215 protein-coding genes and 4 pseudogenes (2 of these 219 running past the window's edge) are annotated in these 230686 nt (G+C 62.9%); 113 read left to right on the top strand and 106 right to left on the bottom strand.

What is annotated here, in order from left to right:
- The 3 genes in view from U741_RS0104110 to U741_RS0104100 are tightly spaced (each overlapping or abutting the next) and all read right to left on the bottom strand, a layout consistent with a single transcriptional unit that may run on beyond the window.
- On the bottom strand, window positions 1-164 hold the 5' end (the start) of the coding sequence (locus U741_RS0104110) for an SDR family NAD(P)-dependent oxidoreductase (RefSeq protein ID WP_029889225.1). The gene continues 616 nt to the left of window position 1, outside the view; 164 of the gene's 780 nt are visible here — the first part of the coding sequence; the start codon lies at window positions 162-164; its stop codon lies off the left edge, out of view.
- A complete protein-coding gene (locus U741_RS0104105) occupies window positions 161-511 on the bottom strand; it encodes a hypothetical protein (RefSeq protein WP_029889224.1) in 351 nt (116 codons plus the stop codon). Before U741_RS0104105 ends, U741_RS0104110 begins: the two co-directional genes overlap by 4 nt.
- Window positions 508-1758, bottom strand: coding sequence for an aromatic ring-hydroxylating oxygenase subunit alpha (locus U741_RS0104100; protein WP_052378477.1), 1251 nt, complete (start codon window positions 1756-1758; stop codon window positions 508-510). The genes U741_RS0104105 and U741_RS0104100 overlap by 4 nt, the downstream gene beginning before the upstream one ends.
- A gap of 513 nt (window positions 1759-2271) precedes the next feature.
- Here U741_RS0104100 and U741_RS0104095 point away from each other — a divergent pair.
- Complete coding sequence (locus U741_RS0104095) at window positions 2272-3021, top strand: SDR family NAD(P)-dependent oxidoreductase (RefSeq protein ID WP_029889222.1); 750 nt, start codon at window positions 2272-2274, stop codon at window positions 3019-3021.
- Window positions 3022-3034: 13 nt separating this feature from the next.
- Here the strand turns inward: U741_RS0104095 and U741_RS0104090 are convergent, their stop codons facing one another.
- From U741_RS0104090 to U741_RS0104050, 9 genes are read right to left on the bottom strand one after another with little or no spacing between them, the layout of a single operon-like run.
- Window positions 3035-4261, bottom strand: coding sequence for an MFS transporter (locus tag U741_RS0104090; protein ID WP_052378476.1), 1227 nt, complete (start codon window positions 4259-4261; stop codon window positions 3035-3037).
- Window positions 4262-4281: 20 nt separating this feature from the next.
- Window positions 4282-4917, bottom strand: a complete 636-nt coding sequence (locus U741_RS0104085) for a UbiX family flavin prenyltransferase (protein ID WP_052378475.1) — start codon at window positions 4915-4917, stop codon at window positions 4282-4284.
- Complete coding sequence (locus U741_RS18205; protein ID WP_052378474.1) at window positions 4914-6284, bottom strand: FAD-binding oxidoreductase; 1371 nt, start codon at window positions 6282-6284, stop codon at window positions 4914-4916. Before U741_RS18205 ends, U741_RS0104085 begins: the two co-directional genes overlap by 4 nt.
- Window positions 6281-6523: a non-oxidative hydroxyarylic acid decarboxylases subunit D gene (locus tag U741_RS19480; protein WP_043110185.1), complete on the bottom strand. Its 243-nt coding sequence runs from the start codon at window positions 6521-6523 to the stop codon at window positions 6281-6283. Before U741_RS19480 ends, U741_RS18205 begins: the two co-directional genes overlap by 4 nt.
- Window positions 6516-8006 (bottom strand): non-oxidative hydroxyarylic acid decarboxylases subunit C, encoded by a 1491-nt coding sequence (locus tag U741_RS0104070; RefSeq protein WP_052378472.1) that lies wholly within the window; start codon window positions 8004-8006, stop codon window positions 6516-6518. The genes U741_RS19480 and U741_RS0104070 overlap by 8 nt, the downstream gene beginning before the upstream one ends.
- Window positions 7996-9441 carry an aldehyde dehydrogenase family protein gene (locus tag U741_RS0104065; protein WP_029889217.1) on the bottom strand — a complete coding sequence of 482 codons (1446 nt, stop codon included), beginning with the start codon at window positions 9439-9441 and terminating at the stop codon, window positions 7996-7998. Before U741_RS0104065 ends, U741_RS0104070 begins: the two co-directional genes overlap by 11 nt.
- On the bottom strand, window positions 9438-9785 hold the full coding sequence (locus U741_RS0104060) for a c-type cytochrome (RefSeq protein WP_152551486.1): 348 nt from the start codon (window positions 9783-9785) through the stop codon (window positions 9438-9440). The genes U741_RS0104065 and U741_RS0104060 overlap by 4 nt, the downstream gene beginning before the upstream one ends.
- Window positions 9782-11356, bottom strand: a complete 1575-nt coding sequence (locus tag U741_RS0104055) for an FAD-binding oxidoreductase (protein WP_029889215.1) — start codon at window positions 11354-11356, stop codon at window positions 9782-9784. The genes U741_RS0104060 and U741_RS0104055 overlap by 4 nt, the downstream gene beginning before the upstream one ends.
- The gene (locus U741_RS0104050; RefSeq protein ID WP_029889214.1) at window positions 11356-11937 is read right to left on the bottom strand and encodes a hypothetical protein; all 582 of its coding nucleotides are present in this window, start codon (window positions 11935-11937) and stop codon (window positions 11356-11358) included. The genes U741_RS0104055 and U741_RS0104050 overlap by 1 nt, the downstream gene beginning before the upstream one ends.
- A 251-nt stretch (window positions 11938-12188) precedes the next feature.
- On the opposite strand from U741_RS0104050, the gene U741_RS0104045 reads away from it, so the two are divergent.
- From U741_RS0104045 to U741_RS0103960, 17 genes are all read left to right on the top strand, one after another.
- Window positions 12189-13184: a dihydrodipicolinate synthase family protein gene (locus U741_RS0104045; RefSeq protein WP_029889213.1), complete on the top strand. Its 996-nt coding sequence runs from the start codon at window positions 12189-12191 to the stop codon at window positions 13182-13184.
- A 44-nt stretch (window positions 13185-13228) separates the two neighbouring features.
- Entirely contained in the window at window positions 13229-14044 is an 816-nt protein-coding gene (gene hcaB / locus U741_RS0104040; RefSeq protein WP_029889212.1) for a 3-(cis-5,6-dihydroxycyclohexa-1,3-dien-1-yl)propanoate dehydrogenase, read from the top strand.
- A 48-nt stretch (window positions 14045-14092) separates the two neighbouring features.
- On the top strand, window positions 14093-14695 hold the full coding sequence (gene gstA / locus U741_RS0104035; RefSeq protein ID WP_029889211.1) for a glutathione transferase GstA: 603 nt from the start codon (window positions 14093-14095) through the stop codon (window positions 14693-14695).
- Between the two features lie 19 nt (window positions 14696-14714).
- Window positions 14715-16436: a sigma 54-interacting transcriptional regulator gene (locus U741_RS0104030; protein ID WP_052378470.1), complete on the top strand. Its 1722-nt coding sequence runs from the start codon at window positions 14715-14717 to the stop codon at window positions 16434-16436.
- A 502-nt stretch (window positions 16437-16938) separates the two neighbouring features.
- Window positions 16939-17622 (top strand): ferritin family protein, encoded by a 684-nt coding sequence (locus U741_RS19175; protein WP_268844383.1) that lies wholly within the window; start codon window positions 16939-16941, stop codon window positions 17620-17622.
- Window positions 17619-18503 carry a hypothetical protein gene (locus U741_RS19170; RefSeq protein ID WP_152551484.1) on the top strand — a complete coding sequence of 295 codons (885 nt, stop codon included), beginning with the start codon at window positions 17619-17621 and terminating at the stop codon, window positions 18501-18503. Before U741_RS19175 ends, U741_RS19170 begins: the two co-directional genes overlap by 4 nt.
- 31 nt (window positions 18504-18534) lie before the next feature.
- Window positions 18535-19995, top strand: a complete 1461-nt coding sequence (locus U741_RS0104010) for a 2-hydroxymuconic semialdehyde dehydrogenase (protein WP_029889207.1) — start codon at window positions 18535-18537, stop codon at window positions 19993-19995.
- A gap of 12 nt (window positions 19996-20007) precedes the next feature.
- Window positions 20008-20802, top strand: a complete 795-nt coding sequence (dmpE, locus tag U741_RS0104005) for a 2-oxopent-4-enoate hydratase (protein ID WP_029889206.1) — start codon at window positions 20008-20010, stop codon at window positions 20800-20802.
- A complete protein-coding gene (gene dmpH, locus U741_RS0104000; protein WP_029889205.1) occupies window positions 20802-21587 on the top strand; it encodes a 2-oxo-3-hexenedioate decarboxylase in 786 nt (261 codons plus the stop codon). The genes dmpE and dmpH overlap by 1 nt, the downstream gene beginning before the upstream one ends.
- 16 nt (window positions 21588-21603) lie before the next feature.
- Window positions 21604-21807, top strand: a complete 204-nt coding sequence (gene thmT / locus U741_RS0103995; protein ID WP_029889204.1) for a 2-hydroxymuconate tautomerase — start codon at window positions 21604-21606, stop codon at window positions 21805-21807.
- 45 nt (window positions 21808-21852) lie between these two features.
- Window positions 21853-22701, top strand: a complete 849-nt coding sequence (locus U741_RS0103990) for an alpha/beta fold hydrolase (RefSeq protein ID WP_029889203.1) — start codon at window positions 21853-21855, stop codon at window positions 22699-22701.
- Between the two features lie 10 nt (window positions 22702-22711).
- Window positions 22712-23515, top strand: coding sequence for a 2-oxo-hept-4-ene-1,7-dioate hydratase (gene hpaH / locus U741_RS0103985; RefSeq protein WP_029889202.1), 804 nt, complete (start codon window positions 22712-22714; stop codon window positions 23513-23515).
- Window positions 23516-23522: 7 nt separating this feature from the next.
- On the top strand, window positions 23523-24293 hold the full coding sequence (locus U741_RS0103980; RefSeq protein ID WP_029889201.1) for an aldolase/citrate lyase family protein: 771 nt from the start codon (window positions 23523-23525) through the stop codon (window positions 24291-24293).
- Window positions 24294-24345: 52 nt separating this feature from the next.
- Window positions 24346-25719 (top strand): aromatic ring-hydroxylating dioxygenase subunit alpha, encoded by a 1374-nt coding sequence (locus tag U741_RS0103975; protein ID WP_029889200.1) that lies wholly within the window; start codon window positions 24346-24348, stop codon window positions 25717-25719.
- Window positions 25720-25747: 28 nt separating this feature from the next.
- Window positions 25748-26293: a 3-phenylpropionate/cinnamic acid dioxygenase subunit beta gene (locus tag U741_RS0103970; protein ID WP_029889199.1), complete on the top strand. Its 546-nt coding sequence runs from the start codon at window positions 25748-25750 to the stop codon at window positions 26291-26293.
- A gap of 13 nt (window positions 26294-26306) precedes the next feature.
- The gene (locus tag U741_RS0103965) at window positions 26307-26708 is read left to right on the top strand and encodes a limonene-1,2-epoxide hydrolase family protein (RefSeq protein ID WP_052378469.1); all 402 of its coding nucleotides are present in this window, start codon (window positions 26307-26309) and stop codon (window positions 26706-26708) included.
- A gap of 35 nt (window positions 26709-26743) precedes the next feature.
- A complete protein-coding gene (locus U741_RS0103960; RefSeq protein ID WP_029889197.1) occupies window positions 26744-27664 on the top strand; it encodes an AEC family transporter in 921 nt (306 codons plus the stop codon).
- On the opposite strand, the gene U741_RS0103955 is transcribed toward U741_RS0103960, so the two are convergent.
- Window positions 27619-28572, bottom strand: coding sequence for a DMT family transporter (locus tag U741_RS0103955; RefSeq protein WP_029889196.1), 954 nt, complete (start codon window positions 28570-28572; stop codon window positions 27619-27621). The two genes, U741_RS0103960 and U741_RS0103955, sit on opposite strands and share 46 nt — an antisense overlap.
- Before the next feature lie 44 nt (window positions 28573-28616).
- On the opposite strand from U741_RS0103955, the gene U741_RS0103950 reads away from it, so the two are divergent.
- Window positions 28617-29576 (top strand): AEC family transporter, encoded by a 960-nt coding sequence (locus tag U741_RS0103950; protein WP_029889195.1) that lies wholly within the window; start codon window positions 28617-28619, stop codon window positions 29574-29576.
- Between the two features lie 121 nt (window positions 29577-29697).
- On the opposite strand, the gene U741_RS0103940 is transcribed toward U741_RS0103950, so the two are convergent.
- The 7 genes from U741_RS0103940 to U741_RS0103910 form a co-directional block, all read right to left on the bottom strand.
- Window positions 29698-29988 (bottom strand): DUF1330 domain-containing protein, encoded by a 291-nt coding sequence (locus U741_RS0103940; RefSeq protein WP_029889194.1) that lies wholly within the window; start codon window positions 29986-29988, stop codon window positions 29698-29700.
- The gene (locus U741_RS0103935) at window positions 29985-30308 is read right to left on the bottom strand and encodes a DUF4936 family protein (protein ID WP_029889193.1); all 324 of its coding nucleotides are present in this window, start codon (window positions 30306-30308) and stop codon (window positions 29985-29987) included. The genes U741_RS0103940 and U741_RS0103935 overlap by 4 nt, the downstream gene beginning before the upstream one ends.
- The gene (locus U741_RS0103930) at window positions 30305-31738 is read right to left on the bottom strand and encodes an MFS transporter (RefSeq protein WP_084154641.1); all 1434 of its coding nucleotides are present in this window, start codon (window positions 31736-31738) and stop codon (window positions 30305-30307) included. Before U741_RS0103930 ends, U741_RS0103935 begins: the two co-directional genes overlap by 4 nt.
- 713 nt (window positions 31739-32451) lie before the next feature.
- Complete coding sequence (locus tag U741_RS0103925) at window positions 32452-34605, bottom strand: DUF1302 family protein (RefSeq protein WP_152551483.1); 2154 nt, start codon at window positions 34603-34605, stop codon at window positions 32452-32454.
- Between the two features lie 24 nt (window positions 34606-34629).
- Entirely contained in the window at window positions 34630-36033 is a 1404-nt protein-coding gene (locus tag U741_RS0103920) for a DUF1329 domain-containing protein (RefSeq protein WP_029889190.1), read from the bottom strand.
- Window positions 36034-36138: 105 nt separating this feature from the next.
- Complete coding sequence (locus tag U741_RS0103915; protein ID WP_029889189.1) at window positions 36139-37158, bottom strand: FAD-binding oxidoreductase; 1020 nt, start codon at window positions 37156-37158, stop codon at window positions 36139-36141.
- Window positions 37159-37169: 11 nt separating this feature from the next.
- Complete coding sequence (locus U741_RS0103910; protein ID WP_029889188.1) at window positions 37170-37481, bottom strand: non-heme iron oxygenase ferredoxin subunit; 312 nt, start codon at window positions 37479-37481, stop codon at window positions 37170-37172.
- Between the two features lie 130 nt (window positions 37482-37611).
- Between U741_RS0103910 and U741_RS0103905 the strand changes: the two genes are divergently transcribed.
- From U741_RS0103905 to U741_RS0103900, 4 genes and pseudogenes are all read left to right on the top strand, one after another.
- Window positions 37612-38517, top strand: coding sequence for a LysR family transcriptional regulator (locus tag U741_RS0103905; RefSeq protein WP_029889187.1), 906 nt, complete (start codon window positions 37612-37614; stop codon window positions 38515-38517).
- Between the two features lie 11 nt (window positions 38518-38528).
- Window positions 38529-39083 (top strand): annotated as a pseudogene (locus U741_RS19935) (2Fe-2S iron-sulfur cluster-binding protein); the annotation flags it as partial.
- Window positions 39084-39158: 75 nt separating this feature from the next.
- Window positions 39159-39515 (top strand): ferredoxin reductase domain-containing protein, encoded by a 357-nt coding sequence (locus U741_RS19625; RefSeq protein WP_235200043.1) that lies wholly within the window; start codon window positions 39159-39161, stop codon window positions 39513-39515.
- A gap of 72 nt (window positions 39516-39587) precedes the next feature.
- Window positions 39588-39851: pseudogene (locus tag U741_RS0103900) on the top strand (transposase); the annotation flags it as partial.
- Between the two features lie 202 nt (window positions 39852-40053).
- Here the strand turns inward: U741_RS0103900 and U741_RS0103895 are convergent.
- The 22 genes and pseudogenes from U741_RS0103895 to U741_RS19615 form a co-directional block, all read right to left on the bottom strand.
- Window positions 40054-40638, bottom strand: a complete 585-nt coding sequence (locus tag U741_RS0103895) for a 3-phenylpropionate/cinnamic acid dioxygenase subunit beta (RefSeq protein WP_200872667.1) — start codon at window positions 40636-40638, stop codon at window positions 40054-40056.
- Complete coding sequence (locus U741_RS0103890; RefSeq protein WP_029889184.1) at window positions 40587-41924, bottom strand: aromatic ring-hydroxylating oxygenase subunit alpha; 1338 nt, start codon at window positions 41922-41924, stop codon at window positions 40587-40589. The genes U741_RS0103895 and U741_RS0103890 overlap by 52 nt, the downstream gene beginning before the upstream one ends.
- A 66-nt stretch (window positions 41925-41990) precedes the next feature.
- Window positions 41991-42157, bottom strand: a pseudogene (locus tag U741_RS19930) (aldehyde dehydrogenase family protein); the annotation flags it as partial.
- 127 nt (window positions 42158-42284) lie between these two features.
- Window positions 42285-42785 (bottom strand): aromatic-ring-hydroxylating dioxygenase subunit beta, encoded by a 501-nt coding sequence (locus U741_RS0103885; RefSeq protein ID WP_043110183.1) that lies wholly within the window; start codon window positions 42783-42785, stop codon window positions 42285-42287.
- Window positions 42782-44047: an aromatic ring-hydroxylating dioxygenase subunit alpha gene (locus U741_RS0103880; RefSeq protein ID WP_029889182.1), complete on the bottom strand. Its 1266-nt coding sequence runs from the start codon at window positions 44045-44047 to the stop codon at window positions 42782-42784. The genes U741_RS0103885 and U741_RS0103880 overlap by 4 nt, the downstream gene beginning before the upstream one ends.
- An 18-nt stretch (window positions 44048-44065) precedes the next feature.
- A complete protein-coding gene (locus U741_RS0103875) occupies window positions 44066-45055 on the bottom strand; it encodes a PdxA family dehydrogenase (RefSeq protein WP_029889181.1) in 990 nt (329 codons plus the stop codon).
- A gap of 18 nt (window positions 45056-45073) precedes the next feature.
- Window positions 45074-45565, bottom strand: coding sequence for an aromatic-ring-hydroxylating dioxygenase subunit beta (locus U741_RS0103870; RefSeq protein ID WP_029889180.1), 492 nt, complete (start codon window positions 45563-45565; stop codon window positions 45074-45076).
- Between the two features lies 1 nt (window position 45566).
- Window positions 45567-46739, bottom strand: a complete 1173-nt coding sequence (locus U741_RS0103865) for an aromatic ring-hydroxylating oxygenase subunit alpha (protein WP_029889179.1) — start codon at window positions 46737-46739, stop codon at window positions 45567-45569.
- The gene (locus U741_RS0103860; protein WP_029889178.1) at window positions 46736-47551 is read right to left on the bottom strand and encodes an SDR family NAD(P)-dependent oxidoreductase; all 816 of its coding nucleotides are present in this window, start codon (window positions 47549-47551) and stop codon (window positions 46736-46738) included. The genes U741_RS0103865 and U741_RS0103860 overlap by 4 nt, the downstream gene beginning before the upstream one ends.
- Complete coding sequence (locus tag U741_RS0103855; RefSeq protein WP_052378467.1) at window positions 47548-49182, bottom strand: GMC family oxidoreductase; 1635 nt, start codon at window positions 49180-49182, stop codon at window positions 47548-47550. The genes U741_RS0103860 and U741_RS0103855 overlap by 4 nt, the downstream gene beginning before the upstream one ends.
- Window positions 49183-49192: 10 nt before the next feature.
- Window positions 49193-49738 (bottom strand): aromatic-ring-hydroxylating dioxygenase subunit beta, encoded by a 546-nt coding sequence (locus U741_RS0103850; protein WP_052378466.1) that lies wholly within the window; start codon window positions 49736-49738, stop codon window positions 49193-49195.
- A 28-nt stretch (window positions 49739-49766) separates the two neighbouring features.
- Window positions 49767-51128 carry an aromatic ring-hydroxylating oxygenase subunit alpha gene (locus U741_RS0103845; RefSeq protein WP_029889175.1) on the bottom strand — a complete coding sequence of 454 codons (1362 nt, stop codon included), beginning with the start codon at window positions 51126-51128 and terminating at the stop codon, window positions 49767-49769.
- Between the two features lie 26 nt (window positions 51129-51154).
- Window positions 51155-51844, bottom strand: coding sequence for a 2-hydroxychromene-2-carboxylate isomerase (locus U741_RS0103840; protein WP_235200040.1), 690 nt, complete (start codon window positions 51842-51844; stop codon window positions 51155-51157).
- A gap of 19 nt (window positions 51845-51863) precedes the next feature.
- Window positions 51864-52778 (bottom strand): biphenyl-2,3-diol 1,2-dioxygenase, encoded by a 915-nt coding sequence (gene bphC, locus U741_RS0103835; protein ID WP_029889173.1) that lies wholly within the window; start codon window positions 52776-52778, stop codon window positions 51864-51866.
- Between the two features lie 44 nt (window positions 52779-52822).
- On the bottom strand, window positions 52823-54325 hold the full coding sequence (locus U741_RS0103830; RefSeq protein WP_029889172.1) for an aldehyde dehydrogenase family protein: 1503 nt from the start codon (window positions 54323-54325) through the stop codon (window positions 52823-52825).
- 42 nt (window positions 54326-54367) lie between these two features.
- Window positions 54368-55636 carry an aromatic ring-hydroxylating dioxygenase subunit alpha gene (locus U741_RS0103825; RefSeq protein ID WP_029889171.1) on the bottom strand — a complete coding sequence of 423 codons (1269 nt, stop codon included), beginning with the start codon at window positions 55634-55636 and terminating at the stop codon, window positions 54368-54370.
- Window positions 55633-56142, bottom strand: coding sequence for an aromatic-ring-hydroxylating dioxygenase subunit beta (locus U741_RS0103820; protein WP_052378465.1), 510 nt, complete (start codon window positions 56140-56142; stop codon window positions 55633-55635). The genes U741_RS0103825 and U741_RS0103820 overlap by 4 nt, the downstream gene beginning before the upstream one ends.
- Window positions 56143-56177: 35 nt before the next feature.
- Complete coding sequence (gene dmpG / locus U741_RS0103815) at window positions 56178-57218, bottom strand: 4-hydroxy-2-oxovalerate aldolase (RefSeq protein WP_029889169.1); 1041 nt, start codon at window positions 57216-57218, stop codon at window positions 56178-56180.
- Between the two features lie 15 nt (window positions 57219-57233).
- A complete protein-coding gene (locus U741_RS0103810; RefSeq protein WP_029889168.1) occupies window positions 57234-58151 on the bottom strand; it encodes an acetaldehyde dehydrogenase (acetylating) in 918 nt (305 codons plus the stop codon).
- 70 nt (window positions 58152-58221) lie between these two features.
- A complete protein-coding gene (locus tag U741_RS0103805; RefSeq protein WP_029889167.1) occupies window positions 58222-58656 on the bottom strand; it encodes a GlcG/HbpS family heme-binding protein in 435 nt (144 codons plus the stop codon).
- 129 nt (window positions 58657-58785) lie between these two features.
- The gene (locus U741_RS0103800) at window positions 58786-58971 is read right to left on the bottom strand and encodes a hypothetical protein (RefSeq protein WP_029889166.1); all 186 of its coding nucleotides are present in this window, start codon (window positions 58969-58971) and stop codon (window positions 58786-58788) included.
- A 201-nt stretch (window positions 58972-59172) separates the two neighbouring features.
- A pseudogene (locus U741_RS19615) lies at window positions 59173-60389 on the bottom strand (OmpP1/FadL family transporter).
- A gap of 170 nt (window positions 60390-60559) precedes the next feature.
- Here U741_RS19615 and U741_RS0103785 point away from each other — a divergent pair.
- On the top strand, window positions 60560-61243 hold the full coding sequence (locus U741_RS0103785) for a class II aldolase/adducin family protein (protein WP_029889163.1): 684 nt from the start codon (window positions 60560-60562) through the stop codon (window positions 61241-61243).
- A gap of 36 nt (window positions 61244-61279) precedes the next feature.
- On the opposite strand, the gene U741_RS0103780 is transcribed toward U741_RS0103785, so the two are convergent.
- Window positions 61280-61966 carry a MerR family transcriptional regulator gene (locus U741_RS0103780; RefSeq protein ID WP_029889162.1) on the bottom strand — a complete coding sequence of 229 codons (687 nt, stop codon included), beginning with the start codon at window positions 61964-61966 and terminating at the stop codon, window positions 61280-61282.
- Window positions 61967-62180: 214 nt separating this feature from the next.
- On the opposite strand from U741_RS0103780, the gene U741_RS19160 reads away from it, so the two are divergent.
- Both U741_RS19160 and U741_RS0103775 read left to right on the top strand, forming a co-directional pair.
- Window positions 62181-62402, top strand: coding sequence for a hypothetical protein (locus U741_RS19160; RefSeq protein WP_152551482.1), 222 nt, complete (start codon window positions 62181-62183; stop codon window positions 62400-62402).
- 14 nt (window positions 62403-62416) lie between these two features.
- Window positions 62417-63535, top strand: a complete 1119-nt coding sequence (locus U741_RS0103775; protein ID WP_029889161.1) for an alkane 1-monooxygenase — start codon at window positions 62417-62419, stop codon at window positions 63533-63535.
- A gap of 62 nt (window positions 63536-63597) precedes the next feature.
- Here the strand turns inward: U741_RS0103775 and U741_RS0103770 are convergent, their stop codons facing one another.
- Both U741_RS0103770 and U741_RS0103765 read right to left on the bottom strand, forming a co-directional pair.
- The gene (locus U741_RS0103770; RefSeq protein WP_029889160.1) at window positions 63598-64311 is read right to left on the bottom strand and encodes a hypothetical protein; all 714 of its coding nucleotides are present in this window, start codon (window positions 64309-64311) and stop codon (window positions 63598-63600) included.
- A gap of 33 nt (window positions 64312-64344) precedes the next feature.
- Window positions 64345-65463 (bottom strand): NAD(P)-dependent alcohol dehydrogenase, encoded by a 1119-nt coding sequence (locus U741_RS0103765; RefSeq protein WP_029889159.1) that lies wholly within the window; start codon window positions 65461-65463, stop codon window positions 64345-64347.
- A 267-nt stretch (window positions 65464-65730) separates the two neighbouring features.
- On the opposite strand from U741_RS0103765, the gene U741_RS0103760 reads away from it, so the two are divergent.
- The 5 genes from U741_RS0103760 to U741_RS0103735 all read left to right on the top strand — a co-directional run bounded on the left by U741_RS0103760 (window position 65731) and on the right by U741_RS0103735 (window position 71190).
- Window positions 65731-66801, top strand: a complete 1071-nt coding sequence (locus U741_RS0103760; protein ID WP_029889158.1) for a 2Fe-2S iron-sulfur cluster-binding protein — start codon at window positions 65731-65733, stop codon at window positions 66799-66801.
- Between the two features lie 445 nt (window positions 66802-67246).
- Window positions 67247-68278: a hypothetical protein gene (locus U741_RS0103750; RefSeq protein ID WP_029889157.1), complete on the top strand. Its 1032-nt coding sequence runs from the start codon at window positions 67247-67249 to the stop codon at window positions 68276-68278.
- A gap of 12 nt (window positions 68279-68290) precedes the next feature.
- Entirely contained in the window at window positions 68291-69835 is a 1545-nt protein-coding gene (locus U741_RS0103745) for a hypothetical protein (protein WP_029889156.1), read from the top strand.
- Window positions 69816-70385, top strand: a complete 570-nt coding sequence (locus U741_RS0103740; RefSeq protein ID WP_029889155.1) for a sigma-70 family RNA polymerase sigma factor — start codon at window positions 69816-69818, stop codon at window positions 70383-70385. Before U741_RS0103745 ends, U741_RS0103740 begins: the two co-directional genes overlap by 20 nt.
- Window position 70386: 1 nt before the next feature.
- Window positions 70387-71190 carry an anti-sigma factor gene (locus U741_RS0103735; protein ID WP_029889154.1) on the top strand — a complete coding sequence of 268 codons (804 nt, stop codon included), beginning with the start codon at window positions 70387-70389 and terminating at the stop codon, window positions 71188-71190.
- Between the two features lie 106 nt (window positions 71191-71296).
- On the opposite strand, the gene U741_RS0103730 is transcribed toward U741_RS0103735, so the two are convergent.
- From U741_RS0103730 to U741_RS0103690, 9 genes are all read right to left on the bottom strand, one after another.
- Entirely contained in the window at window positions 71297-73759 is a 2463-nt protein-coding gene (locus U741_RS0103730; protein ID WP_043110182.1) for an efflux RND transporter permease subunit, read from the bottom strand.
- A 60-nt stretch (window positions 73760-73819) separates the two neighbouring features.
- On the bottom strand, window positions 73820-75196 hold the full coding sequence (locus U741_RS0103725; protein WP_029889152.1) for a DUF1329 domain-containing protein: 1377 nt from the start codon (window positions 75194-75196) through the stop codon (window positions 73820-73822).
- Between the two features lie 76 nt (window positions 75197-75272).
- The gene (locus tag U741_RS0103720) at window positions 75273-77384 is read right to left on the bottom strand and encodes a DUF1302 family protein (protein ID WP_152551481.1); all 2112 of its coding nucleotides are present in this window, start codon (window positions 77382-77384) and stop codon (window positions 75273-75275) included.
- A gap of 90 nt (window positions 77385-77474) precedes the next feature.
- Complete coding sequence (locus U741_RS0103715) at window positions 77475-78491, bottom strand: WD40/YVTN/BNR-like repeat-containing protein (protein WP_152551480.1); 1017 nt, start codon at window positions 78489-78491, stop codon at window positions 77475-77477.
- Window positions 78492-78561: 70 nt separating this feature from the next.
- Window positions 78562-79956, bottom strand: coding sequence for a DUF1329 domain-containing protein (locus U741_RS0103710; protein WP_029889149.1), 1395 nt, complete (start codon window positions 79954-79956; stop codon window positions 78562-78564).
- Between the two features lie 562 nt (window positions 79957-80518).
- The gene (locus tag U741_RS0103705; RefSeq protein ID WP_161776110.1) at window positions 80519-82075 is read right to left on the bottom strand and encodes a long-chain-fatty-acid--CoA ligase; all 1557 of its coding nucleotides are present in this window, start codon (window positions 82073-82075) and stop codon (window positions 80519-80521) included.
- Window positions 82076-82151: 76 nt separating this feature from the next.
- Window positions 82152-82940 carry an enoyl-CoA hydratase/isomerase family protein gene (locus U741_RS0103700; protein WP_029889147.1) on the bottom strand — a complete coding sequence of 263 codons (789 nt, stop codon included), beginning with the start codon at window positions 82938-82940 and terminating at the stop codon, window positions 82152-82154.
- 93 nt (window positions 82941-83033) lie between these two features.
- Window positions 83034-84152: an alkane 1-monooxygenase gene (locus tag U741_RS0103695; RefSeq protein ID WP_029889146.1), complete on the bottom strand. Its 1119-nt coding sequence runs from the start codon at window positions 84150-84152 to the stop codon at window positions 83034-83036.
- A 252-nt stretch (window positions 84153-84404) separates the two neighbouring features.
- Window positions 84405-85550 (bottom strand): acyl-CoA dehydrogenase family protein, encoded by a 1146-nt coding sequence (locus tag U741_RS0103690; RefSeq protein WP_029889145.1) that lies wholly within the window; start codon window positions 85548-85550, stop codon window positions 84405-84407.
- 188 nt (window positions 85551-85738) lie between these two features.
- Between U741_RS0103690 and U741_RS0103685 the strand changes: the two genes are divergently transcribed.
- The 5 genes from U741_RS0103685 (at window position 85739) to U741_RS0103665 (ending at window position 92086) form a co-directional block, all read left to right on the top strand.
- Window positions 85739-86632, top strand: a complete 894-nt coding sequence (locus tag U741_RS0103685; RefSeq protein WP_029889144.1) for an SDR family oxidoreductase — start codon at window positions 85739-85741, stop codon at window positions 86630-86632.
- Between the two features lie 277 nt (window positions 86633-86909).
- Complete coding sequence (locus tag U741_RS0103680) at window positions 86910-88358, top strand: aldehyde dehydrogenase (protein ID WP_235200037.1); 1449 nt, start codon at window positions 86910-86912, stop codon at window positions 88356-88358.
- Window positions 88359-88677: 319 nt separating this feature from the next.
- Complete coding sequence (locus U741_RS0103675; protein WP_029889142.1) at window positions 88678-90099, top strand: phytoene desaturase family protein; 1422 nt, start codon at window positions 88678-88680, stop codon at window positions 90097-90099.
- Between the two features lie 6 nt (window positions 90100-90105).
- A complete protein-coding gene (locus tag U741_RS18200; protein ID WP_052378463.1) occupies window positions 90106-90834 on the top strand; it encodes a GntR family transcriptional regulator in 729 nt (242 codons plus the stop codon).
- Between the two features lie 289 nt (window positions 90835-91123).
- Entirely contained in the window at window positions 91124-92086 is a 963-nt protein-coding gene (locus U741_RS0103665; protein WP_029889140.1) for an IS110 family RNA-guided transposase, read from the top strand.
- A gap of 13 nt (window positions 92087-92099) precedes the next feature.
- Here the strand turns inward: U741_RS0103665 and U741_RS0103660 are convergent, their stop codons facing one another.
- Window positions 92100-93014, bottom strand: coding sequence for an SDR family oxidoreductase (locus tag U741_RS0103660; protein ID WP_043110181.1), 915 nt, complete (start codon window positions 93012-93014; stop codon window positions 92100-92102).
- Window positions 93015-93112: 98 nt separating this feature from the next.
- On the opposite strand from U741_RS0103660, the gene U741_RS0103655 reads away from it, so the two are divergent.
- Complete coding sequence (locus tag U741_RS0103655) at window positions 93113-94042, top strand: DUF7064 domain-containing protein (RefSeq protein ID WP_029889138.1); 930 nt, start codon at window positions 93113-93115, stop codon at window positions 94040-94042.
- 61 nt (window positions 94043-94103) lie between these two features.
- Here the strand turns inward: U741_RS0103655 and U741_RS0103650 are convergent, their stop codons facing one another.
- The 6 genes from U741_RS0103650 to U741_RS0103625 are packed head-to-tail and all read right to left on the bottom strand — an operon-like array spanning window position 94104 to window position 101582.
- Window positions 94104-94949, bottom strand: a complete 846-nt coding sequence (locus tag U741_RS0103650) for an alpha/beta hydrolase (RefSeq protein WP_029889137.1) — start codon at window positions 94947-94949, stop codon at window positions 94104-94106.
- 1 nt (window position 94950) lies between these two features.
- The gene (locus tag U741_RS0103645) at window positions 94951-96420 is read right to left on the bottom strand and encodes a wax ester/triacylglycerol synthase domain-containing protein (protein ID WP_029889136.1); all 1470 of its coding nucleotides are present in this window, start codon (window positions 96418-96420) and stop codon (window positions 94951-94953) included.
- Between the two features lie 50 nt (window positions 96421-96470).
- The gene (locus U741_RS0103640) at window positions 96471-97478 is read right to left on the bottom strand and encodes an NAD(P)H-dependent glycerol-3-phosphate dehydrogenase (RefSeq protein ID WP_029889135.1); all 1008 of its coding nucleotides are present in this window, start codon (window positions 97476-97478) and stop codon (window positions 96471-96473) included.
- Entirely contained in the window at window positions 97478-98920 is a 1443-nt protein-coding gene (locus tag U741_RS0103635; RefSeq protein WP_029889134.1) for an HAD-IB family hydrolase, read from the bottom strand. The genes U741_RS0103640 and U741_RS0103635 overlap by 1 nt, the downstream gene beginning before the upstream one ends.
- A complete protein-coding gene (locus tag U741_RS0103630) occupies window positions 98917-100755 on the bottom strand; it encodes a 1-acyl-sn-glycerol-3-phosphate acyltransferase (RefSeq protein WP_052378462.1) in 1839 nt (612 codons plus the stop codon). Before U741_RS0103630 ends, U741_RS0103635 begins: the two co-directional genes overlap by 4 nt.
- Complete coding sequence (locus U741_RS0103625; RefSeq protein WP_029889132.1) at window positions 100752-101582, bottom strand: alpha/beta fold hydrolase; 831 nt, start codon at window positions 101580-101582, stop codon at window positions 100752-100754. The genes U741_RS0103630 and U741_RS0103625 overlap by 4 nt, the downstream gene beginning before the upstream one ends.
- A gap of 372 nt (window positions 101583-101954) precedes the next feature.
- On the opposite strand from U741_RS0103625, the gene U741_RS0103620 reads away from it, so the two are divergent.
- The 23 genes from U741_RS0103620 (at window position 101955) to U741_RS0103510 (ending at window position 125431) form a co-directional block, all read left to right on the top strand.
- A complete protein-coding gene (locus tag U741_RS0103620; protein ID WP_152551479.1) occupies window positions 101955-102272 on the top strand; it encodes a hypothetical protein in 318 nt (105 codons plus the stop codon).
- A 281-nt stretch (window positions 102273-102553) separates the two neighbouring features.
- Window positions 102554-102880, top strand: coding sequence for a hypothetical protein (locus U741_RS0103615; RefSeq protein WP_152551478.1), 327 nt, complete (start codon window positions 102554-102556; stop codon window positions 102878-102880).
- An 88-nt stretch (window positions 102881-102968) separates the two neighbouring features.
- Complete coding sequence (locus U741_RS0103610; protein WP_029889129.1) at window positions 102969-104555, top strand: AMP-binding protein; 1587 nt, start codon at window positions 102969-102971, stop codon at window positions 104553-104555.
- A gap of 22 nt (window positions 104556-104577) precedes the next feature.
- A complete protein-coding gene (locus tag U741_RS0103605; protein WP_029889128.1) occupies window positions 104578-105576 on the top strand; it encodes an NADP-dependent oxidoreductase in 999 nt (332 codons plus the stop codon).
- The gene (locus tag U741_RS0103600) at window positions 105576-105950 is read left to right on the top strand and encodes an AbrB/MazE/SpoVT family DNA-binding domain-containing protein (RefSeq protein ID WP_029889127.1); all 375 of its coding nucleotides are present in this window, start codon (window positions 105576-105578) and stop codon (window positions 105948-105950) included. The genes U741_RS0103605 and U741_RS0103600 overlap by 1 nt, the downstream gene beginning before the upstream one ends.
- Before the next feature lie 70 nt (window positions 105951-106020).
- The gene (locus U741_RS18195; RefSeq protein ID WP_052378461.1) at window positions 106021-106548 is read left to right on the top strand and encodes a MarR family winged helix-turn-helix transcriptional regulator; all 528 of its coding nucleotides are present in this window, start codon (window positions 106021-106023) and stop codon (window positions 106546-106548) included.
- Window positions 106545-107705: an acyl-CoA dehydrogenase family protein gene (locus U741_RS0103590; RefSeq protein ID WP_029889125.1), complete on the top strand. Its 1161-nt coding sequence runs from the start codon at window positions 106545-106547 to the stop codon at window positions 107703-107705. The genes U741_RS18195 and U741_RS0103590 overlap by 4 nt, the downstream gene beginning before the upstream one ends.
- A complete protein-coding gene (locus U741_RS0103585) occupies window positions 107702-108577 on the top strand; it encodes an SDR family oxidoreductase (protein WP_029889124.1) in 876 nt (291 codons plus the stop codon). The genes U741_RS0103590 and U741_RS0103585 overlap by 4 nt, the downstream gene beginning before the upstream one ends.
- Window positions 108578-108612: 35 nt before the next feature.
- On the top strand, window positions 108613-109320 hold the full coding sequence (locus U741_RS0103580; protein ID WP_029889123.1) for an enoyl-CoA hydratase/isomerase family protein: 708 nt from the start codon (window positions 108613-108615) through the stop codon (window positions 109318-109320).
- 393 nt (window positions 109321-109713) lie between these two features.
- Complete coding sequence (locus U741_RS18190; protein WP_029889122.1) at window positions 109714-110880, top strand: phosphotransferase family protein; 1167 nt, start codon at window positions 109714-109716, stop codon at window positions 110878-110880.
- Window positions 110877-111356, top strand: a complete 480-nt coding sequence (locus tag U741_RS0103570) for a hypothetical protein (RefSeq protein WP_152551477.1) — start codon at window positions 110877-110879, stop codon at window positions 111354-111356. Before U741_RS18190 ends, U741_RS0103570 begins: the two co-directional genes overlap by 4 nt.
- A 140-nt stretch (window positions 111357-111496) precedes the next feature.
- Complete coding sequence (locus tag U741_RS18185; protein WP_052378460.1) at window positions 111497-112609, top strand: Rv3169 family protein; 1113 nt, start codon at window positions 111497-111499, stop codon at window positions 112607-112609.
- A 2-nt stretch (window positions 112610-112611) separates the two neighbouring features.
- Window positions 112612-113388, top strand: a complete 777-nt coding sequence (locus U741_RS0103560; RefSeq protein ID WP_029889119.1) for an SDR family NAD(P)-dependent oxidoreductase — start codon at window positions 112612-112614, stop codon at window positions 113386-113388.
- A 38-nt stretch (window positions 113389-113426) separates the two neighbouring features.
- Window positions 113427-114557: an alkane 1-monooxygenase gene (locus U741_RS0103555; protein WP_043110180.1), complete on the top strand. Its 1131-nt coding sequence runs from the start codon at window positions 113427-113429 to the stop codon at window positions 114555-114557.
- Between the two features lie 69 nt (window positions 114558-114626).
- Window positions 114627-116171 carry a class I adenylate-forming enzyme family protein gene (locus U741_RS0103550; protein WP_029889117.1) on the top strand — a complete coding sequence of 515 codons (1545 nt, stop codon included), beginning with the start codon at window positions 114627-114629 and terminating at the stop codon, window positions 116169-116171.
- A 36-nt stretch (window positions 116172-116207) separates the two neighbouring features.
- Window positions 116208-118406 carry a molybdopterin-containing oxidoreductase family protein gene (locus U741_RS0103545; protein WP_052378459.1) on the top strand — a complete coding sequence of 733 codons (2199 nt, stop codon included), beginning with the start codon at window positions 116208-116210 and terminating at the stop codon, window positions 118404-118406.
- Window positions 118403-118681, top strand: coding sequence for a 4Fe-4S dicluster domain-containing protein (locus U741_RS0103540; RefSeq protein WP_029889115.1), 279 nt, complete (start codon window positions 118403-118405; stop codon window positions 118679-118681). Before U741_RS0103545 ends, U741_RS0103540 begins: the two co-directional genes overlap by 4 nt.
- Window positions 118674-120065, top strand: coding sequence for an FAD-dependent oxidoreductase (locus tag U741_RS0103535; RefSeq protein ID WP_052378458.1), 1392 nt, complete (start codon window positions 118674-118676; stop codon window positions 120063-120065). Before U741_RS0103540 ends, U741_RS0103535 begins: the two co-directional genes overlap by 8 nt.
- A gap of 183 nt (window positions 120066-120248) precedes the next feature.
- Window positions 120249-121040, top strand: coding sequence for an enoyl-CoA hydratase-related protein (locus U741_RS0103530; RefSeq protein WP_029889113.1), 792 nt, complete (start codon window positions 120249-120251; stop codon window positions 121038-121040).
- A 58-nt stretch (window positions 121041-121098) separates the two neighbouring features.
- Entirely contained in the window at window positions 121099-121884 is a 786-nt protein-coding gene (locus U741_RS0103525) for an enoyl-CoA hydratase/isomerase family protein (protein ID WP_029889112.1), read from the top strand.
- Window positions 121885-121897: 13 nt separating this feature from the next.
- On the top strand, window positions 121898-123187 hold the full coding sequence (locus tag U741_RS17610; protein WP_052378457.1) for an enoyl-CoA hydratase-related protein: 1290 nt from the start codon (window positions 121898-121900) through the stop codon (window positions 123185-123187).
- Between the two features lie 8 nt (window positions 123188-123195).
- Entirely contained in the window at window positions 123196-124458 is a 1263-nt protein-coding gene (locus tag U741_RS0103515) for an acetyl-CoA hydrolase/transferase family protein (protein WP_029889110.1), read from the top strand.
- 43 nt (window positions 124459-124501) lie between these two features.
- Window positions 124502-125431: an SDR family NAD(P)-dependent oxidoreductase gene (locus U741_RS0103510; protein WP_029889109.1), complete on the top strand. Its 930-nt coding sequence runs from the start codon at window positions 124502-124504 to the stop codon at window positions 125429-125431.
- 83 nt (window positions 125432-125514) lie between these two features.
- Here U741_RS0103510 and U741_RS0103505 read toward each other — a convergent pair whose 3' ends face one another.
- Window positions 125515-125769, bottom strand: coding sequence for a hypothetical protein (locus tag U741_RS0103505; RefSeq protein WP_029889108.1), 255 nt, complete (start codon window positions 125767-125769; stop codon window positions 125515-125517).
- 194 nt (window positions 125770-125963) lie between these two features.
- Here U741_RS0103505 and yjjJ point away from each other — a divergent pair, with 194 nt between their 5' ends.
- From yjjJ to U741_RS0103490, 3 genes are all read left to right on the top strand, one after another.
- The gene (gene yjjJ / locus U741_RS0103500) at window positions 125964-127265 is read left to right on the top strand and encodes a type II toxin-antitoxin system HipA family toxin YjjJ (RefSeq protein WP_029889107.1); all 1302 of its coding nucleotides are present in this window, start codon (window positions 125964-125966) and stop codon (window positions 127263-127265) included.
- An 82-nt stretch (window positions 127266-127347) separates the two neighbouring features.
- Window positions 127348-127713: an antitoxin Xre/MbcA/ParS toxin-binding domain-containing protein gene (locus U741_RS0103495; RefSeq protein WP_029889106.1), complete on the top strand. Its 366-nt coding sequence runs from the start codon at window positions 127348-127350 to the stop codon at window positions 127711-127713.
- The gene (locus U741_RS0103490; protein ID WP_052378455.1) at window positions 127713-128426 is read left to right on the top strand and encodes an RES family NAD+ phosphorylase; all 714 of its coding nucleotides are present in this window, start codon (window positions 127713-127715) and stop codon (window positions 128424-128426) included. The genes U741_RS0103495 and U741_RS0103490 overlap by 1 nt, the downstream gene beginning before the upstream one ends.
- A 157-nt stretch (window positions 128427-128583) precedes the next feature.
- Here the strand turns inward: U741_RS0103490 and U741_RS0103485 are convergent, their stop codons facing one another.
- The 5 genes from U741_RS0103485 to U741_RS0103465 all read right to left on the bottom strand — a co-directional run bounded on the left by U741_RS0103485 (window position 128584) and on the right by U741_RS0103465 (window position 135105).
- The gene (locus tag U741_RS0103485) at window positions 128584-128952 is read right to left on the bottom strand and encodes a hypothetical protein (RefSeq protein WP_052378454.1); all 369 of its coding nucleotides are present in this window, start codon (window positions 128950-128952) and stop codon (window positions 128584-128586) included.
- Window positions 128953-128992: 40 nt separating this feature from the next.
- On the bottom strand, window positions 128993-129670 hold the full coding sequence (locus U741_RS0103480; RefSeq protein ID WP_366504025.1) for an HNH endonuclease: 678 nt from the start codon (window positions 129668-129670) through the stop codon (window positions 128993-128995).
- A 222-nt stretch (window positions 129671-129892) separates the two neighbouring features.
- Window positions 129893-130795, bottom strand: coding sequence for an ImmA/IrrE family metallo-endopeptidase (locus U741_RS18825; RefSeq protein WP_084154633.1), 903 nt, complete (start codon window positions 130793-130795; stop codon window positions 129893-129895).
- Between the two features lie 39 nt (window positions 130796-130834).
- Window positions 130835-131977 (bottom strand): ribonucleotide-diphosphate reductase subunit beta, encoded by a 1143-nt coding sequence (locus U741_RS0103470; RefSeq protein WP_029889101.1) that lies wholly within the window; start codon window positions 131975-131977, stop codon window positions 130835-130837.
- Window positions 131978-132159: 182 nt separating this feature from the next.
- A complete protein-coding gene (locus U741_RS0103465; protein ID WP_052378452.1) occupies window positions 132160-135105 on the bottom strand; it encodes a ribonucleoside-diphosphate reductase subunit alpha in 2946 nt (981 codons plus the stop codon).
- Window positions 135106-135403: 298 nt separating this feature from the next.
- Between U741_RS0103465 and U741_RS0103460 the strand changes: the two genes are divergently transcribed.
- From U741_RS0103460 to U741_RS18175, 3 genes are all read left to right on the top strand, one after another.
- Window positions 135404-137509, top strand: a complete 2106-nt coding sequence (locus U741_RS0103460; RefSeq protein ID WP_052378451.1) for a site-specific recombinase — start codon at window positions 135404-135406, stop codon at window positions 137507-137509.
- Between the two features lie 101 nt (window positions 137510-137610).
- On the top strand, window positions 137611-139569 hold the full coding sequence (locus U741_RS18180) for a bifunctional serine/threonine-protein kinase/formylglycine-generating enzyme family protein (RefSeq protein ID WP_052378450.1): 1959 nt from the start codon (window positions 137611-137613) through the stop codon (window positions 139567-139569).
- 103 nt (window positions 139570-139672) lie between these two features.
- Window positions 139673-141004 carry a serine/threonine protein kinase gene (locus U741_RS18175; protein WP_052378449.1) on the top strand — a complete coding sequence of 444 codons (1332 nt, stop codon included), beginning with the start codon at window positions 139673-139675 and terminating at the stop codon, window positions 141002-141004.
- On the opposite strand, the gene U741_RS0103440 is transcribed toward U741_RS18175, so the two are convergent.
- The 3 genes from U741_RS0103440 to U741_RS0103430 are packed head-to-tail and all read right to left on the bottom strand — an operon-like array spanning window position 140990 to window position 144064.
- A complete protein-coding gene (locus U741_RS0103440) occupies window positions 140990-141871 on the bottom strand; it encodes an alpha/beta fold hydrolase (protein ID WP_052378448.1) in 882 nt (293 codons plus the stop codon). The genes U741_RS18175 and U741_RS0103440 overlap by 15 nt on opposite strands.
- 8 nt (window positions 141872-141879) lie before the next feature.
- On the bottom strand, window positions 141880-143127 hold the full coding sequence (locus tag U741_RS0103435; RefSeq protein ID WP_029889095.1) for a serine hydrolase domain-containing protein: 1248 nt from the start codon (window positions 143125-143127) through the stop codon (window positions 141880-141882).
- A gap of 31 nt (window positions 143128-143158) precedes the next feature.
- Window positions 143159-144064: an alpha/beta fold hydrolase gene (locus U741_RS0103430; protein WP_029889094.1), complete on the bottom strand. Its 906-nt coding sequence runs from the start codon at window positions 144062-144064 to the stop codon at window positions 143159-143161.
- 112 nt (window positions 144065-144176) lie between these two features.
- On the opposite strand from U741_RS0103430, the gene U741_RS0103425 reads away from it, so the two are divergent.
- Window positions 144177-145058 (top strand): crotonase/enoyl-CoA hydratase family protein, encoded by an 882-nt coding sequence (locus U741_RS0103425; protein WP_029889093.1) that lies wholly within the window; start codon window positions 144177-144179, stop codon window positions 145056-145058.
- A 7-nt stretch (window positions 145059-145065) separates the two neighbouring features.
- On the opposite strand, the gene apaG is transcribed toward U741_RS0103425, so the two are convergent.
- A complete protein-coding gene (gene apaG, locus U741_RS0103420) occupies window positions 145066-145428 on the bottom strand; it encodes a Co2+/Mg2+ efflux facilitator ApaG/CorD (protein ID WP_029889092.1) in 363 nt (120 codons plus the stop codon).
- Window positions 145429-145501: 73 nt separating this feature from the next.
- Window positions 145502-146050 (bottom strand): putative Fe-S cluster assembly protein SufT, encoded by a 549-nt coding sequence (sufT, locus tag U741_RS0103415; RefSeq protein ID WP_029889091.1) that lies wholly within the window; start codon window positions 146048-146050, stop codon window positions 145502-145504.
- 58 nt (window positions 146051-146108) lie between these two features.
- On the opposite strand from sufT, the gene U741_RS0103410 reads away from it, so the two are divergent.
- The 3 genes from U741_RS0103410 to U741_RS0103400 all read left to right on the top strand — a co-directional run bounded on the left by U741_RS0103410 (window position 146109) and on the right by U741_RS0103400 (window position 148523).
- Window positions 146109-146828: an SIMPL domain-containing protein gene (locus U741_RS0103410; RefSeq protein ID WP_084154632.1), complete on the top strand. Its 720-nt coding sequence runs from the start codon at window positions 146109-146111 to the stop codon at window positions 146826-146828.
- Between the two features lie 94 nt (window positions 146829-146922).
- Window positions 146923-147426 (top strand): 5-(carboxyamino)imidazole ribonucleotide mutase, encoded by a 504-nt coding sequence (gene purE, locus U741_RS0103405; protein WP_029889089.1) that lies wholly within the window; start codon window positions 146923-146925, stop codon window positions 147424-147426.
- Window positions 147423-148523 (top strand): 5-(carboxyamino)imidazole ribonucleotide synthase, encoded by a 1101-nt coding sequence (locus U741_RS0103400; protein WP_029889088.1) that lies wholly within the window; start codon window positions 147423-147425, stop codon window positions 148521-148523. The genes purE and U741_RS0103400 overlap by 4 nt, the downstream gene beginning before the upstream one ends.
- Here U741_RS0103400 and U741_RS0103395 read toward each other — a convergent pair.
- The 5 genes from U741_RS0103395 to dnaA all read right to left on the bottom strand — a co-directional run bounded on the left by U741_RS0103395 (window position 148501) and on the right by dnaA (window position 155536).
- Window positions 148501-149265, bottom strand: coding sequence for a ParA family protein (locus tag U741_RS0103395; protein ID WP_052378446.1), 765 nt, complete (start codon window positions 149263-149265; stop codon window positions 148501-148503). The two genes, U741_RS0103400 and U741_RS0103395, sit on opposite strands and share 23 nt — an antisense overlap.
- Before the next feature lie 27 nt (window positions 149266-149292).
- Entirely contained in the window at window positions 149293-151698 is a 2406-nt protein-coding gene (gene gyrB, locus U741_RS0103390) for a DNA topoisomerase (ATP-hydrolyzing) subunit B (protein ID WP_029889086.1), read from the bottom strand.
- A gap of 29 nt (window positions 151699-151727) precedes the next feature.
- A complete protein-coding gene (gene recF, locus U741_RS0103385) occupies window positions 151728-152792 on the bottom strand; it encodes a DNA replication/repair protein RecF (protein WP_029889085.1) in 1065 nt (354 codons plus the stop codon).
- A 4-nt stretch (window positions 152793-152796) separates the two neighbouring features.
- A complete protein-coding gene (dnaN, locus tag U741_RS0103380; protein WP_029889084.1) occupies window positions 152797-153903 on the bottom strand; it encodes a DNA polymerase III subunit beta in 1107 nt (368 codons plus the stop codon).
- 268 nt (window positions 153904-154171) lie between these two features.
- A complete protein-coding gene (dnaA, locus tag U741_RS0103375; RefSeq protein ID WP_029889083.1) occupies window positions 154172-155536 on the bottom strand; it encodes a chromosomal replication initiator protein DnaA in 1365 nt (454 codons plus the stop codon).
- A 141-nt stretch (window positions 155537-155677) separates the two neighbouring features.
- On the opposite strand from dnaA, the gene U741_RS0103370 reads away from it, so the two are divergent.
- Window positions 155678-155917 (top strand): type B 50S ribosomal protein L31, encoded by a 240-nt coding sequence (locus tag U741_RS0103370; protein ID WP_029889082.1) that lies wholly within the window; start codon window positions 155678-155680, stop codon window positions 155915-155917.
- Window positions 155918-156197: 280 nt separating this feature from the next.
- Window positions 156198-157490, top strand: a complete 1293-nt coding sequence (locus U741_RS0103365; protein ID WP_029889081.1) for a citrate synthase — start codon at window positions 156198-156200, stop codon at window positions 157488-157490.
- A 57-nt stretch (window positions 157491-157547) separates the two neighbouring features.
- On the opposite strand, the gene U741_RS0103360 is transcribed toward U741_RS0103365, so the two are convergent.
- Window positions 157548-158144 carry a hypothetical protein gene (locus tag U741_RS0103360; RefSeq protein WP_029889080.1) on the bottom strand — a complete coding sequence of 199 codons (597 nt, stop codon included), beginning with the start codon at window positions 158142-158144 and terminating at the stop codon, window positions 157548-157550.
- A 34-nt stretch (window positions 158145-158178) separates the two neighbouring features.
- Window positions 158179-160557, bottom strand: a complete 2379-nt coding sequence (locus U741_RS0103355; RefSeq protein WP_161776108.1) for a penicillin-binding protein 1A — start codon at window positions 160555-160557, stop codon at window positions 158179-158181.
- A 208-nt stretch (window positions 160558-160765) separates the two neighbouring features.
- Between U741_RS0103355 and U741_RS0103350 the strand changes: the two genes are divergently transcribed.
- The 16 genes from U741_RS0103350 to U741_RS0103275 all read left to right on the top strand — a co-directional run bounded on the left by U741_RS0103350 (window position 160766) and on the right by U741_RS0103275 (window position 179576).
- Window positions 160766-161848 (top strand): pilus assembly protein PilM, encoded by a 1083-nt coding sequence (locus tag U741_RS0103350; RefSeq protein ID WP_043110395.1) that lies wholly within the window; start codon window positions 160766-160768, stop codon window positions 161846-161848.
- Window positions 161849-161850: 2 nt separating this feature from the next.
- On the top strand, window positions 161851-162432 hold the full coding sequence (locus U741_RS0103345; protein WP_029889077.1) for a PilN domain-containing protein: 582 nt from the start codon (window positions 161851-161853) through the stop codon (window positions 162430-162432).
- A complete protein-coding gene (locus tag U741_RS0103340) occupies window positions 162429-163112 on the top strand; it encodes a type IV pilus inner membrane component PilO (protein ID WP_029889076.1) in 684 nt (227 codons plus the stop codon). Before U741_RS0103345 ends, U741_RS0103340 begins: the two co-directional genes overlap by 4 nt.
- Window positions 163109-163627, top strand: a complete 519-nt coding sequence (locus U741_RS0103335) for a pilus assembly protein PilP (protein ID WP_029889075.1) — start codon at window positions 163109-163111, stop codon at window positions 163625-163627. Before U741_RS0103340 ends, U741_RS0103335 begins: the two co-directional genes overlap by 4 nt.
- Window positions 163628-163667: 40 nt before the next feature.
- Complete coding sequence (locus U741_RS0103330; protein ID WP_029889074.1) at window positions 163668-165839, top strand: type IV pilus secretin PilQ; 2172 nt, start codon at window positions 163668-163670, stop codon at window positions 165837-165839.
- A gap of 120 nt (window positions 165840-165959) precedes the next feature.
- Complete coding sequence (locus tag U741_RS0103325) at window positions 165960-167258, top strand: hypothetical protein (RefSeq protein ID WP_152551475.1); 1299 nt, start codon at window positions 165960-165962, stop codon at window positions 167256-167258.
- 14 nt (window positions 167259-167272) lie between these two features.
- Complete coding sequence (locus tag U741_RS0103320) at window positions 167273-167809, top strand: shikimate kinase (protein ID WP_029889072.1); 537 nt, start codon at window positions 167273-167275, stop codon at window positions 167807-167809.
- Window positions 167809-168894: a 3-dehydroquinate synthase gene (gene aroB / locus U741_RS0103315; protein WP_029889071.1), complete on the top strand. Its 1086-nt coding sequence runs from the start codon at window positions 167809-167811 to the stop codon at window positions 168892-168894. Before U741_RS0103320 ends, aroB begins: the two co-directional genes overlap by 1 nt.
- Complete coding sequence (locus tag U741_RS0103310) at window positions 168891-170042, top strand: deoxyguanosinetriphosphate triphosphohydrolase (RefSeq protein ID WP_029889070.1); 1152 nt, start codon at window positions 168891-168893, stop codon at window positions 170040-170042. Before aroB ends, U741_RS0103310 begins: the two co-directional genes overlap by 4 nt.
- A 196-nt stretch (window positions 170043-170238) precedes the next feature.
- Window positions 170239-174699 (top strand): glutamate synthase large subunit, encoded by a 4461-nt coding sequence (gene gltB, locus U741_RS0103305; protein ID WP_029889069.1) that lies wholly within the window; start codon window positions 170239-170241, stop codon window positions 174697-174699.
- 10 nt (window positions 174700-174709) lie between these two features.
- Window positions 174710-176125, top strand: a complete 1416-nt coding sequence (locus tag U741_RS0103300) for an FAD-dependent oxidoreductase (RefSeq protein ID WP_029889068.1) — start codon at window positions 174710-174712, stop codon at window positions 176123-176125.
- A gap of 209 nt (window positions 176126-176334) precedes the next feature.
- On the top strand, window positions 176335-177423 hold the full coding sequence (tal, locus tag U741_RS0103295; protein WP_029889067.1) for a transaldolase: 1089 nt from the start codon (window positions 176335-176337) through the stop codon (window positions 177421-177423).
- Window positions 177420-178046 carry a DUF480 domain-containing protein gene (locus U741_RS0103290; RefSeq protein WP_029889066.1) on the top strand — a complete coding sequence of 209 codons (627 nt, stop codon included), beginning with the start codon at window positions 177420-177422 and terminating at the stop codon, window positions 178044-178046. Before tal ends, U741_RS0103290 begins: the two co-directional genes overlap by 4 nt.
- A 79-nt stretch (window positions 178047-178125) precedes the next feature.
- On the top strand, window positions 178126-178899 hold the full coding sequence (locus tag U741_RS19155; protein ID WP_152551474.1) for a hypothetical protein: 774 nt from the start codon (window positions 178126-178128) through the stop codon (window positions 178897-178899).
- A gap of 123 nt (window positions 178900-179022) precedes the next feature.
- Window positions 179023-179280 (top strand): type II toxin-antitoxin system Phd/YefM family antitoxin, encoded by a 258-nt coding sequence (locus U741_RS0103280; RefSeq protein ID WP_029889064.1) that lies wholly within the window; start codon window positions 179023-179025, stop codon window positions 179278-179280.
- Window positions 179268-179576, top strand: a complete 309-nt coding sequence (locus U741_RS0103275; RefSeq protein ID WP_029889063.1) for a type II toxin-antitoxin system RelE/ParE family toxin — start codon at window positions 179268-179270, stop codon at window positions 179574-179576. The genes U741_RS0103280 and U741_RS0103275 overlap by 13 nt, the downstream gene beginning before the upstream one ends.
- 48 nt (window positions 179577-179624) lie before the next feature.
- Here the strand turns inward: U741_RS0103275 and vapC are convergent, their stop codons facing one another.
- The 4 genes from vapC to prpR form a co-directional block, all read right to left on the bottom strand.
- Complete coding sequence (vapC, locus tag U741_RS0103270; protein WP_029889062.1) at window positions 179625-180026, bottom strand: type II toxin-antitoxin system VapC family toxin; 402 nt, start codon at window positions 180024-180026, stop codon at window positions 179625-179627.
- Window positions 180023-180217 (bottom strand): type II toxin-antitoxin system VapB family antitoxin, encoded by a 195-nt coding sequence (locus U741_RS0103265; protein ID WP_029889061.1) that lies wholly within the window; start codon window positions 180215-180217, stop codon window positions 180023-180025. Before U741_RS0103265 ends, vapC begins: the two co-directional genes overlap by 4 nt.
- Before the next feature lie 102 nt (window positions 180218-180319).
- Window positions 180320-181435 (bottom strand): YncE family protein, encoded by a 1116-nt coding sequence (locus tag U741_RS0103260; RefSeq protein WP_029889060.1) that lies wholly within the window; start codon window positions 181433-181435, stop codon window positions 180320-180322.
- A gap of 37 nt (window positions 181436-181472) precedes the next feature.
- The gene (gene prpR / locus U741_RS0103255; RefSeq protein WP_029889059.1) at window positions 181473-183032 is read right to left on the bottom strand and encodes a propionate catabolism operon regulatory protein PrpR; all 1560 of its coding nucleotides are present in this window, start codon (window positions 183030-183032) and stop codon (window positions 181473-181475) included.
- A 151-nt stretch (window positions 183033-183183) separates the two neighbouring features.
- Here prpR and prpB point away from each other — a divergent pair, with 151 nt between their 5' ends.
- The 15 genes from prpB (at window position 183184) to prpF (ending at window position 199844) form a co-directional block, all read left to right on the top strand.
- Complete coding sequence (gene prpB / locus U741_RS0103250; protein ID WP_029889058.1) at window positions 183184-184068, top strand: methylisocitrate lyase; 885 nt, start codon at window positions 183184-183186, stop codon at window positions 184066-184068.
- Window positions 184069-184162: 94 nt separating this feature from the next.
- Window positions 184163-185389, top strand: a complete 1227-nt coding sequence (gene prpC, locus U741_RS0103245) for a bifunctional 2-methylcitrate synthase/citrate synthase (RefSeq protein WP_084155017.1) — start codon at window positions 184163-184165, stop codon at window positions 185387-185389.
- A gap of 44 nt (window positions 185390-185433) precedes the next feature.
- Complete coding sequence (locus U741_RS0103240; RefSeq protein ID WP_043110179.1) at window positions 185434-185721, top strand: GIY-YIG nuclease family protein; 288 nt, start codon at window positions 185434-185436, stop codon at window positions 185719-185721.
- Between the two features lie 46 nt (window positions 185722-185767).
- On the top strand, window positions 185768-188365 hold the full coding sequence (gene acnD, locus U741_RS0103235) for a Fe/S-dependent 2-methylisocitrate dehydratase AcnD (protein WP_029889055.1): 2598 nt from the start codon (window positions 185768-185770) through the stop codon (window positions 188363-188365).
- A 37-nt stretch (window positions 188366-188402) separates the two neighbouring features.
- Window positions 188403-189269: a DUF1295 domain-containing protein gene (locus tag U741_RS0103230; RefSeq protein WP_029889054.1), complete on the top strand. Its 867-nt coding sequence runs from the start codon at window positions 188403-188405 to the stop codon at window positions 189267-189269.
- A 4-nt stretch (window positions 189270-189273) separates the two neighbouring features.
- Window positions 189274-189780, top strand: coding sequence for a DedA family protein (locus tag U741_RS0103225; protein WP_052378443.1), 507 nt, complete (start codon window positions 189274-189276; stop codon window positions 189778-189780).
- A gap of 87 nt (window positions 189781-189867) precedes the next feature.
- Window positions 189868-191019, top strand: a complete 1152-nt coding sequence (locus U741_RS0103220) for an NADH:flavin oxidoreductase/NADH oxidase (protein ID WP_029889052.1) — start codon at window positions 189868-189870, stop codon at window positions 191017-191019.
- Window positions 191020-191160: 141 nt separating this feature from the next.
- A complete protein-coding gene (locus U741_RS19400; protein ID WP_161776106.1) occupies window positions 191161-191316 on the top strand; it encodes a hypothetical protein in 156 nt (51 codons plus the stop codon).
- Window positions 191316-191588, top strand: a complete 273-nt coding sequence (locus U741_RS17605) for a PIN domain-containing protein (protein WP_052378442.1) — start codon at window positions 191316-191318, stop codon at window positions 191586-191588. The genes U741_RS19400 and U741_RS17605 overlap by 1 nt, the downstream gene beginning before the upstream one ends.
- A gap of 9 nt (window positions 191589-191597) precedes the next feature.
- Window positions 191598-191726: a hypothetical protein gene (locus U741_RS19840; RefSeq protein ID WP_268844375.1), complete on the top strand. Its 129-nt coding sequence runs from the start codon at window positions 191598-191600 to the stop codon at window positions 191724-191726.
- A gap of 120 nt (window positions 191727-191846) precedes the next feature.
- Entirely contained in the window at window positions 191847-194939 is a 3093-nt protein-coding gene (locus U741_RS0103200) for a type I restriction endonuclease subunit R (protein ID WP_029889051.1), read from the top strand.
- 11 nt (window positions 194940-194950) lie between these two features.
- The gene (locus tag U741_RS0103195) at window positions 194951-196597 is read left to right on the top strand and encodes an HsdM family class I SAM-dependent methyltransferase (RefSeq protein WP_029889050.1); all 1647 of its coding nucleotides are present in this window, start codon (window positions 194951-194953) and stop codon (window positions 196595-196597) included.
- Complete coding sequence (locus tag U741_RS0103190) at window positions 196590-197753, top strand: restriction endonuclease subunit S (protein ID WP_200872663.1); 1164 nt, start codon at window positions 196590-196592, stop codon at window positions 197751-197753. The genes U741_RS0103195 and U741_RS0103190 overlap by 8 nt, the downstream gene beginning before the upstream one ends.
- 4 nt (window positions 197754-197757) lie before the next feature.
- Window positions 197758-198516, top strand: a complete 759-nt coding sequence (locus U741_RS0103185) for a DUF3800 domain-containing protein (protein ID WP_029889048.1) — start codon at window positions 197758-197760, stop codon at window positions 198514-198516.
- A 140-nt stretch (window positions 198517-198656) separates the two neighbouring features.
- Window positions 198657-199844 carry a 2-methylaconitate cis-trans isomerase PrpF gene (gene prpF / locus U741_RS0103180; protein WP_029889047.1) on the top strand — a complete coding sequence of 396 codons (1188 nt, stop codon included), beginning with the start codon at window positions 198657-198659 and terminating at the stop codon, window positions 199842-199844.
- Between the two features lie 135 nt (window positions 199845-199979).
- Here prpF and U741_RS0103175 read toward each other — a convergent pair whose 3' ends face one another.
- The gene (locus tag U741_RS0103175; protein WP_152551473.1) at window positions 199980-200315 is read right to left on the bottom strand and encodes a c-type cytochrome; all 336 of its coding nucleotides are present in this window, start codon (window positions 200313-200315) and stop codon (window positions 199980-199982) included.
- Window positions 200312-201202, bottom strand: a complete 891-nt coding sequence (gene yghU / locus U741_RS0103170) for a glutathione-dependent disulfide-bond oxidoreductase (protein WP_029889045.1) — start codon at window positions 201200-201202, stop codon at window positions 200312-200314. The genes U741_RS0103175 and yghU overlap by 4 nt, the downstream gene beginning before the upstream one ends.
- A gap of 89 nt (window positions 201203-201291) precedes the next feature.
- Between yghU and U741_RS0103165 the strand changes: the two genes are divergently transcribed.
- The 4 genes from U741_RS0103165 (at window position 201292) to U741_RS0103150 (ending at window position 204128) form a co-directional block, all read left to right on the top strand.
- Entirely contained in the window at window positions 201292-202146 is an 855-nt protein-coding gene (locus U741_RS0103165) for an SDR family oxidoreductase (protein ID WP_029889044.1), read from the top strand.
- 32 nt (window positions 202147-202178) lie between these two features.
- Window positions 202179-202583 carry a large-conductance mechanosensitive channel protein MscL gene (gene mscL, locus U741_RS0103160; RefSeq protein ID WP_029889043.1) on the top strand — a complete coding sequence of 135 codons (405 nt, stop codon included), beginning with the start codon at window positions 202179-202181 and terminating at the stop codon, window positions 202581-202583.
- A 1-nt stretch (window position 202584) separates the two neighbouring features.
- On the top strand, window positions 202585-203598 hold the full coding sequence (locus tag U741_RS0103155) for a class 1 fructose-bisphosphatase (RefSeq protein ID WP_029889042.1): 1014 nt from the start codon (window positions 202585-202587) through the stop codon (window positions 203596-203598).
- A gap of 149 nt (window positions 203599-203747) precedes the next feature.
- Complete coding sequence (locus U741_RS0103150; protein WP_029889041.1) at window positions 203748-204128, top strand: hypothetical protein; 381 nt, start codon at window positions 203748-203750, stop codon at window positions 204126-204128.
- 28 nt (window positions 204129-204156) lie between these two features.
- On the opposite strand, the gene U741_RS0103145 is transcribed toward U741_RS0103150, so the two are convergent.
- The 8 genes from U741_RS0103145 to radC form a co-directional block, all read right to left on the bottom strand.
- A complete protein-coding gene (locus U741_RS0103145) occupies window positions 204157-206262 on the bottom strand; it encodes a TonB-dependent receptor (RefSeq protein ID WP_052378440.1) in 2106 nt (701 codons plus the stop codon).
- Between the two features lie 88 nt (window positions 206263-206350).
- Window positions 206351-207397: a cytochrome d ubiquinol oxidase subunit II gene (locus U741_RS0103140; RefSeq protein WP_029889039.1), complete on the bottom strand. Its 1047-nt coding sequence runs from the start codon at window positions 207395-207397 to the stop codon at window positions 206351-206353.
- Window positions 207394-208743: a cytochrome ubiquinol oxidase subunit I gene (locus U741_RS0103135; protein WP_084155015.1), complete on the bottom strand. Its 1350-nt coding sequence runs from the start codon at window positions 208741-208743 to the stop codon at window positions 207394-207396. Before U741_RS0103135 ends, U741_RS0103140 begins: the two co-directional genes overlap by 4 nt.
- Entirely contained in the window at window positions 208739-209338 is a 600-nt protein-coding gene (locus U741_RS0103130) for a GbsR/MarR family transcriptional regulator (protein ID WP_052378439.1), read from the bottom strand. Before U741_RS0103130 ends, U741_RS0103135 begins: the two co-directional genes overlap by 5 nt.
- A gap of 677 nt (window positions 209339-210015) precedes the next feature.
- Entirely contained in the window at window positions 210016-211494 is a 1479-nt protein-coding gene (gene mgtE / locus U741_RS0103125; RefSeq protein WP_029889036.1) for a magnesium transporter, read from the bottom strand.
- A gap of 114 nt (window positions 211495-211608) precedes the next feature.
- Window positions 211609-211782 (bottom strand): 50S ribosomal protein L33, encoded by a 174-nt coding sequence (gene rpmG / locus U741_RS0103120; protein ID WP_029889035.1) that lies wholly within the window; start codon window positions 211780-211782, stop codon window positions 211609-211611.
- A 3-nt stretch (window positions 211783-211785) separates the two neighbouring features.
- Entirely contained in the window at window positions 211786-212019 is a 234-nt protein-coding gene (gene rpmB, locus U741_RS0103115; protein ID WP_029889034.1) for a 50S ribosomal protein L28, read from the bottom strand.
- A 135-nt stretch (window positions 212020-212154) separates the two neighbouring features.
- Complete coding sequence (radC, locus tag U741_RS0103110) at window positions 212155-212829, bottom strand: RadC family protein (protein ID WP_029889033.1); 675 nt, start codon at window positions 212827-212829, stop codon at window positions 212155-212157.
- A 40-nt stretch (window positions 212830-212869) separates the two neighbouring features.
- Between radC and coaBC the strand changes: the two genes are divergently transcribed.
- Genes coaBC through argB form a run of 3 tightly spaced genes read left to right on the top strand, consistent with a single transcriptional unit; the run spans window position 212870 to window position 215423 of the window.
- Window positions 212870-214105 carry a bifunctional phosphopantothenoylcysteine decarboxylase/phosphopantothenate--cysteine ligase CoaBC gene (gene coaBC, locus U741_RS0103105; protein ID WP_043110178.1) on the top strand — a complete coding sequence of 412 codons (1236 nt, stop codon included), beginning with the start codon at window positions 212870-212872 and terminating at the stop codon, window positions 214103-214105.
- Window positions 214102-214548, top strand: a complete 447-nt coding sequence (dut, locus tag U741_RS0103100) for a dUTP diphosphatase (RefSeq protein WP_029889031.1) — start codon at window positions 214102-214104, stop codon at window positions 214546-214548. The genes coaBC and dut overlap by 4 nt, the downstream gene beginning before the upstream one ends.
- An 8-nt stretch (window positions 214549-214556) precedes the next feature.
- The gene (gene argB / locus U741_RS0103095; RefSeq protein WP_029889030.1) at window positions 214557-215423 is read left to right on the top strand and encodes an acetylglutamate kinase; all 867 of its coding nucleotides are present in this window, start codon (window positions 214557-214559) and stop codon (window positions 215421-215423) included.
- Window positions 215424-216020: 597 nt separating this feature from the next.
- Here argB and U741_RS0103090 read toward each other — a convergent pair.
- The 6 genes from U741_RS0103090 to pyrE all read right to left on the bottom strand — a co-directional run bounded on the left by U741_RS0103090 (window position 216021) and on the right by pyrE (window position 221908).
- The gene (locus tag U741_RS0103090) at window positions 216021-216770 is read right to left on the bottom strand and encodes an SDR family oxidoreductase (RefSeq protein ID WP_029889029.1); all 750 of its coding nucleotides are present in this window, start codon (window positions 216768-216770) and stop codon (window positions 216021-216023) included.
- A gap of 6 nt (window positions 216771-216776) precedes the next feature.
- Window positions 216777-217472, bottom strand: coding sequence for a histidine phosphatase family protein (locus tag U741_RS0103085; protein ID WP_029889028.1), 696 nt, complete (start codon window positions 217470-217472; stop codon window positions 216777-216779).
- Window positions 217473-218069: 597 nt separating this feature from the next.
- Window positions 218070-219137, bottom strand: a complete 1068-nt coding sequence (locus U741_RS0103080; RefSeq protein ID WP_029889027.1) for a phosphotransferase family protein — start codon at window positions 219135-219137, stop codon at window positions 218070-218072.
- Window positions 219134-220363, bottom strand: coding sequence for an acyl-CoA dehydrogenase family protein (locus tag U741_RS0103075; RefSeq protein WP_029889026.1), 1230 nt, complete (start codon window positions 220361-220363; stop codon window positions 219134-219136). The genes U741_RS0103080 and U741_RS0103075 overlap by 4 nt, the downstream gene beginning before the upstream one ends.
- 251 nt (window positions 220364-220614) lie before the next feature.
- The gene (locus U741_RS0103070; RefSeq protein WP_029889025.1) at window positions 220615-221241 is read right to left on the bottom strand and encodes a hypothetical protein; all 627 of its coding nucleotides are present in this window, start codon (window positions 221239-221241) and stop codon (window positions 220615-220617) included.
- Window positions 221242-221260: 19 nt separating this feature from the next.
- Entirely contained in the window at window positions 221261-221908 is a 648-nt protein-coding gene (pyrE, locus tag U741_RS0103065; protein WP_029889024.1) for an orotate phosphoribosyltransferase, read from the bottom strand.
- Between the two features lie 50 nt (window positions 221909-221958).
- Between pyrE and U741_RS0103060 the strand changes: the two genes are divergently transcribed.
- The 3 genes from U741_RS0103060 (at window position 221959) to U741_RS18820 (ending at window position 225032) form a co-directional block, all read left to right on the top strand.
- The gene (locus U741_RS0103060; RefSeq protein ID WP_029889023.1) at window positions 221959-222729 is read left to right on the top strand and encodes an exodeoxyribonuclease III; all 771 of its coding nucleotides are present in this window, start codon (window positions 221959-221961) and stop codon (window positions 222727-222729) included.
- A gap of 39 nt (window positions 222730-222768) precedes the next feature.
- Window positions 222769-224133: an AmpG family muropeptide MFS transporter gene (locus U741_RS0103055; protein WP_029889022.1), complete on the top strand. Its 1365-nt coding sequence runs from the start codon at window positions 222769-222771 to the stop codon at window positions 224131-224133.
- Between the two features lie 135 nt (window positions 224134-224268).
- A protein-coding gene (locus U741_RS18820) for an IS5 family transposase (RefSeq protein ID WP_152551462.1) occupies window positions 224269-225032 on the top strand; the annotation gives its coding sequence in 2 pieces (ribosomal slippage) (window positions 224269-224641 and window positions 224641-225032; 765 coding nt in all).
- A 9-nt stretch (window positions 225033-225041) separates the two neighbouring features.
- On the opposite strand, the gene U741_RS0103045 is transcribed toward U741_RS18820, so the two are convergent.
- From U741_RS0103045 to U741_RS0103015, 7 genes are all read right to left on the bottom strand, one after another.
- On the bottom strand, window positions 225042-225341 hold the full coding sequence (locus tag U741_RS0103045; protein ID WP_029889021.1) for a DUF6763 family protein: 300 nt from the start codon (window positions 225339-225341) through the stop codon (window positions 225042-225044).
- A 77-nt stretch (window positions 225342-225418) separates the two neighbouring features.
- A complete protein-coding gene (locus tag U741_RS0103040) occupies window positions 225419-226450 on the bottom strand; it encodes an NADP(H)-dependent aldo-keto reductase (protein ID WP_029889020.1) in 1032 nt (343 codons plus the stop codon).
- Window positions 226447-227337, bottom strand: coding sequence for a phosphoribulokinase (locus tag U741_RS0103035; RefSeq protein WP_029889019.1), 891 nt, complete (start codon window positions 227335-227337; stop codon window positions 226447-226449). Before U741_RS0103035 ends, U741_RS0103040 begins: the two co-directional genes overlap by 4 nt.
- Before the next feature lie 38 nt (window positions 227338-227375).
- Window positions 227376-228101 carry a tRNA (guanosine(46)-N7)-methyltransferase TrmB gene (trmB, locus tag U741_RS0103030; protein WP_029889018.1) on the bottom strand — a complete coding sequence of 242 codons (726 nt, stop codon included), beginning with the start codon at window positions 228099-228101 and terminating at the stop codon, window positions 227376-227378.
- Entirely contained in the window at window positions 228098-228883 is a 786-nt protein-coding gene (locus tag U741_RS0103025) for a thiazole synthase (protein WP_029889017.1), read from the bottom strand. Before U741_RS0103025 ends, trmB begins: the two co-directional genes overlap by 4 nt.
- A 58-nt stretch (window positions 228884-228941) precedes the next feature.
- Complete coding sequence (locus tag U741_RS0103020) at window positions 228942-229667, bottom strand: SanA/YdcF family protein (protein ID WP_052378438.1); 726 nt, start codon at window positions 229665-229667, stop codon at window positions 228942-228944.
- 53 nt (window positions 229668-229720) lie between these two features.
- Window positions 229721-230686, bottom strand: the 3' portion of a protein-coding gene (locus tag U741_RS0103015; protein WP_029889015.1) for a vWA domain-containing protein. The gene runs 213 nt beyond the window's last position; only the last 966 of its 1179 coding nucleotides appear in the window; its start codon lies beyond the right edge, outside the window; its stop codon occupies window positions 229721-229723.

Here is a 230686-nt window from a genome sequence, read left to right as displayed (position 1 = left end):
CCTGCGGCCGTGACCATCTTTACCGTCTCTTCGCTATCCGCAACTTTCAGATCGCAGCCGACAACGCAGGCGCCTTCGGCAGCGAACAGCTCGGCAGCTGCGCGACCCTGACCGCCACCCGTCCCTGTGATCAGCGCAATCTTTCCCGCCAGGCGACCGCTCATAGCGCGCTCCGGTCGGCGAAGCGTGTTTTCGGAATGAATTTTCGCACGTCGATCCCGGTGTCGACGACGGCGACGCCCCACTTGTTGACCGCGTTGTCGATTTCGCACATGGCCAACGCAGCGAACGCCATCGGCTTGTCCTGTTCGTGGATACTTGCGAGTGGAAACTGGTTGAGGTATTCGATGACTTCCGGCAGGCGCGGTAGCATGGCGTCGTAGAAGCGGCGGATCTCGTCCATCGAGCTCTTGAGCCGCTTTTCGAGGCGGTCTTCTGTGGTCGGTAGTCCCCAGGCGGCAATATCAGCTTCCATGCCGATGAATTCCGGACGTACAAGTGGCGCGCTCATTTTTCGCCCTTTGCAGCAGCGGCCTTCTGACCGTTTTCGATTATTTCCATCAAGCGGTTGTAGAACGCGCGAATCGGAACTTCCTGCATGTTCGCGTGGACCTTGTCGATCGACCCACCACGGAAGTTGGCGTGTATCCCCTCTGCGGTGTAAAGGTCTTCCGACAATACATCACGAATCTGGATGCGACCCTGCTCGAAGTTGAACAGGTGGCCAAAGTTAGTGGCGCCCTCAGTGTGAAAGAAATCCACCTCCCACAGGCACTCGTGTTCATTGATCGGCGTCGTACGCTGCAAAAGAATCTGACCTTTCTGCACGAACATCACGATGTTCGGAAACACCAGGAAGTTGTCGAAGATCCACAGTGGATGAGAATCCTTGAGCACGCCCTCGCCGCCCTCGGAAACGAATTCCTTTTCCGACTTAGTGTAGATCGACGTCGCGCCATATTTGGCGGAGAGCAACGTGACTTCGGTCTGCTTACCGGCGTTTTCTTCCGCTGGACGATAGGCCGCAACCCCGCAGGGGACGCCGACGCTGCCCGGGAAAATGTAAGCCGGCGCGCTGGCGCTTGGAATCGCACCCGCGATGGTCTTCCGGTGCGTCATGTCGACGTGATAACCCTCGATCTGCGCATCGACGAGCAGCTTCCAGTTGGCGTTGAATCGCGCCTTCCAACCAAAGGTCCAATTCCAGGCCGGGTTGCCAAGATAGAGATCAAAGGCCTCACCCAGCGGTGCGAGATATTCGCGCAGCGTCCACGGCGGTTTCGGGTCCAGATTGATGAAGACGAATCCGCCCCAGACGTCGACCGAGACCGGACGCAGGTTGGCCTGGCTGCGGTCCAGATCGCGAAACAGGTGCTCGTCGGGCACGTTCGTCAGGGATCCTTCGAAATCGAAAGCCCAGCCGTGAAACCCGCAGACCAGCGCGCGAGCTTTGCCGCAGGGTGGCGCAAGCAGGCGAGCGCCACGATGCGTACAGGCGTTGTAGAAGGCGCGAATTTTCTGGTCCTTGCCGCGCACCACAATCACCGAAACGCTGAGCGCGTCGATGGTGTAGGTCAAGTAATCGCCGGCGGCTTTCATGTCGGTATCGCGGCCGACGAGCAACCAGCTCTTGCGGAAGACGTGTTCCTTCTCGAGCTCCAGAAATTCGGGAGAGACGTAATGCGCGACTGGCAGGGTCCCGGTGCCTAATGCATGGGTTCCAAGCTCCGGCAACGCGAAGTGGTCGTTATTTCCCATCGGTCCTCCAGCTTTTTCGCTATCTCGAAGCGGATAGCATTTTGCAGTAACACGCAGGTTCCATGCCAGGATAAAGGATGCGATGCAATTCAGCGGTTACTCGTGCCATGGCCTTCTAAACTCAACAACGCGCCCAGACAATTCGGAATTCGATGTACGGATTCGTCATCAAAGCGTCCCGATAGACGAAAACGTATGCATGCGCCCCTTAGGTGGATGCAGCGCGATCCCGTCGGAGGAAGGGCGGGCTATTGCCGGGCGTTAAACGCCCAGGCCCAGGCTTGGGCGGCAAAGCCCATGCGCATCGAGGTCTTCTCCTGTACCTTGATTATGGCTCGTGACACTCATCGCGACACTTATGTTCGTGTCAACGGTATTGGGGAATGCGCTCGACAACGTGATAATCGCTATTGGCGCGAGCGCACGCACGGCCTGCTTTCGGTGGTTCAAAATGTCTTACCACGGATGTTGCCGACAGACGTGGACAACTAATGCGAGCCTTGAGGAAGGAATATGAGCGAAACCGCCGTGGTGGTCGGCGCCAGCGGCGCGATGGGACAGGTCATCGCGCACAAGCTGGCGACGAGAGGACTCAAGGTGGTGGCGGTGGCGCGAACCGAAGCAGCACTGAAATCGCTCGCCGAAACATCCCACCAGAACATCATTCCCTGCGTTTGCGACGTCGGCAGCGACGATGCTATCGAGCACATCCGCCAAAAACTCGACGGCCCTGTGCGCATGATTGTTCACGGGCCCGGAGTGGCGACCGCGGGCGGCGTCAGTGTGGTGCCGACCTCGTCGATCGTCGATTCGGTGAATATCAAAGTCGGTGGCCTGCTGCGTGTGGTTCGCGCGGCCGACTCGCGTCTGGTCGAAGGTGCCAGGATTGTCGCGATCGGCGGGCTCTACGGTTTCGAACCCGACGCCCATGCCGCGACGGCGGGTGTGTGCAACGCCGCGCTCGCGAATACAGTGCGCCAACTGTCCCTGGCCTACGGAGCTCGCCGGATCACGGCTCACCTGCTATCTCCGGGTCCGGTGGATACCGAGCGTCTGCGCCGCATCGCCACTGCCATTGCCACTCGCGAGAACCTCGCGGTGGAGCGCGTGCTCGATGACATGCGCGGCCAGTCCCCAATCGGGGCCTTCACCACGGTGGGACAAGTCGCTTGGGCCGTGGCGCTGTTGCTCGATCCAGAGGCCGATGCCCTTGCGGGCAGCACGCTGTTCCTCGACGCGGGTCGTCGTCGCTCGATTCCCTGACTCCGCGTCCGGACTACGGCACCGACTGCGTAACAGCGCTGCCGTGTCGCAGGTTCAGGTGGTAGCCGAGCCACAAACCGATCGGCAGAAGCATGAACGCGCCAAACAGCAGCACTGATCGGGTACCAAAATGGTCGGCAACGATGCCGAGCGCGGCGACGCCCGCAGACTGTCCGAGAAAGAAGCAGGTCGCAAACAGTGCGACGGCCGCACCGCGCCGCGCGGGCATCATCTGCGTTGCATTCGTCTGAAGGGTGTTGTGCAACATGTAGAAACCGACGCCCGAAATGAAATTCGCAGGTGCCGCCATCGACAACCTAGGGTCCAGTGCGACCACCGCCATCGCAGCCGATGCGAGCAAGGTGCCGCAGACTGCGAGACGGGACTCACCCAGGCGCATCAGCCAGCCGCGCGCGAGAAATGCAAAGGCCACGCCGCCCAGCGAGAACGCCGTCATGGTCAAGCCGGCCGCTGCCAGGCTCGCGCCGCCCTCGCGGTGCAGATGCGTCACGAGGTAGGTGAAAGCACCGAGATAGCACAGCGCTTCGGCGAACGCCGTAAACAGGATCACCCGCGCCCAGGGCAGGCGCAGCACCTCGACCAGGGCCTGTCCGGGATGGCCGGGCAGCGCTACCGCTCGATGACTCGCGGGTTCACGCTGCTTCGCAAGCAGCGCGGCGACCAGCACAAATACTGCGGCATAGAACAGGAATGGCCAGGCCCAGAACGCCTGCTCCGCGGCGAGCCCCCCGAGCATTTGGCCCGAGGCCATACCGACCATCTGGCCGATCATGAAACGCGCGAGCACCGGTTGGCGCCGTTCGTAGGGAATGGCGTCTCCGATCCAGGCCATGGCCAGCGGAATCGAAGCCGCGCAGAACGCACCGGCGGCAACGCGCGCGACGACGAACGCCACCAGCGAGCCCTTGGCCAGCACGCAGGCCAGCGCTGCGGCGGCGGCGAGTGCTGCGGCCACGCTCATCACGCGCAGCTTGCCGCGCTGGTCGGCCAGCGGCCCATAAAACAGTTGCATCAGGCCGTACGCGGTCGCGAATGCCGTGACGCTCCAGGCTGCCTGGCCCAGGGACACGCCGAAGTCCTGCTGCAGGCGCGGCAGCATGGGATCGAGCACGCGAGTCATGCCGCTGGACGCGAAGGCGCCCAGCGAGAGCAGCGAAACGGTGCGCCAGGGAATCGCGTCGGCGTCGGCAGCAGGCACCGGATCGGCCGCCAGCGCCACCCCATCGAGGGGGCGGCCACTCATCGCTGTGGCGTCGTCGGATCGGCGGGCGCTCGTGTCCCGTTCCAGCGCTTGACCACCGGCAGATGCACGCCGAACTGGTCGAGAATGCGGCCTACCATCTGTGTCGCGACCTCCTCCAGGCTCTGCAAGCCAAGGTAGAACGCAGGCACCGGCGGGAAGACCACGCCCCCGGCCTCGGTCACGGCGACCATGTTGCGCAACTGGATCAGGTTGAGCGGCGCCTCGCGTGGCACCAGCACCAGCCGTCGCCGCTCCTTGAGCGCGACGTCCGCGGCACGCGTGATGAGGTTATCGCTGCTGCCGTGCGCGATCGCCGACAAGGTGTTCATCGAACAGGGCACCACCACCATGCCCTCGGTGCGAAACGACCCGCTGGCGATGGATGAGCCGATATCCTTGTGCGGGTACACGCGGGTCGCCAGTTGCTGGAAAGCCTCGCGCCCCGCGCCCAGTTCCTGCTGCGCCGTGAGCAGAGCCGCTGGCGAGAGCACCACGTGTGTCTCCCACCCCGGCACGCCGTGCATGAGCTGAAGCAGGCGCAGCCCGAGCAGCGCGCCGGAGGCGCCGGTCACCGCGACCACCAGCCGTTTCGGTGCCTCGGTTTCGCCCTCTGCGCTCGAGCTTCGGTTCATGCGAGCGCGGTGGCGAGATGCGAGCGCAGCTTCACGAAGCCCGGGTTGCTGTAGCGATCGATTGCCGCGGGTTGCAGGGCCGGACTGGCCCGCACCACGCCGATGCCCTGCTTGGCCCAGTCGTCGATGAGTCGATGGCCCAGACGCATGGCCGCTTCGACACCACCTTCGTCGAACCCGATGAAGACTTCCGCCAGCAGCGAGCGCCAGGCCGTGCCCTGTTCGATCACGATCCTGCAGCCGCTGCCCTCAGCCGCCTTGTGCGTGCGCCGCACGAACGCGAGCGCGATGTCGCCCTCGATCGGCAGCGCAAAACTCAGGCGCAGCATCCGGTCCTTCGCGGTGTCGAGAAACGACTTGTATACCTTCGAGGGACGACCGGACATCAGCGCCGCGCGTTCTGCCCCGGAGCCCTTGGCATCGGCTCCATCGAGCGCCTGTACCGTCACGCCGCCAAGCTGCGATGCGAGACCGCCGATCATCTTCCACACGGTATCGACGTTCTTCGGCAAACCATAAAGCGCGCCGTAGATGTTCCAGGCGCTTGCTTCACTGCCGCCGGTGAGTGCCCGCTCGCTCTCGCCGTCGACGGCGACGAGCGTATTGGGGACGACCATGTTGATGCGCAGCGAGCGCACCGCCTCCATCGCCTTGACGAACACCTCGTCGCTGTCGATCCGCCACGCGAACGGTCGGTAGACCGGCGGTTCGGGCGAGATCCAGAAACCGACCTTGGTCATCACGGTATGCGCGGTCTGGGTGAAGCTGCCATCGGCGTAAGGCCCAAAACCGTATTTGAACAACTGCCAGCTATTTTCACCGGGCAGCGCGCCCATGCCCGTGCGCAGGAGCGAGCCGTCGGCGTGCATCACCTCCATCCCGCACTGCATCATCAGACGGTCGCCGTACGCGGTGTAGCCGTAACTGCGCTCCCAGATTCCCCCGGCGATGGAGGCGTCGGCGTCGGCGCCGGCGTCGAGCCAGAACTTCAGCCCCTTCTCGGCCAGATGTGCCGCAAGCTGCGCGTGGCTGACGCCAGGTTCCACCAGCGCGAAACCCGAGGGCGCGTCCACCGCCAGGATGCGGTTCATGCGCGACAGCTCCAGCAGCACGGGAACCCCCTTTGCTGCAGGCACGACGAGCGCGTGGCCCGACGCGTTCCAGGCGGTCCATAGCGTTACCCCCGCAGCCTTAGCCGCCGGCAGGATCACCGCGAGTTCTTCGACGCTCGCCGGCCGCACCACCTGATCGGGACGCGGGCCCGGCAGGCCGACCGCCTGATGCAGGATGCTCTTGTCGCTGATCGCCTCCAGTGCGAGCTTCGCTGCACCGAGTCTCTGCGCTAAATTCTCGATAGCCTTGCTCACGGTGCCCCACCTCGGCGTTGCGGTTCGAACAACTGGCGCAGTCGATCCAGATCGACGCCCTTCAATTGCGACCAAGCGGGACGCTTGCGCGGGTCGATGGTGGAGGCAGGCTCGCTATCGCGCCAAGTGAAGGCGCAGTGACCACAGTGCCACACGCCCCAGACCCGCTTGCCCTGCTCGTGGCCCTCATGCACCTGAGTGATGCGCCGCTCTTCACATCGGGGACAGATGTCAGTCACGTTGGCCTCCCTGGTCCTGCATGGTACGCAGACGCCGCATCATCTCTTCGATCTCCGGACCGCCCGGGCGGGTCACGAGGTGCGGATCGGCGCCGAGGTTGTCGGGCGCCATGAAGCTGGTCGCGTCGATGATCAGCCGATGTCCCTTGCCCGGCACTTCCGCCGCCGGATCGATCGGCACCATCGGCATGTTGGGCAGCACGATGATGTCGTTGGCGCGCGTGCGGGTGGACAGCGCCCACATCACCTCGTTGAGATCGAAGGGGTCGACGAAGTCGTCCACCAGAATGATGTTCTTCAGATACATCACGCCGTGAGGCGTGCCCAGCGCACGCATCGCCACGGACTTGGCGAAACCGGACATGCGATTGCGCACGGAGATGATGGCGGTCAGCCCATGCTGGTACATCGCGTTGACGGCCTGCACTTCCGGAAAATCCTTCTTCAGCGCGGCGTAGATCGGCAGCGAGGTAGGCAGGCCGATCAGGGTGTCGTGCTCGGTCCAGCCCCGCCCGATGTAGATGTTCTCGAAGATCGGATTGTGGCGGTGGCTCACCGACGTGACCTTGAACAAGGGGACCTTGCGCACGCCGCTGTAGCTGCCGGGAAACTCGCCGAAGGGTCCCTCGGTCTCGCGCCCGTTGAGCACCATGTCGGCCTCGATCACCATCTCGCTGTCGGCGAGGATGTCAGCGCCGTTGTGAGCATGGGTCAGACGCAGGCGCGAGCCGAGGATCTGCGAGGCGTAGGCGAATTCGGATTCGTCGTAACCCACCGGCGTACCACCGAACAAGGTCATCGCCGGGTGATTGCCGATCATGATCGCGGCGCGCAGCGGCTTGTCGTGCGCTTCCGCCGCCATCATCTGGCGACCACCATCGTGCGCGGGTATCGACAGGATGGTGACGGTGTCCGGCCCCATGACCTGGATGCGGTAGATACCGACGTTCTGTTTGCCGAAATTTTCCGGCTCCAGCGGATCGCGCGTCACGATGCAGGCCTTGGCGATGTAGAAGCCGCCGTCGAATTCGTTGATGCGGTGCAGCGGCAGCAGCTTGTACAGGTTGATGTCGCGATCGACGTGGTTCTCGAACACCGGCGCCTGCTCGCGCGGCACGCGGTCAAGCAGGGGCTTGTCCGAGCCCCAGCGATGTACCATCTCGAAAAACATCTCGCGCACGGTGGCCGTCTTGGGGAACCCGAGCAACACCGCGAGATTCGCAAAGCTGCCGAGCACGTTGGTCGCGACACGATGACCCGGATAGCCATGCACCTTGTCGAATAGCACGGCGGGTCCGCCCGCGACATCGTTGCCAGCCGCAACGGACACGTTGCGGATGTCGGATTCGGGCAGCACCGGGTCGGTCCAGTGCACCATCTGGCCATGCTCGGCGAGCAGGTCGAGAAAATCGCGGAGATTGCCGAGACGGGCTGCGATCACCTTTGCCGCATCGGAGAGTTGGACGACGTTTTCAGTGGGCATGCGCGGCTCCGGGCATCTGGATGGTGACCCACTTCCACTCGGTGCAGTGATCGATATCCGTCACCGCGCCCTCGCGGCCCATGCCGGAATCGCCGACCCCGCCGAACGGTACGTGCGGTTCGTCGTAGAGCGTGGGCGCGTTGACGTGGACCATGCCGGCATGCAGCTGTTGCGAAGCTTTCAGCGCCGATTCGAGGCTGCGCGTGTACACCGCCGCCGAAAGGCCGTAAGCGCTGTCGTTGGCCAGTGCCAGCGCATGATCGAGGTCATCCACCGGATAGACCGCCGTCACCGGGCCGAAGGTCTCCTCGCGATAGCAGGTCATGCCCTCGCGCACGCCGGTGAGGATGGTAGGCCGGCAGCGATTGCCGACCCACTCACCTCCGGTGAGCAGGCGCGCGCCCTTGGCCTGTGCGTCGGCGATGTGATCGCGTATGCGCTGGCGCTGACGCTCGGAGATGATCGGACCGATAACCGTGGATGGTTCGCGCAGCGAGCCCAGGCTTAGAGAGTTTGCGGCAGCGGCAAAACGTTCGAGAAAAGTTTCGTACAGGGGACGCGCGACGAGGATGCGGCTGGCCGCCATGCAGGCCTGTCCCTGGTACAAGAACATACCCATGACCGCACCCGGCACCGCAACATCCAGATCGGCGTCCTCTAGGATCAGCATCGGGTTCTTGCCGCCCAGTTCCAGCAGCGCACGCTTCAGATGCCGGCCACAGAGCTCGGACAGGTGTCTGCCGACGCGGGTGGAGCCGGTGAAGTTGAGCGCCCGCACCTGCGGTGCTTCCACCAGACGATCGCCGATCTCGTGACCGATGCCGGTCAGCAGGTTGAAGGTGCCCGGCGGAAAGCCCGCATCGTGGAACAGCTCGGCGACCTTCGCACCCAGCACCGGCGCTTCCTCGGAGGCCAGCATGACCACCGTGTTACCCGTGGCCAGCGGCCCGGTGCACTGCTTCATCGCCTTGATCAACGGCACGTTGAACGGCGTGATGCAGGCGAACACGCCGAGCGGCTCGCGCACGCTCATGCCGAACCGGCCTGGCGAGTCGGACGGCAAGGTCTGGCCGCAGGCACGCCGCGGCAGGCCAGCCGCGGTGCGCAGGTGACCGATGGCGTACTGGATCTCGAAACGCGCTTTCATCACCGGCGAGCCGATCTCGTCGATCAGCACCTCGGCGAATGCATCCGCCCGCTCCTCCAGCAATTGTGCGGCACGCAGCATCCAGGCTTCGCGCTCACGGGCCAGGGTGTAGCGATAGCCCTGGTACGCGGCGTGGGCTGCGGCCACGGCCGCATCGACATCGGCATCACCCGCCCGCGCGGCGACGGCATATTCCCCGTCGTCCTCCGGACGGCGGTCGACGAAGGTCCGCGCATCCGCAGCGTCTCGCCATTGCCCGCCGATCCACAACTGGGTTCGGATGGTCACTTCGTTTCTCCTGTCTGCGGATGAGGACCGGCGTCCAGATATTCACCCAGTGCCTGCAACTCCGCGTCGCTGAGTTCACCCGGTCGGAACGGCGGCATCATGTTGAGTCCATGCCGGACAATTACGCGCACGAAAGGCACCGGCAGCGCCTCGCGATCCAGCAACGACGCCTGCTGCGGCCAGCGGTCGGCGAGCCGCGCGGTCCCCGGATGCTCCGGGCCACGGTCATGGCAGGCGCTACAGTGCTGGACGTACAAGGCACCACCATCTGGCGCGGCGATCAGGGTCATCGGCGAGGCGCCCAGCGTGCACGCCGCCACCGCTGCCAGCATCGCGCGGGTCAAGACACGGCCCCTGGATGGTGACCCTGGGGCCAGATGCCCATTTTTCCGGGCGACAAAATACCGGCCGGGTCCAGCCGGTCCTTCAGCTTTTGATGGAGCTTCTGCTGCGCGCCGCCATTCCAGTTATAGGTGCCGGCAATCCGGTCCATGAAATCTAGATGCGTGCGGTACTCGCCATAACCCGCGGCGGCGGCGGCGGCAATCAATTCCTCGAACAGCGCATGCGCGCGGCGCTTCTGGTCCTCGTCGCCAAGGTCGTACAGCAGGCAGAAGATGTGGTGCATGTCGCGCCAACCCACCAGCATCTCGCCGATGTAATCGAATCCCGCCTTGTTGCAGCGGTCGCGGATCAGATGGTACTGGCGCATGGCGTCTTCGCCGGTCACCGGCGAGATCGGCGAGAAATCCATGTGCCCGCCGTTGGGAATCCAGTTCATCAGGTTGTATTCGGTCATGTTGGGAACCCCGCGCATGAGCTGCTTGCGGTACTCCCAGGCAATGTCACCGACACGATCCTCATCGAAGTAGATCTTCGCACCGGGGATTGAGACCAGCGCATCGCGGATGACCTCGAGATTGGTCTCCATGATCGGTGGCGGACCGTAGGCCGCGCCGTAGAAGTTCCACACACCGATGCGCAGATCTTCGCGGATCTTTTTGCGGGCCGAGTCCGGCAGAGGCCCTTTGCCGGTGTAGTAGTCTCTTTTCTGCTTCTGAACCGCGGTCTCCCACAGCATCTCCACCGTGGTGGCCGCATTGGGGATGACCATGTTGAGCTTCAACGGTCGCACGCGCTCGGTGATCTCGTGCAGATCATCTTCGCGCTCGTAGGTGATCATGTAGGGCTTGTAGCCCGGTGGTTCAGGCATCAACCAGATGCCGATGCGCGTCACCACGCCAAAATTGGACTGCGTGAACAGGCCGTCGGCCCAGGGCCCCATTCCGTATTTGTACAAGTGCGTGGTGCGGCTACCGGGCAGCGCACCCATCGCGGTCTGGGTCACCGTGCCGTCAGCGAGGACGACTTCCATGCCGCATTGCATGAGCAGGTGATCGCCGTAAGGTGTGTAGCCGGCGCCGTGATCCACGAGGTTTCCGAGCACCCCGCCCCACCCCGGCGCCGCCGGATCGATCCACAGCTTGGAACCGATCTTCTGCAGGTGTCGATACAGATCGAAGTAGCTGACCCCAGGCTCCACCACGGCGTACGCGTGCTTCTCGTTAACCTCGATGATGCGGTTCATGCGCTTTAGATCCAGCACCACAGTGCCGGCAACGCGCGGCGCGGGCCCGCCGTACGCGAAATTCTTGCCGGTGGAGATCGTCCACACGGGCACGCCATGCTGTCTCGCCGCGCGCAACACGGCCTGCACCTGTTCAACGTTGGCCGGCGCCACGGCCGCCGAGGCCTGATGCGCCGCCTTGGGCGTGGTCGCATACTGGTCATGGTATGCGCTCAGGTCCCATTTGGGATCGAGGAACACATAATCGTTGCCGACGACATTCTGGGCGGCAGCCACAAATCCGCGGAACGTTTTCTCGCTGACCCCTGGGGGCAGAATTCCAGCCATCACGCACCCCTCATCGGCCAAGCGAGCAACGAGGCTCGCGCCAATCCGTCCCAGGGCTGCGAACGCAGCCGCAGAGTGCTCCGCTCTGCCAGCGACACGCCCCTCCCCTTGCCCGCCAGACTCATCAGGACCGTGGCGAATTCGTCCTCGGAGCGAGCCTGTGCGAGCACGCCCGACAGCGCAGACGCCAGGACAGCCGGCGCCTCAAGACGATGCACCCCCTGTCCATCCGCGCCATGCAGTCCCTGCACGATCACGCGCCAATGGCTGCCAAGCTGGGTACGCAGCGCAAACACCACCGCGGGTGTGCCGAGCGCCACCAGCGCGGAATGGCCGGCGGCCTGCAATGCGGCACCCTCTACGTGCGCGCTGTCGGCCGCCATGTCCAGGCTCAACGAACGCCGCTCGACCATCGTCTCGGCATCCAGACCGTGTAAGAACATGTCGGCGCGATCAGCGAATAACAGCATCGAGCGCGCACCGCCGCACGACGGTTCCAGCAATCCGGCCCAAGACGGCAGGGCGGCGGCGGCGCACACACCGGCACCACCCATCAGGAAACTGCGACGCGTCGTCATCATTCCTCCATCGCGTGTTAAACCCTAAAGCTCTAGAAGCCTGTCGATCTCGCCGGGCGATCAAACTCACTCGGGAACCAATTATTTTGGAATCCGAGCGTATCCAAGGACTCCATTCATTGTCGTGATAGCCGCTATTCGTGGGCCCGAGTTCACGTACGCTTCCAGGTGAACGAACATATCTTTTTTACAAAAACGTCAATTCAGGGGACGCCGCGTTCGATGACGTCCCCATCGTGACCTGGAGAATAAAGATGGCAAAACGCTTGATGACCGTGGACGAGGTAAAGGGCGCGTGGGCGATCATGCCGACGCCGGCCAAGGCGGATGCGTCGAGTTGGCGCTCCGAAAATACGGTCGATCTGGACGAGACCGCTCGCGTCGTCGAGCAGCTCATCGCCTCCGGCGTCAACGCGATTCTCTCGCTGGGCACCCTAGGCGAGTGTTCGACCCTGAGCTGGGATGAAAAGGCCGCCTTCATGCGCACGATCGTGGAGACGGCGCGTGGACGCATCCCGGTCTTCGGCGGCACTAGTTCTCTGTCCACGCGCGAGACCGTGCGCCAGACGCGCGAGGCACGCAGCATCGGCGTGGACGGCGTCATGGTCGGACCGCCGATGTGGTGTGCGCCGGACGTGCCGACCGCCGTGCAGTTCTTCCGCGACCTCGCCGAGGCCTGCCCGGATACGGCGATCTGCGTGTACGCGAACACCGAGGCCTTCCGCTTCGAGTTTCCGCGTCCGTTCTGGGCGCAGGTGTCCGAATTGCCCCAGGTCATCACCGCGAAGTACATCGGCATTGGCACCTTGCTTCCCGACATCAATGTCAGCCGCAAGCGCATCCGCTTCCTGCCGCTCGATCTCGATTACTACGGCGCGGCACGACTCGATCCCGAATTTTGCACCGCGTTCTGGACCAGCGGCGCGGTGTGCGGACCCAACCCGGTCATGCTTCTGCGCGACGCTGTGGACAAGGCGCGCGGCACCGGCGCAGCGAGCGACTGGGCAGAGGCCCACAAGATCACCGGCATGATCGCGCAGACCTACCAGACTCTGTTCCCGAACGGCTCATTCAAGGAGTTCTCGATGTATAACATCGGCATCGAGAAGGCGCGCATGGATGCCGCCGGCTGGATCAAGGCGGGTCCCTGCCGCCCGCCTTACCACCTGGTTCCTGCGCCCTACCTGGAAGGCGCGCGCGAATCGGGTCGGCGCTGGAAGGTCTTGCATGAGCAGCTCGGCGCCCGCTGAGCGCACCCTGAGATTCGAAAAAAATACAGCGAGGAGAAACGACGATGGGATGGCTCGACAATTCAGTTGCCTTGATTACCGGCGGCGGCTCCGGGCTCGGTCGTGCGCTGGTGGAACGCTTCATCAAGGAGGGCGCGAATGTGGGCGTGCTGGAATCCAACGCGCAGCGCGCCGAGGAGCTGGCCGCCGCGTTCGGCAAGCGCGTGACCGTCACGGTAGGTGACGTGACGCGATACGCCGACAACGTCGGGGCGGTGGAGCAGACCATCGCCAAGTTCGGCCGTCTCGACACCTTCGTCGCCAACGCCGGCATCTTCGACTTCTTCCAGGCGCTCGCGCAGTACGAGGGCGACGCGCTCGCGGCCGCGTTCGACGAGTTGATGGCGGTCAATGTGAAGGGCGGCCTGCTGGGCGCGCGCGCCGCGCTGCCGGAGCTGGTCAAGACCGGCGGCAACATCATCTTCACCATCTCGAACGCCGGCTTCTATCCGGGTGGCGGCGGCCCCGTCTATACCGCGTCCAAGCATGCCATGGTGGGGCTGGTACGCCAGCTCGCGCACGAGCTGGCACCCAAGGTACGCGTGAATGGCGTCGCTCCCGGCGGCATGAAAACCGGGCTCAGCGGCCTGAACGCGACCGGCACCGCCGGACAGAACCTGAGCCAGATCGAAACGCTGGACGACATGCTCATCGGCATCACCCCTCTACGCATGTCCCCGAAACCCGAACAGTACTGTGCGCCTTACGTGCTGCTCGCCTCGAAGGAGAATTCCGCGCCTACCACCGGCACCATCATCAACACCGACGGCGGTCTGGGTGCGCGCGGTATCGTCAACGTCTGCGGCGGCGAGAGTCTCTGAGCACCAGAACTCCCGTAGCCACTTCAACGCTTCAATAAGGAGAAAGCGATGAAACTGTTTTATTTCCCGGGAGCCTGCTCGCTGTCGCCGCATATCGTGCTGCGCGAGGTTGGCGCCAAGTTCGACCTGGTCAAGGTGGACCTTGCCGCAAAGAAGACCGACACGGGCGACGACTTCCTGCGCATCAACCCGCGCGGCTATGTGCCGGCGCTGCAGCTCGACGACGGCTCGGTCATCGTCGAGGGCCCGGCCATCGTGCAATACCTCGCGGATCAGAATCCCTCCGCAGGCCTGGCACCGGCGGCCACCGACCGCAAACGCTATGACCTGCAGAGCTGGCTGACCTTCATCGGCACCGAAGTGCACAAGCAGTTCTCGCCGCTGTTCAACCCGAACTCGGCCGACGCGACGAAAGCGGCGAGCGTGCAGGCGCTCAAGGGACGCTTCGCCTACCTTGAAAATGAGCTGGGCGCGCGCCCGTACCTGATGGGCGACAAATACACCGTCGCCGACGCCTACCTGTTCGTGGTGCTGAGTTGGGCCGGCTACGTGAAGCTGGAATTGAGCACCAACCTTCAGGCCTACCAGGGCCGTATCGCCACGCGCCCGGCCGTGCAGGCCGCACTGAAAGCGGAAGGCCTGGCAGGATAAGTGTTGGGTGAGCGACTCGATGGTGTCTGATAAAATCAAATCCCTGCCCATCAAGGCAACGGCGGACGCGGGCACCATCGAGAAATTCAATCTGCGTGCGCGCCTGCGTTTCGACCTCGACGCTGGCAGCATCTGGCTGGACGAGCAGCGCATGCTGCTGATGCACGCCAAGGCCTTTGGCGCACTGCGCAAGGAGCTGTACTCCACGCTCGGCGCGCAGCGCGCACAGGGCGTGCTATTACGCATGGGATACGTTTCCGGTCTGCATCACGCGCGTGTGGCGCAGGCGCTCTCGTCCGAAGGTGAAGCGTTCGATGTCTACCGTATCGGTCCGACCCTGCACGAGTTCGAAGGACTTGTGAAAGTCCAGATTCAAGAATATCGCGCCGACCCGGGCGGTGAGTTCTTCTGCAACGCCACGCTCACCAACTCCTGGGAAGCCGAATCGCACCTGGAGCATTTCGGCCACGGAGAAGACTGCGCCTGCTGGAGTCTGGTGGGCTATGCGTCCGGGTTCACGACGCACCTGCTTGGCCGCGAGGTGGTTTTTCGCGAAACTGAGTGCGTCGCCCAAGGCCATGACCGCTGCACGCTGGTCGGCCGCGCCGCCGAGGCCTGGGACGAAGATCCTTACCTTGCCCATTTTCGCGCGCAGAACATTGAGCATGAGTTCCGTCAGATGGAGCACGAGCTTGAACAGCTTCGATACGAACTGGGCCGGCGCTGCGATCCTCAGGCCAGTATTGTCGGCAGTGCCCCTTTGTTTCGCGCAGCGCTGCGCCTGCTCGAACAAGCGGCCAACAGCGCGATCAATGTGCTGCTTCTCGGCGAGACCGGTGTCGGTAAAGAGTTGTTCGCACGATGGCTGCACGACAACGGCCCGCGGGCATCGAAGCCTTTCGTGGCGGTGAACTGCTCAGCCATCCCACAGGAGCTGATCGAGTCTGAATTGTTCGGTGTGCGCAAGGGTGCGTTCACTGGCGCCACCGAATCGCGTCCGGGTCGATTCGAACGCGCCGACGGCGGTACGCTATTCCTCGACGAGGTGGGCGATCTCTCTGCGTCGGCACAGGCGAAGCTGCTGCGTGTGCTGCAGACCGGAGAGGTCGAGCGAGTTGGAGACGATCACGTGCGCAAGACGGATGTGCGCCTCGTATCGGCCACCAATGTGGACCTGCAGCACGCCATCGCGGAGGGTCACTTCCGTGCGGACCTCTACTATCGGCTCGCGACGTATCCCATCGCCATCCCGCCGCTGCGCCAACGCCGCGGTGACCTCGCGTCACTGGCCAAAGTGCTAATTGCGAAGTACGAGCCGGTCTACAACAAGAAGACTTTGGGCCTCAGTACCGGCGCACTTCAGGCGCTCATGGCCCACTCTTGGCCAGGTAACGTACGCGAGCTGGAGAACATGATCGAGCGCGGCCTGCTGCTGGCACCAAATGGCGGCGAAATCGAAGTCGGGCATCTGTTCACCGATGTGCCTCCTCAGCCCAGCACTCACATCGGCGTAGACAACGACGGTGCCCTACAGGCCAGCGAAGCACAAGGGCGTCAGCAGTTGATCTGCGAAGGCTTTGATCTGTACGCGCACGAGGCGGCCCTCCTTCAGATTGCGGTAGAGCGTGCCGACGGCAATCTGGCTCGGGCCGCGAGGCTGCTGGGGATCACGCGGCGACAGCTTGCTTATCGCCTTGAGCGCAAGCGCCACAAGGGAGCGGTGTCGGCGCCCAATTCGTAAGCGTGGTTGAAACGGCTGACGAAATCGGCACCCACTGCGATTATCTCGCGCACGGTTTCTACCGAAGCCCTCTGTTTGCATTGACATTCTTCAGCTGGCACGCCCCCTGCATGGCAAGCAGTGCATCACGGCCCTGAATCCGGGGTCAAACATAAAATTAGCGCTAACGGAGACATGAGATGAACCCTCGAACAACTGAATGGTTCTCCCGCATACTGGTCGCTCTGAACCGTCCAACCGATGCAGTAGCGGCAGTGCAGGATCATCTACCCCAAACCTTGAGATCGGGCTCCTGCGCTGACGTCCAGGAACCGCAACGTGCCAAGCGCAAACCCGTGGATCCTGCGCGACATATCATGTGGCCCATTTAAGATCGACTCGCTTACAGCCTTGGTCAGTGGACGCATTCCCACAAACGAGCACGTCGGCGGTTAGCCCTCGGCGATTCGGCAGACGAACACGGTTGGACTTGCCGCTTTTGGCAACCTCTCTTTTGGTCGAGATGCTTGCACCGAGCCCCACAACGGACTGGCACAGGATTGTATTAGGCTGCGCCACCCTTTCACCATCAACGAGGACGTCAATCGCCGCCGTGTGGGTGCCGCTGCGCCACGTCGGTTGGGCTGCCAGCCTGAGTGCGACAGGCCTGACACTGTCCGAATCGATTCGCCACCCATTAACCCGAAGCATCGAGGTCGGCATCTTGCATTTGCATCGAGCACGGTTCATTTCAGCGGTGGGCTGGGCGCTGGGTGGCGCTGAAGCGTTGCGCTCTGCACAGGGCGCCTGGCTAGATCATCCAGCTTGGCAGGGCCTGCGTCGATATACAGAGGACGCCTTGGCGCTGAGCGATCCGAGTGAGCGTGCGTTTGCATTGAGCGTAATGCTCGATGGACTCCTGTGGCCGCAGCTCGGCGGCGACGCGCTGCGTCGTTTTGGCGGAGACGAGGCCGTCATGCTGGCTGAGTATTTGGATGCACTCATCGAGCCCAGCACGACGGACCATCCGATTCGCGTGAACACCGCCACCCTTGCAGAATGGGCTACAAGGGCCGCCAGCGCGTCGCTACCGGTGATCGAGCAGGTCTGGGGCCGTGAGACCGACCAGAGGCTGGGCGCGGCGATGGAAAAGCTCGCGGTCTGGGTGCTGCCCGACGGGGAAGCACTCGCCATGAGGCACGCATGAACCTCGAACGCGAAACGCTGGCTGACCGACCCGCACCGGACTTTTCCGACTTGATGCGCAATCTGGCTTGGGCGCCGGGCTATCACGATGCCGACGCATGGTTTGCTCCTGCATCTGCAGCCGAGGAGGGCATCGTGATTCACGAGACCTACGGGTGGCCGACCACCCTCGCCGGAGTCGGATTCGGAGCAGCGACGTCACCGGCTTCCGGTCACACTGCGTCCGCAAATGCCACTGCCGAACTGAAGCCCCCGGTTGCACGAGGGGTTTTGCGCGACCTGCTGGACGCGAAGGCCGGCCGCCTCGTACGCGGCTATCTGGCCGTCGGCCGCACCCTACCTAACGCGCACGTACTGTGCTGCGCTCTCGCTGCCGACTCAAACCGGCTAATCGGGCATTACGCCTCCGCCACCGACTCAACGTCCACGAGGAAAGCGACGGACTTGCGCGCTCCGGCCCGACGCTTCTGGCGCCGAGCCATGGCCTGTGGGCCGTTCGAATTCCTGGTCGTGATCGGCTTTCTCTTTGAAACCTTGCTGGCGGAGCGGTTCGAACACTGGCAGATGCATTCTCTCGCAGCCTGGACCAGTCACCGTGCAACGCTTGGGCGGGACGTGCTGCACTTCATCCCCGCGCAGGATCCGTCGAACCGTGTGGCCGTTCAGTCCTGGCTGAATCGGGGGGCCGCGCGCTGTGGGGATCTGTTCGATTGCGCCGATGAGTTTTTTTTTGCAGCCCGCCCCGACGCGGTCGGCACCCAGAGTGCGCGTCGTCGGAGCCCATTGTCCGCCCTGAACGCCTCGCTTGCTGACCTCGAGCCCCATGGGATCAACCTGCCCGCAAGCACTGCGACGCGATCGCGCTTGCGCGCGCGCGCCTGAGTCAAGTCTCCCACTCATTTCCTCGAAATCTATGGAACCCAAACAGTTCAGGCATTTCGTCAACGGCGAATTCGTCGGTAGCACGAAGACCTTCGAGAAGCGTCGGCCGACCGACAATGCGCTGATCGGCCACGTCCACGAGGGCGGCCAGGCCGAGGTCGATGCGGCGGTCGCCGCCGGCAAGGCGGCGATGAAAGGTCCGTGGAGCACGATGAGCGTCGAGCAGCGGGTAGATCTGCTCCACAAGGTTGCGGACGAGATCACGCGCCGCTTTGAGGATTTCGTTATTGCCGAGCGCGACGACATCGGTCAGCCTCGCTCGATGCTCGAGCACGTCGCGATTCCGCGTGGCGCGGCGAACTTCAAGACCTTTGCCGACATGGTGAAGAACGTGCCGACCGAGTCCTTCCTGACGCCGACGCCGGACGGCGCGGGAGCATTGAACTACGCGATCCGCGTGCCAAAAGGCGTGATCGGTGTGGTCTGCCCCTGGAACATGCCGCTGCTGCTGATGACCTGGAAAGTCGGGCCGGCGTTGGCCTGCGGCAACACGGTCGTCGTGAAGCCGTCGGAGGAAACGCCGGGCACAGCGACCTTGCTCGGCGAGGTCATGAACGCGGTCGGCGTGCCCAAGGGCGTCTACAACGTGGTGCACGGCTTCGGCCCGAATAGCGCGGGCGAGTTCCTGACCAAGCACAAGAACGTCGCCGCGATCACCTTCACCGGCGAGACCCGCACGGGCGCGGCAATCATGCGTGCGGCGTCCGACGGCATCCGCGACGTGAGCTTCGAGCTGGGCGGCAAGAACGCCGGCATCGTGTTCGCCGATTGTGATTTCGACAAGGCCGTCGAGGGTATCGCTCGCGCGGCCTTCCTGAACTGCGGGCAGGTCTGTCTCGGCACCGAGCGCGTGTATGTCGAGCGGCCGATCTTCGACAAGTTCGTCGCCGCGCTGAAAGTGAAAGCCGAGTCGATCAAGCCCGGCGCGCCGGACGAAAAGAGCACCGGCCTCGGCCCGCTGATTTCCGCCGAGCATCAGCGCAAGGTGCTCTCGTACTACGAAAAGGCGAAGGCCGAAGGCGCGAACATCGTCACCGGCGGCTCTGTGCCGCAGATGCCCGGCGAGCTGGCGAACGGGCACTGGGTGCAGCCGACGATCTGGACCGGCCTGCCGGAAACCGCGAGCGTGATCCGCGAAGAAATCTTCGGGCCCTGCTGCCACATCGCGCCCTTCGATTCCGAGGACGAGGTCATCGCCAAGGCCAACGACACCGATTACGGTCTCTCAACCACGATCTGGACGACGAATCTTTCGCGCGCGCATCGCGTCGCCGCGCAGATCGAGGTCGGCATTACCTGGATCAATAGCTGGTTCCTGCGCGACCTGCGCACGCCCTTCGGCGGCAGCAAGCAATCCGGCATCGGCCGCGAGGGCGGCGTGCATTCGCTGGAGTTCTACACCGAGCAGCGCAACATCTGCGTAAAGCTCTAAACACGACCCACCATGAAAACAGAAGACATCCAGAAATACGGTGATGAGCTGTACAACGCGCTCATCACGCGCACCCCGGTGCCGCCGCTGCTCGGCCGCGCTTCAGGCATTACCATCGAGGACGCCTACCGCATCCAGCAGGTGATGGTGAATCAACGGCTCAAGGCGGGCGAGAAGATCGTCGGCAAGAAGATCGGCGCGACCAGCAAGCCAGTGCAGGACATGCTGGGTGTCTACCAGCCCGACTTCGGACAGCTCACCTCCGGCATGGTCTACGAGGAGGGCGCGGACCTGCCGCTAGGCGGGCTGATCCAGCCCAAGGCCGAGGCCGAGGTCGCGTTCGTATTGAAGCGCGACCTGAAAGGACCGGGCATCACGGCAACCGACGTGATCCGCGCGACCGACTACGTCGTGCCCTGTTTCGAGATCGTCGATTCCCGCATCACCGACTGGAAGATCAAGATCCAGGACACGGTGGCGGACAACGCGTCCTGCGGCGTGTACATGCTCGGCAAGGACCGGAAGAAACTCACCGATCTCGATCTGACACTCGCCGGCATGGTGCTTGAGATCAACGGCGAGCTGTTCAGCACCGCGGCCGGAGCAGCAGTACAGGGCGGGCCGGTGAACTCGGTGGTGTGGCTGGCCAACACGCTCGGCGCGCTCGGCATTCCTTTCCTCGCCGGCGAGACCATTCTCTCCGGTTCGCAGTCGATGCTGATTCCGGTGAAGCCGGGAGACCGGTTCAAATGCACGGTCGGTGGCCTCGGCTCCTGCGAAGTCCGTTTCAGTGGGGAGATGAAGTGATGCTAGACGTCAGGACCATCGCTGCGATCACGGATCGCATCCAGCACGCGCAGGACCATGTCCACACCCTCACCAAGGTCACCGACGAACATCCTTCGATGTCCATCGAGGACGCTTACGCCGTGCAGGACGAGCTGCGCCGTCGCTGGATCGCGCGCGGCGATCGCGTCACCGGGCTCAAGGCGGGCCTGACCTCCAAGGCCAAGATGATCCAGATGGGCGTGAACGTGCCCAGCTTCGGCATCCAGATGGCCTCGATGTCGCGGCCGGAGAACAGCGCCATCGAGATGGACGGACTGATCCATCCGCGCGTGGAGGCCGAGATTGCCTTCGTGCTCAAGGACGAGTTGCAGGGCAAGGGCTTGAGTATCGAGCAGGTGATGGCCGCGACGGACTATGTCGTCCCTGCAGTGGAAGTCATCGATTCGCGCTACGAGAAGTTCAAGTTCGATCTGGTCAGCGTGATTGCCGACAACAGCAGCAGCGCACGCTACGTCACCGGCGGTCGTCCGCGCGATCCGCGCGAACTGGATCTGCGCACGATCGGTGTCGTGATCGAGAAGAACGGCGAAATCCAGGCGCTCGGCGCCAGCGCGGCAGTCCTCAACCACCCGGCCAACGCCATCATCATGCTGGTCGAGCATCTGGCCGCGCGCGGCGAATCGCTGCCTGCCGGCAGCTTCGTGATGACCGGCGGGATTACGGAAGCCATCCCGGTCGCGCGCGGCGACAACATCACGGCGCGCTTCCAGGACATGGGCAGCGTGTCCTTCCGCTTCGCCTGATCTGAGGATTGCAAACATGCCCGTGATCCAGGTGAACCTCATGCAGGGCCGCACCAACGAGCAGAAGAAGTTGCTCGCCCAGCGCATTACCCAAAGCGTCGTCGAGGTGCTCGGCGCGAAGCCCGAATCCGTTCGCGTGCTGATACACGAGATGGGGCCTTACGACTTTGCGGTCGGGGGCGTGCCAATGGCGGAACGCAAGCCCGCGCCCACAGCCTGATTCCATCACCCATACAAAAGCTTTTATCCCAAGAGGAGTATCCACATGAGCTTCAAGATCATCGAAGACCGCTTTCCTTCCGGCCGCCTCGCCAGCCACGCCATGGTGGCGGGTGACCCGAAGAATCCTGCCCTTATCCTGCTGCACGGTGCCGGCCCCGGCGCGCATGCCGCGTCCAACTGGCGGCACTGTTTCGCGGATCTTGCAGAACATTTCTATGTCGTGGCGCCCGACATGATTGGCTTCGGCAAGAGCGAAATACCCGACCCGCTGCCGCCGCACAGCATGACCTGGATGGGCATGCGCGTGGAGCAGACGCTGGGCCTGATGGATCACCTCGGCATCGAGAAGGCGAACATCGTCGGCAACTCGATGGGCGGTGCGGTAACCCTTCACTTGCTGATCGAAGCTCCGGAGCGGTTCGACAAGGTGATGACGATGGGTCCGGCCGGTGCTCCGATGACGAAAACGCCGGAGCTGGCGCGACTCATGTCGTTCTATGCTGATCCGCGCCTGGGCCGCTACCGCGAGCTGATCCAGAGCTTCGTCTACGACCCGGCGGTGGTACCCAACCTCGAGCAGATCATCGAGGAGCGCTTCCGCGTGGCCACCGATCCGGAAGTACGGCGCGTGCAGGAAGTGATGTTCGAGTCCATGAAGGTCGGGATGGACGCCCTCATCGTGCCGCCGTCCGCTCTGGCTCGCATGCCGCACGAAGTGGCGCTGGTGCACGGTCGTCAGGACCGCGTGGTGCCCCTGGAAACCAGCCTGTACCTCTTGCAGCATCTCAAGCGCGCCGAGCTGTTCGTGCTCGACCGTTGCGGCCACTGGGCTCAGTTGCAGCGCTGGGACGCGATGCTGCCGCTGATCCGCAAGCACTTCGGCGTGAGCTGAGGCATCGACCGTGCTCGACGAAGCGACTATCCGCCAGCTCGCTGCCGAATTGCACCAGGCGGAACGCACGCGCGTGCAGGTGCGACAGTTCTCGCAGCGATTTCCCGACATCGAGTTCCAGGACAGCTACCGCATCCAGCGCGAGTGGATGCGGCTCAAGCTGGCGGAAGGACGCCGGGCGGTCGGCCGCAAGATCGGTCTGACCTCGCGCGCGATGCAGCAGGTCGCGAACATGACCGAGCCGGACTACGGGGTGCTGTTCGACGACATGGTGATCGCCGACGGCAGCACCATCGCGCCCGGCCGCTACATACAGCCTTGGGTGGAGGTCGAGCTGGCCTTCATCCTCAAGCGCGAGCTGCGCGGGCCGGATCTGACGATCTTCCAGGTGCTGGAAGCGACGGACTGGGTGGTGCCGGCACTGGAGATCATCGATGCGCGCATCCAGCGTATCGATCCGGACACCAAGGCGCAGCGCCGCATCGTCGACACGATTGCCGACAATGCGGCCAACGCCGGCATCGTCATGGGTGCACGGCCGATGAGGCCCGAATCCCTCGACCTGCGCTGGATCGGTGCGCTGCTGTACAAGAACGGCCAGATTGAGGAAACCGGGCTGGCGGCGGGTGTGCTGAATCACCCGGCCAACGGTATCGTCTGGCTGGCGCGCAAGCTCAGCGCCTGGGATGAGCATCTGGCGGCCGGCGATATCGTGCTCGCCGGTTCGTTCACGCGCATCGTAACGGCCAGCAGCGGCGATCAGTTCTGCGCCGACTATGGTCCGCTGGGCTCGCTCAATGTCCGCTTCGGTTGATCGATCAATGCGCACACCTGTCAATCAATTGAAGAAGGCCTTGTGCGAGAAGCGGAAGCAGATCGGGCTGTGGCTCTCGCTCGGCGACCCCACCAGCGCCGAGATCTGCGCCGGCGCGGGTTTCGACTGGCTGCTGATCGACGGCGAGCACGTCCCGCACGATGCGCACAGCGTGCTTGCGCAACTGCGCGCCATCGCCGCGTATCCGCAGACGCAGGCAGTGGCTCGCGTGCCCTCGTCGGATCCCTTGCTGATCAAGCAATACCTGGATCTGGGCGTGCAGACCCTGCTGGTGCCGATGGTCGAGAGTGCCGCGCAAGCCGCCAGTGTGGTGCGCGCCTGCCGCTATCCGCCGTCGGGCACACGCGGAGTCGGCGGTGCGCGCGCGGCGCGCTGGGGACGCTTCCCAAACTACCTGCATGAGGCCAACGAACAGATCGCCGTCATCGTGCAGGTGGAGAACAGCGAGGGACTGGCCGAGCTCGATGCAATTGCCGGCACCGAAGGTGTTGACGGGGTGTTCATCGGGCCCGCAGACCTCGCAGCATCGCTCGGGCATCTGGGACAGCCGGGGCACGCGGAGGTCCAAGCCAAAACCCTGGACGCATTCGACCGCATCCGCGCCGCCGGCAAGGCACCGGGAATTCTCAGCCGCGATGAAAACCTCATCCGGCAGTATCTGAAGCGCGGTGCGTTGCTGGTCGCCGTCGGTCTCGATGCCCACCTGCTCGCTGCACACACACACGCACTCGCAAAAACTTTTGTTGCCGACCCGTGAGTGTCGGGTCATTCCACCCAAAACCGGACGTGAACCGGAGGAGATAGAAAGCATGAAACTGGAACAGCTCAACCCGCGGCGCGATTACAGCGGCTTCATGGACCTCGATGAAGGCTGGGTGTCGAGACGCATCTTCCATGACCAAGACATCTATGAGGCCGAGATGCGCAACATCTTCGCGCGCTGCTGGGTGTTCGTCGCGCACGAAAGCCAACTGCCCAACCCAGGTGATTTTCAGACGACGTATATCGGCGAGGACCCCGTCATCGTCTGCCGTCAGAAGGACCAGTCCATCAAGGTCTTCATCAACTCCTGCCCGCACCGCGGCAACAAAGTCTGCTACGCCGACGCCGGAAACGCGCGTCGCTTCGTCTGCAACTACCACGGCTGGGGCTTCGACACGGCCGGCAAGCTCCAGGGCATGCACGAGGAGTATTGCTACGACCCCGGCGACATCGACAAGAGCAAGTGGGGCCTCAAGCAAGTCGCCAAGGTCGGTAGTTACAAGGGTCTGGTGTTTGCCACCTTCGACCGCAATGCACCCAGTCTCGAGGACTATCTCGGCGACTATCGCTGGTACCTCGACTGCATCCTCGACAACGACGAGGGCGGCACCGAGCTGATCGGCGGCTGCATCAAGTCCATCATCCCGGCCAACTGGAAATTCGGCGTCGAGAATTTCGTTGGCGATGCTTATCACGCTGGCTGGACGCACGATTCCGGTACGCGTGCAATGAACGACGGCAACGCCTTTCCGCCGATCGACATGATGAATTCCTTCCATGCAAGCGCGAACGGCCATGGGCACGAATTTGGTATGGAAGGGGTCGGCGACATCTTTCTGCTGGGCCGGCCCAAGGTGATGGACTACTACTGCTCGGTGCTGCGCCCGCGCATGGCCAAGCGCCTCGGCGAAAAGCGCTCGATGATCTTCGGCTCGGTGGCCTCGGCCTCGATCTTCCCCAACGTGTCCTACCTGCCAGGTATTTCCACGTTCCGGACCTGGCTGCCCAAGGGGCCGATGCAACTCGAACCGCGCACCTGGGTGATTGTCAATCGCAACATGCCCGACGAGATCAAGGAGGAGATCACCACCGGCGTGATGCAGACCTTCGGCCCGGGCGGCGCCTTCGAGATGGACGATGGCGAAAACTGGGAGAACTGCACCACCACCAACCGCGGCGTGGTCACCCGCGAGGAGAAGCTGCACTATCGCTGCGGCATCGGGCGCAAGCTCGATCATCCGGAGTTCCCTGGCATCATCTACCGAGGCCAGTACAACGACGCGAATCAGCGCCATTTCTACCGCCGCTGGCTGGACCTGATGAACACCAACGGCAGCTGGCCGGAGGTTCCGGATCGCAACGGCAACCGCCTCAGAGGCCGCGACACGCGCGATCTTCATCTGGGCCTGCAAAGCCTCTGATGCGCGCCAACTCCGGAGGAACCGAAAGATGAATGCTGTTACGCAAGAATCTATGAGCCGCGCCGTGCCCTCGCCCGAATTGATGTGCGAGATCCAGCAGGTGCTGTACCGGGAAGCCCGCCTGCTCGACGCCGAGCGCTACGACGAATGGGTGACGATGCTGACCGAGGACCTGCACTACCACATGCCGGGTATCGAGACGCGCTACCGGCGCGACAAGACCGACCAGGTGGGCGATCTCAAGCGCATGGCCTACTACAACGACAGCCTGGAGGATTTGAACAGGCGCCTGCGCCGGCTCAAGACCGGCACCGCCTGGTCGGAAGATCCCGCGACCCGCTATGTCCACCTGATCGGCAACATCGAGGTGGAATACACCACCAATCCGCAGGAATACAAGGTGTACTCCACTTTTCTGGCCTACCGCTGCCGCAACGAGCGCGACCAGGACACGCTGTATGGCAACCGCGAAGACATCTGGCGGCGCACGTCGCAAGGCCTGCAACTCGCGCGCCGCCTGATCGTGCTCAAGCAGAACGTGCTGCTGAGCAAGAACCTCAACATCTATCTGTGAAAGGAGAAGACCGGTGACCGATACCGACATCGAGCAACGCAACGCCAGAACCACGCGCGAGTTCCTCGCCGCCTGGAGCAAGCTGTCCACGGCAGCCTTGCTGCCCTACTTCACGCCGGGTGCGGTCTACCAGAACATGCCCTGGCCGGCGCTGGAGGGCACGGCCGCGATAGGTGGTTTCTTGAACGCCTTCTTCCCGATCACCGACAAGGCCCAGTTTGACACGAGCCTTCTGACGACCAAGGGAAGCCTGGTCTACACCGAACGCGTCGACCAGTTCTGGCTCAAAAGCGGGCCGCACATCAGCCTCGCAATTCTCGGCGTGTTCGAGTTCGACAGCGCCGGAAAGATCAAGGCCTGGCGCGACTACTTCGACCTGAAATCCTGGCTGGATCAGGGCGGCCCCGCGCTCTAGTTCATCGCCGACGCCGATCACGCAAGCCAGCACGGATGGGAGAACTGGTCCCGCTGCTGGCAGTGATCGGCGCCGGTGTCGCCTGGCAGAAGTTGTCGCCCGGTGGCGTGGATGCGGCGAGCCTGCGGCGCCACCTCAACGTCTTGATGGTGTACCTGTTGGTGCCGGCGCTGGTGTTCCGCGTCATGGTGCGGGCACCGCTAGACCATCATCTGCTGTCGGTGGTGATCGGCGGATGGATCACGATCGCCTTCAGTGGGCTACTGGCCTGGGGCCTGCACGTCCTACTGGCGCGTTACTCGAATCTGTCGCGCGCCACGCGCGGCGCCCTCGTGCTAGCTGCGATTTTCGGCAACGGGCTGGGTGCCGCTCTGCCCCTGCTGCATCGACTCTATGGCGGCCGGCAGGACGACGTCGCACTCGGCTTCGATCTGCTGGCGACAATCCCGGTGTCGTGGACGCTCGGGGTCTATGTCGCGCTGCGCTTCGGTAGCGGCGGCGCTTCGATAAACCCCGCTCGCCAGATCCTGAGCCTGCCGCCGGTCTGGGCCGTGGCCTTCGCGCTGATGCTCAACGCGCTGCACCTGCCGCCCCCGCCGCTGGCGTTGGAAGCCATCGATGCACTCGCGCAGGCCGCGCTCGCGCTGATGCTGTTCTCGCTCGGCCTCGCGCTCGACTTCCGGCCTCATCCCGGCTGGCGCTGGATCGCGCTGCCGATCGCCATACGACTCGGCGGCGGGCTGCTGGTGGGTCTGCTGTTCGGCGTAATCGCCGGCCTGCCGGCCGAAGACCATCGCGCGTTGATCTGGGTGTGCGCTGCACCGCCCTTCATGATGGGCGTGCTGTTCTGCGACCGCTTCGGGCTAGACACTGCGGCTTTTGCGCTCACGATGAGCGTAGGCGTGATCGTCTACCTGGTCGTGCTGCCATCTTTGATCGCGACGCTCTCGCTTTGATCCGCTGCTCCACGGGTGGGCGCGAGCGTCGCCCACAGGCAACCGGCGATGACCATCATGCCGCCGATACCCTGATAAAGGTGAAAGGGCTCGTGCAGCAGGAACACCGACGAGGCGAGCGCGTACAGCGGCATCATGTTCATTGCCGCCGCCGCGTGCGCCGGACCGGCGAGATTCACCGCACGGTTCCAGGCCAGCATCGCCACGACCGAGGCGAATACCGCGACGTAGATCAGTCCACCCCACAAGCCCGCGGTCCACTCAACGCTCGCCCAGGAATGTTCGATCAGCGCCCAGGGCAGCGACAGCGGCAGGGCGAGGCCGGTGGCGAGCGCGGTCGTGCCGATCACCGAGCGCTGCTGCATCACCCTGCGACCCGCGAGCGAGTAGACCGCCCACAGCAGCACGGCGATGAGAATCAGCAGATCGCCCCTGCCGAAACGCAGCTCGAGCAGGCGCTCGCGATCGCCGCCCGAGAGAATCACCACCACGCCGATGATCGACAGCAGGATGCCGGCATAGGCCGCAGCCGACAGGCGCGTACCGTGAACGGCCCAGGCGAGCAGCGCGGTCACCAGCGGAGCGAGCGCGTTGATCAGCGCCGCGTTGAATGCGCCGGTGGTGTGCAGCGCCTGGTACAGCAGTCCCTGATACCCAATGATGCCGGTCGCCGCCATGAGCAGCAACAGACCCCAGGGTCGCGGCGAGACAGGAGTCGCGACTTCAGCCTTGCGCATGAAGATGCGCGCGATGGCTCCGAGCAGAATCACCGCGAGCAAGGTGCGCAGGCAGACCAGCAGGCCAGGACCGATGACATCGCGCAGAAGACGACCGGCCGCGAGGTTGCCTGCCCAGCACAGGCAGGACAGATTCACCCACAGAAACGCACGCAACTGTGGCGCGTGCATCAGCTCCGAACTCCTGTCACGTTTCCGATTCCCATCATCCTCAAATGTCCGAACACCTGTTGCTGACCCTGGGCGAAGGCCTTGCGCCTGTCGCCCTCCTGATCGCGCTGGGTTACGTCTGGCGGCTCACCGCGCCCGGTGGCCTCGATGCGCTCAGCGCGCGCCGCGCGATCAACATGCTCGTGATGTATGCGTTCTATCCGGGCCTCGCCTATCACGTGGTCAGTCATGCCCGCTTCGGTGCGGATTTCTGGTGGGTACCGCTGTACACCTGGATCGGCCTGCTCATGGCAGCGGGTATCGCGTGGCTGGTATTCGCACGCAGCGGGCTGTTTCCGGGTCTGGGACGGCGACAACTCGGCGCGCTGATCCTGGCCTGTTCTTTCGGCAACATCCTCTCCATCGGCCTGTCGGTGCTCCAGCCGCTGTACGGTAGCGGTGCGGCGCGCTTCGCGATCTATGCCGACATCCTCGGCATTGGGATCCTGTTCTGGAGCCTGGGTGCGGGGCTCGCAAGCGCCTGGGGCTGCAACGGCGATGGAACATTCCGACTGTCGCTTTTTGTTCGCACATTCGTGCGCCTGCCACCGGTCTGGGCTTTCGCGGCCGGCTTCACCGTGAACCTCCTCGGACTGCCCAACCCGGCCCCCATAGCCCGCACCGCCGAGTTGCTCGGACAAGCGGTTGTTCCCGCGATGCTGCTGACCATCGGCATGTCGCTGTCTCCCGCCGCGCTGCGCCAGCGTCCCGGCCTGCTCGCGATGGCCGGCCTGCTCAAACTGGTGGTGATGCCGGCAATCGTTGCTGCGCTGTGTCTGCCTTTTCTCGGTCGCAACGAGATGACGGTGTCCATCGTGCTGCTCGCCGGCATGCCGACGATGATGGCGACCATCATGCTGTCCGAGCGCTTCGGGCTCGACACCGAACTGCTCGCCTCGGTGATGGTGGCCACCACCCTGCTCTACTTCATAGTGCTGCCGCTGTGGCTGTGGGTGCTGCTGTAAGGATCTCCGCACCTTCAGAACGCCGGCACGCCGATTAAGCGCTCGTGAAGTTCCAGAAGCAGCGCGATGGCGGCGATCAGCGAACTCATCTCCGGCCTACCGAACCCGCAGCGGGTGTCCATCAGAGGCCTTCGATGAAGACGAAATTGGTGCGCGATACCGCCTGACGCTGCACAATCAAGGGGCGGTACTCGGGCGAGCCGTACCAGGCATGCGCTCGCTCCAGGCTCGGGAACTCGATGATCACCAGGGGCGCCGGCCGCCAGTCGCCCTCCATCACCTCCATCTTTCCACGCAGCGTCCGATAACGTCCGCCGTACTGCTCGATGGTCGGGCGTGCCGCCTCCGCATACTGCTTCATGCCGGCGGGATCGCTCACTTCCAGAATCTCTGCCATCACGAATGCACTCATGTCGCGTCTCCTTGTTCAGATGACGGTAGATCAAGGAACAATTCAAGGTGCCGCGACCCCTCGATCAGCGCGCCCAGACCGGAGTCGGTGACGGCGCGGTCCAGTGTCGTCAGCCAGCTGGGGTCCCAGCGCTCGTAGACCTCCATCCAGGTTTGCTGCCCTTGGGCATTGGCCTCCGGGCGACGCATCAGTCGCGGCCGCTCGATGCGCTGTGCGGCGAGGAGATCCGCCAGGCGTGCCGCAGCCCCGCGCGCCGTTTCGGCCTTGGCCTCGGAAATCCGGTAATAGACGTACAGGCTCGGACTGGCAATGACCTTCATGGAGGGTGCCTGCCGCCGGAGGTGTGAACTGGATGGTCTGGGCAGGGGGAATCCGCGCCTCCTGCGGCGGGCGTCGCGATCTTGGGCTCGCGACGCATGCACAGGACGGCGACAGCGCCCAGCAACAGCAGGGCGCCGAAGAAACCGAAGTAGACCGGAATGCCCAGCCCGATCAGGATCAGCGCTCCGCCCACGAGCGGGCCCAGCACCGAGCCGATGCGTCCGATGCCCACCGCCCAACCCAGGCCCGTGGTGCGCACTTCGGTGGGGTAAAGGCTGCTGCCCAGGTTAAATAACTGGCCCTGGGTTCCCATGACGAAGGCACCAGCCACGAACACGGCCGACAACATCAGCGTCAGGTTTGTGGCGAGCACACCCACCAGGGTGACATGAACGGAGCCGATTAGCAGTGCGGCTGCGATCACGTATCGAACCGGGACACCGAAGCGGTTGACGATCCAGCCCAGTCCCACCAGGCCGAACACGCCACCGAAATTCAAGGCAACAGAAGCGCTGGTCGCCTTTGCGATGGAGTAGCCGGCGTCAACCAGCAAAGTGGGAATCCACGATATCAGGAAATAGATGCCCATGAGATTGGTGAAGAACGCCGCCCACAACAGCACCGTGTCACGCGCCATGCCGTCGCTAAAAAGTTTCCTGATCGGTACGCCCCGGGGTACGTCTTCTGCAGGCGCTTGCGCCTCGGCAAACACCGCACTGGCTCCGTAATCGCCTTGAGGATCGATTCGGCGCATGACCTCGCGTACCCGCGCCGAGCCGGATGCCCCGCGACTGACCATGAATCGAATCGACTCCGGCAACTTCAGCCACAGCAGGGGCAGCATTAGCACCGGCAGGCCCCCTCCGATCAGAAAAATCGACGGCCAACCGAAACGTGGGATGGCCCAGGTAGCGAGCAGGCCACCCAGCAGTCCACCGACCGGCACTCCCGCCAGCACCACCCCGGCACAGATCGCGCGGATGCGCTTTGGCGAGTATTCGCCAACGAGCACCACCAGGCTGGGCAGCGCACCGCCCAGACCGAGACCGGTCAGGAAGCGAAACACCAGCAGTTCAGTGGAGCTGCTGGCAAAGGCCGTGAGGAAGGTAAAGCTGCCGAACAGCGCCACGCTCAAGAGCACGCTGAACCGGCGGCCGTAGCGATCTGCCACCGGCCCCATGAGCATCGAGCCCAGGGCCATGCCGAGCAGACCTGCCGAAAATATCGGCCCCAGGCTGGCCCTTTCAAGGCCTAGGTCAGCCGCGATAGCAGGGGCCGCGAAAGCGACGGCCTGGATGTCCAGCCCATCGAGCACAATGGTCAGGCCAGCCAGGAACAGTACTAGGATCTGCAAGGAACTCAGCGGACGCTGATCAATGACCTGGGCGACATCGATCGTGGCCATGTCTTGACTGGGTTTCATCGTCATGGCAGGTATCTCAGCGGGACTCTGCGTCGCGCACGGACAATTTTAATTTACGAAGCGACCATCCGAAACTCAATACTCTTCACTCACACGGATCACTTTAGTTCTTTGAAGCATCTTCGGACCGCCACTGACCAATGTACGCACCGTTCAATTCTCCACCGCTCTCCACAACGAGCAGTGCGGTGTTAATGACAACTGCGAAACAGTGAGTTGAGTAACGGGTGTCGTACCATTCCAACGGCTCTCAGCTTCCACTTCCGTAATATCTGTATGGGTGGGCGCTCCCTCCGTTCCGGTGCCGCCAGTTCTGCAAAGCAACTCAGAAGTTCACAACATCAAAACCCCTGTCGGCCCTGTCCGCGCATAAGCATCCAGCACTGAACAATAAAATTCGCCTAAGGAGCCTCTGCAAAACTACTGCGCTCGTCATTTCGCATTCCGGCTGCGCTCGAAATACTCATGTACTTCAGTACATTCCGTTTACTGCCCTCAGGCGGAACGCGAACTGAATTTCGCTCGCTACGTTTTTCAGAGGCTCCCTAAAGCTGAATTCCTGCCTACGTTGACATGTCTGAATAAAAGAATAACCTTACGAAAAACCACACTATGGGCCCGAAGGCTGCCTGCTGTAACTTTTAAGCCCCGCGGCAGAAAGGGCTCAGTCTTCTTAGACATGTTCAATAAGTTTCCCCTACGCAAACCCGTCTCAACGCTCAGAACTGATAACCGAAACGCACGGTAACTTCGTTAGCTTGATCGAACAAACTCAAGGTGTTGCGATTGGCGTTGTTGCCCCAGGCCGTGTCGTTAACGTAGTTGTAGAACAGATTCACGGTGATGTTGCCCTTGGGTTTCCATTGCACGCCAGGTTGAATCAAAATGCCACCTTGTAGATCAATTAACATTGCACCGCTATATTCCCAGATGTAGGCGTCCAGTGGCTGCAGGAACGCAAATACCATGTAGTTTGCGTTATTCACGCCACCACCGCCATTACGGAACGAGCGTGGGTTGTCACTCAGTGGCACATCCCTGTCCAGTTGGATGCCTTGGTTCTGCGTGCTGAACTGCTCGCCGCCATAACCGTCTACCCTCAAGCCGGCAAGGTCAGTCTCCTTGGACCACAAATATTGAAATACAAGGTAGGTCGCAGGAAAACTTGTAGAAAATCTTTGATATTTTTCCACAACCACTCCAACCTGCAGGTCGTCGACTTCCGGGGGATCGATGCGCACATCAGGCGACGTCAATAATCGGCCCGGCGTGTACGCTGCCTCCACATTAATTATCATCTGATCAAAAATGGAACCTGGTTCTGCATCCATGACATAACCTGCGCCCAGGCCAAATACGTGTTGACGGAAATATTCCCGCTCGATGTGCCCTCGCAGACCGTCGCTGGCCATGAACAGCAAATTAAGCTGGTTGGCAATCTGGTTCACATCTCCGTCTCGGGTCAAAAGCAGAGACGTAGTCAATGGCGCGAAGTCGTCGACGATTCCGTTAAATATACCAACGGCATCAAGCTTTTGGTTATTGGCGCCCCAGAACCATTCTTCGGCACTGCTAAGACCAACAGGCGTCACCTCAAAAGGCAATTGAGCCAATTGCGGTCCGCAGCCCTGACCAAGTGAAGAACCCAGAGCCGCTTCACAGTAACGGTTTAACACCAATCCCAGTGCGTTGTTTTCGGGCAGCTTTTTGTTCACGTTTGAAGGCGTGAAGCGGATGCGACCGAGCTGGTCCCGTTTGTTGGTGTACATCGCCTGCCAGTTCCAATGGCCGTATTCACCTCTGAAACGCACACCGAAGTTGACGGTTTCGTCGAATCCTCCTTCGGTATAACGATCATGCAACGTGAAATTGCTGTCAATCACGCTGTAAGGCGTGTTGGCGTTGGGGACAATGGTTGGGATGAATTGTTGAGCGAAAAAATCAGCTGTTATTTCGTTCGTTGCCTGTACGGTCACACGCAGACCTGGGGCAGCCATTCGTTCGTCTGCGTATTCTTCAAGTACGCGATCCAAAAACAAATGCCGCCGTAGGTCCAAGCCGTTAGCTTGATCCATGATGCGAAAAAACAGCAACTGGCCCCACGCGATACTTTGATTGCCTACACGAGTTGTAACAGTACCGTTGGTCCATTGCAGAAAGAAGCTCGGCAGATCAATCATGTAATTTTTGCCGGAACGCTCGAATAACAGCGGATTTCGCTTGTCATCGGTTTGATAACCCAAGAAGCTGGGGCTCCCGCGGGTAATGTTTCGCGTACCGCCTTCTATTCCGCCAAAATCATTGAACGAAAACTCGTCAAACCCCAAGCCTGATTGGTAGACCGCGCGGAGTCGTGCCCGGAACGACCATCCATTACCCCAGTCGAGAGTTGGGCTCAGTTCAATCCGCGCTTCGTGGTGATTGATGTCAGGCACCTTGTCCTGAACGGGTTTGGTGAATGTATCCGCAACGATTGACGAGTTGCTCACCCCAGGGGCGGGCTCACCCGTTACGATGGGCGTGAAGTTTCCCAGCAGATCGGTCAGAGGGTTCAACCCCGTTGGCACTAGGGTCGTCTGGTAGTTCGTTAACGGATTGCCGGCGGCTCGCCGTATCGCAACGCCGTTGGCCGGATTTCCAAATTGATTGAATCGATTCGCCTGGTTTGAAGTGTTGACGGAGAGATCCATCCTGAACAAACCATTGTAAGACAGGTTTCCACCAAGAAAACTGAAATTACCCGCACTCTGTGCAAATGCGCTTGAACTCAAGATGCATCCGATCAGTCCCACAGCACAAATCTTGTTTATGTATTTCATTACCGATTCTCCCTGCAGCATGGCCGTCACATGGGTGCGGCGGCCATGCAGCATTTTTTAGTTTTCGATAAGACGGCTTCAGGCTGTACCAAGACGGGCAAGCGCGTTCTGGGTCAGGAACTTGTTATAAACCTCAACCTCTTCGGCCTCGTCTTTGACCTCATAGCGCGACTGGTAACCGCCCCTCACTTCCTTGGCGAACTGAAGCATGCTCATTCGCCCAGATTGAATGTCGCCGATATGCACCTGTGCCACAGACCAGTGGGGGTATCCGAACTTGTCCTTGTTGACGACGTCCCCCTGAATCTGCTGGCCAAACGCCGCGTCAACCTGCTTCCATACCTCACCGCGCCGATCATAGGTGACGTACCCGGCCAACATGCCGTTGCGGGCATCAATCCACATTCTTTTCTTGCCGACGGGCGCGCGCGGGTACCCTGTCGGGCTGGAGTCGACCACGAGAACTTCGGGAACCAGCTCCATCACGGTATCCATGAAGCTAAGGCCTTTTGGGCCTCCGTGGAAATGTGTGTTTTCCCAGTTAGGGTGTTCCCCTCCCCGCCAATTGCCCTTGACGGACGCCAAATGTGGCTTGCGTTCCACTAGCGTGGTATCCCCCCAGGTGAGCATCGGGTCGCCGGCACCCCAAGCATCTGAGAGGAACAAGGTGATACCCGGCACCAGTGGCTCAAACCGCTGGTTAGCAGGAAACTGCCTGACACGACGGAACTGTGGCAGATAACCATAGAGTTCCGGCAGCCTGCGCTGATCATAGTGCCAAGGGCTGAGAAATGAAGCGCCGGCTTGCTCCTGGGGAGCCGTGAAAAACACCGACTGATAACGAAGCATATCCTTCTTGTCTTGGAAGTATCTCGATCCTTCGGTGCGAGCCGTAGTATTGAGTTCAGTCCAGACTAAATCATACTGATAGGCGCGACTTCCATCGGGGTTGATGTCGAAATCGCGAATGGCGTATTGAGACAAATCATGTCGCCCCCAACTCAGCGTAATATTGGCGACCGCTTCCATTGCGTTCTTCATGTCTGGAAACGGGGTGCCCCCAATCCAAGGCTCACCGGTTGCCGCTTCAACCACGTTTCCAGTGTCGTCCCACCCAGCCTTCCCTGCGTTTTTTAATGTCGCCTGGAAAAAAGTGTAGGGATACATCGTGGACACGTCTGTTGTGGGTGCCGCGATGGTGATTTTGCGGCCATGCTGGGCGATCTGGGTGAACGTGATCTCATCCAGCAAATGCTTGACGTGTTCGACATTCTTGGAGTCGACGGTGTCTCCAACCTTGATCTTGCCCTTGGTGTTGGCCTCTATGCTAATCGCCTCATCGGGATAAGCCTTTGAGATGTCTTCGGCCGAGCTGACGATAGTCGGCCACAGAGGTGCCAGAACGCCGCCTCCCACGCCCTTGGCGACCTTCTCCAAGAACACACGACGGGTGTAGTCGTAATCGTATTTGCGAATTCTCATGTAATCCTCCTTGTGCACTACTTAAACCTTAGCTCGACTCATGCCGCAATCGGCAAGAGCCGTCTTAGGCCGGGTTGATCCGTCGTTCTATATTAAACGATCTCGTCATAAAAACCTGTCGAAATGCAACTGTGTCGCTGGCACTCGTCGTTCCAGCATCAGCAGCCTTTGCACCGCGTCCGTCATGGGCGGTGGACCGCAGAAGTAATACTCATATTCTCGCGCATCACGGGCCGCGCCCAGCCAACGCTGCAGCACTTCGTGGATGAACCCCCGCTCGCCGGCCCAAGGCGCGTTGCTGGGGAGACCGTCGGAAATGGCTGGCACCACCTCGACCCGCTCGCGCAGAGCTACGTCTTCATCCAGGATTTGGTCGGTGCAAATATCTGCTGGCGTGCGCCCCCCGTAGAACAAATGGATTCGCCGAGTGGCGAGCGCTGGGTGACGCACGGCAGCGGTGATAATTGACTTCAAAGGCGACAGCCCGGACCCGCCCCCGATGCAGATAAGATCGCGCGGCGCCTCAGGCCGCAGATATGCCAGCCCGTAAGGGCCATCCAACCCGACTTGATCGCCTTCTCGCAACCCTTCGGCCAGCACGGCCGAGCCGTGGCCGTTGGGCGTGCGCTTGACGATGAAGCTCCAACGCCCTTCAGGGTTTGGAAGATTGGACATCGAATAGGCGCGATCACCGGTCACGCCGGGCAGGCGCAGCATCGCGTACTGACCCGGCAGAAAATCTGCTGCGCCTTCTCGCATGAAGCTGTACTCGGCCATGTCATGCGTGAGCGCCTTGCGCTCAATCAGACGTGCGGTCCGCAATGCTGCTGCCTTTACCGCAACGAACTCGGGCTTGAGACGCACCCTGATACGGCAGTCACCAACCACCTGAGTTTGGCACCCAAGGCGCCGCCCCGCGGCTCGCGCACGGGGGGGCAAGCCGGGCGCAGCCTCCCACAGGTCCGTCATTTCACCTTCGAGTAATTCGAACTGGCAATTGCCGCAACCACCCGAATTGCATTCATAGGGAAAGCCCAGACCCTCGCACAACGCAGCTCGCAACAAGTTACTGCCCGACTCGCAGCGTAACGTTGGCCCGCCCTCGATATGGATCTGTGCAATCATCGAGCCTTCCATCAAACTTCCGCGTACAGCTCGTCGCCTTCGACGACGACCGGGTAAGTCTGCAGTGGCTTCTCGCAGGGAAATGCGGTGGCTTCACCGGACTTGACATTGAAACAACCACCGTGTAATGGACACTCCACGATGTCCCCCTCGAAGTAACCATCAGTCAACATCGCAATGTTGTGCGTGCACACATTGCTGGTCACGAAGAATGCGCCAGCCACATTAAAAACAGCCAAGGGCGGCGCTCCGGGAGCGTCCACCCGTAGCATCTGCCCCGGCGCGACGTCCGCTTCGTTACACAGCTTTACCTTAGTGACCATCAACAATCCTCATCTTGCCTTCAACCTTGTTTGGTGCCTATAGATCTAGACTCTGGATGGTCACGCCCCATAGTTCAAACATAGACAATAATTGTTACTATCACTGAGGGAAATATTACGAGTAGATACGTTGGACGTCTCAAAATTTGATCTCAATCTGTTGCGCATCTTTCATCGCATGATGATGGATCGGAAGGTGTCGGCCGCTGCAGAGGCGCTAGGTGTGACGCAGCCTGCGGTGAGCAATGCACTTAAACGCATGCGGGACCTCACCGGCGACGAGCTCTTCTCCCGTTCCTCGCAAGGGATGCAACCCACCTTTTTTGCCAACCAGATCGCAGAGCCGATCGGCTACGCTCTGTCGACGATCGAAGGTGCTCTAAATCGACCGTCCTACTTTGATCCAGCGACTGCCCAGCACACGTTTCACCTCGGCCTAACCGACCTTGGGGAAGTGTATTTGTTACCCCGGATCCTGGCAGAGACCGCCAAGTCAGCTCCTCTGCTGCGCTTCACCACCGTCCGTGGCACCGCAGACAGCCTGCGCGAAGAGATGGAAAACGGGTGTGTCGACCTTGCGGTGGGCCTGCTTCCACAGCTTCAAGGCAACTTCTTCCATCGTCGATTGTTGAAACAAAACTACGTGCTTTGCCTAAGAAAAGGACACCCGCTTGCCCACAAGGCGCGATGGACGCTCAAGGACTATGTGGCGCAGGAGCACGTTGTAGTGGTCTCGAGTGGTACCGGTCACGGAAATATCGACATCGTGATGGCGCGCAAAGGCATCGTGCGCAATGTGCGACTTATCGTGCCGCACTTCATGGCCGTCGGCCACGTGCTGCAGGCCACTGACATGGTAGCCACAGTGCCCGAAGGGTTTTCGCGCCTGATCGAGCAGCCCTTCGACCTGCTGAGCCTGACACATCCCGCCGGGCTTCCGACGGTGAATATTGATGCGTACTGGCACAGACGTCAGCACCGAGATCCTGCCAACATGTGGCTACGCAACCTCTTGGTCGAACTGTTCGGCGTCTGAGGATAAGCCCGATGCGAATGACCCTAGTACCAGACAGTCGCGTGCTGGACCTCGAACCTGGGGAGACCCTGCTCCTAGCACTGCTCCGTCAAGACGTGCCCATTTCTTACAGTTGTCAGGATGGCCGCTGTGGACTGTGCCGATGTCGGCTAACGTTTGCAGATCGGATTTCGTCAGAGAACTCTTTGTGCTACGAGTCGGCGGAACAATCTGACGTTCTCGCTTGCCAGACCGTGCCGAGCTCCGATTGCCTGGTCGAACTCCCAAACCGCAGCGAAGTCTTGGTAGTGCCTTCTCAAGTTACAGGCGCCCGAGTCATCGGCATCGAGGGGCTAGCCGACCACGTGCAGCGGCTTCGGCTTCGCCCCTTTAAACCGCTTCACTTCGTGCCTGGGCAACACTTCGAGGTGCGATTTTCATCGCACCTATCACGCATGTATTCTGCTGCGACTTTTCCTACAGATCCGGAGCTGGTGTTCCACATTCAGACCCACCATGGGGGCCGCGCCTCAAAGCATCTCATTAACGTCCTGAAGACAGGCGATACAGTTCACCTCCGAGGTCCATACGGCAATGCTTATCTCCGGCAAGATCATTCTGCACCTACGTTGTTTGTCTCCAGCGGTACAGGCCTAGGTGCAATGTCAGCGCAACTGCGCTCGCTCGCCAGCTCAGGAGCCCCCCATTCAGTGCATGTCTATGCTGGCTTCACCTTGGCAGAAGATGCTTATGGCGAGGAGGAGCTAAAACGGGCAACAGGGAAAATCAAGACACTGCGGCGATGCGAGCGCCTCATCTGTAGCGGAGCCCTACAGCGTGGGCACCGGCGTGGCCTACTGACCGACGCAATCGCCACCGATCTGAACGACCTGCAAAGCTGGCGGGCCTACGTGTTCGGATCGCCGCACGCAGTCAACGCAACGACCCGCCTCCTAAAACATAAGGGCATTATGCCAAACAGGATTCACGCGGAGCCTTTTCATTATTCTTTGATCTAAGGTACCTCCACGAAACCCCGCCCCATGGGATAACTCACGTCTCGCCGATGACCTGTTGAGAGCCTGAACCTGATGCAGCAGATGAGCCTTGCGTCTGGGTTTGAAGTGTCCTCCAGGCGCACGCGCAAGCGGGTGTTTCTGGAGGAGATGGATCGGGTGGTGCCCTGGCAAGAGCTGGTGGCGCTGATCGAGATCGAACCGCGCTACTGGGGCAAGGCGTCTACGGGCCGTCCGCCGTTTGCCTGCGAGCTGATGCTGCGAATTCACTTTCTTCAGCAGTGGTTCGGCCACTCAGATCCGGCGATGGAAGGGTCCCTGCACGATGTGACCCTGTATGGGGGTAGAACCCGGCTTGTGCATCGACATCGCTCATGCGGCATGCGCCCCCCCTTGAAGGACTCAATCACGCCGCGCATCACATCCCTGGCTCGGAATAATGCCCAGCTTCGACGGGAGATATGATCGCACGAGACCTCATACTTAGATGCCGCATCAGTAAGTGATTTGAAGGCAGCTCGAGAGAGAACTTTCAGGTGGGTCAGAAAAATACGTTCAGATTGGTGTCCGGCACCGTGTTGTGATCAAGCCTGATCTCGCGCTTGGCCAGGAACCACTGGCCCTCGCCTTTTCTCCAACAATCTTCGCGGCCGGCAACCAGGAGCCGGGTCTGGCTGTCGATGCGGTTGCGATGAATCATGATCACCGAGTGCACGGTCATCTCCGCAGGCACCGACGTCGGCGAGATTTCGACGTTGCTCACTACGCGACGCACGAAATTCGGCGGATCCTCGGCCCAAACATACCCGGATTGCAGGCGCTTGATGCGCAATGCCAGCCGATCACGGGTGTCGTTGAAGGAATAACCGCTGCCGAGGGTCAGCGGCGCGGCGCGGTCCTTGCGGAATCGGCGGCTCGTCAGCGCCATGCGATAGACGACGTCCTCGGTGGTCTGTTCGAGCCAGTCCGTAAATCGTTCCTCGTCGAGTAGCCGGGCTTCGCGGTACAGAGCGTCTTCGAGCGCCCGCACATCGAGCAGCCGTTGCAGTTCGTGGTTTTCTTGCATGCCCATGTTCAGCCCTCCGATGCCAGACGATTGAGGTTGTAGCTGGGCACGTCCTTCCAAGACGCGGCACCGGTAAGCTCCTGCCAGCGACGATAGAAGTAGCGCTGATTGTGCTCACTGACCAAGCCGGTGGCAATGTCGCCCGGGAAACCTTCGCGCCGCGCCGAGTGACCCACGGCCATGTGGGTGTACAGATCCATCTGCGCCGTGCGCCAGCCACGCGATTGCTCTGTGCAGGCTGCGAGATTGTCGCCATCATCATTGTCGAACAAGCCGGCGGGGCCGAAGGTCAGGCACTGGTTGTCCAGGATCATGCTCTTAATGTCATCGGGCATGTCGTTTTCAATCATCGCCCAGGTCCATTGCTCGACCTTGCCGGGGCCCTTGGGATGATAGACCCGAAACCAGTTCAAACCCGGCAGCAATTGCAGGTTGGGAAAGATTGTGATGTTGAGCTGAGAGCCCCAGAGCTTCTGCGCGCGAACGGCGCCCAACCGTTCCACCACCTTCGCGCGGTTCGCTTCGAGGTACTTGGTCAAGGGCTTCGGGTTCGGATAGAACGCATAACCCGACTGCCCGTCGAGCGCGGCCAGCACCATGTGTCCGTTGAGACCGGCGACCGACATGCCCATATCCAGCCCGCTGGCCTCCGAGTTTCCCGCGCGCAGGCCCGCCAGATCCATTGTCTGCACGGCCTGCATCGCCGCGTGGTGCGCCCAGCCAAGGTGATAGCCGTCACCACAGACATTCTCCACCGGAAATTTCCAGTTGGTGGGGAAGTCAATCTTCTGCGTCTCGCCGACCAGCGAGGTGCCTCCAGGCATGGCATCCAGCCAGACGTCCAGGTACCACTTCACATCACCCAAGTAGTCGTCGAGGGACGGCGCGCCGGGGTCGAAATTGCCGAAGATCAGGCCCTTGTAACTCTGCACCTGTGCTATCGGCACCAGGCCGTGCTTCGAGCGGTCAATCTCGCCCAGGTACGCCTCTTTTTCCAGCGGGACCGCCGCGAGCGCGCCGTCAGCGGTGAACGACCAGCCATGATAGTTGCAGGTAAACGCGCGCGCGTTGCCGCGATCCGCTCGGCAAAGCCGATTGCCACGGTGCGTGCAGGTGTTGAGAAACGCGCGCACCGACCGGTCCTTCTGCCGCACCACCAGCACCTCGTCCTCGCCCATGAAGGTGCGAACGTAGTCACCCGGATTGGCGATCTGCGAATCGTGGGCGAGAAACAGCCAGCAACGACCGAAGACGCGCTCCAGTTCGAGCTGATAGATCTGCTCTGCGGAATAGATGCGGCGGCTCTGACGGCCGGTTCTGAAATCGAACAGTGTTGTGGTTTCCATTCTGTAGCTCCTTTAAGACGCTTTATATTTGGTCCGGCACGGAAAACACTCCGAGCCGCGCCATGCTCATCTACCCGCCTCGGGCAGTAAGCCGCCCAGGCAGACGTACTTGACTTCCACGTACTCCTCGATTCCGTGGCGCGAACCCTCGCGGCCGATGCCGGGGACTGCTTGATGCCACCGAGGGGCGCCTGCTCGGCTGAAATGATTCCGATGTTGACGCCCTCCCGGCCTCGTCGAATTGACCGTCGGCGGTGGTGGGCGTCAGCGGGCACATGTAGAAATCGCGCCCATTGGCAAGCGGGCCCACTGCTTTGTTTCCTTCTTGCTGAACTTCATGACGATCTCCTAAGTTGCGAATCAGATGGGCGTCACGAGCAAGCTGTCGATGCGATGCGTATCGAACACGACCGTGCGGCGGTGCACTCTCAGCAGCCCATCGACGCGCACCATCACGTCCACATATTTTCCGGCGCTGAACACCCTGGTTTGGCCATCCATGCGCGTCTGCAACAGAACGTAACTGGTCTGTGAACGAACGCCGTCGGCGTCGGTCTCGAGCAACACCGGCGCGCCGAGCACGTGGCGGCTGTAATGCGCTGCATAGATGTTGGCCTTGCGCAGCGCCACGATGCGATCAATGAGCATGCCGCGGTTGTCGCAGAACATGATCGCGGCAGGCAGACCCAGATCGACGTTCTCGCGCGGGATGATCTGGTACTCGCAGTCCTCGGTGAAGAACTCCGGCCACTGCTCAAGCTGGTCGTCGTCGATGCAATGCGCGTACGCAGCGTTGAACTCCGCGATCTCGCTCAGCAGCAGATGGCGCTCCACCTTCATGGCGGCTGCGGGAGGACTCATGGCAGCACCTCGGCCGCGCCCTTCATCAGCGAGAGGTAACCTTTCCAGAAGCCGCGCACCGCGTTCTCGTCCAGGCCGATCGGTTCGACTCGGGGCACCAATCCGTCTCCACCCATCTCGACGAAGGACTTCCAGCCCTCGGTCCCCGCTGTGCCCTGCTGGCAAAGTTCCACCGCCTCGCCGTCTTCCATCGAAATGTAACCGGCGGGACCGACGAGATTGATGTTGCGGATGCGGTGCCGGGTCATGGCCTCGTCATCGTCGGCATAGCCGAAGTAGGTCCACACGAGCTCGGTCTCGTCGACCCCTCGCGTCACGATCTGGCGCGTGGCCAGCGTGTTCTGGATCTGCTGCAAGACCACCGACGGAAACAAGGACTGGATCAGCAGCGCGATGTTGTCGTCGAACTCGGGACGGAACGCGAGCACGCTGGGATCATGCAGCATCTCGGCCCCCGCCGTGGCGCCCGACATCTCGCGATTGGCTTCGCGCTGATAACTTTCATAGCCATCCTGCTGGCTCGGCTTGGACACCGTGAATGCGTTGTGAAAGCCAACCTCGTCCACCTCACCCGCGCTCTCTTGGCTAGGCCGGTAGATGCCGAAGGTCGGATAGAACAGGTGCAGCAGGCCGCCGTGATAACCGTCTCGACTGTTCTCGGAATACAGCTTCCAGTTGCCGCGCATGTTCTGCCGCGCATAACCGAGCACGCGAACGGGGCGATTGAAGACGCGGCGGATGTAGTGGCACATCGCCTCGCCGAGAAACTGTTCCAGCGGCGGCGCCTTCTCGTCAAAGCTCAGGAACACCATGCCGCAGAGAGTGGCCACTCTCAACTTCTGCAAACCGTGCTGAGTGAGGTCGAATTCCTGGGCCATGCCACCGATGCCCTTTAGTCCGCGCCTGAACGGAACGCCGCGCAGATTGCCCTGCGCGTCATAGGCCCACTGGTGGTACACGCAGACGAAGCTGCCGTCGGTGGCGCGACCGCGCGGTGTACGGCAGACCAGCGCGCCCTTGTGCGCGCAACGATTGACCCAGGCGTGGAGCGCACCATCGCCGTCGCGCGTCACCACCACCGGCGTGTCGCCGACAAACGTAGACTTGAACGCACCTGGCCCATCCAGCTCAGCCTCCAGCGCCACGTACACCCAGACCGGTCCGCGAAAGATTCGGAGCTGCTCTTCAGCGAATATCTCAAGGTCATGGTAGACCCGGGCATCCACAGCCTGCGGAGCAGATGCCGCGAGCGCATCTTTCATTCGCATGGTCATTCCGCCTCAGAGTTCCTTCGGAAAACCGGTTCCGGCCGCAAGACTGCCGGCGGTACGCATCGCACTGAGCATCATGCGGTGGTCGGCGATGCCCTTGCCGACGATGTCATAGGCAGTCCCATGCGCCACAGACAGGTGCACATAGGGCGGGCCGATGATCACCGCGGAATTGCCAGAGAAGCCCCAGGTCTTGATCGCGATATGGCCTTGGTCGTGGTACATCGCGAGGATCGCGTCATAGCGACCGTCGATGCACTGACGAAAGATCGCATCGGGACTGACCGGCCCCTCCGCGTTCACGCCCAAGTCAAGCGCGCGGCGCACGCCGGGCGCAATGGCGCGCTCTTCCTCCTCGCCCATCGCGTGCGGGTTCAACCCGGCCACGCCGATCCGCGGCGCCTTGATGCCCCAGGCACGCAGCCGTTCGTCGAGCGTGACCAGGGACTGGGCCACCAGCTTCTCGCTTAGCAGCTCGCACACCTGCCGAAGCGACATGTGGTCGGTGACATGCGACACGCGCAAGGGGCCGCTGACCAGAAACAGATAGCTTTCGCCGGGCGTGACCTTGACCACCCTGTCTAGAACGCCGGCCATCTTCATCGCGACCGTACTGATCGGCCCCATCACCGTGGCGGCAAGCACTCCCTCGCGCGCTAGACGGTCGGCTTCATCCAGCCACACACCGCTGGCACGTCCGCAGGATGGGTTGTCACGTCCGGCGGTGATGTCGTTCGCATCGAGGGCACCCGAATCCAGGATGTCGATCACATTGGCGGAGTCGCTCAGCTCTGCGACTGAACCGATCACCCGCACCTCGGCAGAAAGTCCTGCGATGCGAACCGCCTGTTCCATCGCGATGCGGCTGCCGATGAGCACGGGGCGCGAATATTCGTGCACGTGGCCACTGCACCAGGCCTTGGCCACGACCTCAGGGCCGATCCCGCAAGGATCGCCGATGACAGTCCCAACCAGCGGTCGGTGCGTGGATGCGCTCATTTGGATTCAGGCCTGATGTCAGAATGGGTAGACGATGTACCGTGGCAGCACCGTGGTGTCGTAAACGGCGCGCTTGCGCAGGAACCGTGGCTCGCCGCGGTCGAGCACCACGGTGTCCTCGTATTGCCCCACCGCCAAGAGGTTGGAACTACCGCCTTCGGGTGTGATCGCGATATGGAAGTTGGAGACCACGCACAGCTTTCCGTGATCAAGGGTCGGGATGCCGATCCTCTGGACGAAATGCCGCATGCGATACGGCTGGAAGGTTCCGGTCCAAACCTTGGTAATGAACGTCACCCGGTCGGTCAGGCGCGCGCGGCAATCGTCGTACATCAACGCGATCTCCTGGCCACCTTCCACGTTTTCGGCCGCGATGCAAAAGTACGAGGCGTCCGCGTCCTGCGAAAAGCAGTCCAGCCAGGCCTCCATGGCGCGCCGATCCAGAGCCTCGATATAACGGCGCTGCAGGTCGTCGACCAGCGCCAGTGATGCTTCGTCGATTCCGAGCATGTCAGGCCACCTCGCTGCGCTGAAAGCCCATCAGCTCACAGTAGTAATTCCACTTCGGCAGGTTGCCGGACTCGTCGTTCTGCTTAACATCGAACCCGACCTCGTCGAAACGTTTTACGCCTTTCTGGAACGCTGCGTTGCCCGGCGTGAAGCTGCCGATATGAATACGGTTGAAAATTGATGCGTCCTCCATGCTGATCATGCCGCAGGGACCAAGAAGGTTGGAGGACTGCCGTATACGATGGCGCACAAGTTCCTCACTGTCGTCGGCATGCGCGAAATAAGCGTAGTGGACCTCGGTGCAATCCACGCTGATCGGCGTCGCGAAGCGCACGTTGATCACGTCCATATGCTTGGTAATGACGGTGTGCGGAAACAGTTGCGCGATGCGCGAGCCGCTCTCCGGATCCGTGGCCTTGAGATCGATCAGGCTCGGATCCTTGAGGAACTCGCGATTGACGATGGGCTTGAGTTGCGACTCGAACGCCAGGTGTCCATTGGGCGTTGGGGTCTGGGAGCCCTGCCCGCCCTGCCAGCCGAGCAGACGAAAGCCCACATGCAGCAGCGGCGCGTGATAGCCATCGTTGTCGGAATACGCTTTCCAGTTGGAGGCGTAGCGAACCTTCTGGTAGCCCAGCAGCTTGAGTCGGCCGTCGCCGCCGAGCGCGCCGGCCAGCGTACCCGCCACCTGGCCCAGCCAAGTCTCGAGGGGCGGGGTGTCGGCGCTCGCCGTGGCAAAAATCAGCCCGCAGAATTCGGCCGTGCGGAGCTCGCGCAGGCCGTAGGCCTTCTTGTCGAAGCCCGGCGAAAACTCTTCGCTGCCCGGGCAGACCGCCAATTCGCCATTGGTACGGAACATCCAGCGGTGATACGGACATTCGAACGCCTTGCGGTTGCCGCAGCTCGCCGTTTCCACCTGGTTGCCGCGATGCGTGCAACTGTTGAAGAAGACGCGAATCTTGCCGTCCTCGCCGTTGGCGACGATCACGGGCATGCGGCCCAGCAGCATGGTCTTGAAATCGCCAGGCTTCGAAATTTCCGCCCGATGCGCCAGCGAGTGCCATTGCGCGCCGTGGAAGATGGTTTCGATCTCGCGCTCATACAGCTCGGCATCGGTGAAGATGGCTTTGGGTATTTCGTTGACCGCCTTGGGCCATTGGATCGGTGCATTCACGGCAGTACCTCCAGAAAGTCTGACAGTCGCCGGCCACGACGGCCGGTATTGATGATCTCGCCGGTGACATGCGAGGCGTCGTCCGAGGCGAGGAAGGCCACGACGGCCGCCTGCTCCTCGGCACTCGAAAATCCGCCCATCAGATCCTCACCCTCGATGAGCTTCAAAAATTGCCGCTCCCACTCCACTTCCTGTGGCGTGAGCGCGCGAGCCAGTCGTGGCGTCTTGCGTTCCGGCGCCGTGGTGCCGCCGAGCGCCACGCAGTTCACGCGGATGCGCAGGTCCACGGCTTCCGCCGCGAGCGCCGTGGTCAATGCCGCGACCGCGCCCTTGCAAGCCGAATACGGCACGCGGTAGACGCCATCCACGGCATTGGAGCCGATGTTGACGATCGCTCCGCCGCTTTGGCGCAGCGCGCGAACCGCGGCGTGCGCGGTCCACAGCATCGGCCAGAACGAGCGCTCCACTTCCTGGCGGATTTCATCCGGCTGGTAGTGCCAGAACGGCTTCTTCCAGATCGTGCCGCCGACGTTGTTGACGACGACATCCAGACGCCCGAATGCGCGCTTCGCGAGTGCCATCACCTCATCCGCAGCCTCAGGCCGCGACAGATCCACGCAAACTACGCGAGCGTCGATTCCCTTGAGCCGCAGCGCTTCGACCGCTTCGTGCGCGGGCCCTTCCGCGGAATCGGCCACCACAATGCGCCCGCCTTCTGTCCCGATGCGCTCGGCGCAGGCGTAGCCGACGCCCTGCGCGGCACCGGTGATCACCGCCACGCGGTCTGCAAAGCGTGCGAGGGCAGCACTCATCGGATGTCCTCGCGAATCAGGTCGCAGGCACGCCAGGCCACCGCAAGCGTCGCCGCGTGGGTGTGGGCAGAAACCTGGGTCGGAAACACCGACGCGTCGATCACGCGCAAACCCTCGATCCCGTGCACCCGCAGTCGCTCGTCCACCGCGCCCACGCCTTCGGGGCCGATGCGGCAGGTCCCTACAGGATGCATCACCGGCCCACCGAAGCACCGATGGAAATCCAGCGCCTCCGAGTCAGTTGCCACTGCGAGCCCCGGTGCCGTTTCCTCGGGGGCGTATCCGGCAAGAGGCTGCTGCGCAACCAGGCTGCGGATGTAACGCAGGATGCGCGCACTCGTTGCCCGGTCCACGGCGGAGGACAAGAAATTGGGCCGAATGCGCGGCGACGCGCTCGGGTCCGGAGAACGGATCTCGATGCTGCCCAGACTTTCGGGGCGCAGCTGATAGCCGAAGATCTGGAAGCCGTGTCCATCCTCGAACGCCATGCTCAACTTGCCGGGCTTGACCAGGAAGGGCGCCATCACCAGCTCCGCATCGGGGCGGTCAAGCGATGGGTCGGTTCGGACAAAGGCAACCGCATCGTGCGAGCCGGTCGCCATCAGACCACGCTTCTGGATCAGGTACCGGGCCATGTTCCGGATCAGGCGAAGGCCCTTGAATTCCGGATTGAGGCTGATCGGCTGATGGATGCGGTACTGCACGACCATCATGCGGTGCTCGCGCAGGTGCCTGCCCACTGCCGGCGCGTCGACCAGCAACGGCACGCCGCTGGCTTGAAGCACCTCGCCCGGACCGACGCCCGAAACCTGCAATAGCTGCGGAGACTGGATCGCACCGCCCGCGACGAGCACTTCGGTGCGCGCACGCACCGCCTGCTTCACGCCCCTGCGCGTGCAGGACACTCCGACTGCCCGCCGCCCCTCGAACAGGATCCGCTCGACGAACGTATCGGCCCAGATTTCCAGATTCGGTCGCGCACGCACGGTAGGCGACAGGAACGACACCGAGGCGTCGGCACGCTCGCCGTTCTTGATGTTGAGCGTGACGTAGCCGATGCCCTCCTGCTCGGGACGGTTGATGTCCTGACGCTTGGGCAGACCCAGGGCAGCACCGGCATCGATGAAGGCATCGACCAGCGGATGCGGGTTCGGGTGCAAGCCGACGTGCAGGGGACCGCCGGCGCCACGCACCTCGTCGGCACCCAACTCATGGTCCTCGAAGGCCTTGAAGCAGGGCGCCATATTCTTCCAGCTCCAGCCGCTGGCGCCGCAGGCTTCCCAGTCGTCAAAGTCCTGCGGCTGACCGCGCGTGTAGAACTGGCCGTTGACGGCACTGGATCCACCGACCATACAGCCGCGTGGCCAGGACTCGGCCTCCCCGCCCGTGCCCTCCTCAGGCTCGGTTTCGAAGCGGCGTACGCGCTTGGTATCGAACATCAGCTTGCCGAAGCCCTTGGGCATGCGCACGATGAAATCGCGCCGGTCCGGGCCCGATTCAATCAGCAGCACGCGAAGCTTCGGATCCTCGCTCAGACGATGCGCGAGCACGCAGCCTGCGGATCCGGCTCCGACGATGACGAAATCGAACGCGGGTGCATCGGCGGGCCAAGCGATGCCAGTGGTCGCCATTGCATTCGCCCTAGAAGAAGAACAGAAGGTTCTTGCCCCGGACGAACCTTTGCCCGTAGACCACGCTGCGCGATAGCAGTCGCAGTGCGCCATCCTCGCTGCGGCGCAGGACATCGTCGCGCCGGTAGTGGAACTGGTCCGACTCGTAAACGCGCCGGTCGCGGATCATCAGGACATTGGAATACACCCGCAGATCGCCGGGGCGCTCGTCCTCAAACACTTCGACGTTGGAGACGATGTAGAGCAGGGTCTCCGGCGGATCCGAGCGCCATTGCAGACCGGATTCGGTCTGCGCCACTCGCTTGTCCAAGGAACCGTAATCGTCGTCGAAATGGAAGACCTCATCCGGCTGCGTATAGCGCTTGTCCTTGGACGAGCGGAGCTGTCGGCTCGATACCTTAAAAGTCACCTCGGGATGCACCATCTCGTTGAGCCATGCGCGCTGCTGACCGGTGCCGAGAAGGCGCGCTTCCAGAAACAGGAAAGCTTCACCCTCTGTGCGCACCGCCTCACTGACCTTGGCCGTAACCGTCGCGGCTGTCGTAACGTTCGACATACTGTCTCCTCTCCTGTGGTCGTGCGGATCAGGCCGCAGCCGCCTTGCCGGCATCGGACGATGCGTCGCCGATCAACGGCTCGAACCAGCGCGCGTTGTTGGCATGCACGTCCGCCCAGGTCTTGGCGTTGAGGATTTCCTGGTAGAAGCGATAGAAGCCGCGATAGCTGGTTTCACCGATCGCGGAATCTCCGACCACACCCGGCAGATCCGGATCGATGCGGTCTCCACCCAGGCCCATCTGGCTGTTGAGCGTGCCCTTGCGCGTGACGAAGCCGCGATTCAGATGCGTCATCGTCTCCATGTTGTCGCTGTCGTCGGCCTCGAACATGCCCGCCGTACCAAAGGTGCGATGCATGGTGCGGGCGATGCCCTCCTTGAGGTGCGCCGGCATGTCCTTTTCCACGATGGCCCAGGTAAAGGCCTCGATCTGGCCTGGCCCGCGCGGCGCCCACATCTTGAAGGTGTTGGTCCCCCACAGATACGAGTTGTTGGGGAAAATCGAAGAGTTGAAATGCGAGCCGTAGAAGCGTGCACGGGCGGCACCGAGCTTCTTTTCGATCAGCGGCTTCTTTCGCGCATGCCAGGCGAACATCTCCTGGATCACGTCGGAAAGCAGGGCCGGACCGGCATCGAACAGGACGCCGACACCATGACCATGGCGCGTCGCGACCTGAATACCGGCACCCTGCGGTGGCAGTGCTGCGTTGCCAGCAAGCATGCTCAAAGGCCCTGGCAGCACCTTCAACCCCGCCGCGTGCGTCCAGCCGACGTGGTAGGCATCGCCAGCGAAGTTTTCGGTCGGCGTCTTCCAGTTGCAGTCAAGCACCGAGCGGCTGGGGGGGCCCAGCAGTTCGACACCACCGGTGGCGTCCATCCAGACGTCGAGATACCACTTCATTTCGCCCAGATAATCAGACAGCGAGGGCGCGTCCTTGTCGAAACAGCCGTATACGAATCCGCAATAGCTCTCCACCCGCGCCTCGACCAGACCATTGACGGATTTGTCGAGCTTGCATTTGTACAGCTCCTTCTCGAACGGAACGTTCTCGAGCTTTCCATCTACGCCGTACGACCAGCCGTGGTAGCTGCAGACGAAGCTGCGTGCATTGCCCGCCTCGGACGGGCAGACCTGCGCGCCGCGGTGACGGCAGGAATTGATGAAGGCCTTGATGCTGCCGTCCTTCTGCCGTGCCACAATCACATCATCCTCACCCATCTTGGTGGTGATGAAGTCGCCGTGATTGGGGATCGCGCTGTCGTGCGTCAGGAACAGCCAGCAGCGCGCGAAGATGCGCTCCAGTTCCAGCTCGTATATGTCGCGGTCGAAGAACACGCGCTTGCTCTGGGTGCCGTGGCGGACATCCACCAGGTTGTCGAATCTGCTCATCTCTATGCTCCGTAGTGATGCTGCTATCAGGCCGCTTTGAGGGAATGCTGCTGAAGGAATTCTTCGAAAAACTGGAGTCGGTCGTTGCCCCACCACATCTCCTCGCCAATCAGCATGGTCGGCACGCCGAAGACACCGCGGGCATGCGCCTCCAGATTGAGCGCTTCATAACGTTCGGCCGCCTGGCTTGAATCGAGGAATGCCAGGAACTCCGCCTCCGGCCATCCCAATTCGCGGGAGAGTTTCGCCAGCAGCGCCGGGTCGTCCAGGTCTTCGCCGCCGCGCGCCCAGGCGCTCGAAAAGGCGGCCGTGACATAGTCCTGCGCACGGCCACGGTCCTGAGCGAACAAGGTGCCCTTGTTCATGCGTTCGGAAGCGAAGGTTTTCGGAAACCTCAGCGGCACGCCGTAACGCTGCGCCCAGCGGTTCATGTCGGCGGTGAGATAGCGCAGTTTGGCGGGAACCTGACGGTTCGACGGACCCGTGTTGCCCGCCGCGAGTTTGGCCCGCGGCAGATCGATGGGCACGAAGCGCAGTGCATAGCCATAGCGCTGTGCCATCGCCGGCAGCTTCTGCTGCGTCAGATAGGCAAACGGACTCAGAAAGTCAAAAAAAAACTCGATGGTCCCGGACGTGCTCAAGGCCGTCTCCTCCTCGTGATTATTTTGGTGTCGCGTGAACCGCGTCGCTCGGCAAAGATTGCCGGCGGCCCGCAAGGGGCCGCCAGCACAGTGTTCAACTGGCGCCGTCGAGCTTGATGTCCATGCCGTATCCGGCGGCTTCGTTGCCGTGGCCGAAGATGTCGCCGTGGTAGTACTCCTGCTGCGCCGGTGCCTTGGCCGCGCCCCAGCCCAGCTCCCACAGCCAGCCCGAAGGATTGGCGTGGTAGAAGGTCAGGGCCTTGTCGTTGGAGTGCTTGCCAAGCTGGATGGCCACATCGATGTTTCGCTTGCGTACGAGGTCGTGAGCGATGCCGAGATCGTCCAGATCGGTGTACTCGATCATCAGGTGATTGATGCGCTTCGGCATGGGGCCGAGGCCAAAGGCGACCGAGTGCTGGCGCGCGTTGCAGTGCATGAAGGTCGGCTTGGCGGTCATGCCGTTCGGCAGCGGCAGGTGGTACTCGATCGAGCCCTTCAAACCCAAGGTGCGGTAGAACTTGTACGCCGCATCATCATCGGCCTGCCGCAGGATGCAGTGACCAATGCCCTCGTCGAGCGTCACGAAGCGTCCATACAACGGGCGGCCAGGATGAAAGGGCTTGCCCGCGTCTACACGCGGACCCCAGAAGATCTCGGTTGGAATGCCGCCCGGATCCATGAGCTTGATCAGGCCCAGCACATGACGCTCCTTGGCCTCGGCTTCGGTGCCGCGCTTGTACGCATACCCGGCCTGTTCGAGCTTCTGCGCCATCGCATCGAGATCATCTGGGCCACCCACTCTCCAGCCGATGTATTCCAAATCGTCCGTGGTGCCGACGTGCGCAACGATTCGGTGATGCCAGAGGTCCATGCGCAGGTAGAAGCGATCCTTCTCGCCCTCGTCTACCACCTGCATGCCGACGACCTCGGCGGCGTATTCCTTCCACGCGGCGGCATTGCTCACCGACAGGCCAATGTAGCCCAGCTCTGTAACCTTGACTTCTGACATGGGGACTTCCTGTGTATAAAAATTCGTGATTCGAGTCTTGGCTCTCAGCGTCCGAACACGCCGATAGAGCCTTCTTCGAGATTGATGATCACGCTCTTGGTCAGCGTGTAGTGATGCAGCACTTCCTGCGCAAACTCGCGTCCAAACCCGCTCTGCTTGTAACCACCCACCGGCATCCCGGGAACGAAGTTGTAGTAGCGATTGACCCAGATCGTGCCGGTCTCGATGGCTTGCGTGATCTTGTGAGCGCGGCGCAGGTTCTGCGTCCACAGCCCACCACCGAGCCCGTATGTGGTGTCGTTGGCCATGCGCACGACTTCCTCGTCGTCCTTCCAGGTAATCACCGTGGACACCGGCCCGAAGATTTCTTCCTGCGCAATGCGCATGTTGTTCTTCACATCGGTGAAGATTGTTGGCTCGATGAAATAGCCCTTGTCGAATCCGGAAACCTTCGCCGCCTTGCCGCCCATGAGCAGGGTTGCGCCTTCCTTGGGACCCAATTCCAGATAGCTGCTGATCTTGTCGAGCTGCATCTTCGAGGCCTGCGGCCCCATCTGCGTCGTCGGGTCGGTGGGATCACCGAGCTTGACCTTTCGTAGATTGGCCTGAAACTTTTCCAGGAACGCGTCCTTGATCTTCTCGTGTACAAACACGCGACTGCCGGCCAGGCAGACCTCTCCCTTGTTCAATACCACCGACATCGCGGCGCCTTCTGCCGCAGCATCGAGATCAGCGTCTTCGCAGACAATGTTCGCCGACTTGCCGCCCAGTTCCATAGTCTGAGGAATCACGTTGACCGAGGCGTACTGGATCAGTTTCTGCGCTGTCGGACGCGATCCGGTGAACGCAACTTTGCGCACCTTCGGATGCGTGACCAGGGCCTCGCCGATGTTGGGGCCATAGCCGGTGATGACGTTGACCACGCCCGGCGGAATGATGTCCGCCATCTGCTTGAAGAATTCCATCACACCCAGGCAGACGATCTCTGAGGGCTTGAGCACGATGGTGTTTCCCGCCGCAAGCGCCGGTGCGATCTTGGCCGCCATCATGATCAGGGGCACATTCCACGGAATAATCTGTGCACACACACCCAGTGGCTCGCGGTGCACAATGCCCAGCGCCGTGGGGGTGCTGATGGATTCTCCGTGCAGGTGAAACGCCGAACCCGCAAACATCTCGAACTGCTCGATCGCCATGGGGAGATCGAAGTGCATCGCCTCCATCAACGGCTTGCCGTTGTTGAGCGACTCCAGCATCGCATAGTCCTGGATGCGCGCCCGCATTCTGCGCGCCATCTCGAACAGGATTTCCTGACGCTGCTGGGGTCGGCTCTGTTTCCACGAGGGAAATGCAGCGGATGCTGCCTCCACTGCGCGCACGGCGTCGGCCGCGTTGCCGGACTGGATGCTGGACAGCAGGGCACCCGTGGCCGGGTTATAGAGTCCGATCTTTTCGCCGCTCGCACTGCCCTCCCACTTGCCATTGATGAAATGACCGTACTCGGCCTGGTACAGGGTTGAAGTGTGTGTCGGTTCTGCTTTGCCCATTTTTGATCTCCTCGCAGTGTTTCGGTTTGTTATGACGCCCGACTAGGGTGTCGATGACGCCAGCTTCATGGCGCGTCGGTAGTAATCCCAGTAGCTGATGATGGGTGCCTCGTTAACCAGATTTTCTTGAGGCTCGCCCTTGCGCCCGCCCATCGCGATGTAGGACGTGGCGTCGCCATCGCGCACGATGGCCTGCTGCACGAGCTCCACAGCCTCGCCGTCTTCCAGCGAGATCAGCCCGCCGGGGCCGACCAGGTTCATCTGCTTGAGTCGGGAGCCGCGTGCCTCCGGGCTGTCGTCCGAATAGCCGAAATAGGTCCAGACCAATTCCATCTTGTCGGCCGACTGCGGCAGGATGTGACGCACCGCCAGCGAGTTCGCGATCTGATGCACGACCAGATTGGGGAAAATCGCCAGGATCGCCAGCGATATCCCGTCCGTAAAATCGGGTGTGCCCGCCAGCAGTGACGGATCTTCAAGCGAGAATTGTCCTTCCTGGTAGGTGCGCAGACCGCCGGTCGCCGCCTGGTCCTTGGTCTCTGTCTTGGTTGCCGTCAGCAGCGAGTGTCGACCCTGAGCGTCCATCCGGCAGCTACCCTTCTGCGTCGAGCGGTACAATCCAAACGTCGCGTGAAACAGGTGCAACAGGCTGCCGTGATATGCATCCCGCGTGTTCTCGGAATAGAGCTTCCAGTTGCCGTGCATGACCTGGCGTTCGTCACCGAGCAATTCGATGGGGCGGCTGAAGATGCGGTCCAGCATCGCGCAAACCTCGGCGCCGAGGTAGGTCTCCAGTGGTTCAACTTCGCTCTCGCCAGCGAAGCTCGCGAAGATCAGACCGCGGTACGTCGCCACGCGCAGCTGCTGAAGACCGTGCGCCTTCATGTCGAAACTCGCGGGCATGCCGCCCTCACCGCCTAGCCCGCGACGGAAAGGCACGCCGAGCAGCTTGCCTTCGGCATCGTAGGACCATTGGTGATAAACGCAGGTGAAAGCATCGGACTTGCCTCTCCGATCGCGGCAGACCATCGCGCCCCGGTGCGCGCAGCGGTTGACCCACCCACGAATGACGCCGCCGCCGTCGCGGGTCACGACGACAGGCGTGTCGCCGAGATACGTCGCCTTGAAGTCCTTCGGTTCCGGCAACTCCGCTTCGAGCGCCAAGAAACTCCAGTGAGGCCCGCGGAAGATGCGTTCCTGCTCACTGTCGAAGATTCGCGGATCGGTGAAGACCTGATAAGGAACCCGCATCTGCTCAGTGTCCGGCCAGGCGATCAGGCGATCAAAGTTCTGATTCGAAGGTGCGTTCATATGGGGAGTACCAAAAGCGTGTGAATGCGATCGTTGTCAGCGACGACCCGACGACTCTGGAAGCGCAGTCCCTGATCGGTCAGCACCAGCGTGTCCGTTGCACGCCCAACGCTGAACGGGATCGGGTCGCCCTCCATCGCCAGCGTGCGCGTCACTAGGTAATTGCTGGCGACGCTCACTGTGGACTCGGTGATCTCGCCGATGAGCAGGTCCGTGACCAGATGACGGTAGTACTGCCTAGCGTAGACGTTCGCATGCCGCAAGGACACCACGCGATCCCGCATCATCGCCGCGCCGTCGCAGCGCATCGCGGTCGCGGGCAAATTCCGCTCCGCGTTCTCGCGAGTGACCAGCTCATAGCGCCCATCCGGCGCGAAGAAGCCTGGCCAGTCCTCAAGGCGGTCCTCGTCGATACTGGCGCAGTAAGCCAGCATCAACTGAGTCGCCTCGAAGAACAGGTCCGTGGATGGAATCGCGCGAAGGTCGTGGCTATGGGTCCAGGCCATCGCGGTCTCTCCGGAGAATGTTTGAGCCTGTGCAGTCACGCCGCCTGCCCTCTTTGCCGCACCATGGTTAGCGCCGTATCCTCAATCATGTCCTCCTGGCCGCCGATCATCTTCTTCTTGCCCAACTCCACCAGGATGTCGCGCGTAGGGATGCCGTACTTTTTGCCCAGCCGCTCGGCATGCAGCAGGAAAGTGGAGTACACGCCCGCATAACCCAAGGTCAGCGAGGCGCGGTCCACGCGCACGATGTGATCCATCATCGGGAAAATGATGTCTTGCGTCATGTCCATCAGCTTGAATAGATCGCAACCGGTCGCGATACCCATGCGATCCGCCACTGCGACGAACACTTCGGTCGGCGTGTTGCCGGCGCCAGCACCGAGACCGCCAACTGAGGCATCGATGCGCGTCGCGCCGCACTCGATTGCTGCGAGCGTGTTCGCGATCCCCATGCCGAGGTTGTGGTGGCCGTGGAAGCCGGTTTCGGTCTCCGGCTTGAGCACATCGCGCAACGCCTTCATTCGCGCCGTCACGTCGCCCGGCAACATGTAGCCGGCCGAGTCCACGACGTACACGGTCTGCGCGCCGTAGGACTCCATCAGCTTGCCTTGCTCGGCCAGGCTCTTGGCATCGTTGAGGTGGGCCATCATCAGGAAGCCCGTGGTATCCATGCCGAGCTTGCGCGCGTAGGCGATGTGCTGAGGACTGGTGTCCGCCTCGGTGCAGTGCGTCGCCACATGCACGCTGCGCACGCCGTGGTCATAGGCGCTCTGCAGATCCTTCATCGTGCCCAGGCCCGGAATGAGCAAGGCGGAGACAACCGCCTGTTTCATTTTCGGGACTACTGCATCCCAGTATTCCTCGTTGCTGTGCAGTGCAAAGCCGTGCTGCAGGGAGTTTCCGCCGAGGCCCGCGCCGTGCGTGACCTGGATGATGGGCACCCCTGCGTCGTCTAGCGCGGTGGCGACCTTGACCATCTGCTCGGTGGAAATCTGCTCACGTTTGGCGTGCATGCCATCGCGCAGCGCCATTTCGTGGATGAGAACCTTGCGGCCTTGGCGATTGATAAGGCTCATGGGGGGGCTCCGGATTCAGGCGGCCTGCTGGACCGGGCGCAGCGCGTAGCGTCCGGCGATTATTTCGGTGGCGAACATCTCGGCTGTGCGGCAGGCGGCGGCGGTCATGATGTCGAGATTTCCAGCGTACTTCGGCAGGTAGTCGCCCAGGCCTTCCACCTCCATCCACACGCCGACCTTGTTGCCGTCGAAGACCGGGCCGTTCACCAGCCGGTAGCTGGGCACGTACTTCTGGACCTCGGAAATCATCTGCAGGATCGATTCGCGGATGCGCGCCTCGTCTGGCGATCCCTCCGTCAGGCAGTAGATGGTGTTGCGCATGATCATCGGCGGCTCCGCCGGGTTGACCACGATCAGCGCCTTGCCCTTTTTCGCGCCACCGATCTTCTCGATGGCGTTCGAGGTCGTGTACGTGAACTCGTCGAGGTTGGCGCGCGTACCGGGGCCAATGGACTTCGATGCCGTGCTCGCGATGATCTCCGCGTACTTCACGCCCTGTATGCGCGAGACGCCGTAGACGATGGGAATCGTCGCCTGGCCTGCGCAGGAAATCATGTTCACGTTCATCGCCTGCGCCTCTGCGTGCTGCTTGAGGTTCACCGGCGGGATGCACAGGCCGCCGATGGCAGCGGGCGTTAGATCCACCATCAGCACGCCGAGCGCGTTGAGCTTGTCCGAGTTGGACTTGTGCACGTACGCGCTGGTTGCATCGAAGGCGATCTGGATGCCGTCCTTCTCCACATGCGGCAACAGTCCATCCACGCCCTGATCGGTGGTCTTCACACCCATCTCTCGGGCACGAACCAGGCCATCGGACTTCGGGTCGATGCCGACCATCCAGACCGGTTCCAGCAACGGACTGCGCTTCAACTTGTAGATCAGGTCGGTTCCGATGTTGCCGGGGCCTATGATCGCGCAACGAATCTTTTTCAAACGACTCTCCTTGTTGAATTATCGACGTGCACCGAGACTTCCCGCACACACGAGGAAGATTGATTTGACGTCAAGCAGGCAGTTCGGCGATGACCTCCAGACCCTTCTCCGCGCATTCGACGTCCTGGTCCTCGCTGGCCCCGGACACACCCACGGCGCCAACGCAGTGACCCTCGTGAATCACCGGAATGCCGCCGCCGAACAGCACCATCCGCGGTCGCAAAGGAACTCCCTGCTGCACCGCAGCCGAATGATGCGGCAGGACCTTCGCCCACTCTCCCGTCGCCAGGCCGAAGCTCGCGGCCGTATAGGCCTTGTCGATCGCAATGTCGGTAGAATGGAAGGGCGCGCCCGGAATGCGCAACAGCGAAATCAGGCTGCCGTGACGATCAACCACCGCCGCGCAGACTTTCAGTCCTTGACTCCGCGCATGTTCCACTGCGCCGCGAGAAATGCTGGCAGCCGCCTCCCAAGATATGTTCGATTCTGGAATCGCAATTGGCATGAGTCTCCTCCGGCTTTTCGTGCTGCTTACCCACCTGCTACTCTTTCTAGAGTATGCCGAAGCATCATCACGCATATCATCATGCATACGACTAATCATCATCATCAATGATGATTAAGGTCAGAGCGGTCATGGGTATCTTGCGACAAACGGCTCGAACTTGGGCTGACGCACGCCAGGACAAGACGCGTTGGTCTGTTCCAACATCATCGACGGCCGGTGCCGGAAGCCGTGCTGACGGTCGTGTCCCACAACGTGGTGTAGGTTCTCGGGATGCTCTGCATAACCGATCAAATCGGTGACAATTTTGCTCATGATCTGGCGCGCTGAAGGAGCCCCATGAAGCAGCGGAGGCTGTCTGAGACCCGGTCTGATGTAAGCGCGCGTCTGCACAACTGTCAGGGGAACGCGTCGCATGTCCCCATTGTGTGCAGCTCACGCCTTGCTGGCCAATGACCCGCGTGACGGGCGGGCGCGCCCCGGGGCCAGCGCATATCAACCCAAACCGACTTGCCACTACAACAACAGATACCGGCAGCTGAGCACGCTATTCACCTGGCGATTGCGCGCCTCGATGGCCGGAATGCTATTGGCGGTGCCGCCCAGACTGCGCACCGGGTCATTGAGGCCAACGCTCACGCCGAGACTCAGTTCATGTGCCGGTGCCGGACGCCAGGCCACGCCACCGGTCAGGTGCTGCCGGGTAATGGTCGGCAAGGTGCCGTTGAGATTCTGGTCGGGCACGACCTGCTGGAAGGCGTGCGAGCCGCCAACACGACCGGTCCAGTTTGGTTGGAACTGCCATTCAACGCCCAAAGCCAGCGTCGTCAGGTCCCGAAACCCGGTGGGCAGTGACCCCTTCAGGTCGCCGCCGTCATCGGCCGTGAAGGCAATCTCGGTATCGCCCAGTGACTGAGACCAGAGGGTATGGCGCAGGTCGGCGACCACTGCCAGTGCCGGCCAGACGCGATGCGAGACGCCGACAATCCACGCTTGGGGGAACTGCAGGTTCTCCAGCCGCCCGGCACCACTGAGGACGATCTGATTGTTGTCGGTGTCGATCGTGGTGAGGCCGCCGCGACCTTTCAAGTCACCGAGCGCGGTACGAAATTCGTATGCCAGCGCCAGCTGGGTGTTGTCGCTGGCCGCGTAGCTCACGCCGACGCGCTCGTCACGTCGAGGCTCGCACCGTCGCGCCATTTCGGACTGGCCTGCCACGCCAGGGTGAAGGGGATGCGGGTCTGGCCGATCCGCGATGAAATAGGCAGCCCGGTGGCCACGTCGCCCGTGGTGGTGCTCGACAGGAACGACTCGGTGCCGTACTCGATGCCGAATCCTCCGGCAGCAAACAGCCCTGCGCCAAATGCCCAGTCGCCGCGACGCATCGCAAAGGCCACCTCGGGCAAATAATACGGACCGCGATTGTTGCCCAGTGACGCGTTGGTGACCCGTTCCCCGGTCGCTGAATTGACGGTGTCGATGTTGGCGTTGATGTAGGTCACCTGGACCAAGAACTCCTTCGACGCATCCAGACTGAGCAGTTCGGCCGGGTTGAGCATCATCGCCGCAGCGCCCACCGGGTGCGCCACGCCCGCACTGGCCATGCCGCGCGACACCGGCCCGAATCCCTCGACGCGGGCCAGCTCAATGGCCCCGGCCGGCAACGAGATGGCGAGCCACAACAGCGCGCCACAAAGGCCTGCGCGGGAAAAACTCGGTCTGGGTGAGGTCATGGGTTCGCCTGGAGAAATGATTCGACATCGCAAGCTTTGCGTACTACAACAACGCAATTTGCGAGCGCAGCATGTTGCCACGAGGCTCTCGATTGCGAAACGCCGACACCGCCAGACTTAGGGCACTAAGCTCTGACGCCCGCCACCCCCCACTGAAACGAGAAGCGACCATGCGCTCTGCCCCCCACGAACACCATCGCGAGTTGCGCATCGCCGCGCGCGCGCTCGCCCGTGGCCACCTGGTTCACGCCTACGGCCATTGCAGCCTGCGGCTGGATGCCGATCACTTTCTGGTTTGCGCGGCAAAACCCATGGGCACGATCACGCCGGACGATGACGGCACCGTGGTGCCGGTGAGCGGCGCGCTGCCGGAAGGCGTGCTGGGCGAGGTGCGGATTCATCAGCAAATTTATGCCCGCCGACCCGATGTTGGCGCGGTCTGCCGCATCATGCCGCCGCAGATTGGCGTACTGGCACTGCTCAAACGCACCCCCAAACCACGCCATGGTTTCGGCGCCTACTTCGCCCCCGGTCCGGCCCTGTGGGACGACCCACGCCTGCTGCGCGACGATGTCGCCGCCGCGCGCCTCGCCGACACCTTGGACGCCGGCAACGCCATCGTCATGCGCGCCAACGGCGCGGTGGTGGTCGGTGAGTCGCTAGTGGAAGCCGTGGCGCTGTCGTGGTTTCTCGAAGAAGCCGCGCGCGTCGAAGTCAGCCTGATGCAGATGGGCGAGGACGGCGATCACACCCTGCTCACCGCCGATGAAACCGCCGCACGGCAGGTGGTGGCCGGCCGGGTTTACGAGCGCATGTGGGACCACCTGAGCTTCGGCGACCCGGAAACAATTTGACGTCCTGTTGAGACGAGTGGAGCCACTTAATCGGCCCTAGCCCTCGATTTTGCGAAACGCCTCAATCGCCGCCTTCATCCGCAGCAGCGAAAAAATGTTGAGCATCATCGACAGGCCAGGCTGCGCCCAGTCGGCTTTTTTCTCGCGCGGAAAGTGGGGCACGCGCGCCAGATACGCCTCGATTTCGGCAAAGGCGAGGTCCTTGGCGCGGTCGACATAGAGCGCCACCAGGTTGGCGTCGAAACCCAATTCCTCGTTGAAGCCATAGGCACGCATGTCACCCCAGATGCCGACGATTTGCGCGTCGACCCGGCTCAGGTGTCGCTCCCCATTGCGCATCACCAGCTCGATGGCGCCCATTTTCGCCAACACCTTGGCGTCGGTTTCGGCCTTGGGGCTACGCTCGACCAAGGATGACAAGGGGACCAGGGTCTGGTCGGCGCCAAGACGTGCGGCCACCAGTTCATCGAGATGGCGAAACGCGCTGGCGTCACCCGGCACGGTGCTCGCGTGTCCGTTGAGGGCTTCCTTGATTTCGTCGATGGACAGGCGCTGTTCGGTTTGCAGGCGCCGAATCGCCAAGATGCTGCGCACGTGCTCGTCACCATAGTCGGCAACATTCACCTTGGGCCGCGCAGGTTCCGGCAATAAACCATTGCGGAAATAGAAGTGGATCATCTCGCGACGAACCCCGGTCATCTGCTCCAACTCACGCATCTTCATCAGTTCACAACCCCTCGGGTCTGGGCCCGGACAACATTCGACGGCGCAGCGATGGCCCGGCGGCTTCGCGACATCTTGTTGAGGCACGCGGAACTTTAGCATTTGACACGTATCTGATTTATGCGTAATGTCATTACACATAGTTGGAATACATAAAAATAAGAATCAATGTGCGACGTCCCGGCAGCCCGCCGGGATCGAATCAGGAGAAACGATGCAAGCCCTCAAACATGGTCGCCAATACCGTCGGCCCGCCGCAGGTCCGCTGAAAAGCCCGGCCATCAGCCGGCGTCGGCACCACCGGAGCGCTGCCCATGGCACGCGCCCAACCCTAGAACGTCAACTGGTCAGTGCCCTGCACGACTACCAGTGCGACACCCCCGAAGACGCCTTCCCGAGTTTTCTGGAAGCGTTGCACTGCGACAACCTCAGATAAACAGGAGAACGCCCATGGACTACTTAAAATATTGGACACCCGTCGCAGTGCTTGCGGCCAGCTTTGCCGGCCTGATTGCCGGTGGTAATTGGGTCTGGGTGGGCATCGCGTCCTTCCCCGTGCTGGCCTTGCTCGACACCCTGGTCGGCCGCGACTACAGCATGCGCAAAATGACCAACCAGACGGTTGCCAACATCCCCATCTGGATTTGCGCCATCGGCCCGCTGCTTCAGTTCTTCGTGCTGGCGTGGGCGGTGACGGCGCACGACCTGACCGGCTGGCAAATGTTGGGCGCCGTGTTGGGTGTGGCATGGATGGGCGTGGTGCCGCTGGTGCCAGCCTCACACGAGCTCTATCACATGCGTGGCGCGCTGCCGCGGTTCGTTGGTCATTACGTGCAGTTGTGCTACCTCGATTGCACGCGTGACATCGGCCATGTGATCAACCATCACATCGACGTCGCCACCGTAGACGATGGCGATACCGCGCCGCGCGGCACCGACCTGTACAGCTTCACTGGCAAGGAATTGATTGCCAGCACGCTCTTCGCGCAAAAGATGGAAGCGCGCGCGCTGGTCAAGCGCGGCTTGAGCGGCTGGAACATTCGCCATCGCGGCTACCGTGCATTGTTGGCACTGGCAGTGTTTCACACGGCGATGTTCCTGATCGGCGGCTGGGTTGCCGTGGGTCTGGCGCTGGCGGCACAGCTGATCGCACGTGCCTGGGTCGAGAGCTTCAACTACTTCCAGCACTACGGCCTGATCCGCGTCAAGGGTTCGCCCATTGGCCGTCGCCATGTTTGGAATCACCTGGGCTGGTTTTCGCGCACGGTGGCCTTTGAGATCACCAACCACGCCGACCATCACCTGAACTCATATCAGGTCTACTACAAGTTGGCCCCGCACAAGGAAGGCATTCCGATGCCCAGCGTGTTCTTGTGCTTCTTGACGGCGCTGATTCCGCCGTTGTGGCATGAGGTGATCATCAAGCCGGCGCTCAAGCGCTGGGACTTGGAGTTCGCCACCGCTGAAGAGCGCAAGCTTGCCGCCGAGCAGAACCGCAAAGCCGGCTGGCCCGACTGGCAGAACGAGCCGGGGGCAGCGCCCGGCATGGCCGCAACCGTCGGGGCCTAATACCCCTGCCGCACAAAAAAGCCCCCGACCGGGGGCTTTTTTGTGCGCTGAGGCTTGTGACGTCAGGCCGCTTGCGCCCGCTCCCGGTCCAGCGCCTTGAGCATGTACCACGTGGTCGCAATCAAGTAAGTGCCCCACACCAGCATGGGCAAGTAAAAGCCCAACAGGCCATGGTAGGCAAACGGTCCACTCTTGAAAAATGCGGGTCCGGCGGCCGTGAGCAGGGAGGCGGCGCCGGCAAAGGTGAACCACGTCAGCCAGCGCGGAATCATCGGCGTTTCGCGACGGTCCATCAGCTCGACCATACCCGAGGCAATCATTTCGACGGCCAGGTAAATCCAGCCGAGCAAAAATGCGAACCACGCCCAGTCGTACCACGCCTGGATCACGTCGGCACCGTACTCGGGGCGGTAGGCAGCGACAATCCACGCGCAGGCATTGAGGAAGATGATCAGCGAGATGAAGATCCCGCAGACCGCCGTGGTGATCGACCACAGCGGCCAACGGCCCTCAATCTTGGCCAACATGATGCCGAACTGTATCGACCCCGGCACCAGGAAGCCGCACGCGATGTAGAAGATCGTGCAGCCGATGATCGTGCCCCAGCGATGCGTCTCGGAAAACCAGACCTTGGTGGCCTCCATCCCGGCATCGGCCGGCACCGGCGCATAAAAATGCGCAATACCCAACCACCCGATGGCGGTCAGTGCAGCAAAGACCCAGCTGCACCAGAGGCCCATTTTCTGCGAATGAATGTGGTCAATCGGCTGTTGCATGATGAAACTCCGGTTCAGGCCGCATGAAAAAAGTCAGAAAATCAGTACAGGCTTGATGGCCGAGCCATCTTCCGAGGCATGCGCCGCCTCGTTGATCTGATCAAACGGAAATTTCTTGATCAGTTTGTCGAATGGGAACTTGCCGGCCTTGAACCAGCTGATCATCTGCGGGATGAAGGTCTGCGGGTCGGCGTCGCCTTCGGTGATGTACTTCACGCCGACGCCGCGCATCAACATGCTCATCATGTTGGCGGGCAGCAGTGCGTCCGGCGGAGGTACGGCAATCAAGCCCAGCATGCCGTTGGGCAGCATGGTTTCAACCGCCACGCCGATGACCGCCGGAATGCCGGTGGTGTCGACCGCGTGGGTGACGCCGCCGCCGCCCAGCTCCTTGATCTTGGCCAGCACGTCCTCGGTCTCCTTGGGATTGATGACATGCGTCGCGCCCAGCTCCAGCGCCAGCTTGCCGCGCGCGGCATTGGGCTCGACGACGATCACCATGCCGGCATCGACCGCGCGCGCGCCGAGCAGGGCGGACAGGCCCACCGCGCCGCCGCCAAAGATCGCCAACGACTGGCCTTTCTTGAGCTTCAACGAGTTGACCACCGCCCCGGCACCGGTCTGGATGCCGCAACCCAGCGGCCCAAGCAAAGCCAACTCGACGCTGTTGTCCACCTTGATGGTGTTGCGGGCGTGGGCCACGGCGTAAGTGCCGAATGACGACTGGCCGAAGAAGTTGCCATGCACCGTCTGACCCTTCTGGCTCAACGCGGTGGTGCCATCGGCCGGCCGCACGCCCGAAAAATTGTGAGCCAGAAAATTGAAGCAGTACGCCGGCTGATCATCGCCGCAACTCGGGCAAGCGGCGCAGGAGTCAAAGCTGAGCACGACATGGTCGCCCGCCTTCAGGTGGGTAACGCCCGGGCCAACCGATTCCACGATGCCGGCGCCTTCGTGACCGAGCACGATGGGCAAGGGGACCGGGAAGCCATCGCGCGCCACCAGATCGGTGTGGCACATGCCAGTGGCCACCATCTTGACGCGCACTTCGTCCTGCCGGGGGGCGGCGACATCAACGTCTTCAAGGGTGAACGGGCCGCCAACTTTGCGGACCAGGGCAGCGCGGGAAACGAGGGGAGCAGCAGCAGTCATGGGTCAACCTCTGTCGTTGGGGTCTGTGGAAAAACGGAAGACGCCGCTAGACCTGCGACAGTCATCGACGCCGAGGCGATCGCGACCGCTTGCACGCCGATTTGAGACTCCTCCGCGTGCGACAACCGCCGCACATCTTGTTTATATATGCTCGGTCCAGCCGCTGAAACGATTTGACGCGAGCTTGCGATTGATAGTATGGGACCTTACTATCAATCGCAAGCAGTCCGGCAATGCACCGGATGCACTCGCATTGAGGAGAATTCCATGGGCATTTTCAAATCGCTGTTTGGTCCCAAAGAAGCGAAAATGGTGCAGGTTGCGCCCTTCGGCGCCCGCTACGAAGTCCCCAGCGGTCAGACGATACTTGAGGCCGCGCTGGCCAACCATGTGCCCTTCCCGCACAACTGCACGGTGGGCACCTGCGGGTCGTGCAAGTGCAAGCTGAAAAGCGGCCGGGTGAGCGCCCTCACCGACTTCGGCTACACCCTGTCACAACAGGAAATCGCCGCCGGGTTCATCCTCGCCTGCCAGGCGGTGCCCAAGGATGCGTTGACCGAGGTTGAGGTCGAAGGTGCGGCCACCGACGCACCGCCAGCCGAGCAGTTCGTCGCCACCTTGGCCGACACCGAGTCGCTGACCCACGACATTCTCAAAGTCACGCTCAAGCTTGACCGCCCCATCCAGTTCATGGCCGGGCAATACGCCAACCTCAAGTACCCCAACATTCGCCGCGCGAGAAATTACTCCTTCGCCGACGCACCGGTTCGTGACGGGCGCCAGACCGTGCATTTCTTCATTCGCAAGGTCCCCAACGGCGCGTTCACCGAAGACCTGTTCTCCGGTCGACTCGACGGCGTGCCGATTGACGTCGACGGCCCGCACGGCAACTTTCACTTGCATCCGGGTGACGGCCCTATGGTGTGTATCGCCGGGGGCTCGGGTCTGGCGCCGCTGCTGAGCGTGCTCGAGAAGGCCCGCAAGGACCGGGTACAAAGACCCTGCGCATTCCTGTTTGGCGCACGCACCGAGGCCGACCTTTATGCGCTGGAGCAGATCGACGAGATCGCCATGGGCTGGGCCGCGCCCTTCGTCTTCCTGCCGGTGTTGTCACATGAACCCACCGGTAGCGCATGGAAGGGCGCCCGGGGCTGGGTCACCGAATTCATCACCGACGCGCTGCCGGACACCGACTGGGCCAAGGCCGAAGGCTACATGTGCGGCCCGCCCGGCATGATCGACGCCGGCATCGCCTCCATGACCGAGATCGGCATCAAGCTCGAGTCAATTTATTACGACAAATTCACCGACGAAAGTCACATCGCCAAGATGCCTTGAGCCGCGCCTTCATCGTTCGTCCCTGGACGGTTCGCAGGCGCCCAACCGTTAACCCCGCCTCTAAATTCCAGGCCCTGACGTATGCATTTTGTGCGGATGATTCAGCGTCCGGACAAGTGCCTGAATTCACCTGCAAAGACAGGGCCCCGACAAAGGGGCACCGCACATCGAGGAGCGCATCACCATCACACCCGTTTCACCCCTTTCGAGCAGCGAACGCGCTTTTGTTTGCAAGCCACGGCCACGTCCGACCGCTCACGGACCGCATCAGCCTGGGTGCCACCTTCTCGGCCGACAAATGGGAACTGACCAGCCTGCTCTGGTACAGTCCTCACTAGAGCGTGCAGTGCGAAAATTCCCTGTCGCCGCAACTGGGCTGCGGCGAATTCAGTATGTCCAACGAACTGCTCGGCTTCGGTGTGTCGCTGGGCTGGAGATTCGGCGAATGAAACTCTTGAAACCCATCGGGCTGGCGACCGCCGCCCTCAGCCTCATGGCCGTCCCGCACATGGGCCTCGCCCAGGGTGACGACCACACCCCGGTGGTGTACGCACTAAAGATTGTTGCAACGGTCGACGCCACCCAGCAGTGGGAAAAGAACGATCCCGAGTACCCGGGCGAGCAGTGGTCAAAGGCCAAGGGCAAACAACGCTACGAGATTTTAACCGAGCTGCGCTCAGATGGCCGCCTTGAGGTTCGCAACCTGCTGCATCCCGACCTCGACACCCGGCTTGAGGCCAAGGTCATCTTCCTCGCACGGACCGTGGCCCGACAGATGCGGGCCGAAGGCAAGGAGGTTCGGCTGCCGGAAACAGAGGCCGAACAGGCCGAACTCAATGAACAGATGTATCGTGAAATGCGGGCCTGCAAAGGAGAAGCCGGCTGCAGCAACGAAGTCTCCCAGCGCTACTCGGCACTGTTTGCCGCCATGCAATACCCGGAGGCCATGGAAGAAGACACGGTTCCGGGGCGGTTCATGTACTTCTTGCCGTTTGACGGCTGCCGCGAATCCTCACGAGTGCAAATGGCGCTGGCCATCGACGGCGTGCGTTACAACAAGAACGAGCGCGATCTGGTCGAATTTTCAGAGCGTCGTAGCGCCGACACGGTCGACGCTTCGGATGGCATGACCCTTTGCGAACACTTCACCGTCGTGGTGGACACCGAGGACGAAGAAAACGGCCTGTACGTCGAAAACGTGTTCGTCCCCCGCCCGGTCGGCATCACCGAATACACCGAGAACGGCCACACCACGCGCGAGGAGCAGTCGCAGCCGATGCCACCGGCGGCGCTGGACTGGATGACCGAAACCCTGCGCCACGCACCCCTGTCCGGCAAGGCCAGCGCCACCCTGCCACTGCCCATGTCACTCAACGGCAACTCGACCTGGCTGGGGCTGTGGAAAGGGGAGGCCGACGTTGAGATGGAATGGTCGTTCATCGCAGTCGAGGAACCGGGCGAACCCGTGCAACCTTGAGGAACCCGCAACATGCAGCGTGCCATCAATCTGAAGCTTGTCCTTTTTCTTGCATCCGCGGGCTTGCTCGCGGCCTGCCAGACGCCGCCCAATATTGCACCGCAGTCCGCATTTGTCGGCTTCTTCAAGAATCAGGCTGATTGTCGCGAGCAGTACGCGGCCATGGATGCCCGAGTTGAGGCCGCTGGGGTGCGCGACGGCGCGTTTTACCGGGTGCCGGGATACCCGTACCTGCGCACCGACCGGCTGCTGGCGTCGTTCGCGAAAGAAGTGCACTCGATGGACGAAGTCAGTGGCTGGATCCGCCGCATGCGCGAGCTCGATCAGGAATCTCGCGAATACGAGTACCGCAATCTTGGCTTGAGCACCCAGGAAGCGGCCATATCGCGCATCGATCTGCTCGAGTGTGGCCGAACCCTCGCCGGGTTGGAGATTGCCGATGAACCGTCGCTTCGCGACCTCCGCGAACGCGTGCAGCCGCCCAGCGAATATTCAGGCCTGGCCCGCGCGGCCGGACTTTATCCACTGACCGCACCGCTGCTCAAGTCGCACGCCGAGGACGCCCAGCGTGCCGCCAAAGCCTCGTTTAACACAGCCGAGCCGTTGTCGACTGAGGCGCGGCTGTGGACGGTCAAAGCAGCCGAGGACATGACGCTGATCCCCAAACACTTTGATGATGCGTATCCCGACGAGCTTGGGATGCCGGGCCTGGTCGACTCTGCCTGGCGTGCCCTTGCCGAGAAACATGCGCCACCGATTTTGATCAACAGTGCGGCCCATGAAAACCAGCTTGGCACGCCAGTCTGGAAAGACGGTCGCATCGTCGCCGACGCCGGCACGCCCGAGGTTCATTACCACTTCGACTTCGTCCGATTCGGTGCGCAAGCCTTGGCCCGTATCAATTACTTCATCTGGTTCGACGACGCCGGCGCAGACGTACAGGGTGGCCTGGATGGACTGATCTGGCGCGTCACCCTCGACCGCGACACCAAGCCGCTGTTATTCGAGAGCCTGCACGCGTCCGGCCGCGATCATTTCTGGTTTCCGGCACAGTCCCTTGAGCAGCGTGCCAGCGGCGGATACCTGAGCCAGCCGCCGTTCTTCCCCACTGAATCGCTTGCGCCGTCGGCCCCGGTGGTTCGCCTGGCGGCCGAATCGCGTCGGCCCAATGCGCTGCTGGATAACGACGCGTTGGCTGCCGACATCGGCAAAAAGCCGGCGCAGGAATATACGCTGCAACGCTACGAAGAGCTGTACATGCTGCCCCGTGACGACGGCACCACACGCAGCGCCTTCCGCCCCGACGGCTTGATGCAGGGCGCAACGTCCGATGGACCGGGCTGGCTGTGGATCAGTGGCCTGCAGGCGCCCGGCGCGCTGCGTCAGTACGGGCATCACGCCACCAGTTACGTCGGCCGCCGGGTGTTTGACGACCCTCACCTTCTAGAGCAGGTCTTCGTCGCACCGCCACCCCCGAAGCGACTGAAGGCCGCACAGACCGGCGCCGCACGGCCGTCGCGGCCAATCGATCAATCGCATGACAACGGGCCGTCTTGATGCGCAGGCGCTTCGCGAGCTGATCGCGCAGGTCGGGCGCGGCAATGCGGCTGCGCTCGAGGCGCTTTACGACCAGACCAGCCCGATTCTTTACGGGCTGCTCATTCGCATCCTCAAACACCCTGATCGCGCCCAAGACGCCCTGCAGGAATGCTACCTGCGGGTCTGGCGCCGCGCTGAAACTTACGCAGCCGAAAAGGGCGATCCGCTGGGCTGGTTGATCGGCATCGCCCGCTACCGGGCGCTGGACCTGATCCAGTCGACGCGCAAGCTTGATGGGCCAACACAGTCGATCAGCGAAGCCGAGTACGAACTGCCGGGTGACGAGCGAACCCCGGAGGACGCGGCTGTGGAGCAGGAGGGCCTGCTGCGGCTGGACCGTTGTCTGCAAGGCTTGCAGTCACAACAGCGACGGAGTGTACTGATGGCCTATTACGAGGGTTACTCTCACTCGGAACTGGCCTTGGCGATGAATGCGCCCTTGGGCACCGTCAAAGCCTGGGTTCGCCGGGGATTGGCGCGATTGAGAGAGTGCCTGGAGCGTCCCTGACATGAATTACGACAACCCCGAGCTGATGCAGTATCTCGCCGCCGAGTACGCGCTCGGCACCTTGCGCGGACCCGCGCGGCGACGTTTCGAGCAGCTGTTGGCCACCCATCCGGCCTTGGGCGAGCAGGTAGCGTTCTGGGAAACGCGGCTGAGCGATTTTGGCGCCAAGGTGACCCCAATACCGCCACCGGTCGCGGCCAAGTCCCTATTGATGGCGGCAGCAATGCCTGAACTGGGCGGCGGCGTTCGCACGCAGCAGCGGCAGGTTGATCGGGTTGGCGGCCACGCGGTCTGGCGGCGGCGACTGCTGCCGGGCGCCGCGGCCGCAGCGTCGCTGGTGGCGGCGTTTCTGCTCGGCAAGCAGACTGTCGGTGAGCGCCCGCCCATCGAGACCGACCCATCCACCCCATTCTTATCAGTGCTCGGCGAGCCGACCCGATCCGTGTTCGAAACGGCCCACGAGCGCTATGTGGCCCAAATCCGATTGCCGGCCTCGCGTGTTGAATGGCTGGTGAGCGTTTCCAGCGACCAGAAACGTTTTAGTATCGTCGCCGCTGAAGACTGCCTGACCCATGGTCTGCACCGTTTGCAACTGTGGTGGATTTCGGAGACTCAGGACGCCGTTGCGCTCGCGACTTTGCCGGCCATTCGGGGTGAAACGGTGACCCTCGACATCCCGACGGCCTTGCAGGGTCGCGTTGACGGCACCTTCGCCGTCAGCATGGAGCCCGGTGGCACGCCGTCGCCATTCGATAGCCCGCGTGGTCCTGTCCTTAGCCGTACTGCGCAACTCAATATGATCTGACTGCGCCATTCAACGCAGGCCTCACCGACTTGCGGGTGGCGTGTTGTTTCACCCACAAAAAAGGCCGGGCGATTTTTCGCCCGGCCTTTTTCGTACATCTTGCAACTCAGTGAGTTGCGGGGATGACGTTCCCCTTTTCATCAACCTTGTCCATGAACAGCGACAGGTCAACACTTTCACCGACCATCAAGTCTTCGCGGCTGGCGAACTTCGGCTTGATCAACCACACCAGCAGCGGCAGCACCACCAGTGCCAGCACCATGTTGATCAACATGATGGCCACCAACAGCAGCCCCATGTCGGCCATGAACTTCAGGTCTGACAGGAAGTACCAGGGCAAGATGCCGATGATCATGATGGTGGCAGTGAACATGATCGCCTTGCCCGTCGTCATCAGCGACACCGAAATCGCCTTGCCCCAGTCCTTGCCCTGCACGTTGAACTCTTCACAGATGCGCGACAGCAGGTAAATCCCGTAGTCGATACCGACGCCCACCCCCAACACCGCCACCATGACCGAGTTGATGTCGAGGCCGATGCCCATCACGTGCATCGTCGCGGTCAACACGAAATTGGACAGGTTCACGGGAATCAGCACGATCAACGCACCCACCCATGAGCGATACGCGTAGGTTGCAACCACAAAGATCGCCAGGTTCAGCAAGCCCAGAATGATCCAGTGATAGCGTGACACCACGAGGTTCATCGCTTGCTGCAGCGCGATGAAGCCGGTGCCCATACGAACCGTGAATTTCTCATGATCGGTTTCGACCAGATCCACCGCGCGCTGCGCGCTGGCAAGCGCGGCATCCACCGTGTCCTGCTTGTTGTCGGCGTACCACATCGACACCGTGGAGTGCTGGGCTTCGAAGTCCATGACGTTGCTGAAATTGAGCGGCGTCGATCCGAACAATACCGCCTGGCCCGCGCTGTAAGCGGCCCGCGACGTCGGGTCAATGGGCATCCACTTCGGGTTGCCCCCTGAGAACAGGCGGTTACCCTCCATCATGTAATCGGTGAACGACAAGGTTGCGCGGGGCGGCAGGACTTCGTCGGCCTCGACGATGGCCTGAAGCTTGGCGCGAATCAACATGGCCTCGTGAGACAGCGCCACGCGGTTGGTACCGTCGGCGGGGTCTTTTGATTCAATGATCAACTCCAGGGTGTTCATCCCCGGAAAGTGGTTGTTGACCGCACGAACCGCCGTGTTGAACTCGGAGTCTTCCCAGAGAAGGTTACTGCCCTCGACCGGGTTGCCAATCTTGATCTGAAACGACAGGAAGATGGCAATGGCTGAGAAGATGGCCACCACCACCGTGGTGATCTTGGCGGGGTTGCCGTACGACAGTCGCGATACTTTCTTGAGCACGCGCTTCTGCGCAGCGTGGAATCCGCCGCCGCCGTCACCCGAACTGCTGGCCACCAGCGAGTCAATGTTCTTCGGATCGGGCAGGTACGACAGCAGAATCGAAATCAGGAACACCCCGGTCGGGATGATGCAGAACGCCCAAAAACCGCAGAACAGTGCGAAACGTTCCATCGCCGAAATCGGCGCCACGGCGATGAACACAATGCCCAGACCATCGGTGATGACCCCGAGAATCGAAGGCATCATCATCACGCCCATCGTCACCTCAGCCGCTTTTCGTTTGTCTTTGAGGTGGGCGTAAATCTCATAAAAGCGTTCGCTGAATTGCACACAGTGCGAGAAAGATCGCGCGATCAATAGCAGCGGCACGATCATCAGCAAGGGTTCGATGGGTGACTTCAACCAGCCCACGAGACCAAAGCCCCAGATCGCGGCCACTGCGCTGCAAATGACCGGCGTAATGGTGCCCGCCAGGTTACGCATGTACAGCGCCAGGGCAACCACGAGCATCGACAGCGTGATGGCAAAAATGGTGTAGGTCTGATTGCGCAACTCATAGACCCAACCCGTCAGCGTCGGTTGACCGGCGACGAAGATGTCATGGTTTTCATCGTCGGCCTCGCTGACCAGGTCGCGAATGAAGTTGAACGCTACGCCGTAATCCACGTAGTCCTGAAACGTCGCCTGAATCAGCGTGGCGGTACCGTCCTGCGACACGTAGAAATTGCGCGCGTTGGGCGACTGCTCGACCCGGCGCTTAAATTCCTCAATCGCCTGGTCAGTGGTCGGCACCTCGTCACCCATCAGCGGACGGACGTCGACGCCCTCCGGCGTGGCTTCGACGTAGCGCAGCTTCTCGGTTGATATCGAGATCATCTGGTCGTGGTCGACGGCCGGCGTCAAGTCGATGTTGCGGGTCAGGTCCCACACCAGTTGCAAGGTATCGGTGTTGTAAATGTCACCGTCAACCCGCTTCACCATCACGAACACCGTGAGTGGATTGCCAAAATTCGGATGGTCGTAATAAACCTGCACGAAGGGATCGTCCTTCGGCAAAAGGTCTTTGAAGATGGTTCGAATTTCAACGCCAGGCAGACCGGCAGCGAAACCTGCGGTTACCAACAGAAATGCGATGCCGACAGCCAGTCGGCGATCCATGATCCATTTGGCAAGACGGAAGGGGGCGGGCAACTTTTTCATGATTCGCACAGCCTAGTTTTAAATTAGTAGGATTTTTACAGCGGGGTTGATGCTTTCAACTTAAACAGCGCCCAAGCGCATCAAAGCCGAGTGCGTTAGGTATTTGTCATACATCGTCGGGTCGTTGGCGCCGCTTTTGTGGCCGTCGACACTGCGCGCCTGCTCCAGGCGGGTCACACGCCCGGTTTGAATGTCTGAAACCGTGACATGGCACCAGCTCCAGTAAGGGTGTTCACCATCCATGAATTTCTTGTCGCCCTTTTCGTAAAGGCTGTAGGCGCCATCGAATGAGCGGTAAGGCTGATCGTTTCGGTCATAGGTCACCATGCCGATGACCACCTGGTTGCGTGCATCGAACCAGACCCGCTTTTTGGACACCGGTGCGCGCGGGAAGCCGGTGGGCTCCGCCTCGACGATGATGGCCTCGGGGACCAGCTCGACCGTGGTGTCCCAGAACGTCTGATCCTTGGGTCCCCCGTGGGTCTTGTGCTCCCAGTTGGGATCGTCGGCGTTCCAGGCGTCCGACAGTCCGGCCAAAAATGGGCCGCGACCTACAATCTTGTAATTCCCCCAGGTGTGCATCGGGTCACCTGCGGCCCACGCGTCCGACAAGTACAAGGTCGTCCCCGGCAGCAATGGCTCAAACCGCTGTGATGAGGGAAACTGGCGTATGCGGCGAAAGTCGGCGACATAGCCGTACAACTGCGGAAACGTGCGTTGGTCGTAATCCCATACGTTGAGAAACGACGTACCACTGAACTGACGTGGCTCGGTAAAAAAGACCGTCTGGAACCGCAGCTTGTCTTTGTGCGCCGGCCAGTAGGGTTTCGGATCCATCGTCACCCGGGACACCGTCGACAACTCAGCCCACCCACCCTGATACCGGAAACGGGTTTGGCCATCCACCGCCACATCGCTGATTTTGATGGCGTAGAACGACGCATCGTGCCGACCCCAGCTCAGGGTCTGGGCCGCAAACAGCTCCTCCCCCGTTTTGGCGTCGGGAAAGGGGTTTCCACCAATCCACGGTTCGCCGTCGGCGGTGACGACATTGCCGCGATCATCAAACTGCGCCTTGCCGGCGTTGGCCAAGGTGGCTTCGATGTACTCCCACGGCGACAGCTTCATGACATCGGTGGTGGTCTTCGCCATCTTCAGGCGACGCCCATGCTTCATAATATGCTCGTAGCGAATCGGTTCGAGCAGATCCTTCACCAGCTCGACATTGCTGGCGTCGATGTAATCGCCGTTCTTGATCTTGCCCTTGGTGTAAGCCTCAATCGAGTTCAGCTCGTCGGGATAGGCCTTGGACGCATCGCCGTCTTGCGCAATGGTCTGCCAGGTCGAGGCCAGCACACCAGCACCCGCCGCCGACTTGCCGAGCTTGCCCATAAAGGCACGCCTGCTGTAGTCGGAGTCGTATTTGCGAATGTGCACGGTTGTCCTCGTTTTGTGTCAAGACTGGGGCGGCGCGGTCGGCGCACCGCCCCAGGCAAAGGTCACGTACCAGCGCTTAGAACTGGTAACCGAGACGAATGCCGACTTCGTCAGCAAAGTCGATCAAACCCAGCAGGTTCTTGTTGCTGTTGCCGCCCCACAGATCGCCGTTGATGTAGTTGTAATACAGGTTCACGGTGACGTTGCCCTGCGGCTTCCACTGCACGCCCGGCTGAATCAGCATGCCGCCCTGGACGTCGATCAGGCTCGCGATGCTGTACTCAAAAATATAGGCGTCGGTCGGTTGCAGTGCGGCCAGCACGATGTAGTGCGCGCCGCCCGGCAGGCCCGGGGTAATGCTGGGGTCTGCACTGGTGGGCACGCGGGTGTCAAGCTGCACGCCCTGATCAGAGAAGTTTTCGCTGCCGTAGCCGTCCAGCGAGAGGCCGGCCAAGTCGAAGTTCTTCTGCCACAGGTACTGGAACAGCATGTATGTGGCGGGGAACTTGGTCGAGAAGCGGTGATATTTCTCGACGACCAGGCCCACCTGCACTTCGTCGCGCGTGCCAAATTCCTGCTTGAGGTCAATGGCCGTGAACTGCCGGTCGGCGGTGTAGGCCACTTCGAGGTTGAAAATCATCTGGTCGAAGATCGAACCCGGCTCAGCATCCAGCACATAACCTGCGCCGAGGCCAAACACGTCTTCGGGGAAGTACATGCGCTCGATGTGACCGTGCAGGCCTTCGGCGGCAACGAAGAAGCCGTCGAGCTGGTTGTTAGCGGCATTGGCGTCAGTGCCGATGGTCTGAGCGAAAATCTGCTGCGCGGCCGGGAACTGATCAATGACGCGATTAAGGCCCTGCAACGCATCGAGCTTGATGTATGAAGCGTAGTGGAACCATTCTTCTGCGCTAAACAACCCCAGCGGCGAGGCTTCAAACGAAGTCTCCGCCAATTGCGGACCACAGCCCTGACCGAGTGGAGAGCCCAGTGCGAGCTCGCAATAGCGGTTGAATGCAAGGCCCAACACGTTGCTGCTGGGCAGCGGCTTGTTGATGTCGGACTTCGTCCAGCGAATTGCACCCAGCGGGTTGTAGCGGCGGGTGTACATGGCCTGCCAGTTGTACTTGCCGTATTCGCCCTTGAAGCGCACCCCGTAATTCACCTTCTCGTCGTAACCCATCTCGCTGTAGCGGTCGCGGAGGTAGAACTGCGACGGCACCAGGTTGTAGGGGGTGTTGGCGTTATTGAGAATTGTCGGGATGAACTGGTGCACATAGGCGTCGGCCACGATGCGTTCGGTCAATTGGTGGGTGACCCGCAACCCGGGTGCCGTGCCGCGTTCGTCTGCATACTCTTCAAGCGCACGGTCAAGAAACAGGTGGCGACGCAGATCGAGCCCGTTGGCCACGTCCATGATGCGGAAGAACAGCAACTGGCCCCAGGCAACGCTTTGGTTGCCGACGCGGACCGTGGTCTGGCCGTTGGTCCACTGCAAAAAGAAGGCCGGCACGTCGATCTGGTAGTTGCGGCCCGAAAACTCGAACAACAACGGGCTGTCATCGCCCTCGACGCGGTAACCCAAATGGCTGGGCTTGCCGTCGTACTGTTCAGAGTTTTCGGAGTTGAATCCGCCGTTGATGCCGGCGTAGTCACGCGCATCAAAATCGCGGACGCCGGTGTCATGCGGGTGGTAGAGCGCGCGGATGCGCGACTGGAACGAGAAGCCGCCCCCCCAGGCCAGTCGCTGACTGCTCTCAAAACGAATCAGGTTGTAGTTGAGATCGTTTTCGCGCTTGGGCGCGTAACGGGTAAAGGTGTCACTGAGGCCGCCAACGCCGAGGTTGCTGACCCCTTCGGTGGGTGGCAGCACACCAAGACCGGTGGGCAACAAGCCGCTCAAAAGAGAGAAGGCTTCGTCGCCCGGCACCAGCGGCACCGTCCAGCCCAAAAAAGGATTGCCGACCACGCGTCGGATTGGCCGGTTGTTGGCAGGGTCACCAAACTGGTTGGAAGGCGCCGCCGACCCGGTGCTGATGGCCGCTTCGTAACGAATCAAGCCGTCAAATGAAAAGTCGGCACCTAAAAACTTACGGTCGACCCGCCCTTGTGCATGGGCCGTGCTGGTCAACAGGCTGGCGCCGATGATCGCGACAGCGCCCAAACCCATTAATCGCAGACTTCGCATCTTTAGTTTCCCTCCAAAGTTTTCACTTCCGCTGACCGTCGTTGCGGCCGCGCGCGCACCACCCGTACCGCACTACCCCAAAAAGGTCGCTCAGCCGTCGATCTGAATGATCTTGCCTTTATGACCGACGGCATAAATGCGCCCGCTTTCGCGATGCGCATCGACACCCTGATACCACTCAATTTGAATGTCGCCTTCATTGACAGAGAGCCAGTTGCGTCCGAAGTCGGTGCTGACCAACATGATGCGCATGCCGGTGATGACCACGCGCCCGTTCGGCAGCGCGGTCACGCCCAAAAAGTTGGCGTCGGCATCGCTGCTTTCGACTTTTGTCCATTCCTTGCCGGCATCGGTTGAGCGCAGAATCTCGCCGCTCAGACCGACCGCGTAGCTCTCACCGCTGCCCGATTCATCGATGTGCATGGCGAAAAGCGTTGGCGCTTTGGCGTCGATCCCTCTGAGCACAACCCATTCGTCGGTTCCCGCCGGCTGGCGCAACATCAGGCCAAATTCGCCGGCAATCGTGACGTCGCCGTTCTCGGCCGCGTGAACGGCGTAAACGTGTGGCTCTGCCGTACCGAACGTCGTTGCGTCTGAGAGGGGCTCCCAGTCCGGCTGATTGGAGGTCCAGGTCTCGCCGCCGTCGGTGGACTTGAGCACGGTGCCGAATTCGCCACCGATGACGGCCAAGCCTGAGCGGTTGACGCTGACGGAGAGCATTCGCCCTTCGAAACCCGGATCTACTTTGCGCCATTTGCCGGGTTCGTCTTCGATGACTACGGCGCCGATCTGGCCGACGGCGATGGCATGCTCGCCGCCAAGGTCGGCATCGAGCAGTGCCACGTCAAAGCCCACACCGGAATCTTCGGCGGGCGCCCAGTTTTGACCGCCGTCCTCCGACTGCATGATGGTGCCCGCGACACCCACGGCCACCGCACGGTCATCCTCAATGCTCAAGGCAAAATAGGCCGAGTGCGGGATGCCGGTGATGATGTCATTGACCAGATTGGTCTCTTTCTCTTCTGCTGCTGCGTGCGGCGCAAACGCCGCGACGCTGAAAATTAATGGCAGGCAAAAAAACAACGAGTTCAAAGGCCTCGTTTTCATATAGATCAAACTCCGCGATAAGAAAACTCCTGCCGCCGGCACGAACGCCGGCGGCAGGAGACTGATGTCATTACACCGTGCCGAGGCGCGCGATGGCGGACTGCGTCAAGAACTTGTTATACACCGCCTTTTCGTCTTCGGCGTAGTACTGACTCTTGTAGCCACCCGCGATCTGTTTCACGTGGTTGAGCAGACTCATGCGGTTGGACTGGATGTCGTGAATGTGCACCGACGTCCATGACCATTCCGGCTTGCCATGGCGATCCTTGTTGACAAAGTTGCCCTGCTTCTGCGGGCCGAACGCCGGGTCCACCTGCTTCCAGATTTCGCCGCGACGGTCATAGGTGATGTAGGCGATGACCATGGCATTGCGCACGTCAACCCAGATCTTTTTCTTGCCGACCGGGGCACGCGGATAACCGGTGGGCTCTGACTCAATCTGCACGCACTCGGGCACCAACTCCATGGTGTAGTCCATGAACGTCTGGCCCTGTTCGCCGCCGTGTCGCTTGGAGTTTTCCCAGTTGTCGTGTTCTTCACCGGTGAAGTTGCCACCGAGCGCCGCGAGGTGCGGACCACGACCGACAATCTTGGTGTTGCCCCAGGTGAGCATCGGGTCGCCAGCCGCCCAAGCGTCAGACAGGAACAGCGTGATACCGGGCACCAACGGCTCAAAGCGCTGGTTGGCCGGGAACTGACGCACGCGGCGGAACTGCGGCAGGTAGCCGTAGATGTCCGGGAACTTGCGCTGGTCATAGTTCCACGGCACCAGGAACGAGGCACCGGCCTGCTCCTGCGGCGCGGTGAAGAACACCGACTGGAATCGCAGCATGTCGTCACGATCGTCGAACACGCGCCTCTCGGGATGCGTGCGCGCCGTCGCGTTGAGCTCGGTCCAGTAGAAGTCGTAGGTGTAGGCAGGCGAGCCATCGGGGTTGATGTCAAAGCTACGAATTGCGTACTGCGACAGATCGTGGCGGCCCCAGCTGAGCGTCAGGTTGGCAATGCCTTCCTGGCCGGTCTTGACGTCGGGAAACGGGTTGCCACCGATCCACGGACCCCCGGTTGAAGCTTCAACCACGTTGCCGGTGTCGTCGAACTTGGCCTTGCCGGCATTGCGCAGCGTCGCTTCGAAATACTCGTGCGGGAACAGCTCGGAAACGTCTTGCGTCGGCGCACGGATTTTGACCTTGCGTCCACGGTTGGAAATCTGCTCGAAGAAGATGGGGTCCAGTAGGTGCTTGACGTGTTCGACGTTGCTGGAGTCGATGGTGTCACCGACCTTGATCTTGCCCTTGGTGTTGACTTCGATGGAGGTCAACTCGTCGGGGTAAGCCTTGGTCACTTCGCCGGTCGCAGCGATGGTCGGCCAAACCGGGGCGAGCACGCCACCGCCCAGGCCGAGCGCCACGTTCTGCATCATTTTGCGACGTGAATAGTCGAAGTCATACTTTCTGATATGCATAAGTCTCTCTCCACTTGGAACTGCGCTTTAGGTCACCGAGTTCGCCTGATTGAGCGTTCCGGCGACACCGGATAACTCAACTGATTGAAGCGTTCGGACTGAAGGGCACAGTGATCAAATGATCGGTATGCCCTGGTATGACGTACGCCAGCCGACGGCATTTTGGACGCAGCGAGAGGCCACGCATCAATGCGAATCCGAGATGCATTTCGGGCCCGACACCTTGATTGATGCGAATGCAGATCACGCTGTCTCAACTCCTTATTGCACGCCCACTCGTGTGGTTGGGCTCATTACTTTATTCGCTACTTTTACCGCGACTCCACTCCCGCCGTCCCGACCCGTAAGGGTAGTTCTAACTGGCCGACCCGCAGCTGCTGACTGATCGATTGACGATCCTCAACAACGCTTATTGGTACGGTGCCATATTACCTTTGTCGTGGCAAGTGCCAACAACTACTTTGACTGACTTTTAATTTTTATGCCACCGTCAATGAACAGTGGCAGTGCACGAACGCCGCCCACCCAACCTTTTGGTTGGTGGTGGGCGACGTTGATACGGTCACCCGGCGGACGCCAACTGGTCGCGAACAATTCGTTTCAGGACCTTGCCGGTGGGTGTCATCGGCAGCGCGTCGACAAAGCGAACTTCTTTGGGCACCTTGTAGCCGGCAATCAGTTCACGACAGTGGGCAATGACCGTCTCCTGCGTCAATCCCGCATCGGGCGCGGCGATGATGACGGCGGTGACGCGCTCGCCCCACTTGACATCGGCGACGCCGACCACCGCGCTTTGGCGCACGCCCGGCAACTTGGCCAGCACCTGCTCGACCTCGGCGGAATAGACGTTTTCACCGCCGGTGACAATCATGTCTTTGACGCGGTCGACGATGTAAAACAAGCCTTCGGCATCACGGAAGCCGGCATCACCGGTGCGGTACCAGCCGTCCTTGAACACGCCTGCGGTGGTTTCGGGCTGCTTCCAGTAGCCGCCGAACAGGTTGGGGCCGCGCACCAGAAATTCGCCGCTTTCGCCTTGCGGCACTTCGTTGCCGTTGTCGTCGACGACCTTGATTTCGATCAGCGGTAGCGGCGTGCCGCAGGACTTGAGGCGCGCCTCGTTGTCGACGTCATGCTGCTCGGGCCGCAGCAGCGTGATCGCCCCTGAAGATTCTGTCGCGCCGTAGAACTGCATGAACTGGCACTTCATCTCCAGCACTGCACGCCGCAGCAAGGTGGAGCTGATCGCCGAGCCGGCATACATGACGATGCGCAGCGACGAGAAGTCTGCCGTTTTGGCATCCGGGTGATCGAGCACCATCTGAATGGCGGTGGGCACCAGCGCGCAGATGGTGGGGCGGTCACGCGCGAGAAACTTGAGCAGGGCCCCGGGGTCCAGCGCCGGCAGCACCGATACGGCGGCGCCGTTATAGAGCGCCTGCACCGACAGCCCGGTCCCCACGAGGTGGAACACCGGCATCACCGTCAGCATCACGTCACCGTCGTGCCATTTGTAGGCGGGCTCCAGGTGCTCGCAGAGGCGCATGTAATTGAGACCCCCGTGCGTCAGTTGAACGCCCTTGGGTTTGCCGGTGGTGCCCGAGGTGTAGATGAGCATCGCGGTGTCTTCGGGGTGAATGCGCAGGTTCGGATCCTGCCCGTCACCCTGTTGCAGCCATTGATCGTATGGGCTGGCGTCGCCGGTGACCGAGTCGAAGACCACGACTTTGAATTTTTGCGTGCACTTCTGCTTGACCGCTTCGAGCGCGTCGGCAAACTCGCGGTCAACAAAGATAACCGGGCATTCTGCATCGTCGATGACCGGCGCCAGCTCGGCCGCCGCCAACCGCCAGTTCAGCGGCACCACTGCCGCGCCGGCCTTGAGCACGCCGAACAGCATCTCGAAGTAGCGCGCCGAGTTCTTGCCAAAAAATCCCACGTGCGATCCGGGCTTGATGCCGTCAGCGATCAGTGCGCTGGCGATGCGGTTGCTGTCCTGGTCGAGTTGGGCAAAGGTGCGGGTGCCCCGCCCGTCAATCAGTGCCCGGTCGTTCGGTTTGGTGCGGCCATAGTGGCGCGGGATATCGGCAACATTCCTGATTTCGTAATGGAACCACATGGTTTGCATCCTCCGTCTTGTCGATCGCCTGACTGGCAATCTGTTCGAATGGTTGGCCCGCCAATCGCGGACCGGCTTATTGACCCTGGAAACGCGGTTTGCGCTTTTCAACAAACGCGGTGATGCCCTCGCGCGCGTCGAGACTGCCCGCCACTTTGGCAAGCGCCTGCGCCTCGTCTTCCAATTGCGCCTCCAGCGGCTGGCGCAGCGCCTTGTTCAAGATGCGCCGCATTTCACCATAGGCCCGGGTTGGCCCCTGACTCAGCTGCACCGCCATACGTTCGGCCTCGGCGAGCAGTTGGTCGTCATCAACCAGGTGGTCAACCAGCCCGATGTCGGCGGCGGCTTCAGCGGTCAGCATCTCGTTGAACAGCATGAAGCGTCTGGCGCGGGCGATGCTCATGCGTGAGGTCAGCGCTGTCGATGCGCCCGCGTCAAAGCTGTAGCCAATCTGCGGGTAGGCCGCACCAAAACGGGCACTCTTGCCGGCCACCACCAGGTCGCAGCCCGCCACCATGGAGACCCCACCACCCATGCAGGTCGCGTGCACGGCGGCAATGATCGGTGCGTCCAGTCGTTGCAACCGGGCGATGCCCATGTGCAGGGTCGAAGTCCAGTCACGAATGGCGTCTGGCAGGGTGTCGAGCATCTTCATGAACATGCCGATGTCACCGCCGACGCTGAAAAACTTGCCCTGCGCGGTGATCAGCACGGCACGTAGATCCTTACGGCCGGCGAGTTCGTTGCTCGCCTGACAGATGTCTCGGCAGAACTCGGCGTTAAAGGGGTTGCCGGCCGCCGGTTGGGTCAAGGTGAGGCGCGCCAAGCCGTCGGTGACGTCCAGGCTGATGGATTGATAAACCATAAATGTCCTGAAAAAAAGCCACTGGTCTCAACGAGGAGACCAGTGGCCGTAAAGCAATCAAATGGTGATAAAGCAGGCGGGCAGCACCCGAGGTTAAACCCCGACGGTGGCGGCTTTCCCGACCTCGGCGCCGGGCTCGTTTTGCCAGTCAGGCCAGCCTGCGGCCTTGTTTTGCTCGGCGGCCAACTTGCGCTCTTCGGCGTTGGCGAACTCCAGGTCCCACCGCTTCAGGGCCGGCTTGATGATCATCTCGTGCCAGACCGGCGGAATCAGGGCCGACAGGAAGCAGACAAACACCGACGGCATGGGAATCGCTTCTTTATGCGGCACCAGCTTGTAGTACACCTGATAGGAGTTCAGATGATGGTCGGCGTGGTTGGTGATCTCAAAACCCATGGTCCGTGAGAACCAACCCAGATGGTTCCACAGGTGGCGACGGCCAATCGGCGCGCCCTTGAGGCGAATTACGCCGTAGTGCTGGAAGTAGTTGAAGCTTTCCACCCACACCCGCGCCACGAGCTGACCCCCCAGGGCGGCGAGGTTGGCCACCGGCCCGCCGATGAAGAAGATGATGGCGTGGAAGATGGCCAGCGCCAGCAGGGCACGCCAGACGCGGTGCTTGTAGTGCCAGGGGTGCAGGCCCTGTTTCTTGAGCGCGCCACTTTCCATCTTCATGGCATACACGGTGCTCTCGACCACTGCATTGGCGGTGAACTTGTACAGGTTCGTGCCGCGAGCCGCGGTGTCCCCGTCTTCGGTGGTGGCTACGTCAATGTGGTGGTTGATCACGTGGCCGATGTCGCGGGTGCAGTCGAGAATGCAGAGGTGGCCGTAGCGGCCCACGGTGCGGGCGATGGGGCTACGCATGTGATAGAGCTCGTGCGCAGCAGGGACCAGCGGGATCACCCCCATCCAGCCAACGCTCAAGATACCGCCGAGCATCTGCATGCCCGTGACGCCGCCCTGCGCGATCTGCCAGGCAAAGACAAAGTACAGCAGCACCGGGCCAATGCAGCAGATCCAGATCGGAATGTTGGCCAGGGTCGCATTGCTCATCTTGCGCATGCTGTAGTCACGGCCAGCCACGGTGTCGAGGATCGCCAGAATCGGGAAGCTGGCGATGCCCACCCACATCCAGTTCCCGCCCGCAGCCAAACCGGCAGCCGTCAGGGCCACCACAAGTACGGGAACCCAATATTTTAAGTAGTCCATGTCGATCTCCAATCCAGTCCAGAAACATCGCGTTTTCGTTGAGTGCCGGGCAATCACGCCGGGCCCTATGGGTGCGGACGTTCTTCCGCGTCCCTGATGACCCCGATCCTACGCCTTTGGACAAAAATGCCAAGTGGCGCGATCTATTCCGACCCGGCGGCGGATCAGCGGCAACTTCAAATATCGTACGGTAGCCTACGATTCAAGTAAAGCTGTCGCTTGCACCGTGTTCTACGGGTAGCGTCGCAGCGCTCAAAGGCTGCGCGAAATGAGCTCGCGCATAATTTCTGAGGTGCCGCCGTAAATGCGTTGCACCCGCGCATCGGCATACAGACGGCAAATTTCATACTCGCGCATGAAGCCGTAACCGCCATGCAATTGCAGGCACTGATCAACCACGCGGCCGTGCATCTCGGTGCACCAGAGCTTGGCAGCCGAGGCATCCAGCGCCGTCAACTGGCCGCGCACGTGTTTTTCGAGGCACTGGTCGACGAAGGCCCAACCCACCAGGATGTCGGCTTTCAGATCGGCCAGCTTGAAGCGGGTGTTCTGAAACTCGGCGACCGCTGAGCCAAATACCTTGCGGTTGCGCACGTACTCGCAAGTGATGTCCAGGGCCCGTTGGGCCGCGCCCATCGACTGCAAGGCAATGGCCAGGCGCTCCTGCGGCAGCTCGGTCATCAAGGTTGCGAAGCCGCCCCCTTCATGGCCCAACAGATTGCTGACCGGCACTTCGACCTCATCGAACGACATTTCGGACGTGTCGGATGACAGATAACCCAGCTTGTCGAGCTTGCGACCGCGCTGAAAGCCTTTGCGATCGGTCTCCAGCAGGATCAGGCTCATGCCCTTGGCACCGGGCGCGTCGGAGGTGCGGGCGACGACAATCACCAGATCGCAGTGCTGGCCGTTGGAGATGAAGGTTTTCGAGCCGCTGATGCGATAGACGTCGCCATCACGAACCGCCCGCGTCTTGACGCCCTGCAGGTCGCTGCCGGTGCCCGGCTCGGTCATGGCAATGGCGCAAACCGTTTCGCCGCGCGCCATGCGGGGCAGCCAGTGCCGTTTCTGTTCTTCAGTGCCCACGCTGTACAGGTACCCGGCGCAGACGTCGCTGTGCACCGAAAAATCGGTCATCGGACCGCCGAACCCGGCGTAGCTGATCTCTTCAATGATGATGGCGTTGTGCTTGAAGTCACCGCCGGCACCGCCGTATTCCTCTGACACTTGCGGGCAAAGCAACCCCGCGGCACCGCCGGCCTGCCAGTAGCTGCGATCAACAATGCCGGCCTTTTCCCAGCGGTCGAAATGCGGTGCAATCTCGGCCTTGATAAAGCCGCGTACGGCGTCGCGGAACATTTCATGGTCTGCGTTGTACACATCACGGTGAGCAAGCACGTTGGGGCTCCGAAGCGTCAGACAGCGTTGAGACAGCCGCACTGTCGCCGCGAGGCGCGACATTGCCGACCGATGAGCAAGATGGCCATAATGCTAGTACGGTTCCATACCAGTTGCACGGTCGGTCCGCTCCGCCGGGATCACAGTTCCCCGACCAAAAACTCACAACCATCTGGACACACAAAAAAATGGCGCTTTACAGCAAAGAGGCACTCGCAGGCAAAAGAATCCTCGTCACGGGCGGTGGCACCGGTCTCGGTAAAGGCGTCGCCGGCTTCCTCGCCGAACACGGCGCGCACGTGCACCTTTGGGGTCGCCGGCAGGAAGTGCTCGATGCCGCGGCCGCCGAGATCAACGAAAAATGTGGCGCCACCCGCGCCTTCACGCAGTCGGTCGACATTCGCAAAGCGGAGTCGGTCGATGCGGCCATCGAACAGATCTGGACCGAACACGGCCCGCTCACCGGCCTGATCAACAACGCCGCCGCCAACTTCATCGCGCCCACCAAAGACATCAGCCCGCGCGCCTTTGAAGCCATCACCTCGACGGTAATGAACGGCGCCTTTTACACCACCCACGCCTGCGGCAAGCGCTGGATCGCGCAGGGCCTGAAGGGCTCCATCGTCTCCACGCTGGTCACCTGGGTGTGGACCGGATCGGCCTACGTGGTGCCCTCGGCCATGGCCAAGGCCGCGGTCAACGCCATGACCATGTCGCTGGCGGTGGAATGGGCGCGTTACGGTATTCGCATCAACGCCGTCGCGCCGGGACCGTTCCCCACTGAATATGCATGGCAGATGCTGTCGCCGACGGACGACGTGAAGGTCGGCGCCACCAGCGCTGACGAAGTGCCAATGGGCCGTTACGGTGAGATCAAGGAGCTGGCCAATCTGATGATTCTGCTGCTCAGCGACGAGTGCGACTACATCACCGGCGAAACCGTGTGCATTGACGGCGGCCATCACCTCGCTGCGCCATCCACCTTCGCCGGCCTGAACAAGCTCAGCGACGAGGCCTGGGACAAGGTTCGCGAGACCAGCAAGGCGGCCTCGGCAACCGCCAAGGCCCAGCGCACCGTCTAGGGAACCTCCGCAAAACTACTACGCTCGTCATTTCACGTTCCGGCGGTGCTCGGAATACTCATGTACTTCAGTACATTCCGTTTTCTGCGCTCCGGCGGAACGCGAACTGAGCTTCGCTCGCTACGTTTTTCAGAGGTTCCCTAAACATTAAGCGCGGCCATCCCTTTGTGTAGGGGACGGCCGCGCCGAGCGGCGCCACACTCGTCACACAGGTGCACCCGGCAACCGCAACGGGCATACACCTCATCTCATATGCGGCACGTGCAAGGAGTGACTCATGGGCATGCAGGACAACATCCGTAATGCGTTTTACATCGGCGGCGAATGGGTCAGCCCCTCGTCCGACCGGCAGTTCAAGCTGATCAACGCCACCACCGAAGAGGTGATTGCGATGGTCCCCGAGGCGGCCGAGGCCGACGTCGACCGCGCCGTGGGCGCCGCACGCAAGGCCTTCGAATCCGGCCCGTGGGCCAACGCGACCCCAGCCGAGCGCGCCGACATCATGGTTCGCTTTGCCGCCGCGCTGGCCAAGCGTGAAGACGCCATTGCCCGCGCCGTGAGCACCCAGAACGGCATGCCGCTGTCGATCAGCACCATGCTGGAAGGCCAGCTGTCGGTCGGCTTCCTGCATTACTACGCCGAGCTTGCCCGCAATATGGTGTCGGAAGAATCGCGCCCGTCGCAGATGGGCAAAGAAACCCTGGTTGATCGCACGCCGATTGGCGTCGTAGCCGCCATCGTCCCGTGGAACTTCCCCGTGGTGCTGGCGCTGACCAAGATCGCCCCGGCCATGGCCGCGGGCTGCACCGTGGTCATCAAACCCTCACCGGGCACGATCCTCGACAGCTACCTGATTGCCGAAGCCGCCGCCGAAGCCGGCGTCCCGGCCGGCGTGCTCAACTGGGTCGCCGCCGACCGTGAAGTGGGCGCCTACCTGGTGTCGCACCCCGGCGTCGATAAGGTCGCCTTCACCGGCTCCACCGGCGCCGGCCGCAGCATCGCCAAGGTCTGCGGCGAATTGCTGCGCCCGGTGTCGCTGGAACTCGGCGGCAAATCGGCGGCCATCATCTGCGATGACGCCGACCTCAACACCGTGATGCAGGGTCTGCCCATGGTGTCGCTGCTCAACAACGGCCAGACCTGCTTTGCCTGTACCCGCATCCTGGCGCCGCAGAACAAGTACCAGCAGGTGCTTGAAGCGCTGTCCGGCCTGGTCGGCGGGCTGACCGTTGGCGATCCGCTGGATCTGAACACCCACGTCGGCCCCATGGCTTCGTCCATGCACCGCGACCGCGTTGAAAGCTACATCGCCAAGGGCAAGGCCGAAGCCAAGCTGATCGCCGGTGGCGGTCGTCCCAAGGGCATCGACCGCGGCTGGTTCGTCGAACCCACCGTGTTTGCCGATGAAAACTACACGTCGAGCGTGGCCCGCGAAGAAATCTTCGGGCCGGTGCTGACAGTGATTCCGTACAAGGACGAAGACGACGCCGTGCGCCTCGCCAACGACACCGAGTACGGCCTGGGCGGTTCGGTGTGGAGCAGCGACCCCGACCGCGCCCGCCGCCTCAGCCGTCGCGTGCAGACCGGCACCATCGGCATCAACGGCTACCTGCCGTCGATTGGCTCGCCGTTCGGCGGCGTCAAGGCCAGCGGCTTGGGTCGCGAGTTCAGCGCCGAAACGCTGAGCGGCTATCAGCAGATCAAGTCGACTTATGTGATGGGCTGATTTCGGCGCAGGCAGTAAACGAAAAAGCCGGCAACTCGAAAGGGTTGCCGGCCTTTTTGTTTTGAGGGCGGCGGATAGGCCTGCGTCATGAAGGGGCACCCACGATTCACCTGACCCGTTGACGGCGGGTTTCGCTGCGCTCTACCCGCCCTACGCAACCACATGACATGCGGCGCGCGATGTGTCGCGCTCATGATCGCAGTGCCTTGGTTCGACGGGTAGCGACCGCCCTTCAACAACGCCCGCACGTTCTGCTAGCATGCTAGTAGGCTAATTGGTCATCACGCGACTTATCCGTCGCAGGCAGCGGAGAAAACACATGTCAAATCAATATGATGCAATCGTCATCGGCAGCGGCATCGGCGGCGGCGCCATCGGCGCATTGCTCGCCCACAGGGGCTGGAATGTCCTGCTGCTGGAACGCAACAAACACATGGGTGGCCGCTGCATCTCCTACGAGCGCAACGGCGTCATGATGGATTTGGGCTGGCATTTCTACTGCCTGAGCGACAAAGGCCCCCTTCAGGACGTCTGCAACCGGGTCGACATGCCCGACGGCATCCCCTGGAACCAGCTCGACGGCACCTCGTACATCCAGGTTGGCGACGTGCAGCGGAAGTACTCGAAAAAATCGATGATGGAAGTCGTCGCCGATGACGAGCGCGAGAATTTCGAGCGCCTGTTCAAGGCTGTCTTTACGCTGTCCGACGACGAGCTCGCCGAGCTTTGGTACGTGTCGGTCGGCGACTGGGTCAAAAGTTACACGCAGGACAAAATGGGCTATGCGCTGATCGAGAGTTTTGCTGCCCAGTACTTCTGCGTGCCGGCGAAGGTTGCCAGCGCTGCGGAGTTCATCCGCGCCTTCCGCGAAGTCATGTCGAACCGCGCCACCGCCTACCCCTCGGGCGGCAACTTCTCGGTGCCGCTGGTCTATCTCGACGCCATCAAGAAGTACAACGGCACCGTGAAGAACGAAACGCCGGTCGAGAAAATCATCGTTGAAAACGGTGCCGCCGTCGGCGTGCGCACCAAAGATGGCGAGGAATTCCGCGCGCCCGTCATCATCAGCAACGCCGACATCAAGGCCACGGTCAACAACTTTGTCGGCGCCGAGCACCTGCCCAAGGCCTATGTCGACCGCATCAACGAACTGACCTATTCCGGGCACGGCGTCATGCTGCGTGTCCTGTGCTCCGAGAAGATCAGCGAGAAGCAAGTCGTGATCTATATTCCGGATGCCGAGAATCCGCCCTGCAAGGTCACCGACGAGATGATGGCTGGCGTCGTGCCGAAGCTGATCGGCGGCTGCTTTGGTTCACCGAGCAACTTCGATGAAAAGCTGGCGCCCCCCGGCAAGCAGATGATCACCTCATTGCACGCGTGCCCGCCCGACATCCGCGAGAACATGGACGAATGGCGCGAGTCGCTGATGCGTTCGTTCTATGCGGTCTATCCGGAAGCCGTCGGCAAAGTCGAGAAAATCTGGGTCGATCCGCCGTCTTTGGTCAAGGGCATGGCGGGTGAAACCGGCGCCATCATCGGCATCGGCCAAACCGTGGACCAGGTGCACGAAAAACGCCCGTCGGTCATCAGCCCGCTCAAGGGGCTGTACTTCGCGTCCAGCGAAGCCGGCGGCCACGGCATTGGCACCGAGCTGGCCGCGACCAGCGCGCTGGAGCTGTTCGAGACGCTGTCAAAAATGACCCCGGCCTCGAAGCAGCCCGACCCCATCGCGGCCTGATCACCGATGGGCGTTCCCGACAAGCCGCCACGGTCGCGGGTTTCCGGATGGAACCGCAGCATCGTGCGCGGCGTGCGGCCCAACGATCTTGCCGGCAAAGCCGGCGAGGTCGCGGCCGAACTGGAAGAACGCCTGGTGCGCGGGACCTACCGCTTCGGTGAGGCGCTGTCGATCTACACCCTCGCCGAGCAGTTCGGCGCCAGCCGCCAACCGGTGGCCTCCGCCGTGCTCTACCTGCGCAGCGTCGGCTATCTGGAAATCATTCCGCAGGTGGGTTGCCGCGTGGTCGCGCCCACCCCGCAGGAAGTGCAGGACTTCTTCGTCATGTTCTCGCGCACCGAGGGCGTGATCGCGCGCTTTGCCGCCGAGCGCCACGAACCCGACGAGGCCGCCGCGCTGATCGAACTGGCCGAGGAACTCGCTTCAAACCCCTTCAGGTCGCCCGATGACCGCCGTGCCATGGGCGACGGCATCTCCATCTTCCACGACCGCATCAGCGCCATCTCGCGCTCACGTCTGCTGGTGGAGCGCATCAGCAACCTGCGGCGCATCTTCCGCTTCTATCTCAACCAGAGCCGCGTCCGCCCGGACCCGGTGAATGGCCCGCCAACGCGAATAAACGCGCTGCGTCTTACCCTCGCGCAGACCATCGCCGCACGCGAAGCCGACGCCGCCGAATGCGCCACCGAGGACTATATTCTCGGCGCGATCAGCGATTGGGCCCGGGTGGTGTAGGGCGAATTTCAACCCGACGATGGCGGGGAAGAGACCAGCCCGTAGGTCGGGCTTCAGCCCGACAGCAACGTTCAGATGTCGGCCTGAAGGCCGACCTACAAAGACGCGTGTGGCACGACACCCTTGTGTATTGTTTTTCAGCGGTCGTAGTAACAGCCGGAGAGCCCGTCCCACCCTGGGTCTTGCAGACCGTTTCGTAGCTTTTGGAGCCTCTGGCTGGTTTTCTTTCTAAAACCCGAATGGTTGCTCGGACCGTGGTTCGGAGTCCGCACTTTTTCAAGGAGGGGTCATGGAAAGTATCAGCGTGTATCGCAGTGCCTTGGGAATCGACGTCTGTGCCGAGCGTCTGGATTGGCATCGACTGCCAGAGCGGAGTCGCGGCGAGGTTGCCAACACGCCAGACGGCATCCAGTCGCTGGTCGCCGATCTGCGAAAGGTCGGCGTGGACATCGTGGTGATCGAAGCCACCGGCGGTCTGCAACGCCAGGTAGCGAGCGCCCTGGTCGCCGCCGGGATCGCCGTAGCCGTTATCAATCCGCGTCAGGTTCGAGACTTCGCCCGCGCGTCGGGGCAACTGGCCAAGACCGATCAGATCGACGCCCAGGTGCTGGCGCTGTTCGGTCTGCGCCTCCAGCCCCAGCCGCGCAACTTGCCCGATGCAGCGGCCCTGGAACTCGCCGATAAGCTCGCCCGGCGCAGTCAGTTGGTTGAAATGAGCGCCGCCGAAAAGAATCGTCGGCATCGCGCCAGCACGGCGATGAAACGCTCCATCGACGGGCATCTGGCCTTTCTGGACCAAGCGATCAAAACCCTCGACCAAGACCTCGACGACACCCTGCGCGGCTCGCCCGCCTGGGCCGAGAAAGTGGCCTTGCTCGAAGTCGTCACCGGCGTCGGGCCACAGACCCTACGACGGCTGCTGATCGATCTGCCAGAACTGGGGAAGCTGGATCGTCACGGCATCGCCAAACTCGTGGGGGTGGCGCCGCTCAACCGCGACTCCGGCACGTTCCGCGGCAAGCGCGCGATCTGGGGCGGGCGCGTCAAGGTGCGCAACACGCTGTACATGGCGGCGCTGTCGGCCAGTCGCTTCAATGTCCCGCTCAAAGCCTTCTTCGAGCGTCTCAAAGCCGCCGGTAAACCGCACAAAGTCGCCCTCGTCGCCGTCGCACGAAAACTCCTCACCATCCTCAACGCCATGCTCCGCGACACCTCCGCATGGAACCCTAAACTCGTCGAGAAAAGAGCTTGACGAAACATGGTTGCTACCGACTCGCCTTCTTGGTCACGCCCTCGGTCAGCAGCCGCGGCGGCGCATCCAGGGGGAACGCCGAGAATTCTTTCGACGCATCGAACGCCAGGCCTTCGGTCAACGGCTTGGGCGGATTCCAGCAGCGCACGTTGGGCGCGCCGCCATCGACACGGATGCACGAGCCGGTGATGTAGGCGGCCGCGGGCGACAACAGATAGGTGATCGCCGCCGAAATCTCGGACACGTTGCCGTAGCGGCGCGCCGGCACCGTGGGCGGATACTTGAGGATGTCTTCCTGCACGTGCGGCTCGTAGGTGTCGAAGCCGCTGCTGGCAATGCCGCCCGGCGCCACGCAGTTGACCCGCACGCCCGAGTGCGCCCATTCCGACGCGGCCGTTTCGCTCAAGGTCCACATGCCGCCGCGCGCCGCGCCGGAATGTCCGTAGTGCGACCAGCCGCCCCAGATGTCAGCAATCATGTTGACGATGGCACCGCCGTTTTTTTCCATCCAGCGGTTGTAGACCTCGCGCATCACCATGAAACCGCCGAACAGGTTCAGTCGCACCACCGCCTCGAAGCCCTTGGAGCTGATTTCATTCAGCGGCTGGCGATACTGGCCGCCGGCGTTGTTGACCAGGCCATTGATGCGGCCATGCTGGGCAAGCACCGCATCGACCAGTGCGATGACCTCGTCTTCCTTGCGAATGTCGCAGGTGTGGGTGCTGACCTTGTCGGCCGCGACACCGGCGGCGACGATCTCGGCCTTCACCGCCTCGAGCTTGTCCAGGCCACGCCCGGCGATCGCCACGGTTGCACCCAGACTGGCCAGCTCGTGCGCGGTGCAGCGACCGAGGCCACTGCCCGCGCCGGTGATCAAAACGACCTGTCCGTCAAATAGGCCGGGGCGATAAACCGATTGATACGTCATGACAGGCATCCTCTGGGGCTGGAATATTTTTGGTATGGTTCCATATTACCAAAGCACATCAACCATAGAGATGCCCCGCGCATCCGGAGGAGCCCTCAATGAGCCGCCCCATCCCCACCATCGACCCCGTGAATGACGGTCGCCACAAGCTGCGTAACCTGCCGCTGGAGCGCGAGTCCATCCCCTATGTGATCTCGATGCCCGAGCACGGCATCGCCACCTTCGTCTACACCTGGGTGACCAAGGACAACCTCGCCGGTGCGGCCTTCCTCGCCTACGGCCCCGGCATCGGCGACGAGCCGCTGATGGAGAAGGTCGACGGCATTGAGATGGGCGCCGACAAGAACTTTGACGACTGGCAGGTCGGCCCGCTGCACCTGAAGCAGGACCTGCAGCTCAAGACCTCTCACTTGGTTGCGCGCGGCGAGCGCGTCAAGCTTGATGCGCACTTCACCGCCGCGCATCCGGCCTACGCCTACAGCTCACACGCCGATGGCTGCCCCGACTGGGCTGCCACCGACCGCATCGAACAGGCCGGCACCATCAAGGGCGCCATGGAGATCGACGGCAAGACCTACGCCATCGACACCACCTGCGCCCGCGACCACAGCTGGGGCACGCGCAACTGGGACGTGCCACAGCACTGGAAGTGGCTACACGCGCAAGCCGGCCCCGAGACCTGCGTGCACTTCTGGAAAATCGAAGCCCGTGGCCGCACCGCACTGCGCGGGTACGTGCTCCGCGACGGCTTGATGGCCGAGGTCAGCGACGTGGACATCGATTGGGAAAATGACGACCAGTTCCGTCACAAAACCATCGATGCCCGGGTGCACGACACCGCCGGCCGCACCACCCGCGTGGTCGGCCAGTACTTCGCGCACTTCCCGATGCCACCGGTGCCGACCTGCACGCTGATGGAGGGCGCCATGAAGTGCGAGATTGATGGCAAGGCCGGGGTCGGATGGAGCGAATTCATGTGGCCGACGGCGTATCTAGAGTTTCTGCGTGCCGAGCGAAAGGGTGGCTGAGCCATTGGCCAATCGGTAAGCAACAAATGAAAAGGCCGCACTCCAAGGTGCGGCCTTTTTGTTAGCGCGAGAGTTGCGCGCTAATCCAGTCGGTCGTGTCCTTGAGAACAGCCGCGCGGTCAGCCGGGAGCTCATTGAAAATTTCGTGGTACAGCGCGGGGTAAACCTTCAAGGTCTTGTCTTTTGACGACACCCGGCTCATCACCATTTCGCTGCCGCTGACACCGGCCAACTTATCGTCCTGACCATGCTGAATCAGCAATGGCAAGTGCAGGCTGGGCAGAAACGCCGGCAGGGTTTCGACAAAATTGATGATCTCGCCCAGCGTCCGCGCCGGCACCTTGCCGTGGGCATTGAGCGGGTCGCTGGCATAGGCCGCGACCATCTCGGGATCGCGCGACACGAGGCTGGGTTCAACGGCAAACATGCCCAGCTTGGGCGCAAAGACGGCCAGAAACTTGGCAATGGGCTTCATCAACGGCGGCGCGCCGTCGAGCGCCACCGCCGGACCCGACAGCATCAGGGCGAAAAGCTTGCCGGGGTTCTTGATGGCATAGCTCAGCGACAGGGCGCCGCCCATGCTGTGGCCCAGCAGAAACACCGGCTTGCGTGGCTGTTCGCGGCGCGCGAGCTCGACGACGTAGTCGATGTCTTCAACGGCGTTCGCAAACCGGTCAACCAGCACCCGCGGACCGCCCGATTTGCCGTGACCCCGATGGTCCATGGCATAGACGGCGCTGCCGGCATCGACCAGGGCCTCGGCCACATGGGCATAGCGGCTGCTGTGCTCCCCCAACCCGTGTACCAGCACCACCACAGCCTTGCACTTGGCCTTGGCCGGCTGCCAGCTCTGCCAATAGATCTCGACTTTCTTCTTGCCCTGAAAACGGCCTTCGCTATGTTTCATGTCATTTCTTTGATGGGGTGGACGTGGCGCCCAGCGCCACGATTTCGTCAAGCCCGGCGCGCAGGCATTCGATCAGCAAATCCGGCTCGGTGACCGCCGCCTGATCACTGTTGATCGCGATGCAGCAGCGACCGTTGTGCGACATCAGCACGATCATCATGCCGCAGCCGGGCACCGGCGCGAACGGCCAGAAATGGGTTACTTCGGCCCCCGCCATGTAAACCGGATGGGCAATGCCGGGAACGTTGCTGATTTGTGCGTCCTGCGCTTTGGTGAAGTCGGCGGTCATGGCGGTGATGGCCGCCAAAGGCAGACGGGTCACCACCGGCATCATGCGAATCATGATGTCCAGTGCGGCCTCGGCGCGGGTGTCGCGCACGAAGCGCTGAATGTGGCGCACCCGCTCGATGGGGTCCTCGATGTCCAAGGGTGCGGCGTACTGGCTGCCGGCAAATTTGTTGCCGCCCATGGGGTCGTTCTCGGTTCGCAGTGAGATCGGAAACCCCACGGGCATCGCCTTCAGCGACACGCCCATCTCACGGTGATAGCGACTGAAGCCGCCAATCAATCCGGCGAGGAAGACGTCGTTGAGTGAGCCATGCGCGGCCTTGGCGGCCGCCTTCAAGTCAGTCAAGGGCAGCTCGATGCCGTCAAACCGCCACGACAGACTGCGCCGCTTGAACAGGCCCGAGCCGGGCACCGGCTTGTTGCCAAGCACGCGCATGGCTGACGACAGGTAGTCACGCCCTTTCTGTAGCGCTTCGGGGTCACGCACCCAACGGTTCAGCGAACGGGTCAAGGTCGACAAGGTGCCCGCCGCCTCGGACGGCAGCGCAAAGAGACTGTTGCGGAACTGGCGGCTCGCCACCTCGGTGGCCGTGGGCGCAGTGCGGCGAGTCCGGGCCTTGTCGGGCAGCGGCCGATTCGCGGTTTCACGCCGCTTGCCGAGCACCCGCGACAGCAACTGGATGATGCCCAGGCCATCGGACGTCGCGTGGTGCAGCTTGAGCACATACCCCGCTCGGCCGCCTTCAAGCCCCTCGACCAGTGTGGCTTCCCAGGGCGAACGCGCCTTGTCGAAAGGGGTCATCGCCAAATTCTGGGCAAGGTCAAAAAATTGGCGGTCCGATCCAGGTTCGGGCAGCCGAACACGTCGCAGGTGATAGCCCAGATTGAAATCCGGGTCTTCGACCCACACCGGATTGCCCACCCCAAATGCCGGGTCCACAACGCGCTGACGGAAGCGCGGCACGGCATGGGTGACCCATTTGTGCCCGGCCACCAAACGCTCCCAATCGGGTGCACGGTCGAGAAACAGGACCGAGGTGGTGGTGGAGCGCAGCCGCGGGTCCACCTCGGCACGCCACATCACCGCCTCGAAGGCACTCATTTCGGCGGGGCCGCCCCAGTCCTGCAGTTCGGCCAACAGGTCCAGGTCGTCCTGCGAGGGTTGTACGGCTTTTTTGCTCATGGCTTGGTCTTTTGGTTCACAACATAAAATCGGGCGCCCACTCAGCGAGCCTAACCAGACTCCTGCTCGGCACCGGGCGTCAACTTGCGCAGCCCACGAAATGCCTGCAACGCGCCATATTCGCCGCGCACCACTGCGGCCACTTCATGGGCGATGGGCATCTCGACGCCGTGGCGCTCGGCCAGCTCCATCACCACGCTGCTGGTCTTGATGCCCTCGGCGACCATGTTCATCGACGCGACGATTTCGGCAGTGGTCTTGCCAGCGGCAAATTGTTCGCCGACCTGACGATTGCGCGACAACGGACTCATGCAGGTGGTCAGCAAGTCACCCAGCCCGGTGAGGCCGGAGAAGGTTTCGGCACGGCCCCCCATGGCCACGCCGAGACGGGAGATCTCAAGCAGGCCGCGGGTGATCACCATGGCGCGGGTGTTCTCTCCCACGCCGAGACCCTGGGCCATGCCGGCGGAGATGGCGATGACATTCTTCAGCGGCCCGCCAAGTTCGGAACCGATGACATCCGTGTTGGTGTAGACGCGAAACACCGCGGTGCTGAACAAGGGCTGCAAGGCGCAGGCGATCTTCTCGTCCGGCATCGCCATGACGGCCGCGGCGGCCATGCCCTGCAGCACTTCCTTGGCAATGTTGGGGCCGGCCAGCAGACCGGCGGGGTGGCCGGGCAGCTCTTCGTGAATGATCTCGGTCATGCGCCGCTGCGTGCCTTGCTCCAGCCCTTTGGCGAGGCTGATCACCGGCACCCAGGGCCGCACCAGCGGTGCCACTTTTTGCAAGGTGTCGCGGAAGCTGTGCGAGGGCACACCCATCACCAGCACGTCGCAGTCGCGCAGCGCCTCTTCGAGGTCGGCCGTGGCGCGCAGATGGCGATGCAGTGTCAGGTCCTTCAGGTACTGACTGTTGCGCTGCTCGCGGTTGATCTCGTCGGCGGTTTCGGCGCGGCGCGCCCAGATGATGGTGTCGGCATTGCGCGAGGCGATGGACGCCACCGTGGTGCCCCACGACCCGGCGCCCAGCACCGTCACATTCATTCGTCGGCTCATTATTTGGTCTCCTTGGTCGGCCAGTTCTCCAGCGTGTCGATGTAACGCTGCCGCACCTCCTCAATGCGGACGTCCATCTCGTCAACTTTCCAGGTTGATACATCGACCGGTGACAAGACCGCCACCTGCAACGTGCCGGCGCGCATGGTCTGGTCGTTGCGGCCCATGATCTCGCCGCTGTTGCGGAACACCACCGGCACGATGGGCACACCCGCCTGCATGGCGAGATGGAAGGGCCCTTTCTTGAATTTGCCAATTTTCGGCGTCCACGAGCGCGTGCCCTCGGGCGCGATGCACACCGACAGACCACGCTTGAGGCGATCCACCGCCGGCTTGAGCGCGTCGACCGCCTTGGTGCTGTTGGCTCGGTCGAGGAAGGCCACCTCGGCCATCTCCATGAAGCGGCCGAACCCCGGCACGTTGCGCGCCTCGGCCTTGGCGACGCCGGTGAAGCCGCGGCGCACCAGATACATCATCGCGAACATGTCGAACTTGCTTTGATGATTCAGCGCGAACACGCAGGGGCGGTGTTCCCAGAGGTGCTCTTCGCCGACCACGTCGACCTTGACGCCGAGCACGGTAAAGGCGGAGTCGGCCGCCATTTGCGTGATCAGATCGACCGATTTGCGGCTCTCACCGGTGGCCCGGTAATAGCCCAGTCCCGCCAGAAAGCTTAGGCCCATGGCGCCATACGCGCCGACCGTGCGCGCCATCGCCGTGGCCGAGCCGCGCTTGCGCGCGTCAAAGCGCAACACCGGCCAGCCTGCTTCATTGGCGGTGGTTTCCAACAACAATTTGGGTTGCACTGCTGTTGCATGTTTCACCGTGCGCAGGAAGGCGATGTCTTCATCGCCGTTGGCGTAGCCGTAGGTCTTGCCCAGCGGAATTTTGTGGGCCTTGCAGAACGCCTTGACCGCTGCCGCCTTGCCGTCACCCCACGCTGGTGGGCCGTCAAGCCCGCCGCTGAGCTTGCCGTTGCGAATCTTCACCGGCGTGGCCAGGATGTGTTCGATGCCGTACTCGGCCGCGAGCGGCTCGATCTGGTAGCGCGTCGCCGACGAGGCAATGGCCACCGTATGACCCATGCGCCTGTGCGCCTGCACCAGTCGCCAGCCTTCGGGGAACAGCGTGGGTGCGATGCGCTCCTGCCAAAGACGGCCCCAGAGGTCGCGCATGTCCTGCTCGGTCATACCGGCCCAGTCGACGATGCCCTGACCGATAATCACGGTGAACTCTTCGTCGGTGATTTCCTTCTTGCGACTGAGCTTGAGCACGTCGATCAACTCGGCGCGCGTCATGTCGCGACGCTTGATGCGGTCCATGTAAAACGCGGCGGCCGAGTAACCGTCGATCAGCGTGCCGTCAAAGTCGAAAAAGGCGCCTGTCTTCGGGCCGCGCGGGCCGTCGAGTACGCGTTGGATTGCCTCATCTATCGGTTTCATCGGGCTGCCTTGGCGCCGCGGCGCATACGGTCAAGTTCTTCAATGTCGGCGATGCCTTTCACGGCAGCGGCCAGTTCGTCGGCGAAGGCCTGTCGTCGCTGCGCGAGATCCGCTGCGCCCGGGGTCAGCAGGTCACGGTTGGCGGCCAACAGCAATGCGTTGGAAAACACTTCACGCGACACGCACTCGGGGTTGCTCAACCGCTGTTGCAGCACGTACTGGCGACCCACGCGGACGCACTCTTCGGTGAGCGCCTTCTTGTCGATCTTGGCGTCGACGGGCTGGGCGGCCAGGCGATCGGCGACGATGAAGTACGCCTCGAGAAACGGCGCGAGCACACGATGCGCGATGAGCACCGGCACATTGAGCAGAATCTCGCGACGGTCTTTGGCGCCGGCGGCACGCTGACGAAATTTGGGGTCGATGAGCCGTGACTCCGCCTTCTGTTCGTCGCGGAAGGTCGCCTTGTCGTTGAAGAAAAACTCGAACTTGAGCAGGTCGCGCAGGGCGAACGCCGCGGCCCAGGCGCGCTCAAGAGGCCCGGTGATTTCGTCGCGCGTGGCGTCCAGCAAGGCAAGCTCAAGAATCGCGCGATTGACGAACCAGTGAATCGCGCTGTTTCGGTAAAACGCCGCCACCGAATGCTGCCCGGGCTCAATCTTGTAAACCGTAGCCGTCCCGCCTTCATAGCCGCTGACCACCCCGGCACGAACGAGGGCATGCAGGGTTTCTTCCACCCCTTCAGGTTCGCGCAGTGCCGCCAGGCCCGAGCCGGGCAACTTGCGTGCGTCCGCGTAATCGAGTAGCGGTTGCACCTGCTCGAACACCTCGGTGCGCGTCAGCGCCCGCTCGTGCACCCCCAACAGCGCGAAGGTCACCAGCGCCGGCGCGGTCACCGGGGTGCATTCGTTGATGCGCTGGAAGACTTCAAAGGCAATCTTGGCGACGGTCCATTTACCGCCGCCCTCGTGGTCGGCGCGTTCCAGCGCTTCGCGCAGCGACAAGGGCTCGCCAAAGCGCACATACGCCGTGCCGATGCGCTTTTGCTGGGTGCGCGCGTAACCCGCCAGCCACACCAGATTTTCCTTGGCCTTGGGTGCACCGGCCTCTTCGGCGGCCATCACCCCGACTTCGTGCATCTGGTCGTAGGTCGTCGACACCGGCACCAGCATCATGTCGTCGGCGCCGCCGCTCTGAATCGCCGACACCAGATAACTCAACAAGCCGTATTTGGGCGGACGCAATTTGCCGGTACGGCTGCGTCCACCTTCCATGTACCACTCGAGATTGAGCTTCTGCGAGGCCAGCCAGGCGAGGTACTCGCGCACCACCAGCTTGTACACCTCGTCCTTCTGAAAGCTGCGGCGAATCAGGATGCCGCCCGAACGACGAATGATGGTGCCCAGCGGCCAGAAGCCGAGGTTGTTGCCGCCAAGAATGTGATTCCGTTTCATGCCGTGGTCGCGCAACAGCCGCGACAGGATGAAGGCGTCTGCATAACTGCGATGGGTCGGCAGGTAGACCAAGGCGCTGTGTTCGTTAAGCCGCTTCAGCTGCGCCAGCGCAGTCTCGTCGGCATCGACTGTCCAGGCACGGGTGTGCAGCGGCCCCAGGCCGTAATCGAAGGCTGCGGCAAAAGCCGGGCTTTGCACGGTGACGATCTCTTCGAGACCCACCATGGCCTCGGTCATCACCTCGGCCGGTGTCCGCTTGATCTGCCCGGCCAGCAATGCCACCTGCTCTTGAAAGCGCTCGGTGGCCGCCACCCGCTTCGCCACTTGCTTGCGCATGATCAACGCTGCGCCAACCACGGGATTCAGCGCCATCAGATTCATGTCACAGGGGTCTCCGCCCTCGCCGTTGTTTTCAGAATAATGTCGACAATCTGCTTTGGATCGTCATACATGGGCACATGACCAACGCCCGGCATCATCATATTGTCCGCGCCGCTGACCTTGGCAAGCATCGGGCGACCGTAGGTGTCAAAGGGAATCACCTGGTCGCGCTCGCCCCACGCAATCATCACCGGCGTGTCGCCAACATCAAGGGGTTGAAGGGCGCCGACGTTGCCCATGTTGGTGAGCAGTCTCGGCATCATCTTGGTGTTACGAATCGCGTTAAGCGCGCCCTTGAACTCCGCAGCCGGCACCCGGTCGCCGTGCTCCATGGCCTGCTTGTTGAGCAGGCGCCGCACAAAGGCAAAGCGCAGGAACAAGGCCGACAGCACTATCAGCACCGTGATCAGTGCAAAGACCAGCCGGAACGGCTTGGCAATTTTCTGATAATCCTCGGGGGTGGTCCAGCCACCCGCCGGCGACAGCGCGGTGGCGGAACGCACTTTGCCGCGGCGGACCAACTCCAGCGACAGCCAGCCACCCAAAGAATTGCCGCACACGTGAGGGCGGTCGATGCCGCGCGCCGCCAGATCCTGCACCAGCGCATCGGCGATGGCCTGCACCGAGGGCTCGACGCCGTCGGGCAGTGGCGGCCCGCCCCAGTGACCGGGCAGCGTCAGGGCCACGACCCGGTGTCGCTTGCCCAGCGCGGCGAGAACCGGCTTCCAGATGTGCCAACTGCCGCCCAGTCCATGGAGCAGAACCAGCGTCGAGCCTTGACCGCCCTCGTAGGCAGCCTGTGTTTCGTGGACGATTTCTCCCTCCATATCCCTCACCCCTGATGGTCAAGCCGCCATTGATGCATCAGCGCCCCAATGACCCATCGCGCTGCGCGTCTTGTGATGGGTCGCGCACCTGGCGGGCACGCCGGCTGGCGCTTTGCACTCCGAGCGTGCGCTCAGTAGTATGGTGCCATACGAGGTATCGACGGCTCCATCCCGCAACGAGCTTACAAGGACTGTCGACGACCCCGTTGGCTTTTTTCGGTTTCTGCCACCCGAATCGACATACTTGACGATGAGCGGCCGACACAGGAATCATCCAATTGCTGACAGACGACTGCGCAATCGTCGGGCAGCATCACCACCGAGGGGTTCACTGGGCTCACCGGCCCAAGCATTTTTGAGGAGATGTACACAATGTCGATTAAAAAATTGGGTATGGCTGCAGCGTTGACCGTGGCTTCAATGGGCGCTGCGCACGCGCAGTCAGCCCCGTCGGTGGGGCAGTTCGTGCCCGAACTGCTCACACAGCTGGGTACTCTGTCTGAGCCGATTCTGCCCCCCATCCAGAACATCACCGGCCCACTTGTTGCGGCTGCCATTCCGGTTCTGATCCCCCTGGGCGGCACCGTGCTCGGCTCTCTGCTCAGCACGCCGATCAACCTTGTTGAAGATGCGGTGATTGCGCCTGCGCTGGGTGGCGGTGGCAACTTCGCGCTGCCGGGCCTCGAATAAGGCCACATGAGTACGGGCGCCGGCCTTGCCCCCGGCATCGGTGCTCAAAGCGTTGCAATAAAAAAACGCCCCGGCCAGCGGCCGGGGCGTTTTTTGTGGTTGCCTGGCAAGACCTGCCAACAACCCGTCAGCCGTAACCCCACGCCTGCGGGCCCACCGTCCTACAGCAACCGTCTGAGTTACGCTGACAGACGGACAACCGGTGGGGCTTCAAACTTCACGGGACATCAATAACGCGTCGCGGATTGCCCGCGACCTCATCGCTTGAGGAACCGAAGCTCATGAATATCAAACAACTTACCTTAGCCGGCATGCTAGCCTTGGGTGCGAGCGGCGCACAGGCGCAAGCGCTACCGCCACTGGGCCAAGCAGTGCCTAACTTGCTGACTTCGCTTGGAACCGTTGCCAACCCGCTGTTGCAACCGATTCTCGGCAACATCACCGGCCCGCTCGTGGGTTCCCTGGTGCCCGTTTTGGTGCCGGTGGTAGGCGGCCTGCTGGGCGGCGTCCTCGGAGGTCCCATCAATCTTGTAAATGATGGCGTGCTGGTGCCGCTGCTGGGCGGAGCCAACGGCGTGGCACTGCCGCCGCTCCGGGGCCTGGAATAGCGCCTGCCGGTTTGCCCGCACGCCCACGCGACGAGGGCGGCTGAAACTCCCATACTGGCTCCCCATCGGCCAACATGCGGAGCTTTCGTTGACCCATCCGGCTGCACCACCGGCGGTTTCCAGTGCGCGCGCGCACCCGCGCGACTGGGCAAACCAACAGGGTCAGCGCGTTGCGCTGCACCTTGTCGACACCGGCGAAACGCTCAGCTGCGCCGAACTGGTCGAGCGCGCCGATCGCGCAGCAAACCTGTTCGCAAAGATGGGCCTCGAGCAGGGCGACACGCTGGCGATCTGGCTGGAGAACCACATCCGTTACCCGGAGCTGATCTGGGCGGCAAAGAATTCGGGCATCACCTACGCTTGCATCAGCAGCCAGTCCAGCGTCGACGACGCGGCGTTTATCGTCGACAACTGCGACGCGCGGCTGCTGATCACCTCGGCGCGCCTCGCCGAGACCGCCGTGCCGGTGGCCGAGCGACTGGGCGGCCAACTGCAATACCTGATGCTGGACGGCGCGCAGGGGCCTTACACAGCCTACGAGCCGGCGCTGATGGCAGCGCCCGCGACCCCGCTTCAAGGGCGTTGCCGCGGCCCGTCGATGCTCTATTCCAGCGGCACCACCGGTCGCCCCAAAGGCGTGCGCGTGACGATGGGCACCGCGCCGCCCGAGCAACCCCCGCCGCGCCACGCGATGCTGGTGAACCGCTACGGCTTTGCCGACGACACCGTGCTGCTCAATCCGGGACCGTTCTATCACGCGTCGCCGGGGCGCTTCATGGTCTGCGTGCAGCGCTGCGGCGGCACGGTGGTGGCGTCGCGCAAGTTCGACGCGCTGACCACGCTGAATGCGGTGACCGCGCATCAGGTCACGCACGCGCTGCTGGTGCCGACAATGATGATCCGCCTGCTGCAACTGCCCGCCGAACAACGCGCCGCCGCCGACCTGAGCAGCCTGCGCTGCCTGCTGCATCTGGGTGCGCCGTGCCCGGTGCCGGTCAAGCGGCAGATGATCGAGTGGCTTGGCCCCATCGTCGAAGAGCTCTACGCCGGGACCGAATCGGTGGGGCACACGTTCATCAGTTCCGAGGAATGGTTGGCGCATCCCGGCTCGGTAGGGCGACCGGCGCCGGGGTGTTCCATCCGCATCGTTGATGAGGCCGGACACGTGCTGCCGCCGCGTACTGCCGGGCTCATCCAGATGCACAACGGCCACCGTTTCGAATACCACAAGGATGCCGAGAAAACCCGCCAGACCCTGTCCGCCGACGGCTGGGGCAGCCTCGGCGACATCGGCTATCTCGACGATGACGGCTATCTGTATCTGACGGACCGGCAGTCGCACATGATCGTCTCCGGCGGCGTCAACATTTACCCGCAGGAAGCCGAGAACCTGTTGATGACCCACCCGGCCGTGAACGACGTTGCGGTGATTGGCGTGCCGCACCCCGAGTTCGGCGAGTCGGTCAAGGCCGTGGTGCAGGCCCGCCACCCGGTCACCGACGGCGACGCGATGGCCGCCGAGTTGATGGACTGGTGCCGCGCCCAACTATCGGCCTACAAATGTCCGCGCAGCGTGGACTTCGTTGCGCAACTGCCGCGCAACGAAGCGGGAAAACTCCTGAAGCACCAGGTCAGAAAATCCTACTGGCAGGGTCGCGAGAGCACCCTCGTCTAGTCCCCGAGTCAAAATAGCCGCCATGAACAACCGTCAGATCATCCTCGCCTCGCGCCCGGTGGGCATTCCCCAGCCCGAGCATTTCGAACTTGTCGAGGCCGACGCGCCCGGCCTCAAGGACGGCGAGTTCTTGGTTGAAAACCACTACCTGTCAGTCGACCCGGCGCAGCGCGGGTACGTGAACGACGAAAACAACTACGCCCCGCCCGTGCCCATCGGGGCGGTGATGCGCGCCATGACCGTCGGCAAGGTCATCGCATCGAAAGCGGCTGCGGTGAAAACCGGCGAGTACTACTACGGCTGGTTCGGCTGGCAGGACTACTGCGCCGCCACGCCCGCAACCATTCTGCGCAAGGTCGACCCCGATCAGGCGCCGCTGTCCACAGGCGCCGGGCTGCTCGGCATCAACGGCCTGACCGCGTATCTGGCGCTGCATGACATTGGCCAGCCCAAGCCCGGCGAAACCGTCCTGGTCACCGCCGCTGCGGGTGCGGTCGGCAGCATCGTTGGGCAACTGGCCAAACAGGCCGGCGCGCGGCCGGTCGCGGTGGTGGGCTCGGACGAAAAAGGCGAGCAGTGCGTGGCCGACTATGGCTACGCCGCCTACGTCAACTACAAACAACCGCTGGAAGCGGAGCTGCGCGAGGCCTGCCCCAAAGGCGTCGACGTGTTTTTCGACAACACCAGCGGCGAGATCGCCGACACGGTCTACGGCCAGGTGGCGATGTTCGGCCGCGTCATCCAGTGCGGCACCATGTCCATTGCCTCGTGGGTGCCGACGCCCATGGGCCCGCGCAAGGATCGTGAAATTCTCACCCGGCGTTTGCGCGTTCAAGGTTTTGTGATCTTCGACCACGCCGCGCGTTACGACGCCACCGCCGCTGAACTGGCCGCAATGCTGGCCGACGGCCGCCTGCGCTACGCCGAAGACATTGGCGACAACATCGCCGATGCGCCGCAGGCACTGGTCGATGTGTACGCCGGGCGCAATCGCGGCAAAAAGCTGATCAGGCTGCGCTGATGCCCAGCCCACTCGCCGCAGACGTTGACGCCGAAGTCCAGCTCGGCCCCGACGGTCAGGTTCAGCTGCCGCTGGCCGTCCGCCGCGCGCTGAGCCTGCGAGCGAACGACCGCCTGCGGTTTCGCATTGCGCTTGATGGCACGGTGACCTTGGCCCGCGCAGGCCCCGGCGCTGCCGTCGCGCCAAGCGCCAAAGGTGACGGCATTCCCCAGGCGCTGGGCCTGCTGGCCGGTGCGCTGATGGGGCAGGGCGGCAGCGGCGGTGAACGGCTGAAGAATGTCGACCCCGGCTTGATGCGCGACCTGCGCGACATTGTCGGCAGCGCCATGACCCCGCCGAAACCGGCCAAGCCGCCGGACGACCCCGGCACTTAGCACCCGCCGGCTTGCATACGCCCGGAAACAGTGCAAGGATGATTCAGCACTAAATTATCGAGCGACTATCGTGAAAGGAATCGAACGCCTCTCGGCGGTCAACACCAGCACCCCGCGCATGGCCCGTGCCTTGCCCGACATGCCCATGCCGCCGACGGTGATGATCAGGCTGCTGCGCATCAGCGCCTTTGGCCTGAGCACCTACTTCGACCCGGTGCTGCGCGACATTGGCACCAGCGAGCACGAGTTTCACGTGCTGTGCCTGCTGTCGGCTGACCAGAAAGGCACTGCGGCGCCCAGCGAGCTGAGCGAGCTGGTGGGCACCAGCCGCGCCAACATGACGCGCATCCTTGATCAGTTGCTGCGCGACGATCTGGTCACCCGCACGGTGCAGGCGCGTGACGGCCGCCGCTTTGACATCCGCATCACCGCTGCCGGGCGCAAGCGTGTTCGCGAGATCGTGCCGCGCATGATCGAGCCGCTGAACCGCGCGTTCTCGGTGCTCAGCGACGAGGAGTTCGCATTGCTCGACACGCTGCTGCGCAAGGTCATCGTGTCGCTGGACCAAAGCGCCCGCGACATGAGCGCGGCGGCATGATCCCCAACGAAGAACAATCTGCCCTGCTCGACGCCGCGCGTCGCTTCTCGCGCGAACGGCTACTGCCGACGTATATGCAGCGCGAGAAGGACGGCATCACCGACCGCGCGTTGCTTCGCGAAATGGGCGCGCTGGGCCTGCTGGGCGTTGATGTCGCGCCCGATTACGGCGGCCTGGGTGTGGACGGTGTGACCACCGGGCTGATTGTTGAAGAGCTGGCCTATGGCGACTTCAACATCAGCGCCATCGTGCTGGTCATGTCGCTGTGCGGCGCCATCATCGCCCGCAACGCCCAACCCGAAGTGGCGGCGAAATGGCTGCCGCGCATCCCCACCGGCGATGCCATTCTGGCGCTGTCGATCACCGAGCCCAAGTGCGGCTCCGACGCCGGATCGCTGGTGCTCAAGGCCCGTCGCGACGGCGACTTCTATGTGCTCAACGGCGAGAAAACCTCGACCACCTACTGCGACTGCGCCGACGCCTTTCTGGTGTTCGCCCGCACCGGCACGGTGGAGCAGGGCGCGCGCGGCGTCACCGCGTTTCTGGTGCCCAGCGACACGCCCGGCTTGCAGACCACGCGTTTCAGCGATCTCGGCAGCCACATGTCGGGGCGCGGTTCGGTGTTCTTCGATGACGTGCGCATTCCCGCCAGCCACCGCCTCGGCGACGAGGGCAAGGGCTTCTCGCAGGTGATGGCCGGCTTTGATTACTCGCGTGCACTCATCGCCCTGCAATGTCTGGGCGCAGCGCAAGCCTCGCTGGATGAAGCCTGGGCTTACACCAAGGAGCGCGAAGCCTTTGGCGGCCCCATCGCCCGCTTCCAGGGCGTGAGCTTTCCGCTGGTGGAAGGCGAAACCCTGGTCGCCGCCGCGCGGCAGTTGTCGTACCACGCACTGGCACTGCGCGACGCCGGGCAAGCGCACACGGTCGAGGCGGCGATGGTGAAGTACCTCGCCCCGAAAACCGCCTTCGACGTGATTCACCAGTGCGCGCTCACCTTCGGCCATTACGGCTGGTCGATGGACCTGCCGCATCAGCAGCGCATGCGCGACGTGATGGGGCTGGAAATCGGTGACGGCACCGCCGGCATCATGAAAATGATCGTGGCGCGTGCCCGTGCGGGCCGAGAAGCGACTGAAGAAAGAGGAGCGGCATGAGTTACAAATCTGTCTTTGCACCCGACCTGTTCGCCGGTCAGATCATCATCGTCACCGGTGGCGGCAGCGGCATCGGCCGGTGCACGGCGCATGAGCTGGCGCGCCTGGGCGCCACGGTCGCCATCGTCGGCCGCAAGGTCGAGAAGCTGGACGCGGTGGCCGCTGAAATCATCGAAGACGGCGGCAAGGTCAGCACGCATGTCTGCGACATTCGCGATGAAGCCACCGTCATCGCCACCATCGAGGCCATCCTGGCCAAACACGGCAAAATCGACGGCCTGGTCAACAACGCCGGCGGCCAGTACCGCTCGGCGCTCGCCGAGGTCTCGACCAAGGGCTTCGAGGCGGTGGTGAAGAACAACCTCACCGGCGGCTTCATCTTCATGCGCGAGGTTTACAACCGCTGGATGGAGGCCCACGGCGGCAACATCGTCAACATGATTGCCGACATCTGGCACGGCTGGCCCAACTTTGCCCACTCGGCCGCATCACGCGGCGGCATGCACACGCTCAGCGAGAGTGCCGCCAGCGAATGGGCGGCGTCCAACGTGCGCGTCAACACCGTTGCGCCGGGCGCCATCGCCTCCAGCGGGCTCGACACCTACGACGTCAAACACACCGCGTATATCCAGCGCGAAATCGCCCAGGAAATTCCCCTGCAGCGCTTCGGCAACGAAGCCGAAGTGTCGGCGGCCATCGTGTTTCTGCTGTCACCGGCCGCGTCGTACATCACCGGCTCGTGCATCCGCATCGACGGCGGCGGGCCCAACGCGCGGCGCATGTGGCACAAGCTCGCGCCATCCGACAAGAACAAGCCCTTCGATGGCTTTCACCGCGCCAAACCGCCCGCGATTCTCGCGACGCAAGATTAAAAAACAACAACCACATTCGTTTTGAGGAGAACCCCATGACCGACAAAGTGCTGTACGAGAAAAAAGGCCCCATCGCCTACATCACCCTCAATCGCCCCAAGGTGAAGAACGCGATTGACGTGGAGGTGCATGAGCGACTCGGCGAAATCTGGCGCGACTTCCGCGACGACCCCGACCTGCGCATTGCCATCCTCACCGGCAGCGGCGATGCCTTCTGCGCCGGCGCCGACCTGAAAACCCACGTGCCGGAGTGGGACGGCGTCGGCCCCAGCCTGGGCCGCGACAAACTGCCGGACGGCTTTGCCGGCGGCATCACCCGCAGCGTGCACCGCATCTACAAACCCATCATCGCGGCCTGCAACGGCTGGGTGCTGGGCGGCGGGCTGGAGCTGGCCATGGCTTGCGACATCCGCATCGCCAGCGAGCGCGCCCAGTTCGGCTCGTTCGAACTGCGCCGCGGCATGCACCCCGCCGACGGCGGCATCGTACGGCTGGTCAACACCTGCGGCGTCGGCATCGCGCTGGAGATGGAACTGACCGGCGAGCCCATCGATGCGCAGCGCGCGCTGGCCTGCAACATGGTGTCGAAGGTCGTGCCGCACGAGCAGTTGATGGACGCCGTGCACGACATGGTGGCGCGCATTCTGCGCAACGACCGGCGCGCGGTGGAATCGGCCAAGGAGACCATCTTCGAGGTCATTGGCCGCACGCTCGACGAACAGCTCAAGGTGGAATGTCTCTAAGGCTACGCGCTGTGCGGCGGCAACCCAGAGCTCAACAAGCGGTCGCAGGAATTCCTTGAGAAGAAGGACAAGGGCCGGGTTGGCGTCAACGCCAACGCGTTGTGAGGCGGTGATGATTTCAACCACGGGCCCCGTCATTCACGCGAATCTCATTGGTATTGACCTGCGCCGCGGAGACGCTTCTTCCCCTCTCCCGCATGCGGGAGAGGGTCGAACGTATACGTTCGACGGGGAGAGGACGGCGCCCGAAGGGGGCCGGGGGGCATTGGCCAAGTCCGCCGCGCCTGCGGCGCGCCCTCTCCCGGCGCTACGCGCCACCCTCTCCCGCAGGCGGGAGAGGGAAACGCGAGGCTTGTCGGCCCACCTCCGACATGACCGCGTTGGGGCCCGGCCATGAATGCAAGCCCAGCAAGTTCAGCGATCAACCTCAGCGACGACACGCTGATCAGCGCTCGGCTGACCGACTACCTGCGCACGCAGACCGACACCGCCTGGACCCTGGGTCGCTTCACCCGCTACGCGGTGGGTTTTTCGTGGATCACCTATGGCTTCACCGCACGTGAAGACGGCGGCGAAGAGCAGGGCCTGATCCTGCGTCTCGGCCCGCAGTACGGCCTGTTTGCGCCCTACAGCGCCGAACCGCAATTCGCGGCACTCAAGGCACTGGAGGGCTCCGGCGTGCCGCTGCCCAAGGTGTACTGGTGGAGCGACGACGAATCCATCCTTGGCGCGCCGTTCTTTGTCTGCGAGCGGGTGGCGGGAACGGCTCCCGTTCCTTGGGTGAGGGATTCCGCTTCGCGAGCACCGCTCGCGGGCATCCCGAACGCCCGGACAGGGACGTCCGGGCCGGGGGTTGAGACGGACACCGAGGTCTCGCCACGGACGGCACCGCAAACTGCGATCAACAGTGACCACGCCGAGCCCTTTTCGGAAAGCTGGCGAATGGCCATCGGCACGCAGTTCGTCTCGGCACTCGCCGCCCAGCATCGCTGCGACTGGCGAGGCAAGCCGGGCTTCGAGGCTTATGCCGATGTCACGGTCGAAAACGCCGCCGAAAAGCAGATCGCGTTCTGGGAAGCGGCGCACGCGCGCTGGGCCTTGAAGCCCTACCCGATGCTGCGCTGGGCATTGCTGTGGCTGCGCAGAAATATCCCGGTCGCGCCCCGCGTCAGCTTGGTGCACGGCGATTACCGACTCGGCAATTTTCTCGAAGTCGATGGCCGCATTACCGCCATCCTCGACTGGGAACTGGTGCATCCCGGCGATCCGCACGAAGACCTGGGCTGGGCTTTTCTGCCGCAGTTCACCGGCGGCTCGGGGCTGGTGTGTCGTCTGGTCAGCCAGGACGATTTCATTGCCCAGTACGAGCGCGAAGTGGGCTTCAAGGTTGACCCCGACGCGCTGCATTTTTACCGCGTGTTTTCACTGGTCAAGCTGGCCCTCACGCACATCGCCGCCGTGCGCTGCTTCGAGGACGGCCGCTTCAACGACATGCGCATGCCGGCCATGGGCACGCAGGTCGCGCCGGTGCTGCGCCAAATTGCGAAATTACTGTCATGAACAATTCTCTCGAAAGGCTCATAGACGGCATGGTCGCGACCCTGCGTGAAGAGGTGATTCCGCAGGTGGGCACCGAGTTCGCGCGCGGGCAGGCATTTGGCGTGATTTACATGCTCAATTCCCTGCGGCTTCGCGCTGCGTGGTCCAGCGATTTTCTGGGCGAGCAACTGGCGGCGCAGGCGACGCTGGCCAGCACGCTGAGTCCGCTGGCGGCGCCCGGAACCGAAACCCCCGCCCTGCCGAAGGCCGCTGCAGCCAGCGCGGATAACGGTGCACTCGAAGCGCTGCGTGACCAAAACGAAGCGCTCATCTGCGACTGGATCACCTGGCTCGATGAACACAGCGAGGCCTTGGAAGACACTCGGCGCGAAGCCATCACCGCCGCGCTGCGAACCTACATGGACCGCCAGCTCAAGCACGAACTCAAGACCTCCGCCAAGCCGATGTTCGCGGAAATTTCGGCCGGCGAGGAATAAGGACGGCCGACGCCATGACGATGATCAATGTGACGCGCCGCGTCGGCGCCCTCTCCCCACCGTCCGCGCTGCGGACGGTCCCCCCCTCTCCCGCGGTGCGGGCGAGGGGCACTTGCATCGCAATGCGATAGGGACACTTCATGCTCACTGCACAAGACGATTTAATTGGCCACCAGCTCCCGACCACCTACGACCACGTGGGCACCAGTGATCCAGCGTGGATGGAGCGGCTTTGGTACACCGGCCACCCGAAAAATGGCGAGATTATTTTCGACATCGGGCTGGGCTATCACCCCAATCGCAACGTGATGGATGCCTTTGCCGGCGTGACGGTCGGCAACATCCAGACCAACTTCCGCGTCTCGCGGCGGCTGCGGCCCAATCCACTCGACACCGAAGTCGGCCCGCTGAAAATCGAGGTGCTGGAAGGCCTGAAACGTCATCGCCTCACCCTGGCACCCAACGATTCCGGCCTGAGTTTCGACATCGAATTTCTCGGCACCATGAACGCGCACGAGGAAGAACCGCACTTCCGCCGCCGTCAGGGCCGGGTGACCGAAAACATGATGCGCGGCCAGCAACTCGGGGTGTACCAAGGCTGGCTGGAAGTGGATGGCGAACGCTTCGAGATCACCCCGGACGACTGGCTGGGGCAGCGCGACCATTCCTGGGGCGTGCGCGCCGAGATGCGCAGCGACGAGTCGCATCCGCCGGTCACCTTTTACCCGCCGTTTCTGTACGCGTGGACCACGGTGCAGTTCGCCGATCATGGCCTGCACGTGTTCTTCAAGGAGCGCGCGCCGGGCGACTTCATTTATCTGTCGGGCGAGGCTGTTGGCCCACTGGGACAGCGCCCCGACCCCAAGCTGCGCATGACCGGCGTCAGCCACGACATCACCTGGGCCGACGACCCGCACGGCCAGCGCGTGGAATCCGCCACGTTTGACGTGACCCTGGCCGACGGCTGCACGCGCCAGATGCACCTGCGCACTTTGCCGGCGCGCTACTACCTGAAGGGCGGCCTCTACGGCGGCCTCAACGGCTGGTTCCACGGTGACGACAAGGGCAAGTTGCACACCGAACACGACCGCTGGGACCTGAGCGACCCGGCCATCCGCACGCTGGTACGCACCATCTGCGACCACGTCATTGAAGTGCGCATCGACGACGAGGTGGGCTACGGCATCATGGAATACGGCGTCGGCAAGGGCTATGCCCGCTACCCGCAAGTTCAGCAGCATCCGGCGATCTGACCATGAGCGCCAAACCCCTCAACGAATGCGGCGTGGTGGTGCTCGGCGGCACGGCCGGCGTGGGTCTGGAAACAGCCATGCAGTTTGCCGAGCGGGGCGCGCGCGTGTTGCTGTTGGGTCGCAACGATGACCGTGGCGCCGCCGCCTGCGCGCGTGTCCGCGAACGCGTGGCTGGGGCTGACGTGGGCTTCGTCAAGGTCGACGCCACGCACGCGGCCGAGGCAACGCGCGCAGAGGCCGAGTGCCGCAAACGCCTCGGTGCCATCGACGTGCTGGTCTGCACCACCGGCCCCAGCGCGCCGCCGCGGCTGATGCACAACATCGCCATCGACGACGTTGCGCAGCGCATTCAGGAAATCATGCTACCGCCGTTGCACATGGTGCACGCCACCCTACCCGCCATGCGCGCGCAGCGCAGCGGCGCCATCGTGGTGGTGGCCTCGGATGCCGGCAAGATTCCAACACCCGGCGAGACCATGGTGGGCGCGGCCATGGGTGCGATCTTGATTTACTGCAAAACCGCAGCGCTGGAGTGCAAGCGCGAGCACGTGCGGATCAATCTGCTCACGCCTTCACTGATTGCCGGAACACCCGGCGCCGAACTGATTTTCAATGAAGCGTTCAGCGCAAAAATGTTTGAAAAAGCCTCCGCCATGGCGCATTTGGGCGTCTCCGATGCAGCCGATCAGGCGGCAATGATTTTGTACCTGGCCAGCCCGGCCACCAAACGTATGACCGGGCAGGCGATCAGCATCAACGGCGGTATTTCCGTCGCCTGATATTTCTCAGGCGACAGGTTTGCGGTGAGGAGGATGAGATGAACGACTATCTAAAATACTGGACCGGCGTGGCCGTGCTGGCCGTGGCGTATGCCGGGGTCTTGGCCGGTGGCAACTGGGTGTGGGCGGGCTTCTTGATGTTCCCGTTTCTCGCGATTGCCGATTCGTTGATGCCGCGTGATTACGCGCCACGCACCATGCGCAACGAAGCCCTCGCGGACATTCCCCTGTACATCTGCTGCATCGGGCCCTTGCTGCTGTATCTGGTGTTTGCCTGGCAGTACGCCAACGGCGCATTCGTCAACGGTTTCCAGATCACCGGCGGCGTGCTCAGCCTGGCGTGGACGTCCATCGTGCCGCTGGCCCCGGCGGCGCACGAGCTTTATCACAAGCGCAGTCCGCTGGGCCGCACGGTGGGGCGTTACGCGCAGATGTGCCAGTTCGACTCGATGCGCGATATCGCCCACGTGGTGGGTCATCACATCGACGTGGCCACCCCCAAGGACGGCGACACTGCGCCGCGCGGTATGTCGCTGTATCACTTCGTCCTCAAGGCGGTGTGGGAGCAGACCGTTTGGGACGTGGCCACCGAGTCCAAGGCGATGCGCTCCAAGGGCCTGAGCGCCTGGCACTGGCGACATCGCGGCTACCGCGCCATCGGCGTGCAGGTGCTGTTCCAGGGCATCGTGTTTCTGATCGGCGGCTGGCAGGCGGCGGCGCTGACCACCGGCGCCATGCTGATCACCCGGCTGTGGGCCGAAGCCTTCAACTACTTCCAGCACTACGGGCTGATTCGCGTCGAAGGCGCGCCCATCGGGCGGCGGCATTTGTGGAATCACCTGACGTGGCTGTCGCGCGTGTTGAGCTTTGACATCACCAACCACGCCGATCACCACCTCAATTCCTACAAGCGCTATTACGAGCTGGTGCCGCACAAGGAAGCGATTCCCATGCCGAGTCTGTTCGTGTGCTTTTTTGCCTCGCTGATTCCGCCGCTGTGGGAACGGGCGATTGCCATGCCGGCGCTGAAGCACTGGGACTTTGAGTTCGCCAACGCCGAAGAACGTGCACTGGCCTCGGCCGCCAATCGTGCTGCGGGCTGGCCGGACTGGCTCAACGAGCCCGACGCGCAGGCCAGAATCGGGCGTGCCGCAACCGTGGGTTGCTGATCCGTTCCACTTATTTACAAAGAAGGAGACCGGCCCACCGGTCCCGTCCATTTTTGAGGAGAGGCTGTCATGTGGCACTACGCCGAGATCAAGACCATTGGGGACATTCCCCGCCACTGGGCGCAGACCAGGCCCGAGCATGCCGCGCTGGTTGACGCCAACGGCCCGATCAGTTGGCAGGCGCTGGAGTCGCGCAGCAACCGCGTGGCCCAGGTGCTGCTGGCCATGGGCATACAGCCCGGCCAGCGCGTCGCCTTTCTGGGTGGCAACAGCGTGCAGTACTTCGACCTGCTGTTTGGCGTGAACAAGGTCGGCGCGGCGCTGCTGCCGCTGAACTGGCGGCTGGCTGTGCCAGAGCTTGCGGCCATTGTCGAAGACGCCCAGCCGGCAATGCTGGTTGCCGATCAGGCCTATGCCGAAACGGCTGCCAAACTTAAGGCCGAACGGGGTTTCGAGACGCTGATCTTCAACTCGGCCCAGCCGGGCACGTCCGAACTCGACACGCGCATGCAGGCCGCCCCGAACCGTCATCCCGAGATTGACGTCAACCCCTGGTGGACCTCGGTGCTGATGTACACCTCGGGCACCACCGGCAAGCCGAAAGGCGTGCAGATGTCGCACCAGGGCTATCTGCTGCTGCGGCTTTGCGAGCATCTCGAAACCTCGTTCCGCTATCAGGACGACGACGTGATGCTCACCGTCATGCCGCTGTTCCACGCCATGGGCACCGGCCTGTCGCTGCAGGCGCTGTACAACGGCGTGACCGTGGCGGTGTACGCCATGCCCGACCCCGGCGCGCTGCTGAAGCTCATTGCCCGCGACAAACCCAGCATCCTGCCGCTGGTGCCCACGGTGATCCAGATGATGCTGGATCACCCCGATGCCGCCACCGCCGATTTTTCGCCGGTGCGGGTGGTGGTGTACGCCGGGTCGCCGATTGGCGCGCACCTGCTCAAGCGTGCCATCACCGAACTCAAGTGCGACTTCATCCAGTTTTACGGCGCCACCGAAACCGGTGCGGGCGTGACCTTCTTGCGTCCGGCCGATCACGATGTGAACAACGAGCAGCGCCTCAAATCCTGCGGCAGCCCGCTGCCGCTGATCGAGATCAAGGTCGCGGACGAGCACGGCCATGAAGTGCCCGACGGCACGGTCGGGGAGTTTCTGATTCGCTCGCCCTCACTCACCACCGGCTACTTCAATCAGCCCGAAACCACCGCCGCCGCCTTCCGCGACGGCTGGTATCGCTCGGGTGACGGCGGCTATCGCGATGCTGACGGTTATCTGTACATCGTTGACCGCGTGAAAGACATGATCGTCAGCGGCGGCGAAAACGTGTACTCCACCGAAGTCGAACAGGCGGTGCAGAAGCTGGCGGGTGTGCAGCTGTGCGCCGCCATCGGCCTGCCCGACGACAAGTGGGGCGAACGCGTGGTGGTGGCCATCATGGCCGACCCCGCCGCCGGGCTCACCGCCGACAGGGTCGTGAGCCACTGCCGCGAACTGATCGCCGGATACAAGGTGCCCAAGCAGGTCGAGTTCATGGCGGCATTGCCGATGACCGCCAGCGGCAAGGTGATGAAGCAGGCGCTGCGCGAGCAGTTATCGGCGTAGCGTGAGCCCGGCAGTGCCCTCAGGAGTGACCGCATCATGAACACCAGCCCGTCGACCGAAGCCCCCACCACCAAGAAGATTTTCTGCGGGGTCTGTGAAGGCTCCTGCGGGCTGGAAGCCACCGTGCAGGGCGCCGACGTGCTGAGCCTGCGCGCCGATCCGGACCATCCCAACACGCGCGGGTTTGCCTGCGCCAAAGGCCTGGCGTTTTCGGCGGTTCGCGACGACCCCGACCGCATCCTGCATCCTCTGAAACGCCAGCCTGACGGCAGCTTCAAACAGGTCACCTGGGATGAGGCGCTGGACGAGATCGGCGAGCGCCTCAACGGCATCATCGCCCAGCACGGCGGCGAATCGATTGGCCTCTACCAGGGCAACTCGGTGGCCTGGAACTTCGGCGCCTTTCTCAACCTGTTTGGCATGGCCGGTGCCCTCAAGACCCAGCATCTGTACAGCGCGGCGTCGATCGACATCAATGGCTATTGGCTGGTCAGCCAACTGCTTTATGGCAGCAACTTTTTGAACCCGATTCCGGACATCGCCCGCACCGATTTCATGCTCTGCCTGGGCGCGAATCCGGCGGTGTCACACGGCAGCATGGCCAACATCGGGCGCTTCCGCGACACCATGGTGGCGGTCACCGAGCGCGGCGGCCGGGTGGTGGTGGTCGACCCGCGCCGCAGTGAAACCGCGAGCCTGTTCGAGCACGTGCCGATTCGCCCCAACGGTGATGTCTGGTTGCTGGCGGCGCTGCTGAAAGTGATTTTCGACGAAGGCCTGGCCGACCTGGACGCGCTGCGCGAACAAACCGCCGGTCATGAAATTCTGCCGCAGATGCTGGCAACGCTGACCCTGGACCAGGCGGCAGCGGCCTGCGGCATCCCGGTGCAACAGATCCAGCAACTGGCCCGCGATTTTGCGGCCGCGCCCTCGGCCTGCGCCTATGGGCGTTGCGGCATGTCGATTGGCCCGTTCGCCTCGCTGGGCAAGTATTTCCTCGATGCGCTGAACATCGCGACCGGCAATCTCGACCGCCCCGGTGGCTGGTGCTTCGCGCGGCCGTTCATCGACCTCGAATCACTGATGCACCAACTCAAGGCCACCGGTTACGACCGCTGGCGCACCCGCGTCGACAACTTCCCCGAAGTGGCGGGCACCTCGCCAGTGGTGAGCATTCCGCGTGAAATTCGCACGCCGGGCAAGGGTCAGTTGCGGGCGATGATGGTGATCGGCGCCAACCCGGCCAACAGCAGCCCGGCGGCCGACGAACTGCGCAGCGCCTTCGAGCAGCTTGACCTGCTGATTTCGCTGGACGTGTACATGACCGAAACCAGCCGCCTCGCGCATTTCATCCTGCCGCCGACGGTGTGGCTGGAGCGCGAGGGCTTCCCGATCTTCACGCAGTCACACAGCGGCGTGCCGCACGCGCAGTGGGTGGGGCCCACCGTGGCGCCGCGCGGGGAAGCCCGCGACGATGCCTGGATCATGGACGACATTGCCCGGCGTATCGGCATCGTGCCGGCCGACTTTCCCGGCGCCCAATTGCTGGGCAAGCTGGGGCTGCGGCCCAGCCCGGCGTTTCTGATGGACGTGGGCCTGCGCACCGGGCCCGAGGGCGACTGGTTCGGCTTACGGCCCAAGGGCCTGAGCCGCAAGAAACTGATGAACCACAACGGCGCCATCAAACTGGCCGACGGCCTGCCCACCGGCATTCTGAAGAAGCGCCTGTTCACCAAGGGCAAGAAGGTGCAGCTCGACCACGCCCTGATTCGCGCCGAGATGACGCGGATGCTGGCCTTCGATACCACGGTGAATGCCGACTATCCGCTGAGCCTGATCAGCCTGCGCGAACTGCGCACCCAGAACACCTGGCTGCACAACATTCCCAAGCTCATCGTGGGTGACCGCGTGCAGCGCCTGCGCATTCACCCCATCGATGCCGCGCGCTTCGGCATTGCCGACGGCGACCCGGTGGAAATCACCTCGGCCTACGGTCAGATCGTGGTGCCTGCGGCGCGCGTCAGTGACGAGATGATGCCCGGCAGCGTCGCCCTGCCACAGGGCTGGGGCCACCAGGGTGGCTGGCAACGCGCGGTCGCGATTGGCGGCGTGGGCTACAACCGCCTCACCACCAATCGCGCTGACTCCACCGACCTGCCCAGCGGCAACGCCACGGTCAATGGGGTTGCCGTGCGGGTGCGTGCGGTACCGGCTGACGCCGCGGTGGCCGCGTGACCTACGTCATCGCCGCGCCCTGCGTCGCCGACTACGCCTGCGTTGAGGTATGCCCGGTGGACTGCATTCACCCCATGCCCGATGAGGATGGCTTCACCCACGCCACGCAGCTCTACATCAACCCGCTGCAATGCGTGGACTGCGGCGCCTGCGAAGAGGCCTGCCCGGTCTCGGCCATTTTTTCGCAGGACCAGCTGCCGGCCAAATGGCGTCATTACACGCGCATCAATGCCGAGCATTTTCAATCGCGCGTGGTGGAGCCGGTTGATGGCTGAGCCCCGTCCCTTGCGCGTCGCCATCGTCGGCAGCGGACCGGCCGGCCTGTATGCCGCCGGGCACTTGCTGGAAAACCCGGCGGGGACGTTCATCAAGGGCCGACTCGTCAAACAGATCACGATGCCGGTCGAGGTGGACGTCATCGACCGCCTGCCCACACCCTGGGGACTGATTCGCGGCGGCGTCGCGCCCGACCATCCAGATAAGAAGAGGATGAGCCGGGTGTTTGATGCCATCGCCCACCGTCCGGGATTTCGCTTCATCGGCAACGTCAGCGTGGGCGCCTCGGTCAGCCCTGCCGATCTGTCGGCCTGGTACGACGCGGTGATTTACGCGGTCGGCGCCGAAGACGAACGGCGGCTGGCCATTCCCGGCGAAGACCTGCCCGGCAGCCATGCCGCGCGGCAGTTCGTCGGTTGGTACAACGGCCATCCCGATTTCAGCCACCTCACATTCGACCTCAGCAGCGAACGCGCAGTAATCATCGGCAACGGCAATGTCGCCATGGACATTGCGCGCATCCTGCTCAAACCGGTCGATGCGCTGCGCCAGACCGACATCGCCGCTCACGCGCTGGCCGCGCTGGCACAGAGCCGGGTTCGTGAGGTGGTGATTCTCGGCCGTCGCGGCCCTGAGGACGCCGCCTTCAACTTTCCCGAACTCGAAGAGCTGGGCGAGCTGCCCGACACGGCAATCGGGGTCGAAGGCGCCGAGGCCGAGCGTGTCGTGCTCGCATCCACCCCCGGTCACGGCCCGAAGATGGCGGCCCTGAAAGCCCTGTGCACGCAGCGCCGCAGCGGTCACCGAAAAATCATCCTGCGCTTCCACAGTGCGCCCGTCGAAGTGCTGGGCCATCACCAGGTCGGGGGCCTGCGCATCGCATCAACCGGCAACGCCGGTGCCGAAACCGAGGTGCTGCAAACGGGCCTGGTCCTGGCCGCCATCGGCTATCGCGGAAAGGCCCTGAACGGGCTGCCTTTCGATGCGCGGCGCGGCGTCATCCCCAACCGCGATGGCCGGGTGATCGACGAGGGGCAACCGGTCCCCGGCGCGTATGTCACCGGTTGGATTGGTCGCGGCCCGCAGGGGATCATCGGCAGCAACAAAAAGTGCGCTCGGGATTGTGTGCAGTCCCTGATCGCCGATGCCGACGCAGGCGTTTTGCCTGCCGGCGGCACACTCAGCGCTGACGCGGTGCTGTCGAAGCTGACCAAGCATGCGCCGTCGCTGACCCGCTACACCGATTGGCAGCACATTGACCGGCAGGAGCAGCACGACGGCGCGCAACTGTCGCGCCCGAGGCTCAAGCGCACCACGCTGGCCGAACTGTTGGCGTGCTTGCCGGCGCCACCCTTCAACGTGGCAGAGACTGCAGGGCAATAAAGTGCCACCCGCGGCTGCCTGCGCATCACCCAATGTAAAGACGCGCCTGCGCCGTGCGCGGGCCATCATCAGCATTGCCGTATGGTTGCATACTATAATTTCGCCCCGGAGACGCGCATCCCGATCAATTCACACGGGTTTTGCAGGCTTCTTTCCACACTGGCGACCCACAAAGAGAATTCCATGAGCGACTACAAAGACATCACCTACGAAGTTGGCGCGAACGCCGTCCGCATCACCATCAACCGCCCGGAAGTGTTCAATGCCTTCCGCAACCAGACGGTCGAAGAGCTGATCCTCGCCTTCCGCGCCGCCGACGAAGAAAAGTCGGTCAACACCGTCATCTTCGGTGGCGCTGGCGACAAGGCGTTCTGCACCGGCGGCGACCAGAAAGTGCATTACTCCGACGATGGCCTTTACGGCCCGCGCGGCATGGTGGGCTTTCCCATCGAAGAGCTGCAGACCGCCATCCGCGACTGCCGCAAGGTCGTCATCGCCCGCGTGCAGGGTTTTGCCATTGGCGGCGGCAACGTGTTTGCCACCATCTGCGACCTGACCATCGCCTCCGAGAAGGCGCAGTTCGGCCAGGTCGGCCCCAAGGTCGGCTCGGTGGACCCCGGCTTCGGCACCGCGTATCTGGCGCGCATGGTCGGCGAGAAGAAAGCCCGCGAAATCTGGTTTCTGTGCCGCCGCTACAAGGCGCAGGAAGCGCTGGAAATGGGCCTGGTCAACAAGGTCGTGCCGCACGATGACCTCGATGCCGAGTGCGAAGCCTGGGCGGCCGAGATCAACCAGCTCAGCCCCACCGCCATCGCCATCGCCAAGCGTTCGTTCAACGCTGACAGCGAAAACATTCGCGGCATCAGTTTCATGGGCGTGGCCGCGGTAAAGGGCTACTACCAGTCTGAAGAATCGAAAGAAGGCGTGAAGGCCTTCAACGAGAAGCGCAAGCCGGACTTCAAAAAGTTCGCGTGATGATTGATGCCCGCGCCCGCTTCGGGCGCGGGCTTTTTGACGCGACCACGGAGCAGCGATGAGCGACTACGACACCCTTGCCTTTGAACAATCGGATGCGGTGGCACGCATCACGCTGAACCGGCCCGGTGCGGCCAACGGCTTCAACGAACCGATGATGCGCGAGCTGGCCGACGTGGCCGCCCGTTGCGAAGCCGACCCCACGGTCAAGGCCGTCACGCTGACCGGCGCCGGCAAGTTCTTCTCGGCCGGTGGCGATCTGAAGGGCATGGCCGATGCTGGCGACGCCCGCGGCGTTTATGTCAGGCGCCTCGCCAATCATCTGCACCGCGCGGTCTCGACCTTCGCCCGCATGGACGCGCCGCTGATCGTGGCCGTCAACGGCATGGCCGCCGGCGGCGGTTTCAGTCTGGCCATTGCCGGTGACCTGGTGATTGCCGGCAAATCAGCCGCCTTCAACATGGCCTACACCCGCGCCGGGCTGAGCCCCGACGGCAGCGCCTCTCACCAGTTGCCGCGACTGGTTGGCCTGCGCCGCGCGCAGGAGTTGATGCTCACCAACCGCACGCTGTCGGCCGCCGAAGCGCTGGACTGGGGTCTGATCACCGCTGTGGTCGACGACGACCAACTGCACACCGAGGTCGAAGCCCTTGCCGCGCAGTTCGCGCGCGGCGCCAAAGGGGCCAACCGCAACATCAAGCAACTGCTGCTCGCCAGTCCCGGAAACGACCTGGAGACGCAGATGGAAATGGAAGCCCGGCTGGTGTCGGCCTGCGCCGATTCCATCGACGGTCGTGAAGGCATTGACGCCTTCATCAACAAGCGTTCCCCCAAATTCTCCTGAGCCTGACCCCACCATGACCGATCCCAACATCCAGACCGAACTCGACGCCGACGGCATTCTGCTGGCGCGCATCGACATGCCGAATCGCGCAATGAACGTGTTTTCGCGCGACATGATGGATTCGCTTGAGGCACTGATCACCCGCGCCCAGTCGGACGACCAAATCAAGGCCGTGGTGCTGACCTCGGCCAAGTCCGCGTTTCTGGCGGGCGCCGATCTGGCGATGATCCAAATGTTCACCGAGCGCGCCGCCAGCACCGGCAGCACCGAAGAACTGCATGACCTGTTTGGCCATCTGGGTCGACTGTTCCGGCGGCTGGAAACCAACCCCAAACCCTTCGTCGCCGCCATCAACGGGCTGGCACTGGGCGGCGGGCTGGAAGTTTGTCTGGCCTGCCGTGAGCGCGTGGTCGCCGACGACCCGTCCATTCAACTGGGCCTGCCCGAAATCAAGCTGGGCCTGTTGCCCGGCGCCGGTGGCACGCAGCGCCTGCCGCATTTGATCGGCACCGCCAAGGGTCTGGAGATGCTGCTCAACGGCAACCCCGTCGCCCCGGCGGAAGCGCTCAAGCTGGGCCTGGTTGATGAAGTCGTCCCCGCCGATCAACTCGTTGAAGCCGCGAAAAAGCGCGCCCGCAACATCAGCCGCGCGCAGGCACCCTGGGATGCCCCAGGCGCCACGTTTGACACCGCACCTTTTGACTTCAGCAACAACGAGTCCGCCCGCGCCGCCATCGCCAAAGCCGTGGGCATCAGCGATTACCAGTTGCGCCACTACCCGGCGTACATCGCCATCATCGACTGCGTGGTCGGCGGCTGGTCGCTGCCGATGACCGAGGCCGGCGAGCACGAGATGCGCATCTTCGTCGAGCTGATGCGTGACCCGGTTGCCGGCAACATGGTGCGTAGCCTGTTCCTGAATCGGCAGAAGGCCGCCAAGCTCGGGCTGCTCGGTGACAAGAGCCCATTGGCCGAGGGCGACGACGCCTTCTTGCCGAAACTGCGCGAGGCCAAGGCCGCTGCCAAGGCGGCCAATGGCAACGAAGACACCAAACTGCTGCTCGGCGCCGCGGCTGCGCTCGCCTGCTGGCAGTCGGGCAAAGCCGGCAAGGCCGAGCCAGTGGAATTGGCCGACGTGGCCGCCGTCAATGCCGGGCTGTATCCGTCTTACACCGGCGGCCCGTTCAGTTGGTTGCGGCAGACCGGCGCTGCGCACATTGCCACGCTCGCCGCCAAGGCCGATCCGGCATTGAAAGCTGCCCTGACACCGCTGTCGCAGGTTGACGCGTTTCTGCGCGCCTGAGCGTTGGCATGACTGCACCTACGCCGACCACCGCTGCCGCCACCGTCGCCTCGCTGCGGCCGGGCATGCGCGTGTTTGTGCCTGGCATGTCGGGCGAAAGCCTGGCCTTTGCGGCGGCGCTGAAGGCCAACCCCGAGGCCTGCGCCGGTGTGCAGTTTGTCGGCGTGCATTTCCCCGGCATCAACCACACCGACTACCTTGGGCTGCACCCGCAGGCCCGGCAGCGCGCCTATTTCATGGGGCCAAAACTGCGCCCCGGTCTGGCCGATGGTCGTGCCGAACTGCTGCCGCTGGACTACCCCGGCATCTTTCATGACCTGCGTCAGTTGCCGGCAATCGACCTGCTGGTCGCGCAGGTGACCCCGCCAGATGAAAACGGCCGTTGCAGTCTCGGCCCGAGCTGGGATTTTCACCCGGCGGTATGGGCCAAGGCCCGTCGCCGCGTGGCGCACGTCAACCCGAGTCTGCCGCGCACGCGGGGCAGTTTCGAGGTGCACATCAGCGATTTCGACGCGACCTTTGAACACGCGGAAACGCCCTTGCTGTTCGATGGCGGCACCCCCGACGAGGCCATGCTGCAACATGCCCGCCGCGTCGCCGAGCTGGTGCGCGACGGCGATACGCTGGAGTTTGGCGTCGGCAAGCTGCAAGCCGGCATTCTCGCGTCGCTGACCGGCCACCGTGACCTGAAAGTCTGGTCCGGCATGGTGTCGACCCCGGTGCTGAGCCTGCTCGACGCCGGCTGCTTGGCTGCGGGCGAGGGCCACGTGCAGGCCGGGGTCGCGCTCGGCGACGCCGCGTTTTATGACCGCGTTGGCCGCGATACCGCCTTCTACTTCCGTCCGGCCAGCGAAACGCACGACGTGCGCCGCATCGCGGCCATCGACAATTTCTGCGCCATCAATTCGGCGGTCGAGGTCGACCTGTTCGGCCAGGTCAATGCCGACTCAATTCGCGGCAAGCTGGTCGCCGGAGTCGGCGGCCTGCCGGCGTATGCCGCCGGCGCGCTGCTGTCGCCGGGCGGGCGCTCCATCATCGCCCTGCCGGCCGCGACCGACGACGGCAAGCACACGCGCGTGGTCGCCAAGCTCGGCGCCGGTTTCACCGCGCTGCCGCGCCACTCCGCCGATTTCATCGTCACCGAGCACGGCGTCGCGTCGCTGCGCGGTCTGTCGCTGCACGCCCGCGCCAATGCGCTGATTGACGTTGCCGCACCGGCCTTCCGTGACAGCCTTTCGCAGCAGTGGGACGAGATCGCCAAAGGCCTTTGAGCCCGCCGCGCCGCCCCTTCATTCGATCAACAAGGACTTCAATATGAGCGATTCAACCCCCAATGGCCTGCTGAACGGCAAGGTCGTCATCGTCACCGGCGCCGGTCGCGGCATCGGTCGTGGCATCGCGCTGGCCATGGCGGCCGAAGGCGCCAAAATTGTCGTCAACGACCTGGGCGTGAGCCTGACCGGCGACAGCAGCGGCGAAACGCCGGCCGAAAGCGTGGTCGCCGAAATCAAGGCCATGGGCGGCGACGCCGTGGCCGACACGCATTCCGTGGCCGACTTTGACGCCGCGCAGGCGATGGTCGAGACCGCCATCAGCACCTTTGGCCGCATCGACTCGGTGGTCAACAACGCTGGCAACCTGCGCGACGTGATCTTCCACCGCATGAGCGAGGAAGAGTTCGACGCGGTGATTGCCGTGCACCTCAAGGGCAGCTTCAACACCAGCCGCGCCGCCGCGCCGCACCTCAAGGCGCAGGGCTCGGGCAGCCTGATTCACATGACCAGCACCTCGGGGCTGATCGGCAACTTTGGCCAGGTGAATTACTGCGCCGCCAAGCTGGGCATCGTCGGCATGAGCAAGGCCATTGCCCTCGACATGCAGAAGTTCGGCGTGCGCTCCAACGCGGTGGCACCGTTTGCCTGGACGCGCATGGTCAGCTCGATTCCCGACGAAACGCCCGAGCAGAAAAAGCGCGTCGAAGGACTGAAAAAACTGATCCCGGAAAAGATCGCGCCCTTCGTCGCCGCGCTGGCCAGCGATGGCGCCAAACATGTGAGCGGGCAGATCTTCGGCGTGCGCAACAACGAGATCTACCTGTTCAGCCAGCCGCGCCCCATCCGCACCGCGCACACCGCCGAAGGCTGGACGCCGCAGTCCGTCGTTGACCGCGTGTTTCCGCAGTTTGAGAACGACTTCTACGCGCTGCAACGCTCGGGCGACGTGTTCACCTGGGACCCGGTGTAAACCGTCCCCGCGCCGCACCCAACGGCCCCATCAATGGGGCCGTTTTGGTTTGTGGCGTTGGGCCGGTGTGACCAGCAACGGCGTCACCACCTCGGTCGCCAACGACACGGCCACCAGTGCGTAAACAGCACCGGCGCTTCAAACAGATTCAAGCAATGGTCGGCCGCCTTCTCGGTAGGGCCAAACGCGGCGCTGGTTGAGGCACGCGTTGCAAACGCATCTATCGGCAAGCGCAAGCGCTTTTGCGCGCTCAGACGCTGCACCACCATCGCCACCCACGCCACTGCCGTGAGCGCCACCAAGGCCAGCAGCGGAGGAACCAGCGGGGAGGCGTTCATGGTGAGGTCCTTGAAGTGGTGCAGCGATGATGTCAGTTGGTCGCGAGATACGGCGACAGCAGTAGAAGTGTATCTATGCTTTTATCTATTTCGTTCTAGACGTCTCTGCGCGATCACTCCATGCATAAACAATTACTTATGCCGTAGTATCTATCCACTTATCTATTCACATATCGATTCGAACACGTCATCAGATGTCCGATCCCAACTTGATCCAACTGCTGACCGCTGGCCCCGCTCGCAGCGATGCGCTGCAGGCGCGGCTTGGCCTGAGCCAGCCGGCCATCTCTCGGCTGGTGGCCGGAAATGCGGCCGAGGTGCTGATTGTGGGGCGCGCCCGTGCCACTCAATACGCGCGTCGGCGGCCGATACCAGGTCTGGCACCCGACCTGCCGGTGTATCGCGTGAATGCCAACGGTGACGCGCAAGAAATCGGCCTGTTGTCGCCCATTTATGGCGGCATGGTCTTCGAGGATCGCGAGCAGCGGCACACTGAGATTTATCCCGGCCTGCCCTGGTTTCTCAATGACATGCGACCGCAGGGCTTCATTGGCTGCAGCTTCGTTCGTCGTCATGACGCGCTGGGCCTGCCTGCACGACTGACCGATTGGAACGACGACCACGCACTGATCGCCATCGCCCGCCGGGGCGACGATTTAGCCGGCAACCTGATCGTGGGAGAGGACGCCTTCGCCCGGTGGGCGCAGACGCAACATGATGACGTCATTGATTCTGCCGACCGCAAGACGCGGTACCCACGACTGGCCGAGCAGGCACTGGCCGGTGAGCTGCCCGGCAGCTCGGCGGGTGGCGAGCAACCCAAGTTCACCACACAAATCAATGACCGAAACGGCACTCGCCACGTATTGGTGAAGTTCTCCGGCGCGCTGACGACAGCGGTAGGCCGACGCTGGGCTGACCTGCTCATCTGCGAACACCTGGCGTTGCAAACCGTTGCCGAAGCTGGCGTCCCCGCCGCCGAAAGCAGCCTGCTGGAGGTGGGGGGTCGACTGTTTCTGGAGGTGACGCGCTTCGACCGCATGGGCGCCCGAGGCCGCCAGGGCCTGATCTCGCTCGGCTCAGTGGACGACCAGTTCGTCGGCCAGCGCAAGGACTGGTCCCACACCGCGCGTGCACTGGTCGGCCTTCGCCGCCTGTCACGGCAAGACGCCGACCACATCGCATGGCTGCAGGCCTTCGGTACCTGCATTGCCAATACCGACATGCACTTCGGCAACCTGTCGCTGTTTCACGACGGCGGACGCAGCTTTGGCCTCGCACCGGCCTACGACATGCTGCCCATGCGCTACGCCCCCGCCGCAGACGGGGCCGTCAACGCACCGGAGTGGCGAACACCCGCGCCGCCGCCGTTCGCCGTGTCGCAATGGTCGTCGGCACGTTCGGCGGCGACGCAGTTCTGGCAGCGGGTGGAGGCTGACAACCGCGTGTGGTCAACCCTTCGTGCGCTGGCGCGTGCTGCCGCATCGGGCGAATGACGCTGGAGCGAAGGTGTCCTTGCTGTGCCTGATCGCACATTTATGATAACTATGTGCGTCTAGACATAGCGCGGAGACGGCCATGACCCAAGTCGCAACAAAGGCCCCCACAGCGGATGACCAGCGCATCCTTCAGGAAGCGACCCGGCGTGCTGCGGTGAATCTGGGGCTGACCCATCAGGATCTCGGCGAGATCATCGGCGTACGTCGCGAGATGTTCTCCCGCAAAAACGCTGCTTTGACGGGGAAACAACTGGAAATATGCATGCTGTTGCTGCGCGCGACGCGTTCTCTCGCGGCAATCATGGGGCAGGACACCGCCAACATGGCGCACTGGGTCAGAACCGAAAACCGCGGACTGCAAGGCGTTCCCAAAGACCTGATGAAAACCGTGCCCGGCCTGGTCCAGACCGTGCAGTACCTCGACGCCTCACGCGCGAAGGTCTGATGGATTGGCAACGCTACAAGGGGCCTGTTCTGCGGTATGTGGAACGGCAAAGCCAGATCACCACCAGCGAACTCGTCGACAGTCAGGCCGACCAGGTCCGGCTCGAAGAACTGTTGGAGGACAGCAAGCCGCCAATCGGCGATGCGCAGGGGCTCCATTGGTTAATGCGCTCGCCGTTTCGCTACCCACCGCTGCCCTACGGCAGCCGGTTCGGAAGGCGGCATGAACGCGGCATCTTCTACGCCAGCGAAACCCTGACGGCACTTGAGGCCGAAGCGGCGTTTTACAGCTTCAAGTTCTTTCAGGACATGGCGGTGCCGCCACCGTCTCCCATACGGCGCGAGTTCACGGTGATCCGCGCGAAGCTCTCGACGGATCGCCTCGTCGATATTTCAGCCCACCCCGACGTCGATCTATTTGTTGACCCGCAGTCGTGGGGGCACAGCCAACCCTTCGGCACGCAAGTACGCGCTGCCGGCGCTGACGCCATACGGTTTCCCAGTGCTCTGGTGCCTGATGCCACGCGCAGCCAGAACTGCAACCTGGCCGTCTTCACGCCCAGCGCATTGGGGCGACAAGGCGCGCCCGAGATCTACGGTGCGTGCACAACGGTGACCGACCACACCGGCGTCAGGCTGCAGGGTTATCTGAAGCAGACTCAATACTATTCGGCGGACTTGTTGCGTCCCTGTTCTTGGGAATCGGGCGGGTAGGAACGCACTCGACGGCGGCGCTGCCGTAGCCCCCCATTTCGGCACGCGTACGGCACGTCCGTCTCGTTGGGACCTGGGACTAGCGAGTGGCACGGATTGGGGCGGATTGGGGCGGAATACCTCCACACGACGTCTTTGCAGAATGTTTATTTCTACTTCAGCGGCAAGCACGTCTTGTTCGTCGAAGTAGGCGGTCCACATCCTTGGCTTGCAGCAGAAGATCGGGTGTGTCGCTGCTCGAGGATAAGTCCTCAACTTCAACTTCGATCGGCGCGAAATAGTGTCGATGTCGCGTGTAGAGGTAGACCACCCGGTTCACGTGATGAATGCCCGGAAGAATCCACTGACGATAGTCCTCATCGCTGTCGACAACAGTCCAGATCCGCTCGGGGTCCAGCCGCTTAACCAACGCCCAATCATCGCCATATGTTTCGATGCCCAATCCACCCCATACCTCATGGCACGCTTCCGGGTGCTTCATGGGCTTGAAGCGGCGGTCGAATATGTCCTCACAGATCAACAGCATATCTACGCAACCCGCTGGTATTCCTTGCAGAGATGGAGCGTCAGTCATAGGTCTGCATGACGTCTTTTCGATGTTTCTGAATGAACTCAACGCTCGGTAAAAAGCGCTCGGGCAGCTCAATCTTCTTACCTTCCTCGGCGACCAGCACGGTGCTCAAGAACGGATCACCCTTCTTCTTGATTACGGTCGAGACAATCAAGCGGAAGTCATCGGTCAACCCGATCAACCCCTGATCAAAGGCTCGGTCGTGAATCGCTGACAGACAAAGGCCGTTGCGAGGGTTTAGCCGGTTCGCTTTGTCTTGGCTCCACGGCACGATGTGACTGGCGACCAGCAGTTGGGGAACCGAGACTCCGCTAATGCAGCAACGCCCCCGGTATCCGCTGAGCACTGCTCGCCTAAAGAACGACTGCTTGACTCGCCTCTCGGTGAGCACCGCCTTGGTCTCGCCTGTGAAGGCGCCGATGGGATCATCATCCGGGTCAGCCAAAACAACTGGCGCAGAAGCACCACGTTCTAAACGCAAACGTTGGCATTCCACCGCAAGCCCTTCCCAGTCAGCATCGAACTCAGCCCAAACTTCCCTATCCAGAGAAGATGCATTTCCCAGACCTGAGCGCCCGGTGCTCACAATTGAAGGATCAAGCGAAGCTAAGTTGACCAGCTTCATTGCCACTGCGGAGGGAGTGCGGCCGATGAGTTTGGCCAACTCAATCACCTCTGGGTTTCTATTGTGGAGGCGTCCGAACGGAAGCTGACAGTACAAATGGAACGCGAGCTTCAGCTGATCTTTGGTCCAGTTACCCGTGCGCATAGAATTTATCTGAACTTCCCAAGAACCAATTAAATGTTCGGGCTATACGTTAGCTTGATAACGAGGCCGCAGTCGACTCCAATAATCTGACTTGAGATTTTAAATGAAACTTTTGTACAGCCTCCATTAGGAAGCCTTCATTAATTTTAACTCGATCAATCGATATGCCATTGCACTAACATTGACATTAAATTCATCGGCCAAAGAGATAAACCGATCTCCGTGGAAAAATTCAGCCTTGGCCATAATAAAGGCCAACTCCTCAATTGAGGGCGTTTTACGAAGGAGCTGGACATAGCTGCTTCGAGTCAAGCCGACAGCATTGTCAGTTGATAGTTTGAATGGAATATTCTCGCCGAAGCGCTCCCTAAACTTTCGCTTCACCAGTCTGCTGGGCATTAAAAAGGCCACAGCGAACCAATTGGCTTGCCGTTCGATTGGGCTATGGCTTCTCGTTCTGCTATCGATAACCGGGAGGTCACGGTGATACTGAATCTGATCGCGATGGAGAATCCAGTGACCAAGCTCATGAGCCGCCGTGAAGTTCTGAGTTCGTTTGTCTGGCCTTGTTGAAATGCGAATCGTTTTCTGATGCCTGTCAAGAGTCGCGGCTATTTCAGCCTCCCCAGCCTCGGTAGTTATCAGGCCCATTGGGTCTACCTCTATTAAGGATATTCCCAGGGCTTCCGCCGCTGCTTTCACATTGATCATGAGAATCGGGTCTACACCTTTGCCTCCGTGCTGCTCCCAACGATATCGCAATAGCCGATTGGCGCTTTCTTCGATATCCCTTCGCTGAGTGCTTATAAACAGCGCCTGCGCATCGATTAAATTCGTCCGACTATTTAATGATGCTAATGGTTGCGGTACTCCATTTATTGCGAGGCTGGCATAAGGATTTTGCGACGCCCATACGTCCAAGGCCATTACGGCATCAAGCTTGCCATTCGCATCAAGGTGTGCATATGGATTCCGCAATCGTTGCCTATCGGCAATTATCTGCTGATTACGGTCTCGATTGTATTTCATATCATGCCTCCGAAATGCGAAGGGTGAGCTTGGATTAACTCAATCCCAACTCAAAGCCCCACCCGTCTGATACTCGGTCACCCGCGTCTCGAAGAAATTCTTCTCCTTCTTGAGGTCCATCACCTCGCTCATCCAGGGGAAGGGGTTTTCAGCGGCCGGGTAGAGCGGCGCGATGCCGATCTGGGCGCAGCGGCGGTTGGCGATGAATTTCATGTACTCATTGAACATGCTGGCGTTCAGGCCCAGCACGCCGCGGGGCATGGTGTCGTGGGCGTACTTGATTTCCAGCTCGGTGGCTTCGCGCAACATGCCGGCGATTTCTCTCTGGAACTCGGGTGTCCACAGGTGCGGGTTTTCGACCTTGATCTGGTTGATCACGTCGATGCCGAAGTTCATGTGCATGGACTCGTCGCGCATGATGTATTGGATCTGTTCGCTGGTGCCGACCATTTTGTTGCGGCGGCCGAAGCTGAGCAGTTGCACGAAGCCGACGTAGAAGAAGATGCCTTCGAACACGACATAGAAGGCGATCATGTCGCGCAGGAAGCGCTGGTCGTTTTCGGGCGTGCCGGTGTGGAATTCCTGGTCGGCCAGGCTCTGGGTGTATGGCAGCGCCCACGCGGCCTTGTCGTGAATCGACGGCACTTCGCGGTACATGTTGAAGACTTCGGCTTCGTCCAGGCCCAGGCTTTCGATGCAGTACTGGTAGGCGTGGGTGTGGATGGCCTCTTCAAACGCCTGGCGCAGCAGGTACTGGCGGCACTCGGGGTTGGTGAGGTGGCGGTACACAGCCAGCACCAGGTTGTTGGCGACCAGTGAGTCCGCGGTGCTGAAGAAGCCGAGGCTGCGCTTGATGATCATGCGCTCGTCGTCGGTCAGGCCGTTGGGGTCTTGCCAGAGCGCGATGTCGGCGCTCATGTTCACTTCTTGCGGCATCCAGTGGTTGTTGCACGCGCTCAGGTACTTGTCCCATGCCCACTTGTATTTGAAGGGCACGAGCTGGTTGAGGTCGGCGCGGCAGTTGATGATTTTCTTGTCATCGACCTGGATGCGGCGGGCGCCCATTTGCACGTCTTCAAGGCCGCTGGCGCCGGCCACGTCGGCAACGGGCGCATGCGGCGGCTTGGCAGTCGCCGAAGCGGGCTGGGTGCGGGTGGCGGGGGTGTCGTCCCAATCAAGCATGTGAATCTCCAAATCTGGTGTTTACAGCGTTCAACGCAAAGGCGCGAAGGGGTACAACAAGGACGCAAAGGAAAAGCAGAAAAGAAGAACGATGTGCTTCACCTTGTGTTTTGACTTTGCGTCCTTTCTTTTGTCCTTTGCGCCTTTGCGTTAAAGCTTTTCTGTAGGTTTATCCGCGCGCCTTACTGGCAGGCTTCGCAGTCGGGATCGAGAATCGAGCAGACCTTGGCGCTGCCAATGTCGCTGGCGGGGGCCATGACGACGGCGGGGGGCGGGGTGCTCGCGGGCTTGGCGCTTACCGCACCGACTCCGCCGCTGGCACCCTGGCCCACGCTGTTGAGGCGGCCATCGCTGATGGTGGACTTCTCGCTGTGCGTGGCGCCCATGGTGCGGAGGTAGTAGGTGGTTTTCAGCCCCGACACCCAGGCGTGCTTGTACAGCTCATCCAGCTTCTTGCCGTTGGGCTGGCTCATGTACAGGTTGAGGCTCTGGGCCTGGTCGATCCATTTCTGGCGGCGGCTGCCGGCATCCACCAGGCGCTTGGCGTCGATTTCGAAGGCGCACTTGTAAAGCGCCTTGATCTCACTCGGCACGCGGTCGATGGTTTGCACCGAGCCGTCGTAGTACTTCAGGTCGTGGGCCATGACTTCGTCCCACAGGTCCAGCGCCTTCAGCTCGTTCACCAGGTATTCGTTGACCACGGTGAACTCACCCGACAGGTTCGATTTGACGTACAGGTTCTGGTACGTGGGTTCGATGGACTGGCTCACGCCGGTGATGTTGGCGATGGTGGCGGTGGGGGCAATGGCCATCGTGTTGGAGTTGCGCATGCCCACGGTTTTGACCTGTTCGCGCAGGGCATTCCAGTCAAACCGGCCGGACTGTGATTCGTCCTGCGTCAGGTACTGGCCGCGGCTTTCGCGCAGCAGTCGGATGGAGTCGATGGGCAGAATGCCCTGGCTCCACAGCGAACCCTCAAAGCTCGGGTACTTGCCGCGCTCGGCCGCCAAACCACTCGACGCCTTGATGGCGAAGTAGCTGATGGCTTCCATGGAATCGTCGGCAAACTGGATGGCGTCGTCCGATTCATAGGCGAGGCGCAGTTTGTAGAGCGCTCCGTTGAAGCCCATCAGGCCCATGCCCACCGGACGGTGGCGCAGGTTGGAGTTACGCGCCGTGGCCACCGAGTAGTAGTTGTACTCGATGACGTTATCCAGCATGCGCATGGCGGTGGTGACGGTCTTCTCGAGCTTTTCGAGATTCAGCACGCCGTTTTCGATGTGGCGCGGCAGGTTCACCGAGCCCAGGTTGCACACGGCAATTTCCTGACCGGCCTTGGTGTTCAGGGTGATCTCGGTGCAGAGATTGGAGCTGTGCACCACGCCCACGTGCTGCTGCGGGCTGCGCAGGTTGCAGGGGTCTTTGAAGGTCACCCAAGGGTGGCCGGTTTCGAACAGCATCGACAGCATCTTGCGCCACAGCTGCAGGGCGGGCAGACGCTTGAAGTTCTTGATGCGGCCTTCGTCGGCGAGCTTTTCGTACTGGGCGTAACGGGCCTCGAAGGCGCTGCCGATCAGATCGTGCAGGTCGGGCGTTTCTTCCGGGCTGAACAGGGTCCAGGGCGCGTCTTCCATGACGCGCTTCATGAACAGATCCGGCACCCAGTTGGCGGTGTTCATGTCGTGCGTGCGGCGACGGTCATCGCCGGTGTTCTTGCGCAGTTCCAGGAATTCTTCGATGTCGCGGTGCCAGGTTTCCAGGTACCCGCAGACCGCGCCCTTGCGCTTGCCGCCCTGGTTCACCGCCACGGCGGTGTCGTTGGCCACTTTCAGGAACGGCACGACGCCATTGGACTTGCCATTGGTGCCCTTGATGTAGCCGCCCATGCCGCGCACCGAGGTCCAGTCATTGCCCAGACCGCCGGCAAATTTGGAGAGCAGGGCGTTGTCCTTGATGGCGCCGAAGATGCCGTCAAGGTCATCCGGCACCTGCGTCAGGTAGCAGCTCGACAACTGCGGGCGCAGCGTGCCGCTGTTGAACAGGGTGGGCGTGCTGCTCATGAAGTCGAAGCTCGACAGCAGCTGGTAGAACTCGATGGCGCGGGCTTCGCGTTCCACTTCGTTCATCGCCAGACCCATGGCCACGCGCATGAAGAACGCCTGCGGCAGCTCGAAGCGGGTCTTGTTGCTGTGGATGAAGTAACGGTCGTACAGGGTTTGCAGGCCCAGGTAGTCGAACTGCGCGTCACGGTCGGCCAGCAGCGCCTTGCCCAGCGCGTCCAGGTCGTAGAGCGCCAGTTTGGGGTCCAGCAGTTCCAGATCCACCGCCTTGTGGATGAAGGCGCGGAAGTACTCGGGGTAGGCCGGCTTCATTTCTTCGAAGGTGGGGCGGCTGTCCGGCAGGTCGAGAAACTTCAGCGCTTCGTGGCGCATGGCGTCCAGCAGCAGCCGCGCCGAGGCGTAGGTGTAGTTGGGCTCTTTCTCGATGCGGGCGCGGGCGGCCAGGGTCAGCGCCTGGCTGAGTTCGGCTTCGCTGATGCCGTCGTACAGATCGCGCAACGCGGCAGTGACCACCTCTTCAACCGCCGTGCCCGACAGGCCGGCACAGGCTTCGGTGACCACGGTGCGGATGCGCGCCACGTCCAGTGGCACCACGGCACCATCGTCGCGCTTGACGTGAATTTGCGGACCAGCGGCGGCGGGCACGGCGGCAACTTCGGCAGCGCGCTTCTTGGCCTGCTCGTCACGGTAGATGACGTAGGCGCGGGCGACCTTGTGCTCGCCGGCGCGCATCAGGCCGAGTTCGACCTTGTCTTGAATGTCTTCAATGTGCAGGGTGCCGCCGCCGCTCAGGTGACGGGTCAGGGCCTGCACCACCTGCTCGGTGATGTCCTTGACCAGATCCCGCACGCGGGCGCTGGCGGCGGCCGGGCCGCCTTCGACGGCGAGGAAGGCCTTGGTCAGCGCAATGTTGATCTTGGCGGCGTCAAAGCCGGTGACCTTGCCGTTGCGGCGGATCACGCGAATCGCGCCGGGCGCGGTGGCCGCGACATCAAGCGTGTTGTGGGTGTTCTGGGGCGGCTGGGCAGCGCGCTCGGTGTTGCGGGTTTGAATGTTGGCAGTGTCCATGCCGGTCCCCTCGAATTGGTGTGGTGCAGGTCGACGACGAGGGGCTGGCGCAAGGCCAGCCCCGATCCCCGATATAACCACAGACAAAAAGACTTGCCTAGCCCAAAACCACAATATCTGGTGTTTATTTCACGGCTCGGCCCCTACATGCTGTGTTCAAGCTGGGACTAAAGCATTGCAAACTCTGTGGACAAGTCGTGCGTATCCACCGAGCGCCCCACGTTTTCAAGCACTTGCGGCGGGGCTTTGGCTCACAATGCCGTCCCGCTGAAGCCTTGCGCCTGTTCCTGTCACCCTGATGCCGCTGCTCCCCAAACCCGACGCCGACGCCCGATTGGTCAAGTTGCGCGCCACGCTGCTGGCCGCCGTGATGGTGCTGGCCGACACCGATGGCGATAGCGAACAACGGCTGAGCCAGTTGCGCAAGCTGGTGCGGCTGATACGCCCAACCCGCCGCGAGGCCGAACTGCCGGGCCTGCGCCTTGCGCAGTTGGCGCTGGTGCTGCGCACCGAAACCACCGCGCGCCGCGCGCTGCGCAATGCTTTGCTGGCCTTGTTGGCCGAAAAGCACAGCGTGCATCTGTTTTCCGACGCGGGCGTGCTGTCGAGCGAAGGGTTCTCGTCGTCGCTGTCGCGGCGCATCTGGCACCGCGTGCTGCCCGACGTGGTCAACACCGACTATCTGAAAGACGTGCTGGGCCTGCTGTTCGACCGTCGCGACGATCACGAGTGGATGGAAGCTGCGGGCGCCGAGGCGTGGCTGGACCTGGTGCGCGCCATCGACATCGACCACGGCGCCAGCCACGACAAGGGCAAGCTGGCCCTGCAGATCGTCTCGGCCATCGAGGTGCTGAGTTATCGCATCACCTCGATCGGCCTCGAGCCCGAACTGGTGCGCAACTACCCGGCCATCGAGCGCCACGAGTCGCCGTTTCTGACCCAGAACGCCGAGGTGCGGCACTTCGTTGACGAGTGGCGCAAGGCCGCCACCGACAAACGCGACCCGCAGCTCGACAGCCGCCAGATCGACGTGCTGCTGGAACAGTGCACCGAAATCATCGGCAAGATTCGCAAGCAGGCGCGCAGGACTGGCGCCAGCGTCAGCCTGACCTATCAACTGGTGCGGCTGGAACAGAGCATCGCGCGCTTCAGCCAGTTGATGAAGCTGCTCGAAGCCCCGCCGGCCGAGCGCAACGATCTGGCGGTGTCGCTGTTCTTCGAACTGGTGATTGCCGAGAACCGCCGCTACAGCATCGGCGACCTGTTTTCGCAGAACATCGAGTTGCTGGCGCAGCGCGTCACCGGCAGCGCCGGGCGCATGGGCGAGAAGTACATCGCCAACTCGCGTACCGAGTTCTGGGCCCTGTTGCGCGCCGCGCTGGGGGCCGGGTTTTTCATCGCGCTGATGGCCGGAACCAAGCTGCTGTTCGGCTTTGGCGAGCACGCGCCCATCGTCACCGCCTTCGTCAACAGCATGATTTATGGCCTCGGCTTCGTGGTGATTTACCTGGTCGGCTTCACCGTCGCCACCAAGCAGCCGGCGATGACTGCGGCCACGATTGCCGCCAGCATTCGCAGCACCGAGGCGCACCCCGACCGGCTCGAAGGCTTGGCCAATCTGGTGGTGGCGACGCTGCGCAGCCAGTTCATCGCCATCATCGGCAACCTGGTGCTGGCCTTTGTCACTGCCGCGTTGATGGGCTATCTGATCTGGACCTACGGCGGCGCCCACTTTCTACCGGCCGACAAGGCCCATCACCTGCTCGAGGACCTTGACCCGTTTCGCAGCCCGGCCATCGCCCACGCCGCCATCGCCGGCATCTGCCTGTTCTTCTCGGGGCTGATCTCGGGCTATTTCGACAACCGCGCCGCCTACACGCGCATTCCCGAGCGCATTGCCCAGCGCCCCAAGCTGCAACGCTGGCTGGGCAAGGCGCGGGCGCGGGCGCTTGGCGATTACATCGGCCACAACCTGGGCGGCATTGCCGGCAACTTTTTCTTCGGCTGCATGCTGGGGTCGATGGGTACGCTGGGCTTCATCCTCGGCTTGCCGCTGGACATTCGTCACATCGCCTTTGCCGCCGCCAACTACGCCTATGCGCTGGTCAGCCTCGACTGGGCAGTGCTCGCGCCGGTGGCGCTGTGGTCGGGGCTGGGCGTGCTGATCATCGGCATGACCAATCTGGCGGTGAGCTTTGGGCTGGCGCTGTTCGTGGCGATGCGTTCGCAGCGGGTGGAGTTCACCGAGGGCCGGCGCCTGGCGTGGCTGGTGATGGGCCACTTCGTGCGCGCGCCGCAGCGCTTCATCTGGCCGCCGCGCACCAAAGATGCCGACATCAGTGAAGTCATCGACACCGTCGCCCAGCGGGTGATGGGTCCGCCGCCGGGCCCCGGCGGCGCCTGAGCGGCCAGCTGCGCGCCTACAATCGATCCACGACGTTCAGGGGCGGCGCCATCTTCCAGAAACATTGCCCGGGCTGCTTCGCCGACAAGGCGGGCAAGGCCGTGTGTGCAATCTGCGGCTACGACGAGTCGCGGCCGCGCTCGGCCATGTTTCTGCGCCACGGCACGCTGCTGGCAGATCGTTATCGCATTGGCCGCGTGCTGGGCCGGCCGGGCGGCTTTGGCATCACCTACCTGGCCTGGGATGTCCACCTGCAGCAGCGGGTGGCCATCAAGGAATACCTGCCGCGCGAGCTGGCCAACCGCGACACCGACAGGCTGACCGTCAGCGTCCACACCACCGACGAGCGCGGCACTTTCGAAGCCGGGCGCGAGCAGTTTCTGCGCGAGGCGCGCATCGTCGCCGGGCTCGATCACCCCAACATCGTCCGCGTGCTGAGTTACTTCAACGCCCACGGCACGGCGTATCTGGTGATGGATTACTACGAAGGCCTGAGCATGGGCGACTACCTCGCCACCGTGAGCAGCGTGCTCGACCCGGTGGTGGCGGTGGGCATCATCGAGCCGGTGCTCGAAGGCCTGGCGTTCGTCCACCAGCACGGCGTGGTGCATCGCGACATCAAGCCGCACAACCTTTATCTGGCGGCAATCGGCAAGCCGATTCTGCTCGACTTCGGCGCCGCGCGACGGTCCAGCGGCGAAGGCGCGCGCAGTATCTCGGTGGTGCTCACCGAAGGCTATGCGCCGCTGGAGCAGTACCAACGGCGCACCGCGCAAGGCCCGTGGACCGACGTCTACGGCCTGGCCGCCACGCTGTTCCGTATGACCACCGGCCACGCCCCGCCGCTGGCGCTGGACCGCCTCGACAGCGACCCGCTGGACAGCGCCGACTGGGGCAACGTGCCGGCCGCACTGCGCGACGTGCTGACCCGCGCGCTGGCGGTGCAGCCTGAAGACCGATATGCCAGCGCTGAGGCCTTTCTTGAGGCGCTGCGTGCCTGGCGGCACGCCACACCCGCACCCGGTGAGGTGGGCGAGGTCCCGCCCGCCCTGTGGCGCCGTGCCCCCGATTCGGACGCTGGCCCGCCAGGCGCCGAGCCCGTTGACCGCCCTTCGTTCAACGGCGGCGGCGGCAATCTGCTGCCATGGCTGGCGGCGGTGGCACTGGCCGCGGTGGCCATCGGCTGGACTGCGGTGACGCTGGAGACCCCACCGACACCCGGCGACCCGGCGCTGGGCGGGTCGCCTGCATCGCAGGCTCCGGCCAGCATCGCCACTGGAACGCCGCGCACCACGCCGCAGGCACCGGTGCCAACGATCGGCCGCGATGCGCTGGTGGCGCTGCCCATGGCCTCAATGCCCGCACAGTCCGTAACCGTGGGCGGGACGGACGGCGTGCCGGTCTCGGTGCTGCCGCTTGCGACGTTCGAGATTTCACGCTTTGAGGTCACGGTTGAGGCGTTTGCCCAATTTGTCGCCGATCAACGCTACCGCCCCGAGGCATGGGCCAACTTCCCCTGCGATGGCGTCACCCGTGGCGACTGGTCGTCGCCCCATGTGGCGCGCACCGAGCGGGTGCCGGTGGTCTGCGTAAGCCTGCACGACGCGCAGGCTTACGCCGCGTGGCGCAGCCGGGTCAGCGGCGATGACTACCGCCTGCCCACCGAGGCCGAGTGGGAAGCCGCCGCCCGCGCCGGTACCCGCAGCGCCTACTGGTGGGGGGACGACCTGGAGAGCGATCGCGCCAACTGCGCGGGTTGTCGGCCGTTCACCACCCGCGCCGCCAATGTGGGCCGCTATCCGGCCAACAGACTGGGCCTGCATGACACCGCCGGCAACGTGCGCGAATGGACCTGCTCATCGGTCGAGATGACCGCAGCGGTCAGCCCGCTCTGTGCAAGCGTCGAGGGCGCTGCAGCCGCGCAATCGTTCGTGGTGCGCGGCGGCTCCTGGCACCAGGGACCTGACGCCCTGCGCAGCAGCGCCCGCGACCTGCTGCCGTCGCTGCGCCGTGACCATCACACCGGCTTCAGGCTGGTGCGTCAGCCAAGGTCAAATTGACCCTGCCCCCTGACAGCGCTGCGGCGTTACGGGCATGCTGTTGATCGCCGGTTGCGCTGCGCCGGTCCGCGCACTGAATTGACCCGCCCTGGCTGACCTTCGCATGAGCTATCAGAAGCACTGCCCTTCCTGCTTTCGCCTCAAGGAGGCTGCGGCGGTCTGCCCGCATTGCCGCTTCGACGAGTCGGCCGCGCGCTCGCAATTGTTTCTGCCCTACGGCACCACGCTGGGCGGGCAATACCGGGTTGGGCGCGTGCTCGGCAAACCCGGTGGTTTTGGCATCACCTACCTGGGCTGGGACATCAACCTGCAGCAGCGGGTGGCGATCAAAGAGTTCATGCCGCCAGAGATTGCCGAACGCGTGCCCCAGAGCGCCGATGTCACCGTCATGGAGTCCGGTGAGCGCAAGAGTTTCGAAAGCGGCAAAGCGGCGTTCGTCCGTGAGGCGCGCATCGTCGCGCAGCTCGATCACCCCAACGTGGTGAGGGTGCGCACCTTCTTCAACGCCAACGACACGGCGTATCTCGTCATGGATTACTACGACGGGATGAACATGGAGGACTACCTCACCCAGAAGCAGCCGACCCTGGGGCCGGAGCTGGCGATTCCGGTGATGCTGCCGATACTTGACGGACTACGTTATCTGCACGCGCGGGGTCTGATTCACCGCGACATCAAGCCCAACAACATTTATCTGGCGACCATCGGTCGGCCGATCCTGCTCGACTTCGGCGCCGCCCGCCAAGCCACTGGCGAACACGACCCGAAAACCATGTCGGTGGCGCTGTCCGGCGGTTATGCGCCGCTGGAGCAGTACCAGAAGCGCTCGTCACAAGGCCCGTGGACCGACGTCTACGGTGCCGCCGCGACGCTCTACCGGATGATCACCGGCCAGGCGCCGCCCACCGCGCTCGACCGCATGGGTGACGACCCGCTGGCGGTCGGTCCATGGCCTGGCGTTCCCGCCAACTTGCGCGCCGTGCTGCTGAAGGCCCTGGCAGTCAAAGCCGAAGACCGATACCCCAGCGCCGAGGCGTTCATGCTGGCACTGGAGCAGTACACCGGCGTCAACCCCGCCGAGCGCGCACCGGCCGACGAGCCGCCGCCAACCCGCAGCCGGCCGCAACCGGCGTCTGACGACCCTTTGCTGCCCGCAGCGCCCGCGCCGGGCAACGCCAGCCGCGCGGCACAGGCGCCCTTGCCCCCGGTGGTGATGCCGCCGTCACGCCCGAGCACGACCACGCTGCCCGGCTGGCGCCGCACCGCCGAACTGGCACTGCTGACCTTGGGTGGCGGACTGATCATTGCCTTCTTTGTGTGGCTGATGTTCTTGCGCCCGCCCGAGGCCTTCACCCCGGCCACCGGCAGCCTGGGGCCCGTCAACACGCTTGGGCTCGCTGCGGCCACGTCACAAAGCGCCTCAGCACTGCCCTGACGGCAGGGCGTCGAGAAACCGGCGAATCCGCTCGGCGATGTCCTGCGGCTGCTCCAACATGAAACAGTGCCCGCCGGGCACGCGTTCGACCTGGCGCTTGCGATCGCCCGCAGCGACGCGGCGCGCCGTGGTCGGAAAGAAGCCGTAGCTGTCGGCGCCGTAGAGCATCAGCATGGGCTGCCGAAGGCGCCGCAGCGCCGACCACGGATAGACCGGCTGGCGGTAAATGGCAGCCTCTATCGCGCTGGGGCAGATCAGCGCCAGACCGTCGGCCACCGGCCGCGTGGCGTGATCGATGAAATCTTCAAACGCCGCGTCGGTCCAGCCGGCGTAGATGCCGCGGCCTTTCAGGCGTGTGGCGAGGGCATCGCGGTCGACCCACTGGGTGCGCCGTCGCAGCGCGGCGTTGGCCATCGGGTTGCGGCCCAGCCGGCCCGCGAGGTTTGACAACACCCAGTATTGCGGCGGCAGCAGAATCGGGTCGAGCAACACGGTCGCGGCGACGGCCTCAGGCCTCTGGGCTGCGAGCAAGGTGCTGATGCCGCCGCCCAGGCTGTGGCCCATCAGTACGGTGTTGCCGGCCGGGGCGAGGGTGTCGAACACCTCGCAGGTCTGCGCCAGCAAAGTGGCTTTGCCGCGGTAATGGCCGGTGACCTCGCTTTCGCCGTGGTTCTCGAAGTCATGGGTGATCAGCCCAAACGGACCGATCAGTCGCGCCAGCAGCGTCGCGTACACCCCGCCGGCGAAGCCGTTGCCGTGCGAGAAGAACAGGGTCGGTGCATCCCCGACCGGGTCGATGCGGCGGCCGCGTACGGTCACACCGTCGGCCAGGGTCAACTGCCACGGCTGCAGGTCGCGAAACGTCATTGGCGTCCTCACAGCCGGGGAAACGCCTGGGCCATGGCGCGCAACCAGCGTGCGGTGTGCAACACGCCGCTGGGCGACACCGATTTGCCCGAGGTCAGCAGCGCCACGCTCAGCGCCCGATGGGGGTCGGCCCAGCACAGCACGTTGACGAAGCCCAGGTGCCCGAACGCCCGCTGGCTGCGTGGCCCGAACAGGCCAAAGGGTTTTTCGCCAAGCATGAACCCGGCCGAGAAGCGCAGCGGCAGCTTGAGCGTGCGGTCGAACTGGATCGGACCGACCGGCTCGATGGCGCGCGCCACGGTCTCCGGCTTGAACACCTGACGACCCTCGAAACGTCCGCCGTCGAGCAGCATCTGGAAGACCCGGTTGGCATCTTCGGCGCTGGCGGTGAGGTTGCCGGCCGGGACCACCGCACTCAGGAACGGATCTTCGTTGGACGCCGCAACGCCCTCGGCCATGTCGACCCCGATGATGCTGCGAATGTAAGCCGACAGCGGCCACACCGGCTGCAGCCCGGTGACGACGTTGCGCGGCATCTGCGCGCGCAGCGCCGGTGACGCGCCGTATTGCAGAAACTGGCAGCCCAGCGGCTTGGCGATCCACTTGTCCAGCGCATCCGGCAGGCTGATCTGGCCCACGCGCTGCACGACCTCGCCGAGAATGAACCCTGCCGTCAGCGCGTGATAAGCCTGCTGGCGAAACTCGCGGTCCACCGGTCGCGCGGCACACAGCGTGGCGATGAGCACGTCCCAGTTCTTCAGCAGCTCGGCACCCTGGGTCTCGACCGTGAGCGAGGGGATCGCCGCGCGATGCGCCATCAGCTCGCGCAGCGTGACGCGGTGTTTGCCGCGCGCCGCAAACTCGGGAATGTAGGCGGCGACCCGGTCGTCAAGGCTGAGCTTGCCGTCTTCGATGAGCTTGTGGACCAACAGCGCCGAGATCGACTTGGATGCGGAAAACAGACACATCGGCGAATCGGGCTGCAGCGCCACTTGCGGCTCGTCGACGCCCGGGTCGAGGCCGCGCACCGCGCCGATGGACCGTTTAAGCACCGTGCGCCCGTGGCGCTTGACCACCAGGGTGATGGCGGGCTGCAAGCCGCTGGCAAACATCTGCTCCACCGCGCGCCACACCGCATCGACCTTTTGCGGGTGCAGGCCCAGCTCGGCCGGCGCGGTCTCGGCCGCATGGTCGATGCCGACCAGCGGCTGCAGGTTTTTCGGGGCGCGCACGTACGCGCCGGGCATCAATTGCATGGAGCAGACTCGAGAAGGTCGTGTGCCGGGTTTAAACCGCGTCCCCGGCAATAAAGGTTTCGACGGCGTTGACGATGAAATCGGGCCGGGTCAGGGGTAGCCAGTGCCCGGCATACACCGGCACGCGGCGCACGTTGGGCACCCAGTCCGACAGGCTGTCGAGCAGGGCTTCGGTGACAAACGGGTCATAGCGCGGGGTGATCAGTTGCACCGGGACCTCGGTGGTGCGCCGTTGCGGCGCCAGCAGGCGGCGGCGCATGTTGGCGCGGTACAGCTGGATGCCGTTGACGCCGTCGCGGGTCTGGGTGGCGGTGCGCGGCGCTTCGGCCATGCCTTCGAGGCGCTCGAGCACGCGCGGCCAGTGGCGACCCACCGCGAGGCGCCAAGCGGCAGGGGCGATGACCGGCAACTGGAACACGCCGATGTACCAGGAGTGCGCGAGCTGCCCGAGCACCTTGCCCCAGCGGCGCGGGTCGGCGCTGAGCAGTCCGGCGCGCATCCAGTGACCGACGTGGTCGAGGCACGGCCCCGAGATCGAGGTGAAGCTTTTGATGCGCCCTTCAAAGCGCGGACTGCAAACCGATTCCCAGGTTTGGATCGACCCCCAGTCGTGGCCGACCAGGTGCACCGGGCGCCGGGGGCTCACCGCCTGGATGATGGTCAACAGGTCTTCGGACAACACTTCAAGCCGGTAATCGCGCAGCGCCTTGGGCGCACTGGAGGCGCCGGTGCCGCGCACGTCGTAGGCAAACACCGGGCGGTGCTGAGCCAGACGCTCGGCGGTTTCGCGCCACACCTGCGCACTGTCAGGGTAACCATGGATGAGGATGACCGGGTCGGCGTCGGCTTGTGGACTGGGCCAGGCATAGACCGCCAGGGTCACGTTTCCGCATTCGACCCGGCGGTGGATGGGCAGTGGCGCTTCGACGTCGGTCATGGGTCGATCTGGAATGAACCTAATCGCATTATGCGCAACGTGTTGCCGCGCGGCATGTCTTCGGCGCCACGCAGGCGCTACGCTCGCGTCTTGACTTTTACCCGAGGCAGCAATGACCTACACCACCCTCAAGACCGCGCAAGACGGCGGCGTACTGACCCTAACGCTGTCGCGGCCCGCACAGCTCAATGCCTTCACCGTCGAGATGGCCGACGAGCTGGAGCACTTCTTCACCACCGTCAATGACGACGATGCCGTGCGCGCCATCATCGTCACCGGCGAGGGCAAGGCGTTCTGCGCCGGCATGGATCTGAGCATTCCCGGCAACGTCTTTGGCCTCGACGAGACGCAAGCGCCCACCCGTGCCGACATGGAAACGCGCCTCCATGACCCCGCCATTCAAGCCGGCGTGCGCGACACCGGCGGCCGCGTCACCCTGGCGATCTTCAACTGCCGCAAGCCGGTGATTGGCGCGATAAATGGCGCGGCCGTCGGCATTGGCGCCACCATGACCTTGGCGATGGACGTGCGTCTGGCCAGTGAGAACGCGCGCATCGGCTTTGTTTTTGGCCGGCTGGGCATCGTGCCGGAGGCCTGCTCGAGCTGGTTTTTGCCGCGCATTGTCGGCATCAGCACCGCGCTGGAGTGGGTCTACAGCGCCGAGATCCTCAAGCCCGACGTGGCGCTTGCCGGCGGGCTGGTCAAGGCCGTGGTGCCGGCCGACCAGCTACTGGATGAGGCGATGAAGCTGGCGCGCAAATTCAGCGACAACCGCTCGCCGGTGGCCGTGGCGCTCGCCCGGCAGATGCTCTATCGCAACGCGGCCGCAACACACCCGCTGGAAGCGCACAAGGTCGATTCACTGGCGATGTTCTACACCAGCATTGGCGACGGCAAAGAAGGGGTGCGCGCGTTTCTGGAGAAGCGCGACCCGGCCTTCACCGCCAGCGCCGCGACCGACCTGCCGCCGTTCTATGACGACTGGGCCAAGTGACCGCAGATCAGTTGAGGATGCCTGGCATCGCCAGCCGGAACGGCGCAATGGTGACGCGAAAGCGCCGCCCGGTCTGCGGTTCAATGAAGCCGTAACTGCCCTGCATGACGCCGACCGGCGTCCGCAGCGGGCAGCCGCTTTGGTAGGTGAACTGCTCGCCCGGCGCGATGACCGGCTGCTGGCCGACGACGCCGGGACCCTTGACGTCTTCACTACGACCTTCAGCGTCGGTGATCTGCCAGTGGCGGTCGAGCAACTGGATGGTTTCGGTCGTGCCGTTGATGACCATGATGTCGTAGGCGAACACCCACAGACCGTCCCGGGACTGCTGCGGCAGATAACGGGTGCTGACGCGGATATTGATCGACATGACGGTCCTGAAAAGCGCGCTGGGAAACCTCTGACAAACCTAGAGCGCTGTAATGTTGCAGAGGTTCCTGGGGCTAAAACATGCCGGTCATGAGCCGGGCTTCTTCGCTCATCATGTCCTGCGTCCACGGTGGGTCGAAGGTGAGTTCGACATCGACCTCGTCGACGGTGGGCAGCGCCTCAACCTTGGACTTGACGTCGGCGACCAGAATATCGCCCATGCCGCAGCCCGGTGCGGTCAGGGTCATGCGCACGGTGGCGCGACGTTTGCCGGCATCGGATGGCTCGATCACGCAGGAGTAGATCAACCCCAGATCAACGATGTTGACCGGAATCTCGGGGTCGTAGCAGGTCTTGAGCTGCTTCCACGCTGCGGCTTCGATTTCCTTGTCGGTGGCGTTGTCCGGCACTTCGGGGCCGTCGGGCACTTCTTTGCCGATGCTGTCGGCATCCTTGCCGTCGATGCGGAACAGGTGACCCTCGACCTGGATGGTGAAGCTGCCGCCCAGCGCCTGCGTCAGTTGAGCGCTGGCGCCTTCCGGCAGTTCGACACGGGTGCCCTGGGGAATGAGCACGCCGATCACGTCGCGGGTGAGGGTGAGAACGTCAGTTGAAGTATTCATTGGCAATTCGGTCCGATACGCATAGCGTAAGGGCAATTCACTCAGAACCAAGGATTTCATGATGAAAGTTTTCGGCGTGTGGGCTGCTGCGCTGCTGTGGATCGTGTCGGTCGGTCAGGCTGCGGCCGACGACAACCCCATTCCATCGGTCACGGTCACCGGCAGTGCCGAGGAACGCGCAGCGCCTGACAAAGCGACGCTCAACGTCGCCGCCGACGTCAAAAGTCCCACCGTCGCCGAGGGGGAGGCGCAGGTGCAGCGGCAGGTCAAGGCCCTGCTGCAACGTCTGAAGGCGCTGAAAATCGCAGATGACCAGATCAACAGCGCCCAGGTCAGCGTCCGGCCCGAGTACCAATGGAACGAGGAGGCGCGGCGCAATGACCCTGACGGCTACCGGGTACGCCGCGACATCCGCATCGAGATCACCGACTTGAGCCTGCTTGGCCCGGTCCTCAAGGCGGTGACGGCGTCTGACATCACCGAAGTGTCGCCGCCACAACTGGGCTTGCAGGACCCTGGCGCGGTGGACCGCAAGGCGCTGGCGCTGGCCGCCAAGGATGCGCGCTTGCAGGCTCAGGCGCTGGCCGAGGCCCTGGGCCTGACCCTGGGCAAGGTGCTGTCGGTGCAGGGCGCCGGCAGCACCCAGCAACCCCCGCCGATGCCGATGATGCGCATGGCGGCGGCCGATGCCGAAAGCTCGAACAGCCAGCAGGGCATTCTCACCGGCGAGTTGACCGTGACCCAGCAGGCGACCGTAAGGTTCGCGCTGCTGCCGTGACGCACCGACACGGCGGCCGGGGCCGGTTCGCGAGGGCCTTCACTGCCGTGTGATAATCGGCGATTCCGTTCAACCAGAAGGGAGCGCCGGGCTGATGAGCGCCGCGCCGATTGAAGTAGGCGTGATCATGGGATCACGCTCAGACTGGGACACCCTGAAAGGCGCCTGCGAGGTGCTCAAGGACTTGGGCGTCGGCGTTGAGGCGCGCGTGGTGTCCGCCCATCGCACGCCCGATGCGCTGTTCCGTTACGCCGAGACGGCTGCCGACCGTGGCATCAAGGTGATCATCGCCGGCGCGGGCGGCGCCGCTCATCTGCCGGGCATGTGCGCCGCCAAGACCGCGCTGCCGGTGCTCGGCGTGCCGGTGCAAAGCCGCGTGCTCAATGGCGTTGATTCGCTGCTGTCGATCGTGCAGATGCCAGCCGGCATCCCGGTGGGTACCTTGGCCATCGGCACGGCCGGCGCCATCAATGCCGGCTTGTTGGCTGCGGCGATTCTTGCCCTCAGTGATTCCGCGCTGGCCACGCGCCTCGCCGATTACCGCGCCCGGCAAACAGACCGGGTACTTGAGACGGCTGACCTGAGCGACATGTCGTGACCCTGGGGGTTTTGGGCGCTGGCCAGTTGGGCCAGATGCTCGGCTTCGCGGCCACCCAATTGGGCATCGACACCTGCTTCTTCGACCCGGCAGAGGCGCCTTGCGCCGAGCGCGCCGGGCCGGTGATTCGCGCCGACTATGCCGATGCCGCTGCGCTGCTTAAGCTGTCCCAGCGCGTCGATGTGGTCAGCTTCGAATTTGAGAACGTGCCGCCGGACGCCCTGCGGTTTCTCAGCGCCCGGGGTTTGCGCGTGGCACCAAATGCCGATGCGCTGCAGCACGCGCAGGATCGCGGCATCGAGAAGGCATTGTTCGACCGCCTGGGCATTCCGGTGGCGCCGTATCGCTGCGTCGATGACCTGGCGGCCGCGCAGGCTGCGGTCGCGACGTTGGGGCTGCCGGCGGTGATCAAGACCCGCCGCTTTGGCTATGACGGCAAAGGACAGGTCGTGATTCGCCACGCCAACGAGGTCCCTGCGGCGTGGAAGGCCATCGGCCAGCAGCCGGCCATCATCGAAGCCTGGGTGCCGTTTGAACGTGAAGTGTCGTGCCTGGGCGTTCGTGCACGCGATGGCCTGACCCGCTTCTATCCGTTGACCACCAACACCCACCGCAACGGCATTTTGCGGTTGTCGGTGCCGACGGCAAATGACCCGCTGCAGTCGCTGGCCGAGCAGCACACCCGCAAAGTGATGGACACGCTGGATTACGTTGGCGTCATGGCCTTCGAATTTTTTATTGTTGAAAATCAATTGCTTGCAAACGAAATTGCGCCTCGCGTGCACAACTCCGGCCATTGGACGCAAGACGGTGCCAAGACCAGCCAGTTTGAGAACCATGTGCGCGCCGTCTGCGATCTGCCGCTGGGCGACACCACCTTGTTGCGCCCGGTGGCGATGATCAATTTGGTGGGGCAAGTGCCGGACGCTGCCGTTTGGGCAACGCACGCGGGGCACCTGACGCTGCACGATTACGGCAAGTCGGCGCGCCGCGGTCGCAAGGTCGGCCACCTCAACGTGTGGGCAGACGACAACCGGGCATTGGCCCAACGGGCGGCCACGGTGGCCCGGTTGATCAGCCCGTTCGAAGACGGCTGAGCTGCCGTCTTACGTCTTGCCAAAGCGCCGCATAGGCCGCGTTGGCGGGCTCTGAAGGCCCGCTGAAACACCCCAGCGGCTGACGATGCAAGCCCATGCGTTCCACGCTGCTGGCGTACGGGATTTCGCTCTGCAGCCAAGTGATCCCAGCGACCGGCGCGGCTTCAAGCTGTTCGCGGTGCACGGTGCGCCGCCGGTCCACCAGGGTGTAAAACGCCGCCATCTTGCGCCGGGGTTGGTCCAGCGCGGCCATGCGCTCGGCCACCAACTCAAGGGTGCGCTGCGCTAAAAATCCGGGAATAACCGGCAAAAGAAGGCAATCCGACGCAATCATGACGTTATCCGCCAGGTGAGACAGGCTGGGCGGTGCGTCCAGGATGACCAGTTGGTAGTGCTCTGAAAACGGCTTCAGCAGTTTGGACAGCGCCCGTTCCGGTCGGTCGACCTTGTTGAGCAACACATCGAGCAAGCGGTGTGCGCTGGCGGCGGGCAAGACGTCGAACCCTCCGACGGCGCTGCGCTCGACATAGCGACCAAGCGCCGATTTGCCCTTGAGCCAGTGCTTGGACTTGGCATCCAGCGTGGCGTCGACGCCCGACAGCCACGTCGCCGCGCCTTGCGGGTCAAGGTCCCAAAGCAAAACCTGCAAGCCGTCGGCAGCCGCTCGGTGCGCCAGGTTGACGGCGGTGCTGGTTTTGCCAACACCGCCTTTCAGTTGGTAGAGCGCGAGGACATCCATCATCGGGTCAGCCCTCGCGCATCGTGCCGGTCAGAGGTCCAGGTTGCCCACCATGAGGGCGTTCTGCTCAATGAACTCGCGGCGCGGTTCGACGTGCTCGCCCATCAGGGTGGTAAACACCTGATCGGCACTGATCACGTCTTCGACATCGACCCTGACGAGACGGCGGACTTTCGGGTCCAGTGTGGTTTCCCACAACTGTGTGGGATTCATCTCGCCCAGCCCTTTGTAACGCTGCGTGTGCAGACCGCGCTTGGCCTCGGAGAGCAACCAGCGGAAGGCGTCGTCGAAGGTTTCCACGGCAACACGGCGCTCGTTTCGGACCACCTGTCCGCCACCGGGGAAATGCTTGGCCAGGGTGTCGCGCAGGGCCACCACCCGTCGCCATTCCGCTTGCGCGAAAAAGTCGGGACTGAGCGTTTCGACGTAGGTCGCGCCGTGGCGGCGGCGACCGACCTGAAGCCCAACGCCGCGCTCGTCACGGACCACCTGCAGGGTGTAGTGATTGTCGCTGGGTGCATTGTTGAGGGTGGTCGTAAAACGCGCCAGCCACGCCGCTTCGTTTTCCGGGGTCGGCAAAATAGGTGTTTGCGTCAGCGTCCGCAGCAGGTTGATGTCATAACGGCGGGCCCAACGCTCGACCTGGCGCTCAATGTGCGCGAAATCACGCATCCATTCCGCCAACAGGGTGCCATCGACCACGGTCGTGCCGTCGGCACGTTCAAGACCGGCATCTTCGGTGGCGGTTCGGATCAGCCACTCATGCAGCTCCTGATCGTCCTTCACATACGTTTCGTGTTTGCCCGATTTCAGCTTGTAGAGCGGCGGTTGGGCGATGTACACGTGACCACGTTCAACCAGCGCATACATGTGCCGGTAAAAGAAGGTGAGCAACAGGGTGCGAATGTGCGAGCCATCTACATCGGCGTCGGTCATGATGATGATGCGGTGATAGCGCAGCTTTTCGAGCTTGAAGTCATCTTTACCGATACCGCAGCCCATGGCCGTGATCAAGGTGGCGACTTCGGCACTCGACAGCATTTTTTCGATGCGCGCCTTTTCGACATTCAGAATCTTGCCTTTGAGCGGCAGGATGGCCTGAAAATGCCGGTCACGCCCTTGCTTGGCGGAACCGCCTGCCGAGTCACCCTCGACCAGAAAGAGCTCTGATTTCGCTGGGTCTTTTTCCTGGCAGTCCGCGAGTTTTCCGGGCAATCCGGCGATGTCGAGCACGCTTTTGCGTCGGTTGAGCTCTTTGGCCTTGCGTGCTGCTTCACGGGCACGCGCCGCGTCGACCACCTTGGCCGCGATCATTTTTGCTTCGCGAGGGTGTTCCAACAGATAGGTCTTGAGCTTTTCACCAACTGCACTGGACACCACCGGCGTGACCTCGGAAGACACCAGCTTTTCCTTGGTCTGGCTGGAAAAACGCGGGTCGCGGAGCTTGATGCTCAAGACGGCCGTCAACCCCTCGCGGGTGTCGTCACCATTGGGTGTGACCTTTTCCTTTTTCGCCAGGCCTTCCTGTTCGATGAAATCACCGAGCACGCGGGTCAGCGCGTTGCGGAAGCCTGTTAGATGCGTCCCGCCATCTTTTTGCGGGATGTTGTTGGTAAAGCAGAAAACGTTTTCCGTGTAGGCGTCCACCCATTGCAGGGCCGCTTCTACGACGATGCCATCGTGGTCAACTTCAAGATGAACGACGGTGTCATGTATGCCCTGCTTGTGCTTGTTCAGATACTGGACGAAGGCCTTGATGCCGCCGACATACTCAAAAACGTCTTCGCGACCGCTGCGCTCGTCGTGCAGCACGATCCGGACACCGGCGTTGAGAAACGACAACTCCCGCAGGCGCTTGGCAAGAATGTCGTAATGAAACTCTCGGTCGGAAAATATTTTTGGGCTGGGATGGAAGCGGATGGTCGTTCCGCGCTGATCGGTGGGCTCGCCTTGCGCAAGCGGGGCCACCGGAATGCCCATGTGATAAGTCTGTTGATAATGAAAGCCGTCACGACGGATCTTCAGGTCCAAGTGATCTGACAAGGCGTTGACCACCGACACCCCGACACCGTGTAACCCCCCGGACACCTTGTAGCCGCTACCGCCGAACTTACCGCCTGCGTGTAGCACCGTCATGATCACTTCAGCGGCGGAAATGCCTTCTTCAGCGTGGATGTCTACCGGAATGCCTCGCCCGTTGTCGATGACTTCGACGGAGCCGTCAACCTGAATTGAAACCCGAATCTCGGTGCAGTAGCCCGCCAGCGCTTCATCGATGGCGTTGTCGACAACCTCGAAAACCATGTGGTGAAGGCCGGTACCGTCATCGGTGTCGCCAATGTACATGCCGGGTCGTTCACGAACAGCTTCCAGCCCCTTGAGGACACGGATTGAGGTGGAGTCGTATTCGGCTCCGGGCGCAGGTTGTGTGGTCATTGGATGAATACCCTAATAAGGTCTGAAGTCTAACATTCACGAAATCGCCCCTGTTCCACGTGGAACATCGCCGCGCCTTGCTGCGGTTGAGCCGGCGGTGCAAAACCGCTCAGGACCCGCTGTCCCGGGTACTCAGCCAGTTGATTCAAGATCATCCCAGCGGTTTGATCGGACAACTCGGCGTGCCAGTCGTCGATTGCCAGCAGGGGCCAGATACCCCGCTTTTCATGAATCGTGCGCGCCAGCGCCAAGGCCAAGCTGATCAAAAATACCTTTTGCTGGCCGCGACTTAGTACGGCTTGCGCGCGGCCCGGACCGGCAAGGAGTTCAAGATCGGACCGGTGTGGACCCACCGGCGTGGTCGTCAAGATTTCGTGACGTCCATCTGCCTTGGCCAAGGCCGCTTCGAATGTGACGTCTTTTGCCCAACCCTGACGGTAGGCCAATTCAACATCGGGCAGCAGTGCCAACTCGCCGACAGCCTTGGCGAAGTGGATCTTCAAGCCGTCAACGAGCTGGTGTCGGCACCGATTGATCACAGCCCCTGCTGACAACAGCGTGTCATTCCACGCGACGATTTCGGCTTTGCGAGCATACCGTCGAATCGCGGCGTTTCTTTGACGCAACGCCTGCTGATAACGGCGCCAGTGCTGGGCAAAGGGATGTTCCACGTGGAACAAGGCCCAATCCAGAAAAGCGCGTCGAATCTTCGGGCCGTCTTCGGTCAGCCTGTGAAGGTCTGGACCGAGGATCAACGCGGGCAGGCTTCGGGCCATTTGTTCGCGGCTCGAGGCTTCGTCAAGCCGCTTGGCCCCGAGACGGCCATCGACAAATCGAAGTTTGAGCGGCGACTGATCGACTGACCCATCCTGGTAAAGATCCAGTGCCCATCGGCCATCCCCTTGCCAACAAGCGATCTCAGCCAGCTGTTGTGTTCTGAAAGAACGCCCCCGGCTGGAAATGTCCAAGGCTTCGAGCAGACTGGTCTTGCCGCTGGCGTTTTCGCCAATGATAAAGTTCAGCGACGGGCCGAAATGGATCGTTTGATCTTTAAGTGCCCTGTAACCGACCAGCCGGAGCTGACGAACGGCCAATCGCTTACAACCGCATCGGCATCACGACGTAGCGAAGGGTCGGTTCTTCTGTGGTGGTCATCAGCCCGCTGGAATCGGCATTCCGCAGCGACAGCGTGATGTTCTGTCCGGGCAGGGTGGTGAGCGCATCCAGCAGGTAAACCACGTTGAAACCGATCTCCAGGGCTTCTCCCTGGTAATCAACGTCCAGCACCTCTTCGGCTTCTTCATGTTCAGGGTTGTTGCTTTGCAGCGTCAGGGTGCCGTTGCCGAGGGTCAGTCGCACCCCTTTGAATTTGTCATTGGAAAAGATGGAGCAACGCGCCAAAGCCTGGCGAAAGCGCTCGCGGTCGAGCACCAGATGCTTGTCGCTGTGCTGCGGAATGACACGCTCGTACTCCGGGAAACGACCATCGATCAACTTACTGGTGAGCCGCAGGCTGTCCACCTGAACCCTGATTTGCCCCTGGTTGAAGTGCAAGACCACATTGCCATCGACCTGGGCCAGCAAGCGCGAGAGCTCGAGAATGGCTTTGCGCGGCACGATCAAGTCAGCGGTGGGCTGTTTGGCTTGATCGTCTGTCGTTTCAAAACGTGCCAGCGCCAGTCGATGGCCGTCGGTGGTGACAACGTTAAGCGTCCCGGGACGCAGTTGTAACAGCATGCCGTTGAGATAAAAGCGAACGTCCTGCTGGGCCATGGCGAACTGTGTTCGCTGAATCAGCTTCAACAGCTCCGCTGCAGGCAACTCGATCTGCTGGCTTAACTCGCCGCTGTCCAGAGACGAAAAGTCATCTGCGCTCAGACAGGCGAGCGTGTATCGACTACGTCCACTTTTCAAGGTTGCACGATCACCTGTTACCGAAAGCTCTATCGCAGCGCTTTCCGGCAAACCGCGGCACAGGTCAAATAATTTGCGGGCGGGCAGCGTGATTCGCCCCGGTTCGATGTTCTGCACCGAGACGGTTGTTTCCATCTCGATTTCGAGGTCAGTTCCCGTGAGCTTCAGCTCGGCGTCCTGAACTTCGGCGAGAAGGTTGGAAAGAATCGGTAATGTTTGCCGCCGCTCGACGACACCGATGACCTTGTTCAGCGCGGCGAGCAAATCGTTGCGGTTCGTCGTGATCTTCATATTGGTCGAGAAATCTTTAAGATTTAACTAATAGTAGGGGACGTCTTGTTTTGTGTGTATGTCGATAATTACTTTAATTATCAACGTGTTGCATTTTAATTCTGCCGTGCGATCCTGCTGGTCTAAGACGGGACGCCCTGTGCATAACGTGTGATTACTTGTTTGTCCATCAATTATCCACAACGGTTTCAGCAGTTTTGCGGGGGGCTACCCCAAGGTTGTGCAGCCAGTCCAAGGGAACGTCGCGGGTGTCGCTGACACCTGTGCCTCAACCGAAACCCAGACGTCGTTGTAGCAGGTCGTAATCTTCGCGAATCTTGTGATCTTCTTCGCGCAGCTGTGAAACTTTGCGGCAAGCGTGTAGCACCGTTGTGTGGTCCTTGTCGAAGGCCCCGCCGATTTCCGGAAGGCTGTGCTGGGTGAGTTCCTTGCACAAGGCCATCGCAATCTGCCGCGGCCGCGCCAGTGACCGGGTCCGCTTGGCCGAGGTCAAGTCACTGATGCGAATGTTGTAGTAACCGGCTACGGTCCGTTTGATGTTGTCGATGGTGACCAATCGATCATAGGCCGCGAGCATGTCACGCAACGTGGCCTGCGCAAAGTCGACGGTGATCGGTTCGCCGCGTAACCGGGCACTGGCTGACAGCCGATGGAGCGCGCCTTCCAGCTCGCGAACGTTGGAGCGAATGCGCTGCGCAACGAAAAACGCCACGTCCTCGCCGAGGCGAACGTGAGCCTGCTCGGCCTTGGCGATCAGGATCGCCACGCGGGTTTCCAGTTCCGGCGGTTCGACGGCGACCGACAAGCCCCAGGTGAATCGCGATTTGAGGCGCTCATCAATTCCATCGATATCTTTCGGATAGCGATCGCAGGTCAGCACGATCTGCTTGCGTCCGTCGATCAGCGCGTTGAAGGTGTGGAAGAACTCCTCCTGCGTCCGCTCCTTGTGGGCAAAGAAGTGGATGTCGTCAATCAGCAGGGCATCGACCGACCGGTAGTAGTGTTTGAAGCCCTCCTGGCGCCCGTGACGTATGGCCGACACCATGTGATTCAACCACTGCTCGGCGCCGAGGTAAGCGATCGTGGCTTTCGGGTTGAGCTGCAGGATGCGATTGCCCACCGCGTGCATCAAGTGGGTTTTGCCGAGACCCGACTCGCCATAGATGAGCAGCGGGTTGTAGGCGATCCCGGGGGCCTCGACCACATGCTCGGCTGCAGCCCGCGCCTGCTGGTTGGATTTGCCTTCGATGAAGCTTTTGAAGGTGTAGCGAGGATCGAGCTTGCCGGTGTAAGCGCCCAGCGCCGCATCTCGTTCGGCGTTGGCCGGGGCATCGCCGCCGGAGTCGCTGGCGGCCGGGAGCACCGCCACGTTTGGCGCACTGACCTCGGCGACGCCGACCATCAGGTCAATGCTCAGTGGAACGCCGGGCGCCAGATGCGTCAGCGCCCCGCGAATCTGCTCGAGATGATCCTGACGCACGCGGTCCTGCACGATCCGGTTCGGCGCGAACAGGATCAGGCGGTCCGGCTGGAAGACGGGTTGCAGCGGTCGTAGCCAGGTGCTCAGCTCGCGCTCGCTGAGCTCGGCTTCAAGCCAGTGCAGGCAACGCGTCCATAAATCCTTGTCAAGCATTTTGCGGGGGGTCTAAATCGTAGTGTGGGCGCGAGCCGCCGCCGGGTCGACCGCAGTCTACGCGGAGCGAGCCGGCCTTGCGTTTGGCACGACGGGTCGCTATAGTCGCGCGCTTTTCGACCCCCCGGCAGTCACCCGATCATGAAAGAAGGCATCCACCCGAAGTACGATTACGTCGTGTTCAAGGACGCGTCAGCGGACTTTACGTTCCGCGTGCGGTCAACCATGACCAGCAAGGACAAGATCACCTGGGAAGACGGTAAGGAATACCCGCTGGTGACGCTGGACACCTCGTCAAAGTCGCATCCGTTTTACACCGGCAAGCGCACCGTGTCTGACACCGGCGGTCGTATCGACAAGTTTCGCCGCCGCTACGGTTGATATTGGCCAACCGCGCGTCACAAAAAACCGCCAATGGGCGGTTTTTTTGTGTCCGCCATTCGCCACCCCGACCCGATGGTCGCGATCAATACGCCGACACCCTGTCCGTTCGTTGCCAAAAGTCGCTATCCTTGAAGCTGAATAGCAGCCTCCCGGAATCGCTGGACTTTTGACCGTGCGAGCACGTCGTGCGGTCACGGGTCGTCGACTTGACGGGGAGGGGTGTGACGCAGGGGCCATCAGGGCCCGGTGTATAACTTCAAGACGAAAGGATGATTGGATGGCTCGTTACAGCCTGTTGAACGAAGATACTGGCGAGAAGGTAGAACTTCCGAGCGTTTCGGGTACTTTAGGCCCTGTCGGACTCGACGTCGGCAAGGTCTATGGCAATTCTGGCGTCTTCACCTACGACCCCGGGTTTTCATCGACCTGTTCGACCCAGTCGGCGATCACCTACATCGACGGCGATGCTGGCGTTCTGCTCTATCGGGGCTACCCGGTAGACCAGTTGGCCAAGCATTGCTCGTTCATCGAAGTCGCCTACCTGATCCTCAACGGCGAACTGCCAACGGCCGATCAGCTTGAGGCCTTCGACCAAAGCATTCGCCGGCACACGATGATCAACGAGAACCTGAAGAGTTTCTTCGGCGGGTTCCGTTACGACGCCCACCCTATGGCGATGTTGACCGGCGTTGTGGGCTCGCTGTCGGCGTTCTACCACGACACCACCAACAACAAGGACCCCAAGCATCGCGAGATCTTCGCGCATCGCATGATCGCCAAGATTCCGACGATCGCGGCAGCGGCGTATAAGCGCTATGCCGGCCAGCCGTTCATGTATCCGCAGAACCATCTGGATTACAGCTCCAACTTCCTGAACATGATGTTCTCGGTGCCGGCTGAGCCGTATCACGTCAACCCGGTGGCCGCCAAGGCGCTGGACGTGCTGTTCATCCTGCACGCCGATCATGAGCAGAATGCCTCGACCTCGACCGTGCGCATGGCGGGCTCCACCGGCACCAACCCCTACGCCGCCATGGCTTCGGGCATCGCGGCGCTGTGGGGTCCGGCACACGGCGGCGCCAACGAAGCTGTGCTGAAAATGCTCGGCGAGATTGGTGACGTCAAGAACGTCCAGGGCTTCATGGACAAGGTCAAGGACAAAAACAGCGGCGTCCGTCTGATGGGCTTCGGTCACCGCGTGTACAAGAACTTCGATCCGCGCGCCACCATCATCCGCGACGAGTGCCACAAAGTGCTCAAGGCGCTGAACGTCGACGACCCCAAGCTCGAGCTGGCCATGAAGCTTGAAGAAATCGCCCTGTCAGACGACTACTTCAAAGAGCGCAAGCTCTATCCGAACGTCGATTTTTACTCGGGCATTATCTACAGCGCACTGGGCTTCCCGGTGAACATGTTCACGCCGATGTTTGCCGTGGCGCGCACCGTCGGTTGGGTGGCCCACTGGTCGGAAATGATCGCCGAGCCGGGCATGCGCATCGCCCGTCCGCGCCAGGTTTACGTGGGTGCCGATGCACGCGACGTGCAGCCGCTGGCGTCGCGCGGCGCGTAAACACGGCGTCAGTGCCAACAAACAACCCACCCGCAACGGTGGGTTTTTTGTTGGGCGTCATCCTCCGCTAAGCAGCGCCTCGACGTCCGCAAGACGAAAGCGCTTGGCGGCGCGACCGGTGATCGGTGACAGCGGACGCGCGCGGTGATTCTGGGTGAAGACCGCCAGGTCGAGACCCACGCCGTCGGCGCTGAACTGCAGCAGCGGGATCGCCTCTTGGCGACCGTCGGTCATGCGATAGCGCCGCTCGCCCTGGTCAAAGGGCACGCCGCGGTCTAAAAACTGGAAGTCCACCGCCTCGACATCGTCGGTGATCGCGTGCAGTTGTACGCGGTGTGCGTCCGTCACCGCGCCGCTGGCCACCGCCCCCACCAGCCGCACGTCCAACGGAGACAACCAGCGCATTGCCTGCACGGCGGTCTGGCGCAGCCGCTTAAGACGCTGCACATGGGCATCGCCGCCGAACAGGCGCAAATAATCGAGCACTGCAGCTTCGACCGACAGGTTGTCGGGCAGTGCAGCGTCAGCGCCCAGACCAAGCTGGTCGCGCGCTTTCAGTTTGGCAAGCTGGTAGTCGGTGAGATGCAGGGTGCAGATCAACTGTGCTGCGGCGTTGACCCACTCGTCGTGCAAAGAAGAGGAAAGCCGGGTCATGACGGCGCGGTAAGCGAAACGGCGAGACAGCACACTAGAAAAGATCGTCCAGCGCCGGGCCCTGTCGCGGCCGGTCTTGCGTCGGCTGCTGCTGGCGGTCGTCGTCACCGGAGGCGTCTCCCGGACGTTGCGCGCTGTTGACCGGCACGAACTCAAAAATACTGGCAGACCCGGTGCCGCCGGCCCGGTCACCGCCGCCGCGATCAATGCGCACACTCATGACGCTGTCGGGCGGTGGCGGCGGCTCGTCAGGGATGTCCTTGAGCGCAACCTTCATCACGTCGAGCCAGATGGGCAACGCCGCGCGGCCCCCCACCTCGCCACGGCCAATGCGCTGGGGTTGATCGTGGCCGACCCAGGCAACACCCACGCGATGGCTGTTGTAGCCGGCAAACCAGGCGTCGGTTTCGTCGTTGGTGGTGCCGGTCTTGCCGGCCAGATCACTGCGCCGGAGGGTGGTGCCAACCCGTGCCGCGGTGCCCCGGCGCGCCGCATCGCGCAGGATGTCAGTGATCAACCAGGTGATGGCCTCGGGCACCACGCGGCGCGGGTCGTCAAGCTCGGGCAGCCGAACCGTGTCGTCCGGCACCTTGGCATCCGGTGGCGGCTCGACGACCGGCAAGGGTGGCGTGAAAGACGCCGCGTCGTTGTCCTGTTGATCATCGGGCCGCCAGATCACCGTGCCGTTGGCGTCTTCAACCCGGTCGATCAAAGTGGGTTTGATCGACAGCCCGCCATTGGCCAACACGGCATATGCGCTGGCCAGCTCCAGCGGCGTGTATACCGCGCTCCCCAACGCCATGGTCAGGTCACGCGGCAGCCGCTGCCGGTCCAGCCCGAAGCGTTGCGCAAAGCTGCGCGCCTGCTCGAAGCCGATGGACTGCAGCAGTCGCACCGTGACCAGATTGCGCGAGTGCACCAGCGCGTCGCGCAAGCGGGTCGGCCCGTAGAACTTGCCGCTGTAATTGGTCGGTCGCCAAGCTTCTTCCAGGCGCGCATCGTCGAATACCACCGGCGCATCCAGCACCACCGAGGCGGGGGTGAAGCCAACATCAAAGCTGGCGGCATACAGGAAGGGCTTGAACGCCGATCCGATCTGCCGCTGCGCCTGCGCGGCCCGGTTGAACGAGCTCAAATAAAAGTCGTAGCCACCGACCATTGAGGTGATCGCCCCGGTTTGCGGGTCGAGGCCGATGTAGGCGGCTTGCGGCGCGGGTGTCTGCGACAGGCGCGGCTCGCCGGCCGGATTGCGGCGCAGCCGAATCACCGCACCGGGTTTGAGCAGGTCGCGCTGCGGGCCCGCCCAGGCGACGGCATCGGCATCCAACGCCAGGGTTTCTGCATTGGCATTGAGGGCTTCGAAGCCCCCCTCGGAAGTGGCGCGGGTGATGACCGCCGTGGTCAATGCCGGCCATTCCTGCACCTCGCCGAGCGCCAGCAACAGGGCCTCGCGGTCATCGAGCGTGTCGACTGAGAGCTGCTTTTCAACGCCGCGCCAGCCTTGTCGCTGCTCAACATCCAGCAGCCCGTTTCGGACCGCCGCAGCCGCCGCAGTCTGTTCGGCGCCCTGAAGGGTGGTGTAGACCCGCAGTCCTTGGGCGTAAGCGATCTCACCGAGCGCGGCGATCACCGCCTGGCGGGCATCTTCGGCGGCATAGGGCGCCTCGACATCAACCTGTGTGCGGTACGGCGACACCCCCACCGGGGCTGCCAGGGCGGTTGCCAGCGCATTGCGGTCGATGAATCCGGACGCGTGCATGCGCCGCAAGACGTAGCCACGACGCTCAAGCGCGCGCGCCGGATTGGCGATGGGGTTGTCTCGGGAGGGCGCCTTGGGCAGACCGGCGATCAGCGCCGCCTGGTCCAGGGTGAGCGCATCCAGTGGCCGGCTGAAATAAACCTGCGCCGCCGCCGCGACGCCGTAGGCCCGCTCACCGAGAAAGATCTTGTTGAGGTAGAGCTCGAGGATCTCCTCTTTGCTGAGCTCTTCTTCGATCTGGATCGCCAACAGAATTTCGCGAATCTTGCGGGTGTAGGTGCGCTCATTGGTCAGAAAAACGTTGCGCGCCAACTGCATGGTGATGGTGCTGCCACCCTGGGCCCGCTCGCCGGTCTGCAGCAGCCGCACGCTCGCGCGCAGCAGGCCAATGGGGTCGACGCCGTGATGACTCATGAAGCGCTCGTCCTCCGCGGCGATGAACGCTTCGACCACACGGCGCGGAATTTCGTCGTAGCGGACTGCGGAGCGGCGCTCGGTCCCGAATTCGGCCATCAACTGCCCGTCGGCGGTCAAAATTCGCATCGGCTCGCCAAGTTCAACCGCGCGAATCGCGGCGACTGACGGAAGGTCTTGCTGAAAGTGGCGAACGGTTAGCCACACCGCGAGCACACCGCTGATCAGCAAAGTCAGCACGCTGATCCCCAGCACCCAGAGGAAACGACCCCTTTGGGCGCCGGCGGATGGCATCTTATGGTTTGGCATCAGGTATTTGCGGGGCAAACTTCGAGTTGCATTGAGTAAGCGGTCGGCTATATTAAGCCACTGTGCCCGTTTCGCCCGCTGGGGTGTGGCGTTCGGGGTTCACCAAGGGTTGCGGTATGCAAGGGGCACGATGTCCATCATGCAGAAGTGGTTCGGGGGGCAAGATCCCGCCCTGATCGGTCTGGACATCAGCTCCAGTTCGGTCAAGCTGCTGGAGCTCGTCAGAAAAGGCGGCCGACTCGAAGTCGCGGCCTTTGCCATCGAACCGTTGCCCCCCAGCGCCGTGGTCGACCAGCAGGTGGTCGAGCCTGACGCCGTGGCCGAGGCCATTCGCAAAGCGGTGGCCAAGTCCGGCACCAAGCAGCGTGCCGCGGCCGTGGCCGTGTCTGGACCAACGGTGATCACCAAAGTCGTGCAGCTTTCGGCCTTTCTCAGCGAAGACGACATGGAGCAGCAGATTCGCGCCGAAGCGGACCAGTACATCCCCTTTCCGATCGAGGAAGTCAGCCTCGATTTTCAGGTGCTCGGACTTGCGGGTGGTCGCACCGAAGAGGTCGACGTGCTCCTTGCCGCGTGTCGCCGCGATCAGGTTGAAGCGCGCACCGACGCCCTGGAGCGCGCGGGCCTTCGGCCGCGCGTGGTCGACTTGCAGAACCACGCGCTCGAGTCGGCCGCCAGCCTGCTGCGCCACCAGATGCCCGCCGAGGGCGTGGGCAAGACCGTGGCGCTGGTCGACGTTGGCGCCACCACGACCACCTTGCTGTTCATTCATGACCGCAAGCTGGTGTACGCCCGTGAATCGGCGTTCGGCGGTAAACAGCTCACCGAAGACATCATGCGGGCTTATGGCATGTCGGCGGAAGAAGCGCACCGCGCGCAGCGCGCCAACACCCTGCCCGAGAGCTATCGCGACGAGGTGTTGACCCCGTTCATCGACGACATTGGCCAGCAGATTGATCGAGGCCTGCAGTTCTTCTTCTCGGCGGGCACCGACATTGCCCAGGTCGATCAGATCATCCTTGCCGGCGGCTGTGCACAGATCGATGGACTGGCGCCGCGCATTTCCGAACGGATGGGGATCGCCACCGTCATCGCCAAGCCTTTTGCCAACCTGTCGATCTCGCCCCGCGCCAAACCCAACCTTATCGTCCGTGATGACACCGCGCTGCTGCTGGCCGCCGGCCTGGCGTTGCGGTCGTTCGACGACGACGCGGATCACTGACCATGGCCTTGCGAATCAACCTCCTTGACTGGCGGGCCGAACGTCGCGAACGGCGCAAACGGCAGTTTTTCCAAATGCTCGCCCTGGGCGGGCTGGCAGGCGTGATGATCGGCGGCGGGATGTACCTTCACGCCTCGGGCGCGGTTGAGCATCAACGTGAGCGCAATCAGTACCTGACCCAGCAGGTGGCCGAAATCGATCAGAAGATTAAAGAGATCGAGAGTCTGGAGCGCACCCGCGACAACCTGCTGGCCCGCATGCGGGTCATCGAGACGCTGCAATCCAGCCGCTCGGCCTCGGTGCATTTTTTTGACGAAGTGGTCGAGACCCTGCCCGAGGGGGTGTCACTCACCCTGCTTCGCCAGCAGGGCGAGCAGGTCACTATCGAAGGCGTCGCCGACTCCAACGGTCGGGTCTCGGCCTACATGAAAAATCTTGATGCCTCGGAATGGTTCGAGGACCCCCGCCTGGTGGTGATTCGCGCCACCGAGGCCGGTCGCGGTCGTGCCAGTGAGTTCACCTTGCAGGTCAAGAGCCTGACGCGGGCCACCGCGTCAGCCGATGACGAGGAGGCCGAACAGTGAGCCGCGCCCAGGAAATTTTTGAGGAGCTGCAGTCACTCGACCCGCAGAATCCCGGCCTTTGGCCGCTGTACGCCCGCATCGGTGCGGCCGTTCTGCTTGCGGCCGTGCTGATCGGCGCCAGCTTTTACTTTCTGGTCAAGCCGCAGAACGAACAATTGGTTCGTGAGCAGGCCACCGAAAAGCGGCTCCGTGCCGAGTTCGAGACCAAGCAGCGCAAGGTCGCAAACCTCGACGCCTATCGTGAGCAACTGGCTGAGATGGAGCGCTCCTTCGGCGCCATGCTGCGGCAACTGCCGAGCCGCACCGAGGTTGCCAACCTGCTCAACGACATCTCTCAGACGCGCGTCGCCAGCAGTCTGGAAGAAGAACTTTTCCGGCCTACGGGCGAGGTGCCCAAAGAGTTCTACGCCGAACTGCCCAACCAGATCATCGTGCTGGGGACGTATCACCAGATGGGCGAATTTGTCAGCGGTATCGCCGCGCTGCCGCGCATCGTCACCATCGAAAACGTCGAGATTCGCCCGGTCACGGCCAGCGGCCGCGCCCGCAATGCCGCACCCACACTCAATCAGGGCCCGCTGCGGATGACCGCGGTCGCCACCACCTACCGCTATCTCGATGATGAAGAGATCGCCGCGCAGGAAGCCGCCAACCAGCCGCAACGTCGGGGGCGCCGATGATCCGCCGCCCAACGATGATGATGGCCTTGTCGCTGCTGGCGGCCATCGGCCTGTCCGGCTGCTCGCGCGACATGCAGGGCCTTGAGACCTACGTCGCCGAGGTCAAGTCGCGGCAATCGCGCCAGATCGAGCCGATTCCCCAGGTCCGGCAGTACGAATCCTACGTTTACATGGCCGGCTCGCGACCCGACCCGTTCATCCGCCCCGAGCCGGTGCAGGCGGCGGCCCAGGGTGGCGGCCCGCGGCCCGACATTAATCGGCCGCGCGAGCCGTTGGAAGAATTTCCGCTGGACGCATTGCGGATGGTCGGCGTGATCGACTTTTCCGGCAGACGGCTTGCCATGGTGCGCGCGCCTGACGGCGTCATCCACCGGGTCGGTCGCGGTAACCACATGGGGCAGAACTATGGCGAGATTGGCGTCATAGAAGAAGGCCAGATCGCTTTAAACGAATTGATCCCGGATGGCTTCGGCGGCTGGATTCGCCGCCCCGCCACCCTGGCGCTCACGCCTTAGATTGGAGGGCGACATGGATGCACGCTGGAGAGAGAGCCCTATGACGACGCGTCTGCTCGCGGTTGGCCTGATGGTCGCGGCATGGACGGCCGCGGCGCAGGGCCCGACGCCCACCGACGCCGCCGAATCGCGGCCGGCGCTGGTGTCGCTGGACGCCACCAGCATCGCCCGCGACACCGTGCTGATCACCCTGAGCCTCACCGGGCCGGCGCCGGATGTCAGCAGCTTTACCATCGAACAGCCGGCACGGCTGTCGATCGACTTGCCCGACACCCGGCTGGCGTTGGCCGAGCGCTTTCGGCGGATCGATCAGGGACGTGTGCAATCGGTTGCCGCCGCCGAGGCGCAGGGCCGCACCCGCGTCGTGGTCGAGATGAGCGAACTGGTGCCGCACGTCATCAAGACCGAAGGCAATCGGGTGCTGATCGAACTCACGACGGCGCCGCAGGGCGCGTCCGTGCAGACGCCGGTGGCCGCGACCATGCCCCAGCCCGCCGACGTACCGGCCGTGCGGACGCCCGCGCGGCGACAAGGCAACGTGGTCGAAGAAATTGACTTCCGTCGCGGCGAGAAGGGTGAAGCGCGGGTGCTGGTCAAGTTGGCCGACCCGTCGACCCCGGTGGAGGTCGACAGCGAAGGCGGCCAGATCGTCGCCCGATTCAAGAACGCCACGCTGCCCGAGCGGCTGACCCGGCGGCTTGACGTCATCGACTTCGGCACGCCGGCCAAGTTTGTCGATGCCCGACAGCAGGGGCTGCACGTCGAAGTGCGCGTCACACCGGTGGAGCCGGCCGACTTTGAACAGGCCGCCTACCAGGCTGACGAACATTTCACGCTTGAACTGCAACCGCTCACGCCCGAGAAGATCGAAGCCCGGCGCGCGGCCGAACCGCAGTTCACCGGCGAGCGTATCTCGCTGTCATTCCAGAGCATCGACGTGCGGTCGCTGTTGCAGATCATTGCCGACGTGGCCGGTGCCAACATGGTGATCAGCGACTCGGTGAGTGGCGATGTCGCCATGCGTCTGCAGAATGTGCCGTGGGATCAGGCGCTCGACATCATTCTGCGCACCCGCGGCCTGGCCATGCGCCAGCAGGGCAACGTCATGCTGGTCGCACCGCTTGAAGAGGTGTCGGCACGCGAGCAGGCCGAGCTTGAATCCGAAGCGCAAAAAGTGCAGTTGGCGCCGCTGCGCACCGAGTTGATCCAGGTCAACTACGCCCGCGCGCTTGACCTTGCGGCGCTGGTCTCGGCCGGTGAAACCTCGCTGTTGTCTGAGCGCGGCCGCGTGACCGTTGACGAGCGCACCAACACCATGATCGTGCTCGACAGTCGCGAGAAGCTCGGGGAAGTGCGCAGCCTGGTCGAGCGTCTCGACGTGCCCGTGCGGCAGGTGCTGATCGAGTCGCGCATCGTGGTCGCCAGCGACAATTTCCGTCGCGACATCGGCGCCCGTTTCGGCGTTACCGGCGCAGCGTCGTCGGGCAGCAACGGGTTGGTCACCACCAGCGGCAACAATGTTTTGGGCACCGACCCCATCGTCAACTCGTTCGTTGCCAACCAGGGATTCCCGGTGACGCTGCCCGGGTCGGCGCTGAATCGCTACAACGTCAACCTGCCCGCCAACCCCGCGGCAGGCCAGGCCGGCGCCATCGGGCTGGCCATTCTCGGCTCGGACTTTTTGATCGATCTCGAGTTGTCCGCCTTGCAGACCGAAGGTCGCGGTGAAGTGATTTCAACGCCGCGGGTGATCACCGCCAACGGCAAGCAGGCGCTGATCGAACAGGGTCGTGAAATCCCGTTCCAGACCACCGAGGGCGGTAACCAGAACGCCAGTGTGTCGTTCAAGAAAGCCGTGCTGAGCCTGAGCGTGACGCCGCAGATCACGCCCGACAATCGCATCCTCATGGACCTGGACGTGACCAACGACACGGTCGGTGAAAACGTGCCGGTGGCGGGCGGCGGCACCGCGCCCAGCATCGACACGCGGCGCGTCACCACCCAGGTGCTGGTGCGGACCGGCGACACCATCGTGCTCGGCGGCGTGTTCGAGCAAAGCACGTCTGAAGCGCGCAGCAAGGTGCCGCTGTTGGGCGATATCCCCCTGCTCGGGGCGCTGTTCCGCAGCACCACGCGCGAGGCGATCAAGCGCGAGCTGCTGATTTTTGTCACGCCAAAGATGATTCAGGAAGGCCTGCAGGTGGGCGAGTGACCCGACCGCGGCGCGCAGTCCACGCCGGTCCGGGGGGGTCAAACTGACCAAGGTCGAAGGCGGGTCCCGCGTCGCTATACTCGCTCCCTGTTCGCTCGGTAGGCCGATATGGTTTTAGAAGTGCCGCGTTTTCGGCTGCTGGTCGGCCTCGTCGTCGTGCTGGCGTTGGCGGCGTGTGGAAGCTCGGGCGACAGCGGCCGCGGCGCAGGGGGCTTGATTGGACAAGATCCCGGCACGGGCAGCGGCAGCACGATCGACACCCCCGTCCTGAGCATGACCGGGCCGACCGCCGGCTCTCCCGGCGTGGAACTTCCCGGTTTTCGCGTCAGTGTGAACCAGGGCAGCGGCACCCGGACCACTGCAGCTGAAGGGGTCGGCGTGACGCTCACGGCCACCAACGGGACCGTGAGTGTCGTCGAACGCGGCGTGACGCGCCCCGGCCTCAGCAATGGCTTCACTGACGCATTTGGCCGCATGAACTTCACTTTCACGCCCGACGCGGCAGTGATCGGGAATGCCACGGGCGTCGTCACGGCGGAGATTTCAGATCCGCGCTACCTCGATGTCTGCTTCGATGATCTCGAAGCGGTGTGTGAAGGGTCGCTCTCGGTGGCCATCCAGCGCGACGATTTCCGGTTTACGTCACCGGTCTTCGGGACATCGGTCACCGTGGGACGACCCAACGCGCAGCGCCTGCTGTTCAATTGGCGCAACGCTGGGGGTCAGCCCATCACCAATCCGAACGGCGGCAATCCCTGTGTGGATTTGGAGGCGCGCTTCACCGGTGCGGGCGCCTCAGCGCAGCGTGGCATCGTGATCAGTGGTGACCCGACGCCTCCGCAGCAGCGTCGCACCGTTCAACTGAACTCGGCGGGCGACTTCGCCCAGACGGTTCAGGTGTTCAGCGACTTGTCCGGGTTTGTCGAGATTGATGCCCGAGAGAACCGAAGCTGCGGCGCCTCGCCCTCGGGCGAGTTGATCGCCACGACCGGCGTGCAGTTCATCGATGAGTTTTGCGAGCAGTCGGCCGACGGGCGCGATTGTGTTGACCTTCGACTGCCGCTGGCACTCACGGTGAACCCCGACGCTGCCGAGCAGTCCAGCGTCGAACTGGTGATGGACGTGCGCAACAGCGCCTTTCAGCCGATCAACGGCGCGCAAGTGTTGTTTCGCATTCTGAGCCCGTCAGTGCTGCGGCCCAATGAGCGCGTCTTTCCTGGCGGTGGCACCACCGACGCCAATGGCCTGGCGCGTAGCCGCTATTTCGCGCCCAATATCAGCACCGAATCGCAGGTCGACATCGAGGCCTGTGTCCGTGCCGCAGGCTCCGGGGACGAAACCGGACAATTCTGCCGTCGACGCCAACTGACCTTGAGACCCCCACCGACGCCCACACCCACACCTACACCCACGCCGTAAGAGGATGGACAGGGATGTCCACTGAGCGCTTGTTTCTGGTCGGACCCATGGGCGCCGGCAAAACGACCATTGGCAAACGGCTGGCACGGGTGCGTGGGCTAAGATTCATCGACGCCGATCATGAGCTTGAGCGCCGCCTCGGGGTGGACATTCCGTTTATTTTCGAGAAAGAAGGCGAGGCCGGCTTTCGTCAGCGCGAGCACGACTTGCTGGTCGACGTGGTGCAGCAGGCCGGCGTGGTGCTGGCCACCGGCGGCGGCGCAGTGCTATGGCCGGCCAATCGCGACCTGCTGCAGGCCAACGGCACGGTGATTTACCTGCACGCCAGCGTGCGGCAGCAGGCGGCGCGCACCGCTCACTCACATCACCGGCCGCTGCTCAACACCGGTGAGGCACCGAGCGCGATACTCTCGCGTCTGTTCGAGCAGCGGGACCCGCTGTATCGACAGATTGCCGATCTCGTCGTTGAAACACAGGGTCGTGGCGCGCGGGCGCTGATCGACGAAATCCAATCCCACCTCGCGCAAAACGTCCCAAAACGAGTCGATTGATGACGCAGTGCACCGTCCAGTTGGGCGACCGGTCTTACCCCATCCACATTGCGCCAGGCCTGCTGAGCCAGCGCGCGCCCTTCGACGTGCTCGGCGACCGGCCTTGCCTGTTGCTCACCGACGAGAACCTCGCGCGCCTGCATCTGCCGCGCGTGCAAGCCACGCTGGGCCTCGCAGACGACCGTTGCCTGATCATCCCGCCCGGCGAGCTGCAAAAAAGCTGGGACCAGGCCGAGCGGCTACTGGATGCGCTGCTGGCCCGGCACTTCGCCCGCGACGGCGTTTTGCTGACCCTGGGCGGTGGCGTGATCGGCGATCTGGGCGGCTTCGTGGCCGCGCTCTATCAGCGCGGCATCGACTTTCTGCAGATTCCGACAACCTTGCTGGCGCAGGTCGATTCGTCGGTGGGCGGTAAAACAGCGGTCAACCATCCGCGCGGCAAGAACATGATCGGCGCGTTTCACCAGCCCATCGCGGTGATTGCCGACCTCGATACCCTCGCCACCCTGCCGCCGCGCGAGCTGCGTGCCGGGATCGCCGAGGTCATCAAGTACGGCCTCCTCGGCGACGCCGCATTCTTCGCCTGGCTGGAAACACATCTCGATGCCCTGTTGCGGCTCGATCCCGACATCACCGCGCAGACCATCGCCCACTGCTGCCAGATGAAGGCGCGCATCGTCGCCGAGGACGAGCGCGAAACGGTCGGCAGCGGCGTGCGGGCCTTGCTCAACCTGGGCCACACCTTTGGCCACGCCATCGAAACCCACACCGGCTACACCGAGTGGCTGCATGGTGAGGCGGTGGCCACCGGCATGGTCATGGCGGCCGACTGCTCGGCGCGGATGGGCTGGATCACCGCAGAGACCGCCGATCGCGCGCGCGACCTCATCGCCCGCGCCGGCTTGCCGGTCAAGCCGCCACCGGGGATGACCGTCGAGGGCTTCAAGGCGCTCATGGGCCATGACAAGAAAGTCGCCAAAGGCCGGCTGCGGCTGGTGCTGATGCGGGCGCTGGGGCAGGCCGAGCTGACGGCCGACTTCGATCCGGCCGCCCTCGACGCCACCCTCGCCGACGCCATCGCATGATGCAGCTCGCCGCCTACGCCGTGCGGCCCGACAACGGCCGTGGCCGGCGGCATGAAGAACCGGCCGCGTATCCGCGCACCGAGTATCAGCGTGACCGCGACCGCATCATCCATTCCTCGGCGTTCCGGCGGCTGGAATACAAGACCCAGGTGTTCGTCAACCACGAGGGCGACCTGTACCGCACCCGACTGACGCACTCGCTCGAAGTGGCGCAAATCGCCCGCACCCTGGCGCGCGCGCTGGGTCTCAACGAGGACCTGTGCGAGGCCATTTCGCTTGCGCACGATCTGGGGCACACGCCGTTCGGCCACGCCGGGCAGGACGCACTCAATGGCTGCATGAAGCCGTGGGGCGGCTTCGAGCACAACGCCCAGAGCCTGCGCGTGGTCGACGTGCTCGAAGACAAATATGCCGGCTTTGCCGGTCTGAACCTGACGTTCGAAACCCGCGAGGGCATCCTCAAACACTGCTCGGCGGCGCGCGCCCGGACCTTGGGCGACATCGGCGAACGCTTCCTGAAGCGTCAGCAACCGTCGCTGGAAGCGCAGTTGGCCAACCTCGCCGACGAAATCGCGTACCACAACCACGACATGGATGACGGCGTGCGCGCCGGCCTCCTGACCTTGCCGCAACTGCGCGCGGTGCCCTTGTTTGCGCATCATCACGACGAGGTGATGGCGCGTTACTCGCAACTCACGCCGCGTCAGGAGCGCCACGAAACCATCCGCCGCATCATCAATACGCTGGTGGTCGACCTCAACGCCCACAGCCGCGCGCGACTCGACGCCGCCGGGCCGGAGAGCCTCGATGCGGTACGCGAGCACGGTGAACCCCTGATCGCCTTCTCACCCGAAATTTGCGCGCAAACGCAGGCCATGCGCCAATTCCTGCACGCCAATCTTTACCGGCATCCGCAGGTGCATAGGGTGATGAGCAAGGCCCAGCGAGTGGTGCGCGAGTTGTTCGAGGCGTTCATTGCTGACCCAAGGCTGCTGCCCGCCAGCGACTTTGCGACCGTCGAGGCGGCCGAGGCGGCAGAAGGGCCAAGTGGCCGCGCGCGTTGCGTCGCCGACTACATTGCGGGCATGACCGACCGTTACGCGCTGGACGAGCACGAGCGTTTGTTCGACCTGCGGCGACTGCGCTAAGCCGGTTTGACCGATGGTTCGCGAGCGTCCCCAGTTTGACGCCGCTTAGCGCGCTTTTATAATGGGAATGTTGCATTGCAGCGACATATCCCCGCCCGCGTCGCTCATTCTCCCAAAGCGCACCAAAAGCGGCGACCGTCTCAACCACGGTCGGCCGGGGGTTCTCGCCGCCTTCTAACTCATGAGGTGATGGTAAATGGTGAATCCTATCGGTCTGTACCGCCCCGACTTCGAGCGCGATAGCTGTGGTTTTGGCCTGATTGCCCAAATGGACGGGCAATCGAGTCACGCGCTGGTGCAGCGCGCAATCACCGCGCTCGAGCGCATGACCCACCGCGGCGCCATTGCGGCCGACGGCAAAACCGGCGACGGCTGTGGCTTGCTGATGAAAACGCCCGAGCGTTTTTTGCGCCGCGTCGCCCAGGAAGCCGACATCGTGCTCGGTGCCCAGCGCTTTGCTGCGGGCAACGTGTTTTTGTCACAGGACGAGGCGCGCGCCGAGCATGCCCGTGAAGTGATGGCCGAGGCCTGCCGCGCACAGGGCCTGACCTTGGCCGGTTGGCGCGAATTGCCGACCGATGACAGCGCGTTGGGCGACGAAGCCCGCCGGCAGGCGCCGATATTCGAGCAGGTGTTCGTGCTCGCGCCGAGCAACATGCACAAGCTGGTGTTCGAGCTGAAGTTGTTCAAGGCGCGCCGCGCCGCTGAAAAGCGGCTGGAAGCCGACGGCGATGACGAGTTCTACGTCGCGTCGTTGTCGTGCCGGGTTCTGGTCTACAAGGGCTTGGTCATGCCCGAGTACCTACCGGTGTTCTTCCAGGACCTCAAGGCGCCGGATCTGGAAACCGCCATCTGCGTCTTTCACCAGCGCTTCTCCACCAACACGCTGCCGAAGTGGCGGCTGTGTCACCCGTTCCGCTTTCTCGCCCACAACGGCGAGATCAACACCATTGCGGGCAACCGCCAGTGGGCGCAGGCGCGCGCCAGCAAGTTCGAGTGCAAGGACCTTCCCGACATCCGCGAGATCTCACCGCTGGTGAATCCGAAGGGCTCCGACTCGCAGAGTCTCGACAACATGCTTGAAGTGTTGCTCGCCGGCGGCATGGACCTGTTCGCCGCCATGCGCGCACTGATTCCGCCGGCATGGCAAAACGTCGAGAACTTGGCGCCCGACGTGCGCGCCTTCTTTGAGTACAACTCGCTGCAGATGGAGCCGTGGGACGGCCCGGCGGGCGTGGTGCTGACCGATGGCCGGTACGCCGCCTGCACCACCGACCGCAACGGCTTGAGGCCGGCGCGTTACGTCATCACCCGCGACCGCACCATCGTGCTCGCCTCGGAAATGGGCGTGTCGGACTACGACGCTGAAGACGTGGTCGAAAAGGGCCGTCTGCGGCCTGGCCAGATGCTGGCCGTCGACACCGACTCCGGCACCCTGCTGCGCCCGGATGACATCGACCGCCTGCTGGCCGCGCGGCATCCGTACAAGCAGTGGCTGAAGAAGCACCTGCGCCGGCTCGAGGCCAGCCTCAACGACGACCCCGACTCGCTCGACCGTCTGCAGCCGGCCGACATCGCGGTGTACCAAAAGATGTTCGCGCTCACCAACGAAGAGCGCATCGACGTGCTGCGGGTGCTGGCCGAAAGCGGTCAGGAAAGCATCGGCAGCATGGGCGACGACACGCCGTTCGCGGTGCTGTCGGCGCAGATTCGCTCGCCTTACGACTACTTCCGGCAGCAGTTTGCCCAGGTCACCAATCCGGCCATCGACCCGCTGCGCGAGCAGATCGTGATGAGCCTGGAATGCTCGCTGGGCTCGGAAAGCTCGATGTTCGAGGAAACCCCCGAGCGCGCCGCGCGGCTGATGGTCGACTCGCCGGTGCTGTCCGAGGCCAAGTTCCGCAGCCTGCTCGTCGACCCGGTCTACCGCCATGAAGTGATCGACCTGCAATACGACCCGGCAGTGGGCCTCGAAGCGGCAATTCGCGCGGTCTGTGACACCGCCGTGGCCGCCGTGCGTGAGCGCGGCGTGGTCATTTTGGTGCTCTCCGACCGCCGCGTCGAGAAAGGCCTGTTGCCCATCCATGCGCTGTTGGCCACCGGGGCCGTGCACAGCCGCCTGATTGTTGAAGGGCTGCGCTGTGAGTCCAACCTCGCCATCGAGACCGCCACCGCGCGTGACCCGCACCAGTTCGCCTGCCTGATCGGCTACGGCGCCAGCGTGATCTATCCGTATCTGGCCTACGCCTCGCTCTACGACATGCGCGCCAAGGGCGAGCTGTCGACCGCCAAGGACGACGGCGCGCTGACCCAGGCGTACCGCAAAGGCATCAACAAGGGCCTTTACAAAATCATCTCGAAGATGGGCATCTCGACCATCTCGAGCTATCGCGGCGCGCAGTTGTTCGAAACCGTCGGCCTGCACGATGAGGTGGTGGCGCTGTGCTTCGAAGGCACCGTCAACCGCATTCAGGGCGCGCGGTTCAGCGATCTGGAAGCCGACCAGGCGCACCTGGCCAAGGCCGCGTGGAACCCGCGCAAGACGCCCGACCAGGGCGGGCTGATGAAGTTCGTCTTCGACGGCGAGTACCACGCCTACAACCCGGACGTCATTCGCACCCTGCACGAAGCGGTGCAAAGCGGCGACTACGCCGACTACGAAAAGTACGCGTCGCTGGTCAACCACCGGCCGGTCACGGCGGTGCGCGACCTGTTCAAGCTCAAGCTGCTGGACGCACCGCTGCCGGTGGACGAGATCGAGCCGATCGATGCCATCCTCAAGCGCTTCGACTCGGCCGGCATGAGCCTGGGCGCGTTGTCACCCGAAGCCCACGAAGCGCTGGCCACGGCGATGAACCGCCTGGGCGGACGCTCGAACTCGGGCGAAGGCGGCGAAGACCCCGCCCGCTACGGCACCGAGAAGAACTCCAAGATCAAGCAGGTGGCCTCGGGCCGCTTCGGCGTGACGCCTGCGTACCTGTCGAGTGCCGAGGTGTTGCAGATCAAGGTTGCGCAGGGCGCCAAGCCCGGCGAAGGTGGCCAGTTGCCCGGCGACAAGGTCAACGAGCAGATCGCCAAGCTGCGCTACGCCAAGCCCGGCGTGGCGCTGATCTCGCCGCCGCCGCATCACGACATCTACTCCATCGAAGATCTGGCGCAGCTCATCTATGACCTCAAGCAGGTCAATCCCAGCGCGCTGGTGTCGGTGAAGCTGGTGTCCGGCCCCGGCGTGGGCACCATCGCGGCCGGCGTGGCCAAGGCGTATGCCGACCTGATCACCATCTCCGGTTATGACGGCGGCACCGGTGCCAGCCCGCTGACCTCGGTGAAGTACGCCGGTACCCCGTGGGAACTCGGCCTGTCCGAAACCCACCAGACGCTGCGCATGAATGGCCTGCGTGAAAAGGTGCGGGTGCAGACCGACGGCGGCCTGAAAACCGGCGTTGACGTGGTCAAGGCGGCCATTCTCGGCGCCGAGAGCTTCGGCTTCGGCACCGCGCCGATGGTGGCGCTGGGCTGCAAGTACCTGCGCATCTGCCACCTCAACAACTGCGCCACCGGCGTGGCCACGCAGAACAAGGTGCTGCGCCTCAAGCACTTCATCGGCCTGCCCGAAATGGTGATGAACTACTTCAAGTTCGTCGCCGAAGAAACCCGCCAGTTGCTGGCGCAGCTGGGCGTGCGCTCGCTTGCCGAGCTGATCGGCCGCACCGACCTGCTCGACCTGCTGGAAGGTGAGACCGACAAGCAGCGCTCGCTGGACCTGCGGCCCATCCTCGACGGCGCCGGCATGATCTTGCCGTCCAAGCACTTCTGCACCTCGCCCAACCCGCCGTTCGACAAGGGCGAGCTGGCCGAGCAGATGGTCAAGGACTGCCTGCCGACCATCGAGGCCAAAGCCGGGGGCCAGTTCACCTACGCGGTCACCAACCGCGACCGCTCTATCGGCGCGCGGCTGTCGGGTGAAATTGCCAAGCGCCACGGCAACCTGGGCATGAACGACGCGCCCATCACCTTGAAGCTGAGCGGCACTGCCGGTCAGAGCTTCGGCGTGTGGAATGCCGGGGGTCTGAACATGGAGCTTGAAGGCGAAGCCAACGACTACGTCGGCAAGGGCATGGCCGGCGGGCGCATCGTCATCAAGCCGCCGCGCGGCTCCCGTTTCGTGACGCGCCAGGCGGCGATCATCGGCAACACCTGCCTTTATGGCGCCACCGGCGGCACCCTGTATGCGGCCGGCACGGCGGGCGAGCGCTTTGGCGTTCGCAACTCGGGCTGCACGGCCGTCGTCGAAGGCCTGGGTGACCATGGCTGCGAATACATGACCGGCGGCGTGGTCGCGGTGCTCGGCGAGGTCGGCGTCAACTTCGGTGCCGGCATGACCGGCGGCTTCGCGTACATCCTCGATGAAAGCCGCGGCTTCGTGGACCGCTATAACCACGAATTGATCGATATTCACCGTGTGGTGTCGGAGGCCATGGAAGGGCACCAGCACTATCTGCGGCTGCTGATTCGTGACTACGTGGCGGCCACCGGTAGCGACTGGGGCCAGCACATCCTCGATGATTTCCGCGACTTTGTGGGTCGCTTTTGGTTGGTCAAGCCCAAGGCGGCCGAAATCAACTCGTTGATCCACGCGGTCAAGGCTGCGGCTTAAGGAATTCGGTATGGCAAAGAATCATCTTCAGTTTCTCGAAGTCTCCCGGCAAGACCCCAAAAAGGCGGCGGTGGAAGTGCGTATGCACGACTGGCGCGAGATCTACGCAGAATTTCCCGCCGAGCAGGCGGCCTCCCAGGCCGGCCGCTGCCTCGACTGTGGCAACCCGTATTGCGAGTGGAAGTGCCCGGTGCACAACTACATTCCCAACTGGTTGAAGATGGTTGAGGAAGGCAATCTGTTTGCCGCCGCCGAACTCAGCCACAAGACCAACTCGCTGCCGGAGATCTGCGGCCGCGTCTGCCCCCAGGACCGACTCTGCGAAGGCGCCTGCACGCTCAATGACGGCTTTGGTGCGGTCGCCATCGGCAGCATCGAAAAGTACATTTCGGACGAAGCCTTCAAGCAGGGCTGGCGCCCGGACATGAGCGCGGTCGAACTCACCGGCAAGAAGGTGGCCATCATCGGCGCCGGTCCGGCCGGGCTCGGCTGTGCCGACATTCTGGCGCGCAACGGCGTGCAGGCGGTGGTTTACGACCGCCACGCCGAAATCGGCGGCCTGCTGACCTTCGGTATTCCGCCGTTCAAGCTGGAAAAAGAAGTCGTCAAAACCCGTCGCGGCATCCAGGAATACATGGGCATCCAGTTTCGGCTGAACACCGAAATCGGCAAAGACGTGACCCTGGACCAACTGCTCGCCGAATACGACGCCGTGTTCCTCGGCATGGGCACTTACACCGCCATGACCGGCGACTTCCCCGGTGAAGATCTGCCGGGCGTGGTCTCGGCGCTGCCCTACCTGATCTCCAACATCAACCGCGTCATGGGCATCGAAAAAGATGCCGCCGACTTCATCGACATGGCCGGTCAGCGTGTTGTGGTGTTGGGCGGTGGCGACACCGCCATGGACTGCAACCGCACCGCCATTCGCCAACAGGCGGCCAACGTCTCCTGCGTTTACCGGCGTGACGAAGCCAACATGCCCGGCTCCAAGCGCGAAGTGGCCAACGCCAAGGAAGAAGGCGTGAAGTTCCTCTTCAACCGCCAGCCGGTGGCCATTGTCGGCAACGGCAAGGTCGAAGGCGTGAAGGTGGTTGAAACCCGCCTCAGCGCCCCCGACGGCCGCGGTCGCCGTCGTCCCGAAGTGGTCGAAGGCTCTGAACAGATCATCCCAGCCGACCGCGTGGTGATTGCCTTCGGCTTTCGCCCCAGCCCGGCCGAATGGTTGGAGCCCCACGGTGTCTCGCTGCACGAAGACGGCCGTGTGCGCGTGCACAAACACGCCGAGACGAAGCACAAGTTCCAGACCGCCAACCCGAAAATCTTTGCCGGCGGCGACATGGTGCGTGGCTCCGACCTGGTGGTCACCGCCGTGTTCGAAGGGCGCGAAGCAGCCGAGGCCATTCTGGAAACCTTGGGGCTCTGAGCGTCCCAGAGGTCAGTAGAAGCGTTCAACGCAAAGGCGCAAAGGAAACAAGAAAGGACGCAAAGTTTTTCTTGTTTCTTTTGCCTGGGCTTTCCTTTGCGTCCTTGTCTCACCCCTTCGCGCCTTTGCGTTGAAAGCTTGTGTGGCGACGGTCATTCAGGCCATCGGTTTATGCTGGTCACCTACTCAAACCTGATGTGGTGTTGCCGGTGAGCCGACTTGATGACGTATTTCCCCACGGCCAGTCGCTGTGGTTCGATTTCATTCGCCGTGACCTGCTCGACCAGGGCGGTCTGGCGCGACTGATTGATGAGTCCGCGATACGCGGGCTGACTTCCAACCCCGCCATATTCAAGCAGGCGATCGCCGGCACGGCGTTGTACGACGACGCGCTGCAAGCGCAGATCGATGCCGGGGAGCGCGACCCCGAAGCACTTTATGAAGCCTTGGCCATTGCCGACATTCAGCAGGCGGCCGATGCATTTGCCCCGCTGTACGCGCAAAGCGAAGGGCTCGATGGCTGGGTCAGCCTCGAGGTCTCGCCAACGCTGGCGCACGATGTCGAAGGCAGCGTCGCCGCCGCCAAGCGCCTGTCAGCGGCGGTGAATCGCCCCAATCTGATGATCAAGGTGCCGGGCACCCGCGCGGGCGTGAAGATCCTGCCGCAACTGCTCGCAGCCGGCATCTCGGTCAACGTCACCCTGCTGTTCGGCCGTGCCGCCTACCGCGCCATTGCCGATGCCTGGGTGGACGGCATGACGCAGTGGGTCAAAAGCGGCGGTGATCCAAAGGGCGTCGAAAGTGTCGCTAGTTTCTTCGTCAGCCGTATAGACGCCGCCGCCGACCCGAAGCTGCCCAAGGCCTTGCAGGGCACCACTGCCATCGCCAACGCGCGTGCCGCCTATGCCGATTTTCTGGCGTTGCTCGACACCCCGGCCGCGAAAGCCTTGCTGGAACAGGGTGTACGCCCGCAGCGCATGTTGTGGGCCAGCACCGGTACCAAGAACCCGGACTACTCACCGACGATGTACCTCGACGCGCTGATCGGCCCGCACACCGTCAACACCGTGCCGCCCGCCACGCTGGATGCGTTTCGTGACAGCGGCACCGTCACGCGCAGCCTCGACGTCGACCTGCCCGCCGCCGAACAGCAGTTGGCGAAAATCGCCGAGGCCGGCATCAAGCTCGACGACATCACCGACCAACTCTGCATCGATGGCATCGCCCAGTTCGAAACCGCCTACGCCGACCTGCTGGCGGCCGTGGCTGACAAGCGTGACCGGATGCTTGCCGCATGAGCATTCCGGAACTCAGCGAATCGGTCGCGCGGGTCATCGCCTCGCTGGTCGAAAAATCCATCAGCACGCCCGACTACTACCCGATGACCGTCAACGGCCTGCGCGCCGCCTGCAACCAGAAAAGTCAGCGGCATCCGCATCTGCAACTCACCGAAGCCGACGTGGGGCAGGCGCTGCGCGATCTGGAAACCCTGGGCTGGGCTGCGCGCGATGACCGCTTCGGCCGCAGCGAAAAATGGCGCCAACAGTTTCAGCACCAGATGCTGCTCAAGCGCGATACCCAGGCGGTGCTCGTCACCTTGATGCTGCGCGGCGCGCAAACGGTGGCAGAACTCAAATCCAACGCCGCCTACATCGGCGGGCCCGCCGACGCCGCAGCCGTCGAAGCCGCCCTGCAAGACCTTGCTGACCGCGGCACGCCACTGGTCAGTCAGCTACCCCGGCAAAGCGGCCAGGCCGCGACGCGGTGGGCGCATCGGCTTTGTGGCGAGCCAGAGGTGGAGGCTGCTATTTCGCCAGCAGCGGGTCGCGCGGGCGGCAGCAGCGCAGCGACCGAGGCCATGGAAGCCCGGCTCGCCGCATTGGAAGCGCGGGTAGCAGCGCTTGAGGCCCAGTGGACGTGAGTCGCGGAGCGGGGCTTTCGCTCGGATTGTGCGTCAGATTGATATCTAGTTTGCGTTGGGCATCACTGAAGGACACGCTATGACTCCAGATGAGCAGCAGTTGTTTGATCTTGTGCCAGCGGATGGGTCTTACAGCACAAATCCGGAGGTTCGGAGGCAACTAGGTTGGGAGTCAGATCGTTACTGGACTGTACGAAACAGTCTTATTGACCAGAACCTTCTTTCAGTAGCGCGTGGTCGTGGTGGCCTTGTCTGTCGCGTTACACAACCCGCTGCGCCACATGCGCCTCAACAACAGGTCCAAGTAGTTCCTCCGCCCATCAGGGAGGAAGAACTCTATCAACCAGCAGCGGCGGTTCTGAACGGTGAGTGGGCAAAGGAGAAGCGCCTTGAACGCTGGATTGTTCACACAACCGCAAGGCAAGGGCGCCGCGAAACCGGCGGGCGTTGGTCACGTCCCGACCTCGTCGTAGTCACTCAATCAATTTATCCCTACATTCCGGGCAGGCACTTCGACGTCATTACGTTCGAAGTCAAGCCAGCAGACGCTCTTGATGTAACTGCTGTGTACGAGGCATTGGCTCATCTTCGCGCCGCTACGAAGGCATACATACTTCTGCATGTGCCTGATGTCGATAAGGAGCACCTCGACGACTCGCTAAGTGAGATTTACTCAGAAGCTAAAAAACACGGAATTGGCGTGATCACCTTTAATCAACCTGGTGACTTCGCTGGGTGGGAGGAAATGGTTGAGCCTCTTCGTCGAGAGCCCGATCCGCGTCGACTAAACGACTTTCTGGCTACTCAATTTGAGCCTGGTCACCTTGAAACGTTGCTTCGATGGTTTCGGTAACGTGATGAATTACGGTGACACGTTACCCATTGCACTGATTAAATTGCCCACATCGGGCTAGTCGACGTTCCAACCGTTTTCGGGGCGCTTGCACCCTAAAAAGTGCCACTTTAGTATCACTGGATGCGCACTGAACTCGTCACCACGCTCAAGAGAAAGGCCACTGACCTGCTGTCGGATTTGGCCAAGGACAAGGCGCCCATCTTGATCACCCAGCATGGGCTGCCTTCGGCGTATCTCGTTGACGTGGACACCTACGAAAACCTCCAGGCCAAGTTGAAGCTGATGGAGGGCATCGCACGCGGGGAGCGTGCCGTAGAAGAGGGTCGCGCCGTCACAAGCAGTCAAGCCAAGGCCAAGATGGCCCGATGGTTGAAGTAATTTGGTCTGAGCCAGCGCTGGCCGATTTGGATGCGATTGCGGACTACATCGCGCTAGACAACCTTTCGGCGGCACAACAGCTTGTTCGGCGGATATTCGAACATGTGGATCAGCTCGAAGCGCACCCGGACAGTGGTTCGAAACCTGCGGAGTTCAGCGACTGGCGTTATCGCCAAATCATCGAGCCTCCGTGTCGCGTTCTTTATCGGCAAGACGTGGCGCAGCGTCGCGTTTCCATGTTGCACGTCATGCGCAGCGAACAGAAACTTCGTGGCAGCAATTGGGTGCGAGATTAGGGCGACGGCGTTACGACGATGGTTTGCGCTATCCGCGCCAAGGTTGCGTCAGGCACGCAGCAGCGCCCGCTGCAACCCCAAATGTTCATGAAAAGGCTCGAAGTCTCTGTCGGCCTGTAGCAGTGGCAGCTCGTGTTCGATGCAGTAGGTTGCAATGACGCAGTCAATCGTTTTTCGCACGGTGAGGCCTTTGGTTCGCAGCGCCCGGAAGTTTTTTGCGCTCTTTACGGCAATGTCCTTGCCCACGATTTCCAGCACGGCGACCGAGTCGAAGAGCGCCACGGCTGTTTGGAAGTCCTTGTCGTTTCGAAACCCTTGCAGCACTTCGGCGAGCATCAAGTCACCGATAGCTATTGGCCTTTGCCCGAGGCAGTCGGAAAGGAAGTTCACTTCGGCGGCTTCGGCGCCGTTGAAGAAGTCGATCCAAACGCTGGAATCAACCAGCATCACGAATCGGCTCTCATCTCATCCAGATCGCCTTCCCAGCGGAGCTTGCCTTTGAACTGTTGAATGCGCTCCTGCTTCTTTAGCGTAATCAGCGCCTTGAGGCCCATCTCGACGGCCTCTTTCTTGGTCCGCACGCCTGTCATCATCAAGGCGTCGGACATCAATGCGTCGTCAATCTCGATGTTGGTTCTCATAGATCGCCTAATGTGTATGTCGTTGCTTAATCGTACACATTACAGGCGGCAGGGTGCGCTTTTCAAGTCCGCCCGTGACACCGCGCGGTTGGGCTGCGTCTGTTAACAACCCGCCTTCAAACTCCTTAGCGGTGCCACATCAAAGCCCGCCACGCGGCCATCGGCCAGCACGGTGTAGAGGCGATTTCCCTGCAGGCTGAGGCTGCCGTGCATCGCCAGCGGCGGCATGGCGAAGCTCATGCGGTAGTCCAGCGTGTCGCGGTCGAAGGTATGCAGGTAGTGCCCGTTGTTGCCGCCATCGGTGGCCAGCCACAGACCCTCTTGGCTCGCTTCCCCGCAGGTCATTAGCGTGAGGCCAGAAATACTGCTGCGGAACACGCCGCCACCCGCGCTGCGGCCGGCGTAACGGCCATCGACGCCGTAGACGCGAATGCGGCGTGCGTCGCGGGTGTCGATGTCGGCAATCAGCAGCAGACGGTCGGTGGCGTCACCGGCAAGGGCATCGACCTGATAGAGCTGGCCATCGCCGCTGGGCTCGCCAAAGGCGCGAATGCTGCGGGCGCTCCAGCCCAGGGCGCCCTTCGACAGCGCGTATTGCTTGACCCTGCGGCGCAGCTCGCTGTTGTTTTGCGCGGCGCCCGAGACGTCATAGTTGTCGGTCACGTAGAGGTGATAACCCCAATCTGCCATGCGCACGGCCCACATCGACTGGGCGCGGTTGAGCGGCTGGTCGTCGCCATCGCCGAAGGTCAGCAGCGGTGCAAAATCGGGCAGTTGCAGTAGGTGAACGCGGCCGCTTTCGCGCTCGGCGACCAACAGCAGATCGTCGATGACGTGCAGCCGATGCGGTCGATCGAAGGCCTCATCGCCCTCTGGGGCAACGGTTTGCAGCAGGGCGCCGCTGTTGGCATCGAACACCCGCAGCGCGTTGCGCGTCGGCACGACGCCAATGATCAACCCGCGTCCCGCGCCCGACCAAGCGGCCGCGCCGCTGATGGGCGCGCCTTTGTCGGCCGGCGTGGTCACCGCCGGAGCGAGGGTGGTGATGGCGCCAAACTCGGTGACGTCCGGTTGTGCGGCGCCGGGGCTGGGCAACCAGCCGGGGCCGCTGGCGCAACCCGCAAGCAGAACCAGCGGGAGGGCGGCGAGATTCATCAGGTTTCGAAACATGGCGTCTTTGGCGTGCGTGAATTGCGGATGCCCGATAGTACGGCGCATGGCCGACGCTGGCCGGGAATCTTGCGTGAAAACGGTGTCAGCGAACGTCGCCAGCCCGCTTCAAACGTCGCCACAGGGTGCTGCGCGAAATCCCGAGCGCGCGGGCCAGCGCCTGCCGGTCACCGCCGTGCGCGCTGAGCAACGCGGGCAGGTCCGATGGGTCTTGCGGCATCGTTGGCGCGGCGGCCTGGCCCAGCTCGGGCGCCCACTGCTGCAGATCCCCCGCTTCGATGTCACGCCCGGCCTGCCCCAGGGTGCGGCAGCGCTCCAGCAGGTTGCGCAGCTCGCGCACGTTGCCGGGCCAGGCGTAGCGGCGCAGGCATTGCAGGGCCTCGGCCGAGAACCGCAGGCCGGGTTGCAGTTGCTCGATGAGCAGCGGCAAGTCATCGGGCCGCGACCGCAGCGGCGGCAATTGCACGCGCAGCACGTTGAGTCGGTAATACAGGTCGCGGCGGAAGCGCCCGGCGCGCAGGTCGGCGTCCAGATCACGGTGGGTGGCGGCGATGACGCGCAGGTCCACCGGCAAAGGCTGGATGCCGCCAACGCGCAGCACCTCGCGCTCTTCCAGCACGCGCAGCAGGCGGGTTTGTAAGGGCGAGGGCATTTCGCCGATCTCATCGAGCAGCAGGATGCCGCGATGTGCCGCTTCAATGAGGCCGGGCCTGCCGCCGCGCCGCGCGCCGGTGAAGGCGCCCTCCTCGTGACCGAACAGTTCGGCTTCGAGCAGGCTCTCGCTGAGCGCGCCACAGTTGATGGCCACGAAGGGCCCGCCGCTGCGGGGGCTCTGCGCATGCAACGCACGGGCAACGCGCTCCTTGCCGCTGCCGGTTTCACCAAGAATCAGCACGGTGGCGTCGCTGGCCGCGCAGCGCGTGACCTGTTCTCGCACTGCCCGCGCCACGCGGCTGTTGCCCGAGAAATCGGTGTCACGAGGGCGTGGCGTGCTGCGTTTTGATCGCGGCGGGGTGACCGGCCCGGGCGGGGCACCGCGACCTTGCAATAAGGTGCCGAGGTCCATCGCCTGCTCGAACGCGGCGCGCACCGAATCGGCCGAGTACAGCAGGATGCCGGCGATGCCCGCCTGCTCCGCCAGCTCGGTGACCAGGCCGGTGCCGACGATGACCTCGACGCCCTGCGCCACCAGTTCCGACACGCATTGGCGCGCATCTTCAGCAGTGACGAAGGCGCGCTGCGCAATGGGCAGATCGAATGCGCGGCGAAAGTCAGCGAAGGTCGGCATGTCGGACGCGTGGGTGATCACGCCGATGCGCTCAGAGCGTTGCCGCGCGCGGGTCAGGGCCTGCATCAGGTCGAAGCCGCTGGGGCGCACCAGCACCACCGGCAACTCGGCGCGTGCCTTCAGGTACGCGCCGTTGGACCCGGCCGACACCAGCACGTCAAAGGGTGGTTGCCCCGCCCGGCGGCGCAGGTAGCGCACCGCGTCTTCAAAGCCCAGCTTGACCAGTTCGATGTTGGCGCGACGACCGTCGAAGTCGGCAATCACGTCGCCCATCAACTCCGACAGCCGGGTCAGCGCGACCGCGCCAATCAGCAAGCGGCGCGGGCGGGCTTCTGCGAGGTCAGATGTATCAGCCATGTTTCATTGTGCGACACATGAAACATCATGGTGGGTCATGAAAGCGACTGATCACGGTTATCTCACTGATTCGTTTGAGGTTATTGCCCGCGCCGTCGGCTGGCATGCGTTTTGGGTAGGATCATCGTCCTTACTTTTGCAGGAGCGCACCATGACTGCTTCCGCCGGCGCCCGGTTCCGCGCTGCCCTTGCCGCCGAAAAGCCGCTGCAGGTGATCGGCGCCATCAACGCCAACCACGCCCTGCTCGCCAAACATGCGGGCTTCAAGGCCATCTATCTGTCGGGCGGCGGCGTGGCGGCCGGCTCGCTGGGCCTGCCGGATTTGGGCATCAACACGCTCGATGATGTGCTCACCGACACGCGCCGCATCACCGATGTGTGCGACCTGCCGCTGCTGGTCGACATCGACACCGGCTTCGGCGCCAGCGCGTTCAACATCGAGCGAACCGTCAAGAGCCTGATCAAGGCCGGAGCCGCCGCCTGCCACATCGAAGATCAGGTGGGCGCCAAGCGCTGCGGTCATCGTCCCGGCAAAGAGATCGTGTCGCAGGGTGAAATGGCGGACCGTGTGAAAGCTGCGGCCGACGCCAAGACCGACCCGGACTTTTTCCTGATTGCCCGCACCGACGCGATCCAGGTCGATGGTGTGGACGCCGCCATCGAGCGCGCCATTGCTTGCGCCGAAGCCGGGGCCGATGCGATCTTTGCCGAGGCGGCGTACGACCTGCCGACCTACAAGCGATTTGTCGACGCTTTGAAGGTGCCGGTGCTGGCCAACATCACCGAATTTGGCGCCACGCCGTTGTTCACGCGGGACGAGCTGGCGTCGGTGGGTGTGAGCATTCAGCTCTATCCGCTGAGCGCATTCCGAGCGGCCAACAAGGCGGCGGAGGCGGTCTACACTGCGGTGCGTCGCGATGGCCACCAGAAGCAGGTTGTCGACACGATGCAGACGCGCGCCGAGTTGTACGAGGCGATTGGGTACCACGCGTTCGAGAACAAGCTGGACGCCCTTTTTGCGAAGAGCAAGAAGTGAATCCAATCCCCCGCGAGGGCGGGGATCAGGTTCCGCAAACAACTTAAATCTGGACGCCCGCCGACGCGGGAATGACCGAAAAATGGAGACGATCATGAGCAAAACCACCCGCAAGGCCCCCGCCAAACCCAAGGCACCGGCCAAGGCCGCAGCGCCGGCCGCCGCCGTTGAAGCGGCGCCCGCACCGGCCTTCAAGCCGAAGAAATCGGTGGCGCTGTCCGGCACCGCCGCCGGCAATACCGCGCTGTGCACCGTCGGCCGCACCGGCAACGACCTGCACTATCGCGGCTACGACATTCTCGATGTCGCCACCACCTGCGAGTTTGAGGAAATCGCCCACCTGCTGGTGCACGGCAAGTTGCCGACCACGGCGGAACTGAAGGCCTACAAGGCCAAGCTCAAGGCCTTGCGCGGCCTGCCCGCGGCCGTGAAGGTCGCGTTGGAGCAACTGCCGCCGTCCGCCCACCCCATGGACGTGATGCGCACCGGCGTTTCAGTGCTGGGCTGCGTGCTGCCGGAAAAGGACGACCACAACCACCCCGGCGCGCGCGACATCGCCGACAAGCTGATGGCCTGCCTCGGCTCGATGCTGCTGTACTGGTATCACTTCGCGTTCAACGGCAACTACATTGATGTGGAAACCGACGACGACTCCATCGGCGGGCATTTCCTGCACCTGCTGCATCAGGAAAAGCCGCGTGATTCCTGGGTCAAGGCCATGCACACCTCGCTGGTGCTGTACGCCGAGCATGAGTTCAACGCTTCAACGTTCACCTCGCGGGTCGTGGCGGGCACCGGCTCGGACATGTACTCGGCCATCTGCGGCGGCATCGGCGCGTTGCGCGGGCCGAAGCACGGCGGCGCCAACGAAGTGGCTTTCGACATTCAGAAGCGCTACGACAATCCGGATGAGGCCGAGGCTGACATCAAGGCGCGCGTCGAGAAGAAGGAAGTGGTCATCGGCTTCGGCCACCCGGTGTACACGGTGAGCGATCCGCGCAACAAGGTGATCAAGCAGGTCGCCAAGTCGCTGTCAGCCGAAGAGAAGAACATGAAGATGTACGACATCGCCGAACGGCTGGAAACGGTGATGTGGGACATCAAGAAAATGTTCCCCAACCTCGACTGGTTCAGCGCCGTCAGCTATCACATGATGGGCGTGCCTACCGCCATGTTCACACCGCTGTTCGTGATTGCCCGCACCGCTGGCTGGAGCGCGCACGTCATCGAACAGCGCATCGACGGCAAGATCATCCGACCCAGCGCCAACTACACCGGCCCGGAAAACCTCAAGTTCGTGCCGATCAAGAATCGCCGCTAATCATCGTCATTCCCGCGCAAGCGGGAATCCAGACGGTCCGAGAATTGAACTACTACGTTTATCTGCTCGCCAGCGAACGAAACGGGACCCTCTATGTGGGGGTCACCAACAACCTGATTCGCCGCGTTTGGGAACACAAGAACGATGTCGTCGATGGTTTCACCAAGCGTTATTCGGTTCATCAGCTCGTCTGGTTCGAGGCCGCCGATAATCCCTCTGCGGCCATCCTCCGCGAGAAACAGATCAAGAAATGGAATCGCAGTTGGAAGCTGAAGCTGATTGAAGAAAAGAACCCGCAATGGATCGACCTTTACAACTCGATTGCAGGATGACTGGATTCCCGCTTTCGCGGGAATGACGGACCAAGAGAACACCCTTATGAACCAAGCCCACCGCAAAAACCTCCCCGGCACCACGCTGGACTACTTCGACGCCCGCGAGGCCGTTGACGCGATCCAGCCCGGTGCCTGGGCCAAGCTGCCGTACACCTCGCGGGTCTATGCCGAGAACATCGTGCGCAAGGGCGATCCGGCCATGGTCACCGCGTGGTTGGGTCAGTTGATCGAGCGCAAGCGCGATCTGGACTTTCCGTGGTTTCCGGCGCGGGTGGTGTGCCACGACATCCTCGGCCAGACCGCGCTGGTGGACCTGGCCGGTTTGCGCGACGCGATTGCCGACATGGGCGGTGACCCGGCCAAGGTGAACCCGGTGGTGCCGGTGCAGTTGATTGTCGATCACTCGCTGGCGGTGGAGCACGGCGGTTTTGAGAAGGACGCGTTTGCCAAGAATCGGGCGGTGGAAGACCGCCGCAACGATGACCGCTTCCACTTCATCAACTGGACCAAGCTGGCCTTCGAAAACATGGAGGTCATCCCGCCGGGCAACGGGATCATGCATCAGATCAACCTGGAACGAATGAGCCCGGTGATTTACACGGCCGACGGCGTCGCCTTCCCCGACACCTGCGTTGGCACCGACAGCCACACCCCGCACGTTGATGCCCTCGGCGTCATCGCCATTGGGGTTGGCGGCCTCGAAGCCGAGAACGTGATGCTGGGTCGTGCCTCGTGGATGCGCCTGCCCGACATCGTCGGGGTGGAGCTGAGCGGACGCCCCAAGGAGGGCATCACCGCCACCGACGTGGTGCTGGCGCTCACCGAGTTTCTGCGGCAATCCAAGGTCGTCGGCGCGTATCTGGAGTTCTACGGCGAGGGGGCGGCTGCGCTGACGTTGGGCGACCGCGCCACCATCTCCAACATGGCGCCCGAGTACGGCGCGACGGCGGCGATGTTCTTCATCGACCAGAACACGCTGGACTACCTGACCCTCACCGGTCGTGAAGACGAACAGGTGAAGTTGGTTGAAACCTACGCCAGGCACTGCGGCCTGTGGGCCGACGCGCTGAAGACCGCCGAGTACGAGCGCGTGCTGAAGTTCGACCTCTCCACCGTCGTGCGCAACATGGCGGGCCCGAGTAATCCGCACAAGCGCCTGCCGACCTCGGATCTGGCCGCGCGCGGCATCGCCGCCCAGTGGGCGCCGCCCGCCGACGGCCAGATGCCGGATGGTGCGGTGATCATCGCCGCCATCACCAGCTGCACCAACACCTCCAATCCGCGCAATGTCATCGCCGCCGGGCTGCTGGCGCGTAATGCCAACCGCGCAGGGCTGGTCCGGAAGCCGTGGGTGAAGTCTTCGCTGGCGCCCGGCTCCAAGGTGGTCGAAAGCTATCTGACAGAGGCCGGTCTGCTGAGCGAACTCGAAGCACTGGGCTTCGGCATCGTCGCCTTTGCCTGCACCACCTGCAACGGCATGAGCGGCGCGCTCGATCCGGTGATTCAAAAAGAGATCATCGATCGTGACCTTTACTCGGTGGCGGTGCTCTCGGGCAACCGCAACTTTGACGGCCGTATCCACCCCTACGCCAAGCAGGCCTTCCTGGCGAGCCCGCCGCTGGTGGTCGCCTACGCGATTGCCGGCACGGTGCGTTTCGACATCGAGAAAGACGTGCTCGGTGCCGACCCTGACGGCAAGCCGGTCACCTTGAAAGACCTGTGGCCATCGGACGCCGAGATTGACGCGGTCGTCGCCAAGGCAGTCAACCCCACACAGTTCCGCGCCGTGTACGAGCCGATGTTCCGCAAGCAGGTGGCCAACGGCGACACCATCAGCCCGCTGTACGACTGGCGCGAGATGAGCACCTACATCCGCCGCCCGCCGTATTGGGAAGGCGCGCTGGCGGGTGAGCCCAGTCTGAAAGGCCTGCGACCCCTCGCGGTGTTGCCCGACAACATCACCACCGACCACCTCTCGCCCTCCAACGCCATCATGATGGACAGCGCAGCGGGCGAGTACCTGCACAAAATGGGCGTGCCGGAAGAGGACTTCAACAGCTACGCCACCCATCGCGGCGACCACCTCACCGCGCAGCGCGCCACCTTCGCCAACCCCAAACTGATCAACGAAATGGTGGTGGTCGATGGCAAGGTGAAGCAAGGCTCACTGGCGCGCATCGAACCGGACGGCAGCATCGTGCGCATGTGGGAGGCCATCGAAACCTACATGCTGCGCAAGCAGCCGCTGATCATCGTTGCGGGCGCCGACTACGGTCAGGGCTCCTCGCGTGACTGGGCCGCCAAGGGCGTGCGTCTGGCCGGGGTGGAAGTCATCGCGGCCGAAGGTTTCGAGCGCATCCACCGCACCAACCTCGTTGGCATGGGCGTGCTGCCGCTGGAGTTCCAGCCCGGCACCACCCGCCTGACCCTGGGCATCGACGGCACCGAAACCTACGACGTTGAAGGCGCGCTTTCGCCGCGCGCCACCGTGACGCTGGTCATCACCCGCAAGGATGGTGAGCGGGTCGAGGTGCCGATGACCTGCCGCCTCGATTCCAACGAAGAGGTCTCGGTGTATCAGGCCGGCGGTGTGTTGCAGCGGTTTGCGCAGGACTTCCTGGCGCAGACGAAGGCGGCGTGAGAGGCTGATCCGCCCTTAACCGAACCCCGGGACGCCCATGCGCAACAGCGTTGCCTTTGTCATCTGCCTTGGCGTGACGCTGCTCGCGCTGGCGATTGCCGTGCTGCTTGATGCCGGAACCACCCCGGTGGCCGGCCTTCCCCTGCTGCCGACGCTCGCGCTGTTTGCGTTCGTGGTGCAGTGGCTGGTGTACGTGCCCTCGTTCATCAAGCAAACCGAGCATTACTACGACCTCGCCGGCTCGCTGACCTATGCCGGCGTCATCATCCTGGCCGTGCTGCTGACCGCGCCCGATCTGCGCGGCGGCGTGATGGCGGCACTGGTGCTGATCTGGTGCGCGCGGTTGGGCAGTTTTCTGTTCAAACGGGTCAAGCAGAGCGGCAAGGACGGCCGCTTCGACGACATCAAGCCGCACTGGGGGCGCTTTCTCATGGCCTGGACCTTCCAGGGGCTGTGGGTGTTCATGACCTTGCTGGCGGCGCTGCTGGCGATCACCTCCCCGGCGGCGACGGGCTGGGACCTGCTGGCCAGCCTGGGGCTGGCGGTCTGGGCTGCGGGCTTTGCCATCGAGGTGATTGCCGATCGGCAGAAATCGGCCTTCCGCGCCGATCCTGCGAACCGTGGGCGCTTCATCCGCCGCGGTCTCTGGGCCTGGTCGCGGCACCCGAACTACTTCGGTGAAATCCTGCTGTGGACCGGCATCGCCCTGATGGCCACGCCCACCTTCGCCGGCTGGCAGTGGCTGGGCTGGCTGTCGCCGCTGTTCGTCGCCTGGCTGCTGATGAAGGTCAGCGGCGTGCCGATGCTGGAGCAGCGTGCCGACGCCACTTGGGGCGGGCAGCCGGACTACGAGACTTACAAGGCCAAGACGCCGGTGCTCTTCCCGCGGCCGCCGCAGGCCTGAGGACATGATCGAAGCCATCCTTGCCTGGGCCAGCGAACACCGTGATCAGGCGCTATGGCTGGTGCCGCTGCTCGCCTTCATGGAAACCTGCGTCGGCGTCGGCCTGTTCGTGCCCAGCCTGATGCTGGTGATCGTCTGCTCGGTGTTCTACGCCAACGACTGGGCCAACCTCTGGTTGATGGCCGGCATGGCGCTGGTGGGCTCCTCGCTGGGCGACCATGTCGGCTACTACGTTGGCCGCGCACTTGGGCCAAAGGTCGAAGAAACGCGACTGGTGCAGCGGCATATCAACAAATGGCGGCGCACGGAGAACCTCGTTCGCCGCTACGGCCCCTGGGCGATTTTCATCGGCCGCTTCATTCCGGCGATCCGCAGCCTGGTCCCGGCGATGGTCGGGATCACCGACTTTCCGCGCTGGCGCTACACGCCACTGGACTTGGCCGCCTGTTCGCTGTGGGCGCTAGGCCTGGTGGCGATCGTGCGCGGGGCGCATGAAGTGTTCTTGCCCTGACGGCGAGACGGGTGATGGATGACTCGTCCGATGGCAGGCACGCTGATTGCTTCGTAGTTCAAACATGACGCCGTAAAGGAGTTGGTGATGCCGCATCTCTTCAGTCCCTACACCCTCAAGGGCGTGACCTTGCGGAACCGTATTGCGATGTCGCCGATGACGATGTACCGATCTGTCGACGGCCAAGCGGGGGACTACCACGTCATGCTCTATGGTTCGCGCGCTGCGGGCGGTTTTGGCCTAGTGTTTCCTGAGCAGATCGCGATCGTGCCGGAGGGACGCACCAGCACCAGCTGTGGTGGCCTGTGGAACGACGCTCAGATTCCTGGCTGGCAGCGGGTAACACGCATCATCAAAGAGTTCGGCGCGGTGCCTGCGATCCAGCTTGGCCACACCGGACGCAAGGGCAGCGAGAAAAAGCCGTGGCACGGCGGAGAACAGCTGCCGCCGGATCACCCTGAAGGCTGGCCGGTGGTGGGGCCGTCGAATGTGCCTTATGGCGGCCACCGCAACCACCCCGTTCACGAACTGACGCGAGCAGAGATCCATGCGATACACCGCGCCTACGCCGATGCGGCGCGTCGTGCCCTGGACGCTGGCTTTGAGTGGATGGAGCTGCACTTCGCACACGGTTATCTGGGTTCAAGCTTCTTTTCGCCCTTGGCCAACAAACGGATCGACGAATACGGCGGCAGCCTGCACAAGCGCCTTCGCTATCACCTCGAGGCGATCGACGCGGTGCGCGCCGTTTGGCCAGAACGATTTCCACTCACCATGCGCTTGGGGTCGGACGACCTGCACCCGGGCGGCGTCACCTTCGACGAGTCGATTGAGGCGGTCAAGCTGATGCGCGAGCACGGTCTGGATTTGGCCGATCTGAGCATTGGCTTCAACACCGACGAGATGAGCCCCGTGCCGTTTGGTGAAATGGCTTTCATGGTGGATCGCGCCGCGCGCCTGCGACGCGAGGTCGGCATCCCGGTCACTGCAAGCTGGAACCTCGGTTTGCCCAAGGTGGCCGATCAGATCATTCGCGATGAGATGCTGGACCTGGTGATGATTGGACGCCCGGCCCTCGCCAATCCGCACTGGCCGGTCTGGGCGGCACGCGAGCTGGAACATGAGGATCCTTACGCGCTGGTCCCCGAGGACTGGGCGTGGTGGTTGCGTGCCTTCCGGGCACACCCCGACTGCGCGGGCTGGCCCGAGCCTGCAGCAAAGCATGATGCAGTGATGTGATTGCATCAACGCATCATCTTTGTCGGGGTGCGAACAATGCGCACCACCCGTGATCTTGACGATGACCTGCTGGCGGCCGCCAAGGAGCTGGCGCGGCGCGAGCGCAAAGTGCCGGGCTGATCGTCTCCGACCAGATGCGCAATGGCCTCACCGGCCAAGATGCGGCAGCCCCCACGCCCGGCCGACAGCACCGTCGCCGAGCCGGAATCGTTTTATGGTCTGCGCCCGTTCCCCTCACGCGGTGTCGTGGTCACCAACGAGATGATCGATCAACTGAGGGACAAGTTGGGCAGCTGATGAGAGCACTGCTGGATGTCAACGTCCTCATCGCGCTACTCGACGGTGGTCACGCCCAGCATCGAATCGCCTTGGGCGGGTTTGTTGCGAACGCCAAATCCGGCTGGGCTGCGTGTCCGCTGACGCCGAGCGGCTTCCTGCGCATTCTCTCTGTCACGCGCGCTTACCCACGACCGCTGCCGATGCTCACCGTTGTCGAATGCTTGCGGCGGTTCACCGCCGAGAGCGTCCACCAGGTCTGGCCGGATGACCTGAGCGTGCTCGACGATTAGCGTGTCACCATGCACCGCCTGAGCGGCCCCGGCCGGGTTACCGATGCCCTGGCGGTGAAGCACGGCGGCCGGCTGGTGACCTTTGACGAACGCATCTCGATCAACACCGCCCCAGGCGGGGCGCCCCTGACAACCTGACGATTCTCTAGGTCCAAAAGACATGGCCAACGTCCCTCGAATCAAGACCTCAGCCGTCTGTGCGCCAGGCGGCAACTTGTCGTGATGTGGCACGCTGACCTGATGGCCAGAGGGCATTAAGTGAGCACCTTCAACGAAGACTCCCGGGTGAAGATTCCGGCGCTGCTGCATCTCACCCGACTCGGATATCGCTACCTGTCGTTGAAAGAGGCTACCTGGGACAAGCGAAACAATATTTTCCCCGACCTCTTCCACGAGGCGGTCACTCGCATCAACCCCGACGTCAGTACAGGCGTTGCCGATACCCGTCGCCTGTTGGAGTTGATTCACATAGACCTGCAGAACGAGGACGTTGGCAAAGCGTTTCACAAGCGGCTGATCGCCCGCTCGGGCACAAGGCTTATTGACTTCGAGAACCTCGACAACAATAGCTTCCATGTGGTGACCGAGCTTCCGTTCGAGAGTGGCGAAGACAATTTCCGGCCTGACATCACGCTGCTCATCAACGGCATGCCGCTGGCGCTGATTGAGGTCAAAAAGCGCTTGAACCCCGGGGGAATTCTCGAAGAGCGTCGTCGGATGGACCGTCGCCACGCCAACCCCAAGTTCAGGCACTTCTTCAACCTGACCCAGCTTATGGTCTTCTCCAACAACATGGAGTACGACGACGCGTCACTTGAGCCAATCCAAGGCGCGTTCTATGCGGCCTCGACCTACGGCGAAGCCCACTTCAACTATTTTCGGGAGGAACGGCAGAGCGCCCTCGCCAGCGCTGTGGGCCCTTTGGATGCACACACCGAAGATCAGATCCTGGGCGATACCCACTTGGTCAGCATCAAGGGCACGCCAGAGCTCGAACGCAACAAGTCGCCCGAGACGCCCACGCATCGGCTTTGCAGCTCGCTGTTCAGTCGGCAGCGTCTCGCATTCATCCTTCGCTATGCGTTTGCCTATTTGGATGCCGAGGGCGGCACTCAGAAGCACGTCATGCGCTATCCGCAGATGTTCGCCACCATGGCCATTGCCGACAAGCTCGACACTGGCGCGCGCAAGGGCATTGTTTGGCACACGCAAGGCAGCGGGAAGACGGCGCTTGCCTACTACAACGTTGGCTATTTAACCGACTGGTTCCAGCGTCGCGGACAGGTTGCACGCTTCTATTTCATCGTCGACCGCCTGGATCTTCTCAAACAGGCCCGTGATGAATTCCGCTTGCGCGGCATGACCGTTCACGTCATCGACAGCCGTGACGACTTTGCGCGCGACATCAAGAAAACCGTTGTCGTCAACAATGATCGTGGTGCACCCGAAATTACCATCGTCAATATTCAGAAATTCAAGGACGACCCTGACGTTGTCGCCCCGCAGGATTACAGCCTCAACATGCAGCGCGTGTACTTCCTTGACGAAGTTCATCGCAGCTACAACCCCAGGGGCAGCTTTCTCGCCAACCTGGAGCAGTCGGACCGCAGCGCCATCAAGATCGGACTTACTGGCACCCCCTTGATTGGCGAACAGGCAGCTTCCAAAGCCCTGTTCGGTGACTACTTCCACAAGTATTACTACAACGCCTCCATCGCCGACGGCTACACCCTGCGTCTGATTCGCGAAGAGATCGCCACCTACTACCGCATGCAGTTGCAGCAGGCGCTGCAAAGCATTCAGGTGCAGCAGGGAGGCATCGAGCGCAGGGCGCTGTACGCCCACCCCCGCTTTGTTGCCGCCATGCTGGATTACATCCTGCGTGACTTTTATCAAGCGCGGATTGCGCACGGCGACACCAGCATCGGCGGCATGGTCATTTGCGATAGTGCGGAGCAGGCGCGTGAGCTGTTCTCGCAGTTCGAGCAAATGGCCAAAGCCCAAGTGGACGTTGCGGCCGAGTCTGCCAACGAGCCCGATTTTCAAGCATTGAAGGTGGCCCACCCCAACCCCGCCTACGACAAGCCGCCCATGACGGCCGCATTGATCCTTCACGACGAGGGCGACAAGGCGTTCCGTGAAGCTCAGGTCAAAGCCTACAAGCAGGGCAAGACGGACTTGCTGTTCGTTTACAACATGTTGCTCACCGGTTTCGACGCCCCGCGTCTTAAAAAGCTGTACTTCGGGCGCGTCATCAAAGACCACAATCTTTTGCAGGCGCTAACCCGCGTCAACCGTCGATACAAAGACTTCCGCTACGGCTACGTGGTCGACTTTGCTGATATTCAAGCCGAGTTCGACAAGGCCAATAAAAGCTACTACGACGAGCTCACCGCCGAACTCGGCGACGAGATGCAGCATTACAGCAACCTGTTCAAAACCGCAGACGAAATCCGCGCCGACATCGATGCAATAAAAACCGCGCTGTTCGATTACGCACTCGACAACGCCGAACTGTTCTCCGAGCAAGTGGGCAACATCCAGCATCGCCCAACACTGCTGGCCATCGTCAGGGCGCTGGCCACCGCCAGAGAGCTGCACAACCTGATTCGCTTGAGTGGGCAGGACGAATTGAAGGCCCTGATCGACTTCAGCAAGCTGCGCTTGCTTCATATTGAGGCGCAGAACGCACTGGCGGCACTGAACCTCAAGCAGCAACTGGAACAAGCTCACGACACCAGCAGCCTGCTCAATCAGGCGCTGGAAGACGTTATTTTCAAATTCGAAAAAATCGGCGAAGCCGAGCTGAAGCTTGCCGACGAGCTCAAGGACACCTTGCGCCGCACCCGCGAAACCCTGGGGGGCACGCAAGACCCGACCGACCCCAAATGGATTGCGCTGAAAGAGGAACTTGAGCGCCTGTTCAAGAAGAAGAAGTTGAGCGAAGTCGGCCAAGACGAGATGAAAGCCAACATTGCCGAGCTGGGTGCCATCGAGCGCAAGGCCCGCAGCCTCAATCACGACAACGCCAATCTACAAGCCAAATACGGTGGCGATGCCAAACTGATGCGCGTCCACAAGCGTCTGCTCGAATCGGGGCGGCTTGGCAGCAACCCCATCGAAGTCCACACGGCGCTGTCCGGCATCAAGCAGGATGCCGACCGTGCACTGCTTGGCAACCGCCAGCTTCTGGGCAACCCCGACTATTTCGAGCGGCAGCTCATGCCCATGGTGTTCCGCAGTTTTCGAGGCGCCCGGCCGCCAGGGCCAGATGCGGACACCTGCAAACTCATCAATCAGCTGCTGGTGCGCGAATACCTCAACGAATCCCAGGGCCGTTTGGCTTTCTGACACACATCAAAATGACCCAACCCAGCTACCAGCAACAATCGCGTGACCTGATCGACGGCCTCAAATCTGTTTGCGCCCACCATGGCCTTGGCAATGACGGCAACGAATACAAAATTATCGTCCAGGTCTTTTTATACAAGCTGCTCTGCGACAAATTCGCCTGGGAGATGAAGCGGCTGGAGTCGAATCTGGCCGAGTCTGAAGACTGGATCGCCGCTTGGCACAAACTACCCGAGAGTGAGCGAGATCTGCTGGAGCTCCAACTCGGCCCAGACGTGCCACGCCTGCAGCCGGAGCAACTCATCCCCAGCCTCTTCAACCGTCAGAGTGAACCCGGCTTCGCCCGCCTGTTCGACGACAAATTGATCGAGATCGCCGCCGCCAACCACGACATATTCGCCGTGCGTACCGAGGACGGCGAAAAGGTGCCGCTGTTTGACCGCCTGAGTGAATACGTCACCAGCGGTGCCGACAAGCGCGACGCCTTCTGCCGCGCCATGATGAACAAGCTGGCCGCCTTTAGCTTCGAGCATCTGTTCAGCCAAAAGTACGACTTCTACGCCGCCCTGTTCGAGTACCTCATCAAGGACTACAACAAGGACAACGGCGGCAAGTACGCCGAGTACTACACCCCGCACGCCGTCGCCACCGTCATGGCCGAAATTCTTGTGCCGCAGGCTCAGCGCGGCACCGTGCAGAACGTTACCTGCTACGACCCGGCCTCCGGGTCAGGGTCACTGCTCATGGCGGTTGCCCACGCCATTGGCGAAGATCGATGCAGCATTTGGGCGCAGGATGTCTCGCAAAAATCTTCCAGCCTGCTTCGCCTCAACCTCGTGCTCAACAAGCTGGTGCACAGCATCCCCAACATCGTGCAGGGCAACACCATTCTGCATCCCTTTCACAAGGACGCCCACGCACCCAGCAAGCTGCAGAAGTTCGATTACATCGTCTCCAACCCGCCGTTCAAGATGGACTTCTCGGATTTCCGCGACGACCTCGACAGCGACGCCAACATGTGGCGCTTTTTTGCGGGCATTCCCAAGGTGCCCACCAAGGCCAAGGACAAGATGGCCATCTACCTCTTGTTCATCCAACACATCATTCATTCATTGAAAGAGGGCGGAAAGGCTGCCGTGGTGGTGCCCACCGGCTTCATCACCGCCGCCAACGGCATCGAGAAAACCATCCGCCAGAAACTGGTGGACGAAAAATGGATTGCGGGCGTGGTGTCTATGCCCAGCAACATCTTCGCCACCACCGGCACCAATGTTTCGATTCTGTTCATTGATAAAGCCAGCCGCGACAGCGTGGTGCTGATTGACGCCTCCGGCCTCGGCACCAAGGTCAAGGAAGGCAAGAACCAGAAAACCCTGCTGAGTGGCGAGGAAGAACAGCGCATCGTCACCACCTTCAACGCCCGTGAGGCGGTGGAGGATTTCTCCGTGGTGGTCGGCCACGAGGCGATCAAGGCCAAAAACTACTCGCTGAGTGCGGGCCAGTATTTCGATGTGAAGATTGAGTACTTGGACCTCACGCCGGAGGAGTTCGCGGCGAAGGTCGGTGGCCACAAAGAGCGCCTTGCAGCGATGTTCAAGCAGTCCCATGAGTTGGAGAAGAAAGTCCAAGGTTCGCTTGGAGAATTGCATCTTGTCTAGTCCCTATACCCTCGAAGAGGCGTGTGAAATCCGTACCGGCAAGCTTGACGCAAATGAAGCTAATTTGGGCGGTAGATACCCTTTCTTCACCTGTTCATCTGAACCTTCAAGAATTGATCATTTCGCTTTTGATCAATCTGCAGTTCTTGTTGCGGGCAACAATGCCCAGGGCAATTTTCATGTTCAAAGGTATATCGGAAAATTCAATGCGTACCAGAGAACTTATGTTCTGTCGGCAAAGCCCGGCTTTGAGTTGGACTATGTGTTCTATGCATTGAAGTTGGCGTTGCGGTCACTCAAAGAACAGGCTCAAGGGTCTCAAACGAAATTCTTGACCATGCCCTTGCTAACCAGTCTTCCGGTTGGCACTCATTCATCCAGCGATCAAACGAAAATCAGCGCCGTCCTCTCCGCCCTCGACGCCAAGATTGACCTCAACAACCGCATCAACGCCGAGCTGGAATCGTTGGCGAAGACAATCTACGACTACTGGTTTGTGCAGTTCGACTTCCCCGACGCAAACGGCCGCCCCTTTAAAACCAGCGGCGGCAAGATGGCATACAACCCCACCCTCAAACGCGAGATTCCGGCGGGGTGGGAGTTTGGGTCGTTATGGAGCATCGCCCAGTACACCAATGGGCTGGCGATGCAGAAATATCGGCCGCAAGGCGACGACTACTTACCCGTAATCAAAATCAAGGAGATGAGCGACGGCTTCTCGCCGGACACGGAACGTGCGAGTCCTTCTATCCCGAGCAAAGTGATCGTTGAGGATGGCGACGTTTTGTTTTCTTGGTCCGCAACGCTCGCCGTCCAAATCTGGAGCTGCGGTCGTGGTGCTCTCAACCAACATATTTTCAAGGTGACATCCAAGAAATATCCACGGAGCTTCTTCTACTTCGAGCTTTTGAACTATCTCGACCATTTCAAAATGATGGCCGAGAAGCGAAAGACCACGATGGGCCACATCACTTTGGATCATCTTCGGCAGAGCTTCGTGGTTACTCCTCCGCTGCCGTTGATTCAAAGGCTCGAACAGATAGTGCTGCCTATGTTTGACCAGCAGCTTGGCTTGAATCAACAGACCCTGGAGTTGATAAAGCTCCGCGACTGGCTGCTCCCCCTGCTGATGAACGGCCAGGTACAGGTGAGGTAACCGGGTGTCGTTCAGTGATTACATTGTTTACGTCGATGAGTCGGGTGATCACAGCCTGACCCACATCGACGAGAACTACCCCGTGTTTGTGCTGGCCTTCTGCATCTTTCACAAGCGCTACTACAGCGACACGGTCGTGTCGGCGCTGCAGAAGTTCAAGTTCAAGCACTTCGGCCACGACATTGTGGTGCTGCACGAGCACGACATTCGCAAGGAGCGGGGCGACTTCAACCTGTTTCGCAGTGGCGCGGAGCGAGAAGCTTTTTTGAGCGAGCTCACAGACCTGATTGATCAGAGCAACTTCATCCTCATCGCCTGCGTCATCGACAAGCACAAACTGCGCGCCCGAGGTGGAGACGATGCCGATAACCCCTATCACTACGCACTGCGCTACGGTCTCGAGCGGCTCTATGGCTTCCTCGACGAAAAGGGCCAGTCCGAGCGGGTGACGCACGTCGTCGTGGAGTGTCGTGGCAAGAAGGAAGATCGCGATCTCGAGCTGGAGTTTCGCCGCATCTGCGACGGGGCGAATCTTCTCGGCCGCGAGCTGCCCTTCAGGGTGAAGTTTGCCGACAAGCGCATCAACTCCGCCGGTCTGCAGCTCTCTGACCTGGTGGCGCGGCCCATCGGCCTGCAAGTGCTTCGCCCAGAACAGCCCAACCGGGCATTCGATGTGCTGCGGCGAAAGTTTTATTGCGGCGGGGGCAGACAACAGGTGGGCGAGAACTACGAGGGGCTGGGCCTCAAGCGCCTGCCCGATTGAGGCCGCTGCCATGAAACGACATTCCAGGCCCCAGAAAGCGAAAGGCCCCGGTGAACTCACCGAGGCGCAAACGCCGACCGGGCACCCCCGATCCACTTATCGAACATGGTAGTAGCGCTCACATCAAAGGACAAGGTTTCATGACACAAATGCCCCAAATTAAGATCCCCGCCACCTACATGCGCGGCGGCACGTCCAAGGGCGTGTTCTTCAAGCTCACCGACCTGCCCGAACGCTGTCAGGTGCCGGGCGAGGCGCGCGACCGATTGCTGATGCGCGTGATCGGCAGCCCCGACCCGTATGCCGCGCACATCGACGGCATGGGCGGCGCCACCTCGTCCACCAGCAAGTGCGTGATGCTGTCCAAGAGCACGCAGCCGGGTCACGACGTGGATTACCTGTACGGGCAGGTTTCCATCGACAAGGCTTTCGTCGACTGGTCCGGCAACTGTGGAAACCTGTCCACCGCCGCCGGCGCGTTCGCGATCCACGCCGGGTTGATGGACCCGTCGCGCGTGCCGCAGGACGGCACCTGCGTGGTGCGCATCTGGCAGGCCAACATCAGGAAAACCATCATCGCCCACGTGCCGGTCGCCAACGGCCAGGTGCAAGAGACTGGCGACTTTGAACTCGACGGCGTGACCTTTCCGGCCGCCGAGATCGTGCTGGAGTTCATGGACCCGTCGGACGACGGCGATGACGGCGGCGCGATGTTCCCCACCGGCAATCTCGTCGACGATCTCGAGGTGCCGGGCCTGGGCACCATCAAGGCGACGATGATCAGCGCCGGCATCCCGACCGTGTTCGTCAATGCCGCCGAGATTGGCTTCACCGGCACCGAGTTGCGCGAGGCCATCAACAGCCGTCCGGAACTGCTGGCCAAATTCGAGACGATCCGCGTGGCCGGTGCGCTGCGCATGGGCCTGATCAAGACGCCGGAAGACGCCGCCAAGCGTCAGCACACGCCGAAGATCGCCTTCGTCGCGCCGCCGCAGGACTACGTGGCGTCCAGCGGCAAGCAGATCGCCGCAAGTGACATCGATCTCAACGTGCGCGCGCTGTCGATGGGCAAGTTACACCACGCGATGATGGGCACCTGCGCGGTGGCGATCGGCACGGCAGCGGCGATTCCCGGCACGCTGGTGAATCTGGCGGCCGGCGGCGGTGCGCGCACGGCGGTGCGCTTCGGCCACCCCTCCGGCACTTTGCGCGTTGGCGCCGAAGCCACGCAAAAAGGCGGTCAGTGGGTGGTGAAGAAGGCCATCATGAGCCGCAGCGCGCGGGTCTTGATGGAAGGTGTCGTGCGCGTCCCGGACGACGCGTTCTAGGGCCTTTTGACCCTTTCGATATCGCTGCGTTGCCGGGTTTTTCGCCAAGGTGATCGTCCCCGCACCACGCTTCTCCCGCCTTGCCCAGGGCCAGATCTGACTCGGCCGCAGCGAGCCCAAGCGCGTTAACAGGCCCTAGTCGGTGCCGGCCGTCTCAATCAGATAATTGACGGCCGCCCGGGCCTGGGCCTCGCTGACCCGCTGTGCCGGCATGCGGTCTTGTCCGCGCAGGGTGCGGGCGACCAGGGCGTCGATGCCATCGGTCTCCGCTCGTGCGGTCCAGAAATCACTGCCTGCGCGCGGCGCGCCTCGCAGGCGATTGATCCAGTTTGGCGTGTGGCAGCGCGCGCAGTGATCGGCGTACACCGCTGCGCCATTCACCGCCTCGGATTCGGCACTGGCCGGTGCAGCAGCGGCAACGACCATCGCGGCGACGGCCACCCCCAAGGCTTTTTGCCGCAACCGTGTCACGTCGGTTTTGCCGCCGTGTTGGGAGCGCTGAGCTTGTCCACGGTGCGCAGCTCGAAATCGCTGGCGTCATGGCGTTCCAGCAACTGGCCTGAGGGTTCGCCCCAGGCGCGGTTGACCATCAGCCCGCGCTTGACGGCGGGGCGCTCGGCAATCTGCTGCGTCCAACGCTGGACGTGGGTGTAGTCCTGCACCTGCAAGAACTCGGCAGCATCGTAAATCTTGCCCAGCGCCAGTGCGCCGTACCAGGCCCAGACCGCCATGTCCGCAATGGAATAGTCCTTGCCGGCGAGGTAATCGTGCTCGGCCAGATGACGATCAAGCACGTCGAGTTGGCGCTTGACCTCCATCGTGAAGCGGTCGATGGGGTATTCCATCTTGCTCGGCGCGTAGGCATAGAAATGCCCGAAACCGCCACCCAGATAAGGCGCCGCGCCCATCTGCCAGAACAGCCAGTTGAGTGCCTCGGTGCGGTGTGCCGCGTCCTTGGGCAAGAAGGCGCCGAACTTCTCGGCGAGGTACAGCAAGATGGCGCCAGACTCGAAAACCCGCGTCGGTGAGGGCTGCGTGGAATGGTCCACCATCACCGGAATCTTTGAATTCGGATTGGCCTGCACGTAGCCGCTGGAGAACTGCTCGCCCTCGTTGATCTTGATCAACCACGCGTCGTACTCGGCGCCGCGGTGGCCCAGCGCCAGCAGCTCTTCGAGCATCACCGTCACCTTCACGCCGTTGGGCGTGGCCAGCGAATACAGTTGCAGCGGATGCTTCCCCACCGGCAGCGCCTTGTCGTGTGTGGGGCCGGCGACCGGGCGGTTGATGTTGGCGAATTGCCCGCCGTTGCCTTGCGACCAAGTCCAGATTTTGGGGGGTTCGTATGCGTCGGTCATGTCGGTACTCAAATAAGGTTGGGTGATTACGATGGCGGCTAAGACCGGCAAATCAGCGCATTGTTGCCTTTGAGCGCGACAATACGACAATGAACAACTCCACATCCAAAGGCGCGTTTCTGATCGTCGGTTGCGGCGATGTTGGCCTGCGCATCGCGAGGCGGTTACGCCGCGATGGGGCGTCGGTGGCCGGCGTCGTGCGTCGCCCCGAGGTGGCCGAACGCCTGCGCGGCGAAGGCGTGAACGCGCATTGCGTCGACCTTGATGCCGAACCGCTGGCCACGTTGCCCCTTGCCGACACCGTGTTCTGGTGCGCGCCGCCGCCCGGCAAGGGGCAGGTCGACACGAGGGTGCGCCGCTACCTGCCGCAATTGCTGGGGCGCCGTGTCATCTATGGCTCGACCACCGGCGTTTATGGCGATTGTGGCGGCCGCTGGATCGATGAAGACGAGCCCGCCGAGCCGCTGCACGACCGCGGACGGCGGCGGCTCGACGCGGAAACGGCACTGCGCGAGGCGGGCATCGAGCCCATTGTGCTGCGCATCCCGGGCATCTACGGACCGGGGCGTTGGCCACTGGAACGGCTCAAGGCCGGCACCCCCGTGATTGACCTCGCCGAGGCGCCACCGTCCAACCGCATCCATGCGGACGACCTCGCGGCGGTGGCAATCGTCGCCGCCGAGCGCGGCGTGGGCGGACGGATCTATCACGTCGGCGACGGTCAGCCGACAACGATGACGGACTACTTTTTTCGCATTGCCGACCACTTCTGCATCGCTCGGCCACCCACCGTGTCGTATGCCGTAGCACGCGAACGGTTCACGCCCGCGCAGTGGTCGTTCATCGAGGGCGCCAAGCGGCTGGACGTGACGCGCATGCGCGACGAACTGGGCTTCACCCCCCGGTATTCCGATCTATCGCAAGCCTTGGCCGAAGCCCCGTAAACTCCGCCAATCTTTTCATTCAGGAGCACCCCATGCTGGCGGAATTCAAGAAGTTCGCGCTGCGCGGCAACGTTATTGATCTTGCGGTTGCGGTGGTCATCGGGGCCGCGTTCGGCAAGATCGTTTCCTCGCTGGTGGCCGATGTGGTGATGCCAGTGGTCGGGATGCTGATTGGCGGGGTTGATTTTGCCGACATGGCGATTGTGCTCAAGGCGGCAACGGCTGACGCGCCTGCGGTGACCCTGGGCTACGGCAAGCTGATTCAGACCATCGTCGACTTCATCGTCGTCGCCTTCGCCATCTTCCTGTTCATCAAGCTCTACGCCCGCCTCCAGGCGAAGGAAGCAGCCGCACCCGCACCGCCGCCGGCACCACCTGCGCCCAGCGCCGAAGAAGCACTGCTCACCGAAATTCGTGACCTGTTGAAAAAGTCCTGACATGAAGAACACCAACCCGATTTCGTTGACCCAGTTCCTGATAGAAGAACAGCGCGCGCACGGCACGCTCAACGCTGAATTGCGCCTGTTGCTGGAGGTGGTGGCGCGCGCCTGCAAGCGCATCTCCATCGCGGTCAGCAAAGGGGCGTTGGGGGGGGTGCTGGGCGATGCCGGCACCGGCAACATCCAGGGGGAGGCGCAGAAAAAGCTCGACGTGCTGTCCAACGAGATCCTGCTGCAGGCCAACGAATGGGGTGGCCATCTGGCCGGCATGGCCTCCGAAGAAATGGACCACCCCAGCTGCATTCCCGGCGAGTACCCGCAGGGCGGCTATCTGCTCTTGTTCGACCCGCTCGACGGCTCGTCGAATATCGACGTGAACATTTCGGTCGGCACCATTTTTTCGGTACTCCGCGCCGCTGACGACGCCGATCCGTCAACCGATGAGGCCTTTCTGCAGCCTGGCACCCAGCAGGTCGCCGCCGGGTACACGGTTTATGGCCCCTCAACCCTGTTGGTGTTGACGGTGGGGCGCGGCGTGCACGTGTTCACGCTGGATCGCGAGCAGGGCAGCTTCGTGCTGACCCAGCGGGATGTGAAAATTCCGGTGAAAACGCGGGAGTTCTCCATTAACGCCTCAAATGCCCGTCATTGGGAGGCGCCGGTCAAGCGCTACATCGACGAATGCCTGGCCGGGAAGGAAGGCCCACGCGGCGACGATTTCAACATGCGCTGGGTGGCCTCAATGGTTGCCGATGTGCACCGCATCATCACCCGCGGCGGCGTGTTCATGTACCCGCTTGACGCCAAGACGCAGAAGCAGGGCGGCAAGCTGCGACTGATGTACGAAGCCAATCCGATGAGCTTCATCGTTGAGCAGGCCGGAGGCGCCGCCAGCACCGGTCGCGCTCGCATTCTCGACCTGGTGCCTGAAAAGCTGCACCAGCGTGTGCCGGTGATCATGGGCTCACGTGAAGAAGTGGAGCGAGTGGTCGGTTACCACGCGCAGGCGTAGCCGTCGACGGCGCCGCAGCCGCCGCTCATGCGGCGCCAGCAACCGTTGGTCGCGCGGCGCATGCGTCTGGTGAATCTGCACCAGATGGCGGCGCATCGGCAGCGCATAGGCTGCAATGTGAAACGTGCCATTGCCGCCAGGAGCCGACCATGATCGTCACATCCGACACCCTTGAGACCGAGGTTTTGGGGGTGTTCTCCCAATACCGAATCCGCGCCGGTGGACGCCTTGACCTCGCCGACCTGAGAGCCGCTTGGCCCGCCACGCGGCTGCGCGCCACGGACCTCGACGCAGCCTTGCAGAGTCTGGTTTTCAGCGGCGCATTGCGATGGGTTGGAACCGACGAGGGCGACAGGCTGGAACTGACGCCCAGCGGGGACTGGCAACGGCAGCAGCGGCCGTTACTCAGTCGGGCCAGCGTGCTGGGCTGGTGGCGGCAGGTCCATAAGCGGCTGACGGCCGAACCGGCAGCAGCCATGTCGCGGCCGCCGATGCGGCGGCACGGCGATCAACCCCCCAACGTGGCCTGACGGACCCACGCAGGGGGTTGGCCTTGCGTCACATCGCAAAGTCGTAGCGGATGCTGGCGAACACCGCCCGGCCCGGCAGCGGCGCCCGATCTTTGAAGAACGAGGTGTGGCGGCGAATCTCTTCATCCAGCAGGTTGCGCCCCCGCAGCGCCAGTTCAATCGGACCGTTGGCGGTGCGCAGCGTGTAGCTGAGATCGGCCGACAGCAACGTGTATCCGTCGGTGGCCGTTTCGCCGCGCGCCGTCTTGTTCTGGTCGCCCACCTGGGTCAGGGTCAGCGCATAGCCGACCTGCTGTAGGTTGCCGTCGATGCCCACGCCATAACGGGTTGGGGTGATGCGCGGCAGGTTGCCGTCGCCATCGCGCAGCCGGCCGCGCACGGTGTCGACGAACACACGGCTGCGCAGACTGATCGGGCCTTCGAGGAGCTGGAAGCTGGTCTCGGCCTCCCCGCCCAGCAGGTCGACGCCGCCCTGCACATAGCGCACCGACAGGTTGTCGCCCGGTGCCGCGCCGGTGTCGTCGACGAACAGCGGATCACCGTTGCCATCGACGTCGGTGGCCAGGTAGATGTAGTCCTGCGCACGGTTGTAGAACACGTTGACTTGCCACAGCCACGGGCCCAGGTGGCGATCAATGCCCAGGTCGAGCGTGTTGTTGGTTTCCTCCTTCAGCTCGGTGTCGCCGCGCTCGAAGGTGCCGGCCGCGCCGTGCGGGCCGTCAGCAAACAGCTCTTCGGCCACCGGCGCGCGCTGGGTGCGGGTGGCGTAGAGCTTGAGGTGGTGCGCCGCATCAAGGTCGGTGACGGTGCCGGCCGACAGGCTGATAGGGGTGAAGTCGCGCGAGATGCCGTCGCTGCGCTGATCAAGCTCGACCTGTGCCAGCCGCGCGCCGAACTCGATACGGCCCCAGGCCCGCTCGGCTTCTTCGACGAGAAAAATGGCGCCGCCGCGCGTGTCGGTGGGCGGCACGTAAAGGTCGCTACCGGCGTCGTCGCGCGCCGCGTAATCGCGGTCATTGAACTGCAGGCCGACCACACCGCTGAGCCCGGCGATGGGCGCGTGAATCAGCTCGACCCGCGCTTCGTATTCCTTATTGCTGAAATCGGCCTCGACCTCGCTGTCGTCGAACACGCCGCCGGCGAAGACAAAGCCGACCTCCTGCTGCGTGTAGTCGGTGTGGGCAAATTTGACCCGCAGCGCCTCGACGCCGACCAACGGCGCGTTGAGCTGGCCGCGGGCTTCAAAGCGGTCCTGCTCAATGAGGATGCGCTCGAATTCGTCGATCTCGCCGGTCACCGGGTCGCCTTCCATGCCGGGAATGCCGTACTCGGTTTCAAGGCGTGAGAACCCGACGCCAAACCAGCCGGCGTCACCGTGCGTGGTGGCGCTCAGGCCGAGGTTATCGGCGCTGAGGTTGCTGTTTTCCAGTGTGCCTTCGCGGTCAATGACGTCTGCGGCCGGGTCCAACTGGGCGAAGCCGGGAATGTCGAAGTCGCCGGTGCGACGTGCCGAATAGTCGGCCTGCAGGTTGAGGTGGCGGGTGCCCAGCTCGAGGTTGGCCGCGCCGGTACGCTCGTCGGCATTGTCGCCGTAGCTGAAGTAGCCGCTGCCCGACAGACCGGGGTCGGCGTCGGGGTTGATGCGGCGATTGCGGATGTTGACCACTCCACCCGAGGCGCCGCTGCCGTGGATCAGGGCGTAGGGCCCCTTGATGACCTCGACCTGATCGGCGATGAGCACGTCGACGCCATTGGCGTGATCAGCGCCAATGGTCGACACGTCCATGCTGCGAATACCGTTGTCGAGCACCAGCACCCGCGCGCCGGACTGGCCGCGAATCACCGGCCGTCCGACGCCAGGGCCGGAATCGCTGCTCGACACGCCGAGTTCGTCGGAGAGCATTTCGCCAATCGTGGCGCGCCGTTTGCGATTCAGCGCCTCACCCGACAGCACGATGGTGGGCTGTGCCAATTCGTCGGCTGTGCGGTCGCCCAGTGGGTCGGCGGTGACGATCAGGGTTGGCAGGGTCGGTTCTGGCGGCGCGGGTTCAGCCTGTGCCATGGCGGCGATGGGATGAAGAACAAAAGCTGCCGACAGCGCGACCGCGGCGCGGCCAATCAGGGAACGGTTCATCGGGTCACTCCGGGATTTGGATGTTACAAGGTAACAATGTTACATCATAACAAAACACCGGTGCGACACGTGGTGCTGATGGTGAATCTCAGCCGTCGTAACGCAGCGGCTGCGCCTTGCCGCCAAACACCCGATAGAGAAACACCGTGTAGGCGAGGATGGTGGGCACGACGATGATCGCGCCCCAGAACATGATCGCCAGCGATTCCGGCGCGCTGGCGGCCTCCCAGACGGTGATGCGGTCGAGCACCAAGTACGGAAACAGGCTGTAGGCCAGCCCCATGAACGCGAGTACGAACAGCGCCACCGCGCCGGCAAACGGCGCCCACGCCCAGCGCTCGATACCGCGCGTGTTGCCGCCGACGGTGTCCTGACCCAACCGGGTCAGAAAGACGAACAGCAGCGCCACGACCGCCGCACTCATCAGCGGGATCGGCAGCAGTGCAAAGAGGGTCTCCACCGAGAACCACTTGTCGAAGATCGATTCGCTCATGAACGGTGTTGCCACCGACACGGCTGCAATGCCGAAGGCGCTCAGGACCAGCGCACCGCGTGCCCAGCGCACGGCCGCAGCCTGCAATCGGCCCTCGGTCTTGAGCACCAGCCAGCCGGCGCCCAGCAGGCAGTAGCCGCCCATCACGCCCACGCCGATCCCGGCGGAGAACAGCCAGCCCATTGGCGCGCCGTCAAAGCCGCTGACCAGTTGGCCGAGCATCACCCCCTGTGAAAACGCCGCCAGCGCACTGCCGCAGAAGAAGGCCCGGTCCCAGCGATGCTTGTGACGAACCCGCGCTTTCACCCGAAAATCGAAGGCCACGCCGCGCAGAATCAATCCGGCCAGCATGAAGGTGACCGGTAAATACAGGTTGGTGAGGATGACGCCGTGCGCCAGCGGAAAGGCCACCAGCAGAATGCCCACGCCCAGCACCAGCCAGGTTTCGTTGGCGTCCCAGAACGGGCCGATGGCCGAAATCATGGTGTCGCGCTCGGCCTCTGACTTCGCGCCCGGCAGCAACATGCCTACGCCCAGGTCGTAACCGTCGAGCACCACGTAAAGCAGCATGGCGAGGCCCATCATCATCACGAAGGCCAGCGGCAGCCAGAAGGCCCCGCCAACGAGGTCGGTGGGAATCATTGCGCCTGCTCCTCGAGCGTGTGGATCATCGGGCTGGGCTTGGGCCCGTCGGCATCCTGCTTGTGTGCCATGTGGAACAACACCAGCACGTAGGCCACCGTCAGCGTGGCGTACAGCGCCAGATAGACCGCGAGCGAGGTCCAGATCAAGCCCTCGCCGACGTTGGGCGCAGCCGCCTCGGCGGTGCGCAGCACCCCTTGCACCAGCCAGGGCTGGCGTCCCATTTCAGTGGTGTACCAGCCCGCGACGATGGCCACCCACCCCGACAGGCTCATGCCCACCAGCCCGCGCAGCAGCAGGCGCGGCAGCTCACCGCGCCGCCACACGAGCGCCGCCGACAGCCAGCTTGCGGTCAGCATCAGCAGGCCCATGCCGACCATCACGCGAAAGCTCCAGAACACCGGCGCCACGCGTGGGTGCGCCCCTTCGAAATCGTTCAGCCCTTTCACCTCGCCGTGCAGATCGTGGGTGAGAATCAGCGATGCAAGGTTGGGCACGGCCAGTTCGAAATGATTGCGACGTTCGGTCTGGTTGGGAAGGGCGAACAGCAACAGCGGCGCGCCCTCGGTGGTCTCCCACAAGCCTTCCATCGCCGCGACTTTGGCCGGCTGATGCTTGAGCGTGTTGAGCCCATGCAGGTCGCCGACGACGATTTGTAGCGGAATCAGCAGCGCCGCCAGGGTGACGCCAACCTTCAGTCCCAGTCTCGCGTCGTCGGTTTGCGCACCGCTTAGCAGGCGGAAGGCCGACAGCCCCGCCACCAGAAAGGCAACCGTCAGGCCCGAGGCCAGCAGCATGTGCACCATGCGGTAGGGCATCGACGGATTGAAGACGATGGCCCACCAATCGACCGCATGGGCAACGCCTTCGCGCATCTCGAAGCCGGCGGGCGTGTGCATCCACGAGTTGAGCGCGATGATCCAGAACGCCGACAGCGAGGTGCCGATGCACACCAGCAGCGTGGCCAGCGTGTGAATGCGGTTCGACACCCGCCCCTGACCGTAAAGCATGATGCCGAGGAAGGTCGCTTCCATGAAGAATGCGGTCAGCACCTCGTAGGCCAGCAGCGGCCCGGCAATGTTGCCGACCTTTTCCATGAAGCCCGGCCAGTTGGTGCCGAACTGGAAGCTCATGACGATGCCGCTGACGACGCCCATCGCGAACGACAGCGCGAACACCTTCACCCAGAACCCATACAGCCGCTTCCAGCGCGCATCGCCGGTTTTGTTGTGGCGCAGCTTGAAGAACAGCAGCAGCCACCCCAGCGCGATGGTGATGCTCGGAAACAGGATGTGAAAGGTGATGTTGGCGGCGAACTGGATGCGCGCCAGCAGCAGGGCTTCAATGTCCATCGTCGGCCTCCAAGACCTTTTTGCCGCCCAGCGAGGGTTCGATGCGCGGTTTGGCCGGTGCCGTTGCGAAGCGGCCTGTGTGTTCCAGCAGCTTGACCACGCCGCTGCCCAGCGACAGCAGGCGCTCCAGCGTGCCGCGCTCCAGTCGCTGCACGTCGGCAAACCAGCCGGTGAGCCGCTCGATCAGATCATGCATGTCGCGCATGCGCCGCCACAGGTACACATCCTGCTCCTTGGCCGGTTCCAGCAGCGCTTCGCGCAGCATGCTCAGGGTCGGGGCAATTTCGCGCGCGATTCGCTGCTCGGCCAGGCGTTTGAAGATTTCCCAGGCATCGCCGTGGGCGCTGTAGAACTCCCGACGATCACCCGGCACGTGGCTGCGCTTGAGCAACTGCCAACTGTCGAGCTCCTTGAGCCCCATGCTGACGTTGGAGCGTGACACCTGTAAGGCGTCGGCGATCTCTTCTGCGCAGCAGGCCGTGGGGCTGGCGACCAGGTAGGCGTACATCTGGCCGACCGTGCGGTTGATGCCCCAGCGCGAGCCCATCTCGCCAAAGTGCATCACGAAGCGTTGAGTGAGTTCAGTCATGTCTGTTATTTCAGTAATTACTGAATGAACTGTATGTTGGGATCTCCTCCGTGGCAAGTGCCCGTAGGACTTTTGTCCGGATCGAGAGTCCGTCGGGGTGGTTTCATCACCCCCACCACCAACTTGATGACTCAGTGGCCGGGACTGCCCCCGGCGGGGCACTTACTTTTCTGTCGCCCAGAAAAGTAAGCAAAAGAGGGCGCCCAACGTTCCGGCTTTTGGGCGTTGCCCAAAAGTCTCCTGTGCTTCTCGCGACAGGCGGGCTTGCGCAACTCGCTACGCTCAGACAAGCGCAAGCCTTGATCGCCTGCCGCTGCGATGCTCGGCCGGAACGACGGGGGGAACGTCAAAAGCGAAAAGCCGGCGACGGCTTTTGTTGTTCAACCCCCGTCTGCCCGGGCCGAGCATCGCAGCAGGGGCGGGATCAGACCCGCGGTTGTCTGAGCGAAGCGAGCTCCGCGAGGCCCCGCACCTGCGAGATGCGCAGGGCACCCCGCGACAGCGGGGCCCGGCAGTGGGGCACCTTCTTTTGGTTCCTTTTCTTGGTGTCAAGAAAAGGAGCTGCACCGCCGGGGGCAGTCCCGGCCCCTGAGCCCGCCAACAGGCCGGCCCATCAGAAGCCGGTGTCAAGCTCCGACCACCGCCTTCAGGTCGGCATTCGCTCCAGCGACAAGACTTCACACCAGCAACAACGCCGCCAACCCCAAAAAGATGAAAAACCCACCACTGTCGGTGAGAAAGGTCAGCATGATGCTCGACCCCATCACCGGATCGCGCCCGAGACGGAACAGGGTCAGCGGAATCAGCAGGCCTGCCGTGGCGGCCACCCAGAGGTTGAACAGCACGGCCATGGCGATGACCCCGGCCAGCGCAATGTTGCCGTAGAAGACCAGGGTCGCGATACCCAGCACCGTGCCCCAAAGCAGGCCGTTGACGGTGGCGACACTGAATTCCTTGGCAAACATCTGCCGCAATTGTGAGGGTCGTACCTGGTCCAGCGCCAACCCGCGAATCACCAGTGCAACGGTCTGGTTGCCGGTGTTGCCGCCGATGCTGGCGACGATGGGCATCAGCGCCGCAAGCGCCACCAGCTGCACGATCACCACTTCGAAGGCATCGATGACCCGTGAGGCGATGAACGCCGTCATCAGGTTCAGTGCCAGCCAGGGCGCACGGTTGCGTGCGCTGGCCCAAACCGGCGCGAACAGGTCTTCCTCCTCGCGCAGCCCCCGTTGGCGAAGGCTGTCGCTCTGGGCCTTTTCGTTCATTTCATCGACGACGGCGTCGATGGTGATACGACCGACCACTTGCCGGTGCAGATTGAGCACGGGTGCCTCGATGAGGTCGTACTTCTCAAACGCGTCGAGCGCCGATTCGGCCTCATCGTCGGTGTAGAAGTAATGGGGCTCGGTGTTCATCACGCCGACCACATCGGCCTCGGGCTCGTTGAACAGCAATTGCTGAAACGCGATCACGCCCTTCAAGTGACGCTCGCGGTCAATGACGATGACCTGATGGCAGTCGCTGGGGACGTCGGCACGGTTGCGGCGCAGCAGGCGCTGCACGGCCTCGACAGTGGTGTTTTCGCGGATGGTGAGAAAGTCGAGGTCCATCATGGCCCCGACCGTGCCTTCGGGGAACGACAGCACGCTGCGCACTTCTTCCTGGTCACGCCGGTCCAGCCTGGCGATGACCTCTTGCGACAACGCCTCGGGCAACGGCTCCAGCAAGTCGGCGATGTCATCCGACTCGAGGTGGCGGATGGCCGAGGCGATCTGCTCGGGCGGCATGTCGACCAGCAGCGTGCGCAACACCGAGTCACTCAACTCCAGCAGCACCGCACCGCGCTGCTCGGGCGAGACCAGATGCCAAGTCATGTCGCGCGCGTCAGGGGCGAGACTTTCGAGCACGAACGCCACGTCAGCCGGGTGAAAACCGGAAAGCCGCTGCGCGAGCTGGGCGTGCTGCTGGCGGGTGAGAAGCTGAGCGGCGAGGTCTTTGCTCGGCGATGCGTCGTGCGCCAGCAACTCGCGCTCGATGCCCTGCCGTGACAGCAGTTCAATGATCTCGTCGCGGGCGTGCTCGAGGTGGCGGTGGTGGGCGCTCGGCGCCGACTCGCCAGACGCGGCTTCCGGGGCCTGCTCGAACTCGCTCATACCCAACTCCCGTCAACAAAAAAACCCGCGACAAGCGCGGGCTTTGATGATCGAGCGCATCGCCTTGCGATGTCGCTTGGCTGCGCCCTGATGCGGCGGCGCGCTTGATCAGCCTTACTTGATCTTGCCTTCCTTGAACATCACGTGTTTGCGCACCACCGGGTCATATTTCATGAACTCGAACTTGTCCGGCGTGTTCTTCTTGTTCTTGGTGGTGGTGTAAAAGTAACCCGTACCCTCGGTCGAGATCAGGCGGATTTTTTCACGGTCTTTCTTCGTCTTCGCCATGGCTTACACCTCGCCCCGCTTCTTGAGTTCGGCGTACACCACCTCGAACCCTTTCTTGTCGATCGTCCGCATGCCGTTGGCGGACACGCGCAGCGACACGAAACGTTTCTGGGACTCCAGCCAAAAGCGATGCGTGTGCAGGTTCGGCTCGAACCGGCGACGGCGCTTGGCGTTGGAGTGACTGATGGTGTTACCGGAGATCGGACGTTTGCCGGTCACCTGACAGACTTTAGACATGGAAAAACCGCCTCAGAATTCGTCGTTTGCAAGCTGCTGGTAATACGCGATAAACGCCCACGTTCAACCGGGCTGCCTGTCGCAAAGGGCGCGCTTTATAACAGGGGAATGATCCCCAGCGCAAGCGCGGGGTCGTCAGAGTAGCCCGGCGCGGGCAAAGCTGTAGGGCGGCCCGTCGCCGATCACCAGGTGATCCAGCACACGCACATCGATCAATTTCAAGGCATCGCTAAGCCGCGCCGTGAGCTGCCGGTCTGATGGACTCGGCTCGGCGACGCCGCTGGGGTGATTGTGCGCGAGGATCACCGCAGCGGCATTGTGCTTGAGCACCCGCTTGACGACTTCACGCGGATGCACGGTGGCCGCGTTGATGGTGCCGTGGCTGATCGGCTCGAAGGCCAGCACCCGGTGGCGGCTGTCGAGCATCACCAAGGCGAAAATCTCGTGCTCGGCATCGCGCAGCTGTGCCTGCAAATACTCGGCAATGGCCTCGGGACTGTCGATGGCGGTGCCCACCTTGAGGCGCTCGGCCAGGTGCCGCCGCGACATTTCCAGCACCGCCTGCAACTGCGCGTACTTGGCATCGCCCAGCCCCTTCTCGGCACAGAACGAGCCGCGATCAGCGGTCAGCAGCGCCCTCAACCCGCCGAAGCGCTGCAGCAGGTGACGGGAAAGGTCCACTGCAGTGAGGCCTGTGACGCCGGTGCGCAGAAAGATGGCCAGCAGCTCGGCATCCGACAGCGCGCCCGCGCCATGGGCCAGCAGTCGCTCGCGGGGTCGTTCGTCGGCCGGCCAATCGGTGATGGCCATCAGCGCTCCTCGTTGGCGTGACGACCGATAGAATGCCGCAATGTCATCGGCCATCTCCACCGACCTGCCTCTGGCGCGGCGCCGCATCCTGCTCGGCGTGACGGGCGGCATTGCTGCCTACAAGGCCGCCGAGCTGCTGCGGCGTCTGCAGGACGCCGGGGCCGAAGTGCGCGTCGTGATGACCCGTCACGCCCATGAATTCATCACGCCGATGACCTTTCAGGCGCTGTCCGGCCACCCGGTGCGCAGCGCCCTGTTCGACCCCGCCCACGAGGCGGCGATGGGCCATATCGAACTGGCGCGCTGGCCCGACCTGGTGCTGGTCGCGCCGTGCTCGGCCAACACGCTTGCCAAGGCGGCCTTGGGCTTGGCGGATGATCTGCTCAGCACCCTGATGCTGGCCACCGACAAGCCGTTGATGCTGGCCCCGGCGATGAACCGGCTGATGTGGGCGCACCCGGCCACCCAAGCCCATGCGGCGACGCTGGCGGCCCGGGGCGTCACGCTGGTCGGTCCTGGCGACGGTGCGCAGGCCTGCGGCGAGATCGGCGCCGGACGCATGAGCGAGCCCGAAGCCATTCGCGACGCCGTGATCGCACAGCTGGCCGCGCCGACCGGGCCGCTGGCGGGCAAGAAAGTGGTGCTCACTGCCGGGCCCACGCGCGAAGCCATTGACCCGGTGCGCTTCATTACCAACCGCTCGTCCGGCAAGCAGGGCTACGCGCTGGCCGCCGCGCTACGGGCGCTGGGCGCCGAGGTGACGTTGATCAGCGGCCCGGTGAATCTGCCCGCGCCCGCCGGCGTGACGCGCATCGACGTTGAAACCGCCGAGCAGATGCTGGCCCGCGCGGGTGAGCTCGCCCCAAGCGCCGACATTTTCATCGGCACCGCCGCCGTGGCCGACTATCGCGCCGCCGAGGTGGCGGTGCAGAAAGTGAAAAAGTCGGCGGACACGCTCAGCCTCGCGCTGATTCGCAATCCCGACATTCTTGCCACGCTGCGCGCCGGGCGCCCTGACCTGTTCATGGTCGGATTTGCCGCCGAAACCGAGCGGCTTGCCGAGCACGCGCGCGACAAGCTGGTCCGCAAGCACCTGAATCTGATTGCCGCCAACCAGGTCGGGGACGGGCTGGCCTTCGACACCGACGACAATGCCCTGCAGGTGTTCTGGTCCGGTGGCGAACAAGTCATCGCGCGCGGCCCCAAAGCCGAGGTGGCCCGCACGCTCGCGGGCCTCATCGCCCATCACTACGCCAAGGCCACACCCGCCGCATGAAGCCCATCCAGATTCGCGTGCTCGACGCTCGCGCCGCTGTGCCCGAATACGCCACCGCCGGTAGTGCAGGTTTGGACCTGCGCGCCATTGTTGATGCCCCGTTGGTGCTGCAGCCCGGCGAGACGCAATTGCTCAAGACCGGGCTGTCGATCTTCGTCGCCGATCCGGCGCTGGCGGCGGTGATCCTGCCGCGCTCGGGGCTGGGCCACAAACACGGCATCGTGCTGGGCAACTTGGTGGGGTTGATCGACTCGGACTACCAGGGCGAGCTGATGGTGAGCTGCTGGAATCGCGGCCAGAGCGCCTTCACCGTCGAGCCGCTGGAGCGCATCGCGCAACTGGTGTTCGTGCCGGTGGTGCGCGCCGAGTTGCAGGTGGTCGAGGCCTTCACCGCCGATTCGGCGCGCGGCGCCGGCGGTTTCGGCTCCACCGGGCGCAACTGAGACGACCCATGACGCTCGACCTGACCAATGCCCAGAGCATCGCCCATGTCCTCACCGAGGCGCTGCCCTACATCCGGCGCTTTCACGGCAAGACCCTGGTCGTGAAGTACGGCGGCAACGCCATGGCCGACGACACGATGATTCACGCCTTCGCGCGCGACATCGTGCTGATGAAGGCGGTGGGCATGAACCCGGTCGTCGTCCACGGCGGCGGGCCGCAGATTGGCGCGCATCTCGAAAAGCTCGGCAAGACCAGCACCTTTATCGAAGGCCTGCGCGTCACCGACGGCGAGACCATGGACGTGGTCGAGATGATGCTCGGCGGCCTGGTCAACAAGGCCGTCGTCGCCGCCATCAACCGGCAGGGTGGCCGTGCCGTAGGGCTCACCGGCAAGGATGGCGGGATGATCCGCGCCCGCAAGTTGGCGCTGGCCAGCGGCAAAGACATCGGCCAGGTCGGTGAGATCGACCAGATCGATCCGCGCGTCATCGAAAACCTGGAAACCGGCGGCTTCATCCCCGTCATCGCACCCATCGGCTTTGGCGAGCACGGCGAGGCGTACAACATCAACGCCGACACGGCCGCAGGCAAGCTGGCCAGCGTGCTCAAGGCGGAGAAGCTGATTCTGCTTACCAACATTACCGGCCTGCTGGACAAGCAGGGCAAGGTCTTGACCGGCCTCACCGTCGATCAGGTCAAGGCGCTGATCGCCGACGGCACCATCTACGGCGGCATGTTGCCGAAGATCGAATGCGCGCTCGACGCGGTGAACACCGGCGTGCGCACCGCGCACATCATCGATGGTCGGGTTGAGCATTCGGTGTTGCTGGAGTTGTTCACCGACAAGGGCATCGGGACCTTGATCAAGGCTTGAGCCTTTTGGCGTTGGTGGGTTACAACGCGCTCGCTGCTCATTCTGATGGGCCTGTTGGCCGGGACTGCCCCCGGCGGGGCACTCACTTTTCTGTCGCCCAGAAAAGTAAGCAAAAGAGGGCGCCCTACGTTCCGGCTTTTGGGCGTTGCCCAAAAGTCCCCTGCGCGACTCGCAACGGGCGGGCTTGCGCAAACTCGCTACGCTCAGACAAGCGCAAGCCTCTATCGCCCGCCGCTCCGTTGCTCGGCCGGAGCCGAAGGGGAGAACGTCAAAAGCGGTAAGCGCTTTTCGCTTTTCCTCCCCCTTCTGCCGAGCCGAGCATCGCAGCAGCGGAGGGATCAGATTCGCGGTTGTCTGAGCGCAGCGAGTTCCGCGAATCCCCTCCGTTGCGAGAAGCACAGGGAACCCCGCGTTAGCGGGGCACGGCAGGTGGGGCACCTTCTTTTGGTTCCTTTTCTTGGTGTCAAGAAAAGAAACTGCACCGCCGGGGGCAATCCCGGCCAACAGGCCCATCAACACGAGTGATGAGGTCATTGCAACCAACGACGAAGGACGTCGTGACACTTCGCACGTCTGCCAGGCTAGCACCCGACGCCCTCAACTCATCTTGGCAACCACCGACAACGGCATCCACTTCACGATCGTCGCCAGCAGGCTCCACGGCCATTTCGGCACGTTGGCGGTGGCCGGTTCGCGCTCGATGGCGGCGACCAGGGCCTTGCAGCCGGACTCGGTATCGACCACGAAGGGCCGGCTCTTCACGTGGCGGTTGATGTCGCTGTCGATGTAGCCGGGGTAAATCGTGCTGACCGCGATCGGGCTGTTGATCAGCTCGGCGCGCATGCCCTCGGCCAGATTGGCGACGGCCGCCTTGGTGGCGGCGTAGGTGGTCATCGCGCGCGGAAAGCCGCGGTAGGCGCTGAACGACGAAATCATCACCAGATGCCCGGCATTGCGCGCGCGGAACAGCTCCAGCGCCGCTTCACACTGCGCCAGTGCGGCGACGAAGTTGGTCATCGCGGTCTGGCGGTTGGCTTCGAAGTGGCCGGTGCCCAGCCCGGCACCCTTGCCCATGCCGGCGTTGACGATGACGCGGTCGAGCCCGCCCAGGGCTGCATCGAAGTCCTTGAACACGGCGAACACGGCGTCGTGATCGTTGACGTCCAGCGCCCGCACTTCGACGCGGACGTTCGGATGCTGGCCCAGCAGCTCGGCCTTGAGCGCGTCCAGCGCATCGGTACGGCGCGCGCACAAGGCCAGATTGCGGCCCTGTGCGGCAAACAGACGCGCCATGCCTTCGCCCAAACCCGAACTGGCACCGGTGATGAGAATGTTTTGACGGGTCATAGCGGGTTACCGGTAAGTGATGAGGCGCGCATTCTCGCCCTCGAAATGGACGTGCTCGTTGAGGCTGGACAGGTGCACGCGGCCGGTCTGGGCGCTGTAGATCACCTTGGTGATGGCGGCATTGGCCATGGTCCATTGCAGCTTCAGGGTGGTGGTGTCCGACAGGTCGAGCAGTTGCTGGCAGATCGTCGAGATCACCCCGCCCGAGGTGAACACCAGCACCGTTTTTGACGGCCCGCAGGCGGCAATGGTTTGCGCCAGTGCCTCGTTGCAGCGCGCCCGGAACACCGGCCAGCTTTCGCCATACTCATCGTCGTGCTGACCCGACATCCAGCGGGTCATGGCCTCGGTGAGCATGGTCTGAAAGGCGCGGCGCGGATTCAGGGTTTTGGCCAGATCGGCGCGCATCAGCAGCTTGTTGGCGTACATCGGCCGCAGTTTCACGATGATGTCGTCGTGGTCGTACTCGTTGTAGCCCTCGTCGATCTGCTGCACGCAGGTTGAGTCCATGGCGCCCAGCGCGCCGTCGGCGGTCTGCTCGTGGCGCAGCATCGAGCCGCGAAACACCGCGTCGGGCACCAGCCGGTCACGCAGGGCCGCGCCCAGCACCCGCGCCTGCTCTACGCCGGTCTCGGAGAGCTGGTCGTAGTCGGTTTTGCCGAAGCTCGCCTGACCGTGGCGAATCAGATAGACGGCGCCCAAGGCTAGCAGCCTGTCGGACTTGAATGCGCGTCTGCGCCGGAGGTCGCTTTTGCGCAGCACAAGGAAGGAGTGACGCGGTGTACTTGAAGTACAGGAGGAACGACAGACGCAGTGATGCGCAAAAGCGGCCCCGGCCAGCGACACGGTGCCTTCGCGCAGCGAAGTGGGTGCGGGAGCTGGCCGATCCGGCGCCTCCCGCACCCGCTGCTGCGCAGACGCCGTGTCGGCGCCGGCCCTTCGGGTGGCGCCCCATTTTCCGCCTTGCGGCGTTGCTCCTTCGTTATTTGGAACAACCAAATCTCCTCAGTCGCGTCTTGCCAGGCGAAAAATGGGACTGCCACGCGGGCGCGAGTTCAAGTCCGACAGGCTGCCAGGCCCGCCGCTTCGCGGCACAACATCCTCTCGCCCGCATTGCGGGAGAGAGGGGAACCGCCTGCGGATGCAGGCGGTGGAGAGAGGGCGTCGGCGAAGCCGACGGGCTGGGTGGCGCCATGAAATTCCGCTGTCCGGGGCGCACCCCCACCCCCGCGCTATCGCGCGGCCCTCTCCCCCAACCCCTCTCCCGCTTGCGGGAGAGGGGAGTCGCCATCATCAAGTTCATCTCGCCCCCCTGATCACCCGCCGCGCCCGCCAACCCAGATAGTTCGCCATCACCCAGAAGTGCTTGAACGCCGGGTTGGTGGTCTGTTTGTGGTGGTAGCGGTAGTAGATCTGCTGGATGATCACCGCCAGCCGGAACAGGCCATAGGCCTCGTAGAACGCCCAGTTGTCGCACTTGAGGCCCGACTGTTCGAGGTAGTAATCCACCACCTCGCGCCGCGAGAACATGCCCGGCAGATGGGTGGGCTGGCGGCGCATGAACTGGGCGATGCGGTCGTCGCCGGCTTCGCTCCAGTACGCAATCACGCAGCCCAGTTCCATCAGCGGGTCGCCGAGCGTGGCCATTTCCCAGTCGAGCACGCCGATGATCTGCGTCGGGTCGTCGGCCGACAGCACCAGGTTGTCGAAGCGCCAGTCGTTGTGAATCACTGCGCTCGCCACATCGTTCGGCATGTTGGATTTGAGCCAGTCCTGCACGTCCTGAAACTTGAGCACGTTCCAGGTGGGCACCTTGGCCCAGCGCGCGTTCCAACCGTCGATCTGGCGCTGTACGTAGCCGCTGCCCTTGCCGAGTTTTTCAAGCTCGGTGCCGCGCACGTCCACCCGGTGCAGGGCGATGAGGCGGTCGAGCATGTTGCGGCACAGGTGCCGGGTCTGGGACTCGCTCAGCGTCAGGCCGCGCGGCAGATTCTTGCGCGGAATGATCCCTTTGATGCGGTCCATCACATAGAACTCGCTGCCGATGACCGATTCATCGGTGCAAAACCCAACCATGGTCGGAACGTAGGGAAACACCGGCTTGAGCGCCGACTGCACGGTGAACTCGCGTCCCATGTCATGTGCGCCCTTGGCCTTGGTGCCCGACGGCGGGCGTCGCAGAATCAGGTCGCGGTTGGCGTATTCCAGCCGGTAGGTCCAGTTGGAGGCGCCGCCCGAGAATTGCGTGACGGTGGGCATGCCGTCCAGCGCCACGCCCTGGGCTTGCAACCAGGCGGTGATCTTGGCGGCATCCAGTTCTTCACCTTCGCGCACTGCGCCGCCGCGGTCGAGCACGGCCTCACTCATTTGCCCAGGCCCCGCTTGGCCAGTTCAATGCGCGCGATCACGCCTTTGTGCACTTCATCCGGGCCGTCGGCCAGGCGCAGCGAACGGGCTTGGGCGTAGAAGGCGGTCAGCGGCACGTCGCGTGACACGCCCATGCCGCCGTGCAGTTGAATGGCCCAGTCGCAGACCTGTTGCAGCACGTTGGGCGCAACCACCTTGATCGCGCTGATCTCGGTCATCGCTGGAATGGCGCCGACCTGGTCGATCTTCCACGCCGCGAACAGGGTCAGCAGCCGGGCCTGATCAATGGCGATGCGCGCGTCAGCCACCCGCTCGCGGTTGCCGCCCAGATTGAGCACGGGTTTGCCGAAGGCGGTGCGGCTCATGCCGCGTTTGATCATCAAATCCAGCACGCTTTCGGCGGCGCCGAGGCAGCGCATGCAGTGGTGAATGCGGCCCGGCCCGAGGCGGCCCTGCGCGATCTCGAAGCCGCGGCCGAGGCCGGCGATGAGGTTCTCCTTGGGCACGCGCACGTCGCGAAACACCACTTCACCGTGGCCGTGTGGCTCATCAAATTCACCGAACACCGGCAGCATGCGTTCGATGGTGACGCCGGGGGTGTCCATAGGCACCAGCACCATCGAGTGCTGGTTATGGCGACCGGCTTCCGGCGCCGACAGGCCCATGAAAATGCCGATCTTGCAGCGCGGATCGCCGACGCCGCTGCTCCACCACTTGCGGCCGTTGATGACCACTTCGTCGCCTTCGAGCTTGGCGGTGGCCTGCATGTTGGTGGCGTCGCTGCTGGCCACTTCGGGTTCGGTCATGAAAAACACGCTGCGGATCTCGCCGGCCAGCAGCGGCAGCAGCCATTGTTCTTTCTGCGCCTCGCTGCCGTACTTCCACAGCACTTCCATGTTGCCGGTGTCGGGCGCGTTGCAGTTGAATATTTCCGGCGCCATGAGGCTTTTGCCCATTTCCTCGCAGACCGGCGCGTACTCGAGCACCGACAGCCCCGCCCCCAGCGTCGGGTCGGGCAGAAACAGGTTCCACAGGCCCTCGGCCTTGGCTTTGGCCTTCAGCTCCTCGACAACCGGCGGAATGACCCACTGCGCCCAGTCGCCGCCGTGGCGCTGCGCCAACACCTGCTCCCAGTAGTCGTGCTCGATGGGCGTGATGTGCTGCGCAATGAAGGCACGGACGCGCTTCTGAGTGTCCTTCGAGCGGGCGCTGGCGTCGAAATGCATGGGGTGGCTCCTTGACGAGCGTTCAATCGGGGTGGCCGATGCTAGCAGCCCCGCCGATCGCAAATGGCGGCATGGCGTCGCCATGCTGATCGAAGGCGGAGCACTTCCGTTGAGCACAGCGCTTCGTTACTCATCGTCGCGATACTGCTCTCTATCGCGTATCGATACGCCTCAATCTGCACTCGATCACACGCGCCATGTCCAAACGCTTTGTTGGAAGCGCTGCACTGGAGCGGGCGTTCCTCCCACTGTTATGGGGCTGTGCCTGCGCTTGAAGCCTTGAGCTCGGCAAACCGCTCGGCATCGGCGGCATATCGTGCCTGTAAGGTGCTCTGCTGTTCGGTGAGGCCTTCGAGCGCCGCCAGGTGGCCGGCCAAATCGGCCTCGAAGCTGCGCAGTTGTTCGAGCAGCTTTGCAGGGATGGGGCGACCCTCGTTGTCGAGCCGCGCCTGGCGTTCGCGAAGCTCGGCCACGGCCGCTTCAGTGTCGGCCACCGCCTGTTCTGCCAACTCTTTGCGGGCGGCGACGGCTTCAAGCCGGCGGTCGCCCTGGGCGGTCAGCTCATCAAGGTCGCGGTAGGTTTGCAGCAGGAAGCGGTCGTAGGCAGCCTGCCGTTCGGTGAGCGCGGCTTCTTCTGCGGCGCGAAGGGTGGCCTCGGCCTGGGCCTGGCGCTCGACTTCGGTCGGTTGTCGCGGTCGGACTTCCACGACCATGCCGCGGGAATTGACGACCTGGCGTTCCCGGGCGCTGACCTCCGGAGGGGCGACATCGCCGCAGGCCTTGCGGCCGTTATCGTCGGTCCAGCAGATGATGCGGGCGTGGGACACGGTGGCCAGCGTCAGGGACAGGATGAGCAACGTGCCTTGGGTGACCCGCATTGTCTGGCTCTGCCGCATGTCAACGCACTCCGTATTGCCCCTGGTAGGCGTGGATGGCCGCCCGCGTGGCCTCATGCTCGGCATCCTGCCCGAGAAAATCCAGTACCTGGTCGACGTTGACCAGCGACAGCACTGGCACACCCGTGTCATGACTCATGGCTTGTACGGCAGATTGGCCCGGCTGTGGACCCTGTTCCTGACGATCGAGTGCGATCAGGGCCGCGACCGGTTCGGCGCCGGCGGCGCGCAGGATGCCGATGGCCTCGCGCAGCGCGGTGCCGGCGGTGAGCACGTCGTCCACCAACACGACGCGTTTGCCGGCCAGCGATGAACCCACCAGCGTGCCGCCTTCGCCATGGGTCTTGGCTTCTTTGCGGTTGTAGGCAAAGGGCACGTCGCGCCCGCGTTCGGCCAGCGCGATGGCCACCGCCGCCGCCAGCGGAATGCCCTTGTAGGCGGGGCCGAACAGCGCGTCGAACGCCAGATCGGCATCGAGCAAGGTTTGCGCATAGGCGCGCGCCAACCGCATCAGCGCGGCGCCGGAGCTGATCTGGCCCAGGTTGAAAAAGTACGGCGACACGCGCCCGGATTTCAGCGTGAACGCGCCGAAACGCAGCACGTTGTGACCGAGGGCGAGCTCGATAAAGTCGCGTTGATGAGGCTGCATTGCGGGCGCTTCCGTTAGTCTTTGCCGACCATTTTACGAGTGAGCCGCACGTGCGCATCGTCAGCATCAATACCAACGGCATCCGCTCGGCTTCGCGCAAGGGTTTTTTCGAGTGGCTGGCGGGCAGTGGCGCCGATGTGGTCTGCGTCCAGGAAACCAAGGCGCAGGAGGCCGATCTGGATGACGGCTTTCGCCCCGACGGTTGGCACGTGGCGTTTTGCAGCGCGGTGAAAAAGGGGTATTCCGGCACGGCGGTGTACAGCCGACGTGCACCCGATGCCGTGCATGACCGTCTGGGCATGGCCGAATTCGATGATGAAGGGCGCTATCTGGCCTTCGATTTTGGCGGCCTCACGGTGGCGTCGCTGTACCTGCCCTCCGGCTCGTCCGGCCCCGAACGGCAAGAAAGCAAGGACCGCTTTCTCGACTTCTTCGAGCCACGTCTCAAAGCCATGGCCGGCGACGGGCGCGACTACGTGCTTTGCGGGGACTGGAACATCGCACACCGCGAAATTGACCTGAAGAACTGGCGATCCAACCGCAAGAACTCGGGCTTTCTGCCGCACGAACGCGAATGGATGACCCGCGTGTTGGGCGAACACGGTTGGATCGATGCCTTCCGCCATCTGTATCCCGACGCTGAGGGCGAGGCCTACACCTGGTGGTCAAATCGCGGCAACGCCTGGGCCAACAACGTCGGGTGGCGCATCGACTATCAACTGGTTACGCCGGGCCTGGCGGCGCGACTCAAGGTAGGGTTTGTCTACAAGGACCAACGTTTTTCCGACCACGCGCCGCTGGTGATTGACTATGCCGATTGAGGACGCTCGCAGGCCCGGCGGGTTGGCGGAGGCGTGCGGGTGAGCGCTGACGCGGGCTGGAAGGCGGCATTTGCCGCCTACGGACAGCGCCCGGTGCGGGCGATGCTGTTTCTGGGGTTTTCAGCCGGGCTGCCCTTTTTGCTGGTGTTCGGCACGCTCTCAGCGTGGCTGACCCAGGCCGGAGTGGCGCGCTCGACCATCGGTCTGCTGAGCTGGGTGGGCCTGGCCTACTCAATCAAGTTCTTCTGGGCCCCGGTGGTCGACCGGCTGGCCCTGCCGCTGTTGACCCGCGCACTCGGTCGGCGCCGCAGCTGGATGCTGCTGGCCCAGGCCGGACTGATGAGCGGCCTGTGCCTGATTGCATGGGGCGACCCGGCGACCAACCTGTCGGTGATCGTCTGGGCGGCGCTGCTGGTGGCGTTTTCGTCCGCCACACAGGACATCGCCATCGACGCTTGGCGCATTGAGGCCGCCGAAACCGAACTGCAGGGGGCCATGGCAGCGGCCTACCAGTTGGGCTATCGCATCGCGCTGCTGGCGGCCGGCGCCGGCGCGCTGGTCATGGCCAGCCGTTATGACTGGTCGGTGGCCTACTTCGCCATGGCGGCACTGGTAGGGGTGGGCGTTGTCACCACGCTGCTGATCCGCGAGCCCGAAACCAAGGTTGACCGCGCCGCACTGGCGAGCGAGGCGCGGGTCACCGCGTTTATCGAGGCGCGTCCGCACTGGCCGCAGCCGCTACGTCAGGCCGGCGCGTGGCTGACCGGCGCGGTGGTGTGTCCGTTTCTCGACTTCTTTACCCGCAACGGCGTGCGCACCGCGCTGTTGATGCTGATGTTTATCGGCGCATTCCGATTGCCGGACATCACCATGGGCGTAATGGCCAACCCGTTTTACCTGGACATGGGTTATTCGCTGCAGCAGATCGCAGCGGTGGCCAAGGTCTATGGCGTGATCATGACCATCGTCGGCGCGGCGCTGGGCGGGGTCGCGGTGTTTCGGCTGGGGTTGTTCACGTCACTGATGATTGGCGGCGTGCTGGCGATGCTCACCAATCTGACCTTCGCCGCACTGGCGCTGGTGCCCGATCCCGACGTGCTGGGCCTGACCCTGGTGATCAGCGCCGAAAACCTGGCGTCCGGCTTTGCCGGCTCGGCCTTCATCGCTTACCTCTCGAGCCTTACCAACACGCTGTACACGGCGACCCAATACGCGCTGTTTTCGTCACTGTTCACGCTGCCGGGCAAGCTGCTGGCAGGCGGATCGGGATTCGTGGTCGAGGCAGCGGGCTATCCGATCTTCTTCGCCTACACCGCAGCGCTGGGGCTGCCGGCGCTGTTGCTGATCATCGGGTTGCGGCGGCGCGCTTTGCTTGCCGCGTTGCCGCAGCAGGCGCCGCCGTGATCGTGTCCACCGATTGTTGGGGGGTCGGGGTTGGCGACCAACGGCAGCAAAGGGTGCTCTGCGGCCGACACGGGCCCTAGGCTGTGTCGTCACGAGATATGATAAGCGCCCCTTAAGGCCACAACGAGCGATCTTATGAAGGAGTCCTTTCGTCGCCACGATCTTTCGGATCGAGACTGGGCGTTGCTTGAACCCCATCTGCCTGGTCAAGCCGGGCAGTGGGGCGGCGTCGCCAAGAACAATCGCCAGTTCATCAATGCGGTCCTGTGGATTGTGCGGACGGGGGCTCCTTGGCGCGACTTGCCTCCGGCCTACGGCGATTGGAAAAACACGCATCGACGCTTCTGTCGCTGGCGCGATAGCGGCGTGTGGGAAGCCTTGCTCGACCGCTTGATCGACGAGCCTGACTTCGAGTGGTTGATGATTGATGCCAGCCATTGCAAGGTTCACCCTCATGCGGCCGGTGCTCGCGGGGGCAATCAAGGCATCGGTCGTACAAAAGGGGGCTCAACACCAAGATACATCTGGCCGTGGATGCGCATGGTATGCCGGTCCGAATCCTTGCTACAGAAGCTACCCGAGCGGATTGTGTGGAAGCTTCAACCCTGATCCAAGGCTTCAGTGCCGAGCACCTGATCGCTGACAAGGGTTATGACAGCAACACAATCATTGAGCAGGCTCAAGCACAAGGAATGCGGGCGGAAATCCCCCCGCGCAAGAACCGCAAGGTGCTACGCGAATTCGACAAGCACCTGTATCGTCAGCGGCACTTGGTCGAGAATGCGTTCTTGCATCTCAAGCAATGGCGTGGCATCGCCACGCGTTACGCCAAGAACCTGTCCTCTTTCCTCGCCGCTGCCCAGATTCGGTGCATGGTCCTTTGGCTCACAATCTCGTGACGACACTGCCTAGAGCCCGAAATCATCCAGATGTGACAGCGGCTCGCGCAGCGGGTCGGTCCAAGGTCGGTCGTCTTCCAGCCCGAAGTCGTCGCGCTCGGTGTCGAAGGCGCCGTCGAGATCTTCAGGCGCCTCGCGAGGCACGGCCGCGAGTTCCAGCCAACTGTCGAAGTCGTACTCCTCCAGCGTGCCGTCGTAGTGCTGGACCAGCACCAACTCGTGCTCCGGATCGAGCCCGACGATCTCGAAGCTTTGCTGCGGGGTCTGGAACCACTGCCCGACCGACATTTCACTGAGCCACTGGGCCATTTCGTCCTCCTGCTGCTGGATGACTGCGTGGCCTCAGTTCTACGCCGGTCGATGCGGCGCAGCAACCGGTACGCTGATCAAGGGCAGGGAATGGTGTACCGCTGGTGGATGTCGTCAATGCCTTTGAGCAGCGCGTCGCTGAGTTCGACCTCGGCACTTGCGAGGTTGGCGTCGAGTTGCGCCAGCGTGGTGGCGCCGATGATGTTGCTGGTCACAAACGGCTGCTGGTTGACGAACGCCAGTGCCAGATGCACGGGGTTCAGTCCGTGATCGCGGGCCAGGGCCACGTACTCACGGGTGGCCTTGATGCCTTGTGCGCCGTTGTAGCGCGAGAAGCGCTTGAACAGGGTCAGGCGGCCGTTCGCCGGCCAGATGTCGCCCAGGTATTTGCCGCTGAGCATGCCGAAGGCCAGCGGTGAATAGGCCAGCAAACCGACCTGTTCACGGTGGGCGAATTCGGACAGCCCCACCTCAAAGCTGCGATTGAGCAGCGAGTAGGGGTTCTGGATACTGGCGATGCGCGGCAGCCCGGCATCCCGCGCCATACGCAGGTACTCGCTCACGCCCCAGGGCGTTTCGTTGGAGATGCCGATGTGCCGCACCTTGCCGCTCTGCACCAAGGTTTCGAGCGCCCGCAGCGATTCTTCGATGGGCGTGCCGAGTCGGTCGTTGTGCTCGTAGCTGAGCTTGCCGAAGTAGTTGGTGGGGCGCTCGGGCCAGTGCAGCTGATACAGGTCGATGACATCGGTCTGCAGGCGTTTCAGGCTGCTGTCGCAGGCTTCGATGAGCTGCTCACGCGTCAGCCGCGGGCCCCCGCGCACGTAATTGACCATGCCCGGGCCCATCGCCTTGGTGGCCAACAGCACGTCGTTGCGGCGCCCGGTCCTGGCAAACCAGCTGCCGATAATGCGTTCGGTGGCGCCGTAGGTTTCTTCCATGGGCGGCACCGGGTACATCTCGGCGGCGTCGATCAGGTTGACGCCGGCGGCCAGCGCGCGGTCGATCTGCGCGTGGCCTTCAGCCTCGGTGTTCTGCTGGCCCCAGGTCATGGTCCCCAGGGTGATCAGGCTGACGTCGAGGCCGGTGTGGCCCAGCGGGCGGGTCTTCATGTCGCGACTCCGGGGTCTTTGGGAATTCGGGTCACCAGTGCCTTCACTGCCGGCGTGAGGATGCGCAGCATGGCGTCGCTGATCAGCGCGCCGGGGATCACCAACGTGTGCGGGTGCGAGACGAAGGCGCCAGGAAGCTCAGCCTGCAGGGCCTCGACATCGACCTGGATGCGGCCGTTCGGGCGAAAGTGCGCCACCACCAGCGACTCATCGGGCCCGGGAATGTCGCGCACCACGAACGGGTTGGAGGTGTCGACCAGCGGCACCCGCTGAAAGTTGATGTCGGTGCGCGAGAACTGCGGCGTGATATAGGTCACGTAGTCGGGCATGCGGCGCAGAATGGTGGTCATCACGTCTTCGGGCCGATGGCCGCGCTCGTCGGTGTCGCGGCGGATTTTCTGGATCCACTCCAGGTTGATGACTGGCGTCACGCCAATCAGCAGGTCCATGTGCTTCTGGATGTCGACGTCATCACCGACATGGCCGCCATGCAGGCCCTCATAGATGAGCAGGTCGCTGTTCTTGGGCAGCCGCTCCCAAGCGGTGAAGGTGCCGGGCGCCTGATTCACCGCGTCGCCCTCGGCCTGGGTGTGCAGATAGCGGCGAATCTTGCCGGTGCCGGCGTTGCCGTACTCGGCCAGACAGGCTTCGAGACGCTCAAGAAGATTGCCCGCCGGACCGAACAATGAAAAATTTTCGCCGCGGATACGCGCACGTTCAATGGCGATTCGCAGCTGTTCGCGGTCGTAAGCATGAAATGCGTCACCTTCGATCACGGCGGCTTCGACGTTCAGATCGCGGGTAATGTCGAGCAACACGCGTAGCGCGGTGCTGGTGCCCGCGCCGCTGGCGCCAGTGATGCCGATGATGGGATGGGCGACGCTCATGGACGAATCGTGAGGACCGGGCGTCTACTTATCCCACATCACGCCGATGTCGTGTGTGTGTCAGGCGTGCGGATATAGGCCAGATCGAACACCGAATGCCCCAGGCGCTCGCCGCGCTTCTCGAAGCGGGTGAGCGTTCGCTCCGGCGGTTTGGGCACGTAATCGGCCGTGGCGCTGAGGTTGCGCAGGCCCGGCTCGGCGTTGAGCACCTCGACCATCTGCACCGCGTAGTCGGCCCAGTCGGTGGCCAGACGCAGGCACCCGCCGGGCTTGAGCACGCGCACTGCGCGCCGGGCGAAGCTGGGCTGCACCAGACGCCGCTTGTTGTGGCGTTTCTTGTGCCACGGGTCGGGGAACTGGATCACCAGCTCGTCAAGCGACGCATCGGCAATGCAGCGGTCCAGCACTTCGATGGCATCAGTGCTGTAGACCCGGACGTTGCCCAGGCCTGCAGCGTGCACGCGCGACAGCAGGTGTCCGACACCGGGGCGGTGCACTTCCACGCCGATGAAATCGGTTTGCGGCTGCGCGGTGGCACGCCCGAGCAGGTAGTCGCCGACGCCAAAGCCGATCTCGAAAACCAGCGGCGCGGTGCGACCAAAGGTTTGCACGGGGTCGAGCGGCTGCTCGGGGTCCAGGCCGTAGCGTGGTAGCAAGTCCTCCATGGCGCTTTGCTGGCCCACTGTCATACGTCCCTCGCGACGCACGAAGGAGCGAATCGGGCGGTGCTTTTTTTCTTCGCCCTGCGGTGCGTCGTCGCTCACGTGGCTATGCCGTCCAGCGGTGAGCTGGCCGAGGCGTAGCGGCGCCGCGGCATGCGACCGGCCAGAAAGGCCTCGCGCCCGGCTTCGATGGCCTTGCGCATGGCCGAGGCCATCAGTACCGGCTGCTTGGCTTCGGCAATGGCGGTGTTCATCAGCACGCCGTCACAGCCCAATTCCATGGCGATGGCGGCATCGCTGGCGGTGCCGACACCGGCATCGACGATGATCGGCACCGTCGCGTTCTCAATGATGGTCAGGATGTTGTAGCGGTTCTGAATTCCCAGGCCCGAGCCAATCGGCGCGGCCAGCGGCATCACCGCCACGCAGCCCATGGTCTCCAGGCGCTTGCAGAGAATCGGGTCGTCGCTGCAGTAAACCATCACGTCAAACCCGTCTTTGATCAGGGTTTCGGCGGCGGCCAGGGTGGCGGTCATGTCGGGGTAAAGCGTCTGGGCATCGCCCAGCACTTCGAGCTTGACCAGCTTGTGACCGTCGAGCAGTTCACGCGCCAGGCGGCAGGTTTGCACGGCATCGTCAGCGGTGTAGCAACCGGCGGTGTTGGGCAGCAGGGTGAACTGGTCCGGCGGCAAGACGTCGAGCAGGTTGGGCTCGCCGGGGAGCTGGCCGAGATTGGTGCGGCGCAGCGCCACGGTGACGATCTGTGCGCCGCTGGCGTCGATGGCGGCGCGGGTCTCGGCAAAGTCGCGGTACTTGCCAGTGCCCACCAACAGACGTGAGTCATAGCGCCGGCCGGCAAGGGTCAGGGGTCGGGGGTCGGTCATGTGGCTCGGGAAAAGGGACGGCTGAATGTTGCGGACGGTGGCCACCCGGGGCGGGGGGTCATTCGGCCCCGGCGGGCACGGCTGTGGGCTCGAACTCAGGCTCGATGCTCGGCAAGGGGCTGGGCCGGGGGGGGATGCCTTCGGGCTCGCCCATGAACTTGGGTTGGGTGTTGAGCACGTAAATGTCGAGTACCGCCTTGAAGCGGGCGAGGATCTCGCGAAACGGGTCGCGACGCCCCAGGTCTTCGCTGCTGCCGACGCGTGCCAGATAGGCCACCGACGTGCGGATACCCAACTGCCGGGCGATGAACAGCGCACGCGGCGCATGGTAGTGATGCGTGATGATGGTGTAACGCGGCAGGCCCCAGACGGTTTGGGCGCGCACGATGCTGTCGAAGGTGCGGAAGCCGGCAAAGTCCATGGTGATGTCTTCACCCGGTACGCCCAGCTCGACCAGCGCGCGGCGCATCTGTCGCGGCTCGTTGTAGGTCTCGTCGGGGTTGGCGCCCGACACGATCAGGTGCTTGACCTTGTTGGCGTGATACAGCTCGGCGGCGGCGCGGATGCGGCCCTGAAACTCCTGGTTGGGACCGCCACTGCGTGAGCGGTGACTGGTGCCCAGAATCAGCCCCACCTCGGTTTCCGGCAGCAGCGCCAAATCGCGATACAGGCTGGACTTGGTGCTGTTGATGATCCAGCGATTGGCGCCCAGCACCAACAGGGCAAAAATGAAGAAGCCGAACATCAGCCAGCGCAAAGTACGGCGGCGAACCGACGGGCGCATCAGTCGGTTCCGGTCAAGTGCGGCGCGCAAGAAGGTTTGCTCATGGCCCTAGTCTAATGAGCCAGACGTTTCATCGCGCCTTCCAGCCCGGCCAGACTGAGCGGAAACATGCGATCCACCCCGATCAACCGCTGCGTGACCTGGCACGACTGCGAGTGCTGCCAATAATCCTCACGCTCGGGATTCAGCCATACCAGCCGCGGAAAATGTCGTTGCAAGCGTTCGATCCAGACGCTGCCGGCCTCTTCGTTCCAGTGCTCCACGCTGCCACCCGGCGAGGTGATCTCGTAGGGGCTCATCGCCGCGTCGCCCACGAAAATCACCCGGTAATCGCCGGTGAACTTGTGGAGGATGTCGTAGACCGGAATGCGCTCGGAATGGCGCCGCACATTGTCTTTCCAAACACTTTCGTAGAGAAAGTTGTGGAGGTAATAAGTCTCAAGGTGCTTGAACTCGCCCTTGGTCGCCGAGAACAATTCTTCGCAGACGCGAATGTGCGGGTCCATGGAGCCGCCAATGTCGAAGAACAGCAGCAGCTTGGTCGCGTTGCGGCGCTCGGGCACCATCTTGATGTCGAGCCAGCCGGCGTTGCGCGCTGTGGAGCCGATGGTGTCGTCAATATCCAGCACTTCTTCGGCGCCTTCACGCGCGAAGCGGCGCAGGCGGCGCAGCGCCACTTTAATGTTGCGGGTGCCGAGTTCCAGCGTGTCGTCGAGGTTTCTGAACTCGCGTTTCTCCCAGACCTTGACCGCCGACTTGTTACCGCCCGGCCCGCCGATGCGCACGCCCTCGGGGTTGAAGCCGCCGTGGCCGAATGGCGACGTGCCGTTGGTCCCGATCCACTTGCTGCCGCCTTCATGGCGTTCTTTTTGCTCCTCGAGTCGCTGCTTGAGGGTTTCCATCAGCTGATCGAGTCCGCCAAGGGCCTGAATCTTGGCCTTCTCCTCTTCGGTGAAATGCCGATCAACCTGCTTCTTCAGCCAGTCCTCCGGCAGCGTGGTGAACAGCTCGCCGGTGAC

This window comes from Polycyclovorans algicola TG408 (assembly GCF_000711245.1).
Classification (GTDB): Bacteria; Pseudomonadota; Gammaproteobacteria; order Nevskiales; family Nevskiaceae; genus Polycyclovorans; species Polycyclovorans algicola.
The sequence above is the reverse complement of the archived record's forward strand: the minus strand, read 5'-3'. Positions and strand labels throughout refer to the sequence as shown.

Bases quoted from the DNA above. Each gene is read 5' to 3' on its own strand.
- U741_RS0104105 (WP_029889224.1), bottom strand. From the start codon at position 511: ATGAGCGCGCCACTTGTACGTCCGGAATTCATCGGCATGGAAGCTGAT.
- U741_RS0104100 (WP_052378477.1), bottom strand. From the start codon at position 1,758: ATGGGAAATAACGACCACTTCGCGTTGCCGGAGCTTGGAACCCATGCA.
- U741_RS0104095 (WP_029889222.1), top strand. From the start codon at position 2,272: ATGAGCGAAACCGCCGTGGTGGTCGGCGCCAGCGGCGCGATGGGACAG.
- U741_RS0104085 (WP_052378475.1), bottom strand. From the start codon at position 4,917: ATGAACCGAAGCTCGAGCGCAGAGGGCGAAACCGAGGCACCGAAACGG.
- U741_RS0104070 (WP_052378472.1), bottom strand. From the start codon at position 8,006: ATGCCCACTGAAAACGTCGTCCAACTCTCCGATGCGGCAAAGGTGATC.
- U741_RS0104055 (WP_029889215.1), bottom strand. From the start codon at position 11,356: ATGGCTGGAATTCTGCCCCCAGGGGTCAGCGAGAAAACGTTCCGCGGA.
- U741_RS0104050 (WP_029889214.1), bottom strand. From the start codon at position 11,937: ATGATGACGACGCGTCGCAGTTTCCTGATGGGTGGTGCCGGTGTGTGC.
- U741_RS0104045 (WP_029889213.1), top strand. From the start codon at position 12,189: ATGGCAAAACGCTTGATGACCGTGGACGAGGTAAAGGGCGCGTGGGCG.
- hcaB (WP_029889212.1), top strand. From the start codon at position 13,229: ATGGGATGGCTCGACAATTCAGTTGCCTTGATTACCGGCGGCGGCTCC.
- gstA (WP_029889211.1), top strand. From the start codon at position 14,093: ATGAAACTGTTTTATTTCCCGGGAGCCTGCTCGCTGTCGCCGCATATC.
- U741_RS0104030 (WP_052378470.1), top strand. From the start codon at position 14,715: ATGGTGTCTGATAAAATCAAATCCCTGCCCATCAAGGCAACGGCGGAC.
- U741_RS19175 (WP_268844383.1), top strand. From the start codon at position 16,939: ATGCTTGCACCGAGCCCCACAACGGACTGGCACAGGATTGTATTAGGC.
- U741_RS19170 (WP_152551484.1), top strand. From the start codon at position 17,619: ATGAACCTCGAACGCGAAACGCTGGCTGACCGACCCGCACCGGACTTT.
- U741_RS0104010 (WP_029889207.1), top strand. From the start codon at position 18,535: ATGGAACCCAAACAGTTCAGGCATTTCGTCAACGGCGAATTCGTCGGT.
- dmpE (WP_029889206.1), top strand. From the start codon at position 20,008: ATGAAAACAGAAGACATCCAGAAATACGGTGATGAGCTGTACAACGCG.
- dmpH (WP_029889205.1), top strand. From the start codon at position 20,802: ATGCTAGACGTCAGGACCATCGCTGCGATCACGGATCGCATCCAGCAC.
- thmT (WP_029889204.1), top strand. From the start codon at position 21,604: ATGCCCGTGATCCAGGTGAACCTCATGCAGGGCCGCACCAACGAGCAG.
- U741_RS0103990 (WP_029889203.1), top strand. From the start codon at position 21,853: ATGAGCTTCAAGATCATCGAAGACCGCTTTCCTTCCGGCCGCCTCGCC.
- U741_RS0103980 (WP_029889201.1), top strand. From the start codon at position 23,523: ATGCGCACACCTGTCAATCAATTGAAGAAGGCCTTGTGCGAGAAGCGG.
- U741_RS0103975 (WP_029889200.1), top strand. From the start codon at position 24,346: ATGAAACTGGAACAGCTCAACCCGCGGCGCGATTACAGCGGCTTCATG.
- U741_RS0103970 (WP_029889199.1), top strand. From the start codon at position 25,748: ATGAATGCTGTTACGCAAGAATCTATGAGCCGCGCCGTGCCCTCGCCC.
- U741_RS0103960 (WP_029889197.1), top strand. From the start codon at position 26,744: ATGGGAGAACTGGTCCCGCTGCTGGCAGTGATCGGCGCCGGTGTCGCC.
- U741_RS0103955 (WP_029889196.1), bottom strand. From the start codon at position 28,572: ATGCACGCGCCACAGTTGCGTGCGTTTCTGTGGGTGAATCTGTCCTGC.
- U741_RS0103950 (WP_029889195.1), top strand. From the start codon at position 28,617: ATGTCCGAACACCTGTTGCTGACCCTGGGCGAAGGCCTTGCGCCTGTC.
- U741_RS0103940 (WP_029889194.1), bottom strand. From the start codon at position 29,988: ATGAGTGCATTCGTGATGGCAGAGATTCTGGAAGTGAGCGATCCCGCC.
- U741_RS0103935 (WP_029889193.1), bottom strand. From the start codon at position 30,308: ATGAAGGTCATTGCCAGTCCGAGCCTGTACGTCTATTACCGGATTTCC.
- U741_RS0103930 (WP_084154641.1), bottom strand. From the start codon at position 31,738: ATGACGATGAAACCCAGTCAAGACATGGCCACGATCGATGTCGCCCAG.
- U741_RS0103925 (WP_152551483.1), bottom strand. From the start codon at position 34,605: ATGCTGCATGGCCGCCGCACCCATGTGACGGCCATGCTGCAGGGAGAA.
- U741_RS0103920 (WP_029889190.1), bottom strand. From the start codon at position 36,033: ATGAGAATTCGCAAATACGATTACGACTACACCCGTCGTGTGTTCTTG.
- U741_RS0103915 (WP_029889189.1), bottom strand. From the start codon at position 37,158: ATGATTGCACAGATCCATATCGAGGGCGGGCCAACGTTACGCTGCGAG.
- U741_RS0103910 (WP_029889188.1), bottom strand. From the start codon at position 37,481: ATGGTCACTAAGGTAAAGCTGTGTAACGAAGCGGACGTCGCGCCGGGG.
- U741_RS19625 (WP_235200043.1), top strand. From the start codon at position 39,159: ATGTCAGCGCAACTGCGCTCGCTCGCCAGCTCAGGAGCCCCCCATTCA.
- U741_RS0103890 (WP_029889184.1), bottom strand. From the start codon at position 41,924: ATGGAAACCACAACACTGTTCGATTTCAGAACCGGCCGTCAGAGCCGC.
- U741_RS0103885 (WP_043110183.1), bottom strand. From the start codon at position 42,785: ATGAGTCCTCCCGCAGCCGCCATGAAGGTGGAGCGCCATCTGCTGCTG.
- U741_RS0103880 (WP_029889182.1), bottom strand. From the start codon at position 44,047: ATGAAAGATGCGCTCGCGGCATCTGCTCCGCAGGCTGTGGATGCCCGG.
- U741_RS0103875 (WP_029889181.1), bottom strand. From the start codon at position 45,055: ATGAGCGCATCCACGCACCGACCGCTGGTTGGGACTGTCATCGGCGAT.
- U741_RS0103870 (WP_029889180.1), bottom strand. From the start codon at position 45,565: ATGCTCGGAATCGACGAAGCATCACTGGCGCTGGTCGACGACCTGCAG.
- U741_RS0103860 (WP_029889178.1), bottom strand. From the start codon at position 47,551: ATGAGTGCTGCCCTCGCACGCTTTGCAGACCGCGTGGCGGTGATCACC.
- U741_RS0103855 (WP_052378467.1), bottom strand. From the start codon at position 49,182: ATGGCGACCACTGGCATCGCTTGGCCCGCCGATGCACCCGCGTTCGAT.
- U741_RS0103850 (WP_052378466.1), bottom strand. From the start codon at position 49,738: ATGTCGAACGTTACGACAGCCGCGACGGTTACGGCCAAGGTCAGTGAG.
- U741_RS0103845 (WP_029889175.1), bottom strand. From the start codon at position 51,128: ATGAGCAGATTCGACAACCTGGTGGATGTCCGCCACGGCACCCAGAGC.
- bphC (WP_029889173.1), bottom strand. From the start codon at position 52,778: ATGTCAGAAGTCAAGGTTACAGAGCTGGGCTACATTGGCCTGTCGGTG.
- U741_RS0103830 (WP_029889172.1), bottom strand. From the start codon at position 54,325: ATGGGCAAAGCAGAACCGACACACACTTCAACCCTGTACCAGGCCGAG.
- U741_RS0103825 (WP_029889171.1), bottom strand. From the start codon at position 55,636: ATGAACGCACCTTCGAATCAGAACTTTGATCGCCTGATCGCCTGGCCG.
- U741_RS0103820 (WP_052378465.1), bottom strand. From the start codon at position 56,142: ATGGCCTGGACCCATAGCCACGACCTTCGCGCGATTCCATCCACGGAC.
- dmpG (WP_029889169.1), bottom strand. From the start codon at position 57,218: ATGAGCCTTATCAATCGCCAAGGCCGCAAGGTTCTCATCCACGAAATG.
- U741_RS0103805 (WP_029889167.1), bottom strand. From the start codon at position 58,656: ATGCCAATTGCGATTCCAGAATCGAACATATCTTGGGAGGCGGCTGCC.
- U741_RS0103800 (WP_029889166.1), bottom strand. From the start codon at position 58,971: ATGAGCAAAATTGTCACCGATTTGATCGGTTATGCAGAGCATCCCGAG.
- U741_RS0103785 (WP_029889163.1), top strand. From the start codon at position 60,560: ATGCGCTCTGCCCCCCACGAACACCATCGCGAGTTGCGCATCGCCGCG.
- U741_RS0103780 (WP_029889162.1), bottom strand. From the start codon at position 61,966: ATGAAGATGCGTGAGTTGGAGCAGATGACCGGGGTTCGTCGCGAGATG.
- U741_RS19160 (WP_152551482.1), top strand. From the start codon at position 62,181: ATGCAAGCCCTCAAACATGGTCGCCAATACCGTCGGCCCGCCGCAGGT.
- U741_RS0103775 (WP_029889161.1), top strand. From the start codon at position 62,417: ATGGACTACTTAAAATATTGGACACCCGTCGCAGTGCTTGCGGCCAGC.
- U741_RS0103770 (WP_029889160.1), bottom strand. From the start codon at position 64,311: ATGCAACAGCCGATTGACCACATTCATTCGCAGAAAATGGGCCTCTGG.
- U741_RS0103765 (WP_029889159.1), bottom strand. From the start codon at position 65,463: ATGACTGCTGCTGCTCCCCTCGTTTCCCGCGCTGCCCTGGTCCGCAAA.
- U741_RS0103760 (WP_029889158.1), top strand. From the start codon at position 65,731: ATGGGCATTTTCAAATCGCTGTTTGGTCCCAAAGAAGCGAAAATGGTG.
- U741_RS0103750 (WP_029889157.1), top strand. From the start codon at position 67,247: ATGAAACTCTTGAAACCCATCGGGCTGGCGACCGCCGCCCTCAGCCTC.
- U741_RS0103745 (WP_029889156.1), top strand. From the start codon at position 68,291: ATGCAGCGTGCCATCAATCTGAAGCTTGTCCTTTTTCTTGCATCCGCG.
- U741_RS0103740 (WP_029889155.1), top strand. From the start codon at position 69,816: ATGACAACGGGCCGTCTTGATGCGCAGGCGCTTCGCGAGCTGATCGCG.
- U741_RS0103735 (WP_029889154.1), top strand. From the start codon at position 70,387: ATGAATTACGACAACCCCGAGCTGATGCAGTATCTCGCCGCCGAGTAC.
- U741_RS0103730 (WP_043110182.1), bottom strand. From the start codon at position 73,759: ATGAAAAAGTTGCCCGCCCCCTTCCGTCTTGCCAAATGGATCATGGAT.
- U741_RS0103720 (WP_152551481.1), bottom strand. From the start codon at position 77,384: ATGCGAAGTCTGCGATTAATGGGTTTGGGCGCTGTCGCGATCATCGGC.
- U741_RS0103715 (WP_152551480.1), bottom strand. From the start codon at position 78,491: ATGAAAACGAGGCCTTTGAACTCGTTGTTTTTTTGCCTGCCATTAATT.
- U741_RS0103710 (WP_029889149.1), bottom strand. From the start codon at position 79,956: ATGCATATCAGAAAGTATGACTTCGACTATTCACGTCGCAAAATGATG.
- U741_RS0103705 (WP_161776110.1), bottom strand. From the start codon at position 82,075: ATGTGGTTCCATTACGAAATCAGGAATGTTGCCGATATCCCGCGCCAC.
- U741_RS0103700 (WP_029889147.1), bottom strand. From the start codon at position 82,940: ATGGTTTATCAATCCATCAGCCTGGACGTCACCGACGGCTTGGCGCGC.
- U741_RS0103695 (WP_029889146.1), bottom strand. From the start codon at position 84,152: ATGGACTACTTAAAATATTGGGTTCCCGTACTTGTGGTGGCCCTGACG.
- U741_RS0103685 (WP_029889144.1), top strand. From the start codon at position 85,739: ATGGCGCTTTACAGCAAAGAGGCACTCGCAGGCAAAAGAATCCTCGTC.
- U741_RS0103680 (WP_235200037.1), top strand. From the start codon at position 86,910: ATGGGCATGCAGGACAACATCCGTAATGCGTTTTACATCGGCGGCGAA.
- U741_RS0103675 (WP_029889142.1), top strand. From the start codon at position 88,678: ATGTCAAATCAATATGATGCAATCGTCATCGGCAGCGGCATCGGCGGC.
- U741_RS18200 (WP_052378463.1), top strand. From the start codon at position 90,106: ATGGGCGTTCCCGACAAGCCGCCACGGTCGCGGGTTTCCGGATGGAAC.
- U741_RS0103665 (WP_029889140.1), top strand. From the start codon at position 91,124: ATGGAAAGTATCAGCGTGTATCGCAGTGCCTTGGGAATCGACGTCTGT.
- U741_RS0103660 (WP_043110181.1), bottom strand. From the start codon at position 93,014: ATGACGTATCAATCGGTTTATCGCCCCGGCCTATTTGACGGACAGGTC.
- U741_RS0103655 (WP_029889138.1), top strand. From the start codon at position 93,113: ATGAGCCGCCCCATCCCCACCATCGACCCCGTGAATGACGGTCGCCAC.
- U741_RS0103650 (WP_029889137.1), bottom strand. From the start codon at position 94,949: ATGAAACATAGCGAAGGCCGTTTTCAGGGCAAGAAGAAAGTCGAGATC.
- U741_RS0103645 (WP_029889136.1), bottom strand. From the start codon at position 96,420: ATGAGCAAAAAAGCCGTACAACCCTCGCAGGACGACCTGGACCTGTTG.
- U741_RS0103640 (WP_029889135.1), bottom strand. From the start codon at position 97,478: ATGAGCCGACGAATGAATGTGACGGTGCTGGGCGCCGGGTCGTGGGGC.
- U741_RS0103635 (WP_029889134.1), bottom strand. From the start codon at position 98,920: ATGAAACCGATAGATGAGGCAATCCAACGCGTACTCGACGGCCCGCGC.
- U741_RS0103630 (WP_052378462.1), bottom strand. From the start codon at position 100,755: ATGAATCTGATGGCGCTGAATCCCGTGGTTGGCGCAGCGTTGATCATG.
- U741_RS0103625 (WP_029889132.1), bottom strand. From the start codon at position 101,582: ATGGAGGGAGAAATCGTCCACGAAACACAGGCTGCCTACGAGGGCGGT.
- U741_RS0103620 (WP_152551479.1), top strand. From the start codon at position 101,955: ATGTCGATTAAAAAATTGGGTATGGCTGCAGCGTTGACCGTGGCTTCA.
- U741_RS0103615 (WP_152551478.1), top strand. From the start codon at position 102,554: ATGAATATCAAACAACTTACCTTAGCCGGCATGCTAGCCTTGGGTGCG.
- U741_RS0103605 (WP_029889128.1), top strand. From the start codon at position 104,578: ATGAACAACCGTCAGATCATCCTCGCCTCGCGCCCGGTGGGCATTCCC.
- U741_RS0103600 (WP_029889127.1), top strand. From the start codon at position 105,576: ATGCCCAGCCCACTCGCCGCAGACGTTGACGCCGAAGTCCAGCTCGGC.
- U741_RS0103590 (WP_029889125.1), top strand. From the start codon at position 106,545: ATGATCCCCAACGAAGAACAATCTGCCCTGCTCGACGCCGCGCGTCGC.
- U741_RS0103585 (WP_029889124.1), top strand. From the start codon at position 107,702: ATGAGTTACAAATCTGTCTTTGCACCCGACCTGTTCGCCGGTCAGATC.
- U741_RS0103580 (WP_029889123.1), top strand. From the start codon at position 108,613: ATGACCGACAAAGTGCTGTACGAGAAAAAAGGCCCCATCGCCTACATC.
- U741_RS18190 (WP_029889122.1), top strand. From the start codon at position 109,714: ATGAATGCAAGCCCAGCAAGTTCAGCGATCAACCTCAGCGACGACACG.
- U741_RS0103570 (WP_152551477.1), top strand. From the start codon at position 110,877: ATGAACAATTCTCTCGAAAGGCTCATAGACGGCATGGTCGCGACCCTG.
- U741_RS18185 (WP_052378460.1), top strand. From the start codon at position 111,497: ATGCTCACTGCACAAGACGATTTAATTGGCCACCAGCTCCCGACCACC.
- U741_RS0103560 (WP_029889119.1), top strand. From the start codon at position 112,612: ATGAGCGCCAAACCCCTCAACGAATGCGGCGTGGTGGTGCTCGGCGGC.
- U741_RS0103555 (WP_043110180.1), top strand. From the start codon at position 113,427: ATGAACGACTATCTAAAATACTGGACCGGCGTGGCCGTGCTGGCCGTG.
- U741_RS0103550 (WP_029889117.1), top strand. From the start codon at position 114,627: ATGTGGCACTACGCCGAGATCAAGACCATTGGGGACATTCCCCGCCAC.
- U741_RS0103545 (WP_052378459.1), top strand. From the start codon at position 116,208: ATGAACACCAGCCCGTCGACCGAAGCCCCCACCACCAAGAAGATTTTC.
- U741_RS0103535 (WP_052378458.1), top strand. From the start codon at position 118,674: ATGGCTGAGCCCCGTCCCTTGCGCGTCGCCATCGTCGGCAGCGGACCG.
- U741_RS0103530 (WP_029889113.1), top strand. From the start codon at position 120,249: ATGAGCGACTACAAAGACATCACCTACGAAGTTGGCGCGAACGCCGTC.
- U741_RS0103525 (WP_029889112.1), top strand. From the start codon at position 121,099: ATGAGCGACTACGACACCCTTGCCTTTGAACAATCGGATGCGGTGGCA.
- U741_RS17610 (WP_052378457.1), top strand. From the start codon at position 121,898: ATGACCGATCCCAACATCCAGACCGAACTCGACGCCGACGGCATTCTG.
- U741_RS0103515 (WP_029889110.1), top strand. From the start codon at position 123,196: ATGACTGCACCTACGCCGACCACCGCTGCCGCCACCGTCGCCTCGCTG.
- U741_RS0103510 (WP_029889109.1), top strand. From the start codon at position 124,502: ATGAGCGATTCAACCCCCAATGGCCTGCTGAACGGCAAGGTCGTCATC.
- U741_RS0103505 (WP_029889108.1), bottom strand. From the start codon at position 125,769: ATGAACGCCTCCCCGCTGGTTCCTCCGCTGCTGGCCTTGGTGGCGCTC.
- yjjJ (WP_029889107.1), top strand. From the start codon at position 125,964: ATGTCCGATCCCAACTTGATCCAACTGCTGACCGCTGGCCCCGCTCGC.
- U741_RS0103495 (WP_029889106.1), top strand. From the start codon at position 127,348: ATGACCCAAGTCGCAACAAAGGCCCCCACAGCGGATGACCAGCGCATC.
- U741_RS0103490 (WP_052378455.1), top strand. From the start codon at position 127,713: ATGGATTGGCAACGCTACAAGGGGCCTGTTCTGCGGTATGTGGAACGG.
- U741_RS0103485 (WP_052378454.1), bottom strand. From the start codon at position 128,952: ATGCTGTTGATCTGTGAGGACATATTCGACCGCCGCTTCAAGCCCATG.
- U741_RS18825 (WP_084154633.1), bottom strand. From the start codon at position 130,795: ATGAAATACAATCGAGACCGTAATCAGCAGATAATTGCCGATAGGCAA.
- U741_RS0103470 (WP_029889101.1), bottom strand. From the start codon at position 131,977: ATGCTTGATTGGGACGACACCCCCGCCACCCGCACCCAGCCCGCTTCG.
- U741_RS0103465 (WP_052378452.1), bottom strand. From the start codon at position 135,105: ATGGACACTGCCAACATTCAAACCCGCAACACCGAGCGCGCTGCCCAG.
- U741_RS0103460 (WP_052378451.1), top strand. From the start codon at position 135,404: ATGCCGCTGCTCCCCAAACCCGACGCCGACGCCCGATTGGTCAAGTTG.
- U741_RS18175 (WP_052378449.1), top strand. From the start codon at position 139,673: ATGAGCTATCAGAAGCACTGCCCTTCCTGCTTTCGCCTCAAGGAGGCT.
- U741_RS0103440 (WP_052378448.1), bottom strand. From the start codon at position 141,871: ATGACGTTTCGCGACCTGCAGCCGTGGCAGTTGACCCTGGCCGACGGT.
- U741_RS0103435 (WP_029889095.1), bottom strand. From the start codon at position 143,127: ATGCAATTGATGCCCGGCGCGTACGTGCGCGCCCCGAAAAACCTGCAG.
- U741_RS0103430 (WP_029889094.1), bottom strand. From the start codon at position 144,064: ATGACCGACGTCGAAGCGCCACTGCCCATCCACCGCCGGGTCGAATGC.
- U741_RS0103425 (WP_029889093.1), top strand. From the start codon at position 144,177: ATGACCTACACCACCCTCAAGACCGCGCAAGACGGCGGCGTACTGACC.
- apaG (WP_029889092.1), bottom strand. From the start codon at position 145,428: ATGTCGATCAATATCCGCGTCAGCACCCGTTATCTGCCGCAGCAGTCC.
- sufT (WP_029889091.1), bottom strand. From the start codon at position 146,050: ATGAATACTTCAACTGACGTTCTCACCCTCACCCGCGACGTGATCGGC.
- U741_RS0103410 (WP_084154632.1), top strand. From the start codon at position 146,109: ATGATGAAAGTTTTCGGCGTGTGGGCTGCTGCGCTGCTGTGGATCGTG.
- purE (WP_029889089.1), top strand. From the start codon at position 146,923: ATGAGCGCCGCGCCGATTGAAGTAGGCGTGATCATGGGATCACGCTCA.
- U741_RS0103395 (WP_052378446.1), bottom strand. From the start codon at position 149,265: ATGATGGATGTCCTCGCGCTCTACCAACTGAAAGGCGGTGTTGGCAAA.
- gyrB (WP_029889086.1), bottom strand. From the start codon at position 151,698: ATGACCACACAACCTGCGCCCGGAGCCGAATACGACTCCACCTCAATC.
- dnaN (WP_029889084.1), bottom strand. From the start codon at position 153,903: ATGAAGATCACGACGAACCGCAACGATTTGCTCGCCGCGCTGAACAAG.
- dnaA (WP_029889083.1), bottom strand. From the start codon at position 155,536: ATGCTTGACAAGGATTTATGGACGCGTTGCCTGCACTGGCTTGAAGCC.
- U741_RS0103370 (WP_029889082.1), top strand. From the start codon at position 155,678: ATGAAAGAAGGCATCCACCCGAAGTACGATTACGTCGTGTTCAAGGAC.
- U741_RS0103365 (WP_029889081.1), top strand. From the start codon at position 156,198: ATGGCTCGTTACAGCCTGTTGAACGAAGATACTGGCGAGAAGGTAGAA.
- U741_RS0103360 (WP_029889080.1), bottom strand. From the start codon at position 158,144: ATGACCCGGCTTTCCTCTTCTTTGCACGACGAGTGGGTCAACGCCGCA.
- U741_RS0103350 (WP_043110395.1), top strand. From the start codon at position 160,766: ATGCAGAAGTGGTTCGGGGGGCAAGATCCCGCCCTGATCGGTCTGGAC.
- U741_RS0103345 (WP_029889077.1), top strand. From the start codon at position 161,851: ATGGCCTTGCGAATCAACCTCCTTGACTGGCGGGCCGAACGTCGCGAA.
- U741_RS0103335 (WP_029889075.1), top strand. From the start codon at position 163,109: ATGATCCGCCGCCCAACGATGATGATGGCCTTGTCGCTGCTGGCGGCC.
- U741_RS0103330 (WP_029889074.1), top strand. From the start codon at position 163,668: ATGACGACGCGTCTGCTCGCGGTTGGCCTGATGGTCGCGGCATGGACG.
- U741_RS0103320 (WP_029889072.1), top strand. From the start codon at position 167,273: ATGTCCACTGAGCGCTTGTTTCTGGTCGGACCCATGGGCGCCGGCAAA.
- aroB (WP_029889071.1), top strand. From the start codon at position 167,809: ATGACGCAGTGCACCGTCCAGTTGGGCGACCGGTCTTACCCCATCCAC.
- U741_RS0103310 (WP_029889070.1), top strand. From the start codon at position 168,891: ATGATGCAGCTCGCCGCCTACGCCGTGCGGCCCGACAACGGCCGTGGC.
- gltB (WP_029889069.1), top strand. From the start codon at position 170,239: ATGGTGAATCCTATCGGTCTGTACCGCCCCGACTTCGAGCGCGATAGC.
- U741_RS0103300 (WP_029889068.1), top strand. From the start codon at position 174,710: ATGGCAAAGAATCATCTTCAGTTTCTCGAAGTCTCCCGGCAAGACCCC.
- U741_RS0103290 (WP_029889066.1), top strand. From the start codon at position 177,420: ATGAGCATTCCGGAACTCAGCGAATCGGTCGCGCGGGTCATCGCCTCG.
- U741_RS19155 (WP_152551474.1), top strand. From the start codon at position 178,126: ATGACTCCAGATGAGCAGCAGTTGTTTGATCTTGTGCCAGCGGATGGG.
- U741_RS0103280 (WP_029889064.1), top strand. From the start codon at position 179,023: ATGCGCACTGAACTCGTCACCACGCTCAAGAGAAAGGCCACTGACCTG.
- U741_RS0103275 (WP_029889063.1), top strand. From the start codon at position 179,268: ATGGTTGAAGTAATTTGGTCTGAGCCAGCGCTGGCCGATTTGGATGCG.
- U741_RS0103265 (WP_029889061.1), bottom strand. From the start codon at position 180,217: ATGAGAACCAACATCGAGATTGACGACGCATTGATGTCCGACGCCTTG.
- U741_RS0103260 (WP_029889060.1), bottom strand. From the start codon at position 181,435: ATGCGCCGTACTATCGGGCATCCGCAATTCACGCACGCCAAAGACGCC.
- prpR (WP_029889059.1), bottom strand. From the start codon at position 183,032: ATGGCTGATACATCTGACCTCGCAGAAGCCCGCCCGCGCCGCTTGCTG.
- prpB (WP_029889058.1), top strand. From the start codon at position 183,184: ATGACTGCTTCCGCCGGCGCCCGGTTCCGCGCTGCCCTTGCCGCCGAA.
- prpC (WP_084155017.1), top strand. From the start codon at position 184,163: ATGAGCAAAACCACCCGCAAGGCCCCCGCCAAACCCAAGGCACCGGCC.
- acnD (WP_029889055.1), top strand. From the start codon at position 185,768: ATGAACCAAGCCCACCGCAAAAACCTCCCCGGCACCACGCTGGACTAC.
- U741_RS0103230 (WP_029889054.1), top strand. From the start codon at position 188,403: ATGCGCAACAGCGTTGCCTTTGTCATCTGCCTTGGCGTGACGCTGCTC.
- U741_RS0103225 (WP_052378443.1), top strand. From the start codon at position 189,274: ATGATCGAAGCCATCCTTGCCTGGGCCAGCGAACACCGTGATCAGGCG.
- U741_RS0103220 (WP_029889052.1), top strand. From the start codon at position 189,868: ATGCCGCATCTCTTCAGTCCCTACACCCTCAAGGGCGTGACCTTGCGG.
- U741_RS19400 (WP_161776106.1), top strand. From the start codon at position 191,161: ATGGCCTCACCGGCCAAGATGCGGCAGCCCCCACGCCCGGCCGACAGC.
- U741_RS17605 (WP_052378442.1), top strand. From the start codon at position 191,316: ATGAGAGCACTGCTGGATGTCAACGTCCTCATCGCGCTACTCGACGGT.
- U741_RS19840 (WP_268844375.1), top strand. From the start codon at position 191,598: ATGCACCGCCTGAGCGGCCCCGGCCGGGTTACCGATGCCCTGGCGGTG.
- U741_RS0103195 (WP_029889050.1), top strand. From the start codon at position 194,951: ATGACCCAACCCAGCTACCAGCAACAATCGCGTGACCTGATCGACGGC.
- prpF (WP_029889047.1), top strand. From the start codon at position 198,657: ATGACACAAATGCCCCAAATTAAGATCCCCGCCACCTACATGCGCGGC.
- yghU (WP_029889045.1), bottom strand. From the start codon at position 201,202: ATGACCGACGCATACGAACCCCCCAAAATCTGGACTTGGTCGCAAGGC.
- U741_RS0103165 (WP_029889044.1), top strand. From the start codon at position 201,292: ATGAACAACTCCACATCCAAAGGCGCGTTTCTGATCGTCGGTTGCGGC.
- mscL (WP_029889043.1), top strand. From the start codon at position 202,179: ATGCTGGCGGAATTCAAGAAGTTCGCGCTGCGCGGCAACGTTATTGAT.
- U741_RS0103155 (WP_029889042.1), top strand. From the start codon at position 202,585: ATGAAGAACACCAACCCGATTTCGTTGACCCAGTTCCTGATAGAAGAA.
- U741_RS0103150 (WP_029889041.1), top strand. From the start codon at position 203,748: ATGATCGTCACATCCGACACCCTTGAGACCGAGGTTTTGGGGGTGTTC.
- U741_RS0103145 (WP_052378440.1), bottom strand. From the start codon at position 206,262: ATGAACCGTTCCCTGATTGGCCGCGCCGCGGTCGCGCTGTCGGCAGCT.
- U741_RS0103140 (WP_029889039.1), bottom strand. From the start codon at position 207,397: ATGATTCCCACCGACCTCGTTGGCGGGGCCTTCTGGCTGCCGCTGGCC.
- U741_RS0103130 (WP_052378439.1), bottom strand. From the start codon at position 209,338: ATGACTGAACTCACTCAACGCTTCGTGATGCACTTTGGCGAGATGGGC.
- mgtE (WP_029889036.1), bottom strand. From the start codon at position 211,494: ATGAGCGAGTTCGAGCAGGCCCCGGAAGCCGCGTCTGGCGAGTCGGCG.
- rpmG (WP_029889035.1), bottom strand. From the start codon at position 211,782: ATGGCGAAGACGAAGAAAGACCGTGAAAAAATCCGCCTGATCTCGACC.
- rpmB (WP_029889034.1), bottom strand. From the start codon at position 212,019: ATGTCTAAAGTCTGTCAGGTGACCGGCAAACGTCCGATCTCCGGTAAC.
- radC (WP_029889033.1), bottom strand. From the start codon at position 212,829: ATGGCCATCACCGATTGGCCGGCCGACGAACGACCCCGCGAGCGACTG.
- coaBC (WP_043110178.1), top strand. From the start codon at position 212,870: ATGTCATCGGCCATCTCCACCGACCTGCCTCTGGCGCGGCGCCGCATC.
- dut (WP_029889031.1), top strand. From the start codon at position 214,102: ATGAAGCCCATCCAGATTCGCGTGCTCGACGCTCGCGCCGCTGTGCCC.
- argB (WP_029889030.1), top strand. From the start codon at position 214,557: ATGACGCTCGACCTGACCAATGCCCAGAGCATCGCCCATGTCCTCACC.
- U741_RS0103090 (WP_029889029.1), bottom strand. From the start codon at position 216,770: ATGACCCGTCAAAACATTCTCATCACCGGTGCCAGTTCGGGTTTGGGC.
- U741_RS0103080 (WP_029889027.1), bottom strand. From the start codon at position 219,137: ATGAGTGAGGCCGTGCTCGACCGCGGCGGCGCAGTGCGCGAAGGTGAA.
- U741_RS0103075 (WP_029889026.1), bottom strand. From the start codon at position 220,363: ATGCATTTCGACGCCAGCGCCCGCTCGAAGGACACTCAGAAGCGCGTC.
- U741_RS0103070 (WP_029889025.1), bottom strand. From the start codon at position 221,241: ATGCGGGTCACCCAAGGCACGTTGCTCATCCTGTCCCTGACGCTGGCC.
- pyrE (WP_029889024.1), bottom strand. From the start codon at position 221,908: ATGCAGCCTCATCAACGCGACTTTATCGAGCTCGCCCTCGGTCACAAC.
- U741_RS0103045 (WP_029889021.1), bottom strand. From the start codon at position 225,341: ATGGCCCAGTGGCTCAGTGAAATGTCGGTCGGGCAGTGGTTCCAGACC.
- U741_RS0103040 (WP_029889020.1), bottom strand. From the start codon at position 226,450: ATGAAGACCCGCCCGCTGGGCCACACCGGCCTCGACGTCAGCCTGATC.
- U741_RS0103035 (WP_029889019.1), bottom strand. From the start codon at position 227,337: ATGAGCGTCGCCCATCCCATCATCGGCATCACTGGCGCCAGCGGCGCG.
- U741_RS0103025 (WP_029889017.1), bottom strand. From the start codon at position 228,883: ATGACCGACCCCCGACCCCTGACCCTTGCCGGCCGGCGCTATGACTCA.
- U741_RS0103020 (WP_052378438.1), bottom strand. From the start codon at position 229,667: ATGCGCCCGTCGGTTCGCCGCCGTACTTTGCGCTGGCTGATGTTCGGC.